The sequence below is a fragment of the Plantactinospora sp. B6F1 genome, from assembly GCF_040120695.1.
Classification (GTDB): Bacteria; Actinomycetota; Actinomycetes; order Mycobacteriales; family Micromonosporaceae; genus Plantactinospora.
On the sequence record NZ_JBEEAC010000010.1, the window covers coordinates 1 to 212,947 of the forward strand.

General features: G+C 71.5%; 185 protein-coding genes, 3 tRNA genes, 7 pseudogenes and 1 riboswitch. Of the genes and pseudogenes, 139 read left to right on the forward strand and 56 right to left on the reverse strand.

The window, feature by feature from the left end:
• Positions 1-203: 203 nt before the first annotated feature.
• From ABNF97_RS15230 to truA, 56 genes and pseudogenes are all read left to right on the forward strand, one after another.
• The gene (locus ABNF97_RS15230; RefSeq protein WP_349338941.1) at positions 204-2,690 is read left to right on the forward strand and encodes a putative bifunctional diguanylate cyclase/phosphodiesterase; all 2,487 of its coding nucleotides are present in this window, start codon (positions 204-206) and stop codon (positions 2,688-2,690) included.
• Between the two features lie 117 nt (positions 2,691-2,807).
• Positions 2,808-2,880: transfer RNA gene (locus ABNF97_RS15235), tRNA-Thr, on the forward strand.
• Positions 2,881-2,905: 25 nt separating this feature from the next.
• Positions 2,906-2,978 (forward strand) — tRNA-Met (locus tag ABNF97_RS15240).
• 129 nt (positions 2,979-3,107) lie between these two features.
• Complete coding sequence (gene rpmG, locus ABNF97_RS15245; protein ID WP_007073056.1) at positions 3,108-3,275, forward strand: 50S ribosomal protein L33; 168 nt, start codon at positions 3,108-3,110, stop codon at positions 3,273-3,275.
• Positions 3,276-3,482: 207 nt separating this feature from the next.
• Positions 3,483-3,929 (forward strand): FAS1-like dehydratase domain-containing protein, encoded by a 447-nt coding sequence (locus ABNF97_RS15250; RefSeq protein ID WP_349338942.1) that lies wholly within the window; start codon positions 3,483-3,485, stop codon positions 3,927-3,929.
• A 1-nt stretch (position 3,930) separates the two neighbouring features.
• Positions 3,931-4,323: a MaoC/PaaZ C-terminal domain-containing protein gene (locus tag ABNF97_RS15255; protein ID WP_130461942.1), complete on the forward strand. Its 393-nt coding sequence runs from the start codon at positions 3,931-3,933 to the stop codon at positions 4,321-4,323.
• Between the two features lie 139 nt (positions 4,324-4,462).
• Positions 4,463-4,535 (forward strand) — tRNA-Trp (locus ABNF97_RS15260).
• 274 nt (positions 4,536-4,809) lie between these two features.
• Positions 4,810-5,199 (forward strand): preprotein translocase subunit SecE, encoded by a 390-nt coding sequence (gene secE / locus ABNF97_RS15265; protein WP_130461943.1) that lies wholly within the window; start codon positions 4,810-4,812, stop codon positions 5,197-5,199.
• 38 nt (positions 5,200-5,237) lie between these two features.
• Positions 5,238-5,957, forward strand: a complete 720-nt coding sequence (gene nusG, locus ABNF97_RS15270; protein ID WP_130461944.1) for a transcription termination/antitermination protein NusG — start codon at positions 5,238-5,240, stop codon at positions 5,955-5,957.
• Positions 5,958-6,119: 162 nt separating this feature from the next.
• Positions 6,120-6,551 (forward strand): 50S ribosomal protein L11, encoded by a 432-nt coding sequence (gene rplK, locus ABNF97_RS15275; RefSeq protein WP_130461945.1) that lies wholly within the window; start codon positions 6,120-6,122, stop codon positions 6,549-6,551.
• A gap of 89 nt (positions 6,552-6,640) precedes the next feature.
• On the forward strand, positions 6,641-7,354 hold the full coding sequence (rplA, locus tag ABNF97_RS15280; protein ID WP_130461946.1) for a 50S ribosomal protein L1: 714 nt from the start codon (positions 6,641-6,643) through the stop codon (positions 7,352-7,354).
• A gap of 169 nt (positions 7,355-7,523) precedes the next feature.
• Positions 7,524-8,450: an ATP-binding cassette domain-containing protein gene (locus ABNF97_RS15285; RefSeq protein ID WP_349338943.1), complete on the forward strand. Its 927-nt coding sequence runs from the start codon at positions 7,524-7,526 to the stop codon at positions 8,448-8,450.
• Positions 8,447-9,136, forward strand: coding sequence for a hypothetical protein (locus tag ABNF97_RS15290; protein WP_130461948.1), 690 nt, complete (start codon positions 8,447-8,449; stop codon positions 9,134-9,136). The genes ABNF97_RS15285 and ABNF97_RS15290 overlap by 4 nt, the downstream gene beginning before the upstream one ends.
• 342 nt (positions 9,137-9,478) lie before the next feature.
• A complete protein-coding gene (gene rplJ / locus ABNF97_RS15295) occupies positions 9,479-10,018 on the forward strand; it encodes a 50S ribosomal protein L10 (RefSeq protein WP_349338944.1) in 540 nt (179 codons plus the stop codon).
• Positions 10,019-10,079: 61 nt separating this feature from the next.
• Positions 10,080-10,463 (forward strand): 50S ribosomal protein L7/L12, encoded by a 384-nt coding sequence (gene rplL, locus ABNF97_RS15300; RefSeq protein WP_130461950.1) that lies wholly within the window; start codon positions 10,080-10,082, stop codon positions 10,461-10,463.
• 660 nt (positions 10,464-11,123) lie between these two features.
• Entirely contained in the window at positions 11,124-14,555 is a 3,432-nt protein-coding gene (rpoB, locus tag ABNF97_RS15305; protein WP_130461951.1) for a DNA-directed RNA polymerase subunit beta, read from the forward strand.
• Between the two features lie 178 nt (positions 14,556-14,733).
• Positions 14,734-18,621, forward strand: a complete 3,888-nt coding sequence (locus ABNF97_RS15310; protein WP_130461952.1) for a DNA-directed RNA polymerase subunit beta' — start codon at positions 14,734-14,736, stop codon at positions 18,619-18,621.
• Positions 18,622-18,718: 97 nt separating this feature from the next.
• On the forward strand, positions 18,719-19,066 hold the full coding sequence (locus ABNF97_RS15315) for a hypothetical protein (RefSeq protein WP_130465818.1): 348 nt from the start codon (positions 18,719-18,721) through the stop codon (positions 19,064-19,066).
• 478 nt (positions 19,067-19,544) lie between these two features.
• The gene (locus ABNF97_RS15320; RefSeq protein ID WP_349338945.1) at positions 19,545-20,150 is read left to right on the forward strand and encodes a hypothetical protein; all 606 of its coding nucleotides are present in this window, start codon (positions 19,545-19,547) and stop codon (positions 20,148-20,150) included.
• A 509-nt stretch (positions 20,151-20,659) separates the two neighbouring features.
• The gene (gene rpsL, locus ABNF97_RS15325; RefSeq protein ID WP_101368150.1) at positions 20,660-21,034 is read left to right on the forward strand and encodes a 30S ribosomal protein S12; all 375 of its coding nucleotides are present in this window, start codon (positions 20,660-20,662) and stop codon (positions 21,032-21,034) included.
• Position 21,035: 1 nt separating this feature from the next.
• Complete coding sequence (gene rpsG, locus ABNF97_RS15330; protein WP_101368149.1) at positions 21,036-21,506, forward strand: 30S ribosomal protein S7; 471 nt, start codon at positions 21,036-21,038, stop codon at positions 21,504-21,506.
• 87 nt (positions 21,507-21,593) lie between these two features.
• Complete coding sequence (gene fusA / locus ABNF97_RS15335; RefSeq protein ID WP_130461953.1) at positions 21,594-23,690, forward strand: elongation factor G; 2,097 nt, start codon at positions 21,594-21,596, stop codon at positions 23,688-23,690.
• A gap of 235 nt (positions 23,691-23,925) precedes the next feature.
• Positions 23,926-25,119 carry an elongation factor Tu gene (tuf, locus tag ABNF97_RS15340; protein WP_130461954.1) on the forward strand — a complete coding sequence of 398 codons (1,194 nt, stop codon included), beginning with the start codon at positions 23,926-23,928 and terminating at the stop codon, positions 25,117-25,119.
• Between the two features lie 346 nt (positions 25,120-25,465).
• The gene (gene rpsJ / locus ABNF97_RS15345) at positions 25,466-25,774 is read left to right on the forward strand and encodes a 30S ribosomal protein S10 (protein ID WP_007073037.1); all 309 of its coding nucleotides are present in this window, start codon (positions 25,466-25,468) and stop codon (positions 25,772-25,774) included.
• Positions 25,775-25,785: 11 nt separating this feature from the next.
• On the forward strand, positions 25,786-26,451 hold the full coding sequence (gene rplC, locus ABNF97_RS15350; protein WP_130461955.1) for a 50S ribosomal protein L3: 666 nt from the start codon (positions 25,786-25,788) through the stop codon (positions 26,449-26,451).
• 159 nt (positions 26,452-26,610) lie between these two features.
• Positions 26,611-27,264 carry a 50S ribosomal protein L4 gene (rplD, locus tag ABNF97_RS15355; protein ID WP_130461956.1) on the forward strand — a complete coding sequence of 218 codons (654 nt, stop codon included), beginning with the start codon at positions 26,611-26,613 and terminating at the stop codon, positions 27,262-27,264.
• Positions 27,261-27,563 carry a 50S ribosomal protein L23 gene (gene rplW / locus ABNF97_RS15360; protein ID WP_101368144.1) on the forward strand — a complete coding sequence of 101 codons (303 nt, stop codon included), beginning with the start codon at positions 27,261-27,263 and terminating at the stop codon, positions 27,561-27,563. Before rplD ends, rplW begins: the two co-directional genes overlap by 4 nt.
• A 12-nt stretch (positions 27,564-27,575) precedes the next feature.
• Positions 27,576-28,415 carry a 50S ribosomal protein L2 gene (gene rplB, locus ABNF97_RS15365; protein WP_130461957.1) on the forward strand — a complete coding sequence of 280 codons (840 nt, stop codon included), beginning with the start codon at positions 27,576-27,578 and terminating at the stop codon, positions 28,413-28,415.
• Positions 28,416-28,430: 15 nt separating this feature from the next.
• On the forward strand, positions 28,431-28,712 hold the full coding sequence (gene rpsS / locus ABNF97_RS15370; RefSeq protein WP_101368142.1) for a 30S ribosomal protein S19: 282 nt from the start codon (positions 28,431-28,433) through the stop codon (positions 28,710-28,712).
• A 37-nt stretch (positions 28,713-28,749) separates the two neighbouring features.
• A pseudogene (gene rplV / locus ABNF97_RS15375) lies at positions 28,750-29,208 on the forward strand (50S ribosomal protein L22); the annotation flags it as partial.
• Between the two features lie 86 nt (positions 29,209-29,294).
• The gene (rpsC, locus tag ABNF97_RS15380) at positions 29,295-30,173 is read left to right on the forward strand and encodes a 30S ribosomal protein S3 (protein ID WP_349338947.1); all 879 of its coding nucleotides are present in this window, start codon (positions 29,295-29,297) and stop codon (positions 30,171-30,173) included.
• Between the two features lie 3 nt (positions 30,174-30,176).
• Positions 30,177-30,602 (forward strand): 50S ribosomal protein L16, encoded by a 426-nt coding sequence (rplP, locus tag ABNF97_RS15385; protein ID WP_088647000.1) that lies wholly within the window; start codon positions 30,177-30,179, stop codon positions 30,600-30,602.
• Positions 30,602-30,838 (forward strand): 50S ribosomal protein L29, encoded by a 237-nt coding sequence (gene rpmC, locus ABNF97_RS15390; RefSeq protein WP_130461960.1) that lies wholly within the window; start codon positions 30,602-30,604, stop codon positions 30,836-30,838. The genes rplP and rpmC overlap by 1 nt, the downstream gene beginning before the upstream one ends.
• A 76-nt stretch (positions 30,839-30,914) precedes the next feature.
• Positions 30,915-31,193, forward strand: a complete 279-nt coding sequence (gene rpsQ / locus ABNF97_RS15395; RefSeq protein ID WP_130461961.1) for a 30S ribosomal protein S17 — start codon at positions 30,915-30,917, stop codon at positions 31,191-31,193.
• Positions 31,194-31,306: 113 nt separating this feature from the next.
• A complete protein-coding gene (gene rplN / locus ABNF97_RS15400; RefSeq protein ID WP_116067066.1) occupies positions 31,307-31,675 on the forward strand; it encodes a 50S ribosomal protein L14 in 369 nt (122 codons plus the stop codon).
• A gap of 82 nt (positions 31,676-31,757) precedes the next feature.
• The gene (gene rplX / locus ABNF97_RS15405) at positions 31,758-32,072 is read left to right on the forward strand and encodes a 50S ribosomal protein L24 (protein ID WP_130461962.1); all 315 of its coding nucleotides are present in this window, start codon (positions 31,758-31,760) and stop codon (positions 32,070-32,072) included.
• Positions 32,069-32,638: a 50S ribosomal protein L5 gene (gene rplE / locus ABNF97_RS15410; RefSeq protein ID WP_130461963.1), complete on the forward strand. Its 570-nt coding sequence runs from the start codon at positions 32,069-32,071 to the stop codon at positions 32,636-32,638. Before rplX ends, rplE begins: the two co-directional genes overlap by 4 nt.
• Positions 32,639-32,679: 41 nt before the next feature.
• Entirely contained in the window at positions 32,680-32,865 is a 186-nt protein-coding gene (locus tag ABNF97_RS15415) for a type Z 30S ribosomal protein S14 (RefSeq protein WP_007073023.1), read from the forward strand.
• Positions 32,866-33,019: 154 nt separating this feature from the next.
• Complete coding sequence (gene rpsH, locus ABNF97_RS15420; RefSeq protein ID WP_018784557.1) at positions 33,020-33,427, forward strand: 30S ribosomal protein S8; 408 nt, start codon at positions 33,020-33,022, stop codon at positions 33,425-33,427.
• 74 nt (positions 33,428-33,501) lie between these two features.
• Positions 33,502-34,044, forward strand: a complete 543-nt coding sequence (gene rplF / locus ABNF97_RS15425; RefSeq protein WP_130461964.1) for a 50S ribosomal protein L6 — start codon at positions 33,502-33,504, stop codon at positions 34,042-34,044.
• 61 nt (positions 34,045-34,105) lie between these two features.
• The gene (gene rplR, locus ABNF97_RS15430; RefSeq protein ID WP_130461965.1) at positions 34,106-34,495 is read left to right on the forward strand and encodes a 50S ribosomal protein L18; all 390 of its coding nucleotides are present in this window, start codon (positions 34,106-34,108) and stop codon (positions 34,493-34,495) included.
• A 68-nt stretch (positions 34,496-34,563) separates the two neighbouring features.
• Positions 34,564-35,178, forward strand: a complete 615-nt coding sequence (gene rpsE, locus ABNF97_RS15435; RefSeq protein ID WP_130461966.1) for a 30S ribosomal protein S5 — start codon at positions 34,564-34,566, stop codon at positions 35,176-35,178.
• A complete protein-coding gene (gene rpmD, locus ABNF97_RS15440; RefSeq protein ID WP_130461967.1) occupies positions 35,178-35,360 on the forward strand; it encodes a 50S ribosomal protein L30 in 183 nt (60 codons plus the stop codon). Before rpsE ends, rpmD begins: the two co-directional genes overlap by 1 nt.
• Positions 35,360-35,803, forward strand: a complete 444-nt coding sequence (gene rplO, locus ABNF97_RS15445) for a 50S ribosomal protein L15 (protein ID WP_101368131.1) — start codon at positions 35,360-35,362, stop codon at positions 35,801-35,803. Before rpmD ends, rplO begins: the two co-directional genes overlap by 1 nt.
• Before the next feature lie 232 nt (positions 35,804-36,035).
• On the forward strand, positions 36,036-37,367 hold the full coding sequence (secY, locus tag ABNF97_RS15450) for a preprotein translocase subunit SecY (RefSeq protein WP_130461968.1): 1,332 nt from the start codon (positions 36,036-36,038) through the stop codon (positions 37,365-37,367).
• Entirely contained in the window at positions 37,368-38,021 is a 654-nt protein-coding gene (locus tag ABNF97_RS15455; protein ID WP_130461969.1) for an adenylate kinase, read from the forward strand.
• Positions 38,022-38,031: 10 nt separating this feature from the next.
• On the forward strand, positions 38,032-38,883 hold the full coding sequence (map, locus tag ABNF97_RS15460) for a type I methionyl aminopeptidase (RefSeq protein WP_349338948.1): 852 nt from the start codon (positions 38,032-38,034) through the stop codon (positions 38,881-38,883).
• Positions 38,884-38,988: 105 nt separating this feature from the next.
• Positions 38,989-39,564, forward strand: a complete 576-nt coding sequence (locus tag ABNF97_RS15465) for a DUF1707 SHOCT-like domain-containing protein (protein WP_486484572.1) — start codon at positions 38,989-38,991, stop codon at positions 39,562-39,564.
• Positions 39,565-39,779: 215 nt separating this feature from the next.
• Positions 39,780-40,001, forward strand: a complete 222-nt coding sequence (infA, locus tag ABNF97_RS15470; protein ID WP_007073013.1) for a translation initiation factor IF-1 — start codon at positions 39,780-39,782, stop codon at positions 39,999-40,001.
• Between the two features lie 126 nt (positions 40,002-40,127).
• Entirely contained in the window at positions 40,128-40,241 is a 114-nt protein-coding gene (gene rpmJ, locus ABNF97_RS15475; protein ID WP_012184307.1) for a 50S ribosomal protein L36, read from the forward strand.
• Positions 40,242-40,464: 223 nt separating this feature from the next.
• Positions 40,465-40,845: a 30S ribosomal protein S13 gene (gene rpsM, locus ABNF97_RS15480; RefSeq protein ID WP_130461971.1), complete on the forward strand. Its 381-nt coding sequence runs from the start codon at positions 40,465-40,467 to the stop codon at positions 40,843-40,845.
• Positions 40,846-40,896: 51 nt separating this feature from the next.
• Positions 40,897-41,304 (forward strand): 30S ribosomal protein S11, encoded by a 408-nt coding sequence (rpsK, locus tag ABNF97_RS15485; protein ID WP_030329919.1) that lies wholly within the window; start codon positions 40,897-40,899, stop codon positions 41,302-41,304.
• A gap of 16 nt (positions 41,305-41,320) precedes the next feature.
• Positions 41,321-41,947, forward strand: coding sequence for a 30S ribosomal protein S4 (rpsD, locus tag ABNF97_RS15490; RefSeq protein WP_130461972.1), 627 nt, complete (start codon positions 41,321-41,323; stop codon positions 41,945-41,947).
• A gap of 114 nt (positions 41,948-42,061) precedes the next feature.
• Complete coding sequence (locus tag ABNF97_RS15495) at positions 42,062-43,084, forward strand: DNA-directed RNA polymerase subunit alpha (protein WP_130461973.1); 1,023 nt, start codon at positions 42,062-42,064, stop codon at positions 43,082-43,084.
• A gap of 49 nt (positions 43,085-43,133) precedes the next feature.
• Positions 43,134-43,691, forward strand: a complete 558-nt coding sequence (gene rplQ, locus ABNF97_RS15500; protein WP_130461974.1) for a 50S ribosomal protein L17 — start codon at positions 43,134-43,136, stop codon at positions 43,689-43,691.
• Between the two features lie 81 nt (positions 43,692-43,772).
• The gene (gene truA, locus ABNF97_RS15505) at positions 43,773-44,606 is read left to right on the forward strand and encodes a tRNA pseudouridine(38-40) synthase TruA (protein ID WP_130465821.1); all 834 of its coding nucleotides are present in this window, start codon (positions 43,773-43,775) and stop codon (positions 44,604-44,606) included.
• A gap of 135 nt (positions 44,607-44,741) precedes the next feature.
• Here the strand turns inward: truA and ABNF97_RS15510 are convergent, their stop codons facing one another.
• Positions 44,742-45,620: a hypothetical protein gene (locus ABNF97_RS15510; RefSeq protein ID WP_130461975.1), complete on the reverse strand. Its 879-nt coding sequence runs from the start codon at positions 45,618-45,620 to the stop codon at positions 44,742-44,744.
• A gap of 1,154 nt (positions 45,621-46,774) precedes the next feature.
• Positions 46,775-47,041 (reverse strand): hypothetical protein, encoded by a 267-nt coding sequence (locus ABNF97_RS15515; protein ID WP_349338949.1) that lies wholly within the window; start codon positions 47,039-47,041, stop codon positions 46,775-46,777.
• Between the two features lie 671 nt (positions 47,042-47,712).
• Between ABNF97_RS15515 and ABNF97_RS15520 the strand changes: the two genes are divergently transcribed.
• The 5 genes from ABNF97_RS15520 to ABNF97_RS15540 all read left to right on the forward strand — a co-directional run bounded on the left by ABNF97_RS15520 (position 47,713) and on the right by ABNF97_RS15540 (position 53,395).
• On the forward strand, positions 47,713-48,318 hold the full coding sequence (locus ABNF97_RS15520) for a methyltransferase (RefSeq protein WP_130461977.1): 606 nt from the start codon (positions 47,713-47,715) through the stop codon (positions 48,316-48,318).
• A 120-nt stretch (positions 48,319-48,438) separates the two neighbouring features.
• Positions 48,439-50,118 carry an ABC-F family ATP-binding cassette domain-containing protein gene (locus tag ABNF97_RS15525; protein WP_349338950.1) on the forward strand — a complete coding sequence of 560 codons (1,680 nt, stop codon included), beginning with the start codon at positions 48,439-48,441 and terminating at the stop codon, positions 50,116-50,118.
• A 156-nt stretch (positions 50,119-50,274) separates the two neighbouring features.
• Positions 50,275-51,264 (forward strand): lysylphosphatidylglycerol synthase domain-containing protein, encoded by a 990-nt coding sequence (locus tag ABNF97_RS15530; protein WP_165436665.1) that lies wholly within the window; start codon positions 50,275-50,277, stop codon positions 51,262-51,264.
• 23 nt (positions 51,265-51,287) lie between these two features.
• Positions 51,288-52,565: a glycosyltransferase gene (locus tag ABNF97_RS15535; RefSeq protein WP_207230459.1), complete on the forward strand. Its 1,278-nt coding sequence runs from the start codon at positions 51,288-51,290 to the stop codon at positions 52,563-52,565.
• Positions 52,562-53,395, forward strand: a complete 834-nt coding sequence (locus ABNF97_RS15540; RefSeq protein ID WP_349338951.1) for a class I SAM-dependent methyltransferase — start codon at positions 52,562-52,564, stop codon at positions 53,393-53,395. The genes ABNF97_RS15535 and ABNF97_RS15540 overlap by 4 nt, the downstream gene beginning before the upstream one ends.
• Before the next feature lie 109 nt (positions 53,396-53,504).
• Here ABNF97_RS15540 and ABNF97_RS15545 read toward each other — a convergent pair whose 3' ends face one another.
• Positions 53,505-55,121, reverse strand: coding sequence for a hypothetical protein (locus tag ABNF97_RS15545; RefSeq protein ID WP_349338952.1), 1,617 nt, complete (start codon positions 55,119-55,121; stop codon positions 53,505-53,507).
• The gene (locus ABNF97_RS15550; protein ID WP_349338953.1) at positions 55,118-56,104 is read right to left on the reverse strand and encodes a glycosyltransferase family 2 protein; all 987 of its coding nucleotides are present in this window, start codon (positions 56,102-56,104) and stop codon (positions 55,118-55,120) included. The genes ABNF97_RS15545 and ABNF97_RS15550 overlap by 4 nt, the downstream gene beginning before the upstream one ends.
• Before the next feature lie 253 nt (positions 56,105-56,357).
• Between ABNF97_RS15550 and ABNF97_RS15555 the strand changes: the two genes are divergently transcribed.
• Positions 56,358-57,305, forward strand: a complete 948-nt coding sequence (locus ABNF97_RS15555; protein ID WP_349339004.1) for an aldo/keto reductase — start codon at positions 56,358-56,360, stop codon at positions 57,303-57,305.
• 69 nt (positions 57,306-57,374) lie between these two features.
• On the opposite strand, the gene ABNF97_RS15560 is transcribed toward ABNF97_RS15555, so the two are convergent.
• Entirely contained in the window at positions 57,375-58,340 is a 966-nt protein-coding gene (locus ABNF97_RS15560; RefSeq protein ID WP_349338954.1) for a type IV toxin-antitoxin system AbiEi family antitoxin, read from the reverse strand.
• A 404-nt stretch (positions 58,341-58,744) separates the two neighbouring features.
• Positions 58,745-58,855: riboswitch (TPP riboswitch) on the forward strand.
• Here ABNF97_RS15560 and thiE point away from each other — a divergent pair.
• From thiE to thiC, 7 genes and pseudogenes are all read left to right on the forward strand, one after another.
• A pseudogene (gene thiE / locus ABNF97_RS15565) lies at positions 58,850-59,467 on the forward strand (thiamine phosphate synthase); the annotation flags it as partial. It overlaps the preceding riboswitch by 6 nt.
• 101 nt (positions 59,468-59,568) lie before the next feature.
• A pseudogene (gene thiO, locus ABNF97_RS15570) lies at positions 59,569-60,663 on the forward strand (glycine oxidase ThiO); the annotation flags it as partial.
• 218 nt (positions 60,664-60,881) lie between these two features.
• Positions 60,882-61,082: a sulfur carrier protein ThiS gene (gene thiS, locus ABNF97_RS15575; RefSeq protein WP_130461984.1), complete on the forward strand. Its 201-nt coding sequence runs from the start codon at positions 60,882-60,884 to the stop codon at positions 61,080-61,082.
• A 5-nt stretch (positions 61,083-61,087) separates the two neighbouring features.
• Positions 61,088-61,885 (forward strand): thiazole synthase, encoded by a 798-nt coding sequence (locus ABNF97_RS15580; RefSeq protein ID WP_349338956.1) that lies wholly within the window; start codon positions 61,088-61,090, stop codon positions 61,883-61,885.
• On the forward strand, positions 61,882-62,514 hold the full coding sequence (locus tag ABNF97_RS15585) for a thiamine phosphate synthase (RefSeq protein ID WP_130461986.1): 633 nt from the start codon (positions 61,882-61,884) through the stop codon (positions 62,512-62,514). The genes ABNF97_RS15580 and ABNF97_RS15585 overlap by 4 nt, the downstream gene beginning before the upstream one ends.
• 58 nt (positions 62,515-62,572) lie before the next feature.
• Positions 62,573-63,385: pseudogene (gene thiD, locus ABNF97_RS15590) on the forward strand (bifunctional hydroxymethylpyrimidine kinase/phosphomethylpyrimidine kinase); the annotation flags it as partial.
• Positions 63,386-63,650: 265 nt separating this feature from the next.
• The gene (gene thiC / locus ABNF97_RS15595) at positions 63,651-65,243 is read left to right on the forward strand and encodes a phosphomethylpyrimidine synthase ThiC (protein WP_130461988.1); all 1,593 of its coding nucleotides are present in this window, start codon (positions 63,651-63,653) and stop codon (positions 65,241-65,243) included.
• A gap of 88 nt (positions 65,244-65,331) precedes the next feature.
• On the opposite strand, the gene ABNF97_RS15600 is transcribed toward thiC, so the two are convergent.
• The 3 genes from ABNF97_RS15600 to ABNF97_RS15610 all read right to left on the reverse strand — a co-directional run bounded on the left by ABNF97_RS15600 (position 65,332) and on the right by ABNF97_RS15610 (position 70,035).
• Positions 65,332-67,833, reverse strand: a complete 2,502-nt coding sequence (locus ABNF97_RS15600; protein ID WP_349338957.1) for a hypothetical protein — start codon at positions 67,831-67,833, stop codon at positions 65,332-65,334.
• A gap of 124 nt (positions 67,834-67,957) precedes the next feature.
• Positions 67,958-68,734: an ATP-binding cassette domain-containing protein gene (locus ABNF97_RS15605; RefSeq protein WP_130461990.1), complete on the reverse strand. Its 777-nt coding sequence runs from the start codon at positions 68,732-68,734 to the stop codon at positions 67,958-67,960.
• Positions 68,735-68,841: 107 nt separating this feature from the next.
• Entirely contained in the window at positions 68,842-70,035 is a 1,194-nt protein-coding gene (locus ABNF97_RS15610; protein WP_130461991.1) for an ABC transporter substrate-binding protein, read from the reverse strand.
• A 457-nt stretch (positions 70,036-70,492) separates the two neighbouring features.
• Here ABNF97_RS15610 and ABNF97_RS15615 point away from each other — a divergent pair.
• The 5 genes and pseudogenes from ABNF97_RS15615 to ABNF97_RS15635 all read left to right on the forward strand — a co-directional run bounded on the left by ABNF97_RS15615 (position 70,493) and on the right by ABNF97_RS15635 (position 75,848).
• Positions 70,493-73,595, forward strand: a pseudogene (locus ABNF97_RS15615) (sensor histidine kinase).
• Positions 73,592-74,002 carry a roadblock/LC7 domain-containing protein gene (locus tag ABNF97_RS15620; protein WP_130461993.1) on the forward strand — a complete coding sequence of 137 codons (411 nt, stop codon included), beginning with the start codon at positions 73,592-73,594 and terminating at the stop codon, positions 74,000-74,002. The pseudogene ABNF97_RS15615 and the gene ABNF97_RS15620 overlap by 4 nt, the downstream one beginning before the upstream one ends.
• 62 nt (positions 74,003-74,064) lie before the next feature.
• Positions 74,065-74,430: a DUF742 domain-containing protein gene (locus ABNF97_RS15625; protein WP_130461994.1), complete on the forward strand. Its 366-nt coding sequence runs from the start codon at positions 74,065-74,067 to the stop codon at positions 74,428-74,430.
• The gene (locus tag ABNF97_RS15630; protein WP_130461995.1) at positions 74,411-75,055 is read left to right on the forward strand and encodes a GTP-binding protein; all 645 of its coding nucleotides are present in this window, start codon (positions 74,411-74,413) and stop codon (positions 75,053-75,055) included. Before ABNF97_RS15625 ends, ABNF97_RS15630 begins: the two co-directional genes overlap by 20 nt.
• 73 nt (positions 75,056-75,128) lie before the next feature.
• Positions 75,129-75,848: an SDR family oxidoreductase gene (locus ABNF97_RS15635; RefSeq protein WP_130461996.1), complete on the forward strand. Its 720-nt coding sequence runs from the start codon at positions 75,129-75,131 to the stop codon at positions 75,846-75,848.
• 32 nt (positions 75,849-75,880) lie between these two features.
• On the opposite strand, the gene ABNF97_RS15640 is transcribed toward ABNF97_RS15635, so the two are convergent.
• From ABNF97_RS15640 to ABNF97_RS15670, 7 genes are all read right to left on the reverse strand, one after another.
• A complete protein-coding gene (locus ABNF97_RS15640) occupies positions 75,881-76,657 on the reverse strand; it encodes an ABC transporter permease subunit (RefSeq protein WP_130461997.1) in 777 nt (258 codons plus the stop codon).
• 135 nt (positions 76,658-76,792) lie between these two features.
• Positions 76,793-77,818: an ABC transporter substrate-binding protein gene (locus tag ABNF97_RS15645; RefSeq protein WP_130461998.1), complete on the reverse strand. Its 1,026-nt coding sequence runs from the start codon at positions 77,816-77,818 to the stop codon at positions 76,793-76,795.
• Between the two features lie 524 nt (positions 77,819-78,342).
• On the reverse strand, positions 78,343-79,431 hold the full coding sequence (locus ABNF97_RS15650) for a uroporphyrinogen-III synthase (RefSeq protein ID WP_130461999.1): 1,089 nt from the start codon (positions 79,429-79,431) through the stop codon (positions 78,343-78,345).
• Positions 79,431-79,769 (reverse strand): nitrite reductase small subunit NirD, encoded by a 339-nt coding sequence (gene nirD / locus ABNF97_RS15655; RefSeq protein WP_130465825.1) that lies wholly within the window; start codon positions 79,767-79,769, stop codon positions 79,431-79,433. Before nirD ends, ABNF97_RS15650 begins: the two co-directional genes overlap by 1 nt.
• Before the next feature lie 131 nt (positions 79,770-79,900).
• The gene (nirB, locus tag ABNF97_RS15660; protein WP_349338958.1) at positions 79,901-82,471 is read right to left on the reverse strand and encodes a nitrite reductase large subunit NirB; all 2,571 of its coding nucleotides are present in this window, start codon (positions 82,469-82,471) and stop codon (positions 79,901-79,903) included.
• Between the two features lie 76 nt (positions 82,472-82,547).
• On the reverse strand, positions 82,548-84,035 hold the full coding sequence (locus tag ABNF97_RS15665; RefSeq protein ID WP_349338959.1) for an FAD-dependent oxidoreductase: 1,488 nt from the start codon (positions 84,033-84,035) through the stop codon (positions 82,548-82,550).
• Complete coding sequence (locus ABNF97_RS15670) at positions 84,032-86,194, reverse strand: molybdopterin oxidoreductase family protein (protein ID WP_349338960.1); 2,163 nt, start codon at positions 86,192-86,194, stop codon at positions 84,032-84,034. The genes ABNF97_RS15665 and ABNF97_RS15670 overlap by 4 nt, the downstream gene beginning before the upstream one ends.
• Positions 86,195-86,349: 155 nt before the next feature.
• Between ABNF97_RS15670 and ABNF97_RS15675 the strand changes: the two genes are divergently transcribed.
• The 5 genes from ABNF97_RS15675 (at position 86,350) to glmM (ending at position 91,271) form a co-directional block, all read left to right on the forward strand.
• Complete coding sequence (locus tag ABNF97_RS15675) at positions 86,350-87,048, forward strand: methyltransferase domain-containing protein (protein WP_130462003.1); 699 nt, start codon at positions 86,350-86,352, stop codon at positions 87,046-87,048.
• Positions 87,049-87,200: 152 nt separating this feature from the next.
• The gene (locus ABNF97_RS15680) at positions 87,201-88,652 is read left to right on the forward strand and encodes an MFS transporter (RefSeq protein ID WP_349338961.1); all 1,452 of its coding nucleotides are present in this window, start codon (positions 87,201-87,203) and stop codon (positions 88,650-88,652) included.
• A 232-nt stretch (positions 88,653-88,884) separates the two neighbouring features.
• Complete coding sequence (gene rplM / locus ABNF97_RS15685; RefSeq protein ID WP_130462005.1) at positions 88,885-89,328, forward strand: 50S ribosomal protein L13; 444 nt, start codon at positions 88,885-88,887, stop codon at positions 89,326-89,328.
• Between the two features lie 20 nt (positions 89,329-89,348).
• Complete coding sequence (gene rpsI, locus ABNF97_RS15690; protein ID WP_130462006.1) at positions 89,349-89,801, forward strand: 30S ribosomal protein S9; 453 nt, start codon at positions 89,349-89,351, stop codon at positions 89,799-89,801.
• Positions 89,802-89,912: 111 nt separating this feature from the next.
• Entirely contained in the window at positions 89,913-91,271 is a 1,359-nt protein-coding gene (gene glmM / locus ABNF97_RS15695) for a phosphoglucosamine mutase (protein ID WP_130462007.1), read from the forward strand.
• A 23-nt stretch (positions 91,272-91,294) separates the two neighbouring features.
• On the opposite strand, the gene ABNF97_RS15700 is transcribed toward glmM, so the two are convergent.
• Both ABNF97_RS15700 and ABNF97_RS15705 read right to left on the reverse strand, forming a co-directional pair.
• On the reverse strand, positions 91,295-91,960 hold the full coding sequence (locus ABNF97_RS15700; RefSeq protein ID WP_486484929.1) for an ABC transporter ATP-binding protein: 666 nt from the start codon (positions 91,958-91,960) through the stop codon (positions 91,295-91,297).
• 80 nt (positions 91,961-92,040) lie between these two features.
• Positions 92,041-94,863, reverse strand: coding sequence for an FtsX-like permease family protein (locus ABNF97_RS15705; protein ID WP_349338962.1), 2,823 nt, complete (start codon positions 94,861-94,863; stop codon positions 92,041-92,043).
• Between the two features lie 91 nt (positions 94,864-94,954).
• Here ABNF97_RS15705 and ABNF97_RS15710 point away from each other — a divergent pair, with 91 nt between their 5' ends.
• Positions 94,955-95,611, forward strand: coding sequence for a PadR family transcriptional regulator (locus ABNF97_RS15710; protein WP_349338963.1), 657 nt, complete (start codon positions 94,955-94,957; stop codon positions 95,609-95,611).
• Between the two features lie 58 nt (positions 95,612-95,669).
• On the opposite strand, the gene ABNF97_RS15715 is transcribed toward ABNF97_RS15710, so the two are convergent.
• Positions 95,670-96,866, reverse strand: coding sequence for a pyridoxal phosphate-dependent aminotransferase (locus ABNF97_RS15715; RefSeq protein WP_349338964.1), 1,197 nt, complete (start codon positions 96,864-96,866; stop codon positions 95,670-95,672).
• 33 nt (positions 96,867-96,899) lie between these two features.
• Positions 96,900-98,045: an MmpS family transport accessory protein gene (locus ABNF97_RS15720; protein ID WP_349338965.1), complete on the reverse strand. Its 1,146-nt coding sequence runs from the start codon at positions 98,043-98,045 to the stop codon at positions 96,900-96,902.
• Positions 98,046-98,298: 253 nt separating this feature from the next.
• Here ABNF97_RS15720 and glmS point away from each other — a divergent pair, with 253 nt between their 5' ends.
• The 18 genes from glmS to ABNF97_RS15810 all read left to right on the forward strand — a co-directional run bounded on the left by glmS (position 98,299) and on the right by ABNF97_RS15810 (position 117,664).
• Positions 98,299-100,200 carry a glutamine--fructose-6-phosphate transaminase (isomerizing) gene (glmS, locus tag ABNF97_RS15725; protein ID WP_130462013.1) on the forward strand — a complete coding sequence of 634 codons (1,902 nt, stop codon included), beginning with the start codon at positions 98,299-98,301 and terminating at the stop codon, positions 100,198-100,200.
• Positions 100,201-100,269: 69 nt separating this feature from the next.
• A complete protein-coding gene (locus ABNF97_RS15730; protein ID WP_349338966.1) occupies positions 100,270-100,638 on the forward strand; it encodes a holo-ACP synthase in 369 nt (122 codons plus the stop codon).
• A 94-nt stretch (positions 100,639-100,732) separates the two neighbouring features.
• Positions 100,733-102,205 carry an NAD(P)H-hydrate dehydratase gene (locus ABNF97_RS15735; RefSeq protein ID WP_349338967.1) on the forward strand — a complete coding sequence of 491 codons (1,473 nt, stop codon included), beginning with the start codon at positions 100,733-100,735 and terminating at the stop codon, positions 102,203-102,205.
• 65 nt (positions 102,206-102,270) lie between these two features.
• Complete coding sequence (alr, locus tag ABNF97_RS15740) at positions 102,271-103,401, forward strand: alanine racemase (RefSeq protein WP_349338968.1); 1,131 nt, start codon at positions 102,271-102,273, stop codon at positions 103,399-103,401.
• Positions 103,402-103,707: 306 nt separating this feature from the next.
• Positions 103,708-104,775, forward strand: a complete 1,068-nt coding sequence (locus ABNF97_RS15745) for an alpha/beta fold hydrolase (protein WP_349339006.1) — start codon at positions 103,708-103,710, stop codon at positions 104,773-104,775.
• A 9-nt stretch (positions 104,776-104,784) separates the two neighbouring features.
• Positions 104,785-105,288, forward strand: coding sequence for a tRNA (adenosine(37)-N6)-threonylcarbamoyltransferase complex ATPase subunit type 1 TsaE (gene tsaE / locus ABNF97_RS15750; RefSeq protein WP_130462017.1), 504 nt, complete (start codon positions 104,785-104,787; stop codon positions 105,286-105,288).
• Between the two features lie 66 nt (positions 105,289-105,354).
• On the forward strand, positions 105,355-106,041 hold the full coding sequence (locus tag ABNF97_RS15755) for a uracil-DNA glycosylase (protein WP_349338969.1): 687 nt from the start codon (positions 105,355-105,357) through the stop codon (positions 106,039-106,041).
• 90 nt (positions 106,042-106,131) lie between these two features.
• Positions 106,132-106,836 carry a tRNA (adenosine(37)-N6)-threonylcarbamoyltransferase complex dimerization subunit type 1 TsaB gene (gene tsaB, locus ABNF97_RS15760; protein WP_349338970.1) on the forward strand — a complete coding sequence of 235 codons (705 nt, stop codon included), beginning with the start codon at positions 106,132-106,134 and terminating at the stop codon, positions 106,834-106,836.
• Between the two features lie 113 nt (positions 106,837-106,949).
• Complete coding sequence (gene rimI / locus ABNF97_RS15765; protein ID WP_130465828.1) at positions 106,950-107,420, forward strand: ribosomal protein S18-alanine N-acetyltransferase; 471 nt, start codon at positions 106,950-106,952, stop codon at positions 107,418-107,420.
• Complete coding sequence (tsaD, locus tag ABNF97_RS15770; protein ID WP_130462020.1) at positions 107,413-108,459, forward strand: tRNA (adenosine(37)-N6)-threonylcarbamoyltransferase complex transferase subunit TsaD; 1,047 nt, start codon at positions 107,413-107,415, stop codon at positions 108,457-108,459. The genes rimI and tsaD overlap by 8 nt, the downstream gene beginning before the upstream one ends.
• Before the next feature lie 43 nt (positions 108,460-108,502).
• Positions 108,503-108,757 carry a hypothetical protein gene (locus ABNF97_RS15775; protein ID WP_130465829.1) on the forward strand — a complete coding sequence of 85 codons (255 nt, stop codon included), beginning with the start codon at positions 108,503-108,505 and terminating at the stop codon, positions 108,755-108,757.
• A 57-nt stretch (positions 108,758-108,814) separates the two neighbouring features.
• Complete coding sequence (locus tag ABNF97_RS15780) at positions 108,815-109,429, forward strand: hypothetical protein (protein ID WP_130462021.1); 615 nt, start codon at positions 108,815-108,817, stop codon at positions 109,427-109,429.
• Positions 109,430-109,461: 32 nt separating this feature from the next.
• Positions 109,462-110,202 carry a hypothetical protein gene (locus ABNF97_RS15785; protein ID WP_130462022.1) on the forward strand — a complete coding sequence of 247 codons (741 nt, stop codon included), beginning with the start codon at positions 109,462-109,464 and terminating at the stop codon, positions 110,200-110,202.
• Positions 110,203-110,224: 22 nt separating this feature from the next.
• Positions 110,225-110,560: a hypothetical protein gene (locus tag ABNF97_RS15790; protein ID WP_349338971.1), complete on the forward strand. Its 336-nt coding sequence runs from the start codon at positions 110,225-110,227 to the stop codon at positions 110,558-110,560.
• Positions 110,557-111,336 (forward strand): hypothetical protein, encoded by a 780-nt coding sequence (locus tag ABNF97_RS15795; protein WP_130462024.1) that lies wholly within the window; start codon positions 110,557-110,559, stop codon positions 111,334-111,336. Before ABNF97_RS15790 ends, ABNF97_RS15795 begins: the two co-directional genes overlap by 4 nt.
• Before the next feature lie 72 nt (positions 111,337-111,408).
• Complete coding sequence (locus tag ABNF97_RS15800; RefSeq protein WP_349338972.1) at positions 111,409-114,054, forward strand: Hsp70 family protein; 2,646 nt, start codon at positions 111,409-111,411, stop codon at positions 114,052-114,054.
• A 51-nt stretch (positions 114,055-114,105) separates the two neighbouring features.
• Complete coding sequence (locus ABNF97_RS15805; RefSeq protein ID WP_349338973.1) at positions 114,106-115,812, forward strand: ABC transporter ATP-binding protein; 1,707 nt, start codon at positions 114,106-114,108, stop codon at positions 115,810-115,812.
• Position 115,813: 1 nt separating this feature from the next.
• Positions 115,814-117,664, forward strand: a complete 1,851-nt coding sequence (locus ABNF97_RS15810) for an ABC transporter ATP-binding protein (RefSeq protein WP_349338974.1) — start codon at positions 115,814-115,816, stop codon at positions 117,662-117,664.
• A gap of 83 nt (positions 117,665-117,747) precedes the next feature.
• On the opposite strand, the gene ABNF97_RS15815 is transcribed toward ABNF97_RS15810, so the two are convergent.
• The 6 genes from ABNF97_RS15815 to ABNF97_RS15840 form a co-directional block, all read right to left on the reverse strand.
• The gene (locus tag ABNF97_RS15815) at positions 117,748-118,047 is read right to left on the reverse strand and encodes a DUF1707 domain-containing protein (protein WP_130462029.1); all 300 of its coding nucleotides are present in this window, start codon (positions 118,045-118,047) and stop codon (positions 117,748-117,750) included.
• Between the two features lie 77 nt (positions 118,048-118,124).
• Positions 118,125-119,321 (reverse strand): ROK family transcriptional regulator, encoded by a 1,197-nt coding sequence (locus tag ABNF97_RS15820; RefSeq protein WP_349338975.1) that lies wholly within the window; start codon positions 119,319-119,321, stop codon positions 118,125-118,127.
• An 11-nt stretch (positions 119,322-119,332) separates the two neighbouring features.
• On the reverse strand, positions 119,333-120,595 hold the full coding sequence (locus ABNF97_RS15825) for a sugar ABC transporter permease (protein WP_349338976.1): 1,263 nt from the start codon (positions 120,593-120,595) through the stop codon (positions 119,333-119,335).
• A complete protein-coding gene (locus ABNF97_RS15830) occupies positions 120,592-121,416 on the reverse strand; it encodes an ATP-binding cassette domain-containing protein (RefSeq protein WP_130462032.1) in 825 nt (274 codons plus the stop codon). The genes ABNF97_RS15825 and ABNF97_RS15830 overlap by 4 nt, the downstream gene beginning before the upstream one ends.
• Positions 121,417-121,584: 168 nt before the next feature.
• Positions 121,585-122,676: a substrate-binding domain-containing protein gene (locus ABNF97_RS15835; protein ID WP_130462033.1), complete on the reverse strand. Its 1,092-nt coding sequence runs from the start codon at positions 122,674-122,676 to the stop codon at positions 121,585-121,587.
• 401 nt (positions 122,677-123,077) lie between these two features.
• Positions 123,078-124,331 (reverse strand): THUMP-like domain-containing protein, encoded by a 1,254-nt coding sequence (locus ABNF97_RS15840; RefSeq protein WP_349338977.1) that lies wholly within the window; start codon positions 124,329-124,331, stop codon positions 123,078-123,080.
• 252 nt (positions 124,332-124,583) lie between these two features.
• Here ABNF97_RS15840 and groES point away from each other — a divergent pair, with 252 nt between their 5' ends.
• From groES to ABNF97_RS15855, 3 genes are all read left to right on the forward strand, one after another.
• Positions 124,584-124,892 (forward strand): co-chaperone GroES, encoded by a 309-nt coding sequence (groES, locus tag ABNF97_RS15845; RefSeq protein ID WP_502930490.1) that lies wholly within the window; start codon positions 124,584-124,586, stop codon positions 124,890-124,892.
• Positions 124,893-124,971: 79 nt separating this feature from the next.
• Complete coding sequence (groL, locus tag ABNF97_RS15850) at positions 124,972-126,618, forward strand: chaperonin GroEL (RefSeq protein WP_130462035.1); 1,647 nt, start codon at positions 124,972-124,974, stop codon at positions 126,616-126,618.
• Between the two features lie 249 nt (positions 126,619-126,867).
• Complete coding sequence (locus tag ABNF97_RS15855) at positions 126,868-128,601, forward strand: molybdopterin-dependent oxidoreductase (protein ID WP_349339007.1); 1,734 nt, start codon at positions 126,868-126,870, stop codon at positions 128,599-128,601.
• A gap of 12 nt (positions 128,602-128,613) precedes the next feature.
• On the opposite strand, the gene ABNF97_RS15860 is transcribed toward ABNF97_RS15855, so the two are convergent.
• On the reverse strand, positions 128,614-128,994 hold the full coding sequence (locus ABNF97_RS15860; protein ID WP_130462036.1) for a WhiB family transcriptional regulator: 381 nt from the start codon (positions 128,992-128,994) through the stop codon (positions 128,614-128,616).
• A gap of 254 nt (positions 128,995-129,248) precedes the next feature.
• Here ABNF97_RS15860 and ABNF97_RS34165 point away from each other — a divergent pair, with 254 nt between their 5' ends.
• Positions 129,249-130,280: a response regulator transcription factor gene (locus tag ABNF97_RS34165; protein ID WP_130462037.1), complete on the forward strand. Its 1,032-nt coding sequence runs from the start codon at positions 129,249-129,251 to the stop codon at positions 130,278-130,280.
• A gap of 88 nt (positions 130,281-130,368) precedes the next feature.
• Here the strand turns inward: ABNF97_RS34165 and ABNF97_RS15875 are convergent, their stop codons facing one another.
• Positions 130,369-130,788 carry a DUF5319 family protein gene (locus ABNF97_RS15875; RefSeq protein ID WP_130462038.1) on the reverse strand — a complete coding sequence of 140 codons (420 nt, stop codon included), beginning with the start codon at positions 130,786-130,788 and terminating at the stop codon, positions 130,369-130,371.
• 282 nt (positions 130,789-131,070) lie between these two features.
• Between ABNF97_RS15875 and guaB the strand changes: the two genes are divergently transcribed.
• Genes guaB through ABNF97_RS15890 form a run of 3 tightly spaced genes read left to right on the forward strand, consistent with a single transcriptional unit; the run spans position 131,071 to position 135,240 of the window.
• Positions 131,071-132,633, forward strand: coding sequence for an IMP dehydrogenase (gene guaB / locus ABNF97_RS15880; RefSeq protein ID WP_502930492.1), 1,563 nt, complete (start codon positions 131,071-131,073; stop codon positions 132,631-132,633).
• Between the two features lie 47 nt (positions 132,634-132,680).
• Positions 132,681-133,799 carry a GuaB3 family IMP dehydrogenase-related protein gene (locus tag ABNF97_RS15885; RefSeq protein WP_130462039.1) on the forward strand — a complete coding sequence of 373 codons (1,119 nt, stop codon included), beginning with the start codon at positions 132,681-132,683 and terminating at the stop codon, positions 133,797-133,799.
• Positions 133,800-133,824: 25 nt separating this feature from the next.
• Entirely contained in the window at positions 133,825-135,240 is a 1,416-nt protein-coding gene (locus tag ABNF97_RS15890; RefSeq protein ID WP_502930493.1) for a M1 family metallopeptidase, read from the forward strand.
• A 91-nt stretch (positions 135,241-135,331) separates the two neighbouring features.
• On the opposite strand, the gene ABNF97_RS15895 is transcribed toward ABNF97_RS15890, so the two are convergent.
• Positions 135,332-136,237, reverse strand: coding sequence for a hypothetical protein (locus ABNF97_RS15895; RefSeq protein WP_349338979.1), 906 nt, complete (start codon positions 136,235-136,237; stop codon positions 135,332-135,334).
• Positions 136,238-136,375: 138 nt separating this feature from the next.
• A complete protein-coding gene (locus ABNF97_RS15900; RefSeq protein WP_349338980.1) occupies positions 136,376-137,554 on the reverse strand; it encodes an LCP family protein in 1,179 nt (392 codons plus the stop codon).
• A 160-nt stretch (positions 137,555-137,714) separates the two neighbouring features.
• On the opposite strand from ABNF97_RS15900, the gene ABNF97_RS15905 reads away from it, so the two are divergent.
• Both ABNF97_RS15905 and guaA read left to right on the forward strand, forming a co-directional pair.
• Complete coding sequence (locus ABNF97_RS15905) at positions 137,715-139,553, forward strand: FAD-dependent oxidoreductase (RefSeq protein WP_130462041.1); 1,839 nt, start codon at positions 137,715-137,717, stop codon at positions 139,551-139,553.
• 56 nt (positions 139,554-139,609) lie between these two features.
• Positions 139,610-141,163 (forward strand): glutamine-hydrolyzing GMP synthase, encoded by a 1,554-nt coding sequence (gene guaA / locus ABNF97_RS15910; RefSeq protein WP_349338981.1) that lies wholly within the window; start codon positions 139,610-139,612, stop codon positions 141,161-141,163.
• A 181-nt stretch (positions 141,164-141,344) separates the two neighbouring features.
• Here the strand turns inward: guaA and ABNF97_RS15915 are convergent.
• Positions 141,345-141,653, reverse strand: a pseudogene (locus ABNF97_RS15915) (PspC domain-containing protein); the annotation flags it as partial.
• A 187-nt stretch (positions 141,654-141,840) separates the two neighbouring features.
• Here ABNF97_RS15915 and ABNF97_RS15920 point away from each other — a divergent pair.
• The 3 genes from ABNF97_RS15920 (at position 141,841) to ABNF97_RS15930 (ending at position 145,155) form a co-directional block, all read left to right on the forward strand.
• A complete protein-coding gene (locus tag ABNF97_RS15920; protein WP_130462044.1) occupies positions 141,841-142,788 on the forward strand; it encodes an NUDIX domain-containing protein in 948 nt (315 codons plus the stop codon).
• An 81-nt stretch (positions 142,789-142,869) separates the two neighbouring features.
• Positions 142,870-143,841, forward strand: coding sequence for an NUDIX hydrolase (locus ABNF97_RS15925; protein WP_349338982.1), 972 nt, complete (start codon positions 142,870-142,872; stop codon positions 143,839-143,841).
• A 378-nt stretch (positions 143,842-144,219) separates the two neighbouring features.
• Positions 144,220-145,155 (forward strand): CDP-alcohol phosphatidyltransferase family protein, encoded by a 936-nt coding sequence (locus ABNF97_RS15930; RefSeq protein WP_130465835.1) that lies wholly within the window; start codon positions 144,220-144,222, stop codon positions 145,153-145,155.
• A gap of 159 nt (positions 145,156-145,314) precedes the next feature.
• On the opposite strand, the gene ABNF97_RS15935 is transcribed toward ABNF97_RS15930, so the two are convergent.
• The 3 genes and pseudogenes from ABNF97_RS15935 to ABNF97_RS15945 form a co-directional block, all read right to left on the reverse strand.
• The gene (locus ABNF97_RS15935) at positions 145,315-146,568 is read right to left on the reverse strand and encodes a phosphatidylserine decarboxylase (RefSeq protein ID WP_349338983.1); all 1,254 of its coding nucleotides are present in this window, start codon (positions 146,566-146,568) and stop codon (positions 145,315-145,317) included.
• Positions 146,569-147,123: 555 nt separating this feature from the next.
• A pseudogene (locus ABNF97_RS34170) lies at positions 147,124-147,372 on the reverse strand (hypothetical protein); the annotation flags it as partial.
• 180 nt (positions 147,373-147,552) lie between these two features.
• Positions 147,553-149,232, reverse strand: coding sequence for a PspC domain-containing protein (locus ABNF97_RS15945; RefSeq protein WP_349338985.1), 1,680 nt, complete (start codon positions 149,230-149,232; stop codon positions 147,553-147,555).
• A gap of 207 nt (positions 149,233-149,439) precedes the next feature.
• Between ABNF97_RS15945 and ABNF97_RS15950 the strand changes: the two genes are divergently transcribed.
• The 7 genes from ABNF97_RS15950 to ABNF97_RS15980 all read left to right on the forward strand — a co-directional run bounded on the left by ABNF97_RS15950 (position 149,440) and on the right by ABNF97_RS15980 (position 157,735).
• On the forward strand, positions 149,440-150,681 hold the full coding sequence (locus tag ABNF97_RS15950; RefSeq protein ID WP_349339010.1) for a PspC domain-containing protein: 1,242 nt from the start codon (positions 149,440-149,442) through the stop codon (positions 150,679-150,681).
• Positions 150,682-150,686: 5 nt separating this feature from the next.
• Positions 150,687-151,370: a response regulator gene (locus ABNF97_RS15955; protein ID WP_130462049.1), complete on the forward strand. Its 684-nt coding sequence runs from the start codon at positions 150,687-150,689 to the stop codon at positions 151,368-151,370.
• Positions 151,371-151,822: 452 nt separating this feature from the next.
• Positions 151,823-153,454 (forward strand): peptide ABC transporter substrate-binding protein, encoded by a 1,632-nt coding sequence (locus ABNF97_RS15960; RefSeq protein WP_502930491.1) that lies wholly within the window; start codon positions 151,823-151,825, stop codon positions 153,452-153,454.
• A gap of 181 nt (positions 153,455-153,635) precedes the next feature.
• Positions 153,636-154,562, forward strand: coding sequence for an ABC transporter permease subunit (locus tag ABNF97_RS15965; RefSeq protein ID WP_130462051.1), 927 nt, complete (start codon positions 153,636-153,638; stop codon positions 154,560-154,562).
• A 173-nt stretch (positions 154,563-154,735) separates the two neighbouring features.
• Positions 154,736-155,674, forward strand: a complete 939-nt coding sequence (locus tag ABNF97_RS15970) for an ABC transporter permease subunit (protein WP_130462052.1) — start codon at positions 154,736-154,738, stop codon at positions 155,672-155,674.
• Between the two features lie 8 nt (positions 155,675-155,682).
• Positions 155,683-156,729 carry an oligopeptide/dipeptide ABC transporter ATP-binding protein gene (locus ABNF97_RS15975; protein ID WP_130462053.1) on the forward strand — a complete coding sequence of 349 codons (1,047 nt, stop codon included), beginning with the start codon at positions 155,683-155,685 and terminating at the stop codon, positions 156,727-156,729.
• Positions 156,710-157,735, forward strand: a complete 1,026-nt coding sequence (locus ABNF97_RS15980; protein WP_130462054.1) for a dipeptide ABC transporter ATP-binding protein — start codon at positions 156,710-156,712, stop codon at positions 157,733-157,735. The genes ABNF97_RS15975 and ABNF97_RS15980 overlap by 20 nt, the downstream gene beginning before the upstream one ends.
• Before the next feature lie 204 nt (positions 157,736-157,939).
• On the opposite strand, the gene ABNF97_RS15985 is transcribed toward ABNF97_RS15980, so the two are convergent.
• Positions 157,940-158,263, reverse strand: a complete 324-nt coding sequence (locus tag ABNF97_RS15985) for a chorismate mutase (RefSeq protein ID WP_130462055.1) — start codon at positions 158,261-158,263, stop codon at positions 157,940-157,942.
• 308 nt (positions 158,264-158,571) lie between these two features.
• Between ABNF97_RS15985 and pcrA the strand changes: the two genes are divergently transcribed.
• Positions 158,572-160,977 carry a DNA helicase PcrA gene (gene pcrA / locus ABNF97_RS15990; RefSeq protein ID WP_349338987.1) on the forward strand — a complete coding sequence of 802 codons (2,406 nt, stop codon included), beginning with the start codon at positions 158,572-158,574 and terminating at the stop codon, positions 160,975-160,977.
• Between the two features lie 18 nt (positions 160,978-160,995).
• Here pcrA and ABNF97_RS15995 read toward each other — a convergent pair whose 3' ends face one another.
• Complete coding sequence (locus ABNF97_RS15995; RefSeq protein ID WP_486484933.1) at positions 160,996-161,718, reverse strand: M23 family metallopeptidase; 723 nt, start codon at positions 161,716-161,718, stop codon at positions 160,996-160,998.
• Positions 161,719-162,088: 370 nt separating this feature from the next.
• Positions 162,089-162,817, reverse strand: a complete 729-nt coding sequence (locus ABNF97_RS16000; protein ID WP_130462058.1) for a peptidoglycan DD-metalloendopeptidase family protein — start codon at positions 162,815-162,817, stop codon at positions 162,089-162,091.
• A gap of 516 nt (positions 162,818-163,333) precedes the next feature.
• Here ABNF97_RS16000 and icmB point away from each other — a divergent pair.
• The 4 genes from icmB to ABNF97_RS16020 all read left to right on the forward strand — a co-directional run bounded on the left by icmB (position 163,334) and on the right by ABNF97_RS16020 (position 167,951).
• Positions 163,334-163,741, forward strand: a complete 408-nt coding sequence (gene icmB / locus ABNF97_RS16005) for a coenzyme B12-dependent isobutyryl CoA mutase small subunit (protein WP_130462059.1) — start codon at positions 163,334-163,336, stop codon at positions 163,739-163,741.
• A 534-nt stretch (positions 163,742-164,275) separates the two neighbouring features.
• On the forward strand, positions 164,276-165,451 hold the full coding sequence (gene sucC, locus ABNF97_RS16010) for an ADP-forming succinate--CoA ligase subunit beta (RefSeq protein ID WP_349338988.1): 1,176 nt from the start codon (positions 164,276-164,278) through the stop codon (positions 165,449-165,451).
• 1 nt (position 165,452) lies between these two features.
• A complete protein-coding gene (gene sucD / locus ABNF97_RS16015; RefSeq protein ID WP_130462061.1) occupies positions 165,453-166,352 on the forward strand; it encodes a succinate--CoA ligase subunit alpha in 900 nt (299 codons plus the stop codon).
• A gap of 225 nt (positions 166,353-166,577) precedes the next feature.
• The gene (locus ABNF97_RS16020; RefSeq protein WP_349338989.1) at positions 166,578-167,951 is read left to right on the forward strand and encodes a cell division protein PerM; all 1,374 of its coding nucleotides are present in this window, start codon (positions 166,578-166,580) and stop codon (positions 167,949-167,951) included.
• A 259-nt stretch (positions 167,952-168,210) separates the two neighbouring features.
• Here the strand turns inward: ABNF97_RS16020 and ABNF97_RS16025 are convergent, their stop codons facing one another.
• Together ABNF97_RS16025 and ABNF97_RS16030 are read right to left on the reverse strand one after the other, a co-directional pair.
• A complete protein-coding gene (locus ABNF97_RS16025) occupies positions 168,211-168,747 on the reverse strand; it encodes a DUF4190 domain-containing protein (RefSeq protein WP_349338990.1) in 537 nt (178 codons plus the stop codon).
• A 29-nt stretch (positions 168,748-168,776) separates the two neighbouring features.
• A complete protein-coding gene (locus tag ABNF97_RS16030) occupies positions 168,777-169,067 on the reverse strand; it encodes a CD225/dispanin family protein (RefSeq protein WP_130462063.1) in 291 nt (96 codons plus the stop codon).
• A gap of 263 nt (positions 169,068-169,330) precedes the next feature.
• Here ABNF97_RS16030 and purH point away from each other — a divergent pair, with 263 nt between their 5' ends.
• From purH to ABNF97_RS16045, 3 genes are all read left to right on the forward strand, one after another.
• Positions 169,331-171,529 carry a bifunctional phosphoribosylaminoimidazolecarboxamide formyltransferase/IMP cyclohydrolase gene (purH, locus tag ABNF97_RS16035; RefSeq protein ID WP_349338991.1) on the forward strand — a complete coding sequence of 733 codons (2,199 nt, stop codon included), beginning with the start codon at positions 169,331-169,333 and terminating at the stop codon, positions 171,527-171,529.
• 508 nt (positions 171,530-172,037) lie between these two features.
• Entirely contained in the window at positions 172,038-172,907 is an 870-nt protein-coding gene (locus ABNF97_RS16040) for a Scr1 family TA system antitoxin-like transcriptional regulator (protein ID WP_130462065.1), read from the forward strand.
• The gene (locus tag ABNF97_RS16045) at positions 172,900-173,085 is read left to right on the forward strand and encodes a DUF397 domain-containing protein (protein WP_130462066.1); all 186 of its coding nucleotides are present in this window, start codon (positions 172,900-172,902) and stop codon (positions 173,083-173,085) included. Before ABNF97_RS16040 ends, ABNF97_RS16045 begins: the two co-directional genes overlap by 8 nt.
• A 96-nt stretch (positions 173,086-173,181) precedes the next feature.
• Here ABNF97_RS16045 and ABNF97_RS16050 read toward each other — a convergent pair whose 3' ends face one another.
• The 6 genes from ABNF97_RS16050 to ABNF97_RS16075 all read right to left on the reverse strand — a co-directional run bounded on the left by ABNF97_RS16050 (position 173,182) and on the right by ABNF97_RS16075 (position 179,567).
• Positions 173,182-173,703, reverse strand: coding sequence for a hypothetical protein (locus ABNF97_RS16050; protein WP_349338992.1), 522 nt, complete (start codon positions 173,701-173,703; stop codon positions 173,182-173,184).
• A 92-nt stretch (positions 173,704-173,795) separates the two neighbouring features.
• Positions 173,796-174,872 (reverse strand): ABC transporter ATP-binding protein, encoded by a 1,077-nt coding sequence (locus ABNF97_RS16055; RefSeq protein WP_349338993.1) that lies wholly within the window; start codon positions 174,870-174,872, stop codon positions 173,796-173,798.
• Positions 174,859-175,905 carry an oligopeptide/dipeptide ABC transporter ATP-binding protein gene (locus ABNF97_RS16060; RefSeq protein ID WP_130462069.1) on the reverse strand — a complete coding sequence of 349 codons (1,047 nt, stop codon included), beginning with the start codon at positions 175,903-175,905 and terminating at the stop codon, positions 174,859-174,861. The genes ABNF97_RS16055 and ABNF97_RS16060 overlap by 14 nt, the downstream gene beginning before the upstream one ends.
• Positions 175,906-175,909: 4 nt before the next feature.
• The gene (locus tag ABNF97_RS16065; protein WP_130462070.1) at positions 175,910-176,839 is read right to left on the reverse strand and encodes an ABC transporter permease subunit; all 930 of its coding nucleotides are present in this window, start codon (positions 176,837-176,839) and stop codon (positions 175,910-175,912) included.
• 13 nt (positions 176,840-176,852) lie between these two features.
• Positions 176,853-177,791 (reverse strand): ABC transporter permease subunit, encoded by a 939-nt coding sequence (locus ABNF97_RS16070; RefSeq protein ID WP_130462071.1) that lies wholly within the window; start codon positions 177,789-177,791, stop codon positions 176,853-176,855.
• A 144-nt stretch (positions 177,792-177,935) separates the two neighbouring features.
• A complete protein-coding gene (locus ABNF97_RS16075) occupies positions 177,936-179,567 on the reverse strand; it encodes an ABC transporter substrate-binding protein (protein ID WP_130462072.1) in 1,632 nt (543 codons plus the stop codon).
• A gap of 474 nt (positions 179,568-180,041) precedes the next feature.
• Here ABNF97_RS16075 and ABNF97_RS16080 point away from each other — a divergent pair, with 474 nt between their 5' ends.
• Positions 180,042-180,923, forward strand: a complete 882-nt coding sequence (locus ABNF97_RS16080) for a bifunctional methylenetetrahydrofolate dehydrogenase/methenyltetrahydrofolate cyclohydrolase (protein ID WP_130462073.1) — start codon at positions 180,042-180,044, stop codon at positions 180,921-180,923.
• A 152-nt stretch (positions 180,924-181,075) separates the two neighbouring features.
• Positions 181,076-182,026 carry a malate dehydrogenase gene (locus ABNF97_RS16085; RefSeq protein WP_130462074.1) on the forward strand — a complete coding sequence of 317 codons (951 nt, stop codon included), beginning with the start codon at positions 181,076-181,078 and terminating at the stop codon, positions 182,024-182,026.
• 62 nt (positions 182,027-182,088) lie between these two features.
• Here ABNF97_RS16085 and ABNF97_RS16090 read toward each other — a convergent pair whose 3' ends face one another.
• The gene (locus ABNF97_RS16090) at positions 182,089-182,907 is read right to left on the reverse strand and encodes an MBL fold metallo-hydrolase (RefSeq protein WP_130462075.1); all 819 of its coding nucleotides are present in this window, start codon (positions 182,905-182,907) and stop codon (positions 182,089-182,091) included.
• 81 nt (positions 182,908-182,988) lie between these two features.
• On the opposite strand from ABNF97_RS16090, the gene ABNF97_RS16095 reads away from it, so the two are divergent.
• Positions 182,989-184,206, forward strand: coding sequence for an NADP-dependent isocitrate dehydrogenase (locus ABNF97_RS16095; RefSeq protein ID WP_130462076.1), 1,218 nt, complete (start codon positions 182,989-182,991; stop codon positions 184,204-184,206).
• A gap of 296 nt (positions 184,207-184,502) precedes the next feature.
• Here the strand turns inward: ABNF97_RS16095 and ABNF97_RS16100 are convergent, their stop codons facing one another.
• Positions 184,503-184,946, reverse strand: coding sequence for a VOC family protein (locus ABNF97_RS16100; RefSeq protein ID WP_130462077.1), 444 nt, complete (start codon positions 184,944-184,946; stop codon positions 184,503-184,505).
• A 103-nt stretch (positions 184,947-185,049) separates the two neighbouring features.
• Entirely contained in the window at positions 185,050-185,619 is a 570-nt protein-coding gene (locus ABNF97_RS16105; RefSeq protein WP_130462078.1) for a hypothetical protein, read from the reverse strand.
• Between the two features lie 124 nt (positions 185,620-185,743).
• Between ABNF97_RS16105 and ABNF97_RS16110 the strand changes: the two genes are divergently transcribed.
• The gene (locus ABNF97_RS16110; protein ID WP_130462079.1) at positions 185,744-186,400 is read left to right on the forward strand and encodes a response regulator; all 657 of its coding nucleotides are present in this window, start codon (positions 185,744-185,746) and stop codon (positions 186,398-186,400) included.
• Complete coding sequence (locus tag ABNF97_RS16115) at positions 186,397-187,617, forward strand: sensor histidine kinase (protein WP_349338994.1); 1,221 nt, start codon at positions 186,397-186,399, stop codon at positions 187,615-187,617. Before ABNF97_RS16110 ends, ABNF97_RS16115 begins: the two co-directional genes overlap by 4 nt.
• 87 nt (positions 187,618-187,704) lie before the next feature.
• Here ABNF97_RS16115 and ABNF97_RS16120 read toward each other — a convergent pair whose 3' ends face one another.
• From ABNF97_RS16120 to cysC, 5 genes are all read right to left on the reverse strand, one after another.
• Positions 187,705-188,877: a serine hydrolase domain-containing protein gene (locus ABNF97_RS16120; protein WP_349338995.1), complete on the reverse strand. Its 1,173-nt coding sequence runs from the start codon at positions 188,875-188,877 to the stop codon at positions 187,705-187,707.
• Positions 188,878-188,929: 52 nt separating this feature from the next.
• Positions 188,930-190,000, reverse strand: a complete 1,071-nt coding sequence (gene galT / locus ABNF97_RS16125) for a galactose-1-phosphate uridylyltransferase (RefSeq protein ID WP_486484934.1) — start codon at positions 189,998-190,000, stop codon at positions 188,930-188,932.
• A gap of 5 nt (positions 190,001-190,005) precedes the next feature.
• Entirely contained in the window at positions 190,006-190,785 is a 780-nt protein-coding gene (locus tag ABNF97_RS16130) for a DeoR family transcriptional regulator (protein ID WP_130462083.1), read from the reverse strand.
• On the reverse strand, positions 190,785-192,842 hold the full coding sequence (locus tag ABNF97_RS16135; protein ID WP_349338996.1) for a beta-galactosidase: 2,058 nt from the start codon (positions 192,840-192,842) through the stop codon (positions 190,785-190,787). Before ABNF97_RS16135 ends, ABNF97_RS16130 begins: the two co-directional genes overlap by 1 nt.
• A 119-nt stretch (positions 192,843-192,961) precedes the next feature.
• On the reverse strand, positions 192,962-194,491 hold the full coding sequence (cysC, locus tag ABNF97_RS16140) for an adenylyl-sulfate kinase (RefSeq protein ID WP_130462084.1): 1,530 nt from the start codon (positions 194,489-194,491) through the stop codon (positions 192,962-192,964).
• Between the two features lie 286 nt (positions 194,492-194,777).
• Between cysC and ABNF97_RS16145 the strand changes: the two genes are divergently transcribed.
• The 5 genes from ABNF97_RS16145 to ABNF97_RS16165 all read left to right on the forward strand — a co-directional run bounded on the left by ABNF97_RS16145 (position 194,778) and on the right by ABNF97_RS16165 (position 199,331).
• Positions 194,778-195,776 carry an ATP-binding cassette domain-containing protein gene (locus ABNF97_RS16145; protein ID WP_130462085.1) on the forward strand — a complete coding sequence of 333 codons (999 nt, stop codon included), beginning with the start codon at positions 194,778-194,780 and terminating at the stop codon, positions 195,774-195,776.
• Positions 195,773-196,657 (forward strand): ABC transporter permease, encoded by an 885-nt coding sequence (locus tag ABNF97_RS16150; RefSeq protein ID WP_130462086.1) that lies wholly within the window; start codon positions 195,773-195,775, stop codon positions 196,655-196,657. Before ABNF97_RS16145 ends, ABNF97_RS16150 begins: the two co-directional genes overlap by 4 nt.
• Positions 196,654-197,565 carry an ABC transporter ATP-binding protein gene (locus ABNF97_RS16155; RefSeq protein WP_349338997.1) on the forward strand — a complete coding sequence of 304 codons (912 nt, stop codon included), beginning with the start codon at positions 196,654-196,656 and terminating at the stop codon, positions 197,563-197,565. The genes ABNF97_RS16150 and ABNF97_RS16155 overlap by 4 nt, the downstream gene beginning before the upstream one ends.
• A gap of 63 nt (positions 197,566-197,628) precedes the next feature.
• On the forward strand, positions 197,629-198,339 hold the full coding sequence (locus ABNF97_RS16160) for an ABC transporter permease (protein WP_130462088.1): 711 nt from the start codon (positions 197,629-197,631) through the stop codon (positions 198,337-198,339).
• A gap of 350 nt (positions 198,340-198,689) precedes the next feature.
• Complete coding sequence (locus tag ABNF97_RS16165; protein WP_130462089.1) at positions 198,690-199,331, forward strand: N-acetylmuramoyl-L-alanine amidase; 642 nt, start codon at positions 198,690-198,692, stop codon at positions 199,329-199,331.
• Between the two features lie 91 nt (positions 199,332-199,422).
• On the opposite strand, the gene ppc is transcribed toward ABNF97_RS16165, so the two are convergent.
• The 3 genes from ppc to ABNF97_RS16180 all read right to left on the reverse strand — a co-directional run bounded on the left by ppc (position 199,423) and on the right by ABNF97_RS16180 (position 204,210).
• Positions 199,423-202,209 (reverse strand): phosphoenolpyruvate carboxylase, encoded by a 2,787-nt coding sequence (gene ppc / locus ABNF97_RS16170; RefSeq protein WP_130462090.1) that lies wholly within the window; start codon positions 202,207-202,209, stop codon positions 199,423-199,425.
• Between the two features lie 209 nt (positions 202,210-202,418).
• Positions 202,419-203,207, reverse strand: coding sequence for a TetR/AcrR family transcriptional regulator (locus tag ABNF97_RS16175; RefSeq protein ID WP_349338998.1), 789 nt, complete (start codon positions 203,205-203,207; stop codon positions 202,419-202,421).
• Positions 203,208-203,292: 85 nt separating this feature from the next.
• Positions 203,293-204,210, reverse strand: coding sequence for a cyclase family protein (locus tag ABNF97_RS16180; RefSeq protein WP_130462092.1), 918 nt, complete (start codon positions 204,208-204,210; stop codon positions 203,293-203,295).
• A 176-nt stretch (positions 204,211-204,386) separates the two neighbouring features.
• Between ABNF97_RS16180 and mfd the strand changes: the two genes are divergently transcribed.
• The 3 genes from mfd (at position 204,387) to ABNF97_RS16195 (ending at position 209,900) form a co-directional block, all read left to right on the forward strand.
• On the forward strand, positions 204,387-208,043 hold the full coding sequence (mfd, locus tag ABNF97_RS16185) for a transcription-repair coupling factor (protein ID WP_349338999.1): 3,657 nt from the start codon (positions 204,387-204,389) through the stop codon (positions 208,041-208,043).
• 62 nt (positions 208,044-208,105) lie between these two features.
• Complete coding sequence (locus ABNF97_RS16190; RefSeq protein WP_349339000.1) at positions 208,106-208,822, forward strand: hypothetical protein; 717 nt, start codon at positions 208,106-208,108, stop codon at positions 208,820-208,822.
• A 73-nt stretch (positions 208,823-208,895) separates the two neighbouring features.
• Positions 208,896-209,900, forward strand: a complete 1,005-nt coding sequence (locus ABNF97_RS16195) for a nucleoside triphosphate pyrophosphohydrolase (RefSeq protein WP_349339001.1) — start codon at positions 208,896-208,898, stop codon at positions 209,898-209,900.
• 114 nt (positions 209,901-210,014) lie between these two features.
• Here ABNF97_RS16195 and ABNF97_RS16200 read toward each other — a convergent pair whose 3' ends face one another.
• Complete coding sequence (locus tag ABNF97_RS16200; protein ID WP_349339002.1) at positions 210,015-211,037, reverse strand: DMT family transporter; 1,023 nt, start codon at positions 211,035-211,037, stop codon at positions 210,015-210,017.
• A 149-nt stretch (positions 211,038-211,186) separates the two neighbouring features.
• Here ABNF97_RS16200 and ABNF97_RS16205 point away from each other — a divergent pair, with 149 nt between their 5' ends.
• Complete coding sequence (locus tag ABNF97_RS16205) at positions 211,187-212,824, forward strand: DUF885 family protein (protein ID WP_130462097.1); 1,638 nt, start codon at positions 211,187-211,189, stop codon at positions 212,822-212,824.
• Positions 212,825-212,947: the final 123 nt, after the last annotated feature.

Here is a 212,947-nt window from a genome sequence, read left to right on the forward strand (position 1 = left end):
GGCCACGACACACACTGGCTCAACTGGCGCCGCCGTCACCAGGCCCGTGCACGCTGGTTCCACCAACGTGCACGGCTGAACCGGGACTACGCCCTGGTCAACTAGCAATTGGCGGCTGCCGTACTAGGGGCTCTTCCGCGACGCGTCGGTCCCCCGAGCATGCCTGGCTCGTCACCGGCCCGCTCGGGATCTTCGCCGTCGTCATGACGGTCGCGCTCGGCGTCCTCGACAGGGAACGCACCGGCGAGTGGGCGCTTGCCGTGCTGGTCAGGGAATCCGTTGGCGAGTGGGCACTGGCCGCCCTGGTCCTCGCCCTGGTCCTCGCCTCCGAGATGCCGATGTTCTACATCGTCATCCGGCGCCAGACGATTCCCTTCACCATCACCGAGATTCCGCTGCTCTTCGCGCTCTTCGTGCTGCCGCCGCTGACCGTCGTACTGGTCTTCACCCTGGGCTCGCTGATCGCCCAACTCCGCCGCCGGTTCGCCCAACCGAAGCTCTGGTTCAACGTCGCCAAGGCCGCGGCGGCGAGTTCGCTGGCCAGCCTGGTCGTCCTCGCCCTGCCGGACATGCGCGGGTTCGGGCCGGGGACCTGGGCCATCCTGGCCGCCGCCGTCGGCAGTCACACCCTGATGACCCTGGTCGCCGTGGCGGCGTTGATCGCAGTGATCCATGACGCCTCGGCCGGCTGGGAGATGGTCCGCTCCTCCGGACCGGGCCTGATCACCGCGGCGATCAACGTCGCCGTGGGCCTGGTCATCATGCTCTGCCTCCGTACCACCGGGTGGTCCGCCCTGCTGCTGGTGGCGCTCGCCAGCGCTCTGGCGGTGCTGTACCGGTCCTACTCGCAGTTCTTCCGGCAGCACCGGACGCTGGCCGACGTGTACGAGCTGACCAAGGCGATGAGCGAGCGCGGGCAGGACGGCACGCTGGCCGACTCGCTGCTCGGCCGGGTCCGGGCGATCATGCAGGCCGAAACCGCCACCCTCTGGCTGCCGGCGCAGGGCCGGCATCCGGAGGTACTGCTGACCGCGCGGGTCGAGGAACGCGGGCTGCTCGACATCTCCCGGACCCCGGTCATCGCCCGCCAGCGGGCATGCGAGGAAGGGCGTACGGTGGCCGCCGGCGCTCGGGTGGGCGACGACCGGGAGATCCGGGAGGCGTTGCGCGGTGCGGGCCTCAAGGAGGTGATCGTCACCCCGCTGCGATCCGGTCAGGCGGTCATCGGTTCCCTGGAGGTGGTGAACCGGCTCGGTGACACCGGCCACTTCACCGAGGCCGACCTGCCGGTCTTCGAGACGATCGCGGCGCACGCGGCGGTCGCGCTGGAGAACTCCCGGCTGGTGGACCGGTTGCGGCACGACGCGTACCACGACGCGCTGACCAACCTGCCCAACCGGCGGCGGGTGCGCGGCGCACTGGAGGAGGCGGTCCGGGTCCGCGCCCCGAACGAGGTCGTCGCGGTACTGCTCTTCGACGTTGCCGGCCTGCGCCACGTGAACGAGTCCGTCGGGCACGCGGCCGGTGACCGGGTCCTGGTCGAGGTCGCCACCCGGCTGCGCGCGCTGGCCCCCGCCGCCGCCCTGGTCGGCCGGGTCGGCAGCGACGAGTTCGTGGTGACGCTGCGGATGGAGAGCAGCGACGCCGCACTCGACCTCGCCGCCGAGCTGCGCGATCAGATCCGCGACCGGATGGTCTTCGACGTGCTGGTCCTCGACATCGACACCGTGGTCGGGGTCGCGGTGCATCCGGACCACGGGGACGACCCGGCGACCCTGCTCCAGCGCGCCGATCTCGCGGTGACCAGGGCAAAGTCGGCCCCGGACGGGATCCAGCTGTTCAGCCCCGGGCTGGAGTCCCGGTCGTCGCGCCGGCTCGGCCTCGCCGGCGACCTGCGCCGCGCGCTCGACCACGCCGAGGTGGAGGTCTACTACCAGCCAAAGGTCGCGCTGACCGACCGACGGCTGGTCGGGGTGGAGTGCCTGGCCCGGTGGGTGCACCCGGCGCACGGAACGGTGGCCCCGGAGGACTTCGTGGCGGTGGCCGAGCACACCGGCCAGCTGCCCGAGCTGACCAGGATGGTGCTCGGCGAGGCGCTGCGGCGCAGCCGCGACTGGACCAGCGGCGGCGACAGCCTCGCCGTCTCGGTGAACATCTCGCCGCGTACGCTCGCCGACCAGCAGTTCCCGACCCTGGTGCAGGGGATGCTCGCGGAGTACGGCGTCGCCCCGGAGCTGCTCACGCTGGAGATCAAGGAGGCCGGCGTACTGGACGGCACCGAACGCGCGGTGCCGGGGCTGCGCCGGCTGCGCGACATCGGGGTACGCCTCGCCGTCGACGACTTCGGCACCGGCCACTCCTCGCTCTCCTACCTGCGCCGGCTGCCGGTCAACGAGGTCAAGGTCGACCGCTCGTTCGTGCAGGGGATGGCGACCGATCCGGTGGACCTGGCGATCGTGAACGCGGTGGTGACGCTCTCCCAGCAGTTCGGCCTGGCGGTGGTGGCCGAGGGGGTGGAGAGCGAACTCACCCTGGAGCTGCTCCAGGACATCGGGTGCCAGATCGGGCAGGGCTTCCTGTTCAGCCGTCCGCTGCCGTACGAGCGCCTGGAGGCGTGGTTCGCCGCCCAGACGGAGTCCGACGCCCAGTCCGGCCCATCCGACGTACGGCGGCTGCGGGCGGTGCCCTGAGCCGCACCGCCGACCCGGGACCGATGCCCCGGTATGGTCGCCGGGGATCTGATTTCACCTCGTGCCCGGCGACGTGTACTCTTACCTCTGCGCGCCACCGGGAAAGATCGCGTGCGCGCCCCCTTAGCTCAGTCGGCAGAGCGTCTCCATGGTAAGGAGAAGGTCTACGGTTCGATTCCGTAAGGGGGCTCAGAGGGTTCAGCTGGACCCGCCACGGCGGTGTAGCTCAGATGGCAGAGCAAGCGGCTCATAATCGCTGTGTCGCCGGTTCAAGTCCGGCCACCGCTACTCTCGGGCGCCGGGCCACCCCGGAGACCGAAACGAGGGCGCCGTTGGCGCCCACTTTGCGTGTCCGCGTGGCAGGCGTCTACGCTGGTACGTCGTAGTTCAGTCCGCTAACCAGGAAGGCGCCCCGCCGTGGCCAAGGCGACCGATGTCCGTCCCAAGATCACTTTGGCGTGTGTGGAGTGCAAGGAGCGCAACTACATCACGCGTAAGAACCGCCGCAACGACCCGGACCGCATCGAGCTGAAGAAGTTCTGCCCCCGGGACGGCCGGCACACCGTTCACCGCGAGACCCGCTGACCGCGGCCGACGTCGGTCGGCCCACCAGGCACCCCAGGATCGCCGTTCCGGCCCTGGCGAGCGCGCCCTCCGAGCCCGCTCCCGCCGAGGCCCGGGCGGCGATTTCTGCATCTCCGCGCCCCGCCCCGCTCCGGCCTCCCGCTAGCTCTGTTCCGGCCGCCGGGCGGCGTCCCCGACGGCTCGCCCCGGCCGTGTAGGTTCGGCGGCATGTCCCTGGACCCGTCCTTCGTCGGCCGCAGCTATCCGCCGACTCCGCCCTACCAGGTGGGCCGCGAGAAGATCCGAGAGTTCGCCACGGCGATCGGCGCCGCCGATCCGGCGTACCACGATCCGGACGCGGCCCGGGCGCTCGGGCACGCCGACGTGGTGGCCCCGCCGACCTATCCGTTCACGATCACGATGGCGGCCAACCGGCAGATCGTCGAGGATCCGGAACTCGGTGTCGACTACAGCCGGGTGGTCCACGGTGACCAGCGGTTCCGGTACACCCGACCGGTGGTGGCCGGCGACGAGCTGGTCTGCGTCAACACGATCGAGGAGATCGTCAACCGGGGAGGGCACGGCTACATGACCACCCGCACCGAGGTGAGCACGACCGCCGGGGAGCCGGTGGTCACCGTCTGGACCAAGCTCGTCGTACGCGGAGAGGGCTGAGATGGATCTTTCACCTCGTACCTTCCGGATCACCCGCGCGGACCTGGTCCGATACGCCGGCGCCTCGGGGGATTTCAACCCCATCCACTGGAGCGACCGGTTCGCCGGCAAGGTCGGGCTGCCCGGGGTGATCGCGCACGGCATGCTCACCATGGCGCTGGTCGGGCGGGCCGTCACCGACTGGGCCGGCTCACCGGACGCGGTGGTGGAGTACAACGTCCGGTTCACCCGGCCGGTCGTGGTGCCGGACGACGACGAGGGCGCCGAGATCGAGGTGAGCGCCACGGTCCGGGGCGAGCCCGAGGACGGACTCACCCGGCTCGACCTGACCGCCACCTGCCAGGGGGAGAAGGTGCTGGCCCAGGCGCGGGCGGTGATCCGCACCCCGGCCTAGCTCCGTGGCGGAGAAGCTCGACGGGGCTCGCTGGACACACCGGTTGGGAAACTCGTGCCTCTACCCGTACACTGGTCCGCCGTGGGGCAAGTGGCCTCTACTCAGGCGTGCGTACCTGAGTGGGTCCAGCTACCCCCACAGGGGTGTAGCTCAATTGGCAGAGCAGCGGTCTCCAAAACCGCAGGCTGCAGGTTCAAGTCCTGTCACCCCTGCGCCTACGGCCTGACCGGTCCCGGGATCGGCGTCGCCACCACGGTGGCGACCGGCTCGTGTTGGTGGCATCGGCGGGGTCGAGCCGAGGCGGTTCGTCCGCCCGGTCCGCTCCCCGACGGAACCGCCGGCCGCGGGCCGTTCCGGGGACGGTCGTCCGGAGGTTCGGTCGAGGGCGGTCGGCGCCCGCGACGGGACTCCGGATTCCGGCCGGCGTGAAAAGCGCAGCGCGCGCCCACCGGCGTGCGTACCAACCACCCGGCGACGGAGGGCGAAGTGGCCGAGAAGAATCGGCGCGACGAGGACGACAACGACCGTCTCGACGACGAGATGATCGACGACGTTGTCGACGATGACGCCGACGACGAGGCGGACGAGCCGGTCGGGCGTGGTGGCACCGCCATTCGCGAGCGCACCAAGGCCGACTCGGCGGACAGCAGGCCCAAGACCAAGCCAGAGGGTCGGGTCGGAATATTCGGCCGGCTTGCCCGGTTCTTCCGCGAGGTCGTGGCGGAGCTGCGTAAGGTCATCTGGCCGACCCGTAAGGAACTGCTGACCTACACCGCCGTGGTGGTCGTGTTCGTCGCCGTGGTGCTGTCGATCGTGGCCGGGCTGGACTACGCCTTCGCCCGCGGCGTGCTGTGGGTCTTCGGCGGCTCCAGTTGACCACCTGCCCCACCTGATAGTGACGGAAGTGAGCGAGCGTGCCTGAGTACGACGAGACCGCCGAGACCCCGGACGAGCAGTCCGCGGTGGCGACGGCGAGCGGTACCGAGTCGGTCGAGGCCGCCAACGAATCGGAGTTCGCCGCTGGCGAGGCAGCGGACGAGGAGTACGACCCGGTCGCCGAGCTGCGCCAGAAGCTCCGCTACGCGCCCGGTGACTGGTTTGTGGTCCACTCGTACGCCGGTTACGAGAACAAGGTCAAGACGAACCTGGAGACCCGGATCACCAGCCTCGACATGGAGGAGTTCATCTACCAGGTCGAGGTGCCGACCCGGGAAGAGGTCGAGGTCAAGAACGGCAAGCGCCTCCAGGTCCAGAACAAGGTCTTCCCGGGCTACATCCTGGTCCGGATGGAGCTGACCCCGGAGTCGTACTCCTGTGTGCGCAACACCCCCGGGGTGACCGGCTTCGTCGGCGCGACCGACCGGGCCGACCGGCCGGCACCGCTCTCGCTCGACGAGGTGCTCAAGTGGCTCGCCCCGGCGGTGGAGACCGAGACCAAGAAGGCGAAGCCGGAAGTCAAGGTGCTCGACTTCGAGGTCGGCGACTCGGTCACGGTGACCGACGGCGCCTTCGCGTCGCTGCCGGCCACGATCAGCGAGATCAACGCCGACCAGCAGAAGCTCAAGGTCCTGGTGTCGATCTTCGGTCGGGAGACTCCGGTCGAGCTTAACTTCAACCAGGTCGCCAAGATCTGATCGACGGGCGCCCGGGGCTCCCGGCCCGGGCCGACCTCGGCGCGTCGCCCAGCCGGTGCTGCGTTACTCTTGAACGTCGCCCGCGACGCAGGCGCGCTTGACCGTGCGCGCCGACGGACGACGTCAGGTGCAGTTCCTCACGTTTCAAGCCCAGGAAGAGACATGCCTCCGAAGAAGAAGCTCGTCAAGACGTTCACGCTTCAGCTCCCGGCGGGCCAGGCCACCCCGGCGCCGCCGGTCGGCCCGGCGCTGGGCCAGCACGGCGTCAACATCATGGAGTTCTGCAAGTCCTACAACTCGCAGACCGAGTCGCAGCGCGGCGACATCGTGCCGGCCGAGATCAGCGTGTACGAGGACCGGACCTTCACCTTCGTGCTGAAGACCCCGCCGGCCGCCCGACTGCTGATAAAGGCTGCCGGCGTGCAGAAGGGCTCCGGCGTCCCGCACAGCCAGAAGGTCGGCTCGATCAGCCGCGCCCAGTTGCGCGAGATCGCCGAGAAGAAGATGGCCGACCTGAACGCCAACGACGTCGAGCACGCCGAGAAGATCATCGCCGGCACCGCCCGGTCGATGGGCATCACGGTCAAGGAATAGTCCTCCTCCCCACCCCTACCGGCACGATCAGTTCGTGGGAGGGCGGCGGCACGCCCGCGGCCCGCCAGACACCACAGGAGTAATTAGATATGCAGCGCAGCAAGAGCTACCGCAAGGCCGCCGAGGCCATCGACCGGGACAAGCTCTACACCCCGGTCGAGGCCGTACGCCTGGCCAAGGGGAGCAGCACCGTCAAGTTCGACGCCACGGTCGAGGTCGCGATGCGCCTCGGCGTCGACCCCCGTAAGGCCGACCAGATGGTCCGGGGCACGGTCAACCTGCCGCACGGCACCGGCAAGACCGCCCGCGTGATCGTCTTCGCGGCCGGCGCCAAGGCCGACGAGGCGACCGCCGCCGGGGCGGACGTGGTCGGCACCGACGAGCTGGTCGCCCGGATCCAGGAGGGTTGGCTGGACTTCGACGCGGCGATCGCCACGCCCGACCAGATGGCCAAGATCGGTCGGATCGCGCGGATCCTGGGCCCGCGCGGTCTCATGCCGAACCCGAAGACCGGCACGGTGACCATGGACGTCACCAAGGCCGTCTCGGACATCAAGGGTGGCAAGATCACTTTCCGGGTGGACAAGCACTCCAACCTGCACCTGATCATCGGCAAGGCGTCGTTCTCCGAGACCCAGTTGGTCGACAACTACGCCGCGGTGCTCGACGAGGTGCTCCGCTCCAAGCCGTCCGCGGCCAAGGGCAAGTACCTGCGGAAGATCACCCTCACCACCACCATGGGCCCGGGCGTTCCGGTCGACCCGAACGTGGTGAAGAACCTGCGGGAGTCGGCCGAGGCCTGAGCCTCGACCGAACCGGTCGGTCCCGTCCGACGCGGGGCGCCCAGCGAAGTTTCGCGGGCGCCCCGCGTCTGCGTTCCGGGTGCATGACGGGCTTCGGTCGTTTGCCGCCCCATCCACCGGGGCGCCACGGGTCCCACGGGCCGGGCGACGCTGTGGCACTCTGCAACCCGTGCGACTGGAACAGGTCTGGCTGCGGTACGGCGTCCGCGCTCCGTGGGTGCTGCGCGCGGTCGAGGCGGAGATAGCCCCCGGGCAGAGCGCCGTGGTGCTCGGCCGCAACGGTGCGGGCAAGTCGACGCTGCTCCAGGCGGCGGTCGGCGTACTGGATCCGACCCGGGGCGTGGTCCGGGATCGGCCCCGGACGGTCGGCTGGGTGCCGGAGCGGTTCCCGGCGGACCAGCCGTACACGGTCGTCCAGTACCTGACCGGGATGGGCCGGGTCCGAGGACTCTCCGGCGCGGCGGCGGCCCGTACCGCGACCGGCTGGATCGAGCGCCTCGGACTGGCCCCGTACCGCGAGGTCCGGCTGCCGGCGCTCTCCAAGGGCACTGCCCAGAAGGTGGGGCTGGCCCAGGCCCTGCTCTGCCCGCCCGGTCTGCTCGTCCTGGACGAACCGTGGGAGGGGTTGGACGCGGCCACCCGGGAGCTGGTCCCCGAACTCATCGGGGAGGTGCTCGCCGACGGCGGCGCGGTGCTGGTCAGCGACCACCGTGGCGAGACGGTACGGCTGCCGGACGCCGTGCGGTGGAGCGTGGCCGACGGGACCGTGACCGTACAGCCCCCGGCCGCCGCCGAACAGCGGGTCGACGACACCTCCGCCGGCAGTGCCTCCGCCGGGACTCCGGTCGCCACCGACCAGACCGTCGCGGGGGCAGGAACCCTGGTGGTGGAGATCGCGGTCTCGACCGCCCGGGCGTTGGAGACGGTCGCCGCGCTGCGCCGCGCCGGCCACCGGGTGCTCGGGGTACGACGCCCCGCCGAACCGCCAGCCGCTGCCGACGGTGCGGCCACGCCGGCCGGCGAGCCCGACGGGGGCGACGGGCGGTCGGCGGATCCACCGGCTGCCACGGAGGCCCTGGAAGGTGGGGCGGCATGACCGCGCTGGCCCGGATGCGACTGGCGGGCTTCGTCCGGACCGCCCGAGCGCTGCCACCGCTGATCGCCGGGCTGGTCGCGCTCACCGTGCTGTACGGGGGCGGTGCCGCACAGGCCGCCGAGGCGTACGGTGTCTCCGCCGTGGTGCTCTTCCCGGTCCTGGCCTGGCAGACGAAGCTCCTGCTGGACACCGAGCCGGACACCCAGCGCCGGCTTGCGGTGGTCGCCGCCGGACGCCGCGCGGAACTGGCCGGCGGAGTACTCGCCGCCGGGCTGGCCGGGCTGGCCCTGATTCCGGTCGCGCTGCTGCTGCCCTGGCTGGTAGGCGGGGTGACCGGGCCGGAACGCGACGGCGACCTGCCGCTCGCACTCGGCCTGACGATCGGGCTGTGGGCACACCTGCTGGTCCTGCCGGCGGCCGTCGCCCTGGGCGCGCTGGCCAGCCGGGCGGCCGCCAGCAGCCCGCTGTACGGACTGGCCGCCCTGGTCGGCGGGGTGGTCGGGGTGTACGTGTTCGGACTGAAGGACTCCCTGCTGCCGTGGGTCGCCCCTCCGGTACTCGCCGTCGCCCGGGCCAGCACCGCCGGACCGACCGGTGGTTCGGTGCTGCTGTTGACCGGGCACGCCCTGTTCTGGAGCGCGACGGCACTTGCCGGTTACGCCCTGCTGCGCCGTCGCCGGACGTGATCGGCGCGCGGGGCGGACGTGAGCCGGACCACCTCGGGTGATTTGGTCGTCACGGCCGGCATCCCGTACTCTGATAAGCCGGTCAGGCTAGCTTGGCCGACGTTTTACCCAGAGACCGCTGGTCACCGTGCCCCGGCACGGTCGAAGGTCCCGCTCGACGGGCGGCCCGCGCAGGGAGAGACGGTAGCGTGCCAGGTCGTGTCCACATGACCTTCCCCGCCCCGTGCGCCCTGCGCCGGGGCTTTCTCGTTGTGGCGGAACCTCCGAGCGCACCCGGGCTCCGACCGCGCCCGGACGGCCGGTCGGGCCGTGGCCAGCCTGGAGCAACGAGAGAGGAGGGACATGGCGGACAAGCCGGTTCGGGCCGACAAGGCCACCGCCGTCGCCGAGCTCACCGAATACTTCCGCAACTCGGGAGCCACCGTGCTGACCGAGTACCGCGGGCTGACGGTTTCCCAGCTGACCCAGCTGCGCCGCTCGCTGGGTCGGGACACGACCTACGAGGTGGCGAAGAACACGCTGGCCAAGCGTGCCGCGACGGATGCTGGCATTGCCGGCCTCGACGAGCTGTTCACCGGTCCTACCGCGCTGACCTTCGTCTCCGGCGACGTGGTCGAGGCGGCGAAGGGTCTGCGGGACTTCGCGAAGGCCAACCCGAAGCTCGTCATCAAGGGTGGCGTCTTCGAGGGCCGGGCGATCACCGCGGACGAGGTCAACAAGCTCGCCGACCTCGAGTCCCGTGAGGTGCTGCTGGCCAAGATGGCCGGCGCGATGAAGGGCAGCCTGAGCAAGGCCGCTGCCCTGTTCCAGGCGCCGCTGGCGCAGACCGCCCGCCTGGCGGCTGCCCTGCAGGACAAGCGTGAGAAGGAGGGGCAGGCCTGAGCGGCCAGCCCTCCGGTACCCCGATATTCGTGTAAGAGATTAGGAAAGGACGCCAGACACCATGGCGAAGCTCAGCACCGAAGAGCTGCTCGACGCGTTCAAGGAGATGACGCTGATCGAGCTCTCGGAGTTCGTGAAGCAGTTCGAGACCACCTTCGACGTGACCGCCGCCGCGCCGGTGGCCGTCGCCACCGGTGGCCCGGCGGCCCCGGCTGCCGAGGCCGAGCCGGAGCAGGACGAGTTCGACGTCATCCTGGAGGCGGACGGCGGCAAGAAGATCCAGGTCATCAAGGTCGTGCGCGAGCTGACCGGCCTGGGTCTGAAGGAGGCCAAGGACCTCGTCGAGGCCGCGCCGAAGCCGGTCCTGGAGAAGGCCAACAAGGAGGCCGCCGAGAAGGCCAAGGCCAAGCTGGAGGCCGAGGGCGCGAAGGTCACCCTCAAGTAGTTTCCGCAGTACGTCGCCGAGGGGCCCGTACCCCCACTCTCCGCTCCGCCGAGCGGGGTGCAGCGGAGGTACGGGCACCGCGGCGGCCCGCGTCGGCCGAGTGACCTGACGCACAGAAGTGTCGCCGACGGGCGGCGATCCGGCGCCGGATCGCCGCCCGTCTCCGTCCGCTGACTGGCTGCGACCGTGGATGATCAGGGCTTTGGCGCCTCGGACGGCTGTCGCCGGCCCGTCCGGGCGGTCAGGCTCGGGTGGCGACGCGGGCAAAGACGTCGCCCGACCCGGGCATCAGCCCTTGACGCGACACGAACCGGCAGGCACGCTGACATCAGCAAGACCTTCCGCGCTTGCGACGGCCGACACCTGGGTAAGGGCCAACGGCAGCACCACGAGCCGCCGGTCACTACGAGGCCTAGCGGGATGCGTGCGGGACGTGTGAGCGCGCTCGGCGCGCGCCGACCGACGGTTGGCGACACGTTCTGCAACGCCCTGCCGTGGTGGGCTGGACAGCGGTTAGCCGCTCGGCTACACTGCTAGTTTGCGCTGCCTTCCGACTTGACCCCTGCTCGGAATGTCCAGTTTTGGGCGTTTGGAGTGGGGCCATTGGAGTGCACGCGTGACAGCCGCATCTAGCAGCACCGGTCCTCGGAAGGACGCATCTTGGCAGCTTCCCGCCCTGCGAAGACCAGTCGTACGTCGAGCGCTTTCGCGCCCCGCCGAATCTCCTTCGGCAGGATTACCGAACACCTCGAGGTCCCCAACCTCCTCGCCATCCAGAACGAGTCGTTTGACTGGCTGGTCGGCAACGAGGCTTGGCAGGGCCGGTCGGCCGACGACCCGCACGCTCGATCGGGTCTCGCCGAGATCCTCGACGAGATCAGTCCCATTGAGGACTTCTCCGGCACTATGTCGCTCTCCTTCTCCGCGCCCCGCTTCGACGAGGTCAAGGCCTCGATCGAGGAGTGCAAGGAGAAGGACCTGACCTACTGCGCCCCGCTCTTCGTGACCGCGGAGTTTACCAACAACACCACCGGCGAGATCAAGAGCCAGACGGTGTTCATGGGTGACTTCCCGATGATGACGCCGAAGGGCACCTTCATCATCAACGGCACCGAGCGCGTGGTGGTCAGCCAGCTCGTCCGGTCCCCGGGCGTCTACTTCGACAAGCAGCCGGACAAGACCTCCGACCGCGATCTCTCCAGCGTCAAGGTCATCCCGAGCCGGGGTGCCTGGCTGGAGTTCGACATCGACAAGCGCGACACCGTGGGTGTCCGCATCGACCGTAAGCGCCGGCAGGCCGTCACCGTCCTGCTCAAGGCGATCGGCTGGACCAACGAGCAGATCCGTGAGCGGTTCGGCTGGTCCGAGCTGATGATGACCACCCTGGAGAAGGACCACATCGCCGGGGTGGACGAGGCGCTGCTCGACATCTACCGCAAGCTCCGGCCGGGCGAGCCCCCGACGCGGGAGAACGCCCAGACCCTGCTCGACAACCTCTTCTTCAACCCGAAGCGGTACGACGTCGCCAAGGTCGGCCGATACAAGTTCAACAAGAAGCTCGAGCTCGACGTGCCGATCAACACCGGCACGCTGACCGAGGACGACATCGTCGCCACCGTGGAGTACCTCTGCCGGCTGCACGCCGGTGAGGAGGGCTACGAGGCCGACGACATCGACCACTTCGGCAACCGCCGGCTCCGTACCGTGGGCGAGCTGATCCAGAACCAGGTTCGGGTCGGCCTCTCCCGGATGGAGCGGGTGGTCCGGGAGCGGATGACCACCCAGGACGTCGAGGCGATCACCCCGCAGACCCTGATCAACATCCGTCCGGTGGTGGCGGCGATCAAGGAGTTCTTTGGTACGTCGCAGCTGTCCCAGTTCATGGACCAGACCAACCCGCTGGCGGGGCTCACCCACCGGCGTCGGCTGAGCGCGCTCGGCCCGGGTGGTCTGTCCCGGGAGCGGGCCGGCTTCGAGGTTCGGGACGTGCACCCGTCGCACTACGGCCGGATGTGCCCGATCGAGACGCCGGAAGGCCCGAACATCGGCCTGATCGGTGCCCTGTCGACCTTCGGCCGGGTCAACCCGTTCGGCTTCATCGAGACGCCGTACCGCAAGGTGGTCGAGGGCCGGGTCACCGACCAGATCGACTACCTGACCGCCGACGAGGAGGACCGGTTCGTCAAGGCGCAGGCCAACACCGCGCTGCGCGCGGACGGCACCTTCGCCGAGGACCGGGTCCTGGTCCGCCGGAAGGGTGGTGAGGTCGACTTCGTCGCGCCCACCGCCGTCGACTACATGGACGTGTCGCCGCGCCAGATGGTGTCGGTCGCCACCGCCATGATCCCGTTCCTCGAGCACGACGACGCCAACCGGGCGCTGATGGGCGCGAACATGCAGCGCCAGGCGGTGCCGCTGGTCAAGGCCGAGGCGCCGCTGGTCGGCACCGGCATGGAATACCGGGCCGCGGTCGACGCCGGCGACGTGGTCGTCGCCGAGGTCGGCGGCGTGGTCGAGGACCTGTGTGCCGACTACGTGACGGTGCACCAGGACGACGGCCACCGGCGTACCTACCTGCTGCACAAGTTCCGCCGCTCGAACGCGGGCTCCTGTGTCAACCAGAAGCCGATCGTCTTCGAGGGCGACCGGGTGGAGGCGGGCCAGGTCATCGCGGACGGTCCGTGCACCGACGACGGTGAGATGGCCCTCGGTCGCAACCTGCTGGTCGCCTTCATGCCGTGGGAGGGCCACAACTACGAGGACGCGATCATCCTGTCGCAGCGCCTCGTCCAGCAGGACTCCCTCACCTCGATCCACATCGAGGAGCACGAGGTCGACGCCCGGGACACCAAGCTCGGTCCGGAGGAGATCACCCGGGACATCCCGAACGTCAGCGAGGAGATGCTCGCCGACCTCGACGAGCGCGGCATCATCCGGATCGGCGCCGAGGTCGTCACCGGGGACATCCTGGTCGGCAAGGTCACCCCCAAGGGTGAGACCGAGCTGACCCCGGAGGAGCGGCTGCTCCGGGCGATCTTCGGCGAGAAGGCGCGTGAGGTCCGGGACACCTCGCTGAAGGTGCCGCACGGCGAGACCGGCACGGTCATCGGGGTACGCACCTTCAGCCGGGAGGACGGCGACGAGCTGCCGCCGGGTGTGAACGAGCTGGTCCGGGTCTACGTGGCACAGAAGCGGAAGATCCAGGACGGTGACAAGCTCGCCGGCCGGCACGGCAACAAGGGCGTCATCTCGAAGATCCTGCCCATAGAGGACATGCCCTTCCTCGAGGACGGCACCCCGGTCGACATCGTGCTCAACCCGCTCGGCGTGCCGAGCCGGATGAACATCGGCCAGGTGCTGGAGACCCACCTCGGGTGGGTCGCCAAGACCGGCTGGCAGGTCCAGGGCGACGACGCCGACTGGAAGCGGGCGCTGCGTGCGATCGACGCGGACTCCTCCGAGCCGGACACCAACGTGGCGACGCCGGTCTTCGACGGCGCCACGGAGGCGGAGATCTCCGGTCTGCTCTCGTCGACCCTGCCCAACCGGGACGGCGAGCAGCTGATCGGCGCGAGCGGCAAGGCACGGCTCTTCGACGGACGTTCCGGCGAGCCGCTGCCCGACCCGATCGCGGTCGGCTACATCTACATCCTCAAGCTGAACCACCTGGTCGACGACAAGATCCACGCTCGGTCGACCGGCCCGTACTCGATGATCACGCAGCAGCCGCTGGGTGGTAAGGCGCAGTTCGGTGGCCAGCGGTTCGGCGAGATGGAGTGCTGGGCGATGCAGGCGTACGGCGCCGCGTACGCCCTGCAGGAGCTGCTGACGATCAAGTCGGACGACGTCCTCGGCCGGGTCAAGGTGTACGAGGCGATCGTCAAGGGCGAGAACATTCCCGAACCGGGCATCCCGGAGTCCTTCAAGGTGCTGCTCAAGGAGCTGCAGTCGCTGTGCCTCAACGTGGAGGTGCTCTCCAGCGACGGTGTGGCTCTGGAGATGCGCGAGACCGACGACGAGGTCTTCCGGGCCGCGGAGGAACTCGGCATCGACCTGTCCCGGCGTGAGCCGAGCTCGGTCGAAGAGGTGTGAGGTGCGTGGTGGGTTCGGGGCGGCGCGACCCGCTCCGGCGCGGGTTCCGGGGCGCGATGCAAAGCGGGTGCGCCGGAACTCGCGAGGTCAGGCTTGATCCCTGACCGGGTTACGCCGCCCCGAACCCCCAGCCCCGGTGAGCTAGCAGTGAAACGACACGACACGAGGGACATATAACGTGCTCGACGTCAACTTCTTCGACGAGTTGCGGATTGGCCTGGCCACCGCCGACGACATCCGTCAGTGGTCGCACGGCGAGGTCAAGAAGCCTGAAACGATCAACTACCGCACCCTGAAGCCGGAAAAGGACGGGCTCTTCTGCGAGAAGATCTTCGGTCCGCAGCGGGACTGGGAGTGCTACTGCGGTAAGTACAAGCGGGTGCGGTTCAAGGGCATCATCTGCGAGCGCTGCGGCGTCGAGGTGACCCGTTCCAAGGTGCGCCGGGAGCGGATGGGGCACATCGAGCTGGCCGCGTCGGTGACGCACATCTGGTACTTCAAGGGTGTGCCGAGCCGGCTGGGCTATCTGCTCGACCTGGCCCCGAAGGACCTCGAAAAAATCATCTACTTCGCGTCGTACGTGGTGACCAGCGTCGACGCGGAGGCGCGGCACCGTGACCTCGCCACGGTGGAGAACGAGATCCTGGCCGAGAAGCGGCAGGCCGAGAACAGCCGCGACTCGGAGATCGAGAAGCGGGCCGCCAAGCTCGAGGCCGACCTGGCCGAGTTGGAGGCCGAGGGTGCCAAGGCCGACGTACGGCGCAAGGTCAAGGAGGGCGGAGAGCGCGAGATGCGCCAGATCCGCGACCGGGCGCAGCGCGAGATCGACCGCCTCGACGAGGTGCTGGACACCTTCCGCAAGCTGGAGCCGAAGCAGTTGGTCACCGACGAGCTGCTCTACCGCGAGCTGCGGGACCGGTTCGGCGAGTACTTCACCGGTGGGATGGGCGCCGAGGCGATCAAGGCACTGGTCCAGAACATGGACCTGGACGCCGAGGCGGAGAACCTCCGCGAGATCATCCGCAGCGGTAAGGGCCAGCGGAAGATCCGGGCGCTCAAGCGGCTCAAGGTCGTGGCGGCGTTCCTGAACACCCGCAACTCGCCGCTCGGCATGGTGCTGGACTGCGTACCGGTGATTCCGCCGGACCTGCGCCCGATGGTGCAGCTCGACGGTGGCCGGTTCGCGACCTCGGACCTGAACGACCTGTACCGCCGCGTGATCAACCGGAACAACCGGCTCAAGCGACTGATCGACCTCGGCGCGCCCGAGATCATCGTCAACAACGAGAAGCGGATGCTCCAGGAGGCCGTGGACGCGCTGTTCGACAACGGCCGGCGTGGACGGCCGGTCACCGGCCCGGGCAACCGGCCGCTGAAGTCGCTGTCGGACATGCTCAAGGGCAAGCAGGGCCGGTTCCGGCAGAACCTGCTGGGCAAGCGGGTCGACTACTCCGGTCGTTCCGTGATCGTGGTCGGTCCGCAGCTCAAGCTGCACCAGTGCGGTCTGCCCAAGGGCATGGCGATCGAGCTGTTCAAGCCGTTCGTGATGAAGCGGCTGGTCGACCTCAACCACGCGCAGAACATCAAGTCCGCGAAGCGGATGGTCGAGCGGCAGCGGCCGGTCGTCTGGGACGTGCTGGAGGAGGTCATCGGCGAGCACCCGGTACTGCTGAACCGGGCGCCGACCCTGCACCGGCTGGGCATCCAGGCGTTCGAGCCGCAGTTGGTCGAGGGCAAGGCGATCCAGATCCACCCGCTGGTCTGCACCGCGTTCAACGCGGACTTCGACGGCGACCAGATGGCGGTGCACGTACCGCTCTCCGCCGAGGCGCAGGCCGAGGCACGGATCCTGATGCTCTCCTCGAACAACATCCTCAAGCCGGCGGACGGCAAGCCGGTCACCATGCCCACCCAGGACATGGTCATCGGTCTCTACCACCTGACCCACCTCACCTCGGGCGAGGCCGGCGAGGGCCGGGTGTTCAGCTCGGACGCCGAGGCGCGGATGGCCTTCGACAACGGTGAGCTGCACCTGCAGGCGCCGGTGAAGATCCGGCTGCGCGGCGTGGTCGAGGTCGACAACGGCCCCGGTACGTCGCCGTGGACCGCGCCGGAGGGCTGGGTCCCGGGTGAGCCGGTGACGGTCGAGACCACGCTGGGGCGGGTGCTGTTCAACGAGACCCTGCCGCCGGGCTACCGGTTCGTCAACTACGAGATCCGCAAGGGGCAGCTCTCCGCGATCGTCAACGATCTCGCCGAGCGGTTCCCGAAGGTGGCTCTGGCCGCGACGCTCGACGGGCTCAAGGAGGCCGGTTTCCACTGGGCAACCTGGTCCGGCGTGACGATCGGCATGGAGGACGTCATCGCGCCGCCGCGCAAGCGGGACATCCTGGAGCGGTACGAGAAGGAAGCCGAGCGGATCGACAAGCAGTACCAGCGGGGTCTGATGACCGCCGAGGAGCGTCGCGGCGAACTCATCGAGATCTGGACCAAGGCGACCAACGAGGTCGCCAAGGAGATGGAGACGGCGCTGCCGCAGGAGAACCCGCTGTGGAAGATGATCAACTCGGGTGCTCGCGGTAACCTGCTCCAGCTCCGTCAGATCGCGGCGATCCGTGGTCTGGTGGCCAACCCGAAGGGTGAGATCATCCCGCGGCCGATCAAGGCCAGCTACCGGGAGGGTCTCTCCGTGCTGGAGTACTTCATCTCCACGCACGGTGCCCGGAAGGGTCTCGCCGACACGGCGCTGCGTACCGCCGACTCGGGTTACCTGACCCGTCGTCTGGTGGACGTCTCGCAGGACGTGATCATCCGCGAGGAGGACTGCGGCACCGACCGCGCCATCCCGATGCAGATCGCGACCCAGCTCGACGGCCGGCTGGTGGCACACGAGCACGTGGAGACCAGCGTGCACGCCCGTACCCTGGCCGACGACATCAAGGGCGCCGACGGCAACCTGGTCGCCGAGCGGGGCGCGGACATCAACACGATCCTGGTCGACAGGATCGTGGCGGCCGGGGTGGACACCGTGCGGGTCCGCAGCGTGCTCACCTGCGAGTCCAAGCTCGGCGTCTGCGGGGCGTGCTACGGCCGCTCGCTGCCGACGGGCAAGACCGTGGACGTCGGCGAGGCGGTCGGGATCATCGCCGCCCAGTCGATCGGTGAGCCGGGCACGCAGCTCACGATGCGTACCTTCCACACCGGTGGCGTGGCCGGTGAGGACATCACCCAGGGTCTGCCCCGGGTCCAGGAGATCTTCGAGGCCCGGATCCCGAAGGGCAAGGCGCCGATCGCCGACACCCCGGGCCGGATCCGGATCGAGGACGGCGAGCGGTCGCGCAAGATCATCGTGGTGCCGGACGACGGCAGCGACGAGATCGTGTACGACAAGATCTCCAAGCGGGTGCCGCTCCAGGCACACGACGGTGATCACGTCGACGTCGGCCAGAAGCTGACCAAGGGCACCATCGACCCGCACGAACTGCTGCGGATCCTCGGCCCGCGGGCGGTCCAGGTCCACCTGACCCAGGAGGTCCAGGAGGTCTACCGGTCGCAGGGTGTGCTCATCCACGACAAGCACATCGAGATCATCATTCGCCAGATGCTCAAGCGGGTGACGGTGATCGACTCCGGCGCGACCGAGTTCCTGCCGGGTGTGCTGGTCGACCGGGCACTGTTCGAGTCGGAGAACCGCCGGCTCGTCTCCGAGGGCGGCGAGCCCGCGGCGGGTCGGCCGGTGCTGATGGGTATCACCAAGGCCTCGTTGGCCACCGACTCGTGGCTGTCGGCGGCGTCCTTCCAGGAGACCACCCGGGTGCTCACGGACGCGGCGATCCACGCCCGGAGCGACTCGCTGATCGGTCTCAAGGAGAACGTCATCATCGGTAAGCTCATCCCGGCCGGTACCGGCATCAGCAAGTACCGCAACATCCGGGTCGAGCCGACCGAGGAGGCGAAGGCCAAGGTCTACTCGATGACCGGTTACCCGGAGACCGACTACGGGTTCGGGCCGGCCAGCGGCCAGGCGGTGCCGCTGGACGACTTCGACTTCGGGTCGTACCGCTGACGCAACACGTGGACGCCCCGCCCGTCGCAGGACGGGCGGGGCGTCGCGCTTTCCCGGCCGGCTGTCCCAGGTTGGGTAGGCTGGCGTGGTGACCGCCATGCCGGCCGCCGGCCCGGCCACCCGCCATCCGCTCGACCCGGATCCGGTGCCCTCCACCAAGTCACGGACGGTTTTCGCCCTCGGCCTGATGGCGCTGCTGACCGGCCCACTGGTCGGGGGCATCGTCCCGGCGACGGTGGCGATGCTGCTCGCGCGGCAGGCCCGCCGGGAGGCGTACGCCTCGGGGGGTTATCTGACCGGCGCGGCCTGGCTGCGCCGCGGCGAGCGGCTGGCCTGGGCCGGAGTCGCGCTGGCCGCGACCGCGGTGGTGGTGGCGACCGTGATCGGCGTGGTCAGGCTGGCCGACGGTTCGGTCGGCCAGGACTTCGCGCCCGGGGTCGACTGACCATAATCCGGGCCGGTGGCGATTGGCCGCGCGGCGGTAACCTGACCTTGGCACGATGTGTCGGACCCGGTCGACGGATCATCCTCGGCCGGTCGATCCCGCCGTGGTTGGCGGCTCGGTGGTTTCCAGGGGGAGTTCCGTGACGGAGGAGGCGCAGCCACCCGGGGTGGAGCGTGCGGCGGACAAGACGCCGGGGGAGGCCGCCGGGACGCCGGGGGAGGCCGCCGGGCACGAGCCTCGCTATCACGAGCCCTCGTACACGTTGCCCACGGCTGCCGTGGGATCGCCGACCGGCGGTCCGGCAGAGCCGACCGGGGCGGCCAGCGAATGGTCCCGCCCCGCGCCCGCTGGATCCGGTGCCGGGCCGGGACCTCACGGCACGGTCTGGTCCGGGCCCCCTACCGCCCCGACATCGGCGCCCCCGCCCGCCGGGCCGATCCCGACCGCGCACCCGTCCCCGACCGCGCACCCGTCCCCGGTGACAGCCGGCGTTGTCGGGTACCCGGTGGCGGAGCCGCTCCGGGCCGCGACGACGGGCGGTGGTGTGCCGATGGCGTACTCCGGGACGACCGGGCTGGCCGGCGGCGGCGCAGCGACCGGGGTGCCGGCGCCGCCCCGGGAGTCGCTGCGGGCACCCAGCCGGGTGGATGCGGTCCCGGGTACGCCGTTCGGTCTGGTGCACCTCGAGGTTGCCCCGGTGACGTCGGGCCCGGCGGTGGCCTCGCTGGTGACCGGGGGCGGATCCGTGCTGGTCGCCTTCACCTCCGGTTGCCTCGGGCTCGCCGGCAGCAGTCCGGCGGACTGGGGTGGCTGGGTGGCGGGCGCCTTCGCGCTGCTCGCCGGGCTGCTCGGCGTGGCCGGAGTGTTGCTCGGCGAACTGGGGCGCCGGCAGACCTCGCCCACCGGCCGGGCGCCCTGGCCCGGTCGCCGCCGGGTCGCGCCCGGGGCGGCACCGGGTCCCACTGCACCGCCGGTCCGGTTCACCGGGAGGGGCCTGGCGATCGCCGGCCTCAGCTGTGCCGGCGCGGGCCTGGCCCTGACGGTGGTCGCGCTGGTCGTGGCGGTGCTGCTGCAACTGGGCTGAGCGCCTCGCGGAGGGTCGGCGGGACGAGTGGCTTGTCGGCTTGCCGGGCCGACGGGCCGAGGGCGGAATCAGCCGGTACACTTGAAAACCGGCAGTGCTTCTCGGGAGCGACGCGGAGATCCGGGCCTGGCCGGAGGTTGGTGGACAACCTCTGGAGTCCTGTTTTGACGTGCCCACTCACGGTAGGTACTCTTTCCTCTCGTGCCCGGGCCTGCCCGGGCAACTCGTGCGTGTGCCCGAGTCCACGTGGTGGCAATCGACACGTGGTGACAATCGAGCAACCCACGACAAAGTCGAAACGAGTCGGCTACGCCCGAGCGGCGTGTCGGCGAGCTGGGAATCCGGCGTCGACGAGTGGCGGCGGGAACCGTGAGCGGGCGACACGCCCGACCGCGGGTGCCGGGACCGTACCGACGCGGCCCTGGTGGGAAGGTAAGAGAGCCGTCCATGAGGACGGCTAAGACACACGGCGCGGTCGCAGAGGGCGGCCGAAGGGAGCGGAAAACCCGGTGCCCACGATCCAGCAGTTGGTCCGCAAGGGCCGCCAGGCGAAGACGAGCAAGACCAAGACGCCGGCGCTGAAGGGGAGTCCTCAGCGGCGCGGCGTGTGCACGCGCGTGTACACCACTACCCCCAAGAAGCCGAACTCCGCGCTGCGCAAGGTCGCTCGGGTGAAGCTCAGCAGCCAGATCGAGGTGACCGCCTACATCCCGGGCGTCGGGCACAACCTCCAGGAGCACTCCCTCGTGCTGGTCCGCGGTGGCCGGGTGAAGGACCTTCCGGGCGTGCGTTACAAGATCGTCCGCGGTTCGCTGGACACCCAGGGTGTCCGCAACCGCAAGCAGGCCCGCAGCCGCTACGGCGCGAAGAAGGAGAAGAGCTGACATGCCGCGTAAGGGCCCTGCTCCGCGCCGGCCGCTGGTCGCGGACCCGGTGTACAACTCCCCGCTGGTCACCCAGCTGGTGAACAAGATCCTGCTCCGCGGCAAGCGCCAGCTCGCCGAGCGCATCGTCTACGAGGCCCTGGAGGGCTGCCGGGAGAAGTCCGGCACCGACCCCGTGGTCACGCTCAAGCGGGCGATGGACAACGTGAAGCCGACCCTGGAGGTCCGCAGCCGCCGGGTAGGTGGCGCCACCTACCAGGTGCCGGTCGAGGTCAAGCCGCAGCGTGCCACCACCCTGGGCCTGCGCTGGCTGGTCACCTACTCCCGGGCCCGCCGGGAGAAGACGATGGTCGAGCGGCTGATGAATGAGCTGCTGGACGCGAGCAACGGTCTTGGCGCCGCCGTGAAGCGGCGTGAGGACACCCACAAGATGGCTGAGTCCAACAAGGCCTTCGCGCACTACCGCTGGTAACGGCCATCCGGGTTCCGGCGCGGTCTGCCGCGCCGGCGCCCGGCACCGGTCGCGATCACACTGACGAGACGACAAGTAGGGATTGAAGTGGCCGCCGCAGACGCGCTCGCCAACGTACGCAACATCGGCATCATGGCGCACATCGATGCCGGTAAGACCACTACCACCGAGCGGATCCTGTTCTACACCGGCATCACCTACAAGATCGGCGAGACCCACGAGGGCGCCGCCGTCATGGACTGGATGGAGCAGGAGCAGGAGCGCGGTATCACCATCACCTCCGCCGCCACGAAGTGCGAGTGGAAGGGCCACACGATCCAGATCATCGACACGCCCGGCCACGTCGACTTCACTGTCGAGGTGGAGCGGTCGCTGCGCGTCCTGGACGGTGCGGTCGCGGTCTACGACGGTGTCGCCGGCGTGGAGCCGCAGACGGAGAACGTCTGGCGCCAGGCCGACAAGTACAACGTCCCGCGGATGTGCTTCGTCAACAAGATGGACCGCACCGGCGCGGACTTCTTCCGCTGCGTGCAGATGATGATCGATCGGCTCAACGCCACGCCGCTGGTCCTGCAGCTGCCGATCGGCGTCGAGTCCGACTTCATCGGCGTGGTGGACCTGATCGGCATGCGCGCCCTCACCTGGCGCGGGGAGACCCAGAAGGGTGAGGACTACGCGATCGAGGAGATCCCGGCAGAGTTGGCGGAGAGCGCCGCCGAATGGCGCGAGAAGCTGCTGGAGACCCTTGCCGACGTCGACGACTCGGTGATGGAGAAGTACCTGGAGGGCGAGGAGATCTCCGCCGAGGACATCCACGCCGCCATCCGGCGTGCGACCGTCGCCGGCAAGGCAAACCCGGTGTTCTGCGGCACCGCGTTCAAGAACAAGGGCATACAGCCCATGCTCGACGCGGTGGTCGCCTACCTGCCGTCGCCGCTGGACATCCCGGCGATAGAGGGTACTGCGACCGACGGCGAGACCCCGATGCAGCGCAAGCCCTCCACGTCGGAGCCGTTCTCCGGTCTCGCCTTCAAGATCCAGACCGACAAGCACCTGGGCAAGCTGACCTACTTCCGGGTCTACTCCGGCGTGGTCGAGTCCGGGTCCCAGGTGGTCAACTCCACCAAGGACCGCAAGGAGCGGGTCGGCAAGATCTACCAGATGCACGCCAACAAGCGGGAGGAGCGCAGCTCCGCCAAGGCTGGCGACATCATCGCGGTGCAGGGTCTGAAGCAGACCACCACCGGCGACACCCTCTGCGACCCGGCCAACCCGGTCATCCTGGAGTCGATGACCTTCCCGGAGCCGGTCATCGAGGTCGCGATCGAGCCGAAGACCAAGGCCGACCAGGAGAAGCTGAGCACCGCCATCCAGCGGCTCGCCGAGGAGGACCCGACCTTCCGGGTGAAGCTCGACGAGGAGACCGGCCAGACGGTCATCTCCGGCATGGGTGAGCTGCACCTGGACATCCTGGTGGACCGGATGCGCCGCGAGTTCAACGTCGAGGCGAACATCGGCAAGCCGCAGGTGGCGTACCGGGAGACCATCCGCCGCAAGGTGGAGAAGATCGAGTACACCCACAAGAAGCAGACCGGTGGTTCGGGGCAGTACGCCCGGGTCATCGTCAGCCTCGAACCGCTGCCGCTGGAGAACGACTCGCCGACGTACGAGTTCGCGAACGCGGTCACCGGTGGGCGGATCCCGAAGGAGTTCATCCCCTCGGTGGACGCCGGTGCCCAGGACGCCATGCAGTACGGCATCCTCGCCGGCTTCCCGCTGGTGGGCCTGAAGCTGACCCTGCTCGACGGTCAGTACCACGAGGTCGACTCCTCGGAAATGGCCTTCAAGATCGCCGGCTCGATGGTGCTCAAGGAGGCGGCCCGCAAGGCCGACCCGGCACTACTCGAACCGATGATGTCCGTCGAGGTCACCACGCCCGAGGAGAACATGGGCGACGTGATCGGCGACCTCAACTCCCGCCGAGGCATCATCCAGGCGATGGAGGAGCGCAGCGGCGCTCGCATCGTCCGGGCTCTGGTGCCGCTGTCGGAGATGTTCGGCTATGTCGGCGACCTGCGGTCGAAGACCCAGGGCCGGGCTAGCTACAGCATGCAGTTCGACTCCTACGCCGAGGTCCCCGCGGGCGTGGCGAAGGAGATCATCGCGAAGGCGACGGGTGAGTGAGCGGAAACGCGCACTGATCCGGGGCCGGGCCGGTGATACCGCGAGCGCGGCGGGCGGGTAATCTCGCCCGCGGCGTCCACGGGCCGGGCTGCTAGACCGGGCCTGAAGGTTTCACCGCCGCAAGACCCACATGACTTCCCGGCCGGGAACCTCGGTCGGAAAGGCTGTCGACAGAGTCCTGAGCGCCGAATGGCGTGCCGGGCGTACGAACCAAGAAGTCCACAGGAGGACACCAGTGGCGAAGGCGAAGTTCGAGCGGACTAAGCCGCACGTCAACATCGGCACCATTGGTCACATCGACCACGGTAAGACGACGCTGACGGCGGCCATCACCAAGGTCCTGCACGACCAGTACCCGGAACTGAACCCGTACACGCCGTTCGATCAGATCGACAACGCGCCGGAGGAGAAGGCGCGGGGTATCACGATCTCGATCTCGCACGTCGAGTACCAGACCGAGGCGCGGCACTACGCACACGTCGACTGCCCCGGTCACGCTGACTACATCAAGAACATGATCACCGGTGCCGCGCAGATGGACGGCGCGATCCTGGTGGTGGCCGCGACCGACGGCCCGATGCCGCAGACCCGCGAGCACGTGCTGCTGGCCCGTCAGGTCGGCGTGCCGTACATCGTCGTGGCGCTGAACAAGAGCGACATGGTGGACGACGAGGAGCTGCTGGAGCTCGTCGAGCTCGAGGTCCGCGAGCTGCTCTCGTCGCAGGAGTACCCCGGCGACGACCTGCCGGTCGTGCGGGTCTCGGCGCTGAAGGCCCTGGAGGGCGACCCGGAGTGGACCGGGCGGCTCCTGGAGCTGATGACCGCGGTCGACACCGCGATCCCGCAGCCCGAGCGCGAGACCGACAAGCCGTTCCTGATGCCGATCGAGGACGTCTTCACGATCACCGGTCGGGGCACCGTGGTCACCGGCCGCGCCGAGCGTGGCGTGCTCAAGCCGAACGAGGAGGTGGAGCTCGTCGGTATCCGCGAGAAGTCGCAGAAGACGGTCTGCACCGGCATCGAGATGTTCCGCAAGCTGCTCGACGAGGCCCGCGCGGGCGAGAACGTCGGCCTGCTGCTCCGGGGCATCAAGCGCGAGGACGTCGAGCGCGGCATGGTGGTCGTCAAGCCCGGCACCACCACCCCGCACACGGAGTTCGAGGCGACCGTCTACATCCTCTCCAAGGAGGAGGGCGGCCGGCACACCCCGTTCTTCCAGAACTACCGTCCGCAGTTCTACTTCCGGACCACGGACGTTACCGGCGTCGTCACGCTGCCCGAGGGCACCGAGATGGTCATGCCGGGTGACAACACCACGATGTCGGTCAAGCTCATCCAGCCGATCGCGATGGAGGAGAACCTCAAGTTCGCGATTCGTGAGGGTGGCCGGACGGTCGGCGCCGGGTTCGTCACGAAGATCGTAAAGTAATTCAGGTAACCCCGATTAGCGTTGCCGTGCGGTAGTACGGCATACTGGTCAGGTTGCGTACCGGCGGGGTGGTTGGCTGCCCAGCAGTCAACCACCCTTGCTGGGCGTCCGGAGGTAGTTGATCTATCTTCGGCGCCCCGATATTTCCCGCACGGGTGGGACCGCCTCGGACTTTCCGGGAGTGGAGTCCGGCCTCGGGGTGCGACACGCCCGACCGCGGGGGTCGGAAAGCACGGGAACTGGGCAGCGCCCGAGCCCGGCATGGAACATCCCGCTCCCCTCCGGGAGAGCGGCTCCGCTGGAGCGGGCGGGACGGACAAGGCGAAGAGAAGGAACAGAGGCCACCATGGCGGGACAGAAGATCCGCATCCGGCTCAAGGCGTACGACCACGAGGTGGTCGACTCCTCGGCGCGCAAGATCGTTGAGACGGTGACGCGTACCGGGGCTCAGGTCGCGGGCCCGGTGCCGCTGCCCACGGAGATCAACCGTTTCTGCGTGATCCGTTCGCCGCACAAGTACAAGGACTCGCGTGAGCACTTCGAGATGCGCACGCACAAGCGTCTGATCGACATCATCGACCCGACCCCCAAGACGGTCGACTCGCTCATGCGCCTCGACCTGCCGGCTGGCGTCGACATCGAGATCAAGCTGTAGGGACCGGACTAATGGACAGGCAAGTGAAGGGCATCCTGGGCGCCAAGCTCGGCATGACCCAGGTCTGGGACAACAACAAGGTTGTCCCGGTGACCGTGGTGCAGGCCGGACCGTGTGTCGTCACCCAGGTCCGCACCGCTGAGAAGGACGGCTACTCCGCGGTCCAGCTGGCGTACGGCGTGGTCGACCCCCGGAAGGTCAAGAAGCCGGTCAGCGGCCACTACGCCAAGGCCAACGTGGCGCCGCGCCGGCACATCGTCGAGTTGCGCACCACCGACGCTTCGGACTACGAGCTGGGCCAGGAGGTCAGCGTCGACGCGTTCCCCGTGGGCACGGCGATCGACGTGACCGGCCGGACCAAGGGCAAGGGCTTCGCCGGTCCGATGAAGCGGCACGGCTTCCACGGTCTGCGCGCCAGTCACGGTGTCGAGCGCAAGCACCGCTCGCCCGGCTCGATCGGCGCCTGCGCGACCCCGGGCCGCGTCTTCAAGGGCACCCGGATGGCCGGCCGGATGGGTGGCGCGCGCTACACCGTGCAGAACCTCACCATCCAGGCGGTGGACCCCGAGAACAACCTGCTGCTGGTCCGCGGCGCCATCCCCGGCCCCAAGGGCGCGCTGGTGCTGGTCCGCTCGGCCGCGAAGGTCTTCGCGAAGAAGGGCGGTGCGGCCCAGTGAGCGCGAGGAGCGAGCGTTTCGAGGCGGCTCACGTGGCACGCGCCCGCGCCGGGATGCGAGTAGAGCTTGCGGGCCCCGCAGCCGCGAACGGAGGACGAGCACAGTGAGCGCGAGGAGTGAGCTTGCGAGCCCCGCAGTCGCGAACGGAGGACGAGCACAGTGACCACCGTTGACGTGCTGACCGTCGAGGGCACCAAGAGCGGCTCCGTCGAGCTGCCCGCCGAGATCTTCGACGTGCAGGCGAACATTCCGCTGATGCACCAGGTCGTGGTCGCTCAGCTCGCCGCCGCGCGGCAGGGCACGCACAAGACCAAGACCCGTGGCGAGGTCGCCGGCGGCGGCAAGAAGCCGTACAAGCAGAAGGGCACCGGTCGGGCCCGGCAGGGTTCGATCCGGGCGCCGCAGTTCGCCGGCGGTGGCGTCGTGCACGGTCCGGTCCCGCGCGACTACAGCCAGCGGACCCCGAAGAAGATGAAGGTCGCCGCGCTGCGGGGCGCCCTCTCGGACCGTGCCCGCGGCGGTCAGGTGCACGTGGTCGAGGCCTTCGTCAGCGGCGACAAGCCGTCGACCAAGGCAGCCCTCGCCACGCTGCGCAAGGCGACCGAGGCCAAGCGGGTGCTGGTGGTGCTCAGCAGCACCGACGAGCTGAACTGGCTCTCGCTGCGCAACGAGCCCAGGGTGCACCTGCTGGAGGCCGGCCAGCTCAACACGTACGACGTGCTGGTGGCCGACGACGTGATCTTCACCAAGGAGGCCCTGGACGAGTTCCTGGGTGTCCGCGGTGGGGCGCAGGGTGAGGAGAGCGACAAGTGAGCACCATCGCCGACCCGCGGGACATCATCTTCGCGCCGGTCGTCTCCGAGAAGAGCTACAGCGAGCTGAACAAGAACTGGTACACCTTCCTGGTGCACCCGGACGCCAACAAGACCGCCATCAAGATCGCGATCCAGCAGATCTTCGACGTGCGCGTCCTGACGGTGAACACCCTCAACCGCGAGGGCAAGCGCAAGCGCACCCGCACCGGGTACGGCAAGCGCAAGAACACCAAGCGGGCGATGGTGAAGCTGGCTGACGGTGACCGTATCGAGGCCTTCGGCGGCCCGGTCAGCTGAGGGGTATAGACAATGGCTATCCGTAAGTACAAGCCGACGACGCCGGGCCGGCGTGGCTCCAGCGTCGCCGACTTCGCCGAGATCACCCGGTCGACCCCGGAAAAGTCGCTGGTGGTCCCGCTGCCGAAGAAGGGCGGACGCAACGCCCACGGCCGGATCACCACCCGGCACCACGGTGGCGGGCACAAGCGGCAGTACCGTCTGATCGACTTCAAGCGGGTCGACAAGGACGGCGTGCCGGCGAAGGTCGCGCACATCGAGTACGACCCGAACCGCACCGCGCGGATCGCGCTGCTGCACTACGCCGACGGCGAGAAGCGGTACATTCTCGCGCCGAAGGACCTGAAGCAGGGCGACCGGGTCGAGTCCGGTCCGGGCGCCGACATCAAGCCGGGCAACAACCTGCCGCTGCGCAACGTTCCGGTCGGTTCCAGCATCCACGCGGTGGAGCTGCGTCCCGGCGGTGGTGCCAAGCTGGCCCGCTCGGCCGGCGTCGGCATCCAGCTGCTGGGCCGGGAGGGCGCGTACGCGACGCTGCGGATGCCCTCCGGTGAGATCCGGCGGGTGGACGTGCGTTGCCGGGCCACCATCGGCGAAATCGGCAACGCCGACCAGTCAAACATCAACTGGGGCAAGGCCGGCCGGATGCGCTGGAAGGGCCGCCGCCCGACCGTCCGTGGTGTGGCGATGAACCCGGTCGACCACCCGCACGGTGGTGGTGAGGGTAAGACCTCCGGTGGTCGTCACCCGGTGAACCCGCAGGGTAAGCCCGAGGGTCGTACCCGGCAGAAGGGCAAGGCGAGCGACCGCCTCATCGTCCGCCGCCGCTACGCCACCCGTAAGCGCGGCTAAGGGAGATAGGTAGACATGCCTCGCAGCCTGAAGAAGGGCCCGTTCATCGACGACCACCTGCTCAAGAAGGTGGAGACGCAGAACGAGAAGGGCTCGAAGAACGTCATCAAGACCTGGTCGCGCCGTTCGACGATCATCCCGGACATGCTCGGGCACACGATCGCCGTGCACGACGGGCGCAAGCACGTCCCGGTGTTCATCACCGAGGCGATGGTCGGGCACAAGCTCGGTGAGTTTGCGCTGACCCGCACGTTCAAGGGTCACGAGAAGGACGACCGGAAGAGCCGCCGGCGCTGAGCGCCGACCACGGATAAAGGATCAAGGGGTTTCAGCGATGCCAGTAAAGGGCGACGCTCCGGTGCTTCCGGGCGCGCGGGCGGTTGCGCGACACGTGCGCATCTCGCCGACCAAGGCGCGCCGGGTGGTCAACCTCGTCCGCGGTCTGCCCGCGAAGGAGGCGCTCACGGTGCTGCAGTTCGCGCCGCAGGCGGCGAGTGAGCAGGTGTACAAGGTGCTCGCGAGCGCGATCGCCAACGCGGAGAACAACGAGCGGCTGGACCCCGACGCGCTGCTCGTCAGCGAGGCGTTCGTGGACGAGGGCCCGACGATGAAGCGGTTCCAGCCGCGCGCGCAGGGCCGGGCGTACCGGATCCGCAAGCGGACCTGTCACATCACCATCGTGGTGGAGGCCGTCGCGCCGTCGGCGCCGGCCGGGCGGGGCGCGGCGAAGAAGGCCGCTCCGGCCAAGTCGACCAAGTCGACCGAGCCGGCCAAGTCGAACGAGTCGAACGAGTCGAACGAGTCGGCCAAGGCGACCGAGTCGACCGAGCCGGCGACCGAGGGCGGCCAGACGCAGAGCAAGACGGAGGGTGCCGAGTAATGGGTCAGAAGGTTCACCCGCACGGGTTCCGGCTCGGCATCTCGACCGACTGGAAGTCCCGCTGGTACGCGGACAAGCTCTACAAGGACTACATCGCCGAGGATGTCAAGATCCGGCGGATGATGTCCAAGGGCCTGGAGCGGGCCGGCATCTCCAAGGTCGACATCGAGCGGACCCGGGACCGGGTCCGGGTCGACATCCACACCGCTCGGCCGGGCATCGTCATCGGCCGTAAGGGTGCGGAGGCCGACCGGATCCGTGGCGAGCTGGAGAAGCTGACCGGCAAGCAGGTGCAGCTCAACATCCTCGAGGTGAAGAGCCCGGAGTCGGACGCGCAGCTCGTCGCGCAGGGCGTGGCCGAGCAGCTCTCCAGCCGGGTCAGCTTCCGGCGGGCGATGCGCAAGGCCATGCAGTCCGCGATGAAGAACCCGATCGTGCGGGGCATCCGGGTGCAGGTCTCCGGCCGGCTCGGTGGCGCCGAGATGAGCCGTACCGAGTTCTACCGCGAGGGTCGGGTGCCGCTGCACACGCTGCGGGCCAACATCGAGTACGGCTTCTTCGAGGCCCGGACCACCTTCGGCCGGATCGGCGTGAAGGTCTGGATCTACAAGGGCGACGCCGTACCCGGTCGGGAGGCCCCGGCCGAGACCGGTCCGGCGCGTCCACGCCGTGAGCGTGGCGACCGGCCCGATCGGCCGCGTCGCGGCCGCTCCGGTTCCTCCGGCACCACGCCGGGCGGCACCGACGCGGGCCGGGCGGCAGCCGCGGGGATCACCGGTCCGCCCGCCGAGGCGACGAACGACAGCGCCGCGCCGGCTACCGCCGCGGCGACTCCGGCGGGTTCCGCCGGAACGGACAGCTCAGCGCAGGAGGGCTGACAGATGCTGATGCCGCGCAAGCCCCCGAAGGGCTTCCGCAAGCCGCACCACCCCGACCGCCACGGCGCGTCGAAGGGCGGCAACCGGGTGGTGTTCGGCGAGTTCGGAATCCAGGCGCTCGAGCCCGCGTACGTGACCAACCGGCAGATCGAGTCGGCCCGTATCGCGATGACCCGGCACATCAAGCGTGGCGGCAAGGTCTGGATCACGGTCTTCCCGGACCAGGCCCTGACCAAGAAGCCGGCCGAGACCCGGATGGGTTCCGGTAAGGGTTCGCCCGAGTGGTGGGTGGCCAACGTGAAGCCGGGGCGGGTGCTCTTCGAGATGTCCTTCCCCAACGAGCAGATCGCGCGAGAGGCGATGCGTCGCGCGATCCACAAGCTCCCGATGAAGTGCCGCATTGTGACGCGCGAAGTGGGTGAAAGCTGATGGCCGCGGGCGTGAAGGCCAGCGAGCTGCGTGAGCTCTCCGAGGAGGAGCTGGTGAGCCGGCTCCGGGAGGCCAAGGCGGAGCTGTTCAACCTCCGCGTCCAGGCGGCGACCGGTCAGCTGGACAACAACCGTCGGCTCCAGGTCATCCGCCGGGAGATCGCCCGGATCTACACGATCATGCGTGAGCGTGAGCTTGGGCTTTCGGCCGCGCCGACTGAGGTGACTGCATCATGAGCGAGCGCAGCGAGCGAATCATCAGGCTCAGTGCGGTGGAGCCTCGTGACTTCACCGAGCGAAGCGAGGGGAAGTCATGAGCGAGGAAACCAGCACTGCGAAGGCGCGGGCCCAGCGCAAGGTCCGGGAGGGCCTCGTGGTCAGCGACAAGATGGAGAAGACCGTGGTCGTCGAGGTCGAGGACCGGGTCAAGCACGCGCTGTACGGCAAGGTCATGCGCCGCACCAGCAAGTTGAAGGCGCACGACGAGCAGAACGCGTGTGGTGTGGGCGACCGGGTGCTGCTCATGGAGACCCGTCCGCTGTCCGCCACCAAGCGGTGGCGGGTTGTGGAGATCCTCGAGAAGGCCAAGTAAGAGCCGTACCGCAGGCTCAGGGTTCCGCCAAGCTCAGCCGGCACGGGACTTCGGTCGACGAAGGCAGGCCGGATGAACCGCCGGCTGAGAACTGGCAGACATAGGAGATAGACGTGATTCAGCAGGAGTCGCGACTGCGCGTCGCCGACAACACGGGCGCCCGGGAGATCCTGTGCATCCGGGTACTCGGTGGCTCCGGTCGGCGCTACGCGGGCATCGGCGACGTCATCGTGGCCACGGTCAAGGACGCCATTCCCGGAGCCGGTGTGAAGAAGGGCGACGTCGTCAAGGCGGTCATCGTCCGCACCGCGAAGGAGAAGCGGCGGCCGGACGGCTCGTACATCCGATTCGACGAGAACGCGGCCGTGATCATCAAGGATGGTGGCGACCCGCGAGGTACCCGTATCTTTGGCCCGGTTGGCCGTGAGCTGCGGGACAAGCGGTTCATGAAGATCATCTCACTCGCGCCGGAGGTGTTGTAACCGTGACCGAGCGCAGCGAGGGAACCAGCAAGCGCAGTAGGTGCAAGCTTCAGGCGCGCGCCGACCGGAGGGAGGCGCGGGCATGAAGGTGAAGAAGGGCGACACGGTCATCGTCATCGCCGGTAAGGACAAGGGTGCCAAGGGCAAGGTCATCGCGGCCTACCCGCGGCAGGACAAGGTCCTGGTCGAGGGCGTGAACCGGGTCAAGAAGCACACCCGCATCCGCACCACCCAGCGCGGTGCGCAGACCGGTGGCATCGTCACGCAGGAGGCCGCGATCCACGTCTCGAACGTGATGGTCGTGGACTCCGACGGCAACCCGACGCGGGTCGGGTACCGGATCGACGAGGGCGGCCAGAAGGTCCGTATCGCGCGTAGCACCGGTAAGGACCTGTGATGACGGCAACCGAGACCAAGACGCTGCCCCGGCTCAAGCAGCGCTACCGCGACGAGGTCGCGGGACAGCTCCGTGAGCAGTTCCAGTACGGCAACCCGATGCAGGTGCCCGGCCTGGTCAAGATCGTCGTCAACATGGGTGTCGGCGAGGCGGCCCGGGACGCGAAGTTGATCGACGGCGCCGTACGCGACCTGGCCACCATCTCCGGCCAGAAGCCGCAGGTCCGCCGGGCCCGCAAGTCCATCGCGCAGTTCAAGCTCCGCGAGGGCATGCCGATCGGTGCCAAGGTGACCCTGCGCGGCGACCGGATGTGGGAGTTCCTGGACCGGCTGCTCTCGATCGCGCTGCCCCGGATCCGGGACTTCCGCGGTCTGGACGGGCGCAAGCTCGACGGACACGGCAACTACACGTTCGGCCTGACCGAGCAGTCGGTGTTCCACGAGATCGACCAGGACCGGATCGACCGCGTGCGGGGCATGGACATCACGGTGGTGACCACCGCCAAGACCGACGACGAGGGCCGGGCACTGCTCAAGCTCCTCGGCTTCCCGTTCAAGGAGAGCTGAGCAGCCGTGACGGATCGAAACAAGGAGAACTGAGGACTGATATGGCGAAGAAGGCGCTGATCCTCAAGGCCGCCGCGAAGCCGAAGTTCTCGGTTCGCGCGTACACCCGCTGCCAGCGTTGCGGGCGGCCGAAGGCGGTCTACCGCAAGTTCGGCCTCTGCCGGGTCTGCATCCGGGAGATGGCGCACCGCGGTGAGCTGCCCGGCGTGTCGAAGGCTTCCTGGTGACCCTGCGCCCCATCCGTGGGTGGCGGAGCGAGGACCGCACCGCCACCCGCTTTGGGCCCAGCCACGTCCCGACCGATATCCGGGGCGAGGATCGCAACGCCGTAGGCCCGGGCCAGTGCCCCGGGAACCCCGGCGAGAAAGGCTGACGAGATCCATGACGATGACCGACCCGATCGCAGACATGCTGACGCGTCTGCGTAACGCCAACCAGGCGTACCACGACCGGGTGACGATGCCCTACTCGAAGATCAAGGCGAACATCGCCGAGGTCCTCAAGTCCGAGGGCTACATCGCGACCTGGTCGGTCGAGGAGCCCGAGGAGGGCGCCGTCGGCAAGCGACTGGTCGTCGAGCTTAAGTACGGCCAGAACCGGGAGCGGAGCCTGGCCGGCATCAAGCGCGTGTCCAAGCCCGGCCTCCGGGTGTACGCCAAGTCGGACGGGCTCCCGCGGGTGCTCGGCGGACTGGGCGTGGCGATCATTTCGACGTCCCAGGGACTGCTGACCGACCGGCAGGCTCGCAAGCGGAGCGTTGGCGGGGAAGTCCTCGCCTTCGTCTGGTAACGGAGGCATGCCGTGAGCGCGAGGAGCGCAGCGAAGCGGAGCCCCGCAGTCGCGAACGAAGGAAACGATCGATAATGTCGCGTATTGGACGTAAGTCGATCCCGGTACCGGCCGGCGTCGAGGTGACCATCGACGGCTCGACCGTCAAGGTCAAGGGGCCGAAGGGCGAGCTGTCGCACACCCTGGCCGCGCCGATCACGGTGGAGCGGGGCGAGGACGGCCAGCTGCACGTCAACCGGCCGAACGACGAGCGCGAGGCCAAGGAGCTGCACGGCCTGAGCCGTACGCTGGTGGCGAACATGATCGTCGGAGTCACCGAGGGCTACCGCAAGACCCTGGAGATCGCCGGCACCGGTTACCGGGTCACCGCCAAGGGCAGCGACCTGGAGTTCGCGCTCGGGTTCTCGCACCCGGTGCAGGTCAAGGCCCCGCCCGGGATCACCTTCACCGTCGAGCGGCCCACCCTGTTCCACGTGGCCGGCATCGACAAGCAGCAGGTCGGCGAGGTGGCCTCGAACATCCGGAAGATCCGTCCGCCGGAGCCGTACAAGGGCAAGGGCGTTAAGTACCAGGGCGAAGTGATTCGCCGCAAGGCCGGAAAGGCGGGCAAGAAGTGACCGCCGGTTCCGGGGCGAAGTCGTCCGCCGGCCGCGAGGTCGGGAGAAAGGCAGGTAAGAAGTGACCGCCACACTGCTCAAGCGTCGCCGCGGGGTCGCCGCCAAGCGCGCCGTCGGGCGGGCGCGTCGGCACTTCCGGGTGCGCAAGACCGTCGTCGGCACCGCCGAGCGGCCGCGACTCGTGGTCACCCGCTCGCTGCGGCACATCACCGCGCAGATCGTGGACGACGGCCGGGGCCACACGCTGGTCTACGCCTCGACCATGGACGACTCGATCCGGGGTACCGAGGGCGACAAGAGCGCCCTGGCCGGCAAGGTCGGCGCGCTCGTCGCCGAGCGGGCCAAGGCGGCCGGGATCTCCAGGGTCGTCTTCGACCGTGGTGGCAACCAGTACGCGGGGCGGATCGCCGCGCTGGCCGACGCGGCCCGCGAAGCCGGGCTCGAGTTCTGACGGCGTTTGATGCGCAATCAGACGAGGATCGTAACTAACCCCGTCACGAGAAGAGAGGAAAGCTGCTGATGCCAGGTCAACAGCGCCGTGGCGGCGGGTCCGGTGGCAACGAGGGTGGTCGCCGCGACAACCGCCGTGAGGGCGGTCGCGGAAACGCGCCCGCCGAGAAGACGCCGCACCTTGAGCGGGTCGTCGCGATCAACCGGGTTGCCAAGGTCGTGAAGGGCGGTCGTCGCTTCAGCTTCACCGCCCTGGTGGTCGTGGGCGACGGCGACGGCACGGTCGGCGTGGGTTACGGAAAGGCCAAGGAGGTGCCCGCGGCGATCGCCAAGGGCGTCGAGGAGGCCAAGAAGCACTTCTTCAAGGTGCCGCGGATCGGTTCCTCGATCCCGCACCCGGTGACCGGTGAGGACGCCGCCGGTGTGGTGCTGCTCAAGCCGGCCAGTGCCGGTACGGGTGTCATCGCCGGTGGGCCGGTCCGAGCGGTTCTGGAGTGCGCGGGCATCCACGACGTGCTCTCCAAGAGCCTCGGCTCGTCGAACCCGATCAACATCGTGCACGCCACGGTGACGGCCCTGAAGGGGCTGGAGTCGCCGGAGGCGATCGCGAAGCGTCGGGGCCTGCCGGTCGAGGACGTCGCCCCGGCCGCCATGCTGGCGGCCCAGGCGGGGGTGACGGCCTGATGGCACGCCTGAAGGTGACCCAGGTCCGGTCCAACATTGGGACCAAGCACAACCAGCGCGAGTCGCTGCGGTCGCTCGGTCTCAAGCGGATCAACGACGTGGTGGTCAAGGAGGACCGCCCCGAGATTCGGGGCATGATCTTCACCGTGAGCCACCTCGTGAAGGTCGAGGAGGTCGAGTAATGACGATCAAGGTCCACCACCTGCGTCCGGCTCCCGGGGCCAAGACCGAGAAGACCCGGGTGGGTCGCGGTGAGGGCTCGAAGGGGAAGACCGCCGGTCGCGGTACCAAGGGCTCCAAGGCCCGGAAGAACATCTCGGCGGCCTTCGAGGGCGGGCAGATGCCCATCCACATGCGGCTGCCGAAGCTGAAGGGCTTCAAGAACAAGTTCAAGGTCGTGTTCCAGGTGGTCAACCTGGACCGGCTCGCCGAGTTGTTCCCGGAGGGCGGCCAGGTCGGTCCGCAGGAGCTGGTCCAGGCCGGCGCCGTCCGCAAGGGGCAGCCGGTGAAGGTTCTCGGTACCGGGGAGCTGGGCGGGGTCGCCCTCCAGGTGTCGGCGCACGCGTTCAGCGCGTCGGCCAAGGAGAAGATCACCGCTGCCGGCGGCTCGGTGACGGAGCTGTAGGACGTCGTGGTCGAGGCGCTCGCCCGTTCAGCGCAACTGGCGGGCGCCCGGCTTACTAACGGGCCAATCCCCCCGTTAACATCGTAAGCGGTGAATGTTCTCCGGGTGGATCTGCCCGAGAGCGCTCCGGACTGTTAGAGTCCGATCCCAGCTATGGGTTCGGGTCGATCGCCCGACAACCACCCCGTCCCGCCATGCACCATCGGCGGCCGCCTCGCGCAGGAGGAAGAAGTTGCTCTCCGCCTTTCTCAGTGCGTTCCGCACGCCTGACCTGCGCAAGAAGCTGCTGTTCACAGTAGGCATCATCGCGGTCTACCGGCTCGGCGCGACGCTGCCCAGCCCGGGCGTCTCCTACGGCAACGTGCAGAAGTGCATCCAGACCATGGAGTCGGGCGAGGGCAACGGTGTCTTCAACCTGCTCAACCTCTTCTCCGGCGGCGCGCTGCTGTCGCTGTCGGTCTTCGCGCTGGGCATCATGCCCTACATCACCGCCTCGATCATCCTGCAGCTGCTCGCCGTCGTCATCCCGCGGCTGGAGCAGCTCCGCAAGGAGGGCCAGGCAGGTCAAGCGAAGATCACGCAGTACACCCGTTACCTGACCCTCGGTCTGGGTGTCCTGCAGGCCTCGGCCTTCGTGGCGCTGGCCCGCTCCGGTCAGCTCTTCAACGGGATGTGCCAGGAGTTCCCGATCATTCCGGAGGGCACCGGCCTGCCGAACTGGCTGACCGTCTCCATCCTGGTGACCACGATGACCGCCGGCACCGGCGTGGTGATGTGGCTCGGCGAGCTGATCACCGACCGGGGCGTCGGCAACGGCATGTCGGTGCTGATCTTCACCTCGATCGCGGCCCGGCTGCCCAGCGAAGGCTGGACCATCAAGAACAACAAGGGCTGGGGGATGTTCGGGCTGGTCCTGGTCCTGGTCCTGGTCGTCATCACCGCGGTCGTCTTCATCGAGCAGGCCCAGCGCCGCATCCCGGTGCAGTACGCCAAGCGCATGATCGGCCGGCGGATGTACGGCGGCACCTCCACCTACATCCCGCTGAAGGTGAACCAGGCGGGTGTGATTCCGGTCATCTTCGCCTCGTCGCTGCTGTACCTACCTTCGCTGCTGCTCCAGTTCTTCGACCAGAACAACCTGAACGACTGGCAGACCTGGGTGCAGAACCACCTGGTGCAGCCGGACAGCCCGACCTACATCAGCGTGTACTTCCTGCTGATCATCTTCTTCACGTACTTCTACGTCTCGATCACGTTCAACCCGACCGAGGTCGCGGACAACATGAAGAAGTACGGCGGGTTCGTCCCCGGCATCCGGCCCGGCAAGCCGACGGCCGACTACCTGGACTTCATCCTGAGCCGGATCACCCTCCCCGGTGCCCTCTACCTGGGTCTGATCTCCATCCTGCCGAACTTCTTCTTCATCTGGCTGGACAGCCAGCAGTACCAGAACTTCCCGTTCGGTGGCGTCGCCGTACTGATCATGGTCGGTGTCGGGCTGGAGACCGTGAAGCAGATCGAGAGCCAGCTCATGCAGCGGAACTACGAAGGGTTCCTGCGGTAGATGCGACTCGTTCTGGTCGGTCCCCCCGGGGCGGGCAAGGGGACCCAGGCCGAGTTCATCGCCGCCCACCTCGCTGTGCCCAAGATTTCGACGGGGGAAATCTTCCGGGCCAACGTCTCGCAGGGCACCCCCCTCGGAGTCGAGGCCAAGCGTTACATGGACGCCGGCAAGCTGGTGCCCGACGAAGTGACCATCAACATGGTCCGGGACCGGCTCGCCAGCCCGGACGCGTCCGAGGGTTTCCTGCTCGACGGATTCCCTCGGACCACCCCGCAGGCGGCGGCGCTGGACAAGCTGCTGGCTGATCTCGGCACCGCGCTGGACCTGGTCATGGAACTGGTCGTCGACGACGACGAGGTGATCCGGCGGCTCTCCGGCCGGCGTACCTGCCGGGGCTGTGCAAAGGTCTGGCACATCGAGTTCGACGCCCCCTCGGTGGCGGGCATCTGTGACCGGTGCGGCGGCGAGCTGTTCCAGCGGGACGACGACAAGGCCGAGACGATCGCCGAGCGGCTGCGCGAGTACGCCAACAAGACCGCACCGCTGATCGACTACTACGGCGCACAGGGCAAGCTCGTCGGCATCGACGCCACCGGGCCGGTGGAGGACGTCACCGTCCGGGCTATCGACGCCCTGCGGTCCTACGGCGGATAGGCTGGGTACCATGCGCCGTCCCCAGCTGGACATCCAGCTGAAGACTCCGGAGCAGATCGAGCTGATGCGCAGGGCCGGGCTCGTCGTCGCGGCGGCCCTGGAGCGGATGCGGGTGGCGGTCGCCCCCGGTGTCTCCACCGCCGACCTCGACGCGATCGCCGAGTCGGTGATTCGGGAGGCTGGCGGCGTCCCCTCGTTCAAGGGCTACCACGGCTATCCGGCGTCGATCTGTTCCTCGGTCAACGAGCAGATCGTGCACGCCATCCCGGCCTCGACCCAGGTGCTCCGGGACGGTGACCTGATCTCGATCGACTGCGGCGCCATCCTCGACGGCTGGCACGGCGACGCCGCGATCACCGTCGGGGTCGGCGAGGTCCGTCCGGAGCTGCACCGCATGGCCGAGGTCGCCGAGGACGCGATGTGGGCGGGAATCCGGGCCGCGGCGCGCGGCATGCTCAGCGGTCGCGGCCGGCTGACCGACATCTCGTACGCGGTGGAGCGCGCGGTCCGGGCCGGTGGCCGGTACGGCATCGTCGAGGGGTACGGCGGGCACGGCATTGGCACCGAGATGCACCAGGACCCGCACGTGCTCAACCATGGCCGGCCAGGTCGCGGCCCCCGGTTGGTGCCGGGGATGGCGCTGGCGATCGAGCCGATGGTCACCCTGGGCTCCCCCCGGACGGTCGAGCTGGACGATGGCTGGACGGTGATCACCCGCGACGGGTCGATCGCGGCCCACGTCGAGCACACTATGGCGCTGCTGGACGACGGCGTCTGGGTGCTGACCGCGCCGGACGGCGGTCGGGCCCGGCTCGGCGACCTGGTGACCGGCCGAGAACCCGCCCGGTCCTCCTTCGGTTGACGGTCCGCTGCGACCCGGTGATCGGACCGTAACCCCGATGGCCCCGGCCGGCTCGGCCCGCCGGCCTCGTTGGGCGGGCTGGCTCCGTAGTGGCATCCTCGTAGCATGGACCGGCGGGACCAGATGCGTGCGGCGGACTCCGATCGCGCGGCCGTGGCCGATCAGCTCCGGCAGGCACTGAACGAGGGACGGCTCGATCTGGGCGAATACGATGATCGGCTCCAGCGGGCGTACGCGGCCAAGACGTACGGGGACCTCGACGGGCTGCTCACCGACCTGCCGGGTACGGTGCCGGTCGACCAGGCCGGACTGGTGCCGGCCGGTGCCCCGGAGCCGCCGGTGTTCCGTGCCGAACCCGCCGTTCGCTATCCGGGCGCCACCCGGGCCTGGCTGGTCGAGACCTGGGAGGGCTACCTCGGCCTGGTCGGCGTCGTGGTCACCATCTGGGCGGTCACCTCGGCGCTCTCGGCCGACCTGCTCTACTTCTGGCCGGGTTGGGTGGCGGGGCCGCTGGGCGCGATGCTGCTGCTCCGTACCGTCACCGGGCTGGCGAAGGGGGAGCCGCAGCGCTGGGCCGCCGAGCAGGCGGCGAAGCGACAGGCGAAGATCGAGAAGCGAGCCCGGACAGCGGAGCGGAAACGCCGCCTGGACGAGCAGGGCGGCCAGGAGGAACTCGCCTGATATAGTCGCCTTCGTCCGATCCGACGGCCCGGGAGTCCCCGGGTTGGCGCTGGCGTGCGGGCGCGCGTACACTGGCTGATCGGCGCACAGCGTCCACTCCGGCATGCCCACCCGCGCTTCGGTGGGGCCGGAGCCGCGGCTGGCTCGGACGATTCTCCGTCCGGGAAAGGCGTTGTGAGCCGTCCGGAGTAACCGACGTCAGGACAGCGGAGGACATGCCGAAAAAAGACGGAGCCATCGAGATCGAGGGTCGAGTGATCGAGCCACTCCCGAACGCCATGTTCCGGGTGGAACTCGCCAACGGCCACAAGGTGCTGGCTCACATCAGCGGCAAGATGCGGCAGCACTACATCCGCATCCTGCCCGAGGACCGGGTCGTCGTCGAGCTTTCGCCGTACGACCTGACCCGAGGGCGCATCGTCTACCGCTACAAGTGAACGTCGCCGGGCCGGGTGTCGGTCCGGGGTTCGTGAACTGCCTGACGACGGCCGGGTGTCCGTGTCCGTCCTCAAGACTCGACGGCGTCAGCGCGCTGCCGGGCACAGATGGGAAGTAAGGCAACCGTGAAGGTCAAGCCGAGCGTCAAGCGGATCTGCAACAAGTGCCGGGTGATCCGCCGGCACGGCCGGGTCATGGTCATCTGCACCGACCCGCGCCACAAGCAGCGCCAGGGCTGATCGCGACCGCCGGCCGGTGACATGCCGGCGGCGTCGACGGTGGGTCCGGGCCGCAGATCCCGTACAACAACACAAGCTCGTCCCAGCCGCGAGCGGCGAGATCGTCCAGCGATAGCGCAGTCGTGGCCCACCCCCGGTCGGAGGCCGGGGCCCGCAGGTTTTGGGCAGGCGGGGTGGGGCGGGTCCAGACCTCCGCGAAGTAACCTGAGGAGTACGCCCGCACATGGCACGGCTAGTCGGCGTCGATCTCCCCCGCGAGAAGCGGCTGGAGATCGCGCTCACCTACATTTTCGGGGTCGGTCGGACCCGCGCGGTCGAGACGCTCGCCGCCACCGGCATCTCCCCGGACAAGCGCGCCAAGGACCTCACGGACGAGGAGCTGGTCCAGCTCCGGAACCACATCGAGGCCAACTACAAGGTAGAGGGCGACCTGCGCCGCGAGGTCGCCGCTGACATCCGCCGCAAGGTCGAGATCGGCTGCTACGCGGGCATCCGGCACCGCCGGGGTCTGCCCGTCCGTGGCCAGCGGACCCGTACCAACGCCCGGACCCGGAAGGGCCCGAAGCGGACCGTCGCCGGCAAGAAGAAGCCCGGCAAGAAGTAAGAACTCAATCGGGATCCGTTCCGGGAAAGTCAACTAGGAGCGCACAGACTTATGCCACCGAAGGCTCGCGCCGGGGCCGCCGTCAAGAAGGTCCGGCGCAAGGAACGCAAGAACGTCGCCCACGGGCAGGCGCATATCAAGAGCACGTTCAACAACACCATCGTCTCCATCACGGACCCGACCGGTGCCGTCATCTCCTGGGCCTCCGCCGGCCAGGTGGGCTTCAAGGGTTCCCGCAAGTCGACTCCGTTCGCCGCGCAGCTGGCCGCCGAGGCCGCCGCGCGTCGGGCCATGGAGCACGGCATGCGCAAGGTCGACGTGTTCGTCAAGGGCCCCGGCTCCGGCCGGGAGACCGCCATCCGTTCGCTGCAGGCCGTCGGCCTTGAGGTCGGCCAGATCGCCGACGTCACGCCACAGCCGCACAACGGGTGCCGTCCGCCGAAGCGTCGTCGGGTCTGAGAGGTAGACGAAGAACATGGCTCGTTACACCGGTGCCGACTGCCGCCGTTGCCGTCGGGAGAAGATGAAGCTGTTCCTCAAGGGCAGCAAGTGCGATGGCCCGAAGTGCCCGTTCGAGTCCCGGCCGTTCCCGCCCGGGCAGCACGGCCGGGGCCGTACCAAGGAGACGGAGTACCTGATCCAGCTCCGTGAGAAGCAGAAGGCCCGCCGGGTCTACGGCGTGCTGGAGAAGCAGTTCCGGGGGTACTACGAGGAGGCCGTCGCCAAGAGTGGCAAGACCGGCGAGATCCTCCTGCAGATCCTCGAGTCGCGCCTCGACAACGTGGTCTACCGGGCCGGCCTGGCGAAGTCGCGCGACCACGCGCGGCAGCTCGTCAAGCACGGTCACCTGACGGTGAACGGCCGCAAGGTCGACATCCCGTCGTACCGGGTGAAGGAGCACGACATCGTCGAGGTCCGGGCCAAGTCCAAGGAGCTGACGCCGTTCATCGTGGCGCAGGCCGAGGCCGGCTCGAAGACGGTGCCGGCCTGGCTGGAGGCGATCCCCAGCCAGATGAAGGTGCTGGTCCACTCGCTTCCGGCCCGGGGCGTCATCGACACCCAGGTCCAGGAGCAGCTGATCGTCGAGCTCTACTCGAAGTAGCGGTTCCTGGCGTCTCCGCGCCGACTGCCCGGCCTTCCCGCCGGCAGCGGCGCGGAGCGCCGGACATGAGTTTGGGCATCAAATAGCGGGTGCCCCGAACGAAAAGGAAACAACATGCTCATCACCCAGCGGCCGACCCTCACCGAGGAGTCGATCAACGAGACCCGGTCCCGGTTCACCATCGAGCCGCTCGAGCCGGGTTTCGGGTACACCCTGGGCAACTCGCTCCGGCGGACCCTGCTCTCCTCCATTCCGGGCGCGGCGGTCACCTCGATCAAGGTCGACGGCGTACTGCACGAGTTCACCACCATCCCGGGGGTCAAGGAGGACGTGGTCGAGCTCGTCATGAACGTGAAGGAGCTCTGCGTCAGCTCCGACCACGACGAGCCGGTCAGCATGTACCTGCGCAAGCAGGGCCCCGGCGACGTCACGGCCGGTGACATCCAGCCCCCGGCCGGTGTCTCCGTGCACAACGCCGACCTCAAGCTCGCCACGCTCAACGGCAAGGGCCGGCTCGACATGGAACTGACCGTCGAGCGGGGCCGCGGCTACGTCACCGCCGCGCAGAACAAGCAGGCCGGTGCCGAGATCGGCCGGATTCCGGTCGACTCGATCTACTCGCCGGTGCTGAAGGTGACGTACCGGGTCGAGGCGACCCGGGTCGAGCAGCGTACCGACTTCGACCGGCTGATCATCGACGTCGAGACCAAGGCCTCGATCGGGCCGCGTACCGCGCTCGCCTCCGCCGGCTCCACGCTGGTCGAGCTCTTCGGGCTGGCCCGGGAGCTGGACGAGAGCGCCGAGGGCATCGACATCGGCCCGTCGCCGCAGGATGCGCAGCTCGCCGCCGACCTGGCGCTGCCGATCGAGGAACTGGACCTCACCGTCCGGTCCTACAACTGCCTCAAGCGCGAGGGCATCAACACGGTTGGCGAGCTCATCGGACGCACCGAGGCCGATCTGCTCGACATCCGGAACTTCGGGCAGAAGTCGATCGACGAGGTCAAGATGAAGCTCGCCGGCATGGGGCTGGGGCTGAAGGACTCGGCGCCCAACTTCGACCCGGCGCACGTCGTCGACTCCTTCGGCGAGGCCGACTACGACACCGACGACTACCGCGAGACCGAGCAGCTTTAGTCCGGGGCTAGCCGGAGATCCGGCCACCCACTATTGAGGAGCACCAAGAATGCCCACGCCCAGCAAGGGCCCCCGCCTCGGCGGTAGCCCCGCGCACGAGCGGATGATCCTGGCCAACCTGGCCACCGCGCTGTTCGAGCACGGCCGCATCACGACCACCCAGACGAAGGCCAAGCGGCTCCGTCCGCTCGCGGAGCAGCTCATCACCAAGGCCAAGCGGGGAGACCTGGCATCCCGCCGGCGGGTGCTGACCGTCGTACGGGACAAGGACGTGGTCTTCACCCTGTTCGACCAGATCGCTCCCCGGTTCGCCAACCGCAACGGTGGCTACACCCGGATCGTGAAGACCGTCCCGCGCAAGGGGGACAACGCGCCGATGGCCATCATCGAGCTGGTCGAGGAGCTGGTCGAGGCTCCGGCGGCGCCGGCGAAGAAGACCGCCGCCCGCAAGGCGGCGCAGCAGGACAAGGTCGAGGCGCTCGCCCCGGACGAGGAGACCCCGCGTGCCTCGTCATCCGACGGCGACCAGGACGCCGAGTCGCCGGAGTCGCGCTCCGGCGACACCGATGGGGCCCGGGCGGACACCGACGAGGCGGACAACAAGTAGGACCGAGGAACGACGCCGGGCCCGGCATCCCCGCGGGGGTGTCGGGCCGTGGCATGTCTGGAGCTGGCCGTGGAGCGCGAGGTGGATGAGGAGCAGACCCGGGTACGCCTGGACGTCGCCTACGACGGCGGTGACTTCTCCGGATGGGCCGTCCAGCCCGGCCGGCGTACCGTCGCCGGGGTGCTGGTCGAGGCGCTGACCCGGATCGTCGGGCCGGATCGGGTGCGTGGGCTGACCGTGGCGGGGCGCACCGACGCCGGTGTGCACGCCAGCGGGCAGGTCTGCCATCTCGACCTGCCGGGCGCGGTGTGGCGGCAGTGGGCGGAGACGCTGCTGCGCCGGCTCGCCGGGGTGCTGCCACCCGACGTCCGGGTCCGGGCCGTCGCCGAGGTGCCGGCCGAGTTCGACGCCCGGTTCTCGGCCACCTTCCGGCGCTACGAGTACCGGGTCACCGACGCCCCGTACGGTGCCGAGCCGTTGCGCCGGCACGAGGTGCTCGCCTGGCCGCGCCCGCTCGACCTGGCGGCGCTGAACCAGGCCGCCGCCGGGTTGGTCGGCGAGCACGACTTCGCGGCGTACTGCCGGCGCAAGGAGAACGCCACGACGGTGCGGGAACTGACCCGGCTGGACTGGCGGCGGGATCCGGACGGTGTGCTGGTGGCCACGGTGCAGGCCGACGCGTTCTGCCAGTCGATGGTGCGCAGTCTGGTCGGGGCGATGCTGGTGGCCGGGGACGGGCGCCGTCCGGTCGACTGGCCGGGTGGCCTGCTCCGGCGGCGGGAGCGGGCCAGCGAGGTGAGCGTGGCACCGCCGTACGGGTTGACGCTGGTCGCGGTCGGCTACCCCGAGGACCCCGCCGAATACGCCAGCCGGGCGCTGCGTACCCGCCGGCTCCGGATCACCGCCTCGGCCTGAAGGCCGCCGCCGGATCCGGCGCCGTCGCGGCGGTGGCCGGTGGTCAGTGAACCTTTTCAACCTGAACCGCGCGGCGCTCACACATCGCGTCCGACCTTGCGCTCCGACGGACCGCAAGGGGAGGTTGAAAAAGGTTCAGTCGGACTGCACCGGGTTCGGCGCTCCGGTCGGGGCGGCGACGATCCGCTGGTCGAGCACCTTCCCGCGCAGGTACACCTCGATCATGTCGGAGAGGATCTGTCGGGCGAACAGGTCGTCCTCGCCGATGATCTTGCCGTCGCTCTTGGCGACGACACAGTAGATCAGGAAGTGGCCGCGGACGTGCCAGCCGGCCTGGGCCGAGGCGGCCGTGACGGGCTCGGTGCCGCTGCCGGCGGCGAGGCCCAGGAAACGCCCCTTCCGGCCGTCCACGATCGGCTTGATCTTCTCGCGTGCCGAGGTCGCCCCCGCCTCGTCCGCCAGGTTCACGATCCCGGCGGTCGCGACGTAGAGGCCGGTGGGGGAGCGTACGGTGCCTCGGACGAACTGACTGCACCCCGCGTCCTGCAGCACCACCTCGATCTGGCCGTCGGCGGCGAGCCCGCAGTCCTCTGCCGCCTGGGTCTTGAGCAGCTCGTACGCCGACTGCTCGGGATCGACCAGCACCTGTTTGCCGTCCGGGAAGACCTCCTTGACGGTCAGCGGAGCCGGGTCGGCGGTGCGGGAGCTGATGTCCCGGGGGCTGGCGCCGGCGCCGGTCCCGTCGGCCGCCCGGGAGTCCCGGCCGACCGGGTCGTCGACCATGAAGAAGTAGGAACTGAGCCCGCAGATGCCGAGCAGGAGCAGCACGCCGAGCGAACCGACGACCAACTGCCAGGTCCGCTGAGAACGGCGTAGCGGTGCGTCCGTCTCGCCGGACGTCGACGACACGGTGGCGACCGAGGAGCCGGCGGCGGGCCTGCCCGGGGTGCTCCCCGGAGCCCGAGCCGGCGCCGGAGCGGAACCGGGCGGTGCGACCGCTGCCGGCTTGGGCACCCGCCGCGGCTCCGGCGTACGGGATGGCCCCTGCGTACGCGTCGGAGCGACCGGGGAGCCCTCGGCCACCGGTCCGGTACGCCCACCCGGTGCCGGCGGCCCCGACCTGTCACCGGCCGGTTCCGCCGGGGCCCGGTCATACGGCGGACCCGGACGGGGAACTGCGGCTGATCGTGCTGCGCCGTCCGGACCGAGGCGCGGTCCGGCGGGTGAGCCTGGCGCCCGGTCCAGCGGTGCGGCGCCGGGTGGCGCCGAGCGCGGTCCGGCGGGTGAGCCCGGCGCCCGGTCCCGCCGTGCGGCGCCGGGTGGCGCCGAGCGCGGGCCTGCCGGCGAGCCCGGGACCCGGTCAGATGGCGGGGCGGTGCGGGGTCCGGCGGGTGAGCCGGGCGGGTCGCCGGCGTGCCTGGATCGACGCGGGGGCGGTGGACCGGCCTGCGCCGGGCCACCTGGCCGCAGGTCGGGCCGGGTGCCGGCAACCGGCCCAGGGTCTCCTGGTCGGGGGCGCGGCAGCCCCGTCGGTGTACCCCCGGGGGGTGGCGGACCGGAACGGGGGGAGCCGACGGTACCCGCCCGGTCACCGCGACGGTCCACCGGACCGTCGGCCGGCAGGTCGGCGGACCTGCGCCGTCCGGCGGGCGGCCCGGCGAGGTCGGGACGGCCGGGCCGGAGCGGCTCCCGGTCGGCCGAGGGAGCGCGTCGCTGACGTGGTACCGGTGCAGGGCGTGGCCCGGCGAGCGGGTCCTCCCCGGCGCCCGGTCGGTACGGAACGTCCGGCCCGGGAACGGGGTCGGGCTGGGGACGCGGACGGGACGGGGCCGAACCTGCCCCGGGCCGTCGACCACCGTGGGGACGCTCCGGCGAATCCGTACTCCCGCCCGCGGCCGGGCCCGACGCGGGGCGGGGCGGCCCGAACGAGTCGGCATCGGAGGGGACCGGTCCGACTGGGACACCGCGGCCAGCCGTCCGGGGCGGGCGACCGACCGGACCCGGCCTGCCGCCGGCGCCGGACAGCTCGTCGGAGGGCATCCGGGTGCCGGGAACCGGCCTGCCGCCGGGGGCCATCCGGTCCCGAGGGCCGGGTGGGCCGCCGGTGGCCGGCCGGGCGCCACTCGGGGACGATCGACCGCCGGCCGGGAGTCCGTCCTCGGGGGTGATCAGGTGGCGCCCGCCACCCGCACCGTGGGCCGGCGCAGCCGGGGGCGGACGATCGTGACCGGGACGAGCCGACGACAGCCGGTCGCGAGGCTGGCCGCCGGGCGCGCCGAGCGGGTCGGGGAGCGGCTCGCGTACCGGCGGATAGCCGGCAGCGGCAGCCGCGCCGGGGCCGTCGGGTCCGGGCGCGCCGTGCCGAGCCCGACGGGGTCGACCGGAGGGCTCCACCGGACCCGCGATGCCGTCCGGCGTACGTCCTCGGGGCGCACCCTCCGGGTACCGGCCGGTGGGGCCGTCCGAGTGTCTGCCGGCAGGTCCGGCCGGGTACTGGCCGGGAGGTCCGGCCGGGTACTGGCCGCCGGGCCTGTCCGGGTGCCGGCTGGTCGGTCCGTTCGGGTGTCGGCTCGGTGTGTCGGGCTGCCGGCTGGTCGCTGCGTCCGGGTACCGGCCCGGCACGTCGGAGGGGCCACCGAAGGCGTCCGGAGGGCCGCCGAAGGGGCCGATGGGGCGGTCTGGCGCCGCCGCCGACCGACCTGGACGGTCCGCCGGCCGTGCCGCCCCCTCCTCCGGCCAGCCGTGGGAAGAACGCGGGCCCGGGTTCTCCGGAGTGGACGGACGGAAGCGGGAGGACGCCGGTAGCCCGTCGGTCCGGTCCGGTCCGGAACGCCGCCGGACGGCCCGGCCCGGCGGGGGACCGGCCGCCGGATCCGGCTCGACCGGAGGCTGGTCGGCGGGATCTCGTCGGGAGCGTGGCGATCCACCGCCCGGTCGAGGTCCACGCCCATAAGCCATGTCGCACAGGGTAACGGAAATGCGGATCGGCGCGCCGCCGCCGATGAGTCACACTTGATGAGAGAGTAGGTATTTGCCCGAGCCTGGGCGGGGCCCGGGGATACGGCCAGCGGGCAGGGCGGCCACGCGGTAGGCGACAATGCGTGGCGTGACCGGCGACCACTATTTCAGCACCGAGCCCGCGACCAGCGCCGATCGGCGTACGGTGGCGTTCTCCGTCGAGGGGTACGACTACTCGCTGACCTCTTCGGCCGGAGTCTTCTCCGCCGACCGGCTCGATCCAGGCACGGCAGTACTGCTGCGCAAGGCCGAACTTCCCGGGGCGGAGACCAGCGGAGCCCTGCTCGACCTGGGCTGTGGTTACGGGCCGATCACCTGCGTACTCGCCACCGGGGCGAGTAAGGCCACCGTCTGGGCGGTCGACGTCAACGCCCGGGCGCGTGAACTCACCAGCGAGAACGCGCAGCGGCTCGGCCTGGCCGACCGGGTACGCGTCACCGCGCCGGACGAGGTCCCGGAGGACCTCACCTTCACCCAACTGTGGTCCAACCCGCCGATCCGGATCGGCAAGGCAGAGCTGCACGGCATGCTGCGGCGCTGGCTGCCCCGGTTGGCCCCGGACGGCGTGGCGTGGCTGGTGGTGGCCCGGCATCTCGGTGGTGACTCGCTCCAGCGCTGGCTCGTCGAGGACGGCTGGCGGGTCGAGCGCCACGCCAGCCAGAAGGGTTACCGGGTGCTCCGGGTCACCCGCTGAGCGCGGCCGGCGGGCCGGGCCGGTTCAGCGGGCCGGGACCCGTTCCAGCAGGCCGAAGCCCGGTGTCAGCGGGCCGAAACCCGGTGTCGTCGGGCGGGGTGGTTGGGGCAGGATGCCGACGTGGGTTATGTAGACGTCGCCGGAGTCGGGCACATCCTGCCGGATGGCCGGCAGTTGTTCGCCGACGTCTCCTTCCGGGTGGGCGAGGGCGCCAAGGTCGCCCTGGTCGGGCCGAACGGCGCCGGCAAGACCACCCTGCTGAAGATGGTCGCCGGGGACCTGCCCACCCGGACCGGAACCATCGCCCGCGCCGGCGGGCTGGGCGTGATGCGTCAGTTCATCGGCATGATCGGCGACGAGTCGACGCTGCACGACCTCGTACTCTCGCTCTCGCCACCCGGGGTGCGCGCGGCGGGGGAGCGGCTGGCGGCGGCCGAGGTGGCGCTGCACGCCGCCGAGGTGCGCGGCAAGTTCAGCAGCGCCGCCGGCAAGGCCCAACTGGCGTACGCGGAGGCGCTGACCGCCTGGGGCGAGGCCGGGGGCTACGACGCCGAGGTGCTCTTCGACACCGTCTCCACGATCGTGCTGGAGCTGCCCTGGGAGAAGACCCGCGACCGGCCGGTACGCACCCTCTCCGGCGGGCAGCAGAAGCGGTTCGCCCTGGAGTTGCTGCTGCGCGGCGCCGACGAGGTGCTGCTGCTCGACGAGCCGGACAACTTCCTCGACGTGCCGGGCAAACGCTGGCTGGAGGGGCGGCTGCGGGAGTCGGCGAAGTCGGTGCTCTACGTCTCGCACGACCGGGAGTTGCTGGCCCGCACCGCCGACCGGGTGGTCGCGGTGGAGGGCGGCAGCGCCTGGGTGCACCCGGGTGGCTTCGGCAGTTGGCACGAGGCCCGGCTCGCCCGGCACGACCGGCTGGAGGAGCAGCGCCGCCGCTGGGACGAGGAGCATCAGAAGCTGCGCGAGCTGATGCTGATGTACAAGCAGAAGGCGGCGTACAACGACGGGATGGCCTCCCGCTACCAGGCGGCGCAGACCAGGTTGCGCAAGTTCGAGGAGGCCGGACCACCGCCCGTACCGCCGAAGGACCAGGACATCCGGATGCGGCTGACCGGCGGGCGTACCGGCAAGCGGGCGATCGTCTGCGAGCAGGTCGAGCTGGACGACCTCACCTTCCCGTTCGACCTGGAGGTCTGGTACGGCGACCGGGTCGCCGTACTCGGCGCGAACGGCACCGGGAAGTCGCACTTCCTCCGCCTGCTCGCCCGGGGCGGCACCGATCCGGACCCGGCCAACAGCCCGGTCGACGGTGGCCTGGCCCTGGCCCCCGTTCGGCACGGCGGGATGGCCCGGTTGGGTGCCCGGGTCAGGCCGGGCCACTTCTCCCAGACCCACGACCGTCCGGATCTGCTCGACAAGACCCTGGTCGAGGCGCTCTGGCGGGGTGACGACCACCGGGCCGGGATGGACCGGCACGCCGCGATGAAGGCGCTGAACAGGTACGAGTTGGCCGGCCAGGGGGACCAGCGGTTCGGCACGCTCTCCGGTGGACAGCAGGCGCGGTTCCTTGTGCTGTTGCTGGAACTCTCCGGCGCGACCCTGCTGTTGCTCGACGAGCCGACCGACAACCTGGACCTCGCCTCGGCCGAAGCCCTGGAGGCGGGCCTGCGGGCGTTCGAGGGGACGGTGCTGGCGGTCACCCACGACCGCTGGTTCACCCGCTCGTTCGACCGGTTCCTGCTGTTCCGCGGCGACGGCGAGGTGGTCGAGACGCCGGAACCGGTCTGGGACGTCGCCTGAGCAGGGGCGGTCGAGGCCGCCGTTCGTCTTCCACCGTGGTGCCGCGGTGGCTTTCCGGGTGGCCCGACGACGGGCAGCGTGGCTCTCCGGGGTGAGGGCGCTACGCCGAGTATGGTCCGTGTTGTGCTGCCATCCGGAACCGTGAGGTGGCGTCTGGTGCGCAGGACAGCCCAGGCCGCGGTGACCGGGGTCCTGATCGGCGTTGTCGGCTGGTCGGTCGCCAGGCGGTGGGACGAGGTGCCGGCCGTGCTCGGCGAACTGTCCGTACCCGGCGTGCTGCTGGCCGGACTGGCCGCCGTCGCGGGCGGGCTCTGCGGCTGCCTGGCCTGGCGGGCCATCCTGGCGGACTTCGGCGCCGACCTCTCGCTGCGCTGCGCGGCACGGATCTTCTTCGTCGGGCAGTTGGCGAAGTACCTGCCCGGCAAGGTCTGGCCGATCCTGGTCCAGGCCCGGCTCGGCCGGGCGTACGGGGTGCCCGGGCGGGCCTCGGCGGCGGCGTCGTTACTGGCGATGCTGGTCACCCTCGGCACCGGCCTGCTGCTTACCGCGCTCGCCCTGCCGGTGCTGGGCCGGCGGGCCGTCGCGGACTACTGGTGGATCCTGCTGGCGCTCCCACCCGCGCTGCTGCTGCTCTGGCCGGCACTGGTCAACCGGATCCTCGCCGTGCTGCTCCGGCTGGCCCGCCGCGAGCCGATGCCCCGGCCGCTGTCCCTGCGCGGCATCGGCGGGGCCGTGGGCTGGTCACTGGCGACCTGGCTCGGCTACGGTACGCACCTCTGGCTGCTCCTGGCCGACGTCGGCGCGGGCGGCCCGGACCTGCTGTTCGGGGCGATCGGTGCCTTCGCAGGTTCCTGGTCGGTCGGGTTTCTGCTGGCCGTGGCCCCGGCCGGGGTCGGTCCCCGGGAGGTGGCGCTGCCCCTGCTGCTCGGCCCGACCGTCGCCGGGTCGGCCGCGCTGGTCGCCACGGTGCTGTCCCGGCTGCTGCTGACCCTGGTGGACCTGCTCCTGCCGGCCGTCGCGATCTCGCTGCGGTGGTCGGGCCGCCGGCTGGCCCGCCGGGTACCCCGGCAGTCGCCACCCCTCGGACCCCCGGTGCCCGGGCAGTCCCGGCAGGCGGGGTCGACGGATTCCGCGACGCGCCCGTGATGTGACGGAGCGTGCCGAGTGGGGTGCGCGACGTTACGCTGCTGCTCGTGCGCTGGGTGGTGTTCGGCAGCTACGACGTACGGCGACATCCCCGGGTCGGCGTACTCGTCGAAGGGCTGCGGGGAGCCGGCGACGACGTGACCGAGCTGAACGAACCGTTGAACCTGGACACCGCCGCCCGGATAGCCCTGCTCCGGCAGCCGTGGCGGCTTCCGCTGCTCGTCGGCAGGCTGACCCGGTGCTGGGCCCTGCTGGTCGTGCGGGCCCTCCGGCACCGACGAGCCACCGGTGCGGGAGAGGGCGCGGGCGACGCCGTACTGGTCGGTTATCTCGGGCATTTCGACGTACACCTGGCCCGGCTGCTGTTCCGGGGTACCCCGATCGTGCTCGACCACCTCGTGTCGGCCGCCGGCACGGCCCGGGACCGAGGGCTCGGCGACGCCGGCAGCGCCCGGGAACGGCTGATGCGGGCGATCGACGCCGCCGCGCTGCGCCGGGCCGACGTCGTACTGGTGGACACCGCCGAGCACCTCGAAACACTGCCTCCACCGGACCGGGACCGGGGGGTCGTGGTACCGGTCGGAGCCGGCGCGGAGTGGTTCGCCGCCGGAGCCCGTACCGCCCGGCACCGCTGGACCGGCGAACCGGCCGGCGGCGGCCGGCGGCGACTGCGGGTGGTCTTCGTCGGGCTGTTCACCCCGCTGCACGGCACCCGGACCCTGGGCGCCGCGCTGGCCGCGCTCGCCGCCGACGACTCGATCGAGGCGACCGTGGTCGGCACCGGACAGGAACACCCCGCCTGCCGCCGGGCCGCCGCCGGCAACCCGCGCGTCACCTGGTACGACTGGATACCGGCGGGTGAGCTGCCCGCCCTGGTGGCCGGACACCACGTGTCGCTGGGCATCTTCGGCGAGACGGCAAAGGCCGGCCGGGTGGTGCCGACGAAGGTCTACCAGGGCGCCGCCGCCGGCTGCGCCATCGTCACCTCCGACACCGCAGCACAGCGCCGGGCACTCGGCGACGCGGCCGTCTTCGTACCGGCCGGCGACCCGTTCGCACTCGCCACCGCCCTGCGCGAACTGGCCGCGGACCCGGACCGACTCGCCCGGCTGCGGCGGGCCGCACGGCGACGGGCGGTCGAACACTTCTGGCCGGCGGCCGTGGTGACCCCGGTCCGGCACCGGCTCGGCGCCACCGTCCACCCGGACGCTGCCACGCCCGCGCCCCTGGCAGCCCCGTCCGGCGCAACGATGGCGGCCGGCGGCGACCTGACGACCGACCCGGTCTGGTGGGTCGGATGACCGCGTTGCCGGCCGACCCGCCGCTGCCGCCCCGGGCGGCCCTGCGCTGGAACGTCGTACGCCGGATCGTGGCGGAGTGCCGGCCCGGGACCATCCTGGAACTCGGCTGCGGCCTCGGCTCCGTCGGCACCCGGCTGGCCCGGCTGGCAAACTACACCGCGGCCGAGCCCGACCCGCGCAGCTTCCAGACCGCGCACGCCCGGATCACCCCGCTGGGCGGGACGGTGCTGAACGGGGATCACCGGCAGCTTCCCCCGGGCGGCGGCTACGACCTGGTCTGCGCGTTCGAGGTGCTGGAGCACATCGCCGACGACCTGCCGGTGCTGGCGGAGTGGCTGACCCTGGTCAGGCCCGGTGGCCACCTCCTGCTGTCGGTACCCGCCGACCCGGAGCGGTTCGGCGCCTGGGACACCCTGGTCGGGCACTACCGGCGGTACTCGGCCGGACAGTTGCGGCAGCGGCTGCTCGACGCCGGTGCCAACGACGTACGGGTGGTGCACTACGGCTGGCCGCTCGGCTACCTGCTCGACTCCGTACGGAACCGCTGGGCGGGCCGCCGCGCCGATCGACCCGCCGATCGACCACGGGCCGGGCCGGGCTCGACCGGCGGGGAACGCGTCTCGACCGGCGGGGAAGGCCTCTCGACCGGCGGGGAAGGCGTGAATGGCGGGACCGCGGAGGAGCGCACCTCGACCTCGGGGCGGATCCTGCAACCGCGCGGGGCGCTGGCCGGCGAGGCGATCCGGCTGGCCGTCTCACCGTTTCTCGCCCTGCAGCGGATGCGCCCGGACCGCGGGCCGGGACTCGTCGCGCTCGCGACCCGACCGTAGCTGCTCGCCCGCCCGGTCGGCAGTTGCTCGCCCGCCCGGTCGGCAGTTGCTCGCCCGCCTGGTCGGCAGTTGCTCGCTGGCCAGGAGGGACCGGGTCAGGAGTGCTCGGTCAGGAGCCGACGGCACTGCTGAGCACGGCGACCGGGAAGAGCGCGTAGGGTCCGTCCCGCGCCACGGCGTGCGTGTCGGCCGACTCGGGCAACCACCCGGGTCGCTTGCGCAGGTCGATCAGGACCAGGTCCTCCGGGCGGGTCGGTTCGGTGCGCAGCGTCGTGGCGGTGAGCAGCCGGGGTTTCAGCCGCCAGTAGTAGGCGAGCCAGCGCGGACTCGTCACGCCCGCGCCGGCGACCCAGGCGTACCGCTGGCCCTCCGGAGGTGGGTGCCCGGCCACGAGCCGGCCGGCCCGAGCCGGTTCGTCGACCAGACGGTCCCGCGGCGGGCCGATGACCAGCACCCCGAGGTAGGCCCCGAGCGCTGTACCGACCAGCGCCGCCACCGTCACCCGGACCCGCCGTCGCGCCAGCCACCTCCCGGCCCCGACGAACCGGTCCAGCAGCACGCCCATCCCGACGAGTCCGACCACCAGGACCGGATAGGACCAGTACGAGTGGACGAAGGCACCGTTGCTCAGCCCGAGGATCCAGGTGGCGGTGAATGCGACCGCCATTGCCAGGTAGACCCGGGTACGCCGGTCCAGCAGCCCGACGACCGCACCGATCGGCAGCGCGCCGATGTACCAGACCGGCAGCAGGCCGTACGCGTACTGCCACTGCCGGCGGAGGAACTGTCGCGCGGTGTACCCACCACCGGTGCTGCGCAGCTCGGCCTGCCCGCCGAGCACGGTCATCCCGGTCACCCCGACGACGAAGGCCAGGCTGATCACGACCCCGGCCAGCATGCTCGCTCCGACCAGGACCGTCACCCGGTCGACCCGGCGTGCCGCAAGCAGCCACAGCCCGAGTACGGCGGCGAACCCGACACCGGGCCAGGAGACCAGGGTGGTGAGCAGCGCGGCGACGCAGGCCGCGACCACGAGCCGACGGGCCGGATCGGGTCGGGCACGCAGCCGTACCACCAGGGCGGAGAGGGCCAGGATCGGTCCCAGGTCGAACATCAGCGGGCTGTAGACCCAGTAGAAGGGCGTGGCCACCATCAGGCCGACTGCCAGCAGGGTGGCCGACCAGCGCAGGCCGAGCCCGCGCAGAAGTGCGGCGCCGGCCGGAATGATCAGCAGGGCCAGCAGGTACGCCGGCAGCCACACCTGGTACTCGCCGTCGCCGGGCAGCAGGCCGGTCAGCGCGGTGAGGAGGTTGAACAGCGGGGGGTGGTGCGCGTACGGCGCCGAGGCGTACGGCAGCCAGTCGGCACCGAAGTGCGAGCCGAGAATGCCCTGCTCCTGAAGGTTCCGCAGGTGCAGCGCGTACCGGCCGATGATCCGGCCCAGGTGGTCGTCGCCGAACGGCATACCGAGCAGCGGGAGCCAGGTCAGCGCGACGAGACCGGTGAGCGCGGCGACGCCGGCCCAGCCCTGCCGATCGACCCGGCGCGGATCCCGCCGATCGACCCGGCGCGGGTCTGGACCGGACGGACTGTCGTCGGGCATCGCCGGACGGCCGGCGGGCGGTGCCGGCCCGACCTGGCGAACCCGGGCGACCGAATTCCGGACCCGGGGACCGATGCCCCGGACCCGGAGCAGCGCGGCGGCGGCCGACACCGCGTCGTTCACGAGCGGTTTCCGGGCGGCCAGTCGATTCTGGACCGCACGATGAGGTCGGCGAGCAGCGCCACCGCGCCGACGATCAGGCCGGCACAGAGCAGCAGCACGGTGTTGGTGGCGATCCGGACCGGATGCGCGACCAGGTCGTACACGATCTTTCCGGAGCCGACGGTGAGCAGCAGCAGCGACGGTGGCATCAGCACCTTGAGCGGGTTGAAGTACATCACCATCCGGAGCACCTGCAGGAGGTAGCGGTAGGCGTCCCGGACGAAGTGGAACTTCGACGAGCCCGACCGGCGGGCGTAGGCGATCGGCAGGTAGTGCACGTCGTGCTGGTTGTGCAGGAACGCCATCGTGATGGTGGTGACGCAGGAGAAGCCGGGCGGGAGTAGTCGCAGGTAGGGCAGGGACACGTCCCGGCGGAAGGCCCGTAGCCCGGAGTTGAGGTCGGGGATGCGGGTGCCGGCGAGCCGTTCGGCGATCTTGCGGATGAGCCACTTCGCCGGTACCCGGAGGAGCTTGTGGCTGCCCTGCTCACTGGTGCGGGCGCCGACGACCTGGTCGACGTGCGGGTCCCGGAGCAGCAGCCGGACGAACTCCGGGATCCGCTCGTTCGGGTAGGTCATGTCCGCGTCGGTCCACACCACGATGGTGCCGCGGGCCTGTTCCGTACCGATCCGGCGCGCGGTGCCCGAACCGCCGTTGCGGTGGAACGCCAGCAGCCGGAGCCGGGGGAACCGGGCGGTCGCCTCGCGCAGGATCTCCAACGTGCCGTCGGTGGAGGCGTCGTCGATCGCGAGTAGCTCGTAATGCAGGCCGCTGTCGTCCATTGCCGCGCAGATGCGCTCGATCTCCGCCAGTACGTGCGCCTGTTCGTTGTAGCAGGGGAGTACGACGGTCACCTCTACCGGCGCGTTGCTCTCCCGGCTGACCTGGGCGGGGACGACGGACATCTCCGTGCCAGGCCGGTCGAACCGGCCGTTCACCGCCATGTGAACCCGCCTTTCGACGCCTCGCGCGGCGACCTGGACGGCACGGGGGTTATTGCCACGGTCGCCATTTCCGCGCCCACGATATAGCAGTTTTCGAGGTTCGCGCGCGACGCGCCAGCGTCTCATTCTGTTTTACAGACGCGAATCGTCGTCGAATTGTTTTCCTGAATGGTGGTCCCCTGGCCGGGTGAGCGAACTCCGGTGCGGAGTCCGGGGCGGACCACGGCGGCATAGGGTTGATCTCGTGACTGAGATGACCTATCGCCGGTTGGGCGACTCCGGGCTCGTGGTGTCCGTCGTCGGAGTCGGGTGCAACAACTTCGGCCGCAAGCTCGACGCCGCCGGTACCCGGGCCGTGGTCGACGCGGCCCTCGACGCCGGCATCAACTTCTTCGACACCGCCGACATCTACGGCGAACCGCACGGCGGGTCGGAGGAGCAGCTCGGTGCCGCGCTACGCGGCCGGCGGGACGACGTCGTGCTGGCATCCAAGTTCGGCATGAGCATGTCGGGGATGAACGGACCGGACCACGGCGCCCGGGGCGCCCGGCGCTACGTCGCCCGGGCGGTCGAGGCTTCACTGCGCCGGCTCGGCACCGACCACATCGACCTCTACCAGATGCACGAGCCCGACCCGGGTACGCCGATCGAGGAGACCCTGAACGCGCTCGACGATCTGGTCCGGGCCGGTAAGGTCCGCTACCTCGGCAACTCCAACTTCGCCGGCTGGCAGATCGCCGACGCCGCCTGGACGGCGCGCACCCGCGGCCTGACGCCCTTCATCAGTGCGCAGAACGAGTACAGCCTGCTGAACCGGGGCGTGGAGACCGAGGTCGTGCCGGCCGCCCAGCACTTCGGGCTCGGCCTGCTGCCGTTCTTCCCGCTCGCCGACGGGCTGCTCACCGGCAAGTACAAGCGGGGCGCCCAGCCGCCGTCGGACAGCCGGCTCGCCAGCAGCAGCCCGAGGTACGCCGCCCGGCTGGCCTCCGCCCCGTGGGACACCATCGAGGCGCTGGAGAAGTACGCGGCCGAGCGCGGCCGCTCCCTGCTCGACGTGGCGATCGGCGGCCTGGCCGCCCAGCCGGCGGTGACCTCGGTGATCGCCGGTGCCACCACCCCCGACCAGGTACGCGCCAACGCCGACGCCGGCGGCTGGCAGCCGACCCCGGACGACCTCATCACCCTCCGCACCCTCCTCTGACCCCGAGCGTCCCTCCCGCCGCCGGTCCCAGCGCGTCGACCTGGACACCAGAGGCGTTACCGCGACCGGTTAGCGCATCTGGTGTCCAGGTGACGGGAGGCGTTCCCGCACGGCCTGGGCCACCTGGGCGACGAGCCGGGCGGGATGGCGCAGGACGTCGTCGGCGGTGAAGCGGAGTATCGCCCAGCCGGCGGCGCGGAGATCGTTCAGCCGGGCGACGTCGTGGCGGAAATGTGCCCGCTCGCGGTGGTGGTCACCCTCGTACTCCAGCGCGATTCGCAGCCGGGGATAGGCGAGGTCCACCCGGCCCAGGAATCGTCCGCGACCGTCGTACACGTCGTACTGCGCGGTCGGTACCGGCAGACCGGCGTCGACGAGCAGCAGCCGGAGCCGGGTCTCCATCGGTGACTCGCTGAGCGGTTCCGCCAGGCCGAGCACCTCCCGCAACAGCGGTACCCCGGGCCAGCCGGGGCGCGCGGCGAGGTAGTCGGTGAGGGCGGCGCGCTTCACCAGCCGGCGGTTCAGCAGCGCGTCCACCGCCACCACCGCCTCGGTACGCGGCGGCCGTCGCCCAAGGTCGAACGCGGTACGAAGCGGCGTGGTGACCGGCAGGCCGCCGAACCGGGTCACGTCGCCGGGCGAGAGTTTCGCGAGTGTGTAGCGAACCCGTAGCCGCGGACGTGGCCGGGTGACACCCGGCACCAACACGGTGACCGGGGCGTCCCGGGGGAGCAGATGGACGCCCCACAGGTATGCGGCACTCAACCCGCCGATGGCCGCCCCCGACGGCAGGCTGAGTGCGGCCGCGTCACACCACATCCGATGGTCGTCCTCCCGGTAGCCGTCGCGGTGGACGTAGATGTCGGGGAGAAGCCGGCGCCAGGCCGGACCGCGCAACATGCTCCGGGTGACCAGCCCTTTCGCCACTGCGGCGCGGGCGGAGAACGGCAGGAACGCCAGCTGTGCCGGTACCCGGGGCGGACGAGCCATCGCACCAGCCTGCCGCACCTCCCGCCGCTCCGCTGCCCCGCCCATCAGCCACACTTCACCACCACCACCCACTGCCCGCCCGCTCACCCACGCCCACCCGCTCACCCGTGCCGGCCCCGCCCGTGCCGGCCCCGTCCGTGCCGGCCCCGCCCGTGCCGGCCCCGCCCACTCGCGCCCGTCCGCCCAGCCCACCCGCCCACTCGCGCCCGCCTGCCCACTCGCGCCCGCGCCTGCCCGCCCGCGCACCGCCCGCCCCACTGCACGCCGTGGCGGTCATGCGTGGTTGACCTGGACAGCAGAGGCGTTAACCGGTGCGGATAGCGCCTCTGGTGTCCAGGTGAGTGTGGTCGGCCGACAGCATGACCGGGGCGGTACGTGGTCGAGTGTGGACACTGTGTGAATTGTCACGGCTCTTTACGGATCCGTGACCGAGCGCGTACGCTCGCCGACAAGTAACCCACGGGAGCCCGGTGGACCGGGCTGAGAGGGGGGCTGTCGAGCCCCCGACCGTCGAACCTGATCCGGGTAATGCCGGCGCAGGGAGGAGCGTTGCCGTGCCACCGATCGGACGACTTCACCTCATCACCGACACCCGGCCCGGGCGGGACCCGCTCACGGTGGTCGAGGCGGCCCTCTCGGTCGCCGGCCCCGAACTGGTCGTACAGGTTCGGGTCGCGGACGACACCGACGACCGGGCGGCGTACGAGCTTGCCGTCGAGGTGGCCGGCCGCTGTGCCACCGTCGGGGCGAGCTGCCTGGTCAACGACCGGCTGCACCTCGCGCTCGCGATCGGGGCGACGGGCGGGCACGTCGGCGCCCGGGACCTGCCGGTCGACGCCGCCCGCCGGGTGCTCGGCCCGACCGCCGTGCTCGGCGCGACCGCACGGGACCCGGAGACGGGGGCGGCGGCGGTCGCGGCCGGTGCCAGCTACCTCGGCGTCGGCCCCTGCCACGCCACCTCCACCAAGGACGGGCTGCCCGCGCCGATCGGCCCCGAGGGTGTCCGCCTGGTCGCCTCGGCGGTGCCGGTACCGGTTATCGCGATCGGCGGGATCACCCCGGAGCGGGTGCCCGCGCTTATGGCCGCCGGGGCGTACGGGGTCGCCGTGGTGGGCGCCGTCTCCACCGCCGCCGACCCGGCCCGGGCCACCGCCGCACTCCTCACCAGCCTCGGCGCCGCCCCGCCCCCACCCCACCCGGAACGGGGAACATCGCCGGGGGTCGCACCCCGGCGGAGTTCGTCGTTGTCGGGTCGGGGTGCGGGGGCGCAAGGATGCTAGGCGAGGGCGGGGCATCCGACGTCGCGGTGGTGGGCGGGGGGCCGGTCGGGCTCGCCGTCGCCTGGCGGTGCGCCGCCCGGGGCATGCGGGTAAGCGTGTACGACGCGACGCCCGGCTCGGGCGCCTCCGACGTGGCGGCCGGCATGCTCGCCCCCGTCGCCGAAACCTACTTCGGCGAGCGGGTCCTGACCGGACTGCTGGTCGAGTCCGCGGCCCGGTGGCCGGCGTTCGCCGCCGAACTCGCCGAGTACGCCGGGCGGGACCTGGGCTACCGGACCGAGGGGACGCTGACCGTCGCGCTCACCTCCGACGACCTGGCCGAGGCGGAGCGGCTCTGGGCGTACCAGCGGAATCTCGGCCTGCCGGTGACCCCGCTGCGGCCGGCGGAGCTGCGGGACCGCGAACCGCTGCTGGCCACCCGGCTGCGCGGCGGTGCGCTCGCCCCCGGCGACCACCAGGTCGACCCGCGCCGGCTGGTCGCCGCGCTGCGGGTCGCCGTCGAACGCGCCGGGGTGACCATGGTGTCCCGGCCGGTGCGGGACCTCGCGGAGCTGGACGCGACGGCGACGGTCGTCGCGGCCGGCTGCGGTACGGCGGCGCTGACCGGCCTGCCCGTTCGGCCGGTGAAGGGGCAGATCCTGCGGCTGCGCGCGCCCGGCGGCGCGGCACCCGGCTTCCGGCACGTGATCCGGGGTCACGCGGACGGCCGACACGTCTACCTGGTGCCGAGGACCGATGGCGAGGTGGTGGTCGGGGCGACCGTCGAGGAGCGCGCCGACCTCGACGTCACCGCCGGGGCGGTACTCGACCTGCTCCGGTCCGCCACCGAGGTGATCCCGGAACTGGCCGAGTACGAGCTGGTCGAGGCGCGTTCCGGGCTGCGTCCCGGGACGCCGGACAACGCACCGCTGCTCGGCCCGCTGCCCGGCCGGCCCGAACTCGTGGTCGCGGCCGGGCACTTCCGGCACGGCATCGTGCTCACCCCGCTCACCGCCGACCTGGTTGCCGACCTGCTGGCCACCGGAATGCCCGATCCGGCACTCGCGTCGCTGTCGCCGGCCCGGTTCGGCCAACCGGTGCCGGTCGCGCGGCGGTCGGAATCGGTCGGGGATGCGGTGTCGGTCGGGCGGCGGTCGGAATCGGTCGGGGATGCGGTGTCGGGGACGTGGCCGGCGGATGCCCGGCCCGAGCGTCAGGACGCCGAGCGCGGCAGCCGGAACGTGAGCCACACGGAGGCGGTGAAGGGGCCGGGGAACGGCGGGGAGCCGGGGCCGGACGACCCAACGACCAGGGAGGCGAGGACGCGGTGGAGCTGACCGTGAACGGAGTCGAACAGCGGCTGCCCGGCGAGTTGACCGTGGCGGACCTGGTGGAACGGGTCACCAGCGCACACCGGGGCGTGGCGGTCGCGGTGAACGGCGAGGTGGTGCCGCGCGGCGGCTGGCCGGCCCGGCTGCTCCGGGACGGCGACCGGGTCGAGGTGCTGACCGCGGCCCAGGGCGGGTGACCGAGATGTCGTTCGGGCCCTCCGATCCCGAACCCGGGTTCGTGCTCGCCGGTGAGAAGTTCGGCTCCCGGCTGATCCTCGGCACCGGCGGGGCGCCCAGCCCGTACGTCCTGGAGCAGGCGATCCGGGCCAGCGGCACCGAGCTGGTCACCGTCGCGCTGCGCCGGATCGACAGTGACGCCACCATGGGCGGCGGCCTACTGGAGGTGCTCGGTCGGTGTGGCGTACGGCTGCTGCCGAACACCGCGGGATGCCGTACCGCCGCCGAAGCGATCACGGTGGCTCAGCTCGCCCGGGAGGCATTCGAGACCTCGTGGGTCAAGCTGGAGGTGATCGGCGACGAGCGGACCCTGCTGCCGGACACGGTCGAGCTGGTCACCGCCGCCGAGCGGCTGGTCGCCGACGGGTTCACGGTGCTGCCGTACATCACCGACGACCCGGTGCTGGCCCGCCGGCTGGAAGACCTCGGCTGTGCCGCCGTGATGCCGGCGGGCGCGCCGATCGGCTCCGGGCTGGGCATCAACAACCCACACAACCTGCGGCTGCTGCGGCAGAACGTGGACGTACCGGTGATCCTGGACGCGGGTGTCGGCACCGCCTCCGATGCCGCGCTGGCGATGGAACTGGGCTGTGACGCGGTGATGCTGGCCAGCGCGGTGACCCGGGCGGCCGACCCGGTACGCATGGCCACCGCCATGCGGTTCGCCGTCGAGGCGGGACGGCTGGCCGCCGGTGCGGGACGGATACCACGGCGCTTCCACGCGCTGGCGTCCACCCCGGACGAGGGGCGGCCCGAGCTGTGAGCGCGCCTCGGGGGATCGTGCTGGTCACCGACCGGCGGCAGGCCAGCCGGCCACTCGACGAGGTGGTACGGGCAGCGGTCGACGGCGGTGCCCGCTGGGTTCTGTTGCGGGAACGGGACCTGCCCCGGCCGGAGCGGCTCGAACTGGCCCGGCGACTGCGGGCGATCCTGGCCCCGGTGCACGGCACCCTGCTGGTCGCCGGCCCGGACCCGCTCGGCGGTGACGCGGTGCACCTGCCGGCCGTCGGCCCCTATCCGCCGCCGGGGCTGCCGTTGGTCGGCCGATCCTGCCACGACCTGACCGAGCTCGGTCGGCTCTCCACGGAGGACTACCTGACGCTTTCGCCGGTCTATCCGAGTCCGTCCAAGCCCGGCTACGGGCCGCCGCTCGGACCCGACGGCCTGGCCGGGCTGGTCGGGCGGAGCCGGGTGCCGGTTGTCGCGCTCGGCGGCGTCGGTACGCCCGCCCAGGTCGGTGCGTGCCTGGCGGCGGGCGCGGCCGGGGTGGCGGTGATGGGTGCGGTGATGCGCTCGGACGACCCGGCCGGGCTGGTCCGGCACCTCTGCGCGGCGGCCGAGCCACGAACGGACCACCGGGCAGTACCTGCCGGTTCGGGATGTGCGTCGTGACGCCGCCGGTGGTGGGGACGGACGGCGGCGTCCGGCCTGCCGGTTCCGGGTGTGCGTCGTGACGCCGCCGGTGGTACTGACCGTGGCCGGCTCGGACTCCGGGGCGGGCGCGGGGATTCAGGCCGACCTGAAGGTCTTCGCCGCGCTCGGGGTCTACGGCACGTCGGTGCTCACCGCCGTCACGGCGCAGAACACCCGCGAGGTACGGGCCGTCCTGCAGGTCGCTGCCGACATGGTGGGCGCGCAGCTGCGTACGTTGATCGACGATCTGCCCCCGGTGGCGGTGAAGACCGGAATGCTCGGTGACGTGAAGGTCGCGGACGCGGTGGCCGGGGCAGCGCGGGCCGGCCTGCTGCCCAATCTGGTGGTCGACCCGGTGCTCGTGTCGACCAGCGGAGCCCGGCTCGGCGTTGTCGCAGCGATCGAGCGGCTGCTGCCGTACGCCCTGGTGGCGACGCCGAACCGGGCGGAGGCGGCGGCGATCCTCGGCCGTACGGTCTCCGGTCCCGACGAGATGGCGGAGGCGGCCCGGCAGCTCGCCGCGGGCGGCCCCCGGTATGTGGTGGTGACCGGCGGCGACAGCGACGAGTCGGGGTTGGCGACTGGCGGCGGCGAGGCGTTCGGTGGTGCGGTCGACGCGTTCTGCACCGGTACCGAGGTGCGACTGTTGCGCCGGCCGTGGGTGCCGAGCCGGAACACCCACGGCACCGGCTGTTCGTTCTCGGCCGCGATCGCCGCCCGGCTGGCGCTCGGCGACCAGGTGCCGGACGCGGTGGCCTTCGCCAAGGAGTACGTCACTCGCGCGTTGCTCGGTGCCCGGACCTGGTCGGTGGGGAGCGGTCACGGCCCGCTGGATCACTTCGGTTGGTCCGGCGCGGAATCCGACAGTCCCACCCAGCCCGACAGGTCCGCCCGGTCTGACAGTCCCACCCAGCCCGACAGGTCCGCCCGGTCTGACAGTCCCACCCAGCCCGACAGGTCCGCCCGGTCTGACAGTTCTGCCTAGTCCGACAGTTCCGGGCTAGTCGCACAGCTCCAACAGACAGAGGAGTCGACGCCATGCCGAGAACCAAGACCACACCCGACCGTTCACGCCTCCCCCTGGCGCAGCCCAGTGGTGTCGCGGGCGGCTCTCGATGAAGGCTCGCCGCAAGGTGTACGTGACGGGGGCGCGTCCGGACGTCCGGGTGCCGTTCGCGGAGGTCGAGCTGACCGGTGACGAACCGCCGGTACGGCTCTACGATACGTCCGGTCCCGGTTCGGACCCTGCCGAGGGGCTGCCTCCGCTGCGCGGGGCGTGGATCGCGGAACGGGGCGACGTGGCTCCGGTACGCGGCGCCGGCACTCCACTGGCCGGTCGGGACGGTGCCCGGCCCACCCAACTGGTCTACGCCCGGTCCGGGGTCGTCACCCCCGAGATGGAGTTCGTGGCGGTCCGGGAGGGCATGCCGGCCGAGGTGGTACGCGAGGAGATCGCCGCCGGCCGGGCCGTGCTGCCGCTCAACGTGAACCATCCGGAGTGCGAGCCGGCGATCATCGGCAAGCGCTTCCTGGTGAAGGTCAACGCCAACATCGGCACCTCGGCGGTCACCTCGTCGGTCGCCGAGGAGGTGGAAAAGCTCAGCTGGGCGACGCGGTGGGGCGCGGACACCGTGATGGACCTCTCCACAGGTAGGCGGATCCACGAGACCCGGGAAGCGATCATCCGCAACTCCCCGGTGCCGATCGGAACCGTCCCGATCTACCAGGCCCTGGAGAAGGTCGGCGGCGACCCGGTGAGACTCTCCTGGGAGGTCTTCCGGGAGACGGTGATCGAGCAGGCCGAGCAGGGCGTCGACTACATGACGGTGCACGCCGGAGTACGCCTCGGCTACGTGCCGCTCGCCGTCGACCGGGTCACCGGGATCGTCTCCCGAGGCGGCTCGATCATGGCGGCCTGGTGCCTCGCACACCATCAGGAGAACTTCCTCTACACGAACTTCGCCGAACTCTGCGAGATCCTCGCCCGGTACGACGTCACGTTCTCGCTCGGCGACGGGCTGCGGCCCGGCTCGATCGCGGACGCGAACGACGAGGCGCAGTTCGCCGAGCTGCGTACCCTCGGGGAGCTGACCTCGGTGGCCTGGGAGCACGGGGTCCAGGTGATGATCGAGGGACCCGGTCACGTGCCGATGCACAAGATCAAGGAGAACGTGGACCTCCAGCAGGAGCTGTGCCACGAGGCGCCTTTCTACACTCTTGGCCCACTGACCACCGACATCGCCCCGGCGTACGACCACATCACGTCGGCGATCGGTGCCGCGATGATCGGCATGTTCGGTACCGCCATGCTCTGCTACGTCACCCCGAAGGAGCACCTGGGACTGCCGGACCGGGACGACGTGAAGGCGGGGGTGATCGCCTACAAGATCGCGGCCCACGCGGCAGACCTGGCCAAGGGGCACCCCGGGGCGCAGGCCTGGGACGACGCGCTGTCGAAGGCGCGGTTCGAGTTCCGCTGGGAGGACCAGTTCAACCTGTCGCTGGACCCGGAGACCGCGCGGGCGTACCACGACGCCACCCTGCCGGCGACGCCCGCCAAGACAGCACACTTCTGCTCAATGTGCGGCCCGAAGTTCTGCTCCATGAAGATCACGCAGGAACTCAAGGAGTACGCGGCGCGAGGCATGCAGGAGAAGTCGACCGAGTTTCTGGCCTCGGGCGGCAGGGTGTACCTGCCGTTGGCCTGAGTGTGGGCCCGGAGGCGTTGCCGAACGGGGTGGCGCCTCCGGCACCGGGGAGCGGATGCTGCCCCCGGCACCGGGGCACTTGGGACGGTCAGTCGGCGTGGTGGCGGCCGGTCGATCGCAGTGACCGTCGTACGCTGCGGTCCAGCCCGAGGCCGTCGGCGGTCGGGTCAGGCTCGCTGAGCCCGCTCACCCAGTCGACGTACTCCTCGTCGCGGGCCGGCACGGGTTCCTCCGTACGGTTCCGCCCTTTCGTCTCCCGCTGCTTCGACTCGCCCTTGTCCTGCTTGGCAGCGCTTTTGTCGGTCTCGACGGCGCCGGTCTGCGCGGGTTCGGTGTTGCCCCGGTTGCGCCGGAAAAGACCGCGACGGATTCGCCCGGTCGGCCGATCCGGTCCTTCGGCCTCTGCGTCGGGTCTGCCCTCGGCAGTGCTTCCCGGGCCGGGTTCGGCAGTGCTTCCCGGGCCGGGTTCGGCAGTGCTTTCCGGGGGGCCGGGTTCGGCCGGGGACGCGACACGATCCGTTGTCGCCTCGACGGGTGCATCTCCGGAGACCACCGGAACGGCGGAGATCCGCCCGGTCCGGACCGCCTCCGACCTGCCCGTGCCCGATCTGCCCGCCTTCGCTCCGTCCGTTCCCGAGCCGGCCTGCGCTGGCCGGCTCTGGTCCGGTTCCTCCGGGGTGCCGCCCGGGGGCGACCGGTCCGCACCGGTCCGCCCGACACTGTCCGAGCCGGGGCCGGAACCGCCGGTGCCGATGGTGCCGGGGCTGGAAGTAACGGCGTCGCCGTCCCCGCCCGGCCGCCGTGCGGCCTCGGTCGACGGCTCAGGACGGTCCGGCCGGGGGCGACTGGCCGGCGCGAAGGCGTCCCAGGCGTCGTCGGTGCGGGCGGACGTCGCCGGCTGCGGCGTGGACCATGGCGCCGGTGTGGTGGGCGGTGGCGCTGGCCGCATGGGCGGCGGCGCCGGTGGTGCGGGCGGTGTCTTCGTGGCCGGTGTCTTCGTGGCCGGTGTCTCGGGTGCTGCCGGCGCGGTCGCAGCTGATCGCGCCGGTGTTGTCGGCGCCGTGCTGGTCGGCCAGAAGTCCTCGGTACGCAGTCGACGGGCCCCTGGCCGGCCGGCCGGGAGCTCGGCGTCATCTCCCGTACCGGTGTTCGGCCCGCCGCTGGCCGCGCTGGTCGGTTCGTTGGCCTTCTCACTGGCCGGCTCGACCGGTTCGGAAGCTGGGCTGACCGGTTCGGGGGTTGGGCCGACCGGCGCGGTGGTGCGTCGATGACCGCGCTCGGGCGAGGTCGGGGGCGCGATCGGCGTCGGTGCACCGAACCGCTCGGTGAGCGTCGAGTTCTCGGTCGACGGGCGGGGTGCCGGAATGCCGGCGGTGATGTCGAATGGCCGGTTTTCCGAAGCAGGCGAATGCCCCCGGGACGGTTCCGGCACCCGGTCAGTCCGCCCGCCGGCGGCCGAGCCGGGCGTCCAGGCGGGGGCCGTCGTCCCGGTGACCGGCGCGGTACCGGTCTCGGTGGAGCCCGCCGGAGGTTCGCTGCTCGGCATCTCCAGCCGCCAGGTCCGCGCGGCCGGGATGCCACGGTCGGGCGAGGCCACCGTCGGGATGACCGCGGTCGGCGCGTCGTTGTCGGTCGGCCTCGTGCCACTTTCGGTGGGTTTCGTGTCCCCGCTGGTCGACCTCGTGTCGTGGTCGGCCGGCGTCGTGCCGGTGTCGTCGGCCCCCGCCGGGGCGGCCGTGGTCAGCGGCCAGCGGGCCCAGGTCGCCAGCGCCGAACCCAGTGCACCCGCGCCGACGGCGATCAGCGCTCCCCAGTACGGGGCTGCCTGGTAGGGGTCGGTCGAGTCGCCCCGGCCGGCGACGACGTACGCCATGGCGAGCGTCAACGGCCCCGCCACTCCGCAGCCGGCGACCACCGGCACCGGCACCGGCAGTTCGCGCCAGCGGGCCAGGGCACCGGTGACCGCGCCCGCGACCAGGGCCAGCGCCGGCATGGTGACGACGGCGAGCCGCTGACTGGCGCCGCTGCCCAGCCAGCTCGGGTCGACGCCGCCGAGCCGTACGGCGGGCAGTGGGTCGGTGGGGCCGAGCGAGGGGAGTACGGAGAGTATGGCGAGGAACCAGACCGCGCCGGTCACCGCAGCGAGGTTCCAGAGCACCGGACGCTGGCTGAGTGCGGCCAGGGCGGCGACGAATCCGACCCCGGCACCGAGCACGGCGGCCACGCCGGCCAGGGTCACCGGGTCGGCCGCGGCGACCTGGGCCGTCCGGGCGGGCTGCATGGCGAGCGGGGCGACCGCGAGCGCGCCGAGGGCCGCCAGCCCCGAGATGGCCGCCCGGCCGCCGAGCGCGGTGGGCAGGGTGTACCTGCGGGCGAGCCGGTCGGCCAGCAACGCGCCGGCCACGGTCGCGACCATGGCGAACCATCCGACCCAGACGAGCTGGGCGGGCCACTGGTTCGGGGCCGCGCCGAAGTCGCGGTCGAGGCGGACGAGGCCGAGCCCGTACGCGATCCCCAGCTGACCGGCGCCGCTGACGATCCCGACCACGAGTGCGGCGAGCAGCACTCTGCCCCAGGTCCGGTAGGCCATGCCGGGCACGTTACGCACCCCTACCCGTGCCCGCCACCCTGGGCCGGAGGTCGGGCGTAGCCGGCGTATCCGATCAACTACTGAGCGTCGGATCGGCGCTGTTGGTCAGCCCGCATGCCGCCGGTCAGTGCCAGGCCGGGGCCGGGCTGGGGCGGTCGAGCAGGAGTTCGTGCAGCTCCGCGCTGGCCCGTGCGACATCCTCGAAGTGCGCGTTGCGGCCAAGTGAACGGGGGCGGGGGATGTCGATGCCGAGCACCTTGCGGATCTGCCCGGGCCGTGGGCTGAGCACGACGACCCGGTCGGCGAGCAGCACCGCCTCGTCGATCGAGTGCGTCACGAAGAGAATCGTCGCCGAGTGTTCCATGTGGATGCGCTGAAGCTCGACCGACAACTCCTCCCGGGTCAGTGCGTCCAGCGCGGAGAACGGCTCGTCCATCAGCAGCACCTTCGGCTGCTGGATCAGGGCCCGGCACAGCGACACCCGCTGCTGCATGCCGCCGGACAGCTCGTGTGGAAGCCGCTTCTCGAACTCGCTGAGCCCGACCATCGACAGCAGGTCGCGGGCCCGTCCGCGGTGTGCGGCCCTGCTCCAGCCGAAGATCTCGGTGGGCAGCAGCACGTTGTCGAGCACCGACCGCCAGGGCAGCAGTGCCGGACGCTGGAAGACCATGGCGATATCCCGCCGCGGCCGGCTGACGACCTCGTCCGCCACCCGGATCTCGCCCGCGGTAACCGGCAGCAGGCCGGCCACCAGGCGCAGCAGGGTCGACTTGCCGCAGCCGGAGCGGCCCACCACGGCGAGGAACTCGCCCTCGGCGACGTCGAGGTCGATGCCCCGCAGCGCCTCAACGGAACCGGACCGACCACCGAAGGTCCGGGACACTCCGGAGAGTCGGATCATGGCTAGGCCACCCCATTCGGCAGGTAGACAGTGTCGACAGGCTATCCCGGACACCCTCCGGCGGCGAGACCCGTTCCCCGCCGCCGGAAGGTGCGTCGGTCGTTGACTCAGCTGGCCAGCCGCCACCGGCCGCCACGGGCCACCAGCAGGCTCAGCGCCTGGGGCATCAGCCCCGAGTGGTTTTCCGGCGTCATCCGGATCGGACCGGAGAGGCCGTCGGTCTCGGCGGTCTCCAGCAGGCTGCGGATCCGCGGGCGGTCCGGTTCCTCGCTGTCACCGCCGGCCCGAATCGCCGAGTCTACGAGCAGTTGCAGCGCGTCGGCGGCGAACGACGAGTATCCGTAGTATCCGCCGAACCGGGCGGTGTAGTCGCGGAACCACTGCTTGCTCGCCGCCTTGGCCGGGGTGGTCGCGATCACGTCGTCGATCACCATGGTCTGGGTGAAGACCAGGGTGATGTTCTCCGCCGCGCGGCCGCTGTTGCCGATGAAGAGGTCGCCGGCGGCCACCGCGTCGAAGAAGACGTGACCCTGGTAGCCCTCGGCGCGGAGGCTCGCGATCGCCAGGTTGGCCTGGTCGGCGGGGGTCCACACCACGATCGCCTCGGGTTCTTCCGCCACCAGCGCGCCGACCGCCTGGCTGACGTCGGTGTCGGTGACCTTTACCTGCCGCTCCAGCAGAATCGGGATGTCGTTCGCGTCCTCCTCGACGCCGACGAGTTCGTTCTTCAGCGTCGTCGCGCCCTCCGCGCCGTACTTGTCGGCGGTGCGCAGCAGTGCCACCGTTCCGATCCGGCGGGCACGGAGTTCGGCGGCGATGGCGGCGACGTTGTCGCGGGCGTTCGGGCCGAGCTTGAACATGTATTCGCGGTCCGGTCCGGCGGTCACGTCACTGGCCGGCGCGAGCGCGATCGTCGGAACCTGCTTGGTTTTGACAGACTTCGCGGCACCGATGGCGCAGTCGTTGCAGCTGCCCATGATGATGCCGCTGATCGACGGATCGGCGGTGAAATCGCTGATGTTGGCTGCCGAGACGCTCGCGTCGAACTTGTTGTCCTTGACTTCCAGGCGGACCCGGCGGCCGCCCAGCGCGCCGGACTCGTTCAACTGCTCGACCTTGAGTTCCAGGGCCCGCTGGTAGGCCTTACCCACCTGCGGGGCTGCGCCGGACAGCTCCAGGTCGGCACCGATGACGATCTCTCCGGACTCCTTCGCCGGCGCGCCGAACTGGCAGCCGGTCAATGAAGTTGCCAGGATGGCCGACGCGAGCAACGCGGGTATCGCGGAGCGGATGGGCCTCAACTCAGTCCTCCAGGTATCCGGCGCGGGCGGGGGGCTTGCCCGGCCGCCGATCTAGTCGTCCACAATGGATGGGCAACAACATCTGCCGTACGGTTCACGCGAAGCCTTCAAACCCGCAAAACCTTGCCAATGCCGGCCGCCTGGGTCAAGCGCTGGACACCCGGCCGGTTTCGGGATGACGGGTCTCACATAGTGATAAGAGGGGGTACGGGTGCGGGATAACTTTCCAGATACAAGCGACCACTCTAGTGATATATGTGCTGATCAGAGACTTGGCGCCTCATCGATCTCTCGGCTTCGAGGGTAGTCGACGTCCCATGATGGACCTTTGCTGCCCTCCCGTCGCTTCCCAAAGCGGCCTTCTTCTGATGAAATCGCGGCCGTGCCGCGTGCGGCTCGATCCGCTGCAGCAGGCATCGGTCGACGGGTCACGTATTGAAACGACGGAGGCGATGTCGTGAGCACCGGACCTACGACCCTGCCCGCAAAAGGTATGCGGGGGGGGCGCTGCACCACGCCGCTGGCTACCCCGGCTACGGGACACCCGGATCCGGTCGAAGCTCGCGCTGCTGCTCGTCGTGCCTGTCGTCGCGGTTCTCGCGCTGGCCACGATCCGGCTGGTCGACATCGGACGGGGCGCCTACGACGCCGGTGTGCTCCGGTCGCTGACCGAACTCTCCAGCGACATCTCGGCGCTCACCCAGGACGTGCACAAGGAGCGGATCGCCGGCGCGCGGCTGCGTGCCAAGTCGCCGGAGACGACGACCGAGACGTTCGACGCGTACGTGCAGCGCACCGATGCCCGGATCGCCGCGTACAACGACCGGCGGGCACAGCTCAGTGACATCCCCGACTCGGTGGAGACCCGGCTGCGGGTCATCGACGATCGACTGGCCACGCTCAACGGCACCCGGCAGGAGGTGCTGGAACGCCCGCAGATGGCGCCCGGCGAGGTCACCCTCCGGTATGAGGTGATCATCGGCGACCTCGTGGCGTACGGCGAGAACCTCGGTGAGATCTCCGGTGAGAGCGCGGTCGGTGACAGCCTGCGTACCCTCGCCTCGCTCGCCCGGGCCAAGGAGGCGGTGGCCAAGGAGGAGGCGGTGGTCTACACCGCCCTGGCCAGCGGCAACGGGGTGCTGGACCAGGAGCAGTTCGCCGCCTACATCGCCACCCAGACCAGCAGGCAGGAGGCACTGCTCGCCTTCTTCGCCTCCGCGGACACCCGGCAGGCGGCGGTGCTCAACGGTGCCGTCACCGGTGACGCGGTGATCCTCGCGGACAAGGTGGGGCGGGACCTGAACCGGTCCGTCGGGCAGAAGGCGTCGATCAGCGCGAGCGAGGCGGCGATCACGGTCGGCTCGATCAACGACCTGATGCGCTGGGCGGAGACCCTTCTCGAGTCCGACCTGCTCGACCAGGCCGAGGCGGCTCGGGCCGACGTCGTCCAACAGGCGATCATCGAGTCGGTGATCGTGCTGATCACGCTGATCATCGCGCTCGCCCTCGCCGTGGTACTGGCCCGGTCCCTCAACCAGTCGCTGCGCCGGCTCCGTGAGGGCGCGCTCTCGGTGGCCAACCACGACCTGCCGGAGGCGGTCCGCCGGCTGCGGGACGTCGGCACCATCGGTGACGGTGGCGTCGAGGAGATCGTCCGACAGGTCCGGGACCCGATCCGACTCAACCACAAGGACGAGGTGGGCCAGGTCGCGCTCGCCTTCAACGTCGTCCACAAGGAAGCGGTCCGGATCGCGGCCGAGCAGGCCGCCCTGCGGACCAGCGTCTCGGCGATGTTCCTCAGCCTGGCCCGCCGAAGCCAGACCCTGGTGGACCGGATGATCGGTGAACTCGACGCGATCGAGCGCGGCGAGGAGGACCCGAAGCGGCTGGCCCAGCTCTTCGAGCTCGACCACCTGGCCACCCGAATGCGCCGCAACGACGAGAACCTGCTCGTGCTGGCCGGCGCAGACTCGACGGCACCCCGCCGCGACGACGCGCTGCTGATCGACGCGCTGCGGGCCGCGCAGTCCGAGGTGGAGCTCTACAACCGGATCGAGTTCGGCACCGTCGACCCGGACATCTCGGTCGCCGCGCACGCGGTCAACGACGTGGTCCGGCTGGTCGCCGAGCTGCTCGACAACGCGACCCGCTTCTCGCCGCCGCACACCACGGTGGTCGCCGACGCGCGCCGGATCCGCGACTACGTGCTGATCCAGGTGGAGGACCGGGGACTCGGCCTCAGCGAGGAGCAGATGGACGCCCTGAACCGCCGGCTGGCCGAGCCGCCGGCGGTCGACGTGGCGGCCTTCCGGCTGATGGGTCTCGCGGTGGTCGGTCGGCTGGCGCACCGGCACGAGATCCGGGTCGACCTGCGCCGCAACGTCGAGGGCGGTACGGTCGCCCAGGTCACCCTGCCGGCCAGCACGGTGGTACTGCCGAACCCGCGTGGCCGCGACCAGGTCCTCGGCCGGCAGCGGCAGCCGCTCGCGGTCGAGCAGGCACCGGCCGCGAGCCGGCAGTCGACCGGTGCCGCCTGGCAGGAGACCCTCTCTCCGGTCGGCGCGTCGCGTGCCGGCGGCAGCCTGACCGAACAGTGGCGCAGCGCGGCGGGCAACCAGCAGTGGCAGACCGCGGGTGACCAGACCGGTGCGATGCCGGCCGGCACCGGAGCACCGGTCAACAGCCATCTGACGGCGAGCCAGCTGCCGGCCGCGCCCACCCCGGCGTACCAGCAGGGCATGACGCCGACGTACCAGAATCCGGCGTCCACGGCCCCGCCGGCCCACACGGGCCTGGCCGGTTCGACCGGGGTCAGCTCGCCGACCGTGCAGTACCCGACGGTCGCGTCGTCGCTGCCGCAGCGCGGCGCCGCCGGCGCCGGCGCGGCACCGACGCACGCCATGACGCCGGCGGCGGCACCCTCCGGCCTGCCTTCCGGTCCGGTCGCGGGCACCCCGGTCAGCGCCGCATCCGCGGTCGCGCCCCGGGTGGAGGACACCGGCGAAGCACCGATCTTCCGCGAGATGGAGGCGGTCTGGTTCCGTTCGCACGGGTCGGACTCGACCGCGATCTTCACCGTGCCGCCGGACGGCTACCAGTCGCCGCCGGCACCGAGCGGGGCGACCCCCGGTCGGGCCCCGCTGACCGCCCGCACTCCGGGCCGTTCCGCACCGCCGCCGGCCCCCTACGCGCCGCCGGCGCCGCCACCTGCCGCCGCGCCGCCACCGCCGGCCCCCGCGCCGGCCGCCCCGCCGGCGCCGGCCGCGCCGAACGGGAACGGGGGAGCCTGGCGGACGGCGGCCGACGAGGGTTGGGCCCGGGCCAGCCGGGCGGCGGAGCCAGCCAACGCCGGTACGACCCGGTCCGGCCTGCCCAAGCGGGTGCCCCAGGCGCAGCTGGTGCCCGGTGGCGTCGAGCCCAAGAGTGCGCGTGAGCGGACCAGGCGTACCCCGGACGAGGTACGTGGTCTGTTGTCGGCCTACCACCGTGGCGTACAGCGCGGCCGGACGGCCGGTTCCGAGCAGAACGGCATGATCCCAACCAAGGAGACCAGCGGATGAACAGGCCAGCAGCGATACAGGACATGGGTTGGCTGCTCAGCAATTTCGCCGACAGTGTCGCCGGCATCGCACACGTCGTCGCGGTCTCGGCGGACGGACTGCTCCTCGCCTCCTCCCGGGACCTGCCGGCGGACCGGGCCGACCAGCTCGCGGCGATCACCTCCGGCGTGGTCAGCCTGACCGACGGCGCCTCCCGGATGTTCAGCGCCGGTGGGGTGCTGCAAACCGTGATCGAGATGGACAGCGGGTACCTCTTCCTGATGTCCATCAGCGACGGCTCCTCGATGGCCGTGCTGGCGGCCCGGAGCTGTGACGTGGGCCAGGTCGGCTACGAGATGGCACTGCTGGTGGAACGGGTCGGCGCCGCGCTGGTGCCATTGCCGCGCGAGGCTGTCTCCCGTCCCTAGCCGGGGAGATCAAGGATGGCAACGGTGCAACCGCGACTCGACGCTGAGGAGGTGACCACGGTATGGAGGGACGACGCGACGACCCGCGTGGCGCGCTCGTCCGACCGTACGCGGTCACCCGCGGCCGTACCGAACCTCGCCAGGACATCGCGCTGGAGGCGGTGCTCGTGGCGAGTCCGGCGGCGGTCGTGGAGTCCCGGTTCGCCGGCCATGACAAGCACCGCATCGCCACGATCTGCGAAGGCCGGGCGCAGTCACTGGCGGAGATCGCCGCGTACACCCGGCTGCCGCTGGGTGTCGCCCGGGTGCTGGTCGCCGACATGGTGGCGGACAGCCTGCTGACGCTGCACAATGCCGCTCCACCGGAGGCGTACGAGGAGCGGATGGAACTGCTTGAGAGGGTGCTAAGTGGACTTCGCAGGCTATGACCCGGCCGGGCCGCGTCGCGGCGGCGGTGGTGGTGGCGGTGGTGGCGGTATCACCTCCGCGAAGATCGTTATTGCCGGCGGGTTCGGCGTCGGCAAGACGACGCTCGTGGGCGCGGTCTCCGAGATCACCCCGCTGACCACCGAGGCGGTGATGACCGCGGCCGGTGTCGGCATCGACGATCCGTCGAAGGTGCCGGGCAAGGAGACCACCACGGTCGCCATGGACTTCGGCCGGATCACGATGGCCCAGGACCTGATCCTCTACCTGTTCGGCACGCCCGGACAGACGCGGTTCTGGTTCATGTGGGACGAGATCATCCGCGGTGCGGTCGGCGCGGCGGTGCTGGTCGACACCCGGCGGATCGCCGACGCCTTCGCACCACTGGACTACTTCGAGAACCGGCACCTGCCGTACGTCGTGGCGTTGAACCGCTTCGACGGCGCGCCGCAGTACGAGCCGGAGGAGGTACGCGAGGCGCTCGCGATCGCCCCGCACGTGCCGCTGGTGATGTGCGACGCCCGACACCGCGAGTCGGTCAAGCATGTGCTGGTGAACGTGGTACAGCACGCGATGGAGACGTTGCGCGCGGAGCACGGTCGGGGGCGGCCCACTCCGGTCGGCTGACTCTCGCGGTTGGGCAGGATTGCCGGGCCGGGGAGGCTCCGCGCTTCGATCCTGCACAACGAGGGGGACGGACATGCCGCAGCACAGTGGCCCCGATGGCGGCTGCGTGGTCGTCATCGGGGGTACCTCCGGCCTCGGCCGGGACCTGGCCGAGCACTACGCGAAGCGGGGGCTCGAGGTCGTCGTGACCGGGCGGGACCCGGCCCGGACCGATCGGGTCGCCGCCGAGATCGGCGGCCGGACGACGGGTGTCGCCGTCGACCTCACCGAGCCCGGGTCGGTCGCCGCCGCGCTCGCCGGGATCGGCGAGGTCAGGCACCTTGTCCTCGCCGCGTTCGTCCGCGACGTCAACAAGGTCTCCGACTACCAGATCGACCGCGCGGTCAGCCTGGTCACGGTCAAGCTGGTCGGCTACACCGAGGTGGCGCACACCCTCCGGAACAGGCTCTCGCCGAAGGCTTCCGTGCTGCTCTTCGGCGGCGGTTCCAAGGACCGGCCGTTTCCCGGTTCGGCGACGGTCTCCACGGTGAACGCCGGAGTGGTGGGCCTGGTGAACGTGCTCGCCGCCGAGCTGCGGCCGGTCCGGGTCAACGCCCTGCACCCGGGGATCGTCGCCGACAGCCCGTTCTGGGCCGGGCAGCCGGCCGAGGTGCACGCGACCTACACGGCGCGCACCCTGACGGGCCGGCTCACCACGATGGCGGACGTCACCGACGCCGCCGTCTTCCTGCTGGAGAACCCGGCCGTCAACGCGGTCAACCTCGACCTCAACGGCGGTGCCGGACTGGCCTAACCCTGCGCATGGCGGTGCGGAGCGGGGGTGGCTCAGCCGGAGATCTTCCTGGCCCACGGCACCGCGAGTCGTTCCGCCCCGACCACGGCGTAGAAGAGGCCGATGCCGAGCACCCCGGTCAGGGCGATCGCGGCGAACGCCAGCGGGGTGTCGAACGACTGCTGGGTGCTGTAGATGACCGCTCCCAGACCCTCGTTAAGGGTCTGCAACTCGGCCACCACGGCGCCGATCAGCGAGAGTGTGATGCCGAGCTTCAGCCCCACGAAGACCTGGGGCAGCGCCCACGGCAGCCGTACCTTGAGATAGATCTTCAGCCGGGAGGCGTCCAGCGACCGGGCCAGTTCGTAGAGGTCGGCCGGGGTCGAGGTCAGGCCCGCCATGGTGGCCACCATGATCGGGAAGAAGGCGATCAGGACGACCAGGGTGACCTTGGCCCGCGAGTCGTACCCGATCCAGAGGATCAACAGCGGTACGAGGGAGACCTTCGGCACCGCGTTGAAGGCGACGATCATCGGCAGGGTGGCCTGCTCGATCAGGCGTGAGCCGGTCAGCAGCAACGCCGCGACCACCCCGCCGGCCGCCGCGATGCCGAAGCCGGCGAGCGTCCCCCAGAGCGTCGCCCAGGCCGCCTCGAACAGGTAGGCGGGCTCCCGGTCGAAGGCGTCGACGACCTCCGGCGGGGACGGCAGGAAGAGGGTCTCGACGTCGAAGACGATGGTCACCAGCCACCAGAGCCCGATCGCGACGACGGTGCCGGCGATCGGCAGCACGATCCGGGTGCCGGGGGACAGGTCGCGGCTAACGGTCATCTGATCCGCCCGGAGGGGGTGTCGTGCGATCCACCCGGAGGGGTCCAGACGCGCAACGTGTGCTCTCCTCTGCGTCGCGAAAGGGGACGGCGAGTGGCTGCCCACTCGCCGTCCCAGAGGTGTCACGCCGGCCGGTCAGGACCCGGGCGCGATGGAGAAGTCGATGACCTTCTCCGGGGTGAGACCGCTCGGGATGAGTTCAGCGCCCTGGAGGACGGCGATGGCCCGGGCGGCACGCTGCTCGTCGAGCGCGCCGATGGCGTTGCCCGGGGCCGAGGTGACGTACGGCGTCATGAGCTTGATCTCCGCCGCCGCACCCTGTTCCTGCACGTTCGGGTTGTTGGCTTTCATGATCTTCGCGGCCTCGTCGGGATTTTCCACCGTGTACCTGAGGCCCTTCAGGGCCGCGTCCCGGAACCGCTTGACGACGTCCGGGTTCGCCTGCGCGTACGTGGCGGTGGTGGTGAGACCGGTGCCGAGCAGGTCACCGAGGTAGTCGGCGACCGGCAGGACCGTCATCTGCTGTTTGGTCACCGTCTCCACGGTGTTCCGGGTGATGACGAAGGTGCTGAGTACGTCGACCTTCTTGCCCACCAGCAGGCTCACCAGGGTCTGCGGGGTCGCCTCGACGAACTGGAGCTTGCTCGCGTCGAAGCCGGCGAGCCTGCCGTACGCCGGGAGCAGACTCCGGGTGATCGAGCCCTGGGCCACCCCGACCCGCTTGCCCTCGAGGTCCTTCGGCTTCGTCACGCCGGAACCGGGCGGGGCGAAGATCGCGACCAGGGTGCTCTGGTGCACCGCGGCGATCACCCGCAGGTCGGTGATCTGGCCCTTTCCGGTCTGAATCATCAACTGCGTGACGTCGCTGTAGGTGAACTGCGCCTTGCCGGAGAGCAGGCCCTGGTTGTTGGTGGCCGGGGCGCCCTTCTGGATGGTGACGTCGATCCCGGCCTCCTCGAAGAAGCCCTTGTCCTTCGCCACCCAGGCGAACGCGTCGTGTCCGCCGGTGCCGAATCCGGTGAGGTAGGTCACCCGGTCCGGGGTCTTGCCGCCGGTGTCGTTTCCGCCGGCGCCATCCGAGTCCGAACCCGAACAGCCGGCGGTGACCAGCAGGCCCGTTGCCAGTGCCACGGCGGCCAGCACGCGTATGCGCCTCGTCATTCCTACCCGTCCTTGAGAGGAGATTTCATTGAGGATGTGAATGGGCTGTCAGGTGCGCTATCGGCCGCGTCCCGATGGCTCCGCGGGCGGGCGGCACAATCGGCGGCCTTTGACGGCCTTCGACGGCCGGATCCGCCATGACCGTAATGCCTCGCTCGGTGTCTCGGGCAGTCCTCCTGACGCGCGTGCGAGCAGGTGCGACGCGACCTGAAATGGGTTCGACCAGGGTGACGAGGCGGCCCACCAGTCCCCTGTGCGCAGTCCCGGAGGAGAGTTCCTACGGCTCTCGGGACGTTGCGGCCTTACATTGCCAACCGCCTGTCGGGCAGTCAAGGGATCAAACCGAGCCGATACCCAAGCGTGAGGCGGCGGTCCTCCGGTCTGACCGAAGAGGATTCCGGCCGGATCGAGAAGGATTCCGGCCGGGTCGAAGAAGATTCAGGTCGGGTTGAAGAAGATCAGGTCGGGTTGAAGAAGATCAGGTCGGAAAAGGCCAGATCAGAAAAGCTCGGGCCGAGGAGCGGTCAGTCGACCGGCAGCCGGTAACCGCGTTTGACCACGGTCTGCACCACGCCCGGGGTACGTAATCCGGCTCGCAACCGGGCCACCGCCATTTCGACGGCGTGCTCGTCGGCGCCCCTCGGCAGGGTACGCAGCAGGGCGGCCCGGGACATCACCCGGCCGGGCGTACCGGCCAGGGCGCGGAGCACCGCCATCGGGGCGGGGGCCAGCGGTCGCAGCTCACCGTCCAGGATGGCCGCGTGCCCGCGCAGGGTCAGCAGGTGCCCGGCGACCTTGACGCTGACCGCCCGTTGCGGCAGCTCGTCCACGATGATCCGGACCAGGGCGCCGAGCCGGGCCCGACCCGGCGACACCACCGGCACGCCGTGCCGGCGCAGCGGGGCGGCGGTGACCGGCCCGACGCAGGCGGCCAGGACGTCGGAGCGCATCGCGTCCAGCACCGCCTCGGTGTTGGGGCCGGCGGCCCGCAGCAGCGCGCCGACCGCGGGTGCGGAGGTGAAGGTGACCGCGTCCACCAGCCGGCCGGCGATCAGGTCGACCAGCCGGTGCAGCGGGGCCGGGTCGGTCGGCGCCGCCCAGCGATAGACCGGCACCTCGAGTACGCTCGCGCCGGCCGCCTCCAGCGCGGCCGTGCACTCCGGCTGCCGCTCGCCGTGCAACTGCATCGCGATCAACTGGCCGCGTACGCCGCGCTGCCGAAGGTGTTCGATCACCTCGTCACAGCTCTCCGAGGCGGGGGACCACTCGTCGCGCAGACCGGCGGCCCGGATCGCGCCCCGGGCCTTCGGCCCCCGGCTGACGATGTAGGCCCGGGAGAGCACCGCGCGCAGCGGCTCGGCCAGCCCCCAGCCCTCGGCCGCCTCCAGCCAGCCGCGCATCCCGATCCCGGTGTTCGCCATCAGGACGTCGGGCGGGTTGTCCAGGCAGGCCCGGGTCGCCGCGCGCAGCTCGGTGTCGTCGGCGAGTGGCACGATCCGCAGGGCCGGGGCGAGCACCACCCGGGCGCCGCGCCGTTCCAGCAGCGCGGTCAGTTCGTCGCGCCGCCGGTCGGCGGTGACCCCGACCGTGAAGCCGGAGAGTTCGCCGGACATCAGGTGTCCCCGGGCGGCCGGGCCGCCACCTCGACCAGCCCGTCACGGCACCGCACCCGGTAGGTCGGCACCGCCACCCCGGGCAGGTCCAGGCAGTCGCCGGTACGCAGGTCGTACACCTGTTTGTGCAGCGGGGAGGCGACGGTCGGGATCTCGCCGCGGCTGCCGACGATGCCCCGGGCCATCACGTGCGCGCCGGCCACCGGGTCCCGCTGGCCGATCGCGTAGACCCGGCCGTCGTGGGTGCGGAAGACCGCCACCTGCTCGCCGCCGACCAGCGCGGCCACCCCGCGCTCCGGCTCCAGCCGGCGGTACGGGCAGACGACCGTCCAGCGCACCGCCTGGCCGCCCGTACCGGCGACCTCGGTCAACTCGTCGTCGACCGGCGGGCCGTCGCCGATCGTGGTGTGCGAAGTCGTGGTGTGCGAGGTCGTGGTGTGCGAGGTCGTGGTGTGCGTGGTGTGCGAAGTCAACTCGGTACCCCCACGGTCGTCGGCAGGCCGAGCGCCACCGGTCGACGCTCCCCCAGGGCCGGGACGGGCTGTCCCCGTTCCACCTCGAACGTGATCGACGGGTCCGGTACGTCGGGCGCGTTGACGAAGGAGGCGAACCGGCGCAGCCGGTCCGGGTCCGCCAGCGTGTCCCGCCACTCGTCGGAGTACGACCCGACGTGCCGGGCCAGCGCGGCGTCGAGTTCGGCGCAGAGCCCGAGCGAGTCGTCGACGATGACCGCTCGCAGGTGTTCCAGGCCGCCCTCCAGCGCCTCGATCCAGGCGGCCGTCCGCTGTAACCGGTCGGCGGTGCGGATGTAGAACATCAGGAACCGGTCGACGTACCGGACCAGTTCCTCGGTCGACAGGTCCTGGCCGAAGAGTTCGGCGTGCCGGGGCCGGAAGCCGCCGTTGCCGCCGAGGTAGAGGTTCCAGCCGCCCTCGGTGGCGATGATCCCGAAGTCCTTGCTCCGGGCCTCGGCGCACTCCCGGGCGCAGCCGGAGACCGCTGACTTGATCTTGTGCGGTGCGCGGAGTCCCCGGTAGCGCAGCTCCAGGGCGATCGCCAGCCCGACCGAGTCCTGCACCCCGTACCGGCACCAGGTCGAGCCGACGCAGGACTTGACGGTCCGCAGCGCCTTGCCGTAGGCGTGCCCGGACTCGAAACCGGCGTCGACCAGCCGGCGCCAGATCTGCGGCAACTGTTCGACCCGGGCGCCGAAGAGGTCGATCCGCTGCCCGCCGGTGATCTTCGTGTAGAGCTGGAAGTCCCGGGCGACCTCGCCGATCACGATCAGCTTCTCCGGGGTGATCTCGCCGCCCGGGATCCTCGGCACCACCGAGTAGGTCCCGTCCCGTTGGATGTTGGCCAGGAAGTGGTCGTTGGTGTCCTGCAGCGACGCCTGCTCGCCGTCGAGCACGTAGCCGTTCCCGAGCGAGGCGAGGATCGAGGCGACCGCCGGTTTGCAGATGTCGCAGCCCCGGCCCCGGCCGTGCTCGGCGACCAGCCGGGAGAAGGTGCGGATCCCGCGTACCCGGATGATCTCGAAGAGCTCCTGCCGGCTCTGCGCGAAGTGCTCGCAGAGCGCCCGGCTGAGGGTCACCCCAGAGACCGCCAGCAACTGCTTGAGCATCGGTACGCAGGAGCCGCAGCTCGTTCCGGCCCGGGTGCACGCCTTCAGCCCCGGTACGTCCGTGCAGCCCTCGGCGATGGCGTCGACGAGCTGGTCCTTGGTCACCCCGTTGCAGGAGCAGACCTGGGCCGAGCCGGGCAGCGCGGCGATCCCGGCACCGGTCCCGCCGCCGTCGCCGGCCGGGGCGAGCAGGGCCAGCGGCGGGCCGGGCAGCGCGCCGCCCACGCTGGCCCGCAACGCCGGGTACGCCGACACGTCACCGACCAGCACCCCGCCGAGCAGGGTCTTCGCGTCGTCGGAGAGGACCAGCCTGGCGTAGACCCGGGTGGCCGGGTCGGTGAAGGTCACGTCGAGGCAGCCCGGGGTCCGGCCGTGCGCGTCGCCGAACGAGGCGACGTCCACCCCGAGCAGCTTCAGCTTGGTGGAGAGATCGGCGCCGGGAAAGGTCGCCGTGCCACCGACCAGCCGGTCGGCCACCACCTCCGCCATCGCGTAGCCCGGGGCGACCAGGCCGTAGCAGGTGCCGTCGACGGCGGCGCACTCACCGATCGCCCAGATCCGCTCGTCGACGCTTCGGCAGCTCTGGTCGACCCGGATCCCGCCCCGTTCGCCCAGCGGCAGACCGGCGTCCCTGGCCAACTCGTCCCGGGGCCGGATGCCGGCGGCCACCACCACCAGGTCGGTGGGGAGCCAGCTGCCGTCCGAGAGGGTCAGCCCGGCCAACTCGCCGTCCGGGCGGGACCGGATCGCGGTGGTGGCCACCCCGAGCCGGGGCACCACGCCCAACTCCTCGACGTAGCGGCGCAGCATCGCGCCGCCGGCCTCGTCGACCTGCACCGGCATCAGCCGGGGGGCGAACTCGACCACCGAGGTGGACAGGCCGAGCAGCCGCAGCGCGTTCGCCGCCTCCAGGCCGAGCAGCCCACCCCCGATCACCGCGCCGGTGCGCCGGCCCTTGGCGAAGTCGCGGATCGCGGTCAGGTCGTCCAGGGTGCGGTAGACGAAGACCCCGGGCCGCAGCGACGGCGTCGGCCCGGGCGCGTCCGGACCCCTCGCCACGTAGGCGCCGTCGATCGGCGGCACGAACGGGTACGACCCGGTCGCCAGCACCAGCGCGTCGTACCGGTACTCCCCGCCACCGGTGACCACCCGCCGCCCGGCCCGGTCGAGTTCCACCACCGGCTCACCCAGCCGCAGGTCCACCCCGTCGTCGGGACGGTGCAGGCTCAGCTCGTCGGCGTCCACCCCGTCGAAGAACGCCGAGAGCCGCACCCGGTCGTACGCCGGCCGCCCCTCCTCGGCCAGCACCGTGACCTGCCAGCGGCCCTCGGTGTCCCGGGAGCGCAGCGCCTCGACGAAGCGCTGCCCCACCATGCCGTTGCCGACCACCACAAGTCGCTCACCTTGTGCTCTCATGACGGCACTCCGCTTCGCTCCGTGCCGTCATGAGGCACGCCCGCCCTGAGCTGGCCGATTCGCTCACTTCGTTCGCTCATGCTGCTGTCGCCTCCGCTTCCACCGGGTCGGGAGTGTCGATCGAGGAGAGCCAGCCGAGGATCCCCTCGACGGCGTCCCGGCAACCGCCGCAGCCGGTGGTGGCCCGGGTCGCTGCGACGACGTCGTCCAGGGACCGCGCCCCGGCCCGCCAGCAGCGCACCAGCGCACCCTTGCGCACGGTGTTGCACTGGCAGACCGTGGCCGCGTCCGGCATCAGCGCCGGTGACTCGACCAGCGCCGGACTCGCGGTGTCCCGGCTGCGGCCGAGCAGCAGGGTGCGGCGGTCGACCGGCACCGGCGTACCCCGGTCGAAGAGCTGGATCACCGTGCCGACCGCCGGGTTGTCGCCGAGCATGATCGCCCCGGTGAGCCGTTCGCCGACGATCCGCAGCCGGGCGTAGGTGCCGCGGACCGGGTCGGAGAAGCTGAGTTCCTCGACGTCCGGAGCCGGGCCGGCGGCCGCGTCCCCCATCGCGGCCAGGTCGATGCCGGCGGCCTTGAGCCGGGTGACCGGTGGCTGCGGTCGGTAGCGCGCGCCGGGATCGTGCCCGGCCAGCACCTGGGCCAGCACCCGGGCCTGCTCCCAGGCCGGGGCGACCAGGCCGGTGACCACGCCCGCGTGCTGCGCGCAGTCGCCGATCGCCGAGATGTGCGGGTCGCTGGTGCGCAGCCGGTCGTCGACCACCACGCCCCGGTCCACGGTGAGCCCGGCGGCGCGGGCCAGTGTCACGTCGGGGCGTACCCCGCAGGAGAGCACCAGCAGGTCGGCGTCGAGTACCCGTCCGTCGGAGAGGGTCAGGGCGAGGCCGTCCGACCGGGCGTGCACGGCGCTGGCCGCCACGTCCAGGTGGGTGCTGACACCGAGCCCGGTCAGGGTACGGGCCAGCACCGCGCCGGCCGCCGGATCGAGCTGCCGCTCCATCAGGTGCCCGACCGGGTGCACCACGTGCACGTCGAGCCCTCGGGCGGCCAGCCCCCGGGCCGCCTCCAGCCCCAGCAGCCCACCGCCGAGCACCAGGGCGCGGCGGGCTCCGGCCGCGGCGGCCAGGATGCGCCGGCAGTCGTCCAGGGTGCGGAACACGGCGACCCGGTCGGGCAGCGCCGCCCGGTCCAGCCCGGCCAGCGGCGGGACCAGGGCCCGCCCGCCGGTGGCGAGCACCAGGTGGTCGTACCCGATCAGGTCGCCCTGGCCGGTGGTCACCGTCCGAGCCGCCGGGTCGACAGCGGTGACCTCGACCCCGGGCCGTACGTCGATGCCGTGCCCGGCCGCCTCGGCCAGCCGCACCCCGGACTCGTCCACCTTGCCGGCGAGCAGGCTCGACAACATGATCCGGTTGTACGCCCGGTGCAACTCGGCGCCGAGTACCGTGATCTTCGCGTCGCCGCGCCGGGCGGCCAACTCGGCGGCCAGCCGGGCGCCGGCCATGCCGTACCCGACGATCACGAACCGGTTCCGTGGCCCGTGCGCTTCCACTGCGGTCATGGGGCTGTCACCTCGGTGTTCGCTGACTGGACCCGCTCCACCCGGACCGCGCAGACCTTGAACTCGGGCATCCCGGAGACCGGATCGAGGGCGTCGTTGGTCACCGAGTTGACCCGGGCCGCGCCGGCCCAGTGGAACGGTGCGAAGACGGTGTCCGGTCGGATGGTCGGGGTCAGCCGGGCCGGCGCCCGCATCTCGCCCCGGCGACTGATCACCCGTACCTCGTCGCCGTCGTCCACCCCGAGCCGGGCGGCCAGGTCGGGATGCAGCTCCACGAAGGCGTCCGGGGCGACCCGGCGCAGCGCCTCGACCCGCCGGGTCTGCGCACCGGACTGGTACTGCGTCAGCACCCGTCCGGTGGTGAGGTAGACCGGATAGTCCGGGCAGACCTCCTCGGCGACCGGCCGGTGTTCCACCGGCAGGAACCGGGCCCGCCCGTCCGGGGTCGGGAACCGGTCGGTGAACAGCCGTGGTGTCCCCGGCCCGTCCTGCGCGGGACAGGGCCAGAAGACGCCGTCCTCGGCGTCGATCCGCGCCCAGGTGATCCCGGCGTAGTCGGCGGCACCGCCGGCCGAGGCGCGACGCAGCTCCGCGAAGACCTGTTCGGGTGTGGTCGGGAAGCGGGAGCGTTCCGACCCGGCCGCCCCGTCGACGTGGTCCAGCCGGTCGGCGAGGTCGGCCAGCAGGGCCAGGTCGGTGCGTACGCCCGGCGGTGGCGGCCGGAGCGCGCGGCGGCGCAGCACCCGGCCCTCCAGGTTGGTCATCGTGCCGTCCTCCTCGGCCCACTGCGCGGTCGGCAGCACCACGTCGGCGATCTCGGCCGTCTCGGACAGGACGAAGTCGGCCACCACCAGCAGGTCGAGGTCGCGCAGCCGGCGGGTGACCCGGGCCGCCCGGGGTGCCGAGACGACCGGGTTGGAGCCGAACACCAGCAGCCCCCTCGGGCCGCCGTCGGTGCCGAGCGAGTCGAGCAGCTCGTACGCCGACACACCCGGCCCGGGTAGCAGGTCGGGGTGCACCCCCCAGACACCGGCGACGTGTGCCCGGGCGGCCGGGTCGTCGATGCGGCGGTAGCCGGGCAGCTGGTCGGCCTTCTGCCCGTGTTCGCGGCCGCCCTGGCCGTTGCCCTGCCCGGTGAGGCAGCCGTACCCGGAGCCGGGCCGGCCGGGCAGGCCGAGCGCGAGGGCCAGGTTGACGAAGGCGGTCACCGTGTCCACGCCCTTGGCGTGCTGTTCGGCGCCGCGCGCGGTGAGGATGATCGCCCGGTCGGCGGTGCCGAGCGTCCGGGCCGCGGCCTCCAGGTCGGCGACCGGCACCCCGGAGAGCCGCTCGGCCCGGGCCGGCCAGTACCCGGCGGCCACCCGGCGCACCCGGTCGAACCCGGTGGTCCGGTCGGCCACGTAGTCCTTGTCGACCAGCCCTTCGGCCAGGGCGATGTGCAGCAACGCGTTCGCCACCGCGAGGTCGGTGCCGGGGGTCGGTTGCAGGTGCAGGGTGGCCTGCCGGGCGGTCGCGGTGGCCCGGGGGTCGACCACGATCAGGGTGCCGCCGCGCTGGCGCTGCTCGACCAGGTACCGGACCAGCGGCGGCATCGTCTCGGCGACGTTCGCGCCGACCAGCAGCAGGGTGTCGGCGGTACCGAGGTCGGCCAGCGGGAACGGCAGTCCCCGGTCGATGCCGAAGGCCCGCGTCCCGGCGGCGGCGGCCGAGGACATGCAGAACCGGCCGTTGTAGTCGATGTTCCGGGTGCCGAGCGCGACCCGGGCGAACTTGCCGAGGGCGTACGCCTTCTCGTTGGTCAGTCCACCGCCGCCGAAGACGGCCACCGCGTCCCGGCCGTACCCGGACTGGATCCGGCGGATCCCGGCCACCACCCGGTCCAGTGCCTCCGGCCAACTCGCCGGGTGCAGCGGCCCGCCGGGCCGGTCCCGCAGCAGCGGGGTGGTCAGCCGGTCGGGATGGTCGAGGAGTTCGGCGGCGGTCCAACCCTTCTGGCAGAGCCCACCACGGTTGGTGGGGAACTGCCGGGGCAGCACCTCCACCCGGTCGCCGGTGCGGCGCAGGGTCATCCCGCACTGGAGGGCGCAGTATGGGCAGTGCGTGACCACGTCTTGGGACACATCCTCCGAATGCGTCGCAGTGCGGGCACCGTCTGTCATGTCCGCCAAGCGTGCCGGCACCCGGTTTCACGGTCGGGTCCCGGTTGTTTCGGGCCTGTCAAGAGCCGCTCACACGGACCCCGCTGAACGGGTCGGCTCCGGAGGAGTGGATCTATGATGTGCAAGGCCGTTCCACACCTCAGGAGGCACTCCAGATGGCCGTGGTGTCGCTCTTCGACGCGGTGGCCGGGTCGTACGACGAGTCCCGACGCCGGCTCGTGCCATGCTTCGACGACTTCTACGGCACCGCGGTCGAGGTGGCCGCTCCGCCGCTGCGCCGGGCGCTGGCGTCCGGCCGGGTACCGGCCGCACTCGACCTCGGCGCCGGGACGGGGCTCTTCTCGATCCTGCTCGGCGCCGCCGTACCCGGGGTGCGGAGCACACTGCTCGACGGTGCCCCGGCGATGCTCGCGGTTGCCGAGGGGCACCTGACCCGGCGCGGGGTACCGCACGAGACGGTGGTCGCCGATCTGACCACGCCGCTGCCGGGTGGCCCGTACGACGCGGTGGTCTCCGCGCTCGCCATCCACCACCTGTCGGACGCCGACAAGCGGGACCTCTACCGCCGGGTCCGGCAGGTACTCGTCCCCGGCGGGGTCTTCGTGAACGCCGAACAGGTGGCCGGCAGCACCCCCGACCTGGACTCCCGGTACGACCAGGTGTGGCTGGCCCAGGTCACCGCGCTCGGTGCCACTGAGGCGGAGATCGCCGCGGCCCGGGAGCGGATGCTGCACGACCGCCCGGCGCCGATGCCGGACCAGTGCCGATGGCTGGTCGAGGCCGGTTTCGTCGGGGTGGACTGCTTCTACAAGTCGTGGCGGTTCGCCGTCTTCGGCGGCCGGCGCGAGCTGTGACGGGCAACGCGATACCGCAGAGCATCTGAGCGCCCACGGGGGGCGGGGCGGCAGATTTCACCGTCCGCCGCGGCCCGCCGTGCGCCGACCGTTGCCGCCACGACTTCACGTCCGAACCGCCGGGAAACCCGGTGCTCCTACGTTCGGCCGGCATGACGAGTACTGCCGCCGCGACCGGCCCGACGGCCGACCCGGGTACCGACAGCACGGCCTCCGCCGCGGCACGCGCCGGCATCCTTCCGGCACCGGACGCCACCACCGCGCCCGTGCCCGCCCGCCGGCACCGGCTAGACGACTGGCGTCCGGAGGACCCCGAGTTCTGGCGTACGACCGGAGCGCCGATCGCCCGGCGCAACCTGATCGTCTCGGTTGCCGCCGAGCACGTCGGCTTCTCGGTGTGGAGCCTCTGGTCCGTCCTGGTCCTCTTCCTCGGCCCGCAGTACGGGATCGACCCGGCCGGGAAGTTCCTGCTGACCGCCGTACCGGCGGCGCTGGGCGCGACGCTGCGGCTGCCGTACACCCTGGCGGTGGCCCGGTTCGGCGGGCGGAACTGGACGATCGTCAGCGCGCTGCTGCTGCTGGTGCCGGCGCTGCCGATGGCGATCCTGATCGAGCCCGGGGTGTCGTACGGCACGTTGATGGTGCTGGCCTGCCTGGCCGGGGTCGGCGGCGGCAACTTCGCCTCGTCGATGGCGAACATCAACCTCTTCTACCCGCAGCGACTCAAGGGCTGGGCGCTGGGCCTGAACGCGGGTGGCGGAAACATCGGGGTGGCCGCCGTCCAGCTGGTCGGGCTGGCGGTGCTGGCCACGGCGGGTGCCGCGTACCCGCGCCTGGTGCCGGCGGTCTACCTCCCGCTGATCGTGCTCGCCGCGCTGGCCTCGGCCCGCTACCTGGACAACATCACCGGGATTCGCAACGAGCGGGGGGCGCTCCGGGAGGCGGCCCGGGACCCGCACACCTGGGTGATGTCCGCGCTCTACATCGGCACCTTCGGGTCGTTCATCGGCTTCGGCTTCGCCTTCGGGCAGGTGCTGCTGGTGCAGTTCGGCGACCGGTTCGGCACCCCGCTCGACGCGGCGTACCTGACCTTCCTCGGGCCGCTGGTCGGCTCGCTGGTCCGGCCGGTCGGCGGGTACCTGGCCGACCGGTACGGCGGCGCCCGGGTGACCCTGGCGACCTTCGCCGCGATGGCGGCCGGCGCCGGACTGGTCTACCACGCCTCCCGGGAGCGCTCGCTGACCCTCTACCTGATCGGGTTCGTCGGGCTCTTCGTGCTCTCCGGGCTGGGCAACGGATCGACGTACAAGATGATCCCGGCGATCTTCCGGGCCCGGGCGGCCCGGTCGGTGGCCACCGGCGAGCTGGACCCGGACACCGCGCAGCGCCGGGCGTGGCGGCTTTCCGGCGCCCTGATCGGGATCGCCGGGGCGGTCGGCGCGTTCGGGGGCGTACTGGTCAACATCGCCTTCCGGCAGTCGTTCCTGGCGTACTCCTCGGCCGACGCCGCCTATCTGGCCTTCATCGCCTGGTACGCCCTCTGCCTCGGGCTGACCTGGGCGGTCTATCTCCGTCCGTCCCCCCGCCGCCTCCCCGGCGTATGACCTGCGTGCAGGGAAGGGCCCCGGTATATCGTCTTCTGTTGTAGCCGGGGGCCCTTCCTCGCACCCGTTTTGACCGGGGTGTGGGCGACCGGGTATCGTTGCCTGCTGTTGTGTGACACCCAAGTTTTCACGTGACATCCGCGGGCGTGCCTTTCCCGGGTACGCTTGGTCGTTTGCGCGTGCCTGGCGACCGGTGCGCGACCCCAGACCGACGACGAGACAAGGTAGACCTGTGCGTACGTACAGCCCGAAGCCGGGTGAGATCGAGCGTCAGTGGCACGTCATCGACGCGTCAGACGTCGTGCTGGGCCGTCTGGCCTCCCACGTTGCCACGCTGTTGCGGGGCAAGCACAAGCCGACGTTCGCGCCGCACGTCGATACCGGTGACTTCGTCGTCGTCGTGAACGCGGGCAAGGTGGCGCTGACCGGCAACAAGCGGCACACCAAGGTCGCCTACCGGCACTCCGGCTACCCGGGCGGTCTGAAGCAGGTCGGCTACGACGAGCTGCTGACCAAGCGTCCCGACCGGGCGATCGAGCTGGCCGTCAAGGGCATGCTCCCGCACAACAAGCTCGGCCGTAAGCTGATCAAGAAGCTGAAGGTCTACGCCGGTGCCGAGCACCCGCACGCCGCGCAGCAGCCGGTGCCGTTCGAGATCAAGCAGATCGCGCAGTGAGCGCGGGCGAAGGAAACAGCATGACCGACACCATCGCGACCACCGAAGCCCCGGTGCCCGCCCCGGTGGCCCGGGCTCCTCGTGGCGACCGGCCGATCCAGACCGTGGGCCGCCGCAAGGAGGCGATCGTCCGGGTCCGGATCGTCCCCGGCAGCGGCAAGATCACTTGCAACGGTCGTGAGCTGGAGGCGTACTTCCCGAGCAAGGTGCACCAGCAGCTCATCAAGGAGCCGCTGGTCACCGCCGAGAAGGCCGAGGCGTTCGACGTCATCGCCAACCTGCGGGGCGGCGGCACCACCGGCCAGGCCGGCGGGCTGCGGCTGGCCATCGCGCGGGCGCTGATCGCCAACGACCCCGACGACCGCCCCGCGCTGAAGAAGGCCGGCTTCCTCACCCGGGATGCCCGGGAGAAGGAAAGCAAGAAGTACGGCCTCAAGAAGGCGCGCAAGGCGCCCCAGTACTCCAAGCGCTGATCAGCGGCAACACCTTGTACGTCTGACATACGGCCGGACCCCGCCCCCTTCCGCGACGGCGGTGTCCGGCCGTTTCGTCTTCCACTGGTGCGCTTCCCGGAGGTTCCGCGCATGGGGCGACTGTTCGGCACCGACGGCGTACGCGGACGCGCGAACGCCGACCTCACCCCCGAGTTGTCACTCGCGGTCGCGGTGGCGGCCGCACACACCCTCGCGGAGGCCGACCGGAGCCATCCGCCACTCGCCGTGGTGGGCCGGGACACCCGGGCCAGCGGCGAGATGCTGGAGGCTGCGGTGGTGGCCGGGCTGACCAGCGCCGGAGCCAACGTGGTCCGGGTCGGTGTGCTGCCCACGCCGGGGGTGGCGTTCCTGGTGGGCGAGGCGAAGGCGTCCTTCGGGGTGATGCTCTCGGCCTCGCACAACCCGATGCCGGACAACGGGATCAAGCTCTTCGCGGCCGGCGGGCACAAGCTCCCCGACGACGTCGAGCTGAGGATCGAGGCCGCCGTCGAGGCGAACGGCACCGCCGGCTGGCAGCGGCCGACCGGCGCCGGCGTCGGCCGGGTGCACGACCTGCTCGACGGTGCCGAGCACTACGTACAGCATCTGGTGGGCACGATCCCGCACCGGCTCGACGGGCTGAAGGTCGTCGTCGACTGCGCCAACGGCGCCGCCTCGGAGGTCGCCCCGGTGGCGTACCGGGAGGCCGGTGCCGAGGTGATCGCGATCCACGCCGAGCCGGACGGGCTCAACATCAACGACGGCTGCGGCTCGCAGCACCTCGACGACCTGCGGGCCGCCGTCGCAGAGCACGGTGCCGACCTCGGGATCGCGCACGACGGCGACGCCGACCGGTGCCTGGCGATCGCCGCCGACGGCAGCGAGGTGGACGGCGACCAGATCATGGGGATCCTGGCGCTGGCCATGCGGGAGGCCGGGACGCTGAGCCAGGACACCCTGGTCGCGACCGTGATGAGCAATCTCGGGCTCCGGCTCGCCATGTCCGCCGCCGGCATCCGGCTGGTCGAGACCAAAGTCGGCGACCGGTACGTGCTGGAGGAGCTGCGCGCCTCCGGGCTGGCCCTCGGCGGCGAGCAGAGCGGGCACCTGGTGTTGCCGGCGTACGCGACCACCGGCGACGGGGTCCTCACCGGGCTGCACCTGATGTCCCGGATGGCGGCGACCGGCCGTACCCTCGCCGAGCTGGCCTCGGTGGTGACCAAGCTGCCGCAGGTGCTGATCAACGTGCCGGTCGCGGACCGGACCGTGGGAGCCGGCGCGCCGGGCGTACTCGGCGCGGTGCAGCGGGCCGAGGCCGAGCTGGGCGAGACCGGCCGGGTCCTGCTCCGCCCCTCCGGCACCGAGCCGCTGGTCCGGGTGATGGTCGAGGCGCCCACCCTGGAGCTGGCCCGGGACATCGCGGAGCGGATCGCCGCCGAGGTGCGTACCGCCAGCCCGGTGCCGGCGTAACGGAGGCCCTGGAGCCGGAGGTTCTAGAGCCGGAGCTGGCTGACCCGGGCCAGGGTGTCGTCCGGGCCGTCGCCGCCAATGAGGTCCAGGTCCTCGGTGACCCGGCCGTCCCGGAGCCGGACCAGCCGGTCGCACCGGGCGGCGATGTGCGGTTCGTGGGTGGCCAGCAGGATCGTGACGCCCCGCTCGTCGCGCAACCGGAGCAGCAGGTCGAGGATCTCCCCGCCGGTGGCCGAGTCGAGGTTGCCGGTCGGCTCGTCCGCCAGCAGCAGCGTCGGCCCGCCGATCAGCGCCCGGGCCACCGCGACCCGCTGCTGCTGGCCGCCGGAGAGCTGCGCCGGCAGCGCCCGCTCCCGGCCGCCGAGCCCGACCGCGTCGAGCAGTTCCCGGGCCCGGGCCGTCCGGTCGTAGCCGACCCGGTACGGCAGCACCGGCGCGAGCACGTTGTCCAGCGCGGTCAGGGCGGGCAGCAGATGGTAGCGCTGGAACACGAATCCCACACTTCGGCGGTACCCGGCCAGGGCGCGGCGACCCAGCCGGGTGATCTCCTGCTCGCCGACGACGATCGAGCCGGAGTCGGCCGCCTCGATCGCCCCGACCAGGTGCAGCAGGGTGGACTTTCCGGAGCCGCTCGGCCCGGTCAGTGCCAGCACCGAGCCGGCGGCCACGTCGAGCGACAGCTCGTCCACCGCGACGATCGGGAGTTCTCCGCCGGAGAACCGCTTGGTCAGCGCGGTGATGATGACCGGGACCCCGGTGTCCGGCATGGCTACTCCTCGGCTAGCAGGTGACCGGCGGGACGCCGGCGTAGCAGGGCCGCCGGGACGAGCGCCGCCAGGCAGGCGACCAGCGCTCCGGCGGCGGCGGTGCCGACCCCGGTGAGGACGACTCCGGTGGAGAGCCCGCCGATCAACGCGGCGGAGCCGGCCAGCCCGACCGCCGTACCGGCCACCGCGCCGAGCAGGCCGATCCCGCCTCCCTCGTACGCCGCGAGCCGGGTCAGCGCGGACTCGGACCAGCCGGTGGCGCGCAGTGCGGCCAGCTCGGCCGCCCGATCGCGGATGTTCAGGTACAGCACGTCGGCGACGGCCGCCGCGCCGAGTAGCACGGTGGCGACGGCGGCGACCGTGTCCGCGGTGCGGACGGTCGCCGAGACGGTGTCCCCGAGCAGGCTGCCCAGCACGGTGTCCCGGAAGGCGTGGTTGACCGCGGCGAGCACGGTGGATGCGGCCACCCCGATGCCGAGCGCTCCGGCGCCGAGTAGGGCCCGGCCCGGCACCCGGGTCAGGTTGAGCCAGGCGAGGCCCAGCACCCCGCGTACCCGACGGGTTCGGCGGACCATCGGGACGGCCGGCCGGAGCGCGGCGGCCGGGTGGGAGCGGGCGGCCCGCAGTGCCGGCCCGGCGCCGGCGACGGCCGCGACCAGCAGCGCCACCGGTACGGCGAGCGCGGCCCGCCGCCAGCCGACGTCGACGCCGAGCACCGCGCCGAGTGGGGCGGCGAGGAGCAGCGCCAGCAGCCCGGCGACGAGGCCGATCAGTGCCACCTCGCCGAGGATCGCCGCCCCGATCCGCCGGGCCGGCCAGCCGAGGCAGGCGAGCACCGCCAGCTCGGTCCGGCGGTCCCGGACGGCGGCGGAGACGGCGTTGGCCAGGAAGAGGGCGCAGACGGCGAGGACGAGCAGGAACAGTACGACGCTCTTCCGGTCCACCGCCTGGACGACCACCGATGCCACGCCGATGGAGGACCAGCCCTCGGTCAGGGTGAGTGGGGGCCGGCCGAACGAGCCGGCGGGCAGCTCGACGGTCTGCGGCGCCGGCGACGACCCGAAGGTGACGTCGACATCCAGTCCGGTACGGGCGGCGATCCGCTCGGCGACCAGCCGGACCCGCCGCTCGGCCTCCTCGGTGTAGCCGGAGACCCCGGCGACCCGGACCCGGATCGCGCTGATCGGGGCGACCCGCTGCGGATCGGTACCGCCGTCGAGCAGTTTCGGTACCGCGGCGAGGCTGGTCAGCAGCAGTGGTGGGCTGGACAGGTAGCCGCTGGGGTTGCCGCCCGGCAGCAGCGGCCGGTCGCCGAGTGCGTCCCGGCTGCGTGGGTCGGCCCCGACGGCCGACGGCGGGGCGTAGGTCTCCAGCGGGACCTCGGAGAGCGCGCTGAACGCGGTCAACCGCTCCGGGTCGAACATGCCGACCGGCTGCCAGCCCATTCCGGGACGGGACTGCTGGTCCGGCTGGCCAAGCTGGCGCAGCGGCCGGAACGCGACGTCCCCGCCGAGCCAGGGCGCCGGGTACGTGCCGACGTCGGAGCCTCGGTACACCGCCGGGTCCGGTTCGGTGACCCTGGGGCGCAGGCTGCCGTCGGGCAGCGGCTCGTACCCGATCGGACCGGCCTGGACGACCGGGGAGAGCCAGCCGGGTGCGGTCTTCTCCCGGATCGCGGTCCGGATCTGGTCCTGGTAGCCGCCGGTCGGGTCGGCGGTCGCGGTACCGGCCGGCTCGCCCTCGGCACCGGCCAGCGCGTTGAGGAGTGGGGCCTGCTGGAGGCCGGCGATCGGGTCCGGCCGCAGCCGGGTGAGGTTGGCCCTGACGGTGCCGTCGAGGTAGGGACGGCTGCTGGCCACCACCGGGACGTTCAAGAACTCCGGACCGAAGCGCCGGTCCTGGACCGTCGTGTCGTCCGAGCTCAGCGGTCGGCCCGCCAGCATCGCGCCGGCCAGGCCCACCAGCCGGTCCTCGGCCGGTGGGTCGACGGCGGCGAGCAGGAAAGGAGCGAACCACCGCACCGGCAGCACCAGGCGGTCGCTGACCGTGGCCGGGCCGCCCTGACTGCCGGTGGGAGCGTGCGGCGAGTTCTCGAACCGGCCGTCGGGCAGCAGCCGGGCGACCAGGACTTCGGCGTATTCGGTCTCCGGGGTGACGCGGGACAGCGTCGGCTCCGGGCTCACGTTGCAGATCGGTTCGGTGTGCCCGTCCGGGAAGATCTCCCGGGGGACGATCCACCCGCTCTCGCAGACGTCCATCGGGTATGCCCGGCCGTCGGTGTACGGGGTCAGCTTCGGGAACTCGCCGTCGCGCATGACCGGGTAGGCGAGGGGGTTCCGGGTCAGGTAGACGTAGCGCGGCTTCGCCGCCGTACGGGACAGGCCGCGTTCGGCCAGGAAGGTGAGGTCAGCCTGGATCACCTGCCGTTCGGCGGACCGGTCCACCGCGTCGGTGAGGTCGAGGTCGGCCCACATCTCGTGGAGGGAGTAGCCGAGCATCGCCACCGGAGCCGCGACGTCGACGCCGTCGACCGTGCGCACCCGCTCGTACTGGTCAATGCTGATGCCGCCGAAGAGCCCGGAGAGGTAGTTGGGGCGGACGACACCCCGCTGGGCCTCCAGGTCGGTCTGGGTGCCGTTCGGCCGGACGAGAATGTCGTACGCGGCGCGGGTTTCACGTTGCACCTGGTCGCTCAGGCGCAGTTGGGAGGTGGTGGTGGTGCCGGTCAGTACGACGAATCCGGTGGTCGCGACGAGCACACCGGCCAACAGGGCGAGTGACCGTCCGAGCCGGACCCGCAGCTGCCGCCAGACGAATCGGAGCACCGGCCGCCTCCTTGTCTTCCGCAGGAACACTCTGCGGCATACATTGTGACAATGCAAGAGGCCGCGGGTCCGGCCGGAAGGTGGAACAGGCATGGCCATCCAGCACGCGGTACTCGCGCTGCTCGCCGAGGGCCCGAGCTACGGCTACGAGCTGAAGGGTGCCTTCGAGTCGGCGGTCGGTCCACAGTGGGGAAAGCTGAACATCGGGCACCTCTACCAGATCCTCGACCGGCTCGCCCGGGACGGACTGGTCCGGGCCGAACGGCAGGCGCAGCCGGTCAAGCCGGACCGGGTGGTCTACGAGATCACCCCGGCCGGTCGGGTCGAACTGTCCCGCTGGCTGGCCGAGCCGAGCCCGCGCAGCGGCGGGTTCCGGGACGACTTCTTCCTCAAGGTGACCGCCGCCGCCCGATCCGGCTCGGCGGAGGTGGTGCGGACCGTCCTCGCCAACCAGCGCGGCTACCTGTTACGCGAGCTGCGCAACCTCGGCACGCTGCGCCGGGAGGCGACCGACGTCGTGGTCGGCCTGCTGCTCTCCGCGGCGAGCCGGCACGTCGAGGCCGACCTGGCCTTCCTCGACGACGCCGAGACGGCCCTGCTGGACGGTGCCCGGATACGTGTCCCGGCCGGCCGGGCGACACCGACCCCGCCGGTAGCGGCCGACCCGGCGCGCGACCGTCCGGGGCTGGCCGATTCGGCGCGCGACCGTTCGGGACCGGCGCCGAAGGATCTCGCCGAGGGTGCCTGACCGGCCCGGCGACGCCGCGTCGGCCGGCAGCGCGGTGCGGCGTGCCTGACCCGGGTCGTCAGCCGGTGGCGCTGCGCAGGGTGCGCAGCCGGGTCGCGGCCTCGGCCAGGACCTCGGGGCGCTTGCAGAAGGCGAACCGGACCAGCCGTCGTCCCGCCTCGACCTGGTCGTAGAAGACCTGGGTCGGCACGGCGACCACCCCGCAGCGCTCCGGCAGCGAACGGCAGAACTCCACCCCGTCCCGCCCGCCCAGCGCGGTGATGTCGGCGGTGACGAAATAGGTCCCGTCCGGGACCAGCACCTCGAACCCGGCCTCGACCAGACCGGCGGAGAGCTGGTCCCGCCGGGCCTGGAGGTCGGCCCGGTAATCGTGGTAGTAGCCGTCCGGCAGGGCCAGCGCCACCGCGACCGCCGGTTGCAGCGGCGCGCCGCCCGCGAAGGTGAGGAACTGCTTGACCCGCGTCGTCGCCGCGACGAGTGGGGCCGGCCCACTGGCCCAGCCGATCTTCCAGCCGGTGCAGGAGAACGTCTTGCCCGCCGAGGAGATCCGCAGGGTCCGCTCCCACATGCCCGGCAGGGTGGCCAGCGGGATGTGCGGCGTACCGGCGTCGGTGAAGACCAGGTGCTCGTACACCTCGTCGGTGACCGCGAGGGTGCCGAACTCCTGGCACAACCGCGCAATCAGCGCCAGCTCCTCGGCGTCGAAGACCTTGCCGGTCGGGTTGTGCGGGGAGTTGAGCAGCACCAGCCGGGTCCGTGGCCCGAAGGCGGCACGCAGTTGCGCCGGGTCGAAGGCGTACCGGCCGCCCTCGACCGGGCGGAGCGTGACCGGCCGCCGGACCGCGCCGGCCAGCGCGATCGAGGCGGCGTACGAGTCGTAGTAGGGCTCGAAGCAGACCACCTCGTCGCCGGGCTCGCAGAGTCCGAGGATCGCCGCCGCGATCGCCTCGGTCGCCCCGGCGGTGATCAGCACCTGCCCGTCCGGATCGTAGTCCAGGCCCCAGAACCGGCGCTGGTGTGCGGCGACGGCGGCGCGCAGCGCCGGGACGCCCGGACCGGGTGGGTACTGGTTCTGCCCGCCGTGCAGCGCCGCCACCGCCGCCGCGAGCATCTCGGGTGGCCCATCCGTGTCCGGAAAGCCCTGCCCCAGGTTGACCGCGCCGGTACGCACCGCCAGCGCCGACATCTCCGCGAAGATGGTGGTGCCGAACGGGCGCATCCGGCGGACCAGGGGATCGGAGTCCGTTGTCGTCACCCCCGTCACCCTAGAGGGGCGTACGCCATCGGGTCAGATCCCGAAGTCCGAGCAGGTGACGGTCGCGTAGTTGCCGCTGGAGGCCTTGTCCACGGTGACCTCGCCATCGACCGTGATCTTGCAGGAGATGTCGCCGGAGCCACCGCCGGTGCGGATCGCCACCACCGTCTTCAGCTTGTTTTCGGGGATCTTGACCTCCTTCCGCCACGGCAGTTCGACCGAGGAGGAGTGCACCTGCTTGCCGGCACCGTCGATGTAGGAGAGTGCGACCCGGCCCTCCCCGGTCACCTCGTAGACCACCGTCTGGCCGCTGCTGCCCCGGTCGCCCCCGTCCTGCCCGTCCCCGGTGGACGGGCCCGGGGTGGCGTCGAGGCTCGTCTCGACCGAGTCCCGCAACCGGTCCATGAACGACAGCGGGCCGAGGCAGAGGCCGACGCAGGCCAGCAGTACGACCACCACCACGCCCACGATCACGATGATCATGGTCTTGTTGCTCTTCTTCGGCGGTGCCGGCGGGAACGGTCCGCCGGGGTACCCGGGCTGTCCGGGCTGTCCCGGCTGTCCGGGTTGCCCCGGCTGGCCGTATCCGGGGTAGCCGCCGGCGCTGGCCGCCGCGTAGGGGTCGGTCCCGGGAGGGCTGGACTGCGGCGGGTAGACGCCGTAACCGGCGTCCTGCTGGTTCGGCGCCCCGCTGGTGGGGTATGGCGTGGCTGGTGGGCCGGACTGCGGCGGGTACGCCGGGCCGGCACCGTAGGCCGGGGCCGGCGGCTGGCCCGGGTTGGCCTGCTGCGGCTGGGCGTACGGATTCGGCTGCTGCTGGGGTTGGCCGTACCCGGCCGCCTGCGGCGGCTGCCCCCAGGCCGGCTGCCCGTACGGGTTGGCCTGCGGCGGCTGGCCGTACGTGCCGGGTTGGGCCGGGGGCTGGCCGTACGCGCCCGGTTGGGCCGGCGGCTGGCCGTACCCGCCCGGTTGGGCCGGGGGCTGCCCGTAGGTGCCCGGCTGGGGCGGCTGGCCGTAGCCGGGGGGCTGCGGCGGGGCGTACCTGGTCGTCGGGGCGTCGTCCTCCTCCTCGGCCGGGTTGTCCGGGCGGGGCTGCTGTGGCGGGCCGAACTTCGTTGTCGGCGGCTCGTGCTCGGCGGAGGGGTCGTACGGGTTGGGCGGAGGCGGCGAGTCGGTCATCGGGTCTGACTCCAGATATGGCGGACAGCAGGGGGGCGGCGGGCAGGGGAGGCGCCGGAGGAGATGGCAACGAATGCGCCAGTCACGGTACCTCGTCCTCGCTGGGCGCGATGTACCGGTGAAGGGCGGGCGGGCTGGCAGAACGGGTGCTCGCCCGGTTCTCCGGGCGGGCCAGGATACCGAGCAGATTCGGTGATCGAACAGGCACCTTTCGAGCAGGCTAGATGAGCGAACTTAGGTTAGGCTGCGGGCCATGTGCGGAATCGTGGGTTACGCCGGCGCCAGGCCGGCGCTGAGCATCGTGCTGGACGGGTTGCGGCGGCTGGAGTACCGCGGCTACGACTCGGCCGGCGTGGCGGTCGTCTCCGACGGCGAGCTGCTGACCGAGAAGAGGGCCGGCAAGCTGGCCAACCTGGAGAAGGCGCTCGCCGAGCGGCCGGCGACCGACGACGGTGCCGCATTCGGCATCGGCGCCGGGACCACCGGCATCGGTCACACCCGGTGGGCCACCCACGGTGGGCCCACCGACCGCAACGCCCACCCGCACCGGGCCGCCGACGGCCGGGTGGCCGTGATCCACAACGGCATCATCGAGAACTTCGCCAAGCTCCGCGCCGAACTGGAGGCCGACGGCGTCGAGTTCACCAGCGACACCGACACCGAGTGCGCCGCGCATTTGCTCGCCGGTGAGCTCGCCCGGCTGCGCGCCGCAGGCGAGCCCGACGGGCCGGCGCTGCTGGCCACCGCGATGCGGCAGGTCTGCCAGCGGCTGGAGGGGGCGTTCACGCTGCTCGCGGTGGACGCCGCGATCCCCGGCGCGGTGGTCGGGGCCCGACGCAACTCACCGCTGGTGGTCGGGCGCGGGGTCGGGGAGAACTACCTGGCCAGCGACGTCTCGGCGTTCATCGAGCACACCCGGGACGCGGTCGAACTGGGTCAGGACCAGGTCGTACTCATCACCTCGGAGGCCATCGAGATCACCGACTTCACCGGTGCGCCGGCCACCGGCAAGGACTTCCACATCGACTGGGACGCCTCCGCCGCCGAGAAGGGCGGCTACGACTACTTCATGCTGAAGGAGATCGCCGAGCAGCCGCAGGCGATCGCGGACACCCTGCTCGGCCGGCTCAAGGAGACCGGCGAGATCGTGCTGGACGAGGTCCGCCTCTCCGACCAGGACCTGCGGGACGCCGACAAGATCTTCATCGTCGCCTGCGGCACCTCCTACCACGCCGGCATGGTGGCGAAGTACGCCATCGAGCACTGGACCCGGATCCCCTGCGAGGTCGAGCTGGCCAGCGAGTTCCGCTACCGCGACCCGGTCCTCGACCGGTCCACCCTGGTCGTGGCGATCTCCCAGTCCGGCGAGACCATGGACACCCTGATGGCGTTGCGGCACGCCAAGGAGCAGAAGGCCCGGGTGCTGGCGATCTGCAACACCAACGGCTCCACCATCCCCCGCGAGTCCGACGCCGTGCTCTACACGCACGGTGGTCCAGAGGTCGCGGTCGCCTCCACCAAGGCGTTCCTCACCCAGGTGGTGGCCTGCTACCTGATCGGTTTGCACCTGGCCCAGGTGCGCGGCATCAAGTACGCCGACGAGGTGGCCGCGGTGGTGGACCAGCTCCAGGAGATGCCGGAGAAGCTCCGCGAACTGCTCGCCGGCATCGAACCGGTACGGGAACTCGCCCGCGAGCTCAAGACCGCGCCGACGGTGCTCTTCATCGGCCGGCACGTGGGCTTCCCGGTCGCCCTGGAGGGTGCGCTCAAGCTCAAGGAACTCGCCTACATGCACGCCGAGGGGTTCGCGGCGGGCGAGTTGAAGCACGGCCCGATCTCGCTGATCGACCAGGGCACCCCGGTGGTCTGCATCGTGCCGTCCCCGGCCGGTCGGGGCATGCTGCACGACAAGATCGTCTCCAACATCCAGGAGATCCGGGCCCGGGGCGCCCGCACGATCGTGATCGCCGAGCAGGGCGACGAGGCGGTTGCGCCGTACGCGGACCACTTGATCTACGTACCGCGTACCCCGACCCTGCTGGCCCCGCTGGTGACCACGGTGCCGTTGCAGGTGCTCGCCTGCGAGATCGCCGCTGCCCGGGGGCACGACGTCGACCAGCCGCGCAACCTGGCCAAGTCGGTAACCGTGGAGTGAGCCGGCAACGGTGGAGTGGGCCGGCCACGGTGGAGTGTGCGGTGCGGTGCCCGCCGGTAGGGTGAGGCGGTGATCGTCGCGGTCGGCATCGACGTCGTGCTGGTGGATCGGTTCGCCCGGGCGCTCGCCCGCACCCCGCTGCTGGCCGACCGGCTCTTCACGGAGGCGGAACGGGTCACCGTGTCGGGTAATCCGCGTTCGGCCGAGTCGCTCGCCGCCCGGTTCGCCGCGAAGGAGGCGGTGGCCAAGGCGCTGGGCGCCCCGGCCGGGCTGCACTGGCACGACTGCGAGGTGGTCGCCGACCCGGACGGGCGGCCGTGGCTGACGGTCGCCGGCGCCGTCGCCGCCGCCGCCACCGAACGCGGGGTACAGCGCTGGCACCTGTCGCTGTCGCACGACGGTGGGATCGCCTCGGCGATGGTGGTGGCGGAGCGATGAGGACCAGGCAGCGAAGGCGGCGCGTGATGCGGACGGCAGCGTGACGAGGACGGCGCAGCGATGAGGGCGGCAGCGTGACGAGGGCGGCGCAGCGATGAGGGCGGCGTGGCGTGTGGCGGACGTGCGCGCCGCCGAGCGGGCCCTGATGGACACGCTGCCGGCCGGCACCCTGATGCGACGCGCCGCCGGCGGGCTGGCCGGGCACTGCTCCCGGCTGCTCGCCGAGCGCGGCGGCGGGGTCTACGGTGCCCGGGTGCTGCTGCTCGTCGGCTCCGGCGACAACGGTGGCGACACCCTCTTCGCGGGTGCCCGGCTCGCCGGTCGGGGCGCGGCGGTGAGTGCGGTGCTGCTGGCCTCCGGGCGGGTGCACCAGGGCGGCCTCGCCGCGTTCCGGGCGGCCGGCGGGCGGGTGGTGGACGGGCTGCCGGACCGCGCCGACCTGGTGCTGGACGGGATCGTCGGGATCGGTGGCTCGGGCGGGCTGCGCGAGCCGGCGGCCCGGCTGGTGGCCGGACTGCCCGGCCTGACCGGCCGCTCCGGGGACCGGCCGCCGGTGGTGGCGGTGGACGTGCCGAGCGGGGTCGAGGTGGACACCGGCGACGTGCCGCGCTCCGTCGGCCTGCCCAGCACGGTGACCGCCGACCTGACGGTCACCTTCGGCTGCCTGAAGCCCGCCCTGGTGGTCGGGGCGGCCGCACCCCGGGCCGGGCAGGTCGAGCTGGTCGACATCGGGCTCGGCCCGTGGCTGCGGGGCACCGCGGCGGTACGGATCACCGAGTGGTCGGACGTGTGCGACTGGTGGCCCCGGCTCGGTCCCGAGGAGGAGAAGTACAGCCGGGGCGTGGTGGGGCTGGCCACGGGTTCGGCGACGTACCCGGGTGCGGCGGTGCTCTCGGTCGGTGGCGCGGTCGCCGGACCGACCGGCATGATCCGGTACGCCGGTGGCGCCCGTGCCGAGGTGCTGCGCCGCTATCCGTCGGTGGTCGCCGCCGAACGGGTCAACGACGCCGGCCGGGTGCAGTCCTGGGTCTGCGGCTCCGGGCTCGGCACCGACGCCACCGCCGCCACCGAGCTGCGCTGCGTACTCGCCGCCCCGGTGCCGGTGGTGCTGGACGCGGACGCGCTCACCCTGCTGGTGGACGGCTCGATGGCGGAGCGGCTGCGGGACCGGGACGCGCCGATCGTGGTCACCCCGCACGACCGCGAGTACGCCCGGCTCTGCGGTGAGCCGCCCGGTGGCGACCGGGTGGGGGCCGCGCTGCAACTGGCCACCTGGATGAACGCGGTGGTACTCCTCAAGGGCGACCGGACGGTGATCGCCACCCCGGACGGACGGGCCTTCGCCAACCCGACCGGTACCCCGGCGCTGGCCACCGGCGGCACCGGGGACGTACTCGCCGGGTTGCTCGGCTCGCTGCTCGCCGCCGGCCTGCCGGCGGAGCGGGCGGCGACCGCCGCCGCTTACCTGCACGGTCTGGCCGGCCAGGAGGCGGCCCGGCGCGGCCCGGTGATCGCCGCCGACGTGGTCGCCGCGCTGCGCCCGGTGATCGCCAGGCTGCCCCGGTGACCGCCGGACTGTCCTGGTCACGCCACCCGGGGCACATTCGATCTACTGTTCAGTAGGCTGAACATATGTGGCAGGCCGAGGTACGTGTCGATCTTGACGCGATCCGCGACAACGTCGCCCGACTGCGGTCCGGGACGGGCGCCGAGCTGATGGCCGTGGTCAAGGGCGACGGGTACGGCCACGGCATGCTGCCGGTCGCCGGGGCGGCGCTCGACGCCGGAGCGGACTGGTTGGGCGTCTGCACCCTGGACGAGGCGTTGACGCTGCGGCGGGCCGGGATCACCGCGCCGGTGCTGGCCTGGCTGCTGGCGCCCGGGCTGGCGCTGCACGAGGGGGTGACCGCCGGGATCGACCTGGCCGCCGCCAGTCTCGGCCAGCTCGCCGAGCTGGCCGCCGCCGCCGAGCGGGCCGGCCGACCGGCCCGGGCCCATCTCAAGATCGACACTGGCCTGTCCCGGGGCGGCGCGACCGTCGACGACTGGCCCGAGCTGCTCGACGCGGCGGCGAAGGCCCAGGCCGACGGGCTGATCGAGGTGGTCGGGGTCTGGAGCCACCTGGTCTGCGCCGACGTGCCCACGAACGCCACCACCGACCGGCAACTCGCGGTCTTCGCCGAGGGACTGGCCCTGGCCGAGCGGGCCGGGCTGCGCCCCCGCTACCGGCACCTGGCCAACTCGGCGGCCACGCTGACCCGGCCCGACACCCACTTCGACCTGGTCCGCCCCGGCATCGCCATGTACGGGCTGTCGCCGGTGCCGGGCGAGCGGTTCGGGCTGCGGCCGGCGATGACCGCCCGGGCCCGGGTGACGCTCACCAAGCGGGTACCGGCCGGCACCGGGATCTCCTACGGGCACACCTACCGGACCGAGCGGGAGACGACCCTGGCCGTCGTGCCGCTGGGTTACGCCGACGGGGTGCCCCGGCACGCCTCGAACGTCGGCCCGGTCCAGCTCGCCGGTGCCCGGCGGCGGATCGCCGGTCGGGTCTGCATGGACCAGATCGTGCTGGACTGCGGCGACGACCCGGTCGCCCCGGGCGACGTGGCGACGCTCTTCGGCAGCGGCGCGGACGGCGGACCGACCGCCGACGACTGGGCCGAGGCGGTCGGCACCATCAACTACGAGATCGTCACCCGGTTCGGCGGGGTCCGGGTACCCCGGATCTACGACGGAGCGCGTCGTGAGTGCGAGGAGTGAGCCGGGGTTGCGAGCCCCGCAGTCACGAACTCGGGGCGCGTCGTGAGTGCGAGGAGTGAGCCGGGGTTGCGAGCCCCGCAGTCACGAACTCGGGGCGCGTCGTGAGTGCGAGGAGTGAGCCGGGGTTGCGAGCCCCGCAGTCACGAACTCGGAGCGCGTCGTGAGTGCGAGGAGTGAGCCGGGGTTGCGAGCCCCGCAGTCACGAACTCGGAGCGCATCGTGAGTGCGAGGAGTGAGCCGGGGTTGCGAGTGTCCCGGCTGCCGGTGCAGCGGCAGCCGTCCGGGCGTACCCAGAACCGGACCGGAATTCTCCGGGTGGCCGGCCTCATCGGCGCGGCGGCCGGGGTCGCGGCGGCCGGCATCGCCGCCGGGGTGGCCGCCGAGCGGGCCGTGGTACGCCGTTCCAAGACCGCACCCGGCGACCGGTACGCGGCGGAGCCGTTCGGGGCGCTGCCCTACGACGAGTCCTGCACCGTCTCCACCCCCGACGGCACCGACATCCACGTGGAACTGGTCGGGCCGCCGGCCGGTCCGGGGCGGCCGACCCTGGTCTTCGTGCACGGCTTCTGCCTGGACATGGGGACCTTCCACTTCCAGCGCAAGATCCTCACCGAGCTGGGCGAGGACCGGATGGTCTTCTACGACCAGCCGGGGCACGGCCGGTCTGGCCGGCTGAAGTCCGGCGAGTACCAGCTTCAGTCGCTCGGCGAGACGCTCCGGTCGGTGATCGACCGGACGGCGCCGACCGGGCCGCTGGTGCTGATCGGGCACTCGATGGGCGGCATGACCGTCATGGCGTTCGCGGAGCGCTATCCGGAGCTGTTCGCCGAGCGGGTGATCGGCACGGTGCTGATGGCCACCTCGGGTGGGCTGGTGGCGGAGACGAAGTTCGGCCTTCCGACGATCGTGGCCCGGGCCGGCGCACCACTGCTGCCGGTGGTCGACAACGCCACCCGGCTGACCGGCAGCGTGATCGACCGGGCCCGGCGCGCCTCGGCAAACCTGGCCTGGCTGCTCACCCGCCGGTACGGCTTCGGCACCCCCACCCCGAGCCCGGCGCTGGTCTCCTATGTGGAGAGGATGAACTCGCGGACCTCGACCGAGACGGTGGCCCGCTACCTGCGCACCATCTACACCCATGCCCGCTATCCGGTGCTGGCCGCGCTGCGGAACACGCCGACGCTCGTCATCGTGGGTGAGCGCGACATGATCACTCCGGTCACCCACTCCGAGGAGATCGTCGGATGGCTGCCGGACGCCGAGTACGTCAAGGTGCCCGACAGCGGGCACGTGGTGATGCTGGAACACGCCGACGAGGTCAACACGGCACTGCTGGACTTCCTCGACCGGCTGCCCGGCCGAGGAAGGGACTGAGCTGTCCGGATGAGAGACGCGTTGCACGGTGCCGAACTGGTCCACGAGCTGCCGACGGTGGCGGACACCCACGAGTTCGGGCGGCGGCTCGGCGGGCTGCTCCGCACCGGGGACCTGCTGGTGCTCACCGGCCCGCTGGGCGCCGGCAAGACCGCCCTGGTGCAGGGGATCGCCGCCGGGCTGGGGGTACGCGGCGAGATCACCTCGCCGACCTTCGTGATCGCCCGGGTGCACCGGCCCGATCCGGCCCGAGGTGGCCGGGTGACGCTGGTGCACGCGGACGCGTACCGGCTGGGCAGTGCGGTCGACCCCCGGGCCGAGATCGACGATCTCGACCTGGACGCCTCGGTGGACGACGCGGTCACCGTGGTCGAGTGGGGGGAGGGCATGGTCGAGCACCTCGCCGACACGCATCTGCGGGTGCTCATCGACCGGCGGGACGACGACACCCGGCGGATCGAGCTGGTGCCGGTCGGCGGGGACTGGGCCGACAGGCTCGCCGGGCTGCGCTGAGGTTTCCGGCTGTCGTACCGGACTTCTAGAGTGCGGGAAACGTTCGCGGCGCTCGAAAGGTTACCGATGACCCTGGATCTTCCAGCCCTGCTGCCTCCGGCCTGGCGGGTGGCGCTGGACCCGCACCTCGACGCGGCCCGGACCGCCGCGTTGAGCGAGTTCGTCGCCGGCGAATACGCGACCCAGACCGTCTTCCCGCCCCTGGCGGACCTCTTCGCCGCCTACCGGCTCTGCGCGCCCGAGGACTGCCGGGTGCTGATCCTCGGTCAGGACCCGTACCACAAGGCGGGGCAGGCGCACGGGCTCAGCTTCAGCGTCCGGGACGGTGTCTCGGTGCCGCCGTCGCTGCGCAACGTCTTCAAGGAGCTCGCCGACGACCTCGGGGTGCCGGTGTCGCGCGGCGGCAACCTGACCCGCTGGGCGAGCCAGGGCGTGCTGCTGCTCAACGCGGTGCTGACCGTCCGGCAGGCGGCCCCGGGCTCGCACGGCAACAAGGGTTGGGAAGCGTTCACCGACGCCACCATCAAGGCCCTCGACGCCCGCCCGGAGCGGATCGTCTTCCTGCTCTGGGGCGGATACGCGCGCAAGAAGGCCGCGCTGGTCACCAATCCGGCGCACGTGGTGCTGGAGGCCGGCCACCCGAGCCCGATGAACCCGCGTGGGTTCCTCGGCAGTCGCCCCTTCAGCGCCTGCAACAAGGCGCTCGCGGACGCCGGCCGGCCCACCGTCGACTGGGACCTGTCGGTCCGCTGACGGGTGGTGCTCTCAGCGCACCGAGGCTCACCGCCGCCATCGCCCCGGGGCGCGCCCAGCGCCGGGGGACCGTCCGGTTAGGGTGCCTATGTGCTCGTACTCGTGCTGGACTCCTCGACCCCGGCGGTGACCGCCGCGCTGGCGGAGATCACCGCCGACGCGGTCGCGCCGCGCGGCGAGCGCAGCGTCGTCGACGCCCGGGCTCACGGCGAACTGCTCGCGCCGCAGGTCTCCGAGCTGCTCGCCGAGGCCGGTGCCCGCCCGGCCGACCTGGCGGCCGTGGTTGCCGGGGTCGGGCCCGGGCCGTTCACCGGGCTGCGGGTCGGCCTGGTCACCGCGGCGAGCATGGGGCAGACGCTGGGCATCCCCACCTACGGCGTACCCTCGCTCGACGCCATCGGACACGCCGCGACCCACCCGCGGTCCGGGGCGGCGGCTGCGGAGTCGGGGCCGGTGCTGGTGGCCACCGACGCCCGGCGCCGGGAGATCTACTGGGCGGTCTACGACCTGGCCGGCCAACGGCTGGCCGGGCCGGAGGTCGACACCCCGGCCGCCGTCGCCGAGCGGGCCAGGGAGCTGGGTGTCCGGGTCGCGGTCGGCGAGGGGGCCCGCCGGTACGCCGACATCCTCGGGCTGCCACCGGGAGCCGGGCCGCTCTACCCTCCGCCGTACGCCCTGGCGGAGCTGGCGGCCGAGCGGGTCCGGGCCGGCGCCCCCGGTGACCAGCTCACCCCGCTCTATTTGCGCCGGCCGGACGCGGTGGCGGCGGCCGGGCGCAAGCCGGTCCTCCAGTGAACCCTTTTCAACCTGAACCGCGTGGCGCTCAGGCACCGCCTCCGTACCGGCGTTCGGCCGGACCGCGCGGGGGGGTGGAAAAGGGTTCAGTGCGGGCGGTGGTCGACGAGGGCATGGCGCACACGGTCAGGCTGGGCCCGTTCCGCTGGTGGCACATCTCCGAGGCGCTGCCGATCGAGGCGGAGCTGTTCGGCGTCGAGCAGTGGTCGGCGGCGATGTTCTGGAACGAACTGGCGAACCGGCACTACTATCTCGCGGCGCTGGACGCCACCGACGCGCTGATCGGGTACGCCGGGCTCGCCGTCGTCCCGCCGGACGAGGCGTGGGTGCAGAACGTGGCCGTGCGGCGGGACGCCCAGCGGACCGGCATCGGCCGGATGCTGCTGGTCGAGCTGCTGGCCGAGGCCACCCGGCGCGGCGTACGCCGGGTACTGCTGGAGGTGGCGGTGGACAACGCTCCGGCCCAGCGGCTCTACGCGGCGTACGGCTTCGAGCCGGTGGGCGTGCGGCGCGGCTACTACCAACCGAGCAACACCGACGCGCTGGTGATGCAGGTCGAGCTGGAGCGGGCGGACAATGGCTGACGAACCACTCATCCTCGGGATCGAGACGTCCTGCGACGAGACCGGCGTCGGTGTCGTACGCGGACACACGCTACTCGCCGACGCGCTGGCGTCCAGTGTGGACGAGCATGCCCGGTTCGGTGGGGTGGTGCCGGAGGTGGCCAGCCGGGCGCACCTTGAGGCGATCGTGCCGACGATGCGCCGCGCGCTGGACGACGCCGGCGTGACCCTGGCCGACATCGACGCGATCGCGGTCACCGCCGGCCCCGGCCTGGCCGGCGCGCTGCTGGTCGGGGTGGCCGCCGCCAAGGGCTACGCGCTGGCCGCCGAGAAGCCGGTGTACGGGGTCAACCACCTGGCCGCGCACGTCGCGGTGGACACCCTCGAACACGGCCCGCTGCCCGAGCCGGCGATCGCACTGCTGGTCTCCGGTGGACACTCCTCGCTGCTGCTGGTGGACGACCTGGCCGCCGGGGTCACCCCACTCGGCGCCACCATCGACGACGCCGCCGGGGAGGCGTTCGACAAGGTGGCCCGGCTGCTCGGGCTGCCGTTCCCGGGCGGTCCGCCGATCGACCGGGAGGCACGCTCCGGCACCCCGGACGCGATCGCCTTCCCGCGCGGGCTGACCGCGCCGAAGGATCTCGCCGCGCACCGGTTCGACTTCTCGTTCTCCGGGCTCAAGACGGCGGTGGCCCGCTGGGTGGAGGCGAAGCAGCGGGCCGGTGAGCCGGTGCCGGTGCCGGACGTGGCCGCCTCGTTCCAGGAGGCGGTCTGCGACGTACTGACCGGCAAGGCGATCGCGGCCTGCCGGGACCGGGGCGTCGAGACACTGGTGCTCGGCGGAGGCGTGGCGGCGAACTCCCGGCTGCGGGCGCTGGCCGAGGAGCGGGCGGCGAAACACGGCATCCGGGTCCGGGTACCCCGGCCCAGGCTCTGCACCGACAACGGCGCGATGGTCGCGGCGCTCGGCTCGCACCTGGTCGCCGCGGGGGTGGCGCCGAGCCGACTGGACCTGCCCGCGGATTCCGCCATGCCGCTCACGATCGTCAGCGTGTAGTGTTCCGGCGGCGTCGAGGGCGGTGGGGAGCGTGATGGCCGACGTGATCGTACGAATGTGGGAGGTACGCGCCGAGCCGGCCGGCTTCGCCGACCTGCTCTCCTGGGTCTGCGACACCGCACTGCCGGAGCTGGAGCACAACCCGCTGCACATCTCCAGTGAGGTCTTCTCCTCCACCGACAACCGGCTGGTGGTCATCTCGAAGTGGCGGGCCAGCCCGGTCTCGCTGCCCGACCCGCCGGCCCGGATGCTCGCCCGTACTCCACACGTCTGGGACTTCACCCAGGTGGATCGCTAACCTACTGTCGCAACACCGACCACCCACAGTGTCGCCCTGATCTGCCATCATGACCGGGTGCTGAGCGGGGTGCATCGATATCGGCTGTCAGTAGGATTCCACGGCAGCCGAGCGATCCGCGTCGTGTTCATGGTGTTGCTCGGCGGCTTGGCCGCCGGCGCGGCGATGTGTGCCGGCGCCCTATTCGGCCTTGTGTGGATAGCCATCCTGGCTCCTGGCGATCCGGATGGCCCCGAGCGGTGGGGTCTGCTGCCGATCGCGCTGGCCACACTGGCTGCCGGGGCGGTCGTCGCCTATACCGCGCTACGGGTCACGAGGGTGATACGCACCGACGCCTGGTTGGAGGGAAGCAGGCTTACGGTACGAGTCATCCGGGATCGGACGGTCGAGCTTTCCCGCGCCACCTCCGTGGCGGTGCGTGTGACCGACAGGCCGCTCATCGGTCCGGTTCGCCGTACCGGTGTGATCGGACCCGCACCAATGGCGGCTGTGCTCGTAGTCATCTCCGAGGGCAGGACCGTGCATCTTCGACTCGCTAACCCGGATGCCATCCAGCTACCACGGGATCAACTCTTGGCGCTGGCCAGCGCGCTGTCCGTGGCACGTTGTCCAGGCGCTGTGGAGACCGTCACCTGGCTACGTAGATCGGCGGCGGGTGCCGGCACGGGCTGACCCCTTGGTCCGAACGGAAGGTGTGGGGGACTTTGCACAGCGAGTATGGATTCGACGGGTTGCGCCAGCAGGCCGAGCTGATCGGTTGGCGGCTGGACATCGACGGCGTCACGGGTACCGGCACCGATCGGACCGGCGCTGTCCGCGCTCACCTCAATGACGAGGGGCGCGTGTCCCATATGGAGGTCGACCGGTCCTGGTGGCGCGATCTCGGCCCGGATCGGTTGGAGGCGGCGATCCTGGAGGCGACGACTCAGGCGGCCAACGATCGAGTAGCGGCATGGTCGGCGCGGGTAGCCGAGCGAGCAGACGCCGAGGCGTCGCCCGATCGGCCACTGACCGATCGCCGACAGACCGACGTCCGACCCTGGGGCGGCGAAACCGAGCGGCCGACGGAGGGCAGCGACCGGGGCGAAGAGTTGATCCGGATGCTCGAGCTTCTGCGGGTCGCGGCGTCCGAACTGGATGACTACCGCCACCGCGCAGCGGAGGCTGTCAGGCAACCGGTCAGCGGGCGGCGCGAGGGTGATCGGGTCGCCGTGTGGCTGACGGGTGGCCAGGTGACGGCCGTGGAAATCAGCCGGCGGTGGTTGCATCAGCAGCCGACCGGCCGGGCCATCGCCGACGAGGTCGAGTTGGCCTGCTTCGAATCCTACCGACAGCTGGATCTCCAGACTGGGTCCACGTTCGCGGCATTGCCCGCCGTGGCGGAGGTGAGGGAACTCGCCGCCAATCCGGCCGCGCTGTTACGCCGGCTGGGCCTCGGTAGCTAACCGACGGAGGGGTGTGAGGTGCATGGAACAGCATCCAGACGAGGCAGAACTCACGCTGGCGCGCGAGGTTCTCGAACGAGATGCCGCGAGATGGAGGGAAGGAGCAGCGGTCATGGCGACGGCGGCGGGACACGCCGAATCCCTCGACCTGACCGGATTTCACTTCGGTCGCCTGCCGAACGAGGCGGGCATTGGGGCCCGATACGCCGAGTTGCAGGGTTTCCTGACGAGGATTCTGCGGGAAGGGGCTGGGGTGATGGCGGACATGGAATCGACGCTCCGGTTCATAGCGGAAAACTATGGTCGGGCCGACGAGGGGGCCGCTGCGCGGGTCGAGCGTGTGTGGGAGGCCCGATGACTGCGGTCGGGGCAGATTGGTGGGAGCGGGACGCCGAGCGGCTGCTCGGCGAGGTAAATCAGCACATGGAACGGGTTCAACACCTTACCGTCGAACTGGGTGACCGATTGAACGAAGTTCTGGGCCGCCTGCCGCTCGGGGTAGGAGCGGGAGCGATCAAACGGGCTTGGAGCGACTTCCTGGAGCTCAAGGATCGAATTTTCGACGAGATGCAGATGCATCTGGCCGAGCCGGGGTTCCCGTGGGCGCTCTTCCGTGTTGGCGAATACTGGAACGCCAACGTCGGCGCGCCGGTGAGCGAGCTGAGTCAGACGATATCGGCCTACGGCATGAAGGTTCACGGCGATTGGACGGGGTCGGCGGCATCGGCGTACGCGGCATCGGCGGACGCGCAGGCAAGGGCAATCGCGACGATCAAGCCCGTGGCGGAGAAGATCCAAGCCGTGCTGACGGACCTGGGTCATGGCATCCTCGCCTTCTGGCTCGCCCTGGTGGCCGCACTCCTGACGTTCGTGGTCGGGTTGATAGCGGCGATCGGACTGCTTGACAGCCTGATTGGTGCGCCGGCCGCACCGGTTGACGCCATCGGTACCGCTGCCGTCGTGCTCGGGCTGCTCGTCGCAGCTGTCATGGCGCTGCGCGAGTACAGCGAGCGGATCGACAAGTCGATGGTCACGATTCGCCAGGCGCTCAGCGACAACACCGGGATGGTCAAGCGCGGCGACTCGTGGGGGTGGCCCCCGATCGACTACTCCGGCATCTGGTCGTTGGACTGAAGCTGCCGACGGCGGCACCCGCTGCCGTTCCTCAGCGTGGTCGGGCTGGCGCGGGCCGCATAGAGTGTCGGCGTGGTGGTCGACAAAGTACGGGTCGGCGTTGATTTCGGCACGTCGAGCACCGCTGCCGTTCTCGCCGGTCCCGGAGCGCAGAGCCGCTCGCTGTTGTTCGACGGCTCGCCGCTGTTGCCGTCGGCCGTCTTCGCGGATGCCGACGGCCGCCTGCTGACCGGCCGGGACGCGTTGCACTCGGCGCGTACCCAGCCGGAGCGGTTCGAGCCGGCGCCAAAGCGGTGCGTCGACCACGGCACGGTGCTGCTCGGCGAACGGGCCGTACCGGTAGCCGAGATGATCGCTGCCGTACTGCGTCGGGTCGCGGTCGAGGCGGACCAGGTCGCGGGGGAACGGGTCCGCCGGGCGGTGCTGACCCATCCGGTCTCCTGGGGACCGGTCCGCCGGCAGACCCTGCTCGCCGCCGCGTCGACAGTCTTCGCCGAGCCCGCCCTGGTCACCGAGCCTGTCGCGGCGGCCAGCTACTTCCTCACCGTCGCCGGCCGCGAGCTACCGGTCGGCTCCACCGCCATGGTGTACGACCTGGGCGCCGGCACCTTCGACGCCACCGTGGTCCGGCGCAGCTCCGACGGTTTCGAGGTGCTCGCGACCGGCGGGTTGAGCGACGTCGGCGGGCTGGACATCGACGCGGCCCTGGTGGCCGCCCTCGGCGAGGTCTACCGGCTCCGGGACGAGGCGGCCTGGTCACGGCTGCTCCAGCCGACCAGTGCCGCCGACCGGCGCGCCTCGCGCGGTTTCTGGGACGACGTACGGGTAGGTAAGGAACTGCTCTCCCGGGCCCCTACCGCACTGTTGCACGTGCCGATCGTCGACGACGAGGCCGTGCTCGGGCGGGAGCAGCTCGACCGGCTCGCCGAGCCGATTCTGGAGCGGACGGTGTCGGTGGCGGCCGAGGTGCTGGCCAGTGCGGGTGTGCCCGCAGCCTCGCTGGCCGGACTCTTCCTGGTCGGCGGGGCGAGCCGGATGCCGCTGGTCGGCACGCTGGTGCATCGGCGGCTCGGGATTCCGCCGGTGCTGGTGGACCAGCCGGAGCTGGTGGTGGCCAGTGGCAGCGTGCACGCACCGCTCACGGCGCGGGTCGAATCACCTGCGGGGCCGGCTCCCGCTCCGAAGGCCCTGTCCGCTACCAAGGTCCTGCCGGCTCCGGAGGCCGAGTCCGGTCCGAGGGCCCTGTCCGCTCCGAGGGCAGCGGCCGGTCCGGGAGGCGGGCCCGCTCGGGGGGACGAACTCGCTCCGGGAGCTGGGGCGGAGCACGTGTCCGTGCCGGAGGCACCGGCGGAACCCGCACCCGCGCCGATGCCTGCCCGGCCGGAGCCCATCGCCGCGCTGCCGCTGGAGCCGGTCGCGGCGCTGCCGCTGGAAGCCGTGGCCGTGGCTCCGCCGGCCGGAGTGACATCCCGGGGCACCGGTGCGCCGCCGGGCCTGCCGCCGCCTGCCTGGACGGCGCGACCGGGGGTCGGGTGGCAACGGTGGCTCAGCCTCGCGATCGGTGTGGTCGTGGTGCTCGCGCTGGTCGGCTACGCGGTCTGGAACATCGTGCCGTCGAATCGGGGGACGGCCGGTGGGCCCGGCACCCCGACGACGAGCGCTGGGCCGCCGACGCCCACGCCGACGCCGGTGGCGCCACCGCAGGCGACGGTGCTGAGGCTGCCGGCGGGTACCCAGGCGCACACCCTGGTGCTGAGCCCGGACGGCAAGCGCCTCGCTGCGATCGACACGTACACCATCAGGTTCTTCACCTTCCCCGACCTGCAACCGGTGGGGAAGCAGCTGACGGTGGGCAAGGAGACCCGCCGGGCGCCCGGCGCGGGGCAGCCGGTCCACCGGGAGGACTTCGAGACGGCGGCGTTCAGTCCGGACGGTCGGATGCTGGCGACGTACGACTCGGGCGTCTTCGGCTACGTCCAGGTCTGGGATGTGGCGAGCGGGCGGCGGATCCGCCGGATCAGCGACAAGTGGTGGGCGTCCTGCCTGGCATTCAGCCCGAAGAACGACCGGTTGGTGGCCTGCGCCGGACCGCACGAGTACGTGCGGCTCTGGAGTGTTTCCGGCTGGCGTCAGCTCGGCCAGGTGCACACCGACAATCCGGCGGCGATCCGGAACGTGGCGTTCAGCCCGGACGGGCGCCTACTGGTCACCGACGGCGGTGCGGGAAACATTCTGTTCTGGGACGTGGCCACCCGGAAACGGCTGAAGCTGAGCCGGGCCAGTGCGTTCCCGTCCGACATGGTGCCGGCCGCCGATCCGGGGGTGGCGATGGCGTTCAGCCCGGACGGCCGGACCCTGGCGACCGGCGGAGTGGACGGCACGGTACGACTGTGGAACGTCAGCACCCGCCAACAGGTCGCCGTGCTCGATGGGCACCACGCCAACGTCGTGCAGGTCGCCTTCGCGCCGGACGGCACGTTGGCCACCAGCGGCAGCGACTGGACCGTTCGACTGTGGGACGTGACCGCCCGCCGGCAGATCGGCTCGGTGGCCTGGAGTGTGCGGCTGGGCGAGAAGGCGGCGGACCTCGCCTTCAGCCCGGACAGCCGTACCGTCTCCCTCTGCGTGGGTGACAGCGTGCTGCGGTGGGACGTCGCGGGCATCCGGGCGTACGCGGAGACCGAACTCACCGCGCCCAGCGGCTCCCCATCGGGGTGACCTGCGGAAAACCCGTGGCGATCGTGGCGATCGGTTCCATACCGTTCTGCGGTGCGCCCGCTACCCGTCCCCGATCCCGGCCGGGCCGATCAACGCTCGGCGACCAGATTCCTCCTCTGGCTCGCCGCGCGCATCTGGCCGACGATCGCCGGGGGCATGACGCTGGCTGTGGTCTCTTTCGTCGGCCAGGCGCTGATCCCGGCCGTCCTGGGCAGGGCGATCGACGCCGGTCTCATCGCCCGGGACGGCGACGCGCTGCTGCGCTGGGGGCTGGCGCTGCTCTCCCTCGGCATCGTGCAGTCGGTCGTCGGGATCGTCCGGCACCGGTACGCCACCTACAACTGGCTGGCCGGGGCGTACCGCACCGTCCAGATCACCGTCGACCACGTCAACCGGCTCGGCGCGACCCTGCCCCGGAGGCTCGCCACCGGTGAGGTGGTCAGCATCGGCACCGCCGACATCAACCAGATCGGCGGGGCGCTCGACATCCTGTCCCGGGGCACCGGCTCGCTCTTCGCGGTGCTCACCATCACCGCGATCCTGCTCGCCACCTCGGTCCCGCTCGGCCTGGTGGTGGTGCTCGGGGTACCGGTGCTGATGGCGGTCGTCGCGGTGCTGATCCGGCCGCTGCACCGGCGTCAGGAGGCGTACCGGGACCAGCAGGCGACCCTGACCACCAGGGCCAGCGACATCGTCGCCGGGCTGCGGGTGCTGCGCGGCGTGGGCGGTGAGCCGGTCTTCTCGGCGCGCTACCGGGCCGAGTCGCAGGCGTTGCGCCAGGGCGGCGTACGGGTCGCCCGGGTCGAGGCGCTGTTGGAGGCGACCCAGGTCCTGATGCCCGGCATCTTCCTGGTGCTGGTGACCTGGCTCGGTGCCCGGTTCGCCCTCCGTGGCGAGATCAGCGTCGGGCAGCTCGTCTCCTTCTACGGCTACACCGTCTTCCTGATCGGCCCGCTGCGGATGCTGACCGAGGTGATCGACCGGATCACCCGGGGGCACGTCTCGGCCCGTCGGGTCGTGTCGATGCTCGACCTGCGGCCGGAGATCACCGATCCCGAGCACCCCGTCGAACTTCCCGACCGACCTGGTGAACTCGTCGACGTCGAGTCCGGGGTGACGGTCCGGCCCGGCCGGGTGACCGCGCTCGCCGCCACCGCGCCGGAGGACGCGGTCGCCATCGCCGACCGGCTCGGCCGGTACGTCGACAGCGAGGCGACGCTGCACGGCGTACCCCTGCGGAAGCTGGCGCTGGACACGGTCCGGCGCCGGATCCTGCTCGTCGACAACGACGCGCGGCTCTTCTCCGGGCCGCTCCGCGCGGAGCTGGAACCGCCGGGCGGGGCCGACGACGCGACCATCGCGGCGGCATTGGACGCGGCCGGCGCCACCGACATCGTGGCGGCGCTGCCGGGCGGGCTCGCCGGCCGGGTCGCCGAGCGGGGCCGGGAGTTCTCCGGCGGCCAGCAGCAGCGGTTGCGGCTGGCCCGCGCCCTGGTCGCCGACCCGGAGGTCCTGATCCTGGTCGAGCCGACCAGCGCGGTGGACGCGCACACCGAGGCGCGCACGGCCGACCGGCTCGGCCCGGCCCGGCGCGGCCGGACCACCCTGGTCTGCACCACCAGCCCTCTGGTGTTGGACCGGGCCGACCACGTGGTCCTCGTCTCCGACGGCAAGGCGGTGGCCGAGGGCGGGCACCGCGAGCTGCTGGACATCGAGCCGCGTTATGCCGCGCTGGTCAGCCGGGCCGAGGGGGAGTGAGATGAGCGAGCGCAACGCGCTGCCGGTCGCCGACGCGGCGCAGGTGCGACGGTACGCCCGCAGCCTGGTCCGCCGGCATCCCCGCGCACTGGCCGGCGCGATCGGGCTGCACGTGCTGGCCGCGATCACCGGGCTGGCCGCGCCGCGACTCCTCGGCAACCTGGTCGAGGCGATCTCCGAGGGCACCAGCACGGTGACGGTGGACCGGGTGGCGCTGACGATCGCCGGGTTCGTGGTGGCGCAGGCGGTACTGGTCCGGTTCGCCTACTTCGCCTCGGCCCGGCTCGGTGAGCGGGTCCTCGCCGACCTGCGGGAGGAGTTCGTCGACCGGATCCTGGCCATCCCACTGGCCACGGTGGAGCGAGCCGGTACCGGTGACCTGCTGACCCGGAGCAGCCGGGACGTCGCCGCGCTTTCCCGGTCGGTCCGGTTCGCCGTGCCGGAGTCGCTGGTCGCGGTCGTGACGGTCTTCGCGGTGATCGGCGCGGTGCTGCTGACCGATCCGCTGCTGATCCTGCCCGCCCTGGTCGCGGTGCCGGTGCTGGTGCCGGCCACCCGCTGGTACCTGCGCCGGGGCACGCCCGGCTACCTCGCGGAGAACGCCGCATACTCCGACATCACCGACGGGATCAGCGAGACGGTGGAGGGTGCGCGGACCACCGAGGCGCTCCGGCAGCAGGCCCGGCGGCGGGCCCGCACCGACGCCGACATCAGCCGGTCGTACGCGGCCGAGCGGTACACCCTCTACCTGCGTACCGTGTTCTTTCCACTGGCCGAGACCGGCTACCTGCTGCCGGTCGTGGCGACCCTGCTCTGCGGGGGCTGGTTCTACATCGAGGGCTGGGTGACGCTCGGCGAGGTCACCGCCGCCACCCTCTACGCGCAGCAGTTGATGGACCCGGTCGACCGGCTGCTTTCCTGGCTGGACGAGGTACAAGTCGGCGGCGCGTCACTGGCCCGGCTGCTCGGGGTGGCCGGGCGTCCCGGCGAGGGCGAGCGTCCGGGAGCCGCCGAGGGGCCACGAGCCGTCGAGCGTCCAGGAGCCGCCGAGGGTCCGGGAGCCGACCCGGCCGACGAGGGGACCGTGGCGGACCGGCGGCAGGACGGACCGGCGGACCGGCGGCTGGTCGCGGACGACGTGCGGTACGCCTATCAGCCGGGGCGGGACGTGCTGCACGGCGTCAGCCTCGCCCCGGTCCCGGGCGAGCGGCTGGCCATGGTGGGCCCCTCCGGGGCGGGTAAGTCGACCCTCGGCCGGCTACTCGCCGGGATCCACCGGCCGGGGAGCGGCTCGGTCACCGTGGGCGGCGTCCCGCTCGCCGACCTGCCGCTGACCGACCTGCGCGCCGAGGTCGCGCTGGTCACCCAGGAACACCACGTCTTCCTCGGTACGTTGCGCGACAACGTCACCCTGGTCCGGCCGGATGCGACCGACGAGCGGGTACGCGCGGCGCTCGACGCCGTCGACGCGCTGGACTGGGCGGAGCAGCTTCCCGCCGGGCTGGACACCGAGGTCGGCTCAGGCGGCCATCCGCTTTCCCCGGCACAAGCCCAGCAGCTCGCCCTCGCCCGGTTGGTCCTCGCCGACCCGCACACCCTGGTACTCGACGAGGCGACCTCGCTGCTCGATCCCCGGGCGGCCCGGCACCTGGAGCGCTCGCTCGCCGCCGTGCTGCGCGGCCGTACGGTGATCGCGATCGCCCATCGGCTGCACTCCGCGTACGACGCGGACCGGGTGGCGGTGGTGGAGGATGGCCGGATCACCGAGCTGGGCTCGCACGCCGAGCTGGTCGCCGCCGGCGGCTCGTACGCCGCACTCTGGCGTTCCTGGCACGGTGACTCCCGGTCCTGACCCGCGCCGCGTCCGAGCAATGATCCGCCGGAGGTGCCCGTGGTGGGGGTGGCCGGCGGGAAAGCCCGGCCGGGGAGAGTCGCTCAGCGGGTGACCGCCATGAAGGCCACCAGCAGCAGCAGGGTGGTGACGGCGACGGTGAAGACGATCAGCAGCTCCCGCCGGCTGCCGGTGCCGCCGCCCTCGGCCGGCTCGGGGGTGGCCGGCGCCGCCGGCAGGTCCCGGGTGACGACGGCCAGTTCCCCGAGGGTACGCGCGGTGTAGACCGCGCCGACCCGCTCGGAAAACTCATCCAGGCTCAACCGGCCCTGCTCGGTGTGCCGTTGCAGGTCGGCGACCACTCGTTGCCGATCGGAGTCGGAGGCGCGCAGTTGCCCATCCACGCCGGACAGCCTATTCCGCCCGGAGGAGTGAGGAAGGGCCCCCGCGACAACAGAAAGCGAGATGCGGGGCCCCTTCCTCACACCTCGAGCGGGTCGGCGAGCAGGTGCTCGAAGGCCAGTTCGGCGGCGCCGACCAGCGCCGCGTCCTCGCCGAGCTGCGGGGTACGCAGCCGCACCTGCTCGCGCGCGCTGGACAGGGCCAGGGAGTTGAGCCGGCTGCGTACCCGGGCCGCCGCCGCGAGGTAGACGTCCCGGAGGGTGCCGCCGAAGATGACCACCCCGGGGTTGAAGATGTTGACCAGGTTCGCCACCCCGAACCCGAGCCAGTCGCCGACCTGCCGGACCGCCGCCTGGGCGCTCGCGTCACCCCGGGCGGCCGCGTCGACCACCCGCAGGGCCGCCTCCCGGCCCGCGGTGTCGCCCCGGCCGGCCGCGAGCAGCAGGGCGTACTCGCCGATCTCAGTCTCCCAGCAGCCGTACGACCCGCAGTCGCACCGGCTGCCCCCGGGGTTGACCACCATGTGGCCGACCTCCCCGGCATAGCCGCCCTGCCCGGTCAGCCGGCGCCCGCCGACGATGATCCCGGCGTCGACGCCGACATCCCGGTGCAGGTAGATGACGTCGTCGAAGCCTCGGGCTGCGCCCCGGGCGTGCTCGGCGACCGCACTGGCGTCGGCGGCGTTGCTGACCAGCACCGGGCGCTCCTGCGGCAGCAGTGCACCGAGCGCCTCGGCCAGTCGGTTGTCCAGTTCGTCACCGCCGACCCAGCCGGCGCTCTCCGGCCGGCCCCGCAGCGCGTCGTCCGGACGGCGCAACCGGCCGCAGACCACCACCCCGCTGCCGACGTAGACCGAGCCGTCCGGTACCCCCTGGTGCATCTCCTTGACGAAGCCGGCCAGCAGCGGCACGCTCTCCACCGCAGGCAGCCCGGCGGGCCGCTCGGCCTGCCTGCGGTCCAGCACCACCCCGCCGAGCCCGATCCGGGCGGCCCGCAGCCGGTCCACCTCGATGCTGTACGCGTACGCGAAGACCCGCCCCGACTCGGGCCGGACGACCAGGGACGGCCGTCCGGCCCGCCCGGTCTCCCGGGGCGCCCGTTCGGTGATCAGCCCGGCGGCGGCCAGTTCGGCGGTGAGTGCGCCGATGGTGCTCCGGTTCAACCCGAGCGAGGTGGTCAGCTCCGCCCGGGAGGTGGCGCCGTGGATGTGCACGTACCGCAGCAGCGCGCCGAGATTCTGCCGGCGAATCTCCTCCTGGCTCGGCCCCGCGCGCATCGTGCCCCTTATCAGTTACCAGTCGCTCCGGCCCGACGTCGGGAGAGCGCGTCCACACTGGCCGCGAGCAGCAGCACCAGTCCGGTCACCACGAAGGTGAAGCCGGAACTGCGGCCGAGCAGCCCCATCCCGTTGTCGATGACCGCGATCACGGCGCCGCCGAGTACCGCGTCGACGATCCGGCCCTTGCCACCGAAGAGGCTGGTGCCGCCGATCACCGCCGCGCCGACCGCGTAGAGCAGGACCTTACTGCCCCCGGTGTTGGCGTCGACCGAGGTGGCCCGGCTGGCCGCCACGATGCCGCCGACCGCCGCCATCGCGGAGCAGATCACGAAGACCGAAATGCGGATCCGGTCCACGTTGATGCCGGCCCGCCGCGCCGCCTCCCGGTTGCCGCCGACCGCGTAGACGTGCCGGCCGTACGCGGTGCGTTGCAGTACGAAGGTCAGCACGACCAGCAGGATGACGATGATCGGCACCACGATCGGTACGCCCTTGAGCGAGACGAGCGCGTTGTGGCTGCGCTCCAGGTTCAGCAGGTACACGGCGACGCCGGCGATCGCCGCCAGTGAGCCGATCCGGATCAGCACCACGGCGAGCGGCTCGGTGACCAGCCCGCGCGCGCTGCGGTTGCGGTGCCGCAGCAGTTGCACGACGGCGTAGCCGGCGACGCCGAGCAGGGCCAGCGCCCAGCCGAGCCACGGCGGCATGTTCCGGTTGGCGATCGCCACCAGCACACCGTCCCGGACCGAGACGTTGGTGCCGCCCTTGATCAGCAGCAGCACGATGCCCTGGAAGGCGAGGAACGCGGCGAGGGTGACCACGAAGGACGGGATGCCGACCTTGGCCACCAGGAAGCCGAGTACCAGCCCGATCACCACGCCGGTGACGAGCGCGGCGGCGACCGCGACGTACCAGGGAAAACCCTGCAGGGTGACGAGCTGGGCGAGTACCGCGGCGCAGACCCCGCTGGCGAAGCCGGCGGAGAGGTCGATCTCGCCGAGCAGCAGGACGAAGACCAGCCCCATCGCGATCAGCGTCACCGCCGCGCCCTGGGTGAAGAGGTTGGCGAAGTTCCCCTCGGTCATGAAGTTCGGGCGCAGTGCGGTGAAGACGGCGCAGAGCACGATCACGCCGAGTACGGCCGGCAGCGCGCCCATATCGCCGCCGCGGACCCGGGCCAGGTAGTCCCGGAAGTGGCTGCCGACCGTGGGCACCGGAGCGGCCGGTGCCTCGACCGGTGACACAAGGGTGGTGGGAGGGGCGGCGCTCATTTGTCGACTCCTGCCCTCGTCGTCTCGGTGCTGGCTGGGGTGTCGAGCCTGCCGTTGCCGTTCTCGCCGGTCAGCCCGAGGCCGCCGCTGCGCCCGGCGGTGATCAGTTCGACGACCTGGGCGTGCGTGACGTCGCTGGTCCGCAACTGCGCCACCATCTGACCGAGGTAGAGCATGGCGATCTGGTCGGAGACGGCGAAGACGTCGTTCATGTTGTGCGAGATGAGTACGACGGCGAGACCGTTGTCGGCCAGCCGGCGGACCAGTTCGAGCACCTGGGCGGTCTGCGCCACGCCCAGCGCGGCGGTCGGCTCGTCGAGGATGACGATCCGGCTGTTCCAGAGCACCGCCTTGGCGATCGCCACGGTCTGCCGCTGCCCGCCGGAGAGGCTGGAGACGTGCTGCCGCAGCGATTTCACTGTCCGGACGGAGAGCCCGGCCAGGGTCTCGGCGGCCATCTGCTCCATCGTGGGCTCGTCCAGGACGAGGCCGCTGCGCTTCTCCCGGCCGAGGAACATGTTCTGCACGATGTCGAGGTTGTCGCAGAGCGCGAGGTCCTGGTAGACGACCTCGATGCCGAGCGTGGCGGCGTCCCGGGGGTTGTGGATCTGCACCGGTCGGCCCTCGAAGAAAATCTCGCCGCCGTCGGCCGAGTGGATCCCGGCGACGCATTTGACGAGGGTGGACTTGCCGGCGCCGTTGTCGCCGACGAGCGCGGTCACCTCGCCGGGGTTGACCGACAGGTCGACGTTGCGGAGGACCTGGACGGGACCGAAACTCTTGTCGATCCCGCGCAGCTCCAGCAGGGGTGTCGCGGACACTGGTTGGTCTCCTTTACACGGGTGTCCGGTGGCGGGTGCCGATCGCGGGGTTTCCGATCACGGGTCCGGTCCAGTTCTGTCGGGCGGCGAGGACGCCGCCCGGTACGGATGGTTCCGTACCGGGCGGCGTCCTCGGCGGGCCGGTCGAGCCCGATACCGTGGTCTCGGTCAGCTCACGCCGGCCTCGGCGCAGGCGGCGGCGAAGGCGTCCTTGCAGAGCTCTTCCTTGGTGACGTAGCCGTCGGCGACGACGTCCTTGACGTTGTCCTTGTAGATGGCCTTCGGCTCCAGCAGTACCGCCGGGACGTCCCGGTTGCCCTCCGGGTCCCGCACCGTGGTGGGCGCGGACTTCTTCTCGCCCTTGGCCAGCGCGATCGCCAGTTCGGCGGCGGCGTCGGCCTCCTGCTTGACCGCCTTGTAGACGGTCATGCACTGGTCACCGGCGAGGATGTTCTGCAGGCCCTGCACGGTGGCGTCCTGGCCGGTCACCGGGACCTTGCCGTTGAGCTTGTTCCGCTTCAGGACGGAGATGACCGCGTTGCCCAGCCCGTCGTTCGCGGCCAGTACGCCGTCGATCTTGCCGTTCTGCTGCGTCATCATCTGCTCGAAGATGGTGCCGGCCTGGGTGTTGTCCCAGGCGGGCACCCACTGGTCCGGGCCCTTGACGTACTCGCCGGCGTCGTACTTGGGCTGGAGCACGCTGTCGTAGCCGTTCTTGAACAGGGTGGCGTTGTTGTCGGTCTCCGAGCCGTTCAGCTCGGCGATGACCGGCTTCTTGACACCCTTGTCGGTCAGGCACTTGACCAGGCCCTCGCCCTGGAGCTTGCCGACGGCCTCGTTGTCGAAGCTGACGTAGTACTCGGCCGAGCCGCCGAGGGTCAGCCGGTCGTAGTCGATGGTGAGTACGCCCTGGCTCTTGGCCTTGTCCAGCACCGCCTTGCCGGTGCCGGAGTCCAGGTTGACGATCATCAGGACGTTGACGCCCTGGGTGATCATCTGGTCGGCGAAGGTCTGGAACTGCGCCTTGTCGCCCTGGGCGTTCTGGATGATGTAGTCGACGCCGGCGGCCTTGAACGCCTCCTCCAGGTACTTGCGGTCCGCGGTCTCCCAGCGGACCGACGAGGCGCTGTCCGGAAGGATGACGCCGATCTTCGGCTTTGCGTCGGCGCCACCGTCGCCGCCGGACTCGTCACCGCAGGCGGCGAGGCCGCCCGTGGTCAGCAGGCCCACGGCAGCGATGGTGAGGATCCCTCTGCGCATTGCACGGGTCCTTTCGGGGTGGGTGTGGTGTCTCGGTTCCAGCGGTGGTGCGCCGAGCGGGTCGCGGTGTTGCCCGGTGGCCTCCCCCCGTTGGGCTGCCTCGCCAGCGGCTCCGCCGGGTCGCGCTCCGCCGGAGTCTCTGATGGGCTGTGGCGACCGCCCGCATTACTTTTGTTGTGTCCGGCAACGTATTGCGCGAAGACTCTTCAGGGCAAGGTCACCGAGGTCACGAGTTTGTTGTTCCGGATAACAATTCAGCAACGTGCGGGACATCCCGGGATCGGACAGCGGCGATACGCCGGAAATGATCCTCTCCGGACCACCCGTGCCGACCGCCCTGGTCCCGGCCGGCCGGGATCGGGGCGCGGCGACCGGCGCGGTGGTGGCGCGGGTGAGCCGGATCAGGTCCGCCGGGGCGAGTTCGAGTCGCAGCCCTCGACGGCCCGTCGAGGCTCCGGAGCCGGCACCGGACGGCAGAGCAGCACCGTCGGGGCGCCGGCGATCCGGGTCAGCACCAGACTGATCGGCTCGCCGCCGGCCAGCCGCAGGTCGCGGCGGAGCCGCTCCGGGTCCAGCGCCGAACCCCGCTTCAGGATCTCCGCCCGCCCGACGTCGAGGTCCCGCAGCCGGGCCCGTAGCCGCTTCAGCGAGAACGGCAGCGACTCGCGCACCTCCAGGCACCGGGCGTACGGGGTGGGCCGGGCGGCGTCGGCGTAGACGTACGCGATCTCGGGGTCGGCGAGGGTGCCGTCGACCGTACCGGCGAACTCGGCGACCAGGTGCGCGCGGACCACCGCCGGGTCCGGGTCGTAGAGGTAGCGCCGGACCGGTCCGACCGGGGCCCGGCGGGTCCCGTCGCCGGTCAGCTCGTGCACCGCCGCCCCGGCCAGCAGGGTGGCCCGGCGCGGCGCGGTGGCGAGCGGACCGGACCAGACCGTCGCCTCGACCAGGTCGCCGTCGACGCTGACCCACTCGCCCTCGGCACCCGTCGGCAGCAGCCGGTGCGCGATCCCGGGCGCGACCTTGAAGACCGTCCGGGGGACCCGGTCGGTCAAACCGAGCAGGAAGTCCCAGGGCGGGGAGTAGGCCGCCGGGTCGAAGATCCGCCGGCCGGTGCCGGTGCTGCGCCGGGCCGGGTCGCAGAAGACCGCGTCGACCGGGTCGTCGAGCGCGGTGAGGTCGAACCGGGTCGCGTCACCGACGGTCACGGTGAACCGGTCGGCCACCCCGGCCGCCTCGGCGTTGGCGGCGGCCATCGCCGCGGTGACCGGATCGGCCTCCACGCCGTACACCCGGATGCCGGCCCGGGCGGCGGCGAGCGCGTCGGCGCCGAGGCCGCAGCCGAGGTCGACAAGGGTGCGCACCCCGGCGGTGCGCAGCCGGGCTGCCCGGCGGGCCGCGACCCCGGCCCGGGTGGCCTGCTCCAACCCGGCCCGGGTGAAGAACATCCGGGCCGCATCCGGGCCGAACTTGGCGGCCGCCCGGCGCCGCAGCTCGGTTTGGGTCAGCGCGGCGGCGGCCAGCCCGGCGGGCACCCCGGCGCGGCGCAGCGCGGCCGCCGCGGCCAGCGGGTCGCCGTCGGCCAGTTCGGCGGCGGTGGCCAGCGCGGTTCCCCCGTCCGGGGTACGCAGCGCGGCGAGCTGCTCGGAGTCCACCGGAGCATTGTGCCGGCCGGGCCTCCGGCGGCGTGTCGGGTTGGCACTCTCCTTGACGGAGTGCTAGCCGTCGGCATAACCTGCCGTTAGCACTCTCAAACCGAGGGTGCCAGCTTCCGGGCCGCTGTCCGGGGGCTGAACGCCAGGCGGACCGGCACCCGCGACGACGGACCCGCCCGGTGGCATGTGGCAGATTGACGCTGGTCGGCTCGCCGGCCGGCACAGAAACCAGTACCCCAGGAGGGTATGCCCGTGACTACCGCGACCAAGGTTGCGATCAAGCCGCTCGAGGACCGGATCCTGGTCCAGGCGAACGAGGCTGAGACGACCACGGCGTCGGGCATCGTGATTCCCGACACCGCAAAGGAGAAGCCGCAGGAGGGCACCGTCCTCGCTGTCGGCCCCGGCCGTTTCGACGACGACGGCGACCGGATCCCGGTCGACGTGAAGGTCGGCGACACGGTCCTCTACTCGAAGTACGGCGGCACCGAGGTCAAGTACGCCGGCGAGGAGTACCTGGTGCTCTCCGCCCGCGACGTCCTCGCCGTCATCGAGAAGTGATCTGACTGATCCAGTGACGCTGCCCCGGACCGGCCCTGCCGGGCCGGGGCAGCGCTCGTGAAGGGACCCTGTTAACACAATGGCGAAGATTCTGAGCTTCTCGGATGACGCCCGGCACCTGCTGGAGCACGGTGTCAACACGCTCGCGGACACGGTCAAGGTCACTCTCGGCCCGCGCGGGCGCAACGTCGTCCTGGACAAGAAGTTCGGTGCCCCGACGATCACCAACGACGGCGTGACCATCGCCAAGGAGATCGAGCTCACCAACCCGTACGAGAACCTCGGCGCGCAGCTGGTCAAGGAGGTGGCGACCAAGACCAACGACATCGCTGGCGACGGGACCACCACCGCCACCGTGCTGGCCCAGGCCATGGTCCGGGAGGGCCTGCGCAACGTGGCGGCCGGGGCCGGACCGGCCGCGCTCAAGCGGGGCATCGACGCGGCGGCCGAGAAGGTCTCCGCGGCCCTGCTGGAGAAGGCCGTCGAGGTGGCCAGCCGGGAGTCGGTCGCCAACGTGGCGACGATCTCGGCCCAGGACGCCACCATCGGCGACCTGATCGCCGAGGCGATGGAGAAGGTCGGCCGGGACGGTGTGATCACCGTCGAGGAGGGCTCGACCCTGGCCACCGAGCTGGAGGTCACCGAGGGCCTCCAGTTCGACAAGGGCTTCATCTCGCCGAACTTCGTCACCGACACCGAGTCGCAGGAGGCGGTGCTCGACGAGCCGTACATCCTGATCACCACCCAGAAGATCTCCTCGATCGAGGAGCTGCTGCCGCTGCTGGAGAAGGTTCTCCAGACCGCGAAGCCGCTGCTGATCATCGCCGAGGACGTGGAGGGGCAGGCGCTCTCCACCCTGGTCGTCAACGCGATCCGCAAGACCGTCAAGGTCTGCGCCGTGAAGGCGCCCGGCTTCGGTGACCGGCGCAAGGCGATGCTCCAGGACATGGCGATCCTCACCGGTGGCGAGGTGGTCGCCCCCGAGCTGGGCTACAAGCTCGACTCGGTCGGCCTGGAGGTGCTCGGCACCGCCCGTCGGGTGGTGGTCGACAAGGAGAACACCACCGTGATCGACGGCCGGGGCCGGGACAACGACGTCGCCGAGCGGATCACGCAGATCCGCAAGGAGATCGAGGCGTCCGACTCCGACTGGGACCGCGAGAAGCTCCAGGAGCGGCTGGCCAAGCTCTCCGGCGGCATCGCGGTGATCAAGGCTGGGGCGGCGACCGAGGTCGAGATGAAGGAGCGCAAGCACCGCATCGAGGACGCCATCGCCGCGACCAAGGCTGCGGTCGAGGAGGGCACCGTGCCGGGCGGCGGCGCCGCACTGGTGCAGATCGTCTCGGCACTCGACGGCGACCTCGGCCTGACCGGTGACGAGAAGGTGGGCGTCTCGATCGTCCGCAAGGCGCTGGTCGAGCCGCTGCGGTGGATCGCCCAGAACGCCGGCCACGACGGCTACGTGGTGGTGCAGAAGGTCGCCGAGCAGGGTTGGGGCAACGGCCTCGACGCCGCCGCAGGCGAGTACAAGGACCTGGCCAAGGCCGGCATCATCGACCCGGTGAAGGTGACCCGCAACGCGGTCACCAACGCGGCGTCGATCGCCGGGCTGCTGCTGACCACCGAGAGCCTGGTCGTGGAGAAGCCGGAGAAGGCCGAGCCGGCCGCCGCCGGCGGGCACGGCCACGGTCACGGGCACGGCCACCAGCACGGTCCGGGCTTCTGAACCGGCTCCGGGCCCGGATCGCGCTGATCCGTACCACCCGGTCGTGACACCGGGATCCGCGTGAGCGGTCCGGCGTGGAGAGGTCTTCCGCGTCCGGCCCCCGCTCACGCGGATCTTCGTTTCTGGGGTACCGGACCCGCCGGTCACACCACCGGCGAATCCCCTGACCCACCCTTCCCGCACCCGGGTACGGCCCGCGACACTGGTCGGATGAGGATGTTCCCGGATCCGGGCGGTGCCGGGGCGGCGATGGTCGGGGTCGGTCCTGGCCACCTGCCGCGCCGGTTCGGTGCGCTGGCCGGGTTGGCGGCCGCGGCCGTCGCGCTCGGTGCGGCCGAGGTCGTGGCGGTGCTCACCGGCGCGCGCTCGGCACCGCTGGTCGCGGTCGGCGGCGTACTGGTGGACCTGGCGCCCGCACCGCTCAAACAGTTCGCCGTCGACGTCTTCTACGTCTACGACAAGATCGCTCTCCTGGTCGGCACCGCCGTACTGCTGGCCGGGTTCGCCGCCCTGGTCGGGCTGGTCGCGGTCCGCTCGCTGCCCCTCGGGTACGCCGGGATCGCCCTCTTCGGCGCGGTCGGCGTACTGGCGGCGCTGACCCGCCCCGGTGCCGGCCCGGTCGCCGCACTGCCGTCGCTGCTCGGCGCCGTACTGGCGGCCGGCGTGCTCCGGCTCTTCGTCGCCGGCCCGCCCGGCCGGGCCCTGACCGCCGCCGGCCCGCCCGGCCGGACCCTGACCGCCGCCGGCCCGCCCGGCCGGACCCTGACCGCCGCCACGCCGGCAGCGGACCGGACAGGGCCGGGCGCGGCGGCCCCGCCTGCCCTGGGCGGCCGTGCTGATCCGGGGCCACCGGCCGGCCCGGCGGGCGGAACGGAGGGGACTCCGCTGCCGCCGTCCGTGTCGGCGTACCCGGACGAGTACGCCCGGCGGCGGTTCCTGACCGGTGTCGGGCTCGCCGTCGGCGCGGCGGCGGTGGGCGGCTTCGGCGGGCGCTGGCTGTCGACCCGGCGGGGTGTCTCGGCCGCCCGCGCGGCGATCGAGCTGCCGGCGCCGACCAGCCCGGCGGTGCCGGTACCGGCGGACGCCGACCTGCGGGTGCCGGGGCTCTCGTCGTACGTGACGCCGAACCGGGACTTCTACCGGATCGACACCGCACTGGTGGTGCCCCGGGTGGACCCGGCGCAGTGGCGGTTGCGGATCCACGGCCGGGTCCGCAACCCGATCACGCTGCGCTACGCCGACCTGCTCGCCCGGCCGATGATCGAACGGCACATCACCCTGGCCTGCGTCTCCAACGAGGTCGGTGGCGACCTGATCGGCAACGCCCGCTGGCTCGGCGTGCCGCTCGGGCCGCTGCTCGCCGAGGCCGGACCGCTGCCCGGGGCGGACCAGGTGGTGGGGCGCTCGGCCGATGGCTGGACCTGCGGCAGCCCGACCGGGCTGCTCACCGACGGCCGGGACGCGATGCTGGCCGTCGGGATGAACGGCGAACCGCTGCCGATCGAGCACGGCTTCCCGGTCCGGGTGGTGGTGCCCGGCCTGTACGGCTACGTCTCGGCCTGCAAGTGGCTGGTGGAACTGGAGTTGACCAGTTTCGCCGACTTCGACGCGTACTGGGTGCCCCGGGGCTGGTCGGCGCAGGGGCCGATCAAGACCCAGTCGCGGATCGACACCCCACGCCGGGGCCGGACGTTGTCGACCGGCCCGGTCACCGTCGCCGGGGTGGCCTGGGCACAGCACGTCGGGATCAGACAGGTGGAGGTACGCGTCGACGACGGCGACTGGCAGCCGGCGACGCTGGCCGCGACGGTCTCCACCGACACCTGGACGCAGTGGTCCTGGCGCTGGCTCGCCACCCCCGGCGAGCACACCCTCCGAGTACGTGCGACCGACGCCACCGGGGCGGTACAGACCGGCGAATCGCGTCCGGTCGACCCCGACGGCGCCACCGGCTGGCACACCATCACGGTCACGGTGACCTGAGTACCGGCCGGGTCAGGCGGAGCGCTGCGCCGGCACCGTCGACCGGAACGGCCGGCCGAGTCGGGCCTCCAGCCGGGCGATGTCCACCCGGCTCTGTCGGCGGTCGGCCAGGTCCTCCCAGCCGACGGCGAGCAGCCGGAGCCGCTCGGACTCGCTGAAGCCGCCCCACACCCCGTACGGCTCGCGTACGGCGAGGGCGTGGGCGGCGCATTCGGCACGTACCGGGCAGGCACCGCAGACCGCCTTCGCGTTGGCCTCGCGGCGGTTGCGGGACGAACCCCGCTCACCATCCGGGTGGAAGAACTGGGCGCTGTCTCGGCCCCGGCAGGCGCCAAGCCGCTGCCACTCCCACAGATCGACGATGGGTCCAGGCAGTCTGCGTACGTTCGACATCAGCACCCTCCCTCCGCGCGGCACCGCGATGACCTGCTCGGGTCGGAATCCGGGCGGCGGGCCGCGCAGGCGCACCGATCCGACCACGGGTCCCGGTACCCCGGGCGTGGACGACTCACACGTACTTGATCGCGCACTTCTGGCCCCGAAGCCGTTCCCCGGGGCGAATCGTCCAAAAAGTTTGTGGTTCATCCGTGGAAACTCATCATGATCACTCACTGGCGTGGTCTCCTCGTTGCGGAGAGGAGAGCACCGTGCGCACCGTTCTTGTCTGCGTCCGGACCCCGCTCGCGGCCCAGAACGTCGCGGCAGCGGCGGCCCGGCTCGGTTTGGCCGCCGCGGTCCGTACCGCGGTGTCCGACCCCGAGGCCATGCTCCGGCTCGCCGAGCGGCCGGCGGACGTGGTGCTCGCGGACACCGCGCTCACCCGCCCGGACAGCGTCGGCTTCACCCGGCGGGTACTGGCCCGGTCGCCCGGAGCGGCGATCCTGCTGCTCGGCGCCGAGGATCCGGGGGTCGCCGCGGCGACGATCGCGGCCGGCGCCCGCGGGCTGATCCAGGGCAGCGACCACGACCTGGTGAGCGTGGTGGCGAAGGCGATCCTGCTGCTCGGCGGCCGGTCCGGTCGGGGCGGTGCCGCGCTGGCCGGCGGCGCGCTGGCCGGCGGTGGCCAGGCGGGTGGCCCGGCCGGTGCGGGCCGGCCCGGTGACGGTGCCGGCCAGCCGGCGGCCGGCCAGCGGCTGGGCAGCGCGGTGCGGGCGCCGACCGGACCCGGCCGGGAGGGACCGGGCGCGGACGGACCGGGCGCGGGGCGCCCGCCGGGGGACGAGTCGACGGTACGCCGGCGGGACGACCCGCAGCCGCGTACCGGTGCGGGTGAGACGACCGGCGAGCAGCCGACCGGACCGGCGGTGGTACCGGCCCAGCGTGCGGACGACCCGAACGCGCCCACCGACCCGGCGACGGCGCCCGGCGCCGGTCCGGGGTACCCGGCGGAGAAGGCCGGCCCGGGCGGGCCCGGCGCGTCGGGGCAGGAGCCGGCCGGCGCCGAGGGCTCCGGCGGTGCGGCACGCCCGGTCCCGCCCCGCCGCCCGGTGCTGACCGAGCGCGAGATGCAGGTGCTGGTCGGGATGGCGGACGGGAAGAGCAACGCGGAGATCGGCCGGGAGCTCTTCGTCTCCGAGGACACGGTGAAGACCCACGCCCGCCGGTTGTTCCGCAAGCTCGGAGCCCGGGACCGGGCGCACGCGGTGGCGGCCGGGTTCCGCGCCGGCCTGGTGGCCTGACGGGTTCCGCGCCGGCCCGGCGGCCGGAGAGTGCCTGTTCGGCAGACCGGCCGGGCGGTCGGGTCGTTGGGCGGTCGGCCCGGCGGGATCAGCGCGGGGTCTCGGCCTCGCCCTCGCTCTCCTCGGCGGTCTCGGTCAGGGTGTCGTGCACCCCGTCCGCGTAGCCACGGGCGTATTCCCAGGTGACGTAGTGGTCCGGGTCGGGGTCATAGGCCGGCTCGTGCACCCGGGGCCGGCCGGAGCTGAGCAGGTGCCGCAGGTTGCCCCGGAGCAGGTCCCAGTCGAAATAGTGCGGTTCCCGGCAGTCCTCGCACTCGATCACGAGGCCGCGCACCCCGACCGGACCCAGCAGCGCCTGGTAGATCTCCAGGTCGGCGAGGTCCTCCAGCACGTCCTGTCGCTCGACCTCGCTGAGCGGGTCGAGTTCGGCCTCCTCGCCCGGGTCGTCAAGGCCGGCGGAGGGATCGGCGGGGTCACCGTTGAACGGGTCGATCGGCTCCTCGTGCACCCCTCCACCGTAGTCCCAACACCGCCCGGCGTGGTCACCCCTGGTGGCCTGTACCGCCGCTGTACCCGCGCCCGCGACGCCCGCCCCGCCGGATGGGTACGATGAACCATCGCGCCGTACCCGGGGCGAACCCCGGACACCGCCCTGCCGCCGGGCAACCTGTCCGACCAGCTCAGCGCCGACCGACCCTCGTCGGCGATGGCCGCAGTCGCGTGGGCGATGGCCGCAGCCGCGTCGGCGGTGATCGTTATCGACCGTCACAACAGCAGCAGGGGACACATCGTGGAGAACCGGCCCACCAACGACCTTCCGCTGGCCACCGACGCCGACCAGCTCGCCGGGCACCTGCCCGAACTGCCGGCCGGTTCGGCCCGGGTGGTGCCGCTCGGGCTGACCTTCGACGACGTGCTGCTGCAACCGGGCGAGTCGGAGATCATCCCGAGTCGGGTGAACACCCTGACCCGGCTCAGCCGCAACGTCAACCTCGCCATCCCGCTGGTCTCCAGCCCGATGGACACGGTGACCGAGGCGCGGATGGCGATCGCGATGGCCCGGCAGGGCGGCATCGGCGTACTGCACCGCAACCTCTCGATCGAGGACCAGGCGCTCCAGGTCGACCTGGTGAAGCGCTCCGAGGCGGGCATGGTCACCAACCCGGTCACCTGCGGCCCGGACGACACCCTGCGGGACGTCGACGCGCTCTGCGGGCGTTACCGGATCTCCGGCGTACCGGTGACCGACGCCCAGGGCACCCTGGTCGGCGTCGTGACCAACCGGGACATGCGGTTCGTCACCGACGGCGACACCCCGGTCCGCCAGATCATGACCCCGATGCCGCTGATCACCGGGCAGGTCGGGGTCACCAAGGAGGAGGCGCTCGACCTGCTGCGCCGGCACAAGGTCGAGAAGCTGCCGATCGTCGACCCGGACGGGCGGCTGCGCGGCCTGATCACCGTCAAGGACTTCGCCAAGAGCGAGCAGTACCCGCTGGCCACCAAGGACGACGCCGGCCGGCTCCGGGTCGCCGCCGCGGTGGGGGTCGGCGAGGACGCCTACAAGCGGGCCCGGGCGCTGGTCGAGGCCGGGGTGGACGTACTCATCGTGGACACCGCGCACGGGCACCAGCGAGCCGTGCTCGACATGGTCGGCCGGCTCAAGAAGGACACCGCCGCCGACGTGATCGGCGGCAACGTGGCGACCTACGCGGGGGCGAAGGCGCTGGTCGAGGCGGGTGCCGACGCGGTCAAGGTCGGGGTCGGGCCAGGCGCCATCTGCACCACCAGGATAGTCGCCGGGGTGGGCGTACCGCAGATCACCGCGATCATGGAGGCGGCCCGGGCCGCCCGCCCGGCCGGGGTGCCGGTGATCGCCGACGGCGGCATCCAGTACTCGGGCGACATCGCCAAGGCGCTGGTGGCCGGCGGCGACACCGTGATGCTCGGCAGCCTGCTGGCCGGCTCCGAGGAGAGCCCGGGCGAGCTGATGTTCATCAACGGCAAGCAGTTCAAGGCCTACCGGGGGATGGGGTCGCTGGGCGCGATGCAGTCGCGCGGGCAGGCCCGGTCGTACTCCAAGGACCGCTACTTCCAGGACGACGTGGCCAGCGAGGAGAAGCTGGTGCCGGAGGGGGTCGAGGGCCAGGTGCCCTACCGCGGCCCGCTGGCCCGGGTCGCGCACCAGCTCGTCGGCGGGCTGCGGCTGGCGATGGGCTACGTCGGCGCGGAGACCATTCCCGAGCTGCACCGCCGGGGGCAGCTCATCCGGATCACCGCCGCCGGTCTGAAGGAGAGCCACCCGCACGACATCCAGATGACGGTCGAGGCACCGAACTACCACACCCGCTGACGGTCGCGGCCTCCCCGCCACCACCCCCTTCTAACCTGGAGTGACCCATGCGTGACGTGGTCGAGATCGGGCTGGGCAAGACCGCACAGCGCGGCTACCACCTGGACGACATCGCGATCGTGCCGAGCCGGCGTACCCGGGACGTGGACGACGTCTCGACCGCCTGGCAGCTCGACGCGTACCAGTTCGGGATTCCCTGCGTCGGGCGCCCGTCGGACGCGACGATGAGCCCCGAGTCGGCGGTCGCCCTGGGCCGGCTCGGCGGGCTCGGGGTGCTGAACGTCGAGGGCCTGTGGACCCGGTACGAGGACCCGACCAAGGTGCTGGAGGAGCTGTCCCGGCTGGAGGAGGGCTCCGGGGCGACCCGCCGGCTCCAGGAGGTGTACGCCGAGCCGATCCGGCCCGAACTGATCGCCGAACGGGTCCGGCAGATGCGCGAGGGTGGCGGCACGGTCGCCGTCCGGGTCTCCCCGCAGCACACCCTGGCGCTGGCCCCGGTGATCCTGGACGCCGGGGTCGACATCCTGGTCATCCAGGGCACCATCGTCTCGGCCGAGCACGTCTCCACCACCGACGAGCCGCTGAACCTCAAGGAGTTCATCGCCGACCTCGACCTGCCGGTCGTCGCCGGTGGCTGCACCGACTACAAGACGGCGCTGCACCTGATGCGGACCGGTGCGGCCGGGGTGATCGTCGGGCTCGGCGGTGACGAGTGGTCGACCACCGAGTCGGTGCTCGGCATCCGGGTGCCGATGGCCACCGCGATCGCCGACGCGGCGGCGGCCCGGCGGGACTACCTCGACGAGACCGGTGGCCGGTACGTGCACCTGATCGCCGACGGCGACCTGCAGACCTCCGGCGACATCGCCAAGGCGCTCGGCTGCGGCGCCGACGCGGTGATGCTCGGCGAGCCGCTCTCGCTCTGCGCCGAGGCGCCGGCCGGCGGTGCCTGGTGGCATCCGGCGGCCAGCCACCCGAAGCTGCCGCGCGGCGCGTACGGGGTGGCCGACGAGCCGCTCGGCTCGATGGAGAAGCTGCTCTACGGACCGTCCGACGACCCGTTGGGCCAACTGAACCTGTTCGGCGGGCTGCGCCGGGCGATGGCCAAGTGCGGTTACCGGGACCTGAAGGAGTTCCAGAAGGTCGGGCTTGTCCTCGACCGGTGACCATCGCCGCTATCCTCCAGACGTGGTGGTCAGGTCGGGGCGGTCGGCGCTGGCCGGCGTGCTGGTGGCGCTGCTGGTGGCGCTCTCGGCCGGCGGCTGCACCGGTCGCCGGGACGAGTCGGCGCCCGAGGGCTTCCGACCCGGGGCGCCCGGGATCGGTGACCCTTACTTCCCGACCTACGGCAACGGCGGCTACGACGTCGCCAGCTACCGCCTCCAGGTCAGGTACGACCCGGCGACCGACGAGCTGACCGGTGACGCCAGCATCGAGGCGACCGCGACCCAGGACCTGTCCCGGTTCAACCTCGACCTGGCCGGGCTGACCGTCTCGTCGGTCCAGGTCGACGGCACCGACGCCGCGCACGCCCGGACCGGAAACGAGCTGGTGATCACCCCCGCCACCGGCCTCGGCCGAGGTGACCGGTTCGGCGTACGGGTGCGCTACTCCGGCAAGCCGGTCCCGATCACCAACGCCGAGCTGGGTAGCGGTGGGCTGCTGCACACCTCGGACGGTGCGATCGCGCTCGGCCAGCCGGAGTCGGCGAGCACCTGGTTCCCGGTCAACGACCATCCGCTGGACAAGGCGACGTACCAGGTCGAGGCGACCGTGCCGGAGGGGTTGGCGGCGTTGAGCAACGGGGTTCCGGGCGGCAGCAGCACCGACGCCGGCTGGACCACCTGGCGCTGGGCGGAGCGGGCCCCGATGGCCAGCTATCTGGTCACGCTGGTGATCGGGAGTTACCGGGTCAGCACCGGCACGCACGCCGGCAAGCCGCTGGTCACCGCGATCGCGGCGGACCTGCCCGCTGGCGGGCCGGCGGAGCGGTCGCTGGCCCGTACCGGCGAGATCGCCGACTTTCTGGCCACCAGGTTCGGCCCGTACCCGTTCGACGCGTACGGCGGGATCGCGCTCGCCGACAGCCGGATCGGGTACGCGCTGGAGACCCAGTCCCGCCCGGTGTACGGCCCGGCGTTCTTCACGGAGGGCCCGAACCTGGAGGTGGTGGTGCACGAGCTGGCGCACCAGTGGTTCGGCGACAGCGTCTCGATCGAGCGCTGGAGCGACCTCTGGCTCAACGAGGGCTTCGCCAGCTACGCCGAGTGGCTCTGGACCGAACACGACGGCGGGCCGAGCGCGCAGGCCAGGTTCGAGCAGGAGTACGCCCGCACCGACTGGGCGGAGCCGGCGCTGGACCCGGGCCCTTCGGAGATCTTCAGCCGGGCGGTCTACCAGCGCGGCGCGCTGGCCGTGCACGCGCTGCGGCGGACGGTCGGCGACGAGTCGTTCTTCCGGATCCTGAGGAGCTGGGCGGCGGAGAAGCGGGACGGCAACGCGACCACCGACGAGTTGGTGGCGCATGCCGAGCGGGTCGCCGGGAGGCAGTTGCGTCCGCTCTTCGACGCCTGGCTCTCCGGCACCACCGCGCCACCCCTGCCCTGACGCACCATGCGCTGAGGTACGCGGCAATGGTGGCGTGGGACTCGCCGTGACTCAATCGCCGAACACAGCGAGTCCCCACCGTCCCCTGTGCTCAGGCCGCGACGTAGCCGTTGAACACGTGGACTCCGTCGTGGGCACCGCTGGAGTTCGCCCGGTTCGTGTTGAAGTACAGCTTGCCGTCGCTGATTCCTACGCCTTCGATCTCGAACAGGGTGTATGCCGAGGACGTGATCCGGAAGGAGAGGTCGGTGGCTGCGGGCGCCGTTCCCGTCGTCGTCGGCGACACGTTCCGGTAGACGAGCACGATGCTGCGGTTCTCCTTGGTCAGCGGGTAGTAGAGGACCTTCTTGGGCGCGTCGTAGAAGAATCCCTGGTTGGTGAAGGTTCCCAGGTCCGGCACCGTCGCGCCGTTGACGAGGGCGCCGTCGACCTGCAGCTTGAACGCGTTGGTCAGCTCTATGGTCCCGGAGGAGGCGCGCAGCGGGAGACTGCCGTTGTAGATCGTCCGGCCACTCTTGAACATGAACGTGATGGTGGTGCTGGTGACCGAGACCCGGTGGACCCCGGACGGCGTCGCCACTGCCCCGTTGAGACGTAGCTGGTACGACCCGGCGTGGTAGTAGGTGGTGCCCTCGTACCGGAGCCGTACGAGCTGCGCGCCGGTCGCCTTCATGGTGACGACGAACATGTGGTGCTGCCCGTCGATGTCGACGATCGTCATGTCGTTCCCGTGCCCGAGCCACGGGTTGGTCGACGTGTTGTTCGTGCCGTTCGTCATCAGCACCCGCGCACCGGTGGTCTTGTGGACGCGGTAGATGACGGAGGTGTCGTCGTGATTGGTGCGGTTCTTGATGGAGTAGAGGTAGGTGGATCCGGCGACGAAGCCCTGTACCCCGGTGCAGCAGCTCGTGTTGGGCGTGCTGGCTATGGTGGTGTACGTGTTGTAATAGGCAGCTTGAGCCGCATTAGCAGGCAGGATCGCAAAACCTAGAACCATCACGACCAGAGTTGCCAGTCGTTTACCGAATCGCATGCCGTCCTCCCCGTTGTTCGACGACCCGGGGCCGGGTGCCTCGGGATCATCGAGGGCAGGCTATTGGGCGGCGGTAGGGCGGTCAAGGCGACGACGACGCGGTCAGTTCCGCACCACCAGTTTCGGATTGGCCGCCAGGTACGCGTCGGCCCGGCCGGCCCGCAGCTCGGCGATGAACTTCCGGCTGACCGGGGTGAGCTGTTCGCCCCGGTAGCCGCTGCCCCGGCCGACGCCGCTGCCGGGGAGCGCCACCAGGGTCATCGCCTCGGGGCGGAGCCGGCTGAGCGCGTATCCGAAGTCGACGATGTCCGAGCCGCTGCCGCTGGTGAAGGTCAGCGCGTCGCCGAGCGAGCGGACCACCTGGCGTACCCGGTCGGCGTCCCGGGCCAGGTCCTGGCTGAGGATCTTCACCAGCATCGCCCTGATCAGCTGCTGCTGGTGTCGCTGCCGGGTGTAGGCGCCACCGGCCGTGTAGCGCTGCCGGGCGTAGTCCAGCGCCTGCCAGCCGGTCAGTGTCCGGCGACCCTTCTCGTAGACCATCTGCGGCCCGACGTAACCACCACCGCGGAGCGCACGGTGCGTACCGTCCGGTTCCCGGTGCCGGGAGACCACCCGCTGGTCGATGTAGAGCTCCACCCCGCCGAGGGCGTCGACCAGTTCGTCGAAGCCGCCGAAGGTGAGGACCGCGCCCGCGTCGAACCGCTTGATCCCGGTGTACGCGCTCACCGTCGCGGAGAGCAGTTGGAAGCCCTGCGCCGTGTCCGGGCGCTTGTCCCTGCCGGGTACCCGGCTGCCGTAGCTCATCGCGTGGGTCAGTTTGGTGCGTTCGCCGGGGAAGTTCGCCTTGGGAAAGCGGGGGATCTGGACGACCAGGTCGCGGGGGAGCGCGAACAGGTAGGCCCGATCGAGGTCCTTCGTGACGTGCAGGATCAGCACCGCGTCGGCGTGCGGCTCCCAGCCCGGTTTGCTGATCCGGGTGTCGACGCCGACCAACAGCAGGTTGAGCGGCCCCTTGATGTCGGCACCGGGCTCCGGGGTCGGGCTCGGGGTGGGCGACGGGGTCGGGGTGGTCGGTGCCGGCGTACCGGGCCGGGCCGTCTGCGCCGGAGCGGAGCCGCCCCAGAAGCGGCTGGCCGCGTATGCCGTACCGGCCAGCAGCACCGCGACCGCGACGGTCGCGGCGAGCCAGACCCTCCGGCGCCGCCGCTTCCGGCCGCTTCCGGCTGCCGGCCCGGCGCCGTTCGCGGGTACGCCGGTGGCGTTCTCCCCGTTGTCTGCCACGCGTCCACTTCCCCTCGGCCATGCGGTCTGCCAGGACCGGCCGTACTCCAATAGACGCATCGTCGGCCCGCCGACGTTGCACCGCCGAAAGCGCGGCAGCAGGAATCTTGGCGCAGTTGCGGCCTGGCGCGGTAGCTACCGGTCGGTAATGATGGCCGACATGGGGCGAACCGCCGGGGCTGATCCCACCGACAGCGCAGACCCACCCCCTGACGCCGTCGCCGATGTCAACGCCGTCGCCGATGCCGCCGACGCCGACGCCGATGTCAACGCCGATGCCGTCGCCGATGTCGACGTCGTCGTCATCGGGTCGGGCTTCGGCGGCAGTGTGGCCGCGCTGCGGCTGGTCGAGAAGGGCTACTCGGTCGCCGTCCTGGAGGCGGGACGGCGGTTCGCCGACCACGAGTTGCCGGAGACCTCCTGGCGGGTCCGCAGCTTCCTCTGGGCCCCCGCGCTGCGCTGCTACGGCATCCAGCGGATCACCCTGCTCCGTTCCGCCGGCCGGCGGTTCACCGGGGCACGGGGTGGCGGCACCGCGCCGGCGAAGGTGCTGGTCCTCTCCGGTGCCGGCGTCGGCGGCGGCTCGCTGGTCTACGCCAACACGCTCTACGAGCCGCTGCCCGCGTTCTACACCGATCCACAGTGGATTTCGATCACCGACTGGCGGGCCGAACTCGCCCCCCACTACGACCAGGCGAAGCGGATGCTCGGCGTGACGACGTACCCGAGGGAGACCTCGGCGGACCGGGCGATGCGGGCGGTGGCCGACCGGATGGGGGTCGGGCACACCTTCACCGCCACCCCCGTCGGGGTCTACCTGGGGCGGCCGGGACAGCGGGCGGCCGATCCCTACTTCGGCGGGATCGGGCCGGAACGGACCGGCTGCCTGCACTGCGGGGCCTGCATGACCGGCTGCCGGCACGGTGCCAAGAACAGCCTGGTCAAGAACTACCTCTGGTTGGCCGAGCGGCTCGGCGCGCAGGTCCGCCCGCTGACCACGGTGACCGCGGTCCGGCCGGCACCGTCGGGCGCCGGCTACGAGATCGAGACGGTACGCACCGGAGCATGGCCCGTCCGGCACCGTCGACGGATCCGGGCCGGTCAGGTGGTCTTCGCGGCCGGCGCGCTGCAGACCCAGCGCCTGCTGCACCGGATGCGCGCCGCCGGCGTGCTGCCGCACCTCTCGTCCCGGCTCGGCGCGCTGACCAGGACGAACTCGGAGGCGATCCTCGGCGCCACGGTGCCGTTGCGGGCCGCCCGGCGCGACGGCGTCGACTTCACCGACGGCGTGGCGATCACCAGCTCGTTCCACCCCGACCCGCAGACCCACGTCGAGCCGGTCCGGTACGGCCACGGTGCCAACCTGATGGGGCTGCTCCAGTCGGCCCTGGTCGACGGCGGCCCGCACCGCGTCCGGCGCTGGCTCGGCACCCTGGCCCGACGGCCCCGGACCTACCTGCCACTGCTCTCGGTCCGGGACTGGTCCCGGCGTACCGTCATCGCGCTGGTGATGCAGTCACTGGACAACTCGCTGACCGTGCACTACCGCCGTGGCCGGCTGGTCACCGTGCCCGGCCACGGGGCCGCGAACCCCACCTGGATCCCGGCCGGCAACCGGGCCGCCCGGCTGCTCGCCGAGCGGATCGGCGGCGTTCCGGGCGGGTCGGTGACCGAACCGTTCGACATGCCGGTCACCGCGCACCTGCTCGGCGGGGCGGTGATCGGGGCCACCGCCGCCGACGGGGTGGTCGACCCGTACCACCGGGTCTTCGGGCACCCGGGACTGCACGTGGTGGACGGGGCGGCGGTATCGGCAAACCTCGGGGTGAACCCGTCGCTGACCATCGCCGCCCAGGCGGAGCGGGCGATCTCGTTCTGGCCCAACCAGGGGGATCCGGACCCCCGGCCCCGGCTCGGCACGGCGTACGCCCGGATCCCGCCCGTCCCGCCGCGCCACCCCGCGGTCCCGGCGGACGCCCCGGCCGCACTCCGCTGGTGAGCCACCCCGTGCGGCGGTTTCCGGGACGGCGGCCGCGCTGAGTAGGCTTCGTACACATGAACACGCCGCGCCCGGTCCTGGTGGTGGACTTCGGAGCCCAGTACGCCCAGCTCATCGCCCGCCGTGTCCGGGAGGCCCGGGTCTACTCCGAGATCGTCCCGCACTCGACGCCGGTGGCCGAGATCCTGGCCAGGGATCCGGCGGCGATCATCCTCTCCGGCGGCCCGGCCAGCGTCTACGCGCCGGGCGCCCCGCAGGTCGACCCGAAGCTCTTCGACGCCGGGGTGCCGGTCTTCGGCATCTGTTACGGCTTCCAGGCGATGGCCCGGGCCCTCGGCGGCACGGTGGCCCGCACCGGCGGCCGGGAGTACGGCGGCGCCACCCTGCGGGCCCGGTCCGACGCGACCGCCCTGCTCCGGGATCTTCCGGCCGAGCTGTCGGTCTGGATGAGCCACGGTGACTGCGTGACGGAGGCGCCGGACGGGTTCACCGTGACCGCCGAGTCACCCGGGGCACCGGTGGCGGCCTTCGAGGATCTTGCCGGCCGCCGGGTCGGCACCCAGTTCCACCCCGAGGTGGGGCACACCGAGCATGGCCAGCGGATGCTGGAACGCTTCCTCTACGAGGTGGCGGGGATCGAGCCGACCTGGACCCCGGAGAACATCATCTCGGAGCAGGTCGCCGAGATTCGCGCCCGGGTCGGCGACAGGGAGGTCATCTGCGGCCTCTCCGGCGGGGTCGACTCGGCGGTGGCCGCCGCGCTGGTGCACCGGGCCGTCGGTGACCAGCTCACCTGCGTCTTCGTCGACCACGGCCTGCTCAGGGCCGGCGAGGCCGAGCAGGTCGAGAAGGACTATGTGGCGGCGACCGGGATCAGGCTGAAGGTGGTCGACGCGGCCGACCGGTTCCTCGGCGCGCTCGCCGGGGTCACCGACCCGGAGCAGAAGCGCAAGATCATCGGCCGGGAGTTCATCCGGGTCTTCGAGGCGGCGGCCCGGGAGGTGGCGGCCGGCGGCGACGTCGAGTTCCTGGTGCAGGGCACCCTCTATCCCGACGTGGTGGAGTCCGGTGGCGGCTCCGGTACCGCCAACATCAAGTCGCACCACAACGTCGGCGGTCTGCCGGAGGACCTGAGGTTCTCGCTGGTCGAGCCGTTGCGGACGCTCTTCAAGGACGAGGTACGCCAGCTCGGCGTGGCGCTGGGGCTGCCCGAGGCGATGGTCTGGCGGCACCCGTTCCCCGGCCCGGGGCTGGCGATCCGGATCATCGGGGCGGTGGACCGGCAGCGGCTCGACCTGCTCCGGGCGGCGGATCTGATCGCCCGGGAGGAACTCACCGCCGCCGGTCTCGACCGGGATGTGTGGCAGTTCCCGGTGGTGCTGCTCGCCGACGTACGCAGCGTCGGGGTGCAGGGTGACGGACGCAGTTACGGGCACCCGGTGGTACTCCGGCCGGTGTCGAGCTCCGACGCCATGACGGCGGACTGGTCCCGCCTGCCGTACGACGTCGTCGCCCGGATCTCCACCCGGATCACCAACGAGGTCGCCGAGGTCAACCGGGTGGTGCTCGACGTGACGAGCAAGCCGCCGGGCACCATCGAGTGGGAGTGACCGCGGCTCACCCGGGATGGCGCGGGTGTGACGCGCTGTCGCCGAACGCCTCGGTCGGCCCCTCGGCGCCAGCCTCTCCGTCAGGAGCGGGCGGAGCCGTCGGCGGGGTCGGCGGAGCGGTTGGCGGGGCCGGCGGGGCCGTTGGGGCCGCCGACGAGGTCGGCGGCGTGCCCGGCGTGGTCGGCGGGGCGGGCTGATCGGTCCGCGGGCCGCCCGGCCAGGTCGGTGGCCAGACCGGGCCGGTGCCGGGCGGGTGCGGCCAGGCGGGCGCGTTGGCCGGCTCCTCGGGCATCAGGAACCAGAGCACCGGGTACGCCAGCAGGCCGAGCCCGCCGGTGAAAACCGCCACCGCGGCGAAGACCACCCGGACCAGGGTGGGGTCGACGTTGAAGTAGCGACCGAGGCCGCTGGCCACACCGGCGATCATGCGGTCCGTGGTCGGTCGACGGAGCTGCTTGTACGGAGGTTGGTTGAGTGGTATCTGCGTCATGTCTCCACGGTCCGCCGAGACGGCCGCCGCGTCCTCGGTGACCGCCCGGATAGCGACCCTGACGCTTCCCTGACCGGTGCCACCGGCGCTCATCACGGCCGGGCCCAGCAGCCCGATGCCCGGTGAACTGTCAGGAATCCGACTCTTTTTGTGGCCGGGTCGGGCCGTCAAGGGAGAATTCGGCCCTGTGACCCCCGCGCTGGAACCGATCCGCAAGATCGCTGCGTACGCGATTTGCACCGATTCAACCGACCGGGTGCTCCTGGTCCGGGCCTCCTCCCGGTCCGGAACGCCCGGTGTCTGGTCGCTGCCCGGCGGTGCCGTCGACCACGGGGAGGACCCGAACCACACGGTGGTGCGCGAGACCGCCGCCGAGACCGGGCTCTCCGTCTCCGTCGTCGGCCTGCGGGACGTCCTCGCCGACATGAGATCGCTGCCGCACCGCGGTGTGACGATCCACACCGACCGCCTGCTCTACCAGGTCTCCGTGCGCGGTGGCACGCTCTGCGACCGGGTCGGTCAGCCCACCGACCTCGCCCGCTGGCACACCCTGGAAGAGGCGGAGAAGCTGCTGCTGCGGCCGTTCACCGCACGAGCCCTGGGCCTGCCCGGCGGGCCCGTCGACCTGCGGCCGGAGGAGGCGCCGGAGTTCCCGTCCTTCCACGCCGTACCCGGGCCGGACGGGCTGCACCGGGCGCAGCGCTTCGCCGCGTACGCGGTCGCCACCGATCCGGACGGCCGGGTGCTGCTGACCCGGGTTGCCGACGGTTATCCGGGGGCGGGCTGCTGGCACCTGCCCGGCGGCGGAACCGACTACGGGGAGCAGCCGGGCGCGGCACTGATCCGGGAACTGGTCGAGGAGACCGGACAGCGCGGCCGGCTGGTCGAGCTGATCGGGGTGGCGAGCCACCGGGACGCCGCCTCGCTCGGCCCCGAGGGCTATCCGATCGACTGGCACGGTGTTCGCGCCTTCTACCGGGTGGTCGTCGACTCGCCCGCCCCGCCCACCGTCGGTGACGTCGGCGGCTCCACCTCCGAGGCCCGCTGGTTCGGCCGGGAGGAGTTGGAGGCGCTGCCGGTGGACCGGCTCACCGAGGTGACCGCCGAGGCCGTCCACGCGGCCCGGCTCGGCTGACCGCCGCCGGTTCCCGACCCGCCCGTGCCGGCGGTCGCCCCGACCGGCATGATCGGTGCGGCGTGCGGGAAGGTGGCGGCAGTGCGGAGATGGCGGCGGATCGGGGCGTACGGGCTGTGTCGGGACGGCGAGCGGGTGCTGCTCGCCCGCGGGTCCGCGACCGCACGCTTTCCCGGCGTCTGGCAACTGCCCGGCGGCGGCGTCGAGCATGGGGAGCATCCGACGGCGGCGGTGTGCCGTGAGTTCGTCGAGGAGACCGGACTGACCGTCGAGGTGACCGGGGTACGGCTGGTGCTCGCCGACGTCGTCCGGCTGGCCGGCGTCGAAGGGCCGGTGGCCGAGCACACCGACCGGATCGTCTACGACGTCGTACCGACCGGCGGCACGCTCTGCGTCGAGGCGCGCGGGAGCACCGACGAGGTCGCCTGGGTCACCCCGGCGGAGCTGGCCGGGCTGACCCTGATGCCGTTCACCGCCGAACTACTCGGCCGCCCGGCAGAGCCGCTGCCGGAGAGCACCGTTCCCGTGACGGACGTACCCGTGACCGACGTGCCCGTGACGGACGGCCCCGTGACCGGTGGGTCGGCGCCGACGGAGGGGGCGATGCGTCCGGCAGCGGTCGACCGGTATCAGCGTTTCGCGGCGTACGGGCTGGCCACCGATCCCGCCGGCCGGATCCTGCTGACCCGGATCGCGACCGGGTTCCCCGGAGCCGGCCGGTGGCATCTGCCCGGCGGCGGTACCGACCATGGCGAGCAGCCGGTCAGCGCGCTGCTGCGGGAGCTGGTCGAGGAGACCGGACAGCTCGGCCGGGTGACGGGCCTGCTGCACGTGTCGCACCGGCACAACACCGCCGAGTTCGGCCCCGAGGGCCGGTCGCTGGACTGGCACGGGGTCCGGGTGATCTACCGGGTCGAGGTCGACGCGCCCACCGAGGCGAAGGTGACCGAGGCGGCGGGTGGCTCGACCGAGACGGCCGGCTGGTTCTCCCGGGCGGAGCTGGCGGAGCTGCCGCGTACCGAGGTGGTCGACGCGGCGTTGTCCCGGCTGTAGGGGAGGATCGGGCCGGGACGCAGAACGCGAGAACCCCTCGTGAAACGATGTCCGTGACTGGTTCGGCTAGAGTTGCGGACAGGCCCGAAACCGGGCCACATCCGGGGATAGCTTCCCGGATGAGAGGTCTGAGCACCTCGGGTGGTTTGGGAGAAAGATCCCTCATACAGCTATCGCCAATCCCTGTCGTCTGTGCGATGGTGTAGGCCGCAATTGGTTGCCGGCCAAGGAGTCCCGGCGCCCGATGGCGCTTGGGCGGGTGCCGCCACGGTGGCGGACCAGTAACCCGGTGATGGAGGAATCGTGCCGAGAGCCCCTTGGCGTCGGCGTCGTACGTCGGACAGCCCGCGCCCGGCAGGGCGTCGCTGGGCGGGGCCGCTGCGCCGCAGCGGCACGTTCGCCCGGCAGGTGTTGCTGGTCCGGGTGGGACGCCGGGAGCACGAGCTGGACGCCGCCGGCGCCAGCACACTCATCCGGGCCGACCGCCGCTTCCCCGAGGACTCCGTCCCACTCGACCCGTACGGTGTCGGTCGGCTGACCGCCGCCGAGATCGAGGCCTCCGTCCCGGTGAGTCCGGTCGTCGGTCCCGCCGACCCGGTCGACGCCCCCGGCCCGGCGATGGCGATCCCGCTGCTGCCCGGCGAGCGGAGCATGGCCCGCCGGATCAAGTTCGCCGTGGTCAACGCCTGCACCCTGGCCAGCCTGACGCTCGGGCTGCTCGCCATCTTCCAGGCGATGCAGGGCGATGTGCGGGTCGCGGCGTACTGCCTGATCGCCTGCGTGGCGTTCGACGGCCTCGACGGGGCGCTGGCCCGCAAGATGGGCGTGGCCAGCCCGTTCGGTGCCCAGATGGACTCGCTGGCCGACATGTGCTCGTTCGGCCTGGCCGCCCCGGTGGTGGTCTACGCCTCCCTGGTGGGTTCGGTCTCGACCGCCGCCGCCGGGGTGGCCTGCGCGCTTGTCGCGGCCTGCGCGGCGATCCGGCTCGCCCGGTTCAACGTCTCGCCGAAGGACGGGCGGTTCTTCTGCGGGGTGCCGACCACGATGGCCGCGGCGGTGCTCGCCCTGGCGGTGCTGATCGGGCTGCCGGTCTCCGGCGAGGTGCAGGTGGCCGGCGTGGGCCTGCTCGCCTTCGCGATGGTCTCCAGCTTCCCGTACGCCAAGCTCGCCCGCCTGATCAAGCTGCCGCCGTGGCTCTGGCTGGCCCCGGTGATCGGTGCCCTGATCGACATCCGGCTCACCTTCGCGATTCTGGTGGTCGGTTACCTGGTCAGCGGGCCGTTGCTCTGGTGGCGTCAGCGCCGCACGGCCTGACCCGGCCCACCGCTACCATCCCGCTGCCGTTGGAGAGCCGCGCCCGGAGAACGTCGCCGCCCGAGCGGCTGCGGTGAGCGAGAGTCCGCCGCCGGCGAGCCCGGCGGCGGACGGAAGCCACAGGTCCGGCCCGGCGGCGGACGGAAGCCACAGATCCGGTCAGCGCCAGCGGGCGATCACGGATGATCCGCCGATGACCCGTTCGCCCGGACCGACCACCGGCTCGGCCGCGTCGGCGGGCAGGTAGACGTCGGTACGCGAACCGAACCGGATCAGACCGAACCGCTCGCCCCGGGCCAGCAGCGCCCCGATCGGCGCCCGCTGCACGATCCGCCGGGCGATCAGCCCGGTCCGCTGGGCCACCACCACCGTGCCGTGGTCGGTGTCCAGCACCGTGTACGCGGCCACGTTGTGCTCGGCGTCCGGTTTCATCGCGGCCGCGAAGCCACCGTCCGCGACGAAGTAGTCGACCACCTTGCCGGCCACCGGTGAGCGGTTGACGTGCACGTCCAACACGGAGAGGAAGACGGCGATCCGGAGGAACTCCCCGTCGCCGAAGCGCTCGTCCCGGAGCCGCTGCACCGAGAGCACCTGACCGTCGGCGGCGGCGACCACCGCGGACTCGTCGTCCGGAATGTCCCGCTCCGGGTCGCGGAAGAACGCGGCCACCGGGCCGGCGGCCAGCGCCGGCACCAGCCAGAGCCGGGACTTGGGCCGGGTGACCCGGGTGAGCGCGGCGATCCCCAGCGCGATGCCGGCCGCCGCCACTCCGTTCGAGTCGATGTGCAGCCCGCGGGTCAGCCGAATGCTCGACGTACGGTGGGCCGGCGCCAACCGGGCCGCCACCGAGACGTCGGCCGGGGTGAACCGGAGGCGGTGCACGCGGAGCGGGGGCTGGTTGACCAGGACGAGGTCGGTACCGACGCCGAAGAGCGCGCTCTGCCGTTCCAGTTCGCCGACCGCGCCCGCCGCCCGACCCGGCAGCGCGGGGACCAGCACGCTGAGTACGCCACCGTCGGTCAGGTACTTGGCGAGCCCGTCCAGCGTCGTCCGGGTCTCCTCGGCGCTGCCGGTCAGCGGTTCCGCGGCGATCACCACGTCCGCCGCGTCCGCCTCGGCCAGCGAGTCCGCGACCCGTACGCGTTGGGCGATCCACCGACCGAGGGCCGGAACGTGCTCCCGGAGCTGATCGGCGGCGAGTGTGTCCACCGGCACCACGGTGAGTACGTCGCCGGGCAGCAGCGCGTCGACCGCTGCGGCGAGTACGGACGAGTCGGTGCTGACCCCGACCAGCAGGGTGGTCTTGGGACCGTGGTGCCGGGACATCTCGGTGGTGAGGACGCGGGCGGCGCGCTCGCCGACGCGGACCGGACGGCCTGGACCGGTGGCGCGTACGGCGGGGGACTGGGTCATCTCGGGCGGGCTCCTCGCGAGGTAAGGACGGGCGGCGGCCGATAGCGGCGCGGGCTACGAGGTGGGGCGGTTCCGGCGGCCGGTGCGGACCGGCCGGCAGAGGCGCCAACCTCCGCCGGCCAGTTTAGGCACCGCCTGACCGAGTCGCACTGATCGCGCCGGTGGCTTGTGACGTCACGCCGGCCGCTCGTCGCGCCGGTCCGTCGCGGTGGCCTCCCCGGCCGACGACTGCGGTGGTGGGTGGGCCGGCCCGGCAGCGCCCCCGTCGATTCGCTCGGTCGTGTCCCCGTACAACGGTTCGGCGGCGTCCCGGTCGATCGGTTCCGTGCTGTGCCCGCTGGCGTCCCGGTCGATCGGTTCCGTGCTGTGCCCGCTGGCGTCCCGGTCGATCGGTTCGGTGGTGTCGCGGTCGAACGACTCGGTGTCCCGGTGGAACGACTCGGTGGTGTCGTGGTCGAACAGCTCGGTCGGGTGCCCGTGGGGCGACCCGGCCGGGTTCTGCTCGAAGAGCGAACCGAGGGACGCGTCGGCCGATCCGGTATCGGCGGTCGAGGTGCCGGTCGGTGCGGCCGGGGATCCGGGACCGGCCGCGTCCGGCACCGCCGCCGGCTGCCGCCCGGACCGGTTGGCCCGGAGCGCACCGATCAGGCCCAGCGCGCCGACCCCGATCAGACCCGCGGCCACCAGCCAGCCGATCGCCGGCAGCGTGAGGCGCGTGAGCTGCGCGAACAACCACCAGGCGGTGATGCCTAGGAAGATCAGGGCGAACGTCAGTGACACCCCGTCGGTCCGGTGCGCCTTCATCGGAAGCCGCCCGGAAGGCCCCTGGCATCAGCCACGGGGAGGGAACGGCGGTCGGGCGCGGTGGTTGCTGTCGGCATGGCGTCGACTCCTCCGTGTCGGCGGAACTGTCGGGTGCGGCTGGGGTGCTTGCGGACGTGGACGAGACGGTGCGGTACACCTTCCGGCTGCCGTGACGAAGCGTTAACGAGTCACCTCCGCGCTGGCGGCGTTGACCGTCAGGTCGAGCAGCAGCTTGCCGCCACCGGGACCGTCCTCGCCGAGGTCGGTCACCACCCGTTGACTGCCGTCGAAGTTGCTGTACCTGCGGTCCATGATCAGGGCGTCGCCCGCGTTGACGTCCAGTCGGACGGTCAGGTCGACGGTGGGTGGCAGGATCACCCTCACCTCGCCGAGGCTGACGTCGACGCTCACCCGGGCGTCCCGGTCGATGAAGTCGATCCGGGTCAGGTCGAGCGTGGCGTTGCCCAGCCGGGTCTCGTAGCGGTCGGCCATCACGTCGTAGCTGGCCGGCGTCCAGAACACGTTCTCCTCACCGCGTAGTCGGGTGTAGGACTCGGCGACCGTGGAGATGCCGAGCGCGCAGGCGGCGACCAGCCCGAGGGCGATCAGCCATCGGGCCCGGCCGAACCAGGCCCCGACCAGCAGCCCGAGGGCGATGGTCACCAGCACGGCGGCGAAGTAGGTGGAGGGCTGCACCGGGATCGCGTTGGTCAGGTCCAGGATCGCGACCAGGCCGATCGCCACGAAGATCAGCGAGAAGGTGGCGGGACCCAGCGCGGACCGTTCACGAGGCCGTTTCGGGGGCTTCGTCTTGGTCGGCGGCGGCGGCGGTGGCGGAACCGGTGCCGGCCGGGTGGCGTACGGACCGTGTGGCGCGAACGGTGCCCGGTAGCCGCCCGGTGGTAGGGGAGGCACCGGGGGTACGGCGGCGGGGTGATGCCCGGTCGGTACGGCCACCGATGGGGAACTGGCCGGCCAGGCGGGGGCCGGCGGTGGGGCCGAGGGGGCCGTCGCGGGTCCGCCCGGGTGGCCCGGTGCGGCGGTCGGCTGTGGCGGGTACCACCCCGGGTGTCCGGGCGCAGCCGGCGGAGGAACCGCCTGACCAGGTCCCGGGTACTGCTGGCCCGGTCCCGGGTACTGCTGCCCCGGTGGCGGCGGCCCGGCACCCGGCTGCCAGTACGGCTGGTTCCGGTTCCGGTCCCGGTTGAGCAGCAGCGCGCCGCCGATCAGCACGGCCGCGCCGAGCAGGACGGCCCGGTAGGTGTCGGTCACGATGAAGCCGAACATCACCGCCGCGACGATGCCGAGCACCAGCACGGTGACCGGGGACATGCTCGACCGGCCCCGGCCGAGCATCGACTCCACCGGCGAGGCGGTGTCCCCCTCGGAGGGGATGATCAGCCAGGCCGCGAGGTATACCAGAAGGCCGATCCCACCGAAGAATCCGAGCACGGCGAGGAGTACCCGCCAGAGGATCGGGTCGCTGTTCGTGGCCCGGCCGAGGGCGGCGCAGACCCCGGCCAGGTAGCGTCCCTCGGTCGGCCGGACGAGTCCGTACCGGTAGGCGAACCCGAACTCCGGCGGCGGCCCGCCGGCTCCCGGTGGCGGCGCTCCGGGCGGCGGTGGCGCGCCGGCTCCGGGTGGCGGTGGCGCGCCGGCTCCGGGTGGCGGTGGCGCGCCGGGTGGCGTTGGCCAGCCGGTACCCGGTGGCGGTGCGTCCTGTGGCGCGGCCCGCTCCGGGCCGGCGGCGCCGGGGTCTGGCGTGCCCAGCGTCCCCTGGCTCGGGCCGGGGTTGTCCGCTGGGTCGGGGCCGCCCGCCGGGCCGGGCGTTCCGCGGGCGGCGGCGGCTTCGTCGGTCATGGTTCGATCCTCCGCTGTCGCCGGTCCGGCCGGCCTCAGGCGACAACCCTGAGCCCACCCTGAGATATCCCACGGGCGAAGTCCGGGGAGTCCCCATGGCTGTCGGGCCGGCCAGCGTGTGACGATCGGAGCGTCGGTGGAACGGGACGTGATGCGGCAGCTCAGCGCACGCCCACCCCACCGCCCGAGACGACGAGGAGATCGAAGATCCGCGCCACGACCGAGCCACCCCGCCTCTACCGGGCCCGCGACCACCGGATGGTCGCCGGCGTGGCCGCCGGGATCGCCCTGCACCTGGGCATCCGGGCGGTGTGGGTACGCGTGGCGTTCCTCCTGCTGCTCGGGTTCAGCGGGCTCGGCCTGCTGCTCTACGCGGCGTTCTGGGCGGTGGTGCCGCCGTTGCCAGGTGGCACCCCGCCCCGGCGCAACGTCTTCCAGCTGCTGCCGTTCGTGGCCATCGGGCTCGCCGTGATCCTGATCGAGGTGCTTGCCTTCAAGTCCGACGGGGTGGCCGGGACCGCGGGCTGGCTGGTCTCGATCATCGCGGTCGGCGCCGGGGTGATCTGGCACCAGTCCGCGCCCGAGCGCCGCTGGCAGTGGGACCGGTCGCTGCCGGTGCCGTGGCTCGGGGCGGTGGTGGCGGAGAGCGACCGCCGGGCCTTCGTGCTGCGGTTCATCGGTGGCGGGATACTGGTCGCGATCGGCCTGATCGGGGTCGTGGCGGTCTACCGCCCGCAGGGCAACTTCGATGCGGTGATCAACGGGGTGATCTTCGCCCTGGTCGCGCTCGCCGGGGTCGGCGTGGTGGCCGCACCGGTGCTCTGGCGGACCTACAACCAGTTGCGGGCTGAGCGGGAGGGGCGGATCCGCGAGCAGGAGCGGGCCGAGCTGGCCGCGATGATCCACGACCAGGTGCTGCATACCCTCGCCCTGATCCAGCGCAACGCGGCAGACGTCAAGACGGTGCAGCGGCTCGCCCGGGGGCAGGAGCGCTCGTTGCGGAGCTGGCTCTACAAGCCGACCGGCTCGCCGACCGAGCGGTTCGCCGCAGCGCTGGAGCAGGCCGCGGCCGAGGTGGAGGACACCTTCGCGATCACCGTGGAGACGGTGGTGGTCGGCGACAGGGAGACCGACGAACGGGTCGGCGCGCTGGTGGCCGCCGCCCGGGAGGCGCTGGTCAACGCGGCCCGGCATGCCAAGGTGCAGACCGTCTCGCTCTATGCCGAGGTCGAGCCGGAGCAGGTGAGCGTCTTCGTCCGCGATCGCGGCGCGGGGTTCGACCCGACTACCGTTGAGGGACACCGGCACGGCGTACGCGGCTCGATCATCGGGCGGATGAAGCGGCACGGCGGGCGGGCGGAGATCCGCAGTACGCCGGGGGACGGCACCGAGGTGAGACTCTTCCTCCCGATTCCTCGGGAGGGCGCGGCACCAGGGAAGGACAGGTAACGATCATGGTCGAGCCGACGGAGCCGGTGCGGGAGGCGACGCCCGAGCCGCGGCCGCTGCGGGTGTTTCTCGTCGACGATCACGCGATGTTCCGGGCCGGCGTTCGCGCCGAGCTGGGGACGCACGTCGAGGTGGTCGGCGAGGCCAGCACGGTGGCCGAGGCGATCAGCCGGATCGCCGCCACCGAGCCCGATGTGGTGCTGCTCGACGTGCACATGCCGGACGGAGGGGGCCGGGCGGTGCTGGAGGCGGTCCGGCGTACCCGGCCGGAGGTGCGGTTCCTGGCGCTCAGTGTCTCCGACGCCGCCGAGGACGTGATCGGGCTGATCCGGGCCGGTGCCCGGGGATACGTCACCAAGACCATCTCGCCGGACGAGTTGACCGCCGCGATCCGTCGGGTCGCCGACGGTGACGCGGTGTTCAGTCCCCGGCTGGCCGGGTTCGTGTTGGACTCCTTCGCCTCCCGGCCGGACGCGCCGGTCGCCGATCCCGAGCTGGACCAGCTCACCAACCGCGAGCGGGAGGTGCTGCGGCTGCTGGCCCGGGGCTACGCGTACAAGGAGATCGCCAAGGAGCTCTTCATCTCCATCAAGACCGTGGAGACGCACGTCTCGAACGTGCTGCGCAAGCTCCAGATGTCGAACCGCTACGAGCTGTCCCGGTGGGCTGCCGACCGCCGTCTGGTCTGATCGCCGATGCCCGGACCCCGGGCGGAGGTCCGGGCATCGGCGGATCCGCCGGTGTGACATCGCCCGAGCGGTGGGTGTCCGAAGGATGACGACCAGGTACCATACATCGATGGGTTTCGCTACCTTGCTGCCTGTCGGGTTCCCGGGCGCACGACTCCGTATCCTCCAAACGGATGAGCACGGTCGGTATGCGCTTGACATCGGAGAGCGCCTACGGTGGGCGGGAAAGGTCACAGCGAACCGTGTGATCGGTCGCCGAAGCAACCCGTCCCGGTGACGTTTTGCCTGCTCAGGGCCCATGTTCAGAGCGGGTGCCCGTCGGTCTGGGGCATGTCTGAAACATTGCCGGCAACTAACGGGTTGATAACGGCACCTTTCCGCGCTAGGCGGCTCAGTGTCACAGTGTCAGTCACCTCACAGTCCCTCGTGAGCGCCCTGAGGAGGCATCACTCATGCGCGGGCATTTCCCGTTAAAGATGGCGGTCGGAGCGACCGCCATAATGTTGTTGGCGGCAGGCTGCGGCAGTGGCGGCGATGACGAGACTTCGGCGGCGGACGCCGTGGTCTCGATCGGCATCGGCGAGCCCCAGCACCTGATCCCCTCCAACACGACCGAGTCCAACGGTGCCGAGGTGCTCGCAGCACTCTTCAGCCCGCTGGTGGACTTCGACGCCGACAACAAGCCGTACCTGGTTGCCGCCGAGTCGGTCGAGTCGACCGACAACAAGGTCTGGACGGTCAAGCTGAAGGACGGCTACACCTTCCACAACGGTGAGAAGGTGACCGCCGACAGCTACATCAACGCCTGGAACCACGGCGCCTACGGCCCGAACGGCAACGGCGGCTCCTACTTCTTCGAGCGGATCGAGGGCTACAAGGACCTGCAGTCCGAGGACCCGGACGGCGACGGCCCGAAGAAGGCTCCGGACCCGGCGGCGAAGACCATGTCCGGCCTGAAGAAGGTCGACGACCAGACCTTCACGGTCACGCTGAGCGAGCCTTTCTCCGGCTGGCGCTCGGTCATGGGCTACACCGTCTTCTACCCGCTGCCGAACGCCGCGTTCGCCTCGGAGGGCGTGCTCAAGGAGGAGTACGAGCAGGCTCCGATCGGCAACGGCCCGTTCAAGATGAAGGGCACCTGGCAGCACGACTCGAAGATCGAGGTCGAGCGCTACGACGCCTACCCGGGCGACAAGCCGAAGGTCGGCGGGGTCACCTACAAGATCTACCAGGAGCAGACCGCCCAGTACGCCGACCTGATGGGTGGCGCCCTGGACGTGGTGACCCAGATTCCGATCGAGAACCTGGCCACCGCCCCGGCCGACCTCGGTGACCGCTTCAAGACCGGCCCGAACTCGGTGTTCCAGTTCGTCGGCTTCCCGACCTTCCTCCCGCAGTACTCGAAGGTCGAGGTCCGCAAGGCGATCTCGATGGCGATCAACCGCAAGGAGATCACCGACAACATCTTCCGCGGCGCGCAGAGCCCGGCGGCGGCGTTCGTCTCCCCGGCGGTGGCCGGCTACCGCGAGAACAGCTGCGGCGAGGCCTGCACCTACGACCCGGCCAAGGCCAAGGCGGCCTACGAGGCCGCGGGCGGCCCGAAGCAGATCAAGATCACGTACAACGCTGACGGTGGCCACAAGGCCTGGGTCGACGCGACCTGCAACCAGCTCAAGGCCAACCTGGGCGTCGACTGCGTCGGCGTCGGCGAGCCGAAGTTCGCCGACCTGCTCACCAAGGTCGAGAAGAAGGAAGACGTCGGCCTGATCCGGCTCGGCTGGATCATGGACTACCCGCTGATGGAGAACTACCTCGGCCCGCTGTTCAGCACCAACGGCTCGTCGAACTACTACGGTTACAGCAACCCGGAGTTCGACAACCTGGTCAAGCAGGGCTCGGCCGCGCCGACCGAGGAAGAGGCCATCAAGCTCTGGCAGCAGGCCGAGGACATCCTCGTCCGCGACATGCCGGTGATCCCGCTGCGGTTCGGCCAGAACGTCTACGGCCACTCCGAGCGGGTCAAGAACGTCGAACTTGACAAGTTCCAGAAGGTCGAGCTCCTCAAGATCGAGGCGACGAGCTGACCTGACTGCTCCAGCGACCGGACGGTCCGGTCCCACCCAGCCTGGGTCGGACCGGACCGTCCGTCGCAGCCTTACCGGCCCGGTGACCGGGGACCGGTGAGGCTGCGGTCGCGCTACCGTGCGCATCACGGTCTGCTGCCCAGCAGGCAGTCACCGATGCTCGTCTCTAAGGACTTGAGATATGTTCCGCTACTTCGTGCGGCGCGTGCTGCAAGGGGTCCTGACGTTCTTCGGGGCCACCTTCATCGTGTACGCGCTGATGTTCGCCAACCAGGACGACCCGCTCCAGGCTCTGGTGGGTGAGCGGCCGGTGCCGGAGAACGTCCGGCAGGCGCTCACCGAAAGGTACCATCTGGACGACCCGCTCCTCGTCCAATATGGCCACTACATCCGTGGCCTGCTGACGGGGGACTTCGGCATCTCGCTCACCAACCGGCCGATCAGCGAGATGATGCAGCAGGCCTGGCCGGTCACCATCCGGCTGGCGGTCTACGCGATCATCATCTCGGCCCTGGTCGCCGTCACCGCCGGTGTCATCTCCGGGATCCGCCGTGGCGGGATCTTCGACACCAGCACGCTGATGATCACGCTGGTCCTGCTCTCGCTGCCGATCGTGGTGCTGGCCCCGCTGGCCCAGCTCGTCTTCGGGGTGCAGTTGAAGTGGTTCCCGGCGACAGCCGGCGGCGAACCCGGGTTCTATCAACTCCTCCTGCCGGCGCTCGTGCTGAGCGCTCTGGTGATCGCCACCCAGATCCGGGTGACCCGTGCCGCGGTGGCGGAGAACCTCCGCTCGGACTACGTCCGTACCGCCCGGGCCAAGGGACTGGCGAACCGCCGGGTGATCGGCGTACACGTCTTGCGCAACTCGCTGATCCCGGTCATCACGCTGATCGGTGTCGACCTGGGCAACCTGATGGCCGGAGCGATCGTCACCGAGGGTGTGTTCAACATCCCGGGCGTCGGTTTCAACCTGTTCCGCGGGATCCGGACCGAGGACGGCCCGCTGGTGGTCGGCTTCGTCAGCATCCTGGTGATCGTCTTCCTGGTGGTCAACCTGGTCGTCGATCTGTTGTACGCGGTACTCGACCCGAGGATCCGCTATGAGTGAGCGAAGCGAACGAATCAACCTGCTCGGTGTGTATGTCTCCTCGGGCCGGCGCCGAGCGCAGCGAGGCGGCGGTACGAGTGAGCGAAGCGAACGAATCAACCTGCTCGGTGTGAAGGTGTCCTCGGGGCGGCGCCGGGCCGGCGAGGCGACGGCACGAGTAAGCGAGGCGTCCGATGAGTAACGTGGAATCCGTCACCCAGGCGGAGGTACCCGACGCCGCCGGTGTGCCGGTGTCGTCGGACGGCGGCCCCGAGAAGTCGCGCAGTCTGACCGGAGACGCCTGGGATGACCTGCGGCACAACTGGGTCTTCTGGTTCGCCGCCGTGCTGGTGGTGCTGGTCGTCGTGATGGCGGCTTTCCCGAGCCTGTTCACCTCGGCCAACCCCGAGGCGTGCGCGCTGTCCCGGCAGCACCAGGGCCCGACCGGCTCGGCCATCTTCGGCTACAACTTCCAGGGCTGCGACGTCTACGCCCGGACGGTCTACGGCGCCCGCAACTCGGTGTTGATCGGGCTCCTCGCGACCGCCATCGCCGGAGTGATCGGCCTGCTCGTGGGCATGACGGCCGGCTACTTCGGCGGCTGGATCGACGCCCTGCTGGCCCGGGGCATCGACATCGTGCTGGGCATCCCCAGTCTGCTCGCGGCGATCGTGCTGGCCCGGCGCCTCTCCTCGGACCCGCAGAACTCGGGTTTCTGGGCGGTGGTCGTCACCCTCGGCGTGCTGACCTGGACCACCGGCGCCCGGATCATGCGATCGTCGGTCATCGCGGCCAAGAGCCAGGACTACGTTGCGGCGGCCCGGATGCTCGGTGCCGGCTCCGGCCGGTTGATGTTCCGGCACATCCTGCCGAACGCGGCGGCGCCGTTCGTGGTGGTGCTGACCATCCTGCTCGGCATCAACATCTCCACCGAGGCCACCCTGACCTTCCTCGGCGTCGGTCTGCGGGGCAACGAGATCTCCTGGGGGGTCGACATCTCGACAGCGGCGCCGTACGTCCGGGAGACGGCCACTCCACTGGTCTGGCCGTCGATCTTCCTGGCGATGACCGTGCTGGCGTTCATCATGCTCGGCGACGCGATCCGCGACGCCTTCGACCCGAGGCTGCGGTGAGCTGACCCATGACCGATATCAAGGCAGAGATCGACGTCCTACCCGGGCTGGACTCGTCCGCCCGGCTGCTGGAGGTCGAGAAGCTCCAGGTCGAGTTCCATACCCAGGTCGGGATCGCCCGCGCGATCAACGGGGTGGACCTGCACCTGGATCCCGGCGAGACGCTGGCCATCCTGGGCGAGTCCGGCTGCGGCAAGTCGGTGACCGCCCAGGCGATCATGGGCATCCTGGACTCGCCACCCGGGTTCATCACCGGAGGTGCGATCCGCTACCGCGGTGTCGACCTGCTCAAGCTTCCCGAGGAGCAGCGCCGCAAGGTGCGGGCCAACCACATCGCGATGATCTTCCAGGACGCGCTCTCCGCGCTGAACCCGGTCTTCTCGGTCGGGTTCCAGCTCGGCGAGCTGTTCCGGGTGCATCGTGGAATGTCCCGGCAGGATGCCCGGAAGCGGTCGATCGAACTGCTCGACCTGGTCAAGATCCCGGCCGCCCGGCAGCGGGTCAACGACTATCCGCACCAGTTCTCCGGCGGCATGCGGCAGCGCGTCATGATCGCGATGGCGCTGGCGCTCGACCCGAAGGTGCTGATCGCGGACGAGCCGACCACCGCGCTGGACGTGACGGTGCAGGCCCAGATCATGAACCTCCTCGCCGAGTTGCGGCGGGAACGGAACATGGGGCTGATCCTGATCACCCACGACATGGGTGTGGTCGCCGACGTGGCCGACCGAATCTCGGTGATGTACGCCGGGAAGGTGGTCGAGGAGGCGCCGGTGCTGGATATCTACGCCCGGCCGGCGCACCCGTACACCAAGGCCCTGCTGGAGTCGATTCCGCGGCTGGACCTCAAGGGCCGGCAGCTCAACGTGATCAAGGGCCTGCCGCCCAACCTGACCCGGATTCCGGGCGGCTGCCCGTTCCACCCGCGGTGCGGGTACGCCCGCGACGCGTGCCTGGCCGACCCGCCCCCGCCGCAGTACCAGGTGGATCCGGTCCGGACGGCGCGGTGCCATTTCTGGACGGAGGTGATCGGCAATGAGCCAGCCGTCAAGTGACGAGGTCGTGCTGGAGACCCAAGGGTTGATCAAGCACTTCCCGATCACCCGCGGCATCGTCTTCCAGAAGAAGGTCGGTGCGGTACGCGCGGTGGATGGGATCGACCTGCAGTTGCGTCGGGGCGAGACCCTCGGCGTGGTCGGCGAGTCCGGCTGCGGCAAGTCGACCCTGGCGAAGCTGCTGGTGGGCCTGGAGAAGCCGACCAGCGGTGCGATCAACGTCCGGGGCCAGGACATGACCCGGCTGACCGGCGGTGCGCTGCGGAGGGCCCGGCGCAACATCCAGATGGTGTTGCAGGATCCGTACACCTCGCTGAACCCGCGGATGACCGTCGGCGACATCATCGGCGAACCCTTCGACATCCACCCGGAGGTCGCCCCGGCCGCCGAGCGGAAGCAGCGGGTTCGGGAGCTGCTGGATCTGGTCGGGTTGAACCCGGAGCACATCAACCGGTATCCGCACCAGTTCTCGGGTGGGCAGCGGCAGCGGATCGGGATCGCCCGGGCGCTCGCGCTCAAGCCGGAGATCATCGTCTGTGACGAGCCGGTGTCGGCGTTGGACGTGTCGATCCAGGCCCAGGTGATCAACCTGCTGGAAAGCCTCCAGGACGAGTTGGGGCTGTCGTACATCTTCATCGCGCACGACCTGTCGGTGGTGCGGCACATCGCCGACCGGGTCGCGGTGATGTACCTGGGCAAGATCGTGGAGATCGGCGTCGAGGACGAGATCTACGAGCGGCCGACCCACCCGTACACCCAGGCGCTGCTCTCGGCGGTACCGGTGCCGGACCCGACGCTGCGTGGCCAACGGGACCAGATCGTCCTGGAGGGCGACGTGCCCTCGCCGGCCGACCCGCCGTCGGGCTGCCGGTTCCGCACCCGGTGCTGGAAGGCGCAGGAGATCTGCGCCAGCGAGGAGCCGCCGCTGGTGCGGCGGGAGCATTCGGCGCACCCGAGCGCGTGCCATTTCGCCGAGGAGCGGAACGTGGTGCACGCGGTCGAGTAGACCGGTCAGACGCGGTGGTTTGCCTGACCCGGCCGGCCACCGATGCTAGAAGAACGCCTCCTCAGTGCCCGGGGCGCGGGCCGCCATCCATGCGGCCGCGTCCCGGGCTCGCGTCTGTCCAGGCCAGCCTTGACCGACGACGGGCTGCAGGTGGCCGTCCCCGCCGCGACCGGCCGGCGGAGCGGGCCGGCAGGGGAGTACGGCTCAGAGCGGGCCGCGGCCGGCCCGCAGCAGCAGCAGGGCGAGCTGGGTCCCGTCGGCGCCGAGCGCATCCCGGAACCGGTCCAGGATCTCCCGCTCCCGGGAGAGGACGAGCCGGGTGCCCCCGGAGGCCATCCGGGTCCGGCCGACCTGCTGGGAGAGCGCGGCGCGCTCCTGCCAGAGGGCGATCAGCTCACGGTCGATCTCGTCGATCCGGTCCCGCAGCCCGAGGATGTGTTGCGAGGCGTCCGGCGCGCTCGTCCCGGTCTCGGGATCGGCGCCGTTCGCGGGAAGCTCTGCCACCTCTGCCGCCACCTCTGCCGCCATGGGGTCCTCCTTGCCAGCCAGGTCCCCGGTGCCTGCATCCCGACGCGAAAAGGCCCCGGGCTTCAGGAGCCCGGGGCTTTCGTAGGTCATGTTCAGGCGCGACCCACGGCTGCCGGACTCCCGGAGCCGTAGTAAAAGAAGTAGGCCTGCGCCCGATGGATCACGGGTTGAGTATGCCCAGCCACCGGTGTCTTGGCAAGCGGATCGGCGATGCCGGGGAAGGTGACCTTCGGGAACAATCCGGTCGAGGCGGGTAGTGCCCGGCGGAGGCAGAGGTTGTCTCCCCGCCGGCATAGACTCGCCAGGCGATGCATGCTCTCTTCGAACCCCCGCCGCCCTCCGTCCCGCCGTCCCAGGGCACACCCCGGCACCGGCCGTCCGGTCCCGATCCGCAGGCCCTGCTGGCCGGGCTGAACGGGCCACAGCGGGACGCGGTGACCCACTCCGGGGCACCGCTGCTGATCGTCGCCGGTGCCGGCTCGGGCAAGACCCGGGTGCTGACCCACCGGATCGCCTACCTGCTCGCTGCCCGGGACGTGCACCCGGGGCAGATCATCGCGATCACCTTCACCAACAAGGCGGCCGGGGAGATGAAGGACCGGGTCGCCGCGCTGGTCGGGCCGAGAGCCCGGCTGATGTGGGTGTCGACGTTCCACTCCGCCTGCGTACGCATCCTGCGGGCCGAGCACGAGCACGCCGGCCTGAAGTCGACGTTCTCGATCTACGACGCCGACGACTCGCGCCGGCTGATGCAGTTGGTCACCCGGGAACTGGACCTCGACCCGAAGCGCTATCCGGCCCGAGGGCTGACCACGCAGGTCTCGAACCTGAAGAACGAGCTGGTCGACCCGGAGACCTTCGCCGCCCGGGCGAAGGGGCCGAACGAGCGGGCGCTGGCCGAGGCGTACACGCTCTACCAGCGGCGGCTGACCGAGGCGCACGCGCTCGACTTCGACGATCTGATCATGACGACTGTGCACCTGCTCCAGTCGCATCCGCACGTCGCGGAGAGCTACCGCCGCCGGTTCCGGCACGTCCTGGTCGACGAATACCAGGACACCAACGCCGCGCAGTACACGCTGGTCAAGGAGCTGGTCGGCGGCACACCCGGGGTCGATCCGGCCGAGCTCTGCGTCGTCGGCGACGCCGACCAGTCGATCTACGCGTTCCGCGGCGCCACCATCCGGAACATCCTCGAGTTCGAGCGGGACTTCACCGACGCCCGGACCATCCTGCTCGAACAGAACTACCGCTCCACCCAGACGATCCTCAACGCCGCCAACGCGGTGATCGAGCGCAACAGCTCCCGCAAGCCGAAGCGGCTGTGGAGCGAGGAGGGGGCGGGGGAGCAGATCGTCGGTTACGTCGCCGACACCGAGCACGCCGAGGCGGACTGGGTGGGCAGGGAGATCGACCGGCTCTGTGACGCCGGTGCGGCCCGCCCCGGCGACGTGGCGGTCTTCTACCGCACCAACGCGCAGTCCCGGGTCTTCGAAGAGGTCTTCATCCGGGTCGGGCTCCCCTACAAGGTGGTCGGCGGGGTCCGGTTCTACGAGCGCAAGGAGGTCCGGGACGCCCTGGCCTACCTCCGCGCCGTGGTCAACGACGACGACACGGTGAGCATCCGGCGGATCCTCAACACCCCGCGGCGGGGCATCGGCGACCGGGCCGAGGCCTGTGTGGAGGCACTCGCCACCCGGGACCGGATCTCGTTCGGCGCCGCGCTGCGCCGGGCCGCCGAGGCGCCCGGCATCTCCACCCGGTCGGCCAACGCGATCGCCGAGTTCGTCAGCCTGCTCGACGGGCTGCGGGAGCTGGCCGGGACCGCCCTGCCGGAGGAGGTGCTGGAGGCGGTGCTGACCCGCTCGGGCTACCTCGGCGAGCTGGAGGAGAGCCTCGACCCGCAGGACGCCGGCCGGGTGGAGAACCTCCAGGAACTGGTCAGCGTCGCCCGGGAGTACACCGAACGGGTGGAGGCGCTGGCCGACGAGGGCGGCACCGGTGCCACCCTGGCCGGCTTCCTGGAGCAGGTCGCGCTGGTCGCCGACGCCGACCAGGTGCCGTCGGACGACCCCGACCACCAGGGCGTGGTGACCCTGATGACCCTGCACACCGCCAAGGGGCTGGAGTTCCCGGTGGTCTTCCTGACCGGGCTGGAGGACGGCGTCTTCCCGCACCTGCGGGCGCTGGGCGACAACCGGGAGCTGGAGGAGGAGCGCCGGCTGGCGTACGTCGGGATCACCCGGGCCCGCAAGCGGCTCTACCTGTCCCGGGCGGTGACCCGGTCGGCCTGGGGGCAGCCGTCCTACAACCCGCCGTCCCGGTTCGTCGACGAGTTGCCGGGCGACCTGGTCCGCTGGGAGCGCACCGGGGCCGCCTACACCTCCTGGTCCGGGAGCGGCGGCGGGGTGGGCGGCAGGTCCGGCGCCGAGGAACGGTCCGGCGCCTATCGGGGCGGCGGCTTCTCCGGGGGTACGCCGAAGGCGGCCCAGCTCGCCTCCCGGCTCGGCATCGACGGCAGCCGGCTCAGCACCGCGAGCGAGTTGAAGCAGCCGCCCAAGGTCGCGGTCGGGGACCGGGTCAACCACCAGCGCTACGGTCTCGGCCGGGTGCTGGCGGTCGAGGGACACGGCTCCGCTGCCCGGGCACAGATCGACTTCGGTGACCAGACGCTCTGGCTGGTGCTCCGGCACGCGCCGCTCGACAAGCTCTGAGCGCCGCCGGCTGCCGGCTCAGCAGCCCAGATCCACCCCGCGGGCCCGCATCCACGGTGCCGGGTCGACCTGGTTCCACAGCCCGTCGTGCACCTCGAAGTGCAGGTGTGGGCCGGTGGAGTCACCGGTGGAACCCTCGTACCCGATCACCTGGCCGGGCTTGACCCGCTGCCCGACGCTGACCACGGTCCGACTCTGGTGGGCGTAGTGGGTGAGCCAGCCGTCGCCGTGGTCGACGACCACCGAGATGCCGTACCCGGCGAAGGCCCAGCCGGCGTCGACCACCGTGCCGGCCCCGGCGGCCCGGATCGGGGTCTCGGCCGGCATCGCCAGATCGATGCCGGCGTGCATCGTTCCCCAGCGCATCCCGTAGCAGGACGTGACGGCGGCGGCCGGCATCGGGTGGACCCAGGCGGCCGCCTTCCGGCTCGCGGTCGGGCTGGCCGCCTTCGCGGAGGTGCTGCTCCGGTTCGGCGCCGCGGTCGGCGGTCGGGTGGTCGCGGTGGCGCCCGGCGTGGGTGTCGCGGTCGGCGTCGGGGAGGTCGTCGGGGTGGCGACCGGTTCCCGGGCGGACCGGTCGGCACGCTGCCCGGCGGCGGCCCGGGCCGACTCCTCGGCGGCCACCGACACCCGGTCGGTGGAGCGGTCGCCGCCGACGGCCACCGCCGTCACCGTGCCGGCCACGGCGAGGCCGAGCAGTGCGACGAGCCCGGGTACGAGGTACCGGCTCCGGCCGGCGATCCGGTGCCGGGCGACGCCGGAGCCTCCGGTACGCCGGCTCGGGGCGGGCCCGGCGGCCCGGTCCTCGGTCGTCTCGGGCTGGTTCGGCTCGGTCTCCGGCACGACGGATCCCTTCTGGCTGGGGTACGGACCCGGAGATGGTGGCCGGAGTGGTGCTGCCGGGCTGGCAGCGGGTTGCCGACACCGACGGCGGGCGGACGCCTGCAGCGGCGTTATGCCGGAAATCCACCTGGATGGCGCCGGACACGCACGACTCGGCTGTGCCGTCGATCACATCCGTGGGTGTGGCGCAGGAAACTTTGTCGTACGTCGGAGAAAAGAAAACCGCCCGACCGGCATCGATCGGGCGGCAAAGCGGCGTTACGCGTGGTCAGGAAGCGGCCACGCCAGCATATGGGTCGTCCACCTTGAGTTGGATGTCCACTTTCCGGTCCCGGAGGTAGGGGATCGGGTCGGTCGGCTTGCCATTGACATGAAGCTCGAGGTGCAGGTGCGAGCCGTAGGCGTGGCCGGTGTTGCCGACCAGGCCGAGCTGATCGCCGGCCTTGACCTCCTGCCCCTCGCTGACCAGAAGCTTCGACGAGTGCCCGTAGATGGACTCGGTGCCGTCGGCGTGCTGGACGATCACGCAGTAGCCGTACCCGCCGAACCAGCCGGCCTTGGTCACCGTGCCCGCGTGCACCGCGTTGAACGGGGTCCCCTCGGGGGCGGCCAGGTCGATGCCGGCGTGCAGCTTGTTCCACTTCATCCCGTAGGGCGAGGTGAAGCTGTAGTTTTCGAGCGGAAGCAGCCAGACGTCGGGGGCGGCGGCCAGGGTGGAGGCGAGCCCGTCCCCCTGGTCGCTGCGGGACGCGGGCGGCTGCTGGGCGTCGGCGGCCCGCGCGCTCAGGTCCTCGCTGGTGGCGGCGGCCTTCTCCAGGTCCGCCAGCGCGGAGGGGCTGACCGCCTTGGCGTCCGGCAGTGCTCCCGCGCCGAGCGCGACGACGCCGGCTCCGACGAACGCGGTGGTGACGACGGCGGCGTAGCGACTGCGCGGGGGTGTGGGGACGCGACGTCGCCCTCGATAGCGATCGGGCTCAGACGACAGGCGCTGGCGCACGCACACCCTCCGTTGTCGGGTCAGTGTTGCGACCGTGACCGATGTTCGACCATCGGGATGAACTCCGGTTGACCGCGTTGTCGCCCGGTCATGGACCTGATGACAACCGTGGGCCACGGTAACCAACCCCTAGGCGCGCCACAAGTCGCAGCGCCAGATTGCCGGCGCACTGTGCGGTTGTGCGTCATGGAATGCCATATCTCGTAACCTTTTGCGATCGCTCTCGTTAGTAGCGCTCAGTAACTTTCGGGCTAGCAACGTGTCATCGATCCGACTCGTGGCGGAACCTGCGCGGGCGGACCCCTAGGGGTATGGCCCGGGCGACTGCCTGGGCTCGTCACCCGGCTCGTCCCCACCTCGTCACCCGGTCGGCCCGTCACCCACCTTGTCGCCCGGTCGGCTCGTCACCCACCTTGTCGCCCGGCTCGTTGCCCGGGTGAGTTCCCGGGCAGCCGTCCGCCGGGTTACCGTTCGTTAAGGTAACTCTGGCCGGTGTCCAGGAAAGGTGTTGCGCTGATGAGTTCTCGGATCCGGGTGGTCGTTGCCAAGCCTGGCCTGGATGGGCACGACCGGGGGGCGAAGGTGGTCGCCCGGGCCCTGCGAGATGCCGGTATGGAGGTCATCTACACCGGACTGCACCAGACGCCCGAGCAGATCGTCGAGACGGCGATCCAGGAGGACGCCGACGCGATCGGCCTGTCGGTGCTCTCCGGGGCCCACATGACGCTCTTCCGCCGGGTGCTGGAACTGCTCGCCGAGCGGGACGCGGCCGACCTGGTCGTCTTCGGCGGCGGGATCATCCCGGACGCGGACATCCCCGAACTGGAGCGGCTCGGGGTGGCGAAGATCTTCACCCCGGGCGCCACCACCGGCGCGATCGTGGAGTGGGTCCGGACCAACGTGGGTCAACCGGTCGTCGGCTGATCGCCGGCTGTCCGCCCACCCTCGTCGCCGGACCGTTCGTCGCACCGTAGCCCGGGCGCACCGGAAATGGGGGAGAGGCCGGACGCACCCCTCACACGTCCGGCCTCTCTATGCGCGATGCCCCGCCGCCACCCCTCGACCGACAGGGCATCGGCCGCTTCGTCATCGCGCCCCCCAGCGCTCCGACATCAGACTCAACGAGGTCCCTTACCCGGGGTTACGCCGACCGGGGAATCTTTTCCCGGCCACGCCCGACCAGTCGGGCCGGGCCAACCGCCGCCCCGCTGCCGCCTTATCCCACCCCGGGCGTTCTACTGTCGCGTTATCGCACACGGGACACCTGGCTGTCGCGTTATCGCACACGGGCACCTTGCTGTGCGTTATCGCACATCGAGCACCCACGTGAATGCCGGGCGTGGTCACCTCGCTAGGCTGCGGCCGATGGCCTGTTCGTGCCTACAGCAGGCTCAAACTCATTCACACGCTGGCGGCGGTGCGACGGCGCGCCGCGGAGACGGGACGGGACGCGCAATCGTGGACCTGTACGAATACCAGGGGCGTGAGCTGTTCGAACGGCACGGGCTGCCCGTGCTGGCCGGCGGCGTCGCGACGACCCCGGAGGAGGCCCGCGCGATCGCCGAGCGCCTCGGCGGCCGGGTGGTCGTCAAGGCTCAGGTCAAGGTCGGCGGCCGGGGCAAGGCAGGCGGCGTCAAGCTCGCCGAGACGCCGGACGAGGCGGTGGCCCGCTCCACCGACATCCTCGGCATGGACATCAAGGGCCACACGGTCAACAAGGTCATGATCACTGTGACCGCCGACATCGCCGAGGAGTACTACTTCTCCTACCTGCTCGACCGCGCGAACCGCACCTTCCTCTGCATCGCCAGCGTGGCCGGCGGGATGGACATCGAGCAGGTGGCCGCCGAGACGCCGGAGCGGGTCGCGAAGGTCGCCATCGACGCCAACGTCGGGGTCGACGAGGCCAGGGCGCGCGAGATCGTCGAGGCCGCCGGCTTTCCGACCGAGCTGACCGAGCAGATCGTGCCGATCGCCGTACGCCTGTGGCAGGCCTTCGTGGCCGAGGACGCCACCCTGGTCGAGGTGAACCCGCTGGCCCGGACGGTCGACGGCAAGGTGCTCTGCCTCGACGCGAAGGTCTCGCTCGACGAGAACGCCGGCTTCCGGCACCCCGACCACGAGGCGCTGGTCGACCAGGCCGCGGTGGACCCGCTGGAGCAGCGGGCCAAGGAGAAGGACCTCAACTACGTCAAGCTGGACGGCGAGGTCGGCATCATCGGCAACGGCGCCGGCCTGGTGATGTCCACCCTCGACGTGGTGGCGTACGCGGGCGAGCCGCACGGCGTCAAGCCGGCGAACTTCCTCGACATCGGCGGTGGCGCGAGCGCGGCGGTGATGGCGAACGGGCTGGAGATCGTACTCTCCGACCCGTCGGTGCGCAGCGTCTTCGTCAACGTCTTCGGCGGCATCACCGCCTGCGACGAGGTCGCCAACGGCATCATCCAGGCGCTGGCCCTGCTCGCCGAGCGCGGCGAGGCGGTCGAGAAGCCCCTCGTCGTACGCCTCGACGGCAACAACGCGGAGGCCGGGCGGGCCATTCTCGACGGCGCCGCGAACCCGCTGGTCCAGCGGGTGGACACCATGGACGGCGCGGCCCAGCGGGCCGCCGAGCTCGCGGCTGCGGGGGTCTGAGATGGCAATCTGGCTGACCAAGGGTTCCAAGGTCGTCGTGCAGGGGATGACCGGCTCCGAGGGGATGAAGCACACCCGGCGGATGCTGGCCGCCGGCACCAACGTGGTGGGTGGGGTCAACCCGCGCAAGGCCGGCCAGAAGGTCGCCTTCGAGGGTGTCAACGACCGGATCGAGCTGCCGGTCTTCGCGAACGTCGCCGAGGCGATGGCGGCCACCGGCGCCGACGTCACGGTCATCTTCGTGCCACCGCAGTTCACCCGGGGCGCCGTGGTCGAGGCGATCGACGCCGGCATCCCGCTCGCCGTGGTGATCACCGAGGGCGTACCGGTGCACGACACCGCGGCGTTCTGGGCGTACAACCTGGCGCAGGGGGAGCGGACCCGGATCGTCGGGCCGAACTGCCCCGGCATCGCCTCGCCGGGTGCCTCCAACGCCGGCATCATCCCGGCCGACATCACCGGAGCGGGCCGGATCGGACTGGTCAGCAAGAGCGGCACCCTGACGTACCAGATGATGTACGAGCTGCGCGACATCGGCTTCTCCACCTGCGTCGGCATCGGCGGCGACCCGATCATCGGCACCACCCACATCGACGCGCTCGCCGCGTTCCAGGCCGACCCGGAGACCGACGCCATCGTGATGATCGGCGAGATCGGCGGCGACGCCGAGGAGCGGGCGGCCGAGTTCATCAAGGCGAACGTCACCAAGCCGGTGGTCGGGTACATCGCCGGCTTCACCGCGCCGCCCGGCAAGACCATGGGACACGCCGGGGCCATCATCTCCGGTTCGGCCGGCACCGCCGACGCGAAGAAGGCCGCGCTGGAGGCGGTCGGGGTCAAGGTCGGCAAGACGCCGAGCGAGACCGCGAGGCTGATGCGGGAGCTGATGTCCGGCAACTGAGCCGTCCACGTCTGCTTCCGGGGTGGTCGGCGAGCGCCGGCCACCCCGGTTGCCGTTGAGCGCCCGGTGTCCGTGGCCCGGTCGCGCCGGCCGAGGTGTGGTGAGGGTGGAGCGGGCGGTCGCGGCGCCGACGCGAGGGCGGAGCGGATGTCGTGGTGGCTTCGGCCATCCGTACCGTTGTGTTGTGAACCGGGCCGACCCACTGCCGTGCCAGAGTAGGCGCTGATGCCACCACCCACCGTCCCCGACCGGCCGCGCCGGCCGGACCCGCCGGAGACCGAACCGGTCGAGCCGGCGGCCACCGCCGGAGCCGCCCCGCGACCGGCCGGGCGCCCCGGGCCGGCGGGCGACCGGGAGCGGCGCCGGAGCGCCCCGGCCAGAGACCACCGGGTACCCCGCCCGAGGCCGGGCGCGGCGGTACGTCCCGGCCGGGCTCCGCTGGCGGTCGCGGCGGCGGTGGCCGCCGGCTGGGCCGCCCTGCTCGGCTACCTGCCGGTCGCCGTGGTGCTGGGGGTGGCCCGGTTCGCCGAGGGCAGCGGTGAGACCGTCGACGCCGCCCGGCTGGGCCTGGCCGGATGGCTGCTCGGGCACGGGGTACCGCTACAGACCGATGCCGGGCCGTTCGGCCTGCCGCCGCTCGCCATCGCCATGCTGGCGGCCTGGCGGCTGAACCGGGCAGGTGTGCACGTCAGCCGGGCGGTCCGGGTCCGGGAGCGGCCGACGATGGGCCGAGCCCTCGCCGTCGCGGTGGCGGTCGGCGTCGGGTACGGCGTCCTCGGCGGGCTGGCCGCGCTGCTGCTCGGCGGGGACGGCCCGACCGCCGAACCCGTACGGGCCGCGGTGACGCTGGCCGGCTTCGGCATCCTCGCGGCGCTGTTCGGGGCGGCCCGGGCCAGCGGCGTACTGGTGGCGGTGGCCCGGCGTACCCCGCTGATGCTCCGGGACGGGCTGCGTACCGGGATCGTCGCCGCCCTGCTGCTGCTGGGGGCCGGGGCCGGAGTGGCCGGACTGGCGGTGGCCACCGGAGGCGGCGAGGCCGGCGACATGATCGGGGCCTACCGCACCGGCGTGCTGGGCCAGGCGGGCATCACCCTGGTCAGCCTCGGCTACGCGCCGAATGCCGCGGTCTGGGCCGCCAGCTACCTGCTCGGGCCCGGGTTCGCGATCGGCACCGACACGGTGGTCCGGACCTCCGAGGTCTCCATCGGAGCGCTGCCGGCCGTACCCCTGCTGGCCGGACTGCCGCAGGGGCCGCTCGGCGGGGTCGGTGGCGTCGTGCTGGCCGTTCCGGTGCTGGCCGGCATGGCCGCCGGCTGGCTGCTCGCCCGTCGCCGGATGCGCTCTGCCGCAGAGCGGAACGCGGCACCGCCCAGCTGGGCCGCACTCCTCTGCGCGGCGGCGGTCGGCGGCCCGGTCGCCGGGGTGGTACTCGGGGTGGCGGCCCTGCTCTCCGGCGGCCCGCTCGGCGGCGGCCGGCTCGCCGAGGTGGGGCCGGCCTACTGGCAGGTCGGCGCCGGGGCGACCCTCGTCGTGCTGATCGGCACCCTGATCGGCGCCGCCGCGACCCGGGCCGTGGCCCGCGCCGACCGGCGGGCCTGACGCTGGCCGGCGCGGTTTGAGGCTGGCCGGCGGGCTGGCGTTGCCCGGCGCGGTTTGAGGCTGGCCGGCGGGGCTGGCGCTGCCCGGCGGGGTCGGAGGCTGGCCGGCGGGGTCGGAGGCTGGCCGGCTGGCCGGCGGACTGGCGGCTGGCCGGCGGGCTGGCGTTGGCCGGAACGCGCTTGGGGCGCCCCGGGAAGTCCGGAGCGCCCCAACGCGGTTGTCCCGACTCCGGGCGGCCGCACGGCCGCCCGGCCGGTCGTTACGGCATGTAGGTGAAACCGTTTGCGTTCATCACGACCGCGAGGATCAGGTTGACCACGCCCAGCAGCAGGCCGATGGCACCGCAGATCAGACCGGCCAGGGCCTGGCCACCGTTGCTGGCCTCGCCCCGGCTCACCTTGCCCCGGCCGAGGATGCCGAGCACGACACCGGCGATGCCGGCGAGGATGCCGAGCGCGGCACAGCACGCCGCCGGAATCGAGATGATGCCGACGATCATCGCGACCAGGCCGAGGGTGTTGTTCTGCCCGCCGACCGGTCCATATCCCGGGGTCTGGTAACCGGGTGCCGCACCGTAGGGCTGGCCCGGCATCGGCTGCTGACCGTACGGATCCTGGTACGGCTGCGGTGCGTCCTGGTACTGCGGCTGCCCGTACGGCTGACCCGAGGTCGGTTGCCCGTACGGCTGACCCGAGGTGGGCTGCGGCGGCTGCGCGTACGGATCCTGGCGCTGGGCTGCGTTCGGATCCGACGGCTGCTGTCCGTACGGGTCCTGGCCTGGGTTGCCGGGCTGCATGACGGAACTCCTTCGACAGGTCTCTCAGACTAGATGCTCGACGCCGAGTTGGCGCTGATGATGAAGCTGACGACGCAGCAGAGCAGCGAGACCACCCAGAGGCAGATGCCGATGATCAGGGCGAGCTTCGACCACTTGCGGGACTCGGCGGCGGCGGCCTGGGCCGCCGGGTAGTTCCCCTGCTGGAGCAGGGGGTTCACCTTGGAGGCGTTCATGATGGCCGGGATGGCCAACGGCCAGAACAGGAAGATCGCGACGATGGACATCGTCATGTTGTTGTTGATCTCTTGCGGCGGGTGTGAGGGGTAACCGGGTTGCATGTGTGTTGGGCTCCTTGGGCCGGCACTCAGCGCACGTATGAAATTGCGAGGGGCTATCTTCCGGGGCCAGGTCACTGCCCCGAGCGTCCGGCAGCGTACCTAATCAGCGCCACTTTGGTGGCCCGCTCGCCGCCCGACATGCCGATAGTGATCGACACCGCTCTCCCGGCCCGACCCGGCGGGCGGGTTCCTCGACCTGATGGGTGAGGTGCACGGATCGCGCCGCCGGGAGGCCGGCCGGACCTGCCCGGTAGGGTGCTGGGGTGACTGAGCCCGCCTCGGCAGCCCGCATCGTCGTCCTCGTCTCCGGCTCCGGGAGCAATCTCCAGGCCCTGCTCGACGCCGGTGCCGACCCGGCGTACGGCGCCCGGGTGGTCGCGGTCGGCGCCGACCGGGACGGCATCGCCGGGCTCGACCGGGCCGCCGCGGCCGGGGTGCCGACCTTCGTCGACCCGGTGAAGGCGTACCCGACGCGCGAGGACTGGGACAGGGCGCTCACCGCGCACGTCGCCGGGTACGAGCCCGACCTGGTCGTCTCGGCCGGCTTCCTCAAACTGGTCGGTCCGCACTTCCTGGCGGCCTTCGGCGACCGGTACGTCAACACGCACAACTCGCTGCTGCCCGCGTTCCCCGGCATGCACGGCCCGCGCGACGCCCTCGGCTACGGAGTCAAACTCGCCGGGGCCACGCTCTTCTTCGTCGACGCCGGTGTCGACACCGGGCCGATCGTCGCCCAGGTGGCGGTGCCGGTGCTCGACGACGATGACGAGGAGACCCTCACCGAGCGGATCAAGGTGGCCGAGCGGCGGCAGCTCGTCACGCAGGTCGGCCGGTTGCTCCGGGAGGGTTGGACGATCACTGGAAGGAAGGTCACGATCGGAGTGAGCGACACGAGTTCCGGCGCGGACGGCCGGCGGCCGATCAGGCGCGCGCTGGTCAGCGTCTACGACAAGACCGGGCTGGTCGAGCTGGCCCGGGCGCTGCACGGCGCCGGAGTGGAGATCGTCTCCACCGGCAGCACGGCGGCGACCATCGAGGGGGCCGGGGTCCCGGTCACTCCGGTCGACTCGCTGACCGGTTTCCCCGAGGTGCTCGACGGCCGGGTCAAGACGCTGCACCCGAAGGTGCACGCCGGGCTCCTGGCCGATCTGCGGTCGCAGCGGCATGCGGCGCAGCTCGGTGAGCTGGGTATCGCCCCGTTCGACCTGCTGGTGTCGAATCTCTACCCGTTCACCGAGACCGTGGCGTCCGGCGCGGACTTCGACGAGTGCGTCGAGCAGATCGACATCGGCGGGCCGGCGATGGTCCGGGCGGCGGCGAAGAACCACGCCTCGGTCGCGGTGGTGACGTCGGTGTCGGCGTACCCGTCGGTGCTCGCCGCCCTGGCCGACGGCGGCTTCAGCGCCGGGCAGCGCCGGCAGCTCGCGGCCCGGGCCTTCGCCGACATCGCCGAGTACGACGTGGCGGTGGCGAACTGGTTCGCGGTGCGGACCGGGCCGGAGGAGCAGCAGTGGCCGGCCTTCGCCGGTCAGGTGCTGACCGCGCCCACGCCGCTGCGGTACGGCGAGAACCCGCACCAGGCCGCGGTGCTCTACGTCGACCCGGCGTCCCCGCCCGGGCTGGCCCAGGCGGAGCAGTTGCACGGCAAGGAGATGTCGTACAACAACTACGTCGACGCGGACGCGGCCTGGCGGGCGGCGAACGACTTCACCGACCAGCCGGCGGTGGCGGTCATCAAGCACGCCAACCCGTGCGGCATCGCGGTCGGCGCCGACGTGGCCGAGGCGCACCGCCGGGCGCACGCCTGCGATCCGGTCTCCGCGTTCGGCGGGGTGATCGCGGTCAACCGACCGGTCTCGGTCGAGATGGCGCAGCAGGTCGCCGAGGTCTTCACCGAGGTGCTGGTGGCACCCGATTTCGAGCCGGGTGCGGTGGACGTGCTCTCCGGCAAGAAGAACATCCGGTTGCTCCGGGCACCCGCCTTCGCGCCGTACCCGGCCGAGTGGCGCCTGGTCAGCGGCGGCGCGTTGGTGCAGATGGCCGACCGGGTGGACGCGCCCGGTGACGATCCGGCCGGTTGGCGGCTGGTCACCGGCGAGCCCGCCGACGAGTCGACCCTGGCCGATCTCGCCTTCGCCTGGCGGGCCGTGCGGGCGGTGAAGAGCAACGCGATCCTGCTCGCCGCGGACGGTGCGACCGTCGGGGTCGGGATGGGGCAGGTCAACCGGGTCGACTCGGCGCACCTGGCGGTCTCCCGGGCCGGTGCCGAGCGGGCCAGGGGCGCGGTCGCCGCCTCGGACGCGTTCTTCCCGTTCCCGGACGGGCTCCAGGTGCTGATCGACGCCGGGGTCCGGGCGGTCGTCCAGCCCGGCGGCTCGGTACGCGATGAGGAGGTCGTCGCGGCGGCGACGGCGGGCGGGATCACGATGTACCTCACCGGAACCCGGCACTTCTTCCACTGAACCTCTTCAACCTGAACCACCTCTTCAACCTGGACCGCGTGGCGCTCACGCACCGCGTCCGACCTTGCGGTCCGGCGGACCGCAAGGAAGGTTGGAAAGGTTCACCGACCGCCTCGCTGAGCGCCGACATGGCTCACGTCCCTGCCCGGCAACGGGCAGGGACCAGGCGCAGCCGATAGTCCTGAGGAACATTCGCAATCGCTGGCTATCGCGGCAGACCGGGTGCCGGAATCATCTGAAAAGCAGAGCGGACCGCCCTCGCCAGAGGCGCGACCGGCGCCATCATCCGCACCAGCAGGCCGACCAGAGGCGATGTCCGTCGCGGCCGTAGCAGGCCGGATCAACAGTTCCGAACAGGACGTCCTTTCCTCGCTTTCGCCACTGGAATTAGTTATTAGAACTGTCTAAGGTCGGAAAAGCGGATCGACCGGCCGCTATTCCGTATAACGACTGGTCGACTGTTTCACCATGGATGATTTTCCGTGCCGATTTGAAACAGGGGGACCACATGACCGACACCGGATCTTCGGTGCCACGCCGGCAGCTCGGACGTCACCTGCGGATCGCCCGCGAGCAGGCAGGGCTCGGACTGGAGGCCGCCGCGCATGAGTTGGAAGTCTCCCGGACCACCATGTACCGGATTGAGACCGGCGGTGCGGCCGTCCGCAAGGCCGACGTTCTCGCCATGTGCAAGGTCTACGGGGTGTCGGACGAGATGACCGAGGCACTGATCGGCCTGGCCACACAGACGAAGACGAAGGGCTGGTGGCACGCGTACGGCGACGCCATCCCCTCCTGGTTCGAGCTGTACGTCGGCCTGGAGGCAGCCGCTTCGCGCCTCCGCCACTGGGAACCGGCGTCCTTCCCCGGACTCCTCCAAACCCGGGAGTACGCCACGCATCTCCTGCGATCTCACCCCGACCTCCCCGGCCAGGAGGTTGAGCGTCGGGTAGAGGTCCGGATGGAACGCCAACATATCCTCCGCCGGAGGAAGCCCGCGGCGCCGCAGTTGGAGATCATTCTCGATGAGGTGGTGCTGCGCCGCCGGGCACCCGGAATGGCAGGTCAACTCGCGCACCTACACTCGGTGGCGAGCAGCGAGACCGCGACCATCCGTGTAGTGCCACTGACCGTCGAGCCGAACTGGGCCCTCGCCGGCAGCAACTTTGTGATCCTCGACTTTCCGTCGACCGGCCTGCGCACCCCGGAGCCGACCACGATCTACAGCGAGTCGCTGACCGGCGCGATCTATCTGGACCGGCCGACTGAGGTGGCGGCGTACGCTAAGGCATGGAGAGCGCTCGAAGCGTTGGCGCTCGACCCCTCCCGGTCAGCCGACCTGATCGCGATGATCGCCAAGGAGTGCAGCGATGACTAACCTGACCGGCGCCCAGTGGCGCAAGAGCAGCCGGAGCAACGGATCGGGTGGACAGTGCGTCGAGGTCGTCGACAACCTGCCCGGCGTCGTCGGCGTACGCGACAGCAAGGACACGTCCGGCCCCATCCTGATTTTCACCCCGACCGTCTGGCGGCGCTTCGTGACGTCGATTCGATAGCCGAACTGGCCGGAGACGTACGTCGACCGATCTGGTTTCGCGGTGCCTTCGTCCTCTGCGACCGGCAGCCACGCGCCACTAACGTGTGGCTGCCGGTCAACTGATTTTGAGGGTGAGAACGCCGGTCGCGCCGCCGGACCGGCTGGCCCGTACGGTCCAGCAGCCGGCGACCGGGAAGTTCCAGCCGGTGCCCCACTCGTCGCCAGGCCTGGTCCAGCTGCTGCCGCCGTGCCCGATCGGTCCCCAGACCGGTTCGATGGTGGTCCCGCCCGGACCGGTGGCCCGGATGCTGAAGGTGCCGGAGCCGGTCATCCGCCAGACGATCTTCTCTTCCACGCCGCTGCGCAGACTCGGACCGCCGCGTGGAAAGAGCAGTCCCCAGAAGGAGTTCCCGGTGTCCGCGACGCCCTGCACCTCGGGCAGACCGTCGGCCGATCGGGAGGCGGCCGCGCAGCTGGCGGCCGGCTCTGCGGCGGGTCCGGTCGTGGTCACCGGGCCGGTCGGGGACGACAACGCCCCGGCGGTCGGTCCGATGGCATCCGGGCCATCCTCGGCGCAGCCGAGCAGCGGCACCGCCGAGGCCAGCAGGGCCAGCGTCACGAGCAGTCTTCGCACCATGTAGACGAGAGCCCGGAAACCACTGTGAGGTTCCCGGGCCCTCCGTCCCCGCCGTCCGCACGGCCCGGCCTCGCGTTCGGCGGCCGGTCGGCTCAGGAGACGACGTGCTGCCTGAGTTCGGCGAAGTGGCAGGCCGACGGGTGCGGCTCGACGGCCCGGAGCACGAGCTGCGGCTCCTGGGTGGCGCAGATCTCCTGCGCCTTCCAGCACCGGGTGCGGAACCGGCAGCCCGACGGCGGGTTGGCCGGCGACGGTACGTCGCCGTCGAGCCGGATGACCTCGCGGTGCGCCCGGGCCTTCGGGTCCGGTACCGGCACGGCCGAGAGCAGCGCCTGGGTGTACGGGTGGGTCGGCCGCTCGTAGATCTCGTCCTCGGTACCGATCTCCACGATCTTGCCCAGGTACATCACGGCGACCCGGTCGGCGATGTGCCGCACCACCGACAGGTCGTGCGCGATGAAGATGTACGACAGCCCCAACTCGTCCTGGAGACTCTCCAGCAGGTTGATCACCTGGGCCTGGATCGACACGTCCAACGCCGAGACCGGCTCGTCACAGACGATGATCTCCGGCTTGAGCGCGAGCGCCCGGGCGATCCCGATCCGCTGCCGCTGCCCACCCGAGAACTGGTGCGGATACCGGTTGATGTGCTCCGGGTTCAACCCGACCAAATCCAGCAACTCCTGCACCCGCTGCCGGCGGGAGCCGCGCGGTGCCGCGTCCGGGTGGATGTCGAAGGGTTCGCCGATGAGGTCGCCGACGGTCATCCGCGGGTTCAGCGAGGTGTACGGATCCTGCATGACCATCTGCACGTTGCGGCGCATCCGGCGCAGCTCGGCGCCGGAGAGCTTGAACATGTCCCGGCCCTCCAGGATGGCCCGGCCCGAGGTCGGCGTCTCCAGCCGCATCAGCAGCTTGGCCAGGGTCGACTTGCCGCAGCCGGACTCGCCGACGATGCCGAGGGTCTCGCCCCGGTTCAGGTCGAAGCTGACCCCGTCGACCGCCTTGACGGCGCCGATCTGCCGCTTGAACACGATGCCCTGGGTGATCGGGAAGTGCTTGACGACGTTCTCGACCCGCAGCACGGTCTCGCCGCGCGGCTTGCCGGGTGTCGCCGGCCGGGTGCCGCCGGGGTCGAGCGGTGGGCGCGTCTGGTCAGAGTCGGCCATCGAGGACCTCCTGGGCGAAGTGGCAGGCGCTGGTTCGGCCGTCGCCGAGCGACCGGACGGCCGGCACGACGTCGACGCACTCCTGCCGGGCGTACGGGCAGCGCGGGTGGAACGGGCATCCGCTGGGGATGCGCATCAGGTTGGGCGGCAGGCCCCTGATGGTGGTCAGCCGCTGACCCTTGAGGTCGAGCCGGGGGATCGACTCCAGCAGACCCTTGGTGTACGGGTGCCCCGGTGCCTCGTACAGTGAGTGCACGTCGGCGTGTTCGACGATCCGGCCGGCGTACATCACGGCGATCCGGTCGGCCACGTCGGCGACGACCCCGAGGTCGTGGGTGATCAGGATCATCGCCATGTTCAGGTCCCGGCGCAGTTCGCCGAGCAGGTCCATGATCTGGGCCTGCACCGTCACGTCCAGCGCGGTGGTGGGTTCGTCGGCGATCAGTACCGCCGGGTCCAGCGCCAGCGACATCGCGATCATGACCCGCTGCCGCATACCGCCGGAGAACTGGTGTGGGTAGTCGCCGACCCGCTGCCGGGCCGCCGGGATCTTGACCAGTTCCATCAGCTCGATCGCCCGGCGCTTGGCCTGGGCCCGGGACAGTCCCTCACGCAGCCGCAGTACTTCGCCGATCTGCCAGCCGACCGGGAAGACCGGGTTCAGCGCGGAGAGCGCGTCCTGGAAGATCATCGAGATCTGCTTGCCGCGTACCTTCCGGCGCTCCTCCTCGGGGAGCTTCAGCAGGTCGGTACCGCGGTAGCGGATCTGGCCGGCCGGAATGACCGCCGGGGGCATGTCCAGGATGCCCATGATCGCCTGGGCGGTCACCGACTTGCCGGAGCCCGACTCGCCCAGTACCGCGAGGGCCTCCCCGGCGTCCAGGTGGTACGAGACGCCGTTGATCACCTTGGCCACGCCGTCCCGGGTGTGGAACTCGACGAACAGGTTCCGTACCTCGAGCAGGTGCCCGCCGTCGGCACCGGCGTTCTGCCGGCCGGGCAGCGGGTCGCGTTCGTTCGGATGCACCGCCATGTGATCACCGCAGCTTGGGGTCGAAGGCGTCGCGGATCGCGTCGCCGAGCATGATGAAGGCCAGTACGGTCAGCGCCAGGAAGGTCGAGGGCACCACCAGGGGGATCGCCGACTCGCGCATGTGTGCCCGGCCGGCGTCGATGTCGATTCCCCAGGAGATGGTCGGAGCCCGCAGGCCGATGCCGAGGAACGAGAGGGTCGCCTCGGCGGCGATGAAAGAGCCGAGCGCGATGGTCAGCACCACGATCACCGGGGCCAGCGAGTTGGGCAGGATGTGCCGCCACATGGTCCGGCCGTTGCCGGCGCCGAGCATTCGGGCCGCCGCCACGTAGTCCTGCTGCTTGGCGCTGATCACCGAGGACCGGATCACCCGGGCGGCGGTGGTCCAGCCGAGGATCGCGAGTACGAAGATCACTGCCATGATCCGGATGTTCGGGTTGTCGCTGCTGATCCGCTTCAGCATCACGATCGCGGCGAGCAGCAGCGGTACGCCGAGGACCACGTCGACGATCCGGGACAGTGCCGCGTCGATCCATCGGCCGAAGTAGCCGGCGAGCATGCCGACGGTGATCGCGATCAGCCCGGTGACCAGCGCCGAGAACGCGCCGACCAGCAGGGACGCCCGGGCGCCGTAGACGGCGCGGGCGTAGGTGTCGCAGCCCTGGAAGTCGTACCCGAAGGGGGCGCCGCCGCCGGGGCCGGCGTGCTGCCGGGCCAGCGTGCAGTCGTGCGGGTCGTTCGTGGTGAACAGGCCGGGGAAGGCCGCCATCGTGGTGACCAGCAGGACCAGTACCAGCGAGATCCAGAAGATCGGGTTGCCGCGCAGGTCGCGCCAGGCGTCGCCGGCCAGGCTGCGCGGCCGGGCCGCAGCGTCGCCCGACCCGGCCCTGCCACCGGACGACCCGGCCGCGGCGACGGTCTCCAACTCACTCATGCCTGTAGGTCCCTCACTCGTACCGGATGCGGGGGTCGAGGACGGCGTAGAGGACGTCCACCACGAGGTTCGACACCAGATAGACCACGACCAGCACGCTGACCAGGCCGACCACCAGGGGGCCGTCCTCGGTCCTGATGCCGCGGAAGAGGTTGAACCCGACGCCCGGGATGTTGAAGACGCCCTCGGTGATGATCGCGCCGCTCATCAGGTTGCCGAGTTCGACGCCGAGGAAGGTGATCACTGGGATCAGCGAGTTCCGCAGCACGTGCACGCTGACGATGCGGCGGGTCGGCAGGCCCTTGGCCTTCGCGGTCCGGACGTAGTCGGAGCGGAGGTTCTCGGCGACCGAGGTCCGGGTCAGCCGCAGCGCGGTGGCCAGCGAGAGGGAGCCGAGCACGATGCCGGGAAGCAGCAGGGCGTGGAAGCTGGGGTCGGCGCCGGCGGTCGGCGGGAAGAGCGGCAGCTTGACGCCGAGGAAGTACTGGGCGAGCGGCGCCAGCACGATGGTGGGGATGCCAAGGACCAGCAGGGTCAGCGCCAGGGTGGCGTTGTCGAAGACGCCGCCCCGGCGGAGCCCGGCGACGACTCCGGCGGTGACCCCGACCAGGATCGCCACCAGCAGCCCGATGACCGCGAGCTTCACGGTGACCGGCCAGGCCTGGGCGAGCATGTCGGTGATCTTCCGGCCGGTGAGCGAGTCGCCGAGGTCGCCGCGGAGCAGGTTGCCGACGTAGTCGAAGTAGCGGTAGAAGAACCCGCCGACCCCGGTCTGGTCGAGGTGGAACTTCTCGGTCAGGTACGCCCGCTGCGCCTCGCTGACCGGGCGCTCCCCGGCGAGTGCCTGGATGGGATCACCCTGTCCGGCGAACATCAGCGCGTACACGATCAGAGTGGTCCCGAAGAAGGCCAGGACCATCTGAAGCAGGCGACGCACGATGTAGCGGAACATCCTTGCCTTCTCCGTGAGGTGAGGTGGCTGGGGGGCGGTGCGCGGGAAGCGGTCCGGTGCGCGGGAAGCGCCGCGCGGTCGGAACGCGGGAAGCGGTCCGGGCCACCCGATTACCGGGTGGCCCGGACCGGCCTGTCGGTCAGCTCAGCTGACGACCTCGATCTTGGTCATGTCGACGACCTGGAAGAGGTCGACCTCGACGTTCTTGACCCGGGACGAGTGCGCGTAGACGTTCTGGCCGAACCGGAGCGGGATCACCGGCATCTCGGCGGCCAGGATCTCTTCGGCCTGCTGGTACTTCTTGACCGCCTCGTCCGCGGTCGCGGCGGCCGTGCCCTCCTGCACCAGGCGGTCGAAGTCGGGGTTGCTGTACCCGTAGTAGTTCGACGAGCCGTTGGTGGTGAACAGCGGGCCGAGGTAGTTCTCCATCGACGGGTAGTCCATCAGCCAGCCCAGCCGGATCAGGCCGACCGGCTGCTTCTTCTCCACCTTGGTCAGCAGGTCGGAGAACTTCGGCTCGGCCGTACCGACGCAGTCGACGCCCAGGTTGGCCTTGAGCTGGTTGCAGGTGGCGTCGACCCAGTCCTTGTGCCCGCCGTCACCGTTGTAGGTGATCTTCAGCTCGGCGGGTCCACCGGCGGCCTGGTAGAGCTCCTTGGCCTTGGCCGGGTTGAACTCGCAGGCCTCGCCGCAGGTGTCGTCGCGGTAGCCGGAAACCACCGGGGAGACGAACGAGCGCGCCGAGATCTGCGACTCCTTGAAGATCGACTTGCTGATCTCGTCCCGGTCGATCGCCATGGAGATCGCCTTGCGCACGTCCGGCCTGCTGAACTCCTCCTGGAACGTGGGGAACGCCACGAACTGGAAGGCCGAGGCGGGGCTCTGCTGGAACCGGTCGCCCAGGTCCGTCGGCGCCGTGCTCAGGCTCTCGGTCGGGACGGTCACGTTCACGTCGAGGTTGTCCGAGAGCACGTCCGCGTACGCCGCGGTGAGCTGCTGGTAGATCCGGAACTCGGCACCGGCGATCTTCGGCTTCTCGCCCGGGTACGCGTCGTAGCGCTCGACCTCGACCTTGGCGTCGTGCTGCCAGGTGCCCTTCATCTTGAAGGGGCCGTTACCGATCGGGGCGTCCTCGAAGTCGTCCTTGATCACTCCGGGTGCCGAGAAGGCGGCCGCCGGCAGCGGGTAGAACGCGGTGTAGCCGAGCACGGTCTTGAACTCGGCGTACGGCTTGGCCAGCGTCACCGTGAAGCTGAGGTCGTCGACCTTCTTCAGCCCGCTCATGGTGGTGGCCTTCGGCTCCGGCGCCTTCTGCGGGCCGTCGCCGTCCGGGTCCACCGACTGGAGGTCGTCGTAGCCGGCGATCTTCTCGAAGAAGTAGCTGTTGCCCTGGCCGTTCGGCGCGTAGGCGCCGTAGTTCCAGGCGTTGATGTAGCTGTCGGAGGTCACCTTCTCGCCGTTGTGGAAGGTGTAGCCGTCCTTCAGCTTGATCGTCCAGGTCACGTTGTCGGTCGAGTCCACGGACTCCGCGGCGACCTCGAACGGCCTGTTCTGCTCGTCGTAGCCGACCAGCGGGGTGAACAGGGCCGAGAGCACCTGGTTACCGCTCGACTCGTTGGTGTTGGTGGGAATCAGGTGCTGCGGTTCCGCGATCTGGATCGAAACCGTCGCATTCGGGTCGCTCTCCCCCGAGTCCCCGCCCCCACCACAGGCCGCGAGGCCGAGGGTCGCGGCAAGGGGGATGGCGGTCCAGGCAGCGAGCCTACGAACCTGCATTGAGCCTCCTCGTCTCCTTACGCTGAGCAGTCGCCACCACACAGAGGTAACGCTGTGCAACGCTCGGCAAAGGTAGGTCGAGGCAGGACGCCTGGCCAAACTAGATGGTTACGGGTCAGTAACACAAGGCCGGGGCAGGACTTGCGGACGTCCACTCTGAGCTGCTATTGCAGCTCCACGGCAGGTGTCGGATGAATTCGGTTTGCCAGCGCAGGAGGGGGCAAACCGGGCGGATGATCGGCATCCGGTCGCGGGCGTCCGACTCAGGAGTTCGTCCGGATTCACCCGGATGGGGTCTTCCATAATGTGGACAACTCCACAAAATCTCACTGAGCGTGACTAACAACACGGTTACTTATAGTAAGAATCTGGTGCCGGCCACGCGGCCGACCGGATGTTGGCCGAGTGACCGATCCCGGTACCGACCGGCCGGGTGCCGGCTCGGCCGGGCGTACCGCGTGAGACGATCTGCCTGTGACGGCCACCCTTCTCGACGGCAAAGCAACCGCGGCACGCATCAAGGACGAACTCCGCGACCGGGTCAAGGCGCTGGCCGAGCGGGGCGTCGTGCCCGGGCTGGGCACGGTGCTGGTCGGCGAGGATCCCGGCTCCCAGGCGTACGTCAACGGCAAGCACCGGGACTGTGCCGAGGTGGGCATCGCCTCGATCCGCCGCGAACTGCCGGCCGACGCCACCCAGGAGCAGGTCGACGCCACGATCGCCGAGCTGAACGCCGACCCGGCCTGCCACGGCTACATCGTGCAGCTCCCGCTCCCGGTCCAGCTGGACACCCAGCGGGTGTTGGAGATGATCGACCCGGACAAGGACGCCGACGGGCTGCACCCGGTCAACCTGGGCCGGCTGGTGCTCGGCTACCCCGGTCCGCTGCCCTGCACCCCGCGCGGCATCGTCGAGCTGCTCCGTCGGCACGACGTACCGCTGCGCGGCGCCGAGGTGGCGGTGGTCGGCCGGGGCAACACGGTCGGCCGGCCGCTCGGGCTGCTGCTGACCCGGCGCAGCGAGAACGCCACCGTGACGCTCTGCCACACCGGCACCCTCGACCTGGCCGCGCACACCCGGGCCGCCGACATCGTGATCGTGGCGGCCGGGGTGCCGGGCCTGCTCACCGCCGACATGGTCCGGCCGGGCGCGGTGGTGGTCGACGTCGGCATCACCCGGGTGCTCGGTGCGGACGGCAAGGGCCGCTACACCGGCGACGTCGGGCCCGAGGTCGCCGAGGTGGCCGGCAAGGTGGTGCCGATGCCCGGCGGAGTCGGCCCGATGACCCGGGCGATGTTGCTGACCAATGTGGTGGAGCGGGCCGAGGCCGGGCTGGAGCCAACCGAGCAGGGCTGACGGGCGCCGGCCCGGGCGGCCTCCGGCGGTGGCGCTCGCCGACGGACGCGGATGTGAGCGACGGCAGGCAATTCCGCCCCTGACCAAAACCGAACACTCCTGACTGATACCGTCCGGAAATAACCAGACGGGTATCAGGGAGTGGGACGACCATGGGCAAAAAGGTCACCGTAGTCGGTGCCGGCTTCTACGGCTCGACGACCGCGCAGCGCCTGGCGGAGTACGACGTCTTCGACACGGTGGTGATCACCGACATCATCGAGGGCAAGCCCGAGGGCATCGCGCTGGACCTCAACCAGTCGCGCCCGGTCGAGGGCTTCGAGACCAAGGTCGTCGGCGTGACGACCGGGAAGGGCGGCGAGGGCTACGAGGCGATCGAGGGCTCCGACGTCGTCGTGATCACCGCCGGGCTGCCCCGCAAGCCGGGCATGAGCCGGATGGACCTGCTGGAGACCAACGCCCGGATCGTCCGCCAGGTCGCCGAGAACGTTGCCAAGTACGCCCCGAACGCCGTCGTCATCGTCGTCTCCAACCCGCTGGACGAGATGACCGCGCTGGCCCAGATCGCCACCCAGTTCCCGCGCAACCGGGTACTCGGCCAGGCCGGCATGCTCGACACCGCCCGGTTCACCAACTTCGTCGCCGAGGCGCTCGGCGTCAAGATCGGCTCGGTCCGTACTCTCACCCTCGGCTCGCACGGCGACACCATGGTGCCGGTGCCGTCCCGCAGCACCGTCGACGGCAAGCCGCTGCGCGACGTGATGCCGGCGGAGCAGATCGAGGAGCTGGTGGTACGCACCCGCAACGGCGGGGCCGAGGTGGTCGCGCTGCTCAAGACCGGTTCGGCGTACTACGCGCCGTCGGCCGCCGCCGCCCGGATGGCCCGGGCCGTGGCGACCGACTCCGGCGAGGTCCTGCCGGTCTGTGCCTGGGTCGACGGGCAGTTCGGCATCTCCGGGGTCTACCTGGGTGTGGAGGCGGAGATCGGCCGGGAGGGCGTACGCCGCGTCGTGGAGACGCCGCTGGACGCCGACGAGATCGCCAGTCTGAAGGCCGCTGCCGAGGCGGTCCGGGCCAAGCAGGCCGACGTCGCCAACATGTGAGTCGGTGAGGAAGGGCCCCCGCTACAGCAGAAGGCGCTGTGCGGGGGCCCTTCCTTACCGTCCTACAGCGGGACGAAGGGCGTACTCAGGTGCGGGGTGCCGAGCGTGGCGGCCGGCCGGGCGGCCAGCTCGGTGAGCAGCCGCTCCCGCGAGCCCCGGGCGGTGACCGGATCGACCTCGTGCGCGTACGGCAGCTCGGGGGCGACCAGTTGCAACGCGTGTACCAGCAGGTCGCCGGTGAGTAGCAGGGTCTGGTCGGCGTACTCGACCAGTACCGACTGGTGCCCGGGGGTGTGCCCGGGGGTGGCCAGCACCCGTACCTCAGGGGCGAGCCGGAGGTCGCCGTCGAGCGCGTCCAGCTGGCCGGTGGCGGTGAGCGGGTCGAGCAGGTAGCCGGTGATCCCGGCCGGGTCGTGCCGGCCAACGGCCGCGATCTCGGCCCGTTGCAGCAGGTAGCGAGCGTTGCCGAAGTACGGCGTACCGGCCGCGCCGGTGACCGCCCAGCCGATGTGGTCGGTGTGCAGGTGGGTGAGTACCACCGTGTCGACCTGCTCCGGCGTGATGCCGGCGGCGGCGAGTTCGGCCGGCAGTCGCCCGGGGGTCGGTGCCCACCTTCGGGCGGGGGCGTCGGCGGGGCCGATGCCGGCGTCGACCAGGATCACCCGGCCGGCCGCCGGACCGTCGTCGAAGCGGAGCGCGAAGCACCGGAACGGCAGCTGCCACTGCCCGTCGGCGGTCACCGCGCCCGGGTCGCGTTCGTCGGCCAGTTGCCAGTGTGCGGCGGTTGCGGTCGGGAATGCCTCGGTACGGGGTTGGAAGAACAACCCCTCGGCGTCCGGTAGCGCGATGACGGTGATCGGACCTACGGAACAGCTGATCATGGCAGGCAGTGTATTGCCTCCCGACGCCATCCAGTACGCTCGTACTGCTAGAGCAGATGACCCGGAGAGGAGCGCCGGCCGATGGCGAAGATCAAGGTTACGAACCCGGTTGTGGAAATCGACGGCGACGAGATGACCCGGATCATCTGGAAGCAGATTCGCGATCAGTTGATCCTGCCGTACCTCGACGTCGACCTGCACTATTACGACCTGTCGATCCAGTACCGCGACGAGACCGACGACCAGGTGACGGTCGACGCGGCGAACGCGATCAAGCAACACGGCGTGGGCGTCAAGTGCGCCACCATCACCCCGGACGAGGCCCGGGTGGAGGAGTTCGGCCTCAAGAAGATGTGGCGTTCGCCGAACGGCACGATCCGGAACATCCTCGGCGGCGTGGTCTTCCGCGAGCCGATCATCATGTCCAACGTCCCCCGGCTGGTACCGGGCTGGACCAAGCCGATCATCATCGGCCGGCACGCGCACGGCGACCAGTACAAGGCGACCGACTTCGTGGTGCCGGGCCCGGGCACGGTGACCATCACCTACACGCCGACCGACGGCGGCGCCCCGATCGAGATGGAGGTGGCGAACTTCCCGGGTGGCGGCGTCACGATGGGGATGTACAACTTCGACGACTCGATCCGGGACTTCGCCCGCGCATCCTTCCGGTACGGGCTCGACCGCGGCTACCCGGTCTACCTCTCCACCAAGAACACCATCCTCAAGGCGTACGACGGCCGGTTCAAGGACCTCTTCGCCGAGGTCTTCGAGGCCGAGTTCGCCGCGGAGTTCGCCGCCGCCGGCATCACCTACGAGCACCGGCTGATCGACGACATGGTCGCCGCCGCGCTGAAGTGGGAGGGTGGCTTCGTCTGGGCCTGTAAGAACTACGACGGTGACGTGCAGTCCGACACCGTGGCGCAGGGCTTCGGCTCGCTGGGCCTGATGACCTCGGTGCTGATGACCCCGGACGGCCGTACTGTCGAGGCCGAGGCGGCGCACGGCACGGTCACCCGGCACTACCGGCAGTGGCAGAAGGGCGAGAAGACCTCGACCAACCCGATCGCGTCGATCTTCGCCTGGACCCGGGGGCTGGCGCACCGGGGCAAGCTGGACGGCACCCCCGAGGTGACCCGGTTCGCCGAGACCCTGGAGCAGGTCTGCGTGCAGACCGTCGAGGGCGGCCAGATGACCAAGGACCTGGCGCTGCTCATCTCCCGGGACGCCCCGTGGCTGACCACCGACGAGTTCATGGCCGCCCTGGACGGCAACCTGGCCCGCAGGCTCGCCGCCTGACCTCACGTGGGCCGGCGCGTGAAGCGACGAACGTCCAAGATCGTCCCTTTTGCGCCGTTACCGCCCAGGGGGTGACGTCGTTGCACAGGGTGGACGTGATGCCAGTCGCGTCCAGGAAGACCGGCCCGGTCACGGCCGCCGCGAGAGGCCCGTACCGGATGGAACGGTCTTCCCGGCTGTTGCGCACAGCCGGCCGTCCCTTCCCTGCGGGGGGCCCTGTCCCGGGCCCCCCGCGCCCTCATCTCCGGTCCGCCAACGAGTTCCGCGCGGTCACTCCTCGACCGAGTACCGCACGGTCACTCCTCGACCGGGGCCAGCGTCACCCGACCGTCCTCGGCCACCTGCCAGCCCGGGTTGTGCGCGACCTCCCAGAGCAGGTCGTTCGGGTCCGAGAAGTAACCGTGGTAGCCGCCGAAGGCGGCGCGCTGCCCGGACTTGACCACCGTCGCCCCGGCGGCGGCCGCCCGGGCCAGTACCCGGTCGACCTCCGCCGGACTCTCGACGTTGTGCGACAGGGTGAAGCCGGTCGGTGCGGGCAGCAGCGGCGTCCCGGCACCGAGGTCGGCGGCGAACGCCTCCGCCTCGAAGAGCCCGAGCACCACCCCCGGGGCCACCTGGAAAAAGAGGATCTCGTCCGGTACGTCCAGGGTCGGCGTCCAGCCCAGCCCGTCGACGTAGAAGTCCCGGGCCCGGTCCAGGTCCCGGGTGGCCACCGTGAGGAAGTGCACGCGCTGCTCCATGACCAGTCATTGTCCGACCCGTCCGGGGCCGGCGGTGCCGGGATCGTCGAGTTGCCCGGAGCGGGCCCGCCGAACCCGGCCCACCGGCCCGGATGGTCCGCGGTCAGTCCCGGCTGTCGGTCCGCGGGCCCTCCTCCGGGCCGCCGCCGGGCGGCTTCGGGCGGTGCCCCGCACAGGCCCGTTCGGCGGACCTGAAGGTTTCCGACTGTGGATCGAGGTCGGGTCCGCCCTCGATCCGGATCCCGCCGTCCGGCTCCGGGTCCGGGAACTTCGGTACGCCGTTCTCCCGCATGCACCGGGAGTACTCCCGGATCCGCTGTTGCGCCTGCGGGTCGAGTTTCGGCGGCTCACCCCCGTTCGGCAGATACTCCTGGCACTTCCGCTGCGCGGCATCCATCTTCGCCCGGTCGGTGCCCTCCGGCGCCCGCAGCCGGACCGCCCCGCCCTCGACCTCCGGATCGGGGAAGTCCGGTATCCCGTTCTCCCGCATGCACTGGCCGAACCGGCGAGCCCGGTCCTCCTCGTCCACCGGTTCCTTCCCACCGCCGCCATCGCTGGCACTGGCGGTGGGACCGCCGGCCGTGGCGATCCCCGGGTCCCGGTCGGTCCCGCCGCATCCGGCCACGCCGACCAGCAGCAGCAGACCGAGCAGCAGACCGGTTCTGGTGCGCATCGTCGTACCACCTCCGTTCCGACCGGCGGTCGCCGGCCGTGCCCAGTAGAGCCGGAGGCACCTTTCCCGGGCGTCACGGAATGCGTTGACACCCGGGTTACCCGACCCCGTGCACCATGGGCGGATGCGGATCCTGGTGGTGGAGGACGAACGGCTGCTCGCCGACACGGTGGCCCAGGGGCTGCGCCGGGACGCCCACGCGGTCGACGTCGTGCACGACGGCGGTGCCGCGCTGGAGCGGGTCGGCGTACACGACTACGACGTGGTGGTGCTCGACCGTGACCTGCCGGTGGTGCACGGCGACGAGGTCTGCCGGGCGATCGTCCGGCACGAGTCCCCGGTCCGGGTACTGATGCTGACCGCCGCCGCCGGAGTCGACGACCGGGTCGGCGGGCTGGCCCTGGGCGCCGACGACTACCTGCCGAAGCCCTTCGCGTTCCGGGAACTGGCCGCCCGGGTGGCCGCACTCGGGCGCCGGTCCCGGTCGGCCGCACCGCCGGTGCTGGAGCGGGCCGGGGTACGCCTCGACCCGCACCGCCGGGAGGTCCACCGGGACGGCCGGTACGTCCCGCTCTCCCGTAAGGAGTTCGCGGTCCTCGCCGAGCTGCTCCGCGCCGACGGTGCCGCGGTCTCCGCCGAGCGGTTGCTGGAGAAGGCCTGGGACGAGCACGCCGACCCGTTCACCCACGCGGTACGGATGGCGATCCTCAAGCTGCGTCGCAAGCTCGGCGACCCGCCGATCGTGCTCACCGAGCCCGGGGTGGGGTACCGGATCCCGTGAGACGTCTCTCGCCGGCCAGGCTGACCATCCGGGCCCGGCTCACCCTGGTCTACGGCGGGCTTTTCCTCCTCGCCGGCCTGCTGCTGCTCGGCGTGACGTACGCCCTGATGTCGCAGCGGCTGCCGGAGAACTCCACCTTCACGGTGAACCGGGTCGGGCCGGCGCCCGGGGAGACGACGCCACCACCGGCGGGGTACGACGGCGACGGCGTCTCGGTACGCGGCGACGACGTCGGGCTGCCGTGGTCGGACGAGATGGAGCAGGTGACCCGGATGGTCGGCCAGGCCCGACAGGACGCCCTGGAGGCGCTGCTCACCCAGGGCGGGATCGCGCTGGTCGTGGTCGGTGCCGCCGCGACCGCGTTCGGTTGGCTGATCGCCGGCCGGCTGCTCCAGCCGCTGCACCGGGTCACCGAGACGGCCCGGCGGATCGCCAGCGCGCCGGACGCCGACCGCGGCCTGCACGAACGGATCGCGTTGACCGGTCCGCCGGACGAGATCAGGGAACTCGCCGACACCTTCGACCTGATGCTGGCCCGGCTGGACGACGCCTTCGACAGCCAGCGGCGGTTCATCGGCAACGCGTCGCACGAGCTGCGTACCCCGCTCACGCTGAACCGGACCCTGCTGGAGGTGATGGTCCCCGGCTCGACCTCGCCCGAGCTGCGCCAGCTCGGCAGTACGCTGCTGGCGGTCAACGCCCGGCACGAACGGCTGATCGACGGGCTCCTGCTGCTGGCCCGATCGGAGCACGAGGTGGCCGAACGCTCCTATGTGGACCTGGCGGATGTGCTGGAGCACGTCGTCACGCAGGTGCCGCCCGGTCCGGTGACCGTGAACACCGAGGCGGCCGAGGCGCCCACCACCGGCAGTTCGGTGCTGCTCGAACGGCTGGTGCAGAACCTGGTCGAGAACGGCGTCCGGCACAACGTCCCCGAGCACGGCTGGGTACGGGTCAGCAGCGGTACCGGCCCGGACGGCACCGCGCGGGTACGGGTGGAGAACACCGGGCCGGTGGTGGCGCCGTACGAGATATCGAGCCTGTTCGAGCCATTCCGGCGGCTCGGCGGCGATCGGCTCGCCGGCAACCCGCCCGGGGCCGGACTGGGACTGTCGATCGTCCGGGCGATCGCCCGGGCACACGGCGGCACGGTGGAGGCCGAACCCCGATCCGGCGGCGGCCTGGTGGTCACCGTCGTCCTGCCCGCCGCCGACTAGGCATCGAGGGCAGCTGCCCCGCCGAGCCACGAACCCGGCTCGGCAGCCCGGGATCTCGGTCGGTAGACCGCCCCGCCATGCTCCCGGTCAGGCCAGTTTCCGGAATTCGGCCAGCCCGCCGTCGAAGAGGAAGTCGGCGGTCTGGGTCAACACGATCGCGATCAGGTCCCGGTGCGGGTCGGTGAACCAGGCGGTGCCGTAGCCGCCGGTCCAGCCGTAGCTGCCGGGGGCCGGGGACGTCTCGTCGGGGGTGACAGCGACCGAGACGCAGTAGCCCCAGCCGTAGCCGTCGAGTATCGGGCCGGCGGTGGCGATCTGCTCCGGCGTCAGGTGGTTGGTGGTGATCAGCTCGACCGACTTCTCCGACAGCAGTCGCCGGCCCTGGTGCACCCCCCTGTGCAGCAGCAGGCGAGCGAAGGCCAGGTAGTCCGGCCCGGTCGAGACCAGCCCGCTCGCGCCGGACGGGAAGGTCGGCGGTGCCGTCCAGGCGCCCGGACCGGAGACGTCCCGCTCGGTCAGGGCGCCGGTCTCCGGATCGGCCGCGCAGAACGCGGCCAACCGGTCGGCGTGCGCGGCGGGCACGGTGAAACCGGTGTCGACCATGCCCAACGGCGCGAAGATCCGGTCCCGGAGGAACTCCGGCAACGGCCGGCCGGCGGCCCGGGCGACCAGCACGCCCAGCACCTCGGCGGCAGTGTCGTACTGCCAGCGTTCGCCCGGGGAGTGCATCAGCGGCAGGGTGCCGAAGCGCCGGATCCACTCGTCCGGGTCGTGCGGGGTGCGCGGATCGGGCGGCCCGATCGCCAGCCCCAGCTCGTCGGTGGCGGTGACGACCGGGTACGCCGGCTGGAAGCTCGGCTCGAAGAGCAGGCCGTGTCCCATCCGGAAGGTCAGCAGGTCCTCGACGGTGCTCGGGCGTGCCGCCGGGACGGTGTCGTCGAGCGGGCCGTCGAGCCGGCGCAGCACGCCGCGCCCGGCCAGCTCGGGCAGCAGCCGGTCGACCGGCTCGTCCAGCCTCAGCCGACCCTCCTCGACCAGCATCATGGTGGCGACCCCGAGCACCGGCTTGGTCATCGAGGTGATTCGGAAGATGGTGTCGGGGCGCATCGGAGCGGTGCCGTCGACCGACAGCGTGCCGATCGGGTCGATCCGCACCTTATCGCCCCGGGCCAGCACGGTGACCAGGCCGGGCAGGTTGGCCCTGGCGACCCTGGTGGCCATCGCCTCGTGCAGCCGGTCCGGTTCGGGCGAGTCGGTCATGGCGGGGAGCCTACGGCCCGGCACCGACAAACTCGGGTCGGACATACCGGCCTCATCCGGCGTCGCGCAGGAGTTGGGCGGCCCGCTCCGGTGGGATGTCGTTGATGAAGACCCCCATCGCCGACTCCGAGCCGGCCAGGTATTTCAGCTTGTCGGCCGCCCGCCGGATGCTGAACACCTGCAGGTGCAGGTGCGCCAGACCGGAGTCGGCGTGTACCGGCGCCTGGTGCCAGGCCGCGATGTACGGCAGCGGCCGGTCGAAGAGCCGGTCGAACCGGCGCAGCAGGTCCAGGTAGAGCGGGCCGAAGGCGTCCCGCTCGGCGTCGTCCAGCGCCGGGATGTCCGGTACCGGCCGGTGCGGCGCGACGTGCACCTCGAACGGCCAGCGGGCCGCCGCCGGCACGTACGCCGTCCAGTGCTCGTTGGCCAGTACCACCCGCTGCCCGGCGTCCCGCTCGGCGGCGAGTACGTCGGCGTAGAGGTTGCGTCCGCCGGTGCGTTCCGCGTGCCGCCGCGCGGCCGCCAGCATCGCCCGGCCGCGTGGCGGCAGGAACGGGTACGCGTAGATCTGGCCGTGCGGGTGGTGCAGGGTCACCCCGATCTCCACCCCCCGGTTCTCGAAGCAGAAGACCTGCTCCACCCCGGGCAGTCCGGCCAGCGCGGCGGTACGGTCGGCGAGCGCCTCCAGCACGGTACGCACCCGGGCCGGCGCCAGGGTGGCGAACGACGCGGAGTGGTCGGCGGTGAAGCAGACCACCTCGCACCGTCCCGTCCCCGGCCGGACCGCCGTGTACGGGGTGAGCTGGCCGGGCGGGTCACCGGGCCGGTCGCTGAAGGAGGGGAAGCGGTTCTCGAAGACCACCACGTCGTAGTCGTACGCCGGGATCTCGCTGGACCGCTCCGGAGTGGACGGACACAGCGGGCACTGGTCGCTCGGCGGCAGGAAGATCCGGCCCTGCCGGTGCGCGGCGACCGCGACCCACTCGTCGACCAGCGGGTCGTAGCGGAGCTGCGAGGCCGGCGGCGGCAGCGGCAGGTCGCGGCGGTCCGGCCCCTCCCGGACCGCGTCCGGGTGCTCGTCGAAGTAGATCAGCTCGCGCCCGTCGGCCAGTTTGACCGCCATCCGCCTCACGACGTCACCTCGCAGAGCAGTAGTTCCGGCACGTGCGCCCGGAGGATCTCCCGGACCGGTTCGGGCAGGCCGGTGTCGCAGACCAGGGTGTGCGCCTCGCCGAGTTCGGCGAAGGACGAGATCCCCACCGTGGCCCACTTGGTGGAGTCGGCCAGCACCACCAGCCGGTCCGTCGCGGCCAGCAGCGCCCGGTTGGTCTCCGCCTCCAGCAGGTTCGGGGTGCTGAACCCGGCCCGCTCGCTCATCCCGTGCACGCCGAGGAAGACCAGGTCCAGGTGGAGCGAGCGGATGGTGGCCACCGCCACCGGCCCGACCAGCGCGTCGGACGGGGTGCGTTCCCCGCCGGTGAGCACCACGGTCTGGTCCGGCCGGCCGGACCGGTACAGGATCTCGGCGACCGGGATCGAGTTGGTGACCACGGTCAGCGCCGGCACCCCGACCAGCCGGCGGGCGAGTTCGGCGGTGGTCGTACCCGCGGAGAGCGCGACCGCCATCCCGGGGGTGACCAGCCGGGCGGCCTCGGCCGCGATGGCGGCCTTCTCGGCCCGCTGCCGCACCGACTTGGCCGCGAAGCCCGGCTCGTCGGTCGAACCGGGCCGGGCGGTGGTCGCCCCGCCGTGCACCTTGGCCAGCAGGCCGCGTTCGGCCAGCGCCTCCAGGTCGCGCCGGATCGTCATGTCGGAGACGCCGAACTCGCCGGCCAGCTCGGTGACCCGGACCCCGCCGGCCGTGCGGACCCGGTCGAGGATGGCCGCCTGGCGCTGCTGGGCCAGCATCACGCGGTCCCGGCCGGTTCCGGCCGCTGCGCCAGCACCGCGACGCCGTACGGCTCGACCCGGGTCGGCCCGGCCCACCGGACGCCGGTCAGCAGGTCGGTACCGGCCGCGTCGACCTCGGCCGGCCGGTCGGAGCGGTTGAGCAGGAAGAGGTACGACCGGCCGTCCGGATGCCGACGCCGGATCTGCTCCACCCCGGGTACCGCCGGCGCGGCCGCGGCGGCACCGGCGTCGTCCGCGATCCGGGCCAGCAGCCGGCCCAGCGCGGTCTGCTCCAACCGGGTACCGAGATACCAGGCCGCCCCGCCCTCCCCGGCCGAGGGGTCCGCAGCGTGCGCGGCGCCGGCCCGGCGGGTGATCGCCGGACCGCCGGGGACCGGCCCGTTGTCGTACCTGACCAGCACCTCGGCGTCGGGGGCGGCGAGCGCCTCGGTCCAGACCGCCGCCGAGGTGCCGTCGTCGAGGCGTACCGTGCCGCCGGCGGGGAGCGGGAAGAACTCCTCGACCCGGATGCCGAGCAGCTCGGCGAAGGCGCCCGGCAGCGGGGCGGGACGGACCCGGTCGCACTCGTCCACCAGCCCGCTGTACGGGCCGACCACCAGGGTGCCGCCGGAGCGGACGTACCCGGTCAGGTTGCCGATCGCGGCGTCGTCGACCAGGTAGAGCGCCGGGGCGAGTACCAGTTTGTAGCCGGTCAGGTCGGCGCCGGGCGCGGCCAGGTCGGCGGTGATCCCGGCCCGCCAGAGCGCGCTGTGCCAGCGGCGGATCTCGTCGAAGGCGACCATGTCGGTACTCGGCTGGTTCGCCGCCTCCTGGGCCCAGACGGAGGAGTAGTCCAGCAGAACCGCGACCTCCGCCTCGGTGCGGGAGCCCTCGATCTCGGCGAGCGCCCGCAGGTGCCGGCCGAGCTGGACCACCTCGCGCCAGATCTTCGAGTCGGTGCCGGCGTGCGGCAGCATCGCCGAGTGCCACTTCTCCGAACCGGCCCGGCTGGCCCGCCACTGGAAGAAGAGCGCACCCTCCGAGCCCCGGGCGACGTGTGCCAGCGCGTCCCGGACGAGCTGCCCGGCCGGCTTGGCCAGGTTGCGCGGCTGCCAGTTGACCGCGCTGGTGGAGTGCTCCATCAGCAGCCACGGGCCACCGGCCAGCGACCGGCTCAGGTCGGCGGCGAAGGCGATCTGGGCCGGCGGTTCCAGCGGGTGCTCGCCGAGCAGGTAGTGATCGTTGGAGAGCAGCCGGTCCGGGCCGGTCAGCTCCCGACCCCAGGCCCAGTAGTCCAGGTTGACGCAGCTCGCCGTCATCAGGTTGGTGGTGACCGGTACGCCGGGGGAGAGCCGGTGCAGTGCGTCCCGTTCGGCCGTGAAGCAGGCCAGGTGCTCGTCGGAGCTGAACCGCCGGAAGTCCAGCACCTGTGCGGGGTTCGAGGAGGTCGGGGTGGCCCGGGGCGGCTGCACCTGTGCCCAGTCGGTGTAGGTCTGCGACCAGAACGCCGTACCCCAGGCCGCGTTCAGCGCGTCGAGGTCGCCGTACCGCTGCCGCAGCCAGTCGCGGAACGCATCGGCGGAGGTGTCGCAGTAGCAGTGCGCGTTGTGGCAGGCGTACTCGTTGTGCACGTGCCAGGCGGCCAGCGCCGGGTGCGTGGCGTAGCGTCGGGCGAGTTGCTCGGTCAGCGCCAGGGCGGCCCGGCGGTAGACCGGTGAGCTGGCGCAGATCGCCTGCCGGCTGCCGTAGGTCAGCCGCCGCCCGTCCGCGTCCACCGGCAGCGTCTCCGGGTGGGTGTGGGAGAACCATGGCGGCGGGGAGGCGGTGGCGGTGGCCAGGCAGACCCCGATCCCTCCGGCGTGCAGCATGTCCATGATCCGGTCCAGCCGGTCGAAGTCGTACCGCTCGGGAGCCGGTTCGAGCCAGGCCCAGGCGAAGACGCCGACGGTGACCAGGTTGACCCCGGCCTCCCGCATCAGCGCCACGTCCCGCGGCCAGACCTCCTCGGGCCACTGCTCCGGGTTGTAGTCCCCGCCGTAGCTCAGGCCCTCGACGTTCGGCACCAGACCGCCCACACCGCCTCCAACGCGCTCGCACGTGATCCAACAGATACGAACACTAGCGCGCGTGGGTGTGCGTGAGGTGTCAGGAGGGGGCCCTTCTGGATCAGAATGCGATGAGAGGGGGCCCTTCCTTACAGTTGTTGAAGGCGGGGCTCGACCCAGCCGGTCTCGGTCAGGTGCGCGAAGAGCAGGTGCACGCACTCCTGCACCGTCAGGTCGGTGGTGTCGAGCACCAGCTCGGCGTCGGTCGGCTCCTCGTACGGGTCGTCGATGCCGGTCATCCCGGTGAGCTGGCCGGCCCGGGCGCGCGCGTACAGGCCCTTGCGGTCCCGCCGCTCGCAGACCTCCAGCGGGGTGGCGACGTGCACCAGTACGAAACCGGCCCCGGCGGCCCGGGCCATCTCCCGGGCGGTCGCCCGCGCCCGGGCGTACGGGGCGATCGGGCAGCAGATGGCGAGGCCCCGGTGCCGGGCGACCTCGGCGGCGACCCAGCCGATCCGGCGTACGTTCAGGTCGCGGTCCGCCCGGCTGAAGCCCAACCCGGCGGAGAGTTCCCGGCGGACCACGTCACCGTCGAGCAGGGTGATCGTGCGGTCCCCGCTCTCCCGCAGCACGTCGGCCAGGCCCCGGGCGATGGTCGACTTGCCCGAGCCGGAGAGCCCGGTGAGGAAGACCACCAGTCCCCGGTGCCGGCGGGGCGGCCGGGCCCGGGTCAGCTCCTTGGCGACCGCCGGCGGGGTGTGCCACTCCGGCAGCGGGAAGCCACGGTCGAGCAGGTCCTCGATCTCCTCCTGCCCCAGCGGCAGTCGCCGGTTACGCGGCGGGATGTCGTCCCGCCACCGCCACTGGCCGTCCCGGTTGTCGTAGGCCAGCTCGCGGGGGACCAGCATGCGCAGCCCGCCACCGGTGAGCATCTCGGTGGTGGAGAGGACGTGGGTCACCCCGTAGGCCCGGGCCACCCGGGCCCGGAGCAGCGCGTCCCAGATGTCGTCGCCGCGCCGGGCGATCGGTACCGCGACGATGGTGGCCGGGGGCATCCGGTCGCGGGCCCCGAATATGCTCCGGACCAGCGCCTCCGGCGGCAGCCCGTCCGGGCCGGTGTTGGCGACCGGCACCAGGATGAGCAGGTGGGCGGCGAGCGTCCGTACCGCGTGGGCGATCTGTGCGAGTTGCGGCCGGTGCAGCGGCCGGTCGGCGATCACCCCGAGCACCCGGCCCGGTGGCAGCAGCTCCCGGACCTCGGCCGGAGACCGGCGGAGCCGCTGGAACGGGCCGTGGCCGCCGTCGCCGATCCGGCGCACCGGGCCGCCGACACCGCACCAGCCCTGGGTGGTCGGCCAGAGGTCGGTGACCTCCAGCAGCGCGGTCGGTGCCCCCTCCGGGTCGGTGAGGACCAGGCCGCGCTCGACCGGATTGTTCAGGTCGATGCCGCTGACCAGGTCGGCCGGGACCTGGAGGGTCACCGGAACCGGCCAGGAGGAGCCGTCGGCGAGCCGGCCGCGCCGGGCCACCGAGCCGAGGTCGGCCCGGCCCATGAAACCGGCGAGCGGGGCGTACGCTCCGGAGAGCAGCAACTCCAGGTCGGCCAGCTCATACGGGCGCGGCGTGTACGCCGGAGCGTCACGCAGCAACTCATCGGGCAGCACCCACCCGTTGCTCATCCGCACTCCCCAACTACCCGGCCAGCCGGCACACAGTTTCGCAGCCGGCCGCCGATCGGTCGAGACCGCCACTCCCGTTTGGACGCCCGGATCGACAGCACCACGCGTCCGGCAGCGCCGGGTTCGGTCTTCGGCTTTCAGGAGGTTACCCAACCCGGCGCCGGGTCGTGCCGAAAGTCCTACCCCGGCCCCTAGGGGAGGCCCGGCTCCGACGCTCGCCGATTCGGGGTAGTTCCAGGGTGGTTTCCGGACCTCCCGGTCGGGCCACCGGCCCTAGGCTGGCAGCGTGACACTGATCGCGACCCAGTCGCTGACCAAGACGTACGGCAATCGGGTGACCGCGTTGTCCGACCTGACGGTCACCGTCGAGCCGGGCATCGTCGGTCTGGTCGGAGCCAACGGTGCGGGCAAGTCGACCTTCATCAAGATCATGCTCGGCCTGTTGGAGCCGACCGGCGGACAGGCCCGGGTGCTCGGCCTCGACCCGATGACGGACGGGCACCAGGTCCGGGCCCGGGTCGGCTACATGCCCGAGCACGACTGCCTGCCGCCGGACCTGTCGGCCGCGGAGTTCGTCACGCACATGGGACGGATGAGCGGGCTGCCCAAGACGACCGCCCGGGAGCGGGCCTCCGAGACGCTGCGGCACGTCGGTCTCTACGAGGAGCGCTACCGCCAGGTCGGCGGCTACTCCACCGGCATGAAACAGCGGGTCAAGCTGGCCCAGGCACTGGTGCACGACCCCGACCTGCTGCTGCTCGACGAGCCGACCAACGGGCTGGACCCGGCCGGCCGCGACGCCATGCTCACCCTGATCGAGCGGATCGGCACCGAGTTCGGCATCTCGGTCCTGGTCTGCTCGCACCTGCTCGGCGAGGTCGAACGGATCTGCGACGCGCTCGTCGCGATCGAGGGCGGCCGGCTGCTCCGCTCCGCACAACTGGCCGACATGACCGCGGTGACCGAGGTGCTCTCGGTCGAGGTGAGCGAGGGCAGCGACGAACTGGCCGCCCGGCTCACCGCCGCCGGCCTCCCGATCCGGCGCGACGGCCGGCTGCTGCTCGTACCGCTGCTCGACGCGGGGACGGTGCCGGTCGGCGCGCAGGCGCGGGACTCGGCACTCGACAAGACGTACGACCTGATCCTGACCGCGGTCGCCGAGCTGGACCTGCCGCTGCACCGGCTCGACCAGCGGCGGCACCGGGTCGTCGAACTCTTCGCCACCGACCCGGCCCGGGTTCCCGAGTCGACCGGTGCCGGCACGGCCCTGGAGGGCGCACGATGACCACGCTCGACGTCCCGCAGACCGACCGCCCGGCCGGGGTCATCCACGACATCGGATACCAGCGGTACGACGGTCCCCGGCTCGGCCGGCGACACCTGCTCGGCGGGCTCTACCTGCACAGCCTGCGTACCGCCTTCGGGCTCGGTCGCACCTTCAAGGCGAAGATCTTCCCGTGGCTGATCGTCGGGGTGGTCGGGGTGGTCGCCGCGGTGCTGATCGCGGTCCGGGCCCAGATCGGCGAGGCGCCGCTGGATTACGCCGAGTTTCCCGAGGCGCTCAGCGTGCTGATCATCTTCTTCTGCGCCATCGTCGCGCCGGAACTCGTCTCCCGGGACCTGCACAGCGGGGTGCTGCCGCTCTACTTCGCCCGCCCGCTGCACCGCTCGGACTACGCGCTGGTCAAGCTGGCCGCGCTGATCTCGGCCACGTTCCTGACGGTCGGCGTGCCGCTGACGGTGATGTTCGCCGGCGCCGCCTTCATGGTCGACGGCATCGGGGCGGTCTGGGACGAGCTCGGTGACTTCCTGCCGGCGCTCGGCTACGTCGCCGTGCACGCGGTCGTCTATTCCGTGCTGGCGCTGCTGGTCGCCTCCCTGGTCCGGCGCCGGGCCGTCGCGGCCGGGGCGATCGTCGGGGCGTTCCTGCTGACCACTCCGGTGGTCGTGGTGCTGTCGGTGCTGCCGTACGAGGCCGCGACCCAGCTCGCCTGGCTGGCCAGTCCGGTCACCCTGGTCGGCGGGATCGGGGACTGGGCGTTCGAGGCGAGCAGTGATTTCGACGTCGACCCGTACGGCCCGCTGTACGGCCTGGTCGGGGTCGCCATGGTCGTCGCCGGAACCCTGCTGCTGCTCGCCCGCTACCGGAAGGTCGCCGCAAAATGAGTGACGTGGAACTGGCCGGGGTCTCCCGCTGGTACGGCAACGTGGTGGCCGTCAACGACGTGTCGATGCGCCTCGGCGCCGGCGTGACCGGGCTGCTCGGGCCGAACGGTGCCGGCAAGACCACCGTGCTGCACATGATGGCCGGGTTCCTGGCCCCCTCGAAGGGCACGGTGACGCTGGACGGCGAACCCACCTGGGGCAACCCGGCGGTCTACCGGCGGCTCGGCCTGGTGACCGAGCGTGAGTCGGTCTACGACTTCCTCAGCGCGTACGAGTTCGCGCTGGCCAGTGCCCGGCTGCACCGGCTGGCCCAGCCGGAGGCGGCGGCCCGGCGGGCGCTCGAACTCGTCGAGCTGACCGACGCGCAGGACCGCCGGATCGGCACGTACTCCAAGGGCATGCGCCAGCGGGCCCGGGTCGCCGCCGCCCTGGTGCACGACCCGGAGGTGCTGCTGCTGGACGAGCCGTTCAACGGCATGGACCCGAGGCAGCGGCTGCACATGATGGAGCTGCTGCACTCACTCGGCGGGCAGGGCCGGACGATCCTGTTCAGCTCGCACATCCTGGAGGAGGTCGAGCAGGTCTCCGGCACGGTCCAGGTGATCGTCTCGGGCCGGCTGGCCGCCTCCGGCGACTTCCGGACCATCCGCCGGCTGATGACCAACCGGCCGCACGTCTTCGCGGTCCAGTCCAGCGACGACCGGCGGCTGGCGGTGGAGCTGATCGGCCAGCCCTCGGTGAACGGGGTGGACGTGACCCGGGACGGGCTGACCGTCCGGGCCAGCGACTACGGCAGCTTCACCCGGGCGCTGCCGAAGATCGCGCTGGCCTCCGGCATCCGGGTCCGCCGGCTGCTGCCGTCGGACGAGTCCCTGGAGAGCGTGTTCTCCTACCTGGTGGAGGCGTAGGGCCGTGAGTGCGAGGAGTGAGCCGGTTTTGCGAGCCCCGCAGTCGCGAACGAAGGAGTGACCATGTCGACCGTTGCCTGGATCACCGCCCGTGGCCTCTTCGGCCGTCGCCGGTTCCTGCTGCTCTTCCCGCTGCCGGTCCTGCTCGTCGGGCTCGCCGTACTGGCCCGGTCGGCCGGCGTCGACCCGACCCAGTGGGGCGAACCGATCGTGTACGGGCTGGGACTGGGCGTGCTGTTGCCGGTCACCGCGCTGATCGTCGGTACCGGGGTGCTCGGTTCCGAGATCGACGACGGGACGCTGCTGCACATCCTGACCAAGCCGCTGCCCCGCTGGCAGGTCGTGCTGCCGAAGCTGGCCGTGGCGACCGGGGTCACCGCGCTGACCGTCGCCGTACCCCTCTACGTCGCCGGGGTGCTGGTCGACTCCGTACGCTTCGGGCTCGGGCTGGCCGCCGCGAGCGTGGTCGGCGCGCTGGCGTACTCGGCGTTCTTCCTGGCCCTGAGCCTGCTGACCCGGCGCCCGGTGTTGCTCGGCCTGGTCTACGTGCTGATCTGGGAGGGGCTGCTGAACAGCATCGTCAGCGGTACCCGGGTGCTGTCGGTGCAGCACTACGTGGTGACCCTGACCGACCGGATCGCGCCGACGGCGCTGCTGGACGGGTCGGTGTCGCTGCCGGTGGCGATCGTGATGAGCGCGCTCTTCACGGTCGGCTTCACGATGCTGGCGGTCCGCCGCCTGGGTAGGTTCAGCGTGGCCGGCGAGACGAGCTGACGGCGCCACGGCCCGACGGCGACCCGCCGCCCATCCTCGGCCGATGACGGCCGACCCTCGCGCATCACCGGAGCCGCTGTCCCGACCGGGACAGCGGCTCCCCCCGTGACCGCTCGGTCTTGACATCGACGGCCGTCATGTCGAAAATTTACGCCAGTGCCCCAGGCGGTGAAAATTACCGGCCAAATGCCGCCGGTGTGGGGGCGCGGCGTTCACCGTGGGCGTGCGGCTCACCGCGCTGCCCGCACCGTCGAGTTCATCCGTGATCCAGCTGTCACGCCACCCCCGGTCTCGGCTGTCACATCCACCCGTGGACGGCACCACCCGTCCACATCCCCTGGGAGGAACCCATGCCCGACGCACCCCTCGTACGCAGGCGGGTCCTGCTCGCCGCGGCTGCCGGTCTGGTCGCCGCGCCCCTGCTCGCCAGCCCGGCCCAGGCCGCGACGCCCAAGATCTATCTCGACCCCGGCCACGGCGGCACCGACTCCGGCGCGGTCGGAAACGGCCTCCAGGAGAAGGCGCTGACCCTCGACATCGCGCTGCGCACCCGCACCTATCTGGAGAACAACTGGACCGTCTCGGTCCGCATGTCCCGCACCTCGGACATCACCCGGAGCCTGTCCTGGCGGACCAGCGACGCGAACTCCTGGGGCGCCAACATCTTCGTGAGCATCCACATCAACGCCGGTGGCGGCACCGGCTTCGAGAGCTACGTCTATCCGTCGGCCGGTTCGGCGACTCAGCGCCTCCAGGACTACGTGCACGCGGCGGTGTTGAGCAACGCCCGCGGCGTCGCCTCGGTCACCGACCGCGGCCAGAAGACGGCCAACTTCCACGTGCTGCGCGAGACCGCGATGTCGGCCGTGCTCACCGAGAACCTCTTCATCGACCGGGCCGCCGACGCCAACCTGCTCGGCCAGGCCGCGTTCCGGCAGGCGCTCGCCGTCGGACATGCCCAGGGCATCGCCCGTTACTTCGGGCTGGCCTGACCGGTCCGGCGATCGGGCTAGTTCCGGGAAAGAGTGCCTTCCGGCGTCGGCTGGAGGCACTCTTTCCCGGAAACAGTAGACCTCGTCCGGTTCAGCCGGTGTTGCGCATCCCGGCGGCGATCCCGTTGACGGTGGTGAGCAGGGCCCGCTCCAGCGCCGTACCGTCGCCGGGGGCGCGCCGGCCGCCCGGCGCGGTCGCCATGGCCCGACCGGCGGCGCCGGAGTCGCGGTACTGCCGCAGCAGCGCCACCTGGAGGTGGTGCAGCGGCTCCAGGTAGGTGTCCCGGACGGCGAGGGTGCGTTGCAGCACCGGGGAGTTCTCCAGCAGCGCGGGGGAGGCGGTGATGGCCAGCACCTCCTGCTTGGTCAGCTCGTACTCCGCCTCGATCATGTGGAAGATCGGGTGCAGCGGCTCCGGGACCAGGGTCTCGACGTACCGGCGGGCGATGTTCAGGTCGGTCTTGGAGAGCATCATCTCGACGTTCGACAGGAACGTGCCGAAGAAGTGCCAGGCCCGGTGCATCTCGGCCAGGATGTCGGACATCCCGGCCTCGCGGGCGGCGGCCAGCCCCGAGCCGACTCCGAACCAGCCGGGGACGATCTGCCGGGTCTGGGTCCAGCCGAAGACCCACGGGATGGCCCGCAGCCCGGCCAGCCCGGCACCGGTGTTCGGTCGCTTCGCCGGCCTGGAGCCGATGTTGAGCGCGCCGAGCAGCTCGGTCGGGGTGGAGGCCCAGAAGTACGCCGGCAGGTCCGGATTCTCCACCAGCGACCGGTAGCGCCGGTATGCCGCGCCGGAGACCACGTCCATGGTGGCGTCCCAGCGGTCCAGCGCCTCGGCGGGCTGCCGGGGGGTGGTGTGCAGCAGGGTGCTCTGCAACACCGCCGCCAGGGTGAGCTCCAGGTTCTCCCGGGCCAGCGAGGGCAGGGTGTACTTGTCGGAGATGACCTCGCCCTGCTCGGTCACCTTGATCTCGCCGTCCAGCGTGCCGTACGGCTGGGCGAGGATCGCCTCGTGGGTGGGTCCGCCGCCGCGGCCGACCGTACCGCCCCGGCCGTGGAAGAGCCGCAGCCGTACGTTGTGCCGGGCGGCCACGTCCCGCAGCGCGCGCTGGGCCCGGTGGATGGACCACTGCGAGGTGGTGATCCCGGCCTCCTTGTTGGAGTCGGAGTAGCCGAGCATCACCTCCTGCACGTCGCCCCGGGCCGCCACGATCGCCCGGTACGCCGGCAGCGACAGCATCTCGTCGAGGAGTTCGCCCCCGGCGTCCAGCTCGGCCGGGGTCTCCAGCAGCGGCACGAAGCCGATCCGGGCCCGGCCGGTGTGCACGTCGACCAGCCCGGCCTCCCGGGCCAGCACCACGGCGGCGAGTACGTCGTCCACGCCGAGCGTCATCGAGATCACGTACGACTCGATCACCTCGACGCCGAACCGTTCCTGCACCTCCCGGATGGCGCCGAAGACGTCGAAGGTCTTCCGGGCCGACTCGGTCAGCGGGGTGTCCATGGTGGAGAGAGGACGGCGGCCGGCCAGCTCCTCGGCGAGCAGTTTGGTCCGCTCGTTCCGGCTCAGCGTCGCGTAGTCCGGCACCTCGCCGACCTGGGTGTAGAACTGGGAGACCACCACGTGGTGCGCCTCGGCGTGCTCCCGGATGTCCATCGTCGCCAGGTGCGGGCCGAAGGCGGCGACGGTGCGGATCGCCGAGGCGAGCCGGCCGACCGCGGTGAGCTGGCCGGAGTTGCGGGCCAGCGAGGCGCGCATCAGCTCCAGGTCGGCGAGGAGGTCGGCGGAGCCCCGGTAGTCCCGCCCCGGCACGTGCGCGGTGCCCTGGTTGAGCCGGCGGCGGGTGTTGGCCAGCTTGGCCCGGACACACCGGGCCTTGAGCCGGTAGGGCTCCTCGGCGTTGACCCGGCGGAACCGGGGGGCGACCTCGGGGAGCGCGTCCAGGTCCTTGGCGAGGCTGGCGCTCAGGTCGAGGCTGACCCCGCGCAGCCGGCGGGAGACCGAGATCTCGTTGATCAGTGCCTCCATCGCCGCCTCGGTCGCCTGGATGCCGTGCTCGTACTGGATCAGCAGCACGTCCCGGGTGACCTGCGGGGTGACGAAGGGGTTGCCGTCCCGGTCGCCGCCGATCCAGGTGCCGAAGGTCAGCGGCCGGGCGGTCGGCGCGGTCTCCACGCCCAGCCCGCGCAGCGTGTCGGCGAGGTCGTCGAGGACCTGCGGCGCCGCCTCGGCGTAGAGGTCACGCAGGTAGTAGATGGCGTTGCGGGCCTCGTCGGTCGGGTCCGGCCGGTCGAGTCGCAGCTCGTCGGTCTGCCAGAGCAGGTCGAGCAGTTCGGCCAGCCGCCGGTTGGCCGGGCCCTCGTCACTGGCCCCGTAGAGGATCGCGGCGGCGGCCTCGGCGTCGAGTTCGTCGGCGACGGCACGCAGCTTGGAGAGGATCGACCGGCGGGCGGCCTCGGTCGGGTGGGCGGTGAAGACCGGCCGGACGGAGAGGCGGCGGGCCACCGAGGCGATCTCCTCGGGAGGCACGCCGCGCTCCCGGATCAGCCGGGCGGCCTGGTCGAGCCAGCCGCCGTGCGCGGCCCGCTGCCGGCGCAGGTCGCGGGAGCGGTGCACCTGTTCGGTGATGTTGGCCAGGTGGAAGTAGGTGGAGAAGGCGCGGGCCAGCTTGGTGCCGGTGGTCACGTCCATCGCGCCGAGCCGCTGGGCGGCCGCCTCCGCGTCGTGCCGGACCAGCGCGCGGACCTCCTCGACCAGGTCGAGCAGGGGCGGGCCCTCCTGGCGGGCGAGGGTCTGGCCGAGGAGCTTGCCGAGCCGGCGGATGTCGGCCCGCAGCGCGGCGTCGGGCCCGTCGTGATCATGCTGGTCGGTCACCGTGCGCTCCTTGATCGAGTACGGAGGACAGCGTTGTCCGACACAGTGGATGCTATCGGCGGCCGGTCGCGGAACGCTAACGAGCCCTGTGCCGTGCTGCCGGCCACGGGTACTGGTAGAGCCTAACCGGCGCCGACAAAACGTACGTTATGCCGAGTCCCGGGCGAAGCCGCCCGTGATCGTTAGTTTGCTCACGCTCCCGCCCCCCGTTAGGCGTCGACGGTGCGCTGGATGCCGTCGAGGAGCAGGCGCAGCCCGAGCCGGTAGGCGTCGGCCATCGCGTCCGGGGTGTCGACGAAGCCGCCCGCCTCCCAGGTGCGGTTCATCGCCGGATAGCGCTCGACGTCGAAGTGCTCCGCCCAGAACGAGTCCCGGTCCGACCACCACTCGTCGGTCGACTGGCCGGTGGCCCGTTCCAGCTGGTCGGTCTCGGCCTGCTGCCGGGCGGCGGCGTCGACGAAGGTGACGATCGCGTCCGCGGCGGCGACCGCCTGCCGGGCCGGCAGGCCGAGGTCGGCGAGGGCGGCCAGCAGGTACTCCTGCTGGGCGAGCAGTCCCGGCCCGAGCGGCGGGCGGACGGTGGAGACCTCCCGGAGCCACGGGTGGCGCTGGTACATCGCCCGGGTCCGCTCCGCGTACAGCTCGATCCGGGCCCGCCAGCCCGCCGGGCCTACGTCGTCCGGGCCGGGCAGGTCGCGTTCGGCCATCACCCCGTCGACCATCAGGTCGATCAGCTCGGCCTTGCCCGGGACGTAGGTGTAGAGGGACATCGTGCCGACGCCCAGTTCCTCGGCGACCCGGGCCATCGACATGGTGGCCAGCCCCTCCCGGTCGGCGAACGCGATAGCGCCCTGCCGGATCTGCCGCACGGTCAGCCGGGGCGGGCGGCCCCGGGTCGGTCTGCCGGTGGTTCCGGTCGTTCCGGGCGACGGCTGGGCGGTCCAGAGCAGCGCCAGGGTCCGGGCCGGATCCCCGCCGCCGCTGCGCTCCACCGCCATCGTCGCCTCCGCTCGGGTACGGTCCGGACACCGCTTTCCGTACAAGGTACGTGAATAGGCGTACCTTGCGTGAACTGGCGTACCGTCAGCCGTCCAACCGGGCGTACGCGCGAACCGGGAAGCTGGCCATCCCCTCGACCAGTGGCGGCACGGCGGTGAACCGGAACCCCTCCGGGGGGAGCGAGTCCAGCCCGCGCAGGTGTTCCACGATCGGGATGCCGGCGGCGAGCAGGGCGGTGTGCGCCGGCCGGGCGCCGCCGGCGGCCGCGGAGGTGTCGTCGATGTTCACCGAGTCGATGCCGACCAGCGCCGCACCGCCCTCGACCAGCCAGGACGCCCCGTCCCCGGTCAGGTGGGGATGCTCCGGGGCGCCGTAGCCGGGCGAGCCGAACCGGGTGTCCCAACCGGTGTGCAGCAGCACGGCCCGACCGGCCACCTCGTAGGGGGCCAGCAGCAGCCGGTCGACCGCCCGGACGCCGGGTGGCACCCGCACCACGACACCGGGCAGGTCGGCGAGCCGATCCAGCGGTACGCCGGCCAGGTCGGCCCCGTCGGCGAAGCGGTGCGACGGCGCGTCGACGTACGTCCCGGTGTTGCCGATCATCGTGATCTCACCGATCTGGAACTCGGTGCCGGCGGCGTACCGCTGCCGGGACGCCTCCCGGCTCAGCCACTCGACGATCCGGGGCCCGGGCAGCCCGGGGTAGCTGACCACGCCGTCCCGGATCACGTGGCTCAGCTCGATCAGCCGGGACCGCCGGCCGGGCTCGGCGGCGGTGGCGACCCCGCGCCCGCCCTTGTGCGGCTCGCGGATCAGCTCCTTGCCGGTGATCCGCACCTCGCCGACCATCAGCAGGCCGAGATGCCGGACGAGGAGCGCGGCCAACTCCTCGTCGGTGATCCCGGTGCCCGGGATGTCCAGCCGGAAGCCGTGCACGGTCAGCCCACCGCCGTTGACGAACCGAACCTCCGCGTCGAACCGGACCCGCCACTGCTCCACCATGACCTTCAGTCGATCACGGAACGGCGGTTCCGGCCAAGGGGCCAGGGCGAACGGCAACGGGGGTAGGTCCGGTCGTAGGGACTACGCTGGACCCGACACCCCCCGTCCGCACCGGGCGCGGGGCACTTTCCGCGTGCCCGAATGCAAGTGCGCCCAAAGGCAAGGTTGTGATCTGCGTGCTCACCGGTCTGCTCACCGCCGCGCTCCGCGATCCCGCGCTGGCCCGGGCCCGCTCGCTGGCCCGCACCGGTGGCCCCGACGCCGACGGGCTCGACATCACCGCCCCGCCCACGCTGCGCCCGTTCCTGGTCGCCGCCGTGGCCGCCGACGCGGAGGCGGGCGGCGCCGGGCGGCCGGTGCTCGCCGTGACCGCCACCACCCGGGAGGCCGACGACCTGGCCGCCGCGCTGGGCAGCCTGCTGCCGCCGGAGCGGGTCGTGGTCTATCCGGCCTGGGAGACCCTGCCGCACGAGCGACTCTCGCCCCGGTCCGACACCGTCGGCCGGCGGCTCGGCGTGCTCCGCCGGCTGGCCCACCCCGACCTCGCCGAGCACGCCGGGCCGGTCCGGGTGGTCGTCGCCCCGATCCGCTCGGTGTTGCAGCCACAGCTCAAAGGGCTGGGCGACCTGGAACCGGTCCGGCTGGCCGCCGGTGCCGAGGCCGGGTTGGCCGAGACCGCCCGGCGCCTGACCGACCTCGCGTACGCCCGGGTGGACCTGGTCACCAAGCGCGGGGAGTACGCCGTGCGGGGCGGCATCCTGGACGTCTTCCCGCCCACCGACGAGCACCCGTCCCGGGTCGAGTTCTGGGGCGACGAGGTGGAGGAGATCCGCACCTTCGCCGTCGCCGACCAGCGGACCATCCAGGCGGTACCGGCGCTCTGGGCGCCGCCCTGCCGGGAGCTGCTGCTCACCGGGCCGGTCCGGCACCGCGCCGCCGAGCTGGCGGTCGAGCATCCGGAGCTGGCCGAGATCCTGGACAAGCTCGCCGAGGGGATCCCGGTAGAGGGAATGGAGTCGCTCGCCCCGGCCCTGATCGGCGCGGACTCGCTCGAACTGCTGCTGCACTGCATGCCGGCCGGCAGTCACGTACTGCTCTGCGACCCGGAGCGGATCCGGACCCGGGCGCACGACCTGGTGCGTACCTCGGCGGAGTTCCTGGAGGCGAGCTGGGCCGCGGCGGCCAGCGGTGGCCAGGCCCCGATCGACCTCGGCGCCGCCGCCTTCAAGACCCTGGCGGAGGTACGCGCCACCGCCGCCGCCCTCGGCCAGCCCTGGTGGTCGGCGTCCCCGTTCGGGTTCGGCGCGGCGGCACCCGGCCCGGCCGCCACGGTCGAGCCGTGGGCGGTGGAGCCGGAGCCCGAGGTGACGGTGGTGCCGGACACCGGCGAGTCGCTGGCGCTGCACGCCCAGCCGGTGCCGCTCTACCACGGCGAGACGGCCCGGGTGGTCGACGACCTGTTGCGTTGGGTCGGCGACGGCTGGGGGGTGGCGCTGGTCTTCGAGGGGCACGGGCCGGCGCAGCGCGCCGTCGAGGTGCTCCGGGACGCCGGGCTCGGCGCCGCGCTGACCGAGACCGTGCCGACCCCGCCCGGTGCCGGGGAGCTGGTCGTGGCCTGCGGCGCGCTCAACCACGGCTTCCTGGACGAGCAGGCCCGGTTCGCGGTGGTCACCGGCAACGACATCACCGGAGGCCGGGGTTCGTCGACCCGGGACATGCGCAAGATGCCGAGCCGGCGGCGAAACACCATCGACCCGCTGGAGCTGCGGGCCGGCGACCACGTCGTGCACGAGCAGCACGGCATCGGCCGGTACGTCGAGCTGGTCCAGCGCACCGTCAACGGTGCCGACCGGGAGTACCTGGTCATCGAGTACGCGGCATCCAAGCGCGGCCAGCCCGGCGACCGGCTCTTCGTCCCGACCGACCAGCTCGACCAGCTCTCCCGGTACGTCGGAGGCGAGCAGCCGACCCTGCACCGGATGGGCGGCGCCGAGTGGCAGAAGGCCAAGGCCCGGGCCCGCAAGGCGGTACGGGAGATCGCCGCCCAGCTGGTCCAGCTCTACGCCGCCCGCAAGGCCTCCAAGGGACACGCGTTCGCCCTGGACACCCCGTGGCAGCGGGAGCTGGAGGACGCCTTCCCGTACACCGAGACGCCGGACCAGCTCGGGGCGATCGAGGAGGTGAAGCGGGACATGGAGCAGCCGACCCCGATGGACCGGCTGATCTGTGGCGACGTCGGGTACGGCAAGACCGAGATCGCGGTCCGGGCCGCGTTCAAGGCGGTGCAGGACGGCAAGCAGGTCGCCGTACTGGTCCCGACCACGCTGCTGGCGCAGCAGCACTACAACACCTTCGCCGAGCGGATGGGGCAGTTTCCGATCTCGATCAGGCAGCTGTCCCGGTTCCAGACGCCGAAGGAGGCCGAGGCGACCCTCGCCGCCGCCGCCGACGGCAGCGCCGACATCGTGATCGGCACCCACCGGCTGCTCCAGTCGGCGACCCGGTTCAAGTCGCTCGGCATGGTGGTGGTGGACGAGGAGCAGCGGTTCGGGGTGGAGCACAAGGAGCACCTGAAGACCCTGCGTACCGCCGTGGACGTGTTGACCATGTCGGCGACGCCGATCCCGCGGACCCTGGAGATGGCGATCACCGGCATCCGGGAGATGTCGACAATCGCCACCCCGCCGGAGGAGCGGCACCCGGTGCTGACCTTCGTCGGGGCGTACGACGACAAGCAGGTCGCGGCGGCGATCCACCGCGAGATGCTCCGCGACGGCCAGGTCTTCTACCTGCACAACCGGGTCGAGTCGATCGACCGGGCGGCCCGGCGGATCCGGGAGCTGGTCCCGGAGGCCCGGGTCGCGGTCGCGCACGGCCAGATGGGCGAGGACGCCCTGGAGAAGGTCATGGTCGGCTTCTGGGAGAAGGAGTACGACGTCCTGGTCTGCACCACGATCGTCGAGTCCGGCATCGACATCCCGAACGCCAACACGCTGATCGTGGAGCGGGCCGACCTGTTGGGGCTGGCCCAGTTGCACCAGATCCGCGGCCGGGTCGGTCGGGGCCGGGAGCGGGCGTACGCCTACTTCCTCTACCCGCCGGAGAAGCCGCTGACCGAGCACGCGCACGAGCGGCTGGCCACCATCGCCCAGCACACCGAGCTGGGCGCCGGCATGTACGTGGCGATGAAGGACCTGGAGATCCGGGGCGCCGGCAACCTGCTCGGCGGCGAGCAGTCCGGGCACATCGAGGGGGTCGGCTTCGACCTCTACGTCCGGATGGTCGGCGAGGCGGTACAGGCGTTCAAGGGCGAGCGGCCGGAGGAGGAGGGCGACATCAAGATCGACCTGCCGGTCGACGCGCACCTGCCGCACGACTACATCGGGGTGGAGCGGCTGCGCCTGGAGATGTACCGCAAGCTCGCCGAGGCCCGGGACGCCGATCGGCTGGCCGAGGTGGTCGCCGAGATGACCGACCGGTACGGCGAGCCGCCCGAGCAGGTGGCGAACCTGGTGGCGGTGGCCCGGTTCCGGCTGCTGGCCCGGGCGTACGGGCTCAGCGACGTCTCGGCCCAGGGCCGGCACCTGCGGTTCTCCCCGCTGCCGCTGCCGGACTCGAAACAGCTCCGCCTCAAGCGCTACCACCCGGACGCGGTCTACAAGTCGGCGACCGACCAGGTCAGCGTGCCGCGGCCGACGACCCGGCGGATCGGCGGCGAGCCGCTGCGCGACCAGGCCCTGCTGGACTGGTGCGCCCAACTCCTCCGCGACGTGCTCGGCGAACCGGCGTCGGCGACGGCGGCCCCGGCGGTGTCAGCGGTGTCGGCGAGGTGAGCGGGGCGGGCGGTTCCGACCCCGTGCCGCGGCCGGCGGGGCTGCGTGAGAGAGTGTCGAGCATGCAGCGTGTCCGTCGTCTGGCTTCGATCGCGGTCATTGCCGTTCTCGGCACCACCGCGCTGTCCGCCTGCCGGTCCGACTCCAGCGTCGCCGTCTACCTCGGGGACAAGCAGATCACCGAGGAGGAGGTGACCTCGGTGCTCGACGATGCCCGGAGCAAGGTGTCACCGAGCGGGCAGCCGGGCGCGACGCCCGAGCCGGGCGCTCCCGAGTCGAAGGCGCCGACCCGACGCGAGGTGGTCACCACCCTGGTGATGCGGGAGGTCTGCCTCAAGCTCGCCGCCGACAAGGGCTTCAAGCCGTCGGAGCAGGCCCCGATCGAGGAGATCGCCCGGGTGACCGGCCTGCCGGCGGATTCCCGCTACGCGCGGCTCTTCTCCGAGGTGGACGCCTGCCGGGCCGGCATTCCGGTGACCCAGCCGGTCGCGCCGACCCAGGAGGAACTGATGGACGTGGTGGCCCGGGGCCGGGCCGCCGGGGTGATCCCGCCGGACGCCAAGGACGGCGAGGCCGGGCAACAGCTCGACGGTGACGTGCTGCGCCGCGCACTTACCATGCGCAACGCGCTGGTCGAGGCGCTGGAGAGCACCGACGTCACGGTCAACCCGCGCTACCGGCCGCTGGAGTACCCGGTGCTGACCTTCTCGGACAGCAGCCCGGCGGTGGTCGTGCCGATCGGCCAGGCCGGCTCCGACACCGTGATCGATCCCCGCTGAGCGGCGCGGCGACACCCGGCCCGCAGCACCGGCCGTGCCCGATGACCCTGCCGTCGACCAGTCCCACCGCCCGATGACCGGCACACTGCCCGGCCCGGCTGGTCGGATCGTGCTGCTGGTCACCTCGCCCCGGCTACCGGCCGGGCTGCTGACCGCGCCCGCCTGGGACGTCGTACGCGGCTTCCCGGTGCTGGCCGGCGCGGAGAGCGAGTTGAGCGCGGCGGTACGCGCGGCCGGTGCCGAGGTGACCGTCACCCGGTCGCCCGCGCCTGACCTGCTGGCCACGGTCTCCTCGCACGGTACGGCGGTCTGGTTGGCCGGCCCGGCCGGTGACGAGGAGCTGGCCCGGGAACTGGGGCTGCGGCTGGCACGCCAACCCGGGCTCGCCGAGCTGGAGCTGATGTACGGCTCCTGGGATCCGCCCGGTGCCCGGCTGCTCGACGCGGTCGCGGTGATGGACCGGCTGGTCTCGCCCGGCGGTGACCCGTGGAAGCAGGCGCAGACCCACGCCTCGCTGGCGCAGTACCTGCTCGAGGAGAGCTACGAGGCGTACGACGCCATCGCAGCGAACGATCTCGTCGCGCTCCGCGAGGAGCTGGGGGACGTGCTGTTGCAGGTGGTGCTGCACGCCCGGCTCGCCGAGAACCTGCCCGAGGACGAGTGCTGGTCGATCGACGACGTGGCCGGTGGCCTGGTGGCGAAGATGGTCCGACGCAACCCGCACGTCTTCGGCGGGGCCGAGGTCGACGACATCGACGAGATCATCGAGAACTGGGAGCGGATCAAGCGGGCCGAGAAGCCCCGGGCCTCGGTGCTGGAGGGCGTCGCGCTCTCCCAGCCGGCGCTGGCACTGGCGGCGAAGGTGCTGCACCGGGTCGACCGGGCCGGGCTGGATGTGCCGCTGCCGGTGCCCACGGCCGGGGCCGACGAGTCGGCCCGGCTGGGCGCGAGCCTGCTGCACGCGGTGGCCCGGGCCCGGGCGGCGGGCCTGGATGCGGAGTCGGCGCTGCGCCGGGCGACCCTGGACTATGCGGCGACGGTCCGGGCCGCCGAGGGGGACTCCGCCGCGCCGTCCTGAGGTCGTGGCACGGCGCACCGGCGGGACGGCGACCGGGAGACCCGGCCCGGACCGACCGGCGGGCGTTCATCGCGAACCGGTGTGCGATGAGGTGTTGATTGAACCTTTTTCAACCTAAACCGCGCGGCGCTTACACACCGCGTCCGACCTTGCGCTCCGACGGACCGTAAGGGGAGGTTGAAAAAGGTTCACTGGTCGATCCCGGCCACCGGCAGGCTCGGGATCGCGCGGAGCAGCGCGGTCCCGCCGGGACCTGCCCGCGCCCAGGCCGACGGCGATCCCGACCCCTGCCACCAGCACCCCGACGGTCTGCCCCGGGTCGGGCGGTCGACCGGCCTGGACGGCGGCGGTGAGCAGGGTGGCGACCGGCATCAGCCCGACGAGCACCCCGGCCCGGTCCACCCCCAGCTGGCGCAGCCCGGTGAACCAGGCGAGGAAGGCCACCACGGTCATCATCGCCGCCAGATAGCCGAACGTCGCGGTCTCGGTCGCGGTGGGCGCCCGCCACCGGGCCAGTTCACCCGCCGGGATCGCCGCCGCCAGCAGCAGCGGTACGGCCAGTGCGCAGCTGTACGCCGCGACCCGTACCGGCCCGAGTCGGGGGAGTACGGCGGCGGCGAGCAGCGAGAACGCGATCTCGCCGCCGAACGCACCGAGCGAGGCGAGGATGCCGACCGCGTCGGCCCGGCCGCTGCCCTGGACCAGTGCGGTACCGGCGACCACGATCCCGGCCGCCCCGACCAGCCGGAGCGTCGGTCGCCGGCCGGCGGTGAGCGGGCCGAGCAGGGCGAGCCCGAGCGGTGCGGCGCCGATGAAGGTCCCCACCACGGCCGGGTCGGCGTGCGGCAGCGCGACCAGGATGCAGGCGTTGAACCCGGCCATCCCGGTCAGCGCGAGGGTGGTCAGCACGACCAGCTCCCGCCGGTTCGGCCGGCCGGGCGGGGGCGTGCCGCCGGCCAGCAGTCCGGGAAAGCGGTGGACCAGGGCGAACAGTACGGCGGCGGCCAGCCCGTACCGGGCGGCCTGGCCGGTCAGGTGTGGATAGTCGAGGACCAGTTGACTGAGCGAGACGGAGCTGCCGACCAGCACCATCCCGCCGACGCAGAGCAGCACCGCGACGGGGTTCGAGACCTGCACCGGAGCAACGCTACGGCGTGATTGGTCCATGAGGCAGGGCCAAACCGAGGCGTTGTGACAGGACCATTAGGGTCGGGGCCGCCGGTTCCGGGAGCGGGCTGCCGATATGCCGGCCGACGGGCGGAACGTCGGTCGTCTAGGTTTTCCCCATGCCACCATTTGTCCCGCTCGCCGAACGGATCGTCGACGCGCTCCTGGCGAGCGATCCCGAACTGGCCCTCTCGGTCGGCGTGCACGGTCTCGACGACCGGTTGCCGGACCGCTCCGCCGACGCGGTGGCCGGCCGGGTGGCGATGCTGCGGGACGCCGCGCACGCGCTCTCCGAGGTCGACGCCGAAGAGCTGGACGTTCCGGAACGGGTCGACCACGCCGTACTCACCGCACTGGTCGACCGGGGGATCTTCGAGCTGACCGAGGTGCGGTCGCACGAGTGGAACCCCCTGGTGCACAACCCCGGACCGCTGCTGTACGCGCTGGTCGCCCGCCCGTTCGCCCCGGCCGACGTACGGCTGGGCAGCCTGGCCGGGCGGCTGGCCGCCGTACCGGACGCGCTGGCCACGGCGCGGGCCGTGCTCCGGGACGTGCCCCGGATCCACGCCGAGACCGCCGCCGGGCAGTTCGAGGGCGCGGCGGCCCTGGTCCGGGCCCAGGTGCCGGCACTGCTGGCCGAGGTGCCCGGGTTGCGCGGCACGGTCGAGCCGGTCGCCCGGGCGGCAGCCCGCGAGCTGGCCGGCTTCGCGGACCGGCTCCGCTCCGGGCTGCGCGACGACCCCGGGCCGGGCCGGGACCCCCGGCTGGGGCGGCGGCTCTGGGAGGCCCGGCTCTGGCACACCCTGGACACCGAGCTCGGTGCCCGGCAGGTGCTCGACTCGGCCTGGGCCAACCTGGAGCGGGTCACCGAGCAGATCCGGGCGGCCGCGGTCGAACTGGTCGGCGGCCCGGCCTCGGACGAGACGGTACGCCAGGCGCTGGCCCTGCTCGGCGACGAGCGCCCGGACAACTCCTCGGTGGTGCCGCTGGCCCGGACGACCCTGCAGGAGGCGCGCGACTTCGTCGCCGACACCGACCTGGTGTCGCTGGTCGACGACCCCTGCGTGATCAGGGAGATGCCGGAGCACGACCGGGGGGTCGCGGTCGCCTACTGCGACGCGCCCGGGCCGCTGGAGTCCGCCACGATGCCGACGTACTACTGCATCGCGCCGACCCCGTCGGACTGGTCGGCGGCCCGGGTGGAGTCGTTCTTCCGGGAGTACAACGACCACATGATCCGCAACCTCACCGCTCACGAGGCGGTGCCGGGGCACTTCCTCCAGCTGGCGCACGCCCGGCGCTACCGGGGCAGCAGCCGCGCCAGGGCGCTCGGCCGTTCGGGGACGTTCATCGAGGGCTGGGCGGTCTACGCCGAGGAGGCGATGGTCGCGCGCGGCTTCGGTGGCCTGGCGGTGCGGTTGCAGCAGCTCAAGATGCAGCTACGGATGACGATCAACGCGATCCTGGACCAGTTGACGCACTGCGAGGAGCTCTCCGAGTCCGACGCGCTGGCGCTGATGACCGGGCGGGGCTTCCAGGAGGAGGGCGAGGCGGCCGGCAAGTGGCGCCGTGCCCTGCTCACCTCGACCCAGCTCTCCACCTATTTCGTCGGCTACCACCAGGTCGCCGGGGTCGCCGCGCGCCGGCCGGCCGGGGTGCCGGTACGGCAGTGGCACGACGCGATGCTTGCGCACGGCTCCCCGGCACCGCGCCACCTGCCCGCGCTGCTCGGCCTGGACGAGTACGACCTCGCCTGACACGAAAATCGGGCGTCCTGCCGAGGGTTGAGATCAGGTGGCTTCGATGGGTTGGATGGTGGTCTGGTAGCCGAGTTGGTGGAGCTGGTCGAGGAGTCGTCGGGCGTGGCGGGCTTTGCGGTG

What these genes read in the sequence shown, in the direction of transcription:
- ABNF97_RS15230 (WP_349338941.1), top strand. Translation starts at nt 204, where the DNA reads ATGACGGTCGCGCTCGGCGTCCTCGACAGGGAACGCACCGGCGAGTGG.
- ABNF97_RS15250 (WP_349338942.1), top strand. Translation starts at nt 3,483, where the DNA reads ATGTCCCTGGACCCGTCCTTCGTCGGCCGCAGCTATCCGCCGACTCCG.
- ABNF97_RS15255 (WP_130461942.1), top strand. Translation starts at nt 3,931, where the DNA reads ATGGATCTTTCACCTCGTACCTTCCGGATCACCCGCGCGGACCTGGTC.
- rplK (WP_130461945.1), top strand. Translation starts at nt 6,120, where the DNA reads ATGCCTCCGAAGAAGAAGCTCGTCAAGACGTTCACGCTTCAGCTCCCG.
- rplA (WP_130461946.1), top strand. Translation starts at nt 6,641, where the DNA reads ATGCAGCGCAGCAAGAGCTACCGCAAGGCCGCCGAGGCCATCGACCGG.
- ABNF97_RS15290 (WP_130461948.1), top strand. Translation starts at nt 8,447, where the DNA reads ATGACCGCGCTGGCCCGGATGCGACTGGCGGGCTTCGTCCGGACCGCC.
- rplJ (WP_349338944.1), top strand. Translation starts at nt 9,479, where the DNA reads ATGGCGGACAAGCCGGTTCGGGCCGACAAGGCCACCGCCGTCGCCGAG.
- rplL (WP_130461950.1), top strand. Translation starts at nt 10,080, where the DNA reads ATGGCGAAGCTCAGCACCGAAGAGCTGCTCGACGCGTTCAAGGAGATG.
- ABNF97_RS15315 (WP_130465818.1), top strand. Translation starts at nt 18,719, where the DNA reads ATGCCGGCCGCCGGCCCGGCCACCCGCCATCCGCTCGACCCGGATCCG.
- rpsG (WP_101368149.1), top strand. Translation starts at nt 21,036, where the DNA reads ATGCCGCGTAAGGGCCCTGCTCCGCGCCGGCCGCTGGTCGCGGACCCG.
- rpsJ (WP_007073037.1), top strand. Translation starts at nt 25,466, where the DNA reads ATGGCGGGACAGAAGATCCGCATCCGGCTCAAGGCGTACGACCACGAG.
- rplC (WP_130461955.1), top strand. Translation starts at nt 25,786, where the DNA reads ATGGACAGGCAAGTGAAGGGCATCCTGGGCGCCAAGCTCGGCATGACC.
- rplB (WP_130461957.1), top strand. Translation starts at nt 27,576, where the DNA reads ATGGCTATCCGTAAGTACAAGCCGACGACGCCGGGCCGGCGTGGCTCC.
- rpsS (WP_101368142.1), top strand. Translation starts at nt 28,431, where the DNA reads ATGCCTCGCAGCCTGAAGAAGGGCCCGTTCATCGACGACCACCTGCTC.
- rpsC (WP_349338947.1), top strand. Translation starts at nt 29,295, where the DNA reads ATGGGTCAGAAGGTTCACCCGCACGGGTTCCGGCTCGGCATCTCGACC.
- rplP (WP_088647000.1), top strand. Translation starts at nt 30,177, where the DNA reads ATGCTGATGCCGCGCAAGCCCCCGAAGGGCTTCCGCAAGCCGCACCAC.
- rpmC (WP_130461960.1), top strand. Translation starts at nt 30,602, where the DNA reads ATGGCCGCGGGCGTGAAGGCCAGCGAGCTGCGTGAGCTCTCCGAGGAG.
- rpsQ (WP_130461961.1), top strand. Translation starts at nt 30,915, where the DNA reads ATGAGCGAGGAAACCAGCACTGCGAAGGCGCGGGCCCAGCGCAAGGTC.
- rplX (WP_130461962.1), top strand. Translation starts at nt 31,758, where the DNA reads ATGAAGGTGAAGAAGGGCGACACGGTCATCGTCATCGCCGGTAAGGAC.
- ABNF97_RS15415 (WP_007073023.1), top strand. Translation starts at nt 32,680, where the DNA reads ATGGCGAAGAAGGCGCTGATCCTCAAGGCCGCCGCGAAGCCGAAGTTC.
- rpsH (WP_018784557.1), top strand. Translation starts at nt 33,020, where the DNA reads ATGACGATGACCGACCCGATCGCAGACATGCTGACGCGTCTGCGTAAC.
- rplF (WP_130461964.1), top strand. Translation starts at nt 33,502, where the DNA reads ATGTCGCGTATTGGACGTAAGTCGATCCCGGTACCGGCCGGCGTCGAG.
- rpsE (WP_130461966.1), top strand. Translation starts at nt 34,564, where the DNA reads ATGCCAGGTCAACAGCGCCGTGGCGGCGGGTCCGGTGGCAACGAGGGT.
- rpmD (WP_130461967.1), top strand. Translation starts at nt 35,178, where the DNA reads ATGGCACGCCTGAAGGTGACCCAGGTCCGGTCCAACATTGGGACCAAG.
- rplO (WP_101368131.1), top strand. Translation starts at nt 35,360, where the DNA reads ATGACGATCAAGGTCCACCACCTGCGTCCGGCTCCCGGGGCCAAGACC.
- ABNF97_RS15455 (WP_130461969.1), top strand. Translation starts at nt 37,368, where the DNA reads ATGCGACTCGTTCTGGTCGGTCCCCCCGGGGCGGGCAAGGGGACCCAG.
- map (WP_349338948.1), top strand. Translation starts at nt 38,032, where the DNA reads ATGCGCCGTCCCCAGCTGGACATCCAGCTGAAGACTCCGGAGCAGATC.
- ABNF97_RS15465 (WP_486484572.1), top strand. Translation starts at nt 38,989, where the DNA reads ATGGACCGGCGGGACCAGATGCGTGCGGCGGACTCCGATCGCGCGGCC.
- infA (WP_007073013.1), top strand. Translation starts at nt 39,780, where the DNA reads ATGCCGAAAAAAGACGGAGCCATCGAGATCGAGGGTCGAGTGATCGAG.
- rpsM (WP_130461971.1), top strand. Translation starts at nt 40,465, where the DNA reads ATGGCACGGCTAGTCGGCGTCGATCTCCCCCGCGAGAAGCGGCTGGAG.
- rpsK (WP_030329919.1), top strand. Translation starts at nt 40,897, where the DNA reads ATGCCACCGAAGGCTCGCGCCGGGGCCGCCGTCAAGAAGGTCCGGCGC.
- rpsD (WP_130461972.1), top strand. Translation starts at nt 41,321, where the DNA reads ATGGCTCGTTACACCGGTGCCGACTGCCGCCGTTGCCGTCGGGAGAAG.
- ABNF97_RS15495 (WP_130461973.1), top strand. Translation starts at nt 42,062, where the DNA reads ATGCTCATCACCCAGCGGCCGACCCTCACCGAGGAGTCGATCAACGAG.
- rplQ (WP_130461974.1), top strand. Translation starts at nt 43,134, where the DNA reads ATGCCCACGCCCAGCAAGGGCCCCCGCCTCGGCGGTAGCCCCGCGCAC.
- ABNF97_RS15540 (WP_349338951.1), top strand. Translation starts at nt 52,562, where the DNA reads ATGACCGCGTTGCCGGCCGACCCGCCGCTGCCGCCCCGGGCGGCCCTG.
- ABNF97_RS15550 (WP_349338953.1), bottom strand. Translation starts at nt 56,104, where the DNA reads ATGGCGGTGAACGGCCGGTTCGACCGGCCTGGCACGGAGATGTCCGTC.
- ABNF97_RS15555 (WP_349339004.1), top strand. Translation starts at nt 56,358, where the DNA reads ATGACCTATCGCCGGTTGGGCGACTCCGGGCTCGTGGTGTCCGTCGTC.
- ABNF97_RS15560 (WP_349338954.1), bottom strand. Translation starts at nt 58,340, where the DNA reads ATGGGCGGGGCAGCGGAGCGGCGGGAGGTGCGGCAGGCTGGTGCGATG.
- ABNF97_RS15580 (WP_349338956.1), top strand. Translation starts at nt 61,088, where the DNA reads ATGTCGTTCGGGCCCTCCGATCCCGAACCCGGGTTCGTGCTCGCCGGT.
- thiC (WP_130461988.1), top strand. Translation starts at nt 63,651, where the DNA reads ATGAAGGCTCGCCGCAAGGTGTACGTGACGGGGGCGCGTCCGGACGTC.
- ABNF97_RS15600 (WP_349338957.1), bottom strand. Translation starts at nt 67,833, where the DNA reads ATGGCCTACCGGACCTGGGGCAGAGTGCTGCTCGCCGCACTCGTGGTC.
- ABNF97_RS15605 (WP_130461990.1), bottom strand. Translation starts at nt 68,734, where the DNA reads ATGATCCGACTCTCCGGAGTGTCCCGGACCTTCGGTGGTCGGTCCGGT.
- ABNF97_RS15620 (WP_130461993.1), top strand. Translation starts at nt 73,592, where the DNA reads ATGAACAGGCCAGCAGCGATACAGGACATGGGTTGGCTGCTCAGCAAT.
- ABNF97_RS15625 (WP_130461994.1), top strand. Translation starts at nt 74,065, where the DNA reads ATGGAGGGACGACGCGACGACCCGCGTGGCGCGCTCGTCCGACCGTAC.
- ABNF97_RS15635 (WP_130461996.1), top strand. Translation starts at nt 75,129, where the DNA reads ATGCCGCAGCACAGTGGCCCCGATGGCGGCTGCGTGGTCGTCATCGGG.
- ABNF97_RS15640 (WP_130461997.1), bottom strand. Translation starts at nt 76,657, where the DNA reads ATGACCGTTAGCCGCGACCTGTCCCCCGGCACCCGGATCGTGCTGCCG.
- ABNF97_RS15645 (WP_130461998.1), bottom strand. Translation starts at nt 77,818, where the DNA reads ATGACGAGGCGCATACGCGTGCTGGCCGCCGTGGCACTGGCAACGGGC.
- ABNF97_RS15650 (WP_130461999.1), bottom strand. Translation starts at nt 79,431, where the DNA reads ATGTCCGGCGAACTCTCCGGCTTCACGGTCGGGGTCACCGCCGACCGG.
- nirB (WP_349338958.1), bottom strand. Translation starts at nt 82,471, where the DNA reads ATGAGAGCACAAGGTGAGCGACTTGTGGTGGTCGGCAACGGCATGGTG.
- ABNF97_RS15665 (WP_349338959.1), bottom strand. Translation starts at nt 84,035, where the DNA reads ATGACCGCAGTGGAAGCGCACGGGCCACGGAACCGGTTCGTGATCGTC.
- ABNF97_RS15670 (WP_349338960.1), bottom strand. Translation starts at nt 86,194, where the DNA reads ATGACAGACGGTGCCCGCACTGCGACGCATTCGGAGGATGTGTCCCAA.
- ABNF97_RS15675 (WP_130462003.1), top strand. Translation starts at nt 86,350, where the DNA reads ATGGCCGTGGTGTCGCTCTTCGACGCGGTGGCCGGGTCGTACGACGAG.
- ABNF97_RS15680 (WP_349338961.1), top strand. Translation starts at nt 87,201, where the DNA reads ATGACGAGTACTGCCGCCGCGACCGGCCCGACGGCCGACCCGGGTACC.
- rpsI (WP_130462006.1), top strand. Translation starts at nt 89,349, where the DNA reads ATGACCGACACCATCGCGACCACCGAAGCCCCGGTGCCCGCCCCGGTG.
- glmM (WP_130462007.1), top strand. Translation starts at nt 89,913, where the DNA reads ATGGGGCGACTGTTCGGCACCGACGGCGTACGCGGACGCGCGAACGCC.
- ABNF97_RS15710 (WP_349338963.1), top strand. Translation starts at nt 94,955, where the DNA reads ATGGCCATCCAGCACGCGGTACTCGCGCTGCTCGCCGAGGGCCCGAGC.
- ABNF97_RS15720 (WP_349338965.1), bottom strand. Translation starts at nt 98,045, where the DNA reads ATGACCGACTCGCCGCCTCCGCCCAACCCGTACGACCCCTCCGCCGAG.
- glmS (WP_130462013.1), top strand. Translation starts at nt 98,299, where the DNA reads ATGTGCGGAATCGTGGGTTACGCCGGCGCCAGGCCGGCGCTGAGCATC.
- ABNF97_RS15735 (WP_349338967.1), top strand. Translation starts at nt 100,733, where the DNA reads ATGAGGGCGGCGTGGCGTGTGGCGGACGTGCGCGCCGCCGAGCGGGCC.
- alr (WP_349338968.1), top strand. Translation starts at nt 102,271, where the DNA reads ATGTGGCAGGCCGAGGTACGTGTCGATCTTGACGCGATCCGCGACAAC.
- tsaE (WP_130462017.1), top strand. Translation starts at nt 104,785, where the DNA reads ATGAGAGACGCGTTGCACGGTGCCGAACTGGTCCACGAGCTGCCGACG.
- ABNF97_RS15755 (WP_349338969.1), top strand. Translation starts at nt 105,355, where the DNA reads ATGACCCTGGATCTTCCAGCCCTGCTGCCTCCGGCCTGGCGGGTGGCG.
- rimI (WP_130465828.1), top strand. Translation starts at nt 106,950, where the DNA reads ATGGCGCACACGGTCAGGCTGGGCCCGTTCCGCTGGTGGCACATCTCC.
- tsaD (WP_130462020.1), top strand. Translation starts at nt 107,413, where the DNA reads ATGGCTGACGAACCACTCATCCTCGGGATCGAGACGTCCTGCGACGAG.
- ABNF97_RS15790 (WP_349338971.1), top strand. Translation starts at nt 110,225, where the DNA reads ATGGAACAGCATCCAGACGAGGCAGAACTCACGCTGGCGCGCGAGGTT.
- ABNF97_RS15795 (WP_130462024.1), top strand. Translation starts at nt 110,557, where the DNA reads ATGACTGCGGTCGGGGCAGATTGGTGGGAGCGGGACGCCGAGCGGCTG.
- ABNF97_RS15810 (WP_349338974.1), top strand. Translation starts at nt 115,814, where the DNA reads ATGAGCGAGCGCAACGCGCTGCCGGTCGCCGACGCGGCGCAGGTGCGA.
- ABNF97_RS15820 (WP_349338975.1), bottom strand. Translation starts at nt 119,321, where the DNA reads ATGCGCGCGGGGCCGAGCCAGGAGGAGATTCGCCGGCAGAATCTCGGC.
- ABNF97_RS15825 (WP_349338976.1), bottom strand. Translation starts at nt 120,595, where the DNA reads ATGAGCGCCGCCCCTCCCACCACCCTTGTGTCACCGGTCGAGGCACCG.
- ABNF97_RS15835 (WP_130462033.1), bottom strand. Translation starts at nt 122,676, where the DNA reads ATGCGCAGAGGGATCCTCACCATCGCTGCCGTGGGCCTGCTGACCACG.
- groL (WP_130462035.1), top strand. Translation starts at nt 124,972, where the DNA reads ATGGCGAAGATTCTGAGCTTCTCGGATGACGCCCGGCACCTGCTGGAG.
- ABNF97_RS15855 (WP_349339007.1), top strand. Translation starts at nt 126,868, where the DNA reads ATGGTCGGGGTCGGTCCTGGCCACCTGCCGCGCCGGTTCGGTGCGCTG.
- ABNF97_RS15860 (WP_130462036.1), bottom strand. Translation starts at nt 128,994, where the DNA reads ATGTCGAACGTACGCAGACTGCCTGGACCCATCGTCGATCTGTGGGAG.
- ABNF97_RS15885 (WP_130462039.1), top strand. Translation starts at nt 132,681, where the DNA reads ATGCGTGACGTGGTCGAGATCGGGCTGGGCAAGACCGCACAGCGCGGC.
- ABNF97_RS15895 (WP_349338979.1), bottom strand. Translation starts at nt 136,237, where the DNA reads ATGGTTCTAGGTTTTGCGATCCTGCCTGCTAATGCGGCTCAAGCTGCC.
- ABNF97_RS15905 (WP_130462041.1), top strand. Translation starts at nt 137,715, where the DNA reads ATGGGGCGAACCGCCGGGGCTGATCCCACCGACAGCGCAGACCCACCC.
- guaA (WP_349338981.1), top strand. Translation starts at nt 139,610, where the DNA reads ATGAACACGCCGCGCCCGGTCCTGGTGGTGGACTTCGGAGCCCAGTAC.
- ABNF97_RS15935 (WP_349338983.1), bottom strand. Translation starts at nt 146,568, where the DNA reads ATGACCCAGTCCCCCGCCGTACGCGCCACCGGTCCAGGCCGTCCGGTC.
- ABNF97_RS15945 (WP_349338985.1), bottom strand. Translation starts at nt 149,232, where the DNA reads ATGACCGACGAAGCCGCCGCCGCCCGCGGAACGCCCGGCCCGGCGGGC.
- ABNF97_RS15955 (WP_130462049.1), top strand. Translation starts at nt 150,687, where the DNA reads ATGGTCGAGCCGACGGAGCCGGTGCGGGAGGCGACGCCCGAGCCGCGG.
- ABNF97_RS15960 (WP_502930491.1), top strand. Translation starts at nt 151,823, where the DNA reads ATGCGCGGGCATTTCCCGTTAAAGATGGCGGTCGGAGCGACCGCCATA.
- ABNF97_RS15965 (WP_130462051.1), top strand. Translation starts at nt 153,636, where the DNA reads ATGTTCCGCTACTTCGTGCGGCGCGTGCTGCAAGGGGTCCTGACGTTC.
- ABNF97_RS15970 (WP_130462052.1), top strand. Translation starts at nt 154,736, where the DNA reads ATGAGTAACGTGGAATCCGTCACCCAGGCGGAGGTACCCGACGCCGCC.
- ABNF97_RS15975 (WP_130462053.1), top strand. Translation starts at nt 155,683, where the DNA reads ATGACCGATATCAAGGCAGAGATCGACGTCCTACCCGGGCTGGACTCG.
- ABNF97_RS15980 (WP_130462054.1), top strand. Translation starts at nt 156,710, where the DNA reads ATGAGCCAGCCGTCAAGTGACGAGGTCGTGCTGGAGACCCAAGGGTTG.
- ABNF97_RS15985 (WP_130462055.1), bottom strand. Translation starts at nt 158,263, where the DNA reads ATGGCGGCAGAGGTGGCGGCAGAGGTGGCAGAGCTTCCCGCGAACGGC.
- pcrA (WP_349338987.1), top strand. Translation starts at nt 158,572, where the DNA reads ATGCATGCTCTCTTCGAACCCCCGCCGCCCTCCGTCCCGCCGTCCCAG.
- icmB (WP_130462059.1), top strand. Translation starts at nt 163,334, where the DNA reads ATGAGTTCTCGGATCCGGGTGGTCGTTGCCAAGCCTGGCCTGGATGGG.
- sucD (WP_130462061.1), top strand. Translation starts at nt 165,453, where the DNA reads ATGGCAATCTGGCTGACCAAGGGTTCCAAGGTCGTCGTGCAGGGGATG.
- ABNF97_RS16020 (WP_349338989.1), top strand. Translation starts at nt 166,578, where the DNA reads ATGCCACCACCCACCGTCCCCGACCGGCCGCGCCGGCCGGACCCGCCG.
- ABNF97_RS16025 (WP_349338990.1), bottom strand. Translation starts at nt 168,747, where the DNA reads ATGCAGCCCGGCAACCCAGGCCAGGACCCGTACGGACAGCAGCCGTCG.
- ABNF97_RS16030 (WP_130462063.1), bottom strand. Translation starts at nt 169,067, where the DNA reads ATGCAACCCGGTTACCCCTCACACCCGCCGCAAGAGATCAACAACAAC.
- ABNF97_RS16040 (WP_130462065.1), top strand. Translation starts at nt 172,038, where the DNA reads ATGACCGACACCGGATCTTCGGTGCCACGCCGGCAGCTCGGACGTCAC.
- ABNF97_RS16045 (WP_130462066.1), top strand. Translation starts at nt 172,900, where the DNA reads ATGACTAACCTGACCGGCGCCCAGTGGCGCAAGAGCAGCCGGAGCAAC.
- ABNF97_RS16050 (WP_349338992.1), bottom strand. Translation starts at nt 173,703, where the DNA reads ATGGTGCGAAGACTGCTCGTGACGCTGGCCCTGCTGGCCTCGGCGGTG.
- ABNF97_RS16055 (WP_349338993.1), bottom strand. Translation starts at nt 174,872, where the DNA reads ATGGCCGACTCTGACCAGACGCGCCCACCGCTCGACCCCGGCGGCACC.
- ABNF97_RS16060 (WP_130462069.1), bottom strand. Translation starts at nt 175,905, where the DNA reads ATGGCGGTGCATCCGAACGAACGCGACCCGCTGCCCGGCCGGCAGAAC.
- ABNF97_RS16065 (WP_130462070.1), bottom strand. Translation starts at nt 176,839, where the DNA reads ATGAGTGAGTTGGAGACCGTCGCCGCGGCCGGGTCGTCCGGTGGCAGG.
- ABNF97_RS16070 (WP_130462071.1), bottom strand. Translation starts at nt 177,791, where the DNA reads ATGTTCCGCTACATCGTGCGTCGCCTGCTTCAGATGGTCCTGGCCTTC.
- ABNF97_RS16075 (WP_130462072.1), bottom strand. Translation starts at nt 179,567, where the DNA reads ATGCAGGTTCGTAGGCTCGCTGCCTGGACCGCCATCCCCCTTGCCGCG.
- ABNF97_RS16085 (WP_130462074.1), top strand. Translation starts at nt 181,076, where the DNA reads ATGGGCAAAAAGGTCACCGTAGTCGGTGCCGGCTTCTACGGCTCGACG.
- ABNF97_RS16090 (WP_130462075.1), bottom strand. Translation starts at nt 182,907, where the DNA reads ATGATCAGCTGTTCCGTAGGTCCGATCACCGTCATCGCGCTACCGGAC.
- ABNF97_RS16095 (WP_130462076.1), top strand. Translation starts at nt 182,989, where the DNA reads ATGGCGAAGATCAAGGTTACGAACCCGGTTGTGGAAATCGACGGCGAC.
- ABNF97_RS16100 (WP_130462077.1), bottom strand. Translation starts at nt 184,946, where the DNA reads ATGGAGCAGCGCGTGCACTTCCTCACGGTGGCCACCCGGGACCTGGAC.
- ABNF97_RS16105 (WP_130462078.1), bottom strand. Translation starts at nt 185,619, where the DNA reads ATGCGCACCAGAACCGGTCTGCTGCTCGGTCTGCTGCTGCTGGTCGGC.
- ABNF97_RS16110 (WP_130462079.1), top strand. Translation starts at nt 185,744, where the DNA reads ATGCGGATCCTGGTGGTGGAGGACGAACGGCTGCTCGCCGACACGGTG.
- ABNF97_RS16120 (WP_349338995.1), bottom strand. Translation starts at nt 188,877, where the DNA reads ATGACCGACTCGCCCGAACCGGACCGGCTGCACGAGGCGATGGCCACC.
- galT (WP_486484934.1), bottom strand. Translation starts at nt 190,000, where the DNA reads ATGGCGGTCAAACTGGCCGACGGGCGCGAGCTGATCTACTTCGACGAG.
- ABNF97_RS16130 (WP_130462083.1), bottom strand. Translation starts at nt 190,785, where the DNA reads ATGCTGGCCCAGCAGCGCCAGGCGGCCATCCTCGACCGGGTCCGCACG.
- cysC (WP_130462084.1), bottom strand. Translation starts at nt 194,491, where the DNA reads ATGAGCAACGGGTGGGTGCTGCCCGATGAGTTGCTGCGTGACGCTCCG.
- ABNF97_RS16150 (WP_130462086.1), top strand. Translation starts at nt 195,773, where the DNA reads ATGACCACGCTCGACGTCCCGCAGACCGACCGCCCGGCCGGGGTCATC.
- ABNF97_RS16155 (WP_349338997.1), top strand. Translation starts at nt 196,654, where the DNA reads ATGAGTGACGTGGAACTGGCCGGGGTCTCCCGCTGGTACGGCAACGTG.
- ABNF97_RS16160 (WP_130462088.1), top strand. Translation starts at nt 197,629, where the DNA reads ATGTCGACCGTTGCCTGGATCACCGCCCGTGGCCTCTTCGGCCGTCGC.
- ABNF97_RS16165 (WP_130462089.1), top strand. Translation starts at nt 198,690, where the DNA reads ATGCCCGACGCACCCCTCGTACGCAGGCGGGTCCTGCTCGCCGCGGCT.
- ABNF97_RS16175 (WP_349338998.1), bottom strand. Translation starts at nt 203,207, where the DNA reads ATGGCGGTGGAGCGCAGCGGCGGCGGGGATCCGGCCCGGACCCTGGCG.
- ABNF97_RS16180 (WP_130462092.1), bottom strand. Translation starts at nt 204,210, where the DNA reads ATGGTGGAGCAGTGGCGGGTCCGGTTCGACGCGGAGGTTCGGTTCGTC.
- ABNF97_RS16190 (WP_349339000.1), top strand. Translation starts at nt 208,106, where the DNA reads ATGCAGCGTGTCCGTCGTCTGGCTTCGATCGCGGTCATTGCCGTTCTC.
- ABNF97_RS16195 (WP_349339001.1), top strand. Translation starts at nt 208,896, where the DNA reads ATGACCGGCACACTGCCCGGCCCGGCTGGTCGGATCGTGCTGCTGGTC.
- ABNF97_RS16205 (WP_130462097.1), top strand. Translation starts at nt 211,187, where the DNA reads ATGCCACCATTTGTCCCGCTCGCCGAACGGATCGTCGACGCGCTCCTG.